Origin of the sequence: Haemophilus sp. HN_Hi10, from assembly GCF_049821985.1 — a bacterium.
In the GTDB taxonomy this organism is placed as follows: domain Bacteria; phylum Pseudomonadota; class Gammaproteobacteria; order Enterobacterales; family Pasteurellaceae; genus Haemophilus; species Haemophilus influenzae_D.
Map to the genome: position 1 here is coordinate 746,887 of NZ_CP187495.1, position 230,686 is coordinate 977,572.

Sequence of the window (230,686 nt, forward strand, 5' to 3'; positions counted from 1 at the left end):
AATTTCGCGAGAAATCATAATAATAGCAGGAATCGTAATCCAAAGAGAGTGTTTATATTCAACGATTAGCACTAAGGCTGCAACAACCATTACTTTATCAGCAACAGGATCTAAAAAAGCCCCAAATCTTGTAGTTTGTTTCCATTTACGAGCCAAATAGCCATCAAGCCAATCAGTAACGCCAGCAATAAAGAATATGAATGTAGTAATAAAAGGGGAAGATTCGATAGGTAAATAAAATGCAATCACGAAAAACGGAATCAGAATTACGCGAAACACCGTTAGGAAAATAGGAATATTAAATTTCATAGAAATGAACCGCTCTTGGGGTTAGGGATGCATCTATTCTAAAGTATCTAAGAATATAAAAAAAGCCACATTATGTGGCTTTCTTGTAAATAATTATGGATTAAAGTTTATCTGTGTTTTGTTTTAAGTATTTTGCAACGCCTTCTGGGTTATCTTTCATCCCTTCTTTACCTTTTTCCCATTGTGCTGGGCATACATCACCGTGTTCTTCATGGAATTGTAATGCATCAACCATACGTAACATTTCATCAATGTTACGACCTAATGGAAGATCGTTTACTACTTGGTGACGAACTACGCCATTTTTGTCGATTAAGAATGAAGCACGCAGTGCAACGCCAGCTTCTGGATGTTCAATACCGTATGCTTGAGCAATTTCATGTTTTACGTCTGCTGCTAATGCATATTTAACTTGACCGATACCACCATTTTCAGTTGGAGTGTTACGCCATGCATTGTGAGTGAATTGAGAGTCGATAGAAACACCAACTACTTCTACGTCACGTTTTTTGAACTCTTCATAACGGTGGTCAAATGCGATTAACTCAGAAGGGCAAACAAAGGTAAAGTCTAACGGATAGAAAAAGATTACTGCAGCTTTTCCAGCAATGTGTTTTTTAAAGTTGAAGTTATCAACGATTTCGCCATTGCCTAATACAGCAGATGAAGTAAAATCTGGTGCTTGACGGGTTACTAATACCATAGTCATTATTCCTCTATAAAGTGAAGTTAAAATTTTGCTAAAAAAACAGCAGTAAGATTCTAATGAAAATGACCGCACTTTTATAGTCGGTTTTGTCTATTGAAGAAATTAATTTAATTTAAAGTAAGGAAATATATGCGAGCAAAATATCATCTTTCAACAACATTTATTCATTCAGGTCGTCAGAAGCGTTTTTCTCAGGGCGCGGTAAATCCTGTATTACAGCGAGCTTCTTCATTAGTATTTGACAGTATTGAAGATAAAAAATATGCAACAAAAAATCGTGCTAAAGGCGAGTTATTTTATGGCCGTCGTGGGACGCTAACACATTTTGCGTTACAAGATTTAATGTGCGAAATGGAGGGGGGAGCTGGTTGTTATCTTTATCCTTGTGGGGCAGCTGCAGTCACTAATTCTATTCTTTCTTTTGTTAAAACTGGTGATCATGTATTGATGAGCGGAGCCACTTATGAGCCAACTCAGGATTTCTGTAATATTGTGCTGAAAAAAATGCAGATCGATACAACTTATTACGATCCACTTATTGGTGCTGATATTGCAACGCTTATTCAACCGAATACAAAAGTACTTTTTTTAGAAGCACCGAGTTCTATCACAATGGAAATTCCCGATATTCCGACTATTGTGAAAGCTGCAAGAACGGTGAATCCTAATATTGTGATTATGATTGATAATACTTGGTCGGCAGGTGTTCTATTTAAAGCGTTAGAGCATGACATTGATATTTCTATTCAAGCGGGGACGAAATATTTAGTGGGGCATTCAGATATTATGATTGGTACTGCCGTTGCGAATGCGCGAACTTGGGATCAACTTAGAGAACATTCCTATTTAATGGGGCAAATGGTGGATGCGGATTCTGCTTATACGACTGCTCGTGGTATTCGTACATTGGGTGTACGATTAAAACAACATCAGGAAAGCAGTATTAAAGTAGCAAAATGGTTGAGTGAGCAACCAGAAGTAAAAACGGTGTATCATCCATCCTTACCAAGTTGCCCTGGCCATGAATTCTTTTTACGTGATTTTAGTGGAAGCAGTGGTTTATTTTCTTTTGAATTAACCCAGCGATTAACCTCAGAGCAAGTATCAAAATTTATGGATCATTTTGAGCTTTTCACTATGGCTTATTCATGGGGAGGATTTGAGTCTCTAATTCTTTGTAATCAACCAGAAGAAATTGCACATATTCGTCCAAATATTAAACGTAACCTTACGGGTTCATTAATTCGTGTGCATATCGGCTTTGAAGATGTAGATGAATTGATTGTAGATTTAAAAGCTGGATTTGAGCGAATTGCCTAAAAGTGCGGATAAAAAAATGCCTGTTTTACACAGGCGTTTTTTATAGGATTATTTTTGTTCTGAAACTAAACCAATTTGGGAACCGTCAGCAAAATGAATTGAAGTCCCAATAATATCGACTTGAATACTTTTTCCTTGTTGTAAGTGAGGACGAATTTGAGAAAGTACTGCTTCTTCATTGGTTGATAAGGTAACGGTTTCATTTGCTTTCGGTGCAATTGTTTTTCCAAATTGTAATGCGGGAAGATTTGCTATATAGAACGGTTGGTTATTTTCTTTATAAATAGTTAGCCATTGTGCTTCTGAAATTGCTTTATCGCTTAAATTTGTAATTTCATAAGTGATAGAAAAGGATTTTAAATCATCAGTAACAGAAACATTAGTAACTTTTATGTTTGCAACTTTTTGAAATTCTTCATTAGCTTGAGCAACTAATTCATCTATTTTTATTTGTACCTGTTGTTCTGATTGGGTGGTTGCTGGTTGTGCAGCTTCTGTTGTGGGTTGAGCTTTTTCTACAGCAGGTTGAGTTGTTTCTACTGCGGGTTTTTCAGCTTGTTTTTGCTCTTTATCGTTACAAGCGGTTAAGGTAATAGAACTTGCGATGATAGTTGCGAAAAGAAAAGATTTATTAAATTTCATTGTAAATTCCTTCATTATGTTTTATCAGCTAGGTTGTACTCACCTTTAAGGGTTATAATTATAGCTTATGTGGGTCCTTACGACAGTCTTTTCTTTTGAAAGTTCATAGAAGTTGTTTTATCATATTTTTCGTTTTCCTTAATCAACAGAGAAGCACAATGAAACATATTCATATCTTAGGTATTTGTGGCACATTTATGGGCGGTGTGGCGATGATTGCTAAACAAATGGGCTATCACGTAACGGGTTCCGATACTAATGTTTACCCTCCAATGAGCACTTTTTTAGAAGAGCAAGGTATTGAGATTATTCCAAATTATGATGTTGCACAATTACAACCTGCGCCTAACATGGTAATTGTTGGTAATGCGATGAAACGCGGTAATCCTTGCGTAGAATATGTGTTGGAAAATAATTTGAAATATACATCTGGCCCTCAATGGTTACATGATCATTTATTGCGAGATCGTTGGGTATTGGCGGTTTCTGGTACGCATGGAAAAACAACGATAACAGGCATGCTAACTTGGATTCTGGAACAAAATGGTTTAAAACCTGGTTTTTTAATCGGTGGTATTGCGGGTAATTTCGGTATTTCCGCCCGTTTAGGCGAAAGTCCTTATTTTGTTATTGAAGCTGATGAATATGATACGGCTTTCTTTGATAAACGTTCGAAATTTGTCCATTACAATCCACGTACACTTATCGTAAATAACATTAGTTTTGATCACGCTGATATTTTTGACGATCTCAAAGCGATTCAACGCCAATTTCATCATATGATTCTAACCATTCCGGCAAGTGGCTTGGTATTAAGTTCGGCGAGTGAACAAAGTGCAAAAGAAACTTTGGCATTGGGATGTTGGTCGCAACAACAATTTTTAGGCAAGGATAACGAATGGTTTGCTGAACGTATCACAAATGATGCTTCACATTTTGCGGTCTTCCATCATGGAGAAAAAGTGGCAGAAGTAAAATGGAATGTAGTCGGACAACATAATATGCATAATGCGTTAATGGCAATAGCGGCTGCTCATCATGCGGGTGTGGCTATTGAAGATGCGTGTAAAGCATTGGGATCTTTTGTGAATGCTAAACGTCGTTTAGAAGTGAAAGGCGAAGTTAATGGCATTATAGTTTATGATGATTTTGCGCATCATCCAGAAGCTATTCTTGCTACGCTAACTGCTTTGCGAGATAAAGTAGGTGGCGGCGTGCGAATTCTTGCCGTGCTTGAGCCTCGTTCTAACACAATGAAAATGGGGGTTCATAAAGATGAAATTGCGCCTGCGCTTGGTCGAGCTGATGCCGTGTTTATGCTTCAACCTGAACAACTTCCTTGGGAAGTGGCAGATATTGCAAACCAATGTGTACAACCTGCTTATTGGCACGCAAATTTGGATCGATTAGTGGATATGATTGTTGCAGAGGCTCAACCTACGGATCATATTTTAGTGATGTCTAACGGCAGTTTTGGTGGCATTCATCAAAAAATTCTTGATAAACTAAAACTGAAATAATAAAAGTGCGATTAATTTAGAAAATGTTTTTAAATGAACCGCACTTTTTATTTATCTGACTTTAATTTGTAATTCATAAAAAGGAACATTTATACAATGGCTGATCCACATATTAAATCACCGATGGATTTTTTAGATAATCTGACTGTCATTATTTATCGCACTGGCTTTGTGATAGCGGCGTTGGCTCTTCTTGCCATGAGTTGGTATCCAGATTTATCACTCACATTTATATTAATTGCGGCAACTTGCTGTGCATCTTCGTTACACATTTATCTCAAATCCTTCCGATTGCTTTTTCAATTTGCTACTTGGATAGGATTACTTTTTTATATTAATCATTATCCTGCTTTGGCTCTTGGTGGTGCGTTACTTACTTTAGGTGGTTTGTGTTTTAAAGAATATTTTTGTTTCCGCGTACCTTTGCTAAATTTACAGCCGATATTTGTGGCTTGCTTGTGGTTTTCGTGGGTATTAAATAATTTTATCGCACTACGAATTTTTTCTATTATTTCTGGCGTATTACTTTTAGTTTTAGCGATACAAAAATGGCGAATGCCTTTGCATTTTGATATTGGAGATAAAACTAAATATCAAATTTAGAAAAGAAAATGACCGCACTTTTATTATGTGCGGTCATTGTTTTTAGAAAGGTTTATTTAGCTAAACATTCCATGTAACTATCTGCGGTAGATTGCAAGAATGTTGCATAAGAATTTTTGCCTAAAGTGACTTTATCGCCAATTGGATCGAGTTGTCCTACATTGACTTTAGTATTTTTCGCTAAAGACTCGATCACTTTTGGTGTAAATTGAGGCTCTGCGAATAAGCAATTTACTTTATGTTCATCAATTTCTTCTTTAATGTGTGCTAAAGTTTTTGCACCCGGAGCAACTAATGGATTGATGGTAAAGTAACCTGTTTGTTTTAAACCATAAGCATCGTTGAAATAACCATAAGCATCGTGGAAAACGTAGAAACCTTTGTCTTTTACATTCGCCAGTTGTGCTGTGATTTTTTCACTTTGTTCTGCCAAAGTGCGGTTAAAATCTGAAAGGTTTTTTGCAATCAAATCTTTTTTGTCTGGGAATTGTGCAGTTAATTTATCCGCTACTTTTTGTGCAACAATTTTGCTGATAGCGGGAGAATACCAAACGTGCCAGTTTGTTGTTAAACCCTCGTGATGATCGTGATCATGATGTTCGTGATCGTGTTTATGGTCGTGATCGTGTTTATGGTCGTGATCGTGTTCGTGCTTATGATCATGGTCGTGTTCGTGCTTATGATCATGGTCGTGTTTATGATCATGTTTGTGTTCGTGCTTATGGTCATGATCATGATCGCCATCTTCATGGAAATGCTCGTGGTGAGCTTGAATTAATAAAGGTTTAACATCCGCAAGATCGGCAATGGTAATCACTTTTTTGCGTTCAATTTGACTAATTGGCTTGTCTAAAAATGAATCAACATCTTCACCAACCCATACTACTAAATCTGCAGATTTTACTTTTTGAATATCAGATAATTTCAAATTGTAGTCATGCGGAGATGCTCCAGCAGGCACAAGAATTTGTGTGCCAGTTACACCCTCTGCAATAGACGAAACAATAAAGCCCAAAGGTTTTACTGATGCCAATACATCAGCATTTGCCATCATTGGTGCGCTTAAAAGTGCGGTAGAAATGGCACTAATTTTTAAAAGTTTTTTCATATTTCTGTTTCCTTACTTGTTGATAATCATTAGTAAAGGGCAAAAGCCTACGCTCTTTTCTGTAAATTGCAATGATTTTATAGTAAAAAAGGGGGAAAATTTTTCATTTTTAAAGTAAATGGATTTCATTCGATAAAAAATGCACATTCATAGTTAATGTGCATTTTCAAAGGATTAAGATTTCTTCTTGAGTAATTTATCTATTACACGAGAAACAGCAAAAAAACCAAAAGTTGCAGTTATCATTGTGGCTGCACCAAACCCGTTTGCGCAATTCATTGTGGCTGAAATTGCACAACCTTCAGTCATTTGTGGAAATATTAAAGGTTGTGTTGAAAATACCGCATCGATACTAAATTTGCGTTTTGGATTTTGGCTAAAATTGTAATCCTTGCGTAAAACTGACCGCACTTTAGCAAGGAGCGGATCTTGAATGGTTTTACTCAGATCGGCAATTTGAATTTGGGTTGGATCAGTTTGACCACCAGCACCACCAATAGTAATCACATTAATTTTGTGACGTTTACAATAAGCAATCAGCGACGCTTTAGTTTTCACATTGTCAATAGCATCAATTACGTAGTCATAGCCTCGATTGAGGTAATCTGCTTGATTTTCTGGCGAGATAAAATCATCAATAATATTGACGGTACATTCTGGGTTAATTAATTTTACTCGCTCTGACATCACTTCAGTTTTTAATTTGCCGATTGTGCCGCTCATCGCAGGAAGTTGGCGATTGATATTCGTGACGCAAATATCATCCATATCAATTAATGTGAGTTTGCCAATGCCAGATCGTGCTAAGGCTTCAACAACCCAAGAACCTACGCCGCCAATGCCAATTATGCAAATATGGGCTTGGCGTAAGTGCGCTAAGCCATCGGGTGTATAAAGTCGTCCAATACCGCCGAAACGTTGTTCGTAATTATCTATTCTAGACATTATTGTAATACCCATACTCTACCGTAGTGTTTTGAAAGCCCTGCAATATGTCCTGCTCTAGCACCGATACCACGATATAAGTCAAAGTGATGACCTTTCACTGCACCGCCTACATCAAGTGCAACCATTAAGTGTAATTTGTGTGTGCCAAGCCAGTTTCCATTATTATCAATATCTGGTACTTCGACTAAAAGTACAGAGCCAGATGGGATAACATTGCGATCTGATGCCACTGAAGCCATTGCTACAAGAGGAACGCCCGCAGAGCCTTTCACTTTGCCACTTGGATCATTTTTAAAGAAGACATAAGCTTCATTGCGCTCTAACAAGCTTTGTACACGCGATGGATTACGATTGCCCCACTCTCGAATTGCTTGAATAGACATTTTTTCTTTTGGAATTTCGCCATCTTCCACTAATAAACGCCCGATAGCCGTGTAAGGGAAACCATTTTGTCCTGCGTAAGCAAAATAGTTAAGATTGCCATCGCCAAAATCTACATAACCACTGCCTTGTACCCCAAGTAAAAAGTTTTCCAACATGGAATCGCTATATGCTAACTCTAGTCCTTTCCCCACTAATGCTCCCGCGTAAATTTGCACTCGACTTAGACGTTTTTTCACAGGCATACGATAAATTGGATTTTTAAATTGACCTTGTGGGGTATGACGAGCATAAAGTATAGGCGAATAATAGCCTGTCATCAGTACATTTTGATACCCATCAAATCCACGCATAATTTGCGGATGGATATTAAATTGAGTGAGTTCATTAATATTTGCCCCAGAAAGAACCCAATTTGTAATCTTTTCATAATTGTCGTAAAAATTGGCGGAAAGTTTACTCGAATAATTTTTTATATTGGAAAGCTGTGTTAAAAAATCGCCTTGATTTATTACCGCACTTTGGTTTTCTATGTTGGATACAGGCACAAGCGCTGCTTGCTGATAAGTTCGATTGGTATATTTTGCACCGAATTGTTGAGGATCACTACCATTTAAGGTGGTGGGAATCTGAATGTTTTTTATGTTAGAGGTACAAGACACCAAAAGTGCGGTAATAATTGAGATAGAAAAAGTTTTGAACCAAAATGGTTTACACACCGACATTTTCAATCCTAAAGTAAGCAGAAATAAGGTCGCATACGCTATCAAAATTTACAGAAAACAACCAGTGTTATTTAGTGAAATTGCTTAATAAAACTACACATTGAACATTTTATTAACAAACAATTGATAAAGTTTTGTTTAATTCTTGCAATTAAATTTTAAGCGAGTATAGTACGCCTCATCAGACGCGGGGTGGAGCAGCTTGGTAGCTCGTCGGGCTCATAACCCGAAGGCCGTCGGTTCAAATCCGGCCCCCGCAACCAACAAATTTTGAAGCCCTGATTTAGAAAATCGGGGCTTTTCTTTTTACAGTTTAACTCGCTATGATGATCTCAATTAGATCATCTTTTTCTATGCTATAATCCCTCAAAATTTTCAAAATCGGTACCTAAATGAAACAATTATTTGCAACGACTTCTCGTGGCTTTGAAGAATTATTAAAAGTTGAACTCACTGAACTTGGTGCGCAAGAGGCAAAAGTGGTTCAAGGTGGCATTCATTATCAAGCTGATGACGAAACTTTATACCGCACTTTGCTTTGGTCACGCCTTGCTTCACGCATTTTATTTCCTTTGATTGAAACCAAAATTTACAGTGATTTGGATCTTTATGCGGCTGTTTCAGGCTTTAATTGGTTAGGGCTATTTGATGAACGAGTTACATTCTTTGTCGATTTTAATGGAACCAACCAAGAAATTCGTCATACTCAATTTGGTGCGATGCGTGTTAAAGATGGAATTGTCGATTACTTTGAACGTCAAGGTAAAACTCGTCCCGATGTAGATAAAATTCAGCCGGACGTGCGTATCCATGCTTATTTAAACCGTGAAAATTTAGTGATTTCTTTAGATTTAAGTGGAGAAGCATTACATTTGCGAGGCTATCGTGAAGATGCAGGTCAAGCGCCTTTACGTGAAACTCTAGCTGCGGCAATTGTTATGCGTTCAGGTTGGCAAGTGGGTTCTCCATTAGTGGATCCAATGTGTGGTTCAGGTACGCTTTTAATTGAGGCGGCACAAATGGAAGCCAAAATTGCACCGCAACTTTATCGTTTACATTGGGGATTTGATTTTTGGAAAGCGCATAATCAATCGGCTTGGGAAAAAGTAAAAAATGAAGCTATTGAATTAGCAGAAGAAAAACAACGTGAAATTCAACCGCACTTTTATGGATTTGACCTCGATCACCGCGTATTAAAAAAGGCGCAGAAAAATGCACAAAATGCAGGTGTTTCACATTTAATTAAATGGCAGCAAGGTGATGTTGCAGCGTTGAAAAATCCTCGTTTAAATGAAGTCGGTACGGTTATCTGTAATCCACCTTATGGGGAACGCTTAGGCACAACCCCAGCATTGATCGCGCTCTATTCTGTATTTGGGCAAAGACTTAAAAAAGAATTTTGTGGTTGGAATGTTTCTGTTTTTAGTAGCGAATCCACATTACTTGATTGTTTGAGAATGCGTGCCAGCCGACAGTTTAAAGCCAAAAATGGCCCATTAGATTGTGTGCAGAAGAATTATCAAGTTTCAGAACGAAAATCTGACGAAATTACCGCTGAAAATGAACTAGAATTTAACCGCACTTCGGAGGTGGCAACTGATTTTGCTAATCGATTACAAAAAAATATTAAGAAAATTAGTAAATGGGCAAAGCAACAAGGATTAGACGCTTATCGTTTATATGATGCCGATTTGCCAGAATATAATTTAGCCGTTGATCGTTATGCAGATTACATTGTTGTGCAAGAATATGCAGCACCGAAAAATATTGATGAAAATAAAGCGCGTCAGCGTTTGTTAGATGCGGTTACTGCAACTTTGCACGTTACAGGTGTAGAAACGAATAAGTTGATCCTCAAAGTTCGTCAGAAACAAAAAGGTACTAACCAATATGAGAAATTAGCCAATAAAGGCGAATACTTTTATGTGAATGAATATGGCGCGCAGCTTTGGGTAAATTTGACAGATTATTTAGACACGGGCTTATTTTTAGATCACCGTTTAACAAGAAAAATGATTGGAGCGTTGGCAAAAGGTAAAGATTTCTTGAACTTATTTGCTTATACTGGTTCTGCAACTGTTCATGCGGCACTTGGTGGTGCTAAATCGACAACGACCGTTGATATGTCTAATACTTATCTTAATTGGGCGGAGCAAAATCTTATTTTGAATGATATTGAAGGTAAACAACATAAATTAATTCAAGCAGATTGCCTTCAATGGTTAGAAAAATGTGATCGTCAATTTGATTTGATATTTGTGGATCCACCGACGTTTTCGAATTCTAAACGTATGGAAGAGAGTTGGGATGTTCAACGAGATCATGTGAAATTGATGAGCAACCTAAAACGAGTTTTGTCGAATAATGGCACAATTGTTTTCTCGAATAATAAACGTGGATTCAAAATGAATTTAGTTGCGTTGGAAGAATTAGGTTTAAGTGCGGTAGAAATTTCGCATAAAACATTGCCTCTAGATTTTGAACGTAATAAACAAATTCATAATTGTTGGATGATTCAACATATATAATGATTTGCTAAGTTGTAAAAATAGTCGAAAAAATAGTGAATTTTAAACAAACTGAATAAAAAACTATCGCTCAAACATTTTTTTTCAAAAAGTGCTAGACAAGATTTTATTAAATCATTAATATACGCCTCCGCAACGACGCAGTAACGCGTTCGTAGCTCAGTTGGATAGAGCGTTGGCCTCCGGAGCCAAAGGTCGCAAGTTCGAATCTTGTCGAGCGCGCCAGGTCAGTGCAATAACAGCTCCTAATGGTGGCTATAGCTCAGTTGGTAGAGCCCTGGATTGTGATTCCAGTTGTCGTGGGTTCGAATCCCATTAGCCACCCCATCTTATCTATATAAGATCTGACGGCGAGTAGCGCAGCTTGGTAGCGCAACTGGTTTGGGACCAGTGGGTCGTAGGTTCAAATCCTATCTCGCCGACCACTTTATTTTGCTCTTTAACAATATATCAGACAATCTGTGTGGGCACTTGTTGATTGACTTGTTTTAAAAATATTTTTTAATTTTGAAGTCTTAATAGGTGCTTAACTGAAAATTCATAATTACTTTTTTAAGTAGTGTTTATTTATAGCTAAGCAGTATATTGAGCGATTGAACTTGAATTGAAGAGTTTGATCATGGCTCAGATTGAACGCTGGCGGCAGGCTTAACACATGCAAGTCGAACGGTAGCAGGAGGAAGCTTGCTTTCTTGCTGACGAGTGGCGGACGGGTGAGTAATGCTTGGGAATCTGGCTTATGGAGGGGGATAACGACGGGAAACTGTCGCTAATACCGCGTAGAATCGGAAGATGAAAGTGCGGGACTGTAAGGCCGCATGCCATAGGATGAGCCCAAGTGGGATTAGGTAGTTGGTGGGGTAAAGGCCTACCAAGCCTGCGATCTCTAGCTGGTCTGAGAGGATGACCAGCCACACTGGAACTGAGACACGGTCCAGACTCCTACGGGAGGCAGCAGTGGGGAATATTGCGCAATGGGGGAACCCTGACGCAGCCATGCCGCGTGAATGAAGAAGGCCTTCGGGTTGTAAAGTTCTTTCGGTATTGAGGAAGGTTGATGTGTTAATAGTACATCAAATTGACGTTAAATACAGAAGAAGCACCGGCTAACTCCGTGCCAGCAGCCGCGGTAATACGGAGGGTGCGAGCGTTAATCGGAATAACTGGGCGTAAAGGGCACGCAGGCGGTTATTTAAGTGAGGTGTGAAAGCCCCGGGCTTAACCTGGGAATAGCATTTCAGACTGGGTAACTAGAGTACTTTAGGGAGGGGTAGAATTCCACGTGTAGCGGTGAAATGCGTAGAGATGTGGAGGAATACCGAAGGCGAAGGCAGCCCCTTGGGAATGTACTGACGCTCATGTGCGAAAGCGTGGGGAGCAAACAGGATTAGATACCCTGGTAGTCCACGCTGTAAACGCTGTCGATTTGGGGGTTGGGGTTTAACTCTGGCGCCCGTAGCTAACGTGATAAATCGACCGCCTGGGGAGTACGGCCGCAAGGTTAAAACTCAAATGAATTGACGGGGGCCCGCACAAGCGGTGGAGCATGTGGTTTAATTCGATGCAACGCGAAGAACCTTACCTACTCTTGACATCCAACGAATCCGATAGAGATATTGGAGTGCCTTCGGGAACGTTGAGACAGGTGCTGCATGGCTGTCGTCAGCTCGTGTTGTGAAATGTTGGGTTAAGTCCCGCAACGAGCGCAACCCTTATCCTTTGTTGCCAGCGATACGGTCGGGAACTCAAAGGAGACTGCCAGTGATAAACTGGAGGAAGGTGGGGATGACGTCAAGTCATCATGGCCCTTACGAGTAGGGCTACACACGTGCTACAATGGCGTATACAGAGGGAAGCGAAGCTGCGAGGTGGAGCGAATCTCATAAAGTACGTCTAAGTCCGGATTGGAGTCTGCAACTCGACTCCATGAAGTCGGAATCGCTAGTAATCGCGAATCAGAATGTCGCGGTGAATACGTTCCCGGGCCTTGTACACACCGCCCGTCACACCATGGGAGTGGGTTGTACCAGAAGTAGATAGCTTAACCTTTAGGAGGGCGTTTACCACGGTATGATTCATGACTGGGGTGAAGTCGTAACAAGGTAACCGTAGGGGAACCTGCGGTTGGATCACCTCCTTACCAAAGACGAGAGACAGCGAGTGCTCACACAGATTGGCTGATAATTGTAGACAAATGAGCAGGAGAAAACATTACCCTTGGGTCTGTAGCTCAGGTGGTTAGAGCGCACCCCTGATAAGGGTGAGGTCGGTGGTTCAAGTCCACTCAGACCCACCACTCTGAGAGTGAGTGAAGCGAAAGGTGTAGTGTAAATAAATAATAACTAAAAGGTAAATAATTAGTTATTAAATTATGATGAAATGGGGATATAGCTCAGCTGGGAGAGCGCCTGCCTTGCACGCAGGAGGTCAGCGGTTCGATCCCGCTTATCTCCACCACTTATCATCGTTAAGTAAATTAGAAAAAGATAAATTAATAATGTATTAAGGTAGTGATTAAACTATTTTAAATATTAGGTTATTTTATTCTTAGTTTTAAGTTTAATTTTAATTTTAATTTTAATTTTAATTTTTTTTAGTTTATTTAACGATGATAACTGAAAAGTTTTATCAACTGTTCTTTAAAAAATTGGAAACAAGCTGAAAACAAGAGATTTTCGAGAGAAAGTCTGAGTGGGCAAGATAGGAAAGTGAAAGAGAGAACTGAAAAGGAAACTCTAAAAACAAAACCTGTTTTGCATAAAATCTTGATTGAACAAAAGCAATCAAGTGTTTAGTTGAATGAAGATACGCATCAAATTGACCGCACTTTGAAGTGAAAACTTAAAGTGATTGAAAACATTTGAGGTTGTATAGTTAAGTGACTAAGCGTACAAGGTGGATGCCTTGGCAATCAGAGGCGAAGAAGGACGTGCTAATCTGCGAAAAGCTTGGATGAGTCGATAAGAGGCGTTTAATCCAAGATATCCGAATGGGGAAACCCAGTAGATGAAGAATCTACTATTAACAAGTGAATTCATAGCTTGTTGAGGCAAACCGGGAGAACTGAAACATCTAAGTACCCCGAGGAAAAGAAATCAACCGAGATTTCGTCAGTAGCGGCGAGCGAAAGCGAAAGAGCCAGTAAGTGATAGCAGTATAGTTAGGAGAATGTGTTGGGAAACACAATCAAAGAGGGTGATAATCCCGTATCTAAAAACCATATTGTGGTACTAAGCTAACGAGAAGTAGGGCGGGACACGTGATATCCTGTTTGAAGAAGGGGGACCATCCTCCAAGGCTAAATACTCCTGATTGACCGATAGTGAACCAGTACTGTGAAGGAAAGGCGAAAAGAACCCCGGTGAGGGGAGTGAAATAGAACCTGAAACCTTGTACGTACAAGCAGTGGGAGCCTGAAAGGGTGACTGCGTACCTTTTGTATAATGGGTCAGCGACTTATATTTTGTAGCGAGGTTAACCGAATAGGGGAGCCGAAGGGAAACCGAGTCTTAACTGGGCGAAGAGTTGCAAGGTATAGACCCGAAACCCGGTGATCTAGCCATGGGCAGGTTGAAGGTTGGGTAACACTAACTGGAGGACCGAACCGACTAATGTTGAAAAATTAGCGGATGACTTGTGGCTGGGGGTGAAAGGCCAATCAAACCGGGAGATAGCTGGTTCTCCCCGAAATCTATTTAGGTAGAGCCTTGAGGTGACACCTTTGGGGGTAGAGCACTGTTTCGGCTAGGGGTCCATCCCGGATTACCAACCCGATGCAAACTACGAATACCAAAGAGTGATACTCAGGAGACACACGGCGGGTGCTAACGTCCGTCGTGGAGAGGGAAACAACCCAGACCGCCAGCTAAGGTCCCCAAGTCTATATTAAGTGGGAAACGAAGTGGGAAGGCTTAGACAGCTAGGATGTTGGCTTAGAAGCAGCCATCATTTAAAGAAAGCGTAATAGCTCACTAGTCGAGTCGGCCTGCGCGGAAGATGTAACGGGGCTGAAATATAGCACCGAAGCTGCGGCATCAGACGAAAGTCTGTTGGGTAGGGGAGCGTTCTGTAAGCGGATGAAGGTTAATCGAGAGGTTAGCTGGACGTATCAGAAGTGCGAATGCTGACATAAGTAACGATAAAACGGGTGAAAAACCCGTTCGCCGGAAGACCAAGGGTTCCTGTCCAACGTTAATCGGGGCAGGGTGAGTCGGCCCCTAAGGCGAGGCTGAAAAGCGTAGTCGATGGGAAACAGGTTAATATTCCTGTACTTGGTAAAGCTGCGATGTGGGGACGGAGTAGGTTAGGTTATCGCACTGTTGGATATGTGCGTTTAAGTTGGTAGGTGGGAAGTTTAGGCAAATCCGGACTTCTATTAAACACTGAGAGATGATGACGAGGCTCTAAGGAGCTGAAGTAACTGATACCACACTTCCAGGAAAAGCCACTAAGCGACAGGCTTTACTAAACCGTACTGAAAACCGACACAGGTGGTCAGGTAGAGAATACTCAGGCGCTTGAGAGAACTCGGGTGAAGGAACTAGGCAAAATAGCACCGTAACTTCGGGAGAAGGTGCGCCGGCGTAGATTGTAGAGATTTACTCTCGAAGGTTGAACCGGTCGAAGATACCAGCTGGCTGCAACTGTTTATTAAAAACACAGCACTCTGCAAACACGAAAGTGGAGGTATAGGGTGTGATGCCTGCCCGGTGCTGGAAGGTTAATTGATGGTGTAATCGAAAGAGAAGCACCTGATCGAAGCCCCAGTAAACGGCGGCCGTAACTATAACGGTCCTAAGGTAGCGAAATTCCTTGTCGGGTAAGTTCCGACCTGCACGAATGGCATAATGATGGCCAGGCTGTCTCCACCCGAGACTCAGTGAAATTGAAATCGCCGTGAAGATGCGGTGTACCCGCGGCTAGACGGAAAGACCCCGTGAACCTTTACTATAGCTTGACACTGAACATTGAATTTTGATGTGTAGGATAGGTGGGAGACTTAGAAGTAGTCACGCCAGTGATTATGGAGTCATCCTTGAAATACCACCCTTTAACGTTTGATGTTCTAACGAAGATTGCGGAACGTGGTCTCGGACAGTGTCTGGTGGGTAGTTTGACTGGGGCGGTCTCCTCCCAAAGCGTAACGGAGGAGCACGAAGGTTTGCTAATCACGGTCGGACATCGTGAGGTTAGTGCAATGGTATAAGCAAGCTTAACTGCGAGACAGACAAGTCGAGCAGGTACGAAAGTAGGTCATAGTGATCCGGTGGTTCTGAATGGAAGGGCCATCGCTCAACGGATAAAAGGTACTCCGGGGATAACAGGCTGATACCGCCCAAGAGTTCATATCGACGGCGGTGTTTGGCACCTCGATGTCGGCTCATCACATCCTGGGGCTGAAGTAGGTCCCAAGGGTATGGCTGTTCGCCATTTAAAGTGGTACGCGAGCTGGGTTTAGAACGTCGTGAGACAGTTCGGTCCCTATCTGCCGTGGGCGTAGGAGAATTGGTTGGGGCTGCTCCTAGTACGAGAGGACCGGAGTGGACGCACCACTGGTGTTCCGGTTGTGTCGCCAGACGCATTGCCGGGTAGCTAAGTGCGGAAGAGATAAGTGCTGAAAGCATCTAAGCACGAAACTTGCCAAGAGATGAGTTCTCCCTGTCTTTAAGACAGTAAGGGTTGTTTAAGACGAAGACGTAGATAGGTCTGGTGTGTAAGTGATGTGAGTCATTGAGCTAACAGATACTAATTGCCCGAGAGGCTTAACTATACAACGCTCAAGTGTTTTTGGGAAAAGAGCGAAAGAGAAGAGAAATTAACTAAACTAAACTAACTATTCAGCTTGTTGCCGATAAGAAGAGAGACGAAAAAAGTGAAGTCGTAAAAGAGAAGAAACAAAGAGAGAAGTTATCAAAGAATTATCCCGGCGGCGATAGTGCGGTGGAACCACCTGAGACCATACCGAACTCAGAAGTGAAACGCTGTAATGCCGATGGTAGTGTGGGGTTTCCCCATGTGAGAGTAGGGCACCGCCGGGTTATCAAATAAAAAATCTAAATTTAAATTTATCTAAGACAGATAAAATTAAATTAAGTAAAAACAGAATTAAAATTAAACAGATTAGATAAAGAATAAATATAGAACCCCAGTTGAAAAACTGGGTTTTTTGTTTTTTCCTAAAAATCAGAATATTTGAATTCTTTGTAAGGTTGTTGTATTGCTGTAAAAAATTTCTCTAGATTAACCATACTTTAATAGATAAATGTAATTATTCCTAAATCTATAAATATATTCTAATACTTTTAAAGTAATTAATAACCTATATGTATTTTGTTCGTACTCTTTACTATTTAGGACATTGCTATAAATTTATAACAGGATACATTGTAATTATGTTATGAAGGTACATTGCTTTTATATGAAAAGTTATATCGAATTATTGATAACTTGTTACATAATACTGTTACTTTAACTTTATTCTTAATAGTTTATTCTAATGATATTCTTATGGTAGAAAAATTAGTAAGGAGAGAGGGTATCGTTTTGAATAGTAATATTTGTGAAAACTAATGATATTAATCGGAAAGAAAGGAAAACAAGAAGAAATATGCGTTGGCTTTGTTGTTAGACTAGACATTAAATTATATTTAAATTTTTAGGTGAGTTTAGTTTCTATTATGAATAGTAATAGGGTAAAGATAAAATATAATTTTAATACTTATCTATAATTTCAGATATTGTATTTATTTTGGATTTATTATTTAAATTTGCTCTTCAAAGAATACTAAAATTAGTATAGGGGATTATACCTATTATCTCTACATTCTTTAATGATGTATTTATCTTAATATATCTCTTATATTAAGATAAATTTTCTGTAAATTTTTTTCAAAAAAGTATATTTATGATTAATCTTGTATAATGGACATTATAGTTAGGTTTTGCCTAATTATAGTTATGATAAAGCCCGATTAGATTCAATCGGGCTATTTATTCTAAAATTTCTGAGATAGGCTAAATTTGATATTCCTACCTGTTCCAGAAGCCAATTCGCCTAGATAAGGGTTATATGCTCGGTTAAATAAATTATCCACCGTAATCTTAATATTCATACCTTTAATTTTTTCAGGAGTCCAAGAAAGGAATAGGTTATGTAGGCTGTATCCTCTTGAAGCTGGTAATGACAAATAATATGATGCTTTGGGGTCTCCAGACGATGGCGATCGATCTTGTCTTCTTACAAACTCAGCACGCCAACCTACTGTGAGATAATATTTTGGAACATTGAAACCTAAAGTAGCAGTTGCCTTTCTAGGGGGAATTTCTGCAATCCATGTTGAGGTTTTACCCCATGGGTTTCTTGGTGAGGTGTCACGTTTTCCTTTTACATAAGAATATGTTAGCTCACCAAATAAATAAGTGGATTGATAATAAGCTTCTAATTCCGCTCCTTGAATAACATAACCAGGTAAATTACGGTAATTACTAATAATTTTAGGACAAATCTTATTATCAACATCTAAAGCATTGCCTACACAATTAACTCCTCTGGTTTTAAATATTTCATTTTTACCACGGTGGTAAAAATAAGTAGCTCTAAATTGAAAGGTATCATCCTCTTGAAATAAATTATTAAGCGTAACAATCCCTCCTCCTCTGGTCTGACTAATCATTTCTTTTTCTAAATTCAAAGAAGTCGCAGGTACAGAAGCTTTACTATATTGTGTCTCATATTGTTCATCAATAACAGGTGCACGCCAAGTTCTACTAAAATTTGTAAATAAACTTAAATAATGGTTTACATCATACTTAAGACCTAAATAATAAGACCAGCCATTATAATTTTTCTGAGAATAATTATGCCCTGCAGATATATCATTATATTGTGGTGCTAAATTTTTCTGTCCTATATTATTGATATGGTCATAACGCGCTCCTGTGCTAAAAATTATATTTTTCCATTTTATTTGATCTTGTAAATAAAACGCCTGTGTATATTGACGTCCAGATGGCATATAATAGGGTTGGAAATAGCCATAATTATAGGTTTTATCATTCATCTTCCCCTTGTGATACATTAAAGTATTTCTTGTGTTTTTTAACCATTGCAAACCAAATAGTAGTTCATGCTCAGCACGCCCAATATTTAGAGTACTTGTGTTACTTATATCAAAAGTAAGATCTGAATAAGTTATCCAACTTTTATTTCCTAATGTACCTAGGAATGAAGAAGTGACTTTCTCATGGCGAGTATCATTCTGTTCTGTTTTACTATAACTCAGCTGAACAGATAAATTAATCCACTTATTATTTTCAGGTAAATAGCGATATTTCAATGAATAACTTTCATCTTTTTGATCTCGATAAACAAGTTTACGTTTCCACGCAACATCAATCCCATAGCGTTTTATTTCTGTTTCTGTTGGTCTTGATGTCACATCTCTTTTTGCTGCCCAAGGTTCCCACCCTTTATGAATGCCATAAACACTGGATAAAGTTAATAAATGTTCAGGAGTAATTTGCCAATTTACTTTTATTAATCCAGTTTTTTGATTATTTTTTGAAAAAAGAATTTTGCTATTGTCTGGTCTTTTATAATCGCCAGCATTTCTTACAGAACCAAATAATAATAAATCAATATTTTTTTGTTCATTTTGTAAAACTAGTGCAGTGCTATAAGTTTTTTGGTTATTATTGCTATTATTTCCATACTTTAACAAACCACCTATTTTCTGGTTTTCTTTCAAGAAATCCCTAGCATCCCTAGTTTCAAATTTTACAGTTCCAGCAAAACCACCATTACCATATTGAGGAGAATAATTTCCTTTATCCACAGTTACTTTTCTTAACAATTCGGGTTCAATAAAAATAGAACCCTGTTGGTATTTTTCAAAACTTTTTGTCGCTCCATCTAACTGAACTCTAACATCTTCAGCGTCACCCATTCCATTAATATTTAATGTTTGTCCGCCAGGGCGAAACCCACCTGCCATATTCACACCTGGCAAAATATTAATTAAATTCGCTGCATTGTCAGCTTGTTGTTGTTCGATATTTTTCTGTTTTAATACTGAACGACCAGGTAGTTTATTACTATCCTCGTCAGTGTTCACAATGATAGGTAATAACTCCTCTCTATTAGAATTAGAAGAATTTTGCTTTGCGGTTACATTGAGTTGAATACCTACAAAGGTGACTAATAAAAAGATACGTTTATTAATTATAATATTCATATACCCCCTTAAATCTTAATGATAATTATTTATATCTATTCTAAATTTAACGATGATAAAAAACAAGATATTTTTACTTATATAAATTAATTGTAAGATGACGGATAAAAAAGATAAATGTCATAATCTATGAACAATGGATTTAGTTGTAAAAGATGTATTTAAAAATGAATTTCTAGAAAAATAGTGAGTTTACAGATAAAAATACCATATAAATGGTAAAATGACCCATATTTGATCTGCACCCAAAAAATTAGACTAAATCAGCAACTAACTAAGATGCAGATTTTTTATAGCCAAATACAACACTCTTTTCAAACAACAAGTCATCGAATTTTATATTCAAAATGGTAAAAATCATTCACTCATCCGTAAACATTTTCAACTTGACAGCAGAACATTGCGAGATTAGATTAACCAGTTTAATCATAGTAGAATCAATGGGTTAGCTGTGCTGGGTAAGAAGCGAAATTACTCACTTAAATTTAAACTTAACGTGATACAAACGGTTAAAAATGGGCAATTTTTTGTAGAAACTTCCTGTTTATACTTTGGTATTGCTGATCAGCTTGTTATTATCCGATGGTTACAAGTCTTTGAAAAAAGCATAAATGGCTTAATACCCAAACATGGAGGTTTCTTAAGCATGGAACCTAAATACCTTAAAATTGCCATCCAAACCGAACCACTGAAGATGAACGTTTGAAATATTGGATTTTGGAGCTGGAAGCAAAGAATGTCATTCTAAAAAAGATGAAAGGCATCTTTGGATGATGTATTACGGTGAACTATTTGAGACGTTTGAAGAAATGAAAAAACGCTCCATAAGTATATTCATTATTACGCCATGAGCTCATTCAGGGGATACTAAAAGGACTGAGCTATGTGAATGATAGAACTCAGTCCTTGAATTAAATAAGTCTAACTTCTTATGGAAGATCAAAGATACGGGGCATTATTGTTTATACTTTTAGTTCTTCAATTTTTCTCACATTTTCGATAGCTTGATCAGCCTCAATGCGTTGTATAAAAGCTGAAAGTTGAGTTAAGTGGCTGAAATCTATGCCTACTGCTCGACACCAATTTAGCATAATGTAAAGATACGCATCGGCAACTGAAATCGATTCGCCAAAATAGATATGGCTTTCTAAATGTTCATTTGCGACTGCAAGTTGATCTAAAATTTGCTCTACTGATAGCTGGCGAATAGTGTGTGAGAGTGTTTCGTTATCTTTCGCATAGTTTGGTAAACGGAATAGAGGCACAAAAGATTTATGAATATCCGCATTAAAAAATGCTAACCAGCGAGCGGCTTTGGCTTTATCACGTACCGTTTTGCTACCGAATAATTTTGAATTCGGATAAAGTTCATCTAAATAGTGCAAAATTGCTTGATTTTGCGATAGAACTAAATCGCCATCAACTAATACGGGTACTGCCCCGCGTGGATTCAATGATAAAAATTCAGGTGATTTAATTAACTCACGCGTGACAGCTTCAAATTCATAATCCGCATTTTCACGTATTTTTACCCACTCTAATGCCACATGTGGAACAAATGAGCACGCACCAATTAAACCATATAATTTCATAAAATACTCCTGTTGGTTTATGATCTATTGATGGAATTATACTGTTTTATACGAGGAATATCTAATTTATTGAAATTGCTTCTTACTATTGTTTTAATCGTAAAGTGAACTAATAATTTAGTTACTTTGATATATTTTTTAGAGTAATGTCCTAGATATTGATGTCAATTGAAAGATCGATTTTTATGATTTAAGCACGAAAAATAAGGATTGAGGGAGTATAATAATTACATATTTATGAGTATTTGGAATATTTGCTAATTATTTTTGAATTTATAAGATGATAGTATACGGAATATTAATGGAGTTCATGATATATAGGTGATACCTTTAGAAGACAGAACGTTAGGATACTAAAAAACCTTGGGACATCCCAAGGTTTTTTAGATTATCATTAAATATAATGAATTATGCACCCAAACGCTCTTTAATACGAGCTGATTTACCTGAACGTTCACGTAAGTAGTAAAGTTTAGCTTTACGTACCGCACCTTTACGTTTAACTGCGATAGAGTCTACAGCTGGAGAGTGAGTTTGGAATACACGCTCAACGCCTACGCCGTTAGATACTTTACGCAAAGTAAATGCTGAGTGCAAGCCACGGTTACGAATTGCAATAACCACGCCTTCGAATGCTTGCAAACGACGTTTGCTACCTTCAACTACCCATACTTTAACTTCTAAAGTATCACCTGGGCGGAAGCTAGGTACATTTTGTTTTAATTGTTCTTGTTCAAGTTGTTTGATAATGTTAGACATTGTTTGATCCTTTATTGATCCTAGATGTAACTGAAACTAACTGCTATGCTCGGCTTGCACCTTTTTTAACAGTTTACGTTGTTCGTCAGTCAGAGCTAGGCTTTCTAAGAGCTCAGGGCGTCGGAGCCACGTTCTTTGTAGCGATTGTTTTAATCGCCATTTCCGAATTTCTTCGTGATGTCCCGACATCAGCACGGACGGTACAGTTAATCCTTCTAACACTTCTGGTCTAGTGTAATGTGGGCAATCTAATAAACCATCTGCAAAAGAATCTTCTTCTGCGGAGGCTTGCTTGCCTAATACACCGGGAATAAAACGTGCAACAGCATCAATTAATGTCATTGCCGGCAATTCCCCACCGGTTAGAACGTAATCGCCAATTGACCATTCTTCATCGATTTCAGTTTGAATCAATCGCTCATCAATACCTTCGTAACGTCCACATACCAAAATCAATTTCTGATTTTGAGCAAGCTCGGTTACGCCGCCTTGATCGAGTTTACGTCCTTGTGGCGAAAGGTAAATCACCTTTGCGCTTTCTCCTGCCGCTGCTTTCGCAGCATGAATCGCATCCCGTAAAGGTTGCACCATCATCAGCATTCCCGGACCACCACCATAAGGACGGTCATCCACGGTTTTATGCTTGTCGAATGTAAAATCTCTAGGATTCCAACATTCTACTTGCAGAAGATTATGTTTTACGGCTCTGCCTGTAACCCCAAATTCCGTAATCGCTTTAAACATTTCGGGGAATAATGAAATCACCCCTATCCACATAAAAAGCCTACTACATTACGTTTGTGCATACTTGAGATTAGAAACCAGCGTCCCAATCCACTTCAATTGTTTTCGTGGTGAGATCGACTCTTTTAACTACTTGTTCATACAAGAACGGAATTAACCGCTCTTGTTTTCCAAAAGCATCTTTGGTATTGGCTTTAACCACTAACACATCATTAGAACCGGTTTCCATCATCTCTGTTACCGTTCCCATTGTATAACCTTCTAAGTTTATGACTGAACAACCGATTAAATCGTGCCAGTAATAATCGCCCTCTTCCAGTTTTGGGAATACAGATAAATCCACACCAATTTCAATATTCGCTAAAATTTGTGCGGCTTCACGATCATCAACGCCTTTTAATTTAACGATGATTTCGTGATTATGATAACGCCAGTTTTCTAATTCGATGGGTTGCCATTCGCCTTTAATTTTTAAAAACCAAGGTTGATAATTAAAAATGCTTTCCGCTTGTTCTGTTGATGAATAAATACGTAACCACCCACGAATACCGTAGGTTGAGCCTAATTTGCCCACAACTTCAATATGTTGTTGTCCCATATTTTTCACCTATCTTAGCTTAAGAACTAAATCAAAAAGCAAAATTATGCTGCTTTTTGAGCTTCTTTTACCAAAGTTGCAACACGATCAGAAAGTGAAGCACCTTGAGCAACCCAGTGATTTACACGCTCAAGATTAATGCGAAGACGTTCTGCGTTACCCTGTGCGATTGGGTTGAAGAAACCTACACGCTCAATGAAGCGACCGTCACGAGGTGAACGGCTGTCAGCTACTACGATTTGATAAAATGGGCGTTTTTTAGCTCCGCCACGAGATAAACGAATGGTTACCATAACCTTCCTCTAAATGTTTAATTACTAAAAGAATATTCTCAAATTCGAAAGTTATTTAAGAATATAGCTTACTTTTTTCTCTGTATATATAGACAAAAAGCCTGCGAATTTTATACTTTTCAAGCAAAATTGCAAGTTTTGTGTGCATAAAAGTAGGTTATATTCCTCTTAATTATCATTCACAATTTATTTTGTTTTGCGATATAATACGAGGCGCTCAGCTGTTTTAGGTTAAATTTACGCGTATAGCGGTATTTTACATTAATAAAATATCAGTTAAATGAGGTTTATTATGAAAATTGGTTTTCATTCTGTGTTAATTGGATTGGCATCATTTATTGGTGTTCAACAAGGTGTAATAGCTAGTCCATCTTCTCATCAATCAATATCTACTGAATCTGCTGAGGCTTTGAAGCAACAATTTTCAATAGCTTTAGCTAAACAAGACAAACAACAAATTACAAATTTACAAAAAAAACTTACCGCACTTTTTTCTTTACCTCCCCAATTTCTTGATAATCAGATCCAAATAAGCGAAAAAATCCTCACTCGCATTTTTAAAACAGATAAAAATCTCACTCCTAAATTTCTTGATTACTTATATTTTGAGCCGATAAATACTGGCGATGCTAATTTAATTCAGGAAATGAAGAAAAACTTATTGGTATCTTTTTTAGCAAATGAGCAGGCAAAAATTTATATTCGTCAAACAGATAATTCGGAGCAATTTGTTCAGGCTTTAATGGAGCGGGGAGCGAAAGCAGATCAAATTATATTATTGTCTTTGAATGCCAAAGATATATTTCAAAAAATGATTGAACAAATGCGTCAAGATTTTCCTAATCAAACTATTTTTCCGATTACTGAAAATCGTGTAAGTTTGATTACTCCTTCTTCTGAAATTAAGCCTCGCCTTGCTTTAGCAAATATGATGTTCAATCTCCAATTTAAAGGTGTGGAAGTTGATGATTTTTCGTATCTAGATCAACCTCGAGAAAATTTACAGCACAATAATGATGCAATTCGTTACAAAACCTTTCAAGCAATGCTAGAAGGTTTAAATTAATCCCTTATCAACAGGAGTTTTTATGCTTTTATCCAAAAAATCAGCCACCTTTGCACTCAGTGCATTCGCGATGCTTTTCACTAGTGCAGCTCTTGCCAAAGAAGCACCACAAGCTCACAAAGCTGTGGAATTAAGTATTTTGCACATTAATGATCACCATTCTTATTTAGAACCACACGAAACACGGATTAATTTAAATGGTCAGCAAACCAAAGTGGATATTGGTGGTTTTTCTGCTGTCAATGCAAAACTTAACGAATTGCGTAAAAAATACAAAAATCCATTAGTACTGCATGCAGGCGATGCCATTACTGGTACACTTTACTTTACGCTGTTTGGCGGTTCTGCAGATGCTGCAGTGATGAATGCAGGTAATTTCCATTATTTTACTTTGGGTAATCATGAATTTGACGCGGGTAATGAAGGGTTATTAAAACTGCTTGAGCCATTAAAAATCCCTGTGCTTTCAGCTAATGTGATTCCTGATAAAAGTTCAATTTTGTATAACAAATGGAAACCTTACGATATTTTCACGGTGGATGGAGAAAAAATTGCCATTATTGGTTTAGATACCGTGAATAAAACCGTGAATTCCTCTTCTCCTGGTAAGGATGTGAAGTTCTATGATGAAATTGCTACCGCACAAATTATGGCAAATGCTTTAAAACAACAAGGCATTAATAAAATCATTTTACTTTCACACGCTGGAAGTGAAAAAAATATCGAAATTGCTCAAAAAGTGAATGATATTGATGTGATCGTTACTGGCGATTCACATTATTTATACGGAAATGATGAATTACGTGGTTTAAAATTGCCAGTAATCTATGAATATCCCCTTGAATTTAAAAATCCAAATGGCGAACCGGTATTTGTAATGGAAGGCTGGGCTTATTCTGCTGTTGTGGGTGATTTAGGTGTTAAATTCAGTCCTCAAGGTATTGCGTCTATTACTCGTAAAATTCCTCACGTGTTAATGAGTTCTCATAAACTTCAAGTGAAAAATTCGGAAGGTAAATGGGCTGAATTAGCTGGCGATGAACGTAAAAAAGCACTTGATACTTTAAAATCAATGAAAAGTATTTCACTTGATGATCACGATGCAAAAACCGATAAGCTTATTGCTAAATATAAAAGTGAAAAAGATCACTTAGCACAAGAAATTGTGGGCGTCATCACTGGTTCTGCAATGCCAGGTGGTTCAGCAAACCGTATCCCAAATAAAGCAGGCTCTAATCCTGAAGGTTCTATTGCGACACGCTTTATTGCAGAAACAATGTATAACGAACTCAAAACAGTGGATTTAACCATTCAAAATGCAGGTGGTGTGCGTGCAGATATTTTACCAGGCAATGTGACTTTTAATGATGCTTATACTTTCTTGCCTTTCGGAAATACCTTATATACCTACAAAATGGAAGGTTCGTTAGTGAAACAAGTGCTTGAAGATGCGATGCAATTTGCTTTAGTTGATGGCTCTACAGGCGCATTCCCTTATGGTGCGGGTATTCGCTATGAAGCGAATGAAACACCAAATGCGGAAGGTAAACGTTTAGTGAGTGTTGAAGTCTTGAATAAACAAACCCAACAATGGGAACCGATTGATGATAACAAACGTTATCTTGTCGGAACAAATGCTTATGTTGCAGGCGGTAAAGACGGTTACAAAACCTTTGGTAAATTATTTAATGATCCAAAATATGAGGGCGTTGATACCTACTTACCTGATGCAGAAAGTTTCATAAAATTTATGAAAAAACACCCGCACTTTGAGGCTTATACTTCATCAAATGTGAAGTTTAATGCTTCAACTGATGCGTTACCTAAAAAATAAAATTGAAAAATAGGCTAAAAATAGCGCGTACTTAATGCGCTATTTTTGTTATTAGTCTGAGGCTTGAAGACTTCATAGATGATTGAGAATTTTAACTATTCCATATTTAGATGATTTCTCGTAGAAAATAAATTCCCTATAAAGGTTGAAAAATAGGGTAATTTATTGCGATAATCTAGCCCATTTTTTGGGAGATCTTTCTATCTTCTGCATTTTTACGCAGTTTATTTTCATTAGAAATGATCGCATTTTATTTCACTTTTATTAGATAAAGAACAATGGCGGAAAAACGTAATATTTTTTTAGTAGGGCCAATGGGGGCGGGTAAAAGCACTATCGGTCGTCAATTAGCACAACAGCTTAATATGGATTTTATTGATTCCGATGCAGTGATTGAAGAACGTACGGGCGCGGATATTAGCTGGATTTTTGATTTGGAAGGCGAAGACGGCTTCCGCAAACGTGAAGAACGCATTATTAACGAACTCACACAAATGCAAGGTATCGTTCTTTCAACTGGTGGTGGCGCAGTGCTTTCTAAGGAAAGCCGTAATTATTTATCAGCACGCGGTATTGTGATTTATTTAGAAACGACGGTGGAAAAACAATTCCAACGTACTCAACGTGATAAAAAACGTCCATTGCTTCAAGATGCAGAGAATCCTCGTCAAGTATTGGAAGATTTAGCAAAGACTCGCAACCCGTTTTATGAAGAAATTGCGGACATCACGTTGCCAACCGATGAACAAAATGCCAAAGTAATGGTAAATCAAATTGTTGATTTAATTGATAATATGACTGGACTAAATGGTTCGCTTTAAACACACCTAAGGATAAATTATGTTGTGCGTCAATGTGGAATTGCAAGAGCGTCGCTATCCTATTTTAATTGGTAGTGGCTTATTGCAAGATGAACGTAGTTACCCGATTAAACCTGGGGATCGCGTGATGATTGTAACGAATCCCACGGTTGCACAGTTTTATCTTGATACAGTTATCTATGCGTTAGAAAAACGTGGTTGCGTGGTCGATCATGTTTTATTGCCAGATGGCGAAAAATACAAAACACTTGAATCTTTAAACTTAATTTTCACCGCTCTTTTGAAAAATAATCATGGACGAGATACCACGATTATTGCATTGGGAGGCGGCGTAATTGGCGATGTTGCTGGATTTGCTGCGGCAAGTTATCAGCGCGGCGTCCGTTTAATTCAAATTCCAACCACATTGCTTTCACAAGTGGATTCTTCAGTGGGCGGTAAAACGGCGGTTAATCATGAATTAGGCAAAAATATGATTGGCGCGTTCTATCAGCCATCAATGGTTATTATTGATACGCTCACGCTTAATACCCTTCCTAAACGTGAAGTAAACGCGGGGCTTGCCGAAGTTATCAAATATGGCTCCATTTTAGATTACGAATTTTTTGAATGGCTAGAACAACATATTGATGAACTTGTCGCTTTGCATCCTGAGGCACTTCAACATTGTATTTCTCGTTGTTGCCAAATTAAAGCAAATGTGGTCGCGAGAGATGAAACAGAAAAAGGCGATCGTGCATTGCTCAATCTTGGACATACTTTTGGGCATGCCATTGAAACTCATCTAGGTTATGGAAACTGGCTTCATGGAGAAGCTGTTTCAACGGGAATGATGATGGCAGCGGCACTTTCGGAAGAACTTGGAGATATTTCTATTGCAGATGTGTCTCGCCTTGAAAAATTACTTGCTCGTGCCAATTTGCCCACCGTATCACCGGATACGATGCAGCCGGAGGACTATTTACCGCATATGATGCGTGATAAAAAAGTTCTAGCGGGTAAATTGCGTCTGGTGCTACTCAAATCTCTAGGTCAAGCTTATGTGGCGAATGATACCGATCATACCCTCGTGTTAAATGCAATTCGTCGTTGTACTCAAACGGATTAAGATGTTACGTCCGAAAAAACAATCTTTAAAACCTAAGTTAAAACACCGTCCATTTTTAAAATGGGCGGGGGGAAAATTTCGCTTAACGGACGATATAAATAAAGCCTTTCCAAACAAAAAAAACTGCTTAATTGAGCCATTTGTGGGTGCTGGAGCAGTATTTCTTAATTCTAATTTTGAACGCTATATTTTGGCAGATATCAACCCAGATTTAATCAATCTATTCAATATTATTAAAGAAAATGTAGATGGTTATATTGAAGCTTGTAAACCGATTTTTTTTGCTGATGATGCCAATACACCCGATTATTACTATGCTAAACGTCGTCAATTCAATGCCTCTACGGAGCCTTTCGAACGTTCGATTATTTTTTTATATTTGAACCGTTTTGGTTTTAACGGATTATGCCGTTATAACAGCAAAAATGAATTTAATGTGCCTTTTGGGGCTTACAAAACTCATTATTTTCCAGAAGATGAATTACGTTATTTCGCTCATAAAGCGCAAAGTGCGGTGTTTTTATGTTGTGATTTTCAAAAAACTTTTGAACTGGCAGATAAAGATTCGGTGATTTATTGCGATCCGCCTTATGCTCCGCTACAACAGGATACTAATTTTACTGGTTATGCGGGCAATGAGTTTGGTCTAGCGCAACAACATGCTTTGGCAGATTTAGCGAAATCTATACAAAAAGAAAAACAAATTTCGATATTGATCTCTAATCACGATACTAAATTTACCCGTGAAATTTATAACGGTGCAAAATTTAAACGGGTAAAAGTTCAACGTTCTATTAGTCAGAATTCAGAAAAACGCGTAAAAGTGAAAGAGTTGATTGCGATATTTGGTGCCCGTAAATAATAAAAACAAACCGCACTTTTGCTAGTTATCGATTAGATTACTTTTTTTAAATCATCCAGCGTATTAAAATTCTCGAAGTTGCCTTCTTCTTTCGTAAATTTTACTGAAATCCCGTCATTTTCTTTCATAAACTGTAAAAGGCGTCGTTCACCCGATGCTAAATAGTGTCGTAATTGTTCTTTTAGTTGAACGGACATTAAACAAAAAACGGGATGTTCACGTTCCTCATCGCAAGCATAAGCAATGAAAGTGCGGTCATTTTTAACCGCACTTTGGAGTTTATCTAAAAGATTCGTAGGGAAAAAAGGCGTATCACAAGGTGTAAAAAGGATGAAGTCACTTTTTGTCTTTTCTAGGGCTGTTAGCATGCCGCTCAATGGCCCTTGAAAATCGGGTAGTTCATCGGAAAAAACAGGAAAGCCAAATTTTGCATATTCTGTTTGACTTCGGTTAGCGTTAATTGAAATATCATGAACTTGTGGCTGCAAGCGATTAATAACATGTTGAATTAAAGATTGTTTACCTAAAATCTGTAATCCTTTATCTTGCCCGCCCATTCTGCGTGCTTTGCCACCTGCCAAAATTACCGCGCTTATTGTGATTGTCATATTTTAATCTATCATTATTTCAAGTATCATTTGCCTATTTTTTACGATTAAAAAGGAAATAGCAATGAAATGTAAGCGTTTAAATGAAATTTTGGAACTTTTACAGCCTTATTGGTCTAAAGACCCAGATCTGAGCTTAATGGAAATTTTGCAAAAAATTGCCAATGAATCAGGTTTCCAAAAGCCATTACATGAATTAACTGATGAAGTGATTATTTATCAGTTAAAAATGGATGGTACAGATAAACATGAGCCAATTCCTGGTCTCAAAAAAGATTACGAAGAAGATTTTAAAACCGCATTGCTCTGTGCTCGCGGTATCATTAAATAAGAAGGAAAGCAAATGAAAAAAGTATTACTTGCGTTAGGTTTAGGTGTTAGCACGCTTATGTCTGTAAATAGTTTTGCCGCAGATTTACAAGAAGGCAAACAATATGTTCAAGTGAGCCAACAAGCTTCACAACAAAAAGAAGTGATTGAGTTTTTCTCATTCTACTGCCCGCATTGTTACGCCTTTGAAATGGAATACAAAATTCCACAACAAGTCAAAGATGCTTTACCAAAAGATGTGAAATTTAAACAATATCATGTAAATTTCTTAGGTCGTCAATCTGAAAACTTAACGCGCGCTTGGGCGTTAGCAATGGCATTAGGCGCAGAAGGTAAAGTAAAGGCACCATTATTTGAAGCGGCTCAAAAAGATGCCTTGAAATCAATGGATGATATTCGAGCTATTTTCTTATCGAATGGTGTAACCGCCGAGCAATTTGATGGTGGCATTAATAGTTTTGCAGTAAATGGTTTAGTTAATAAACAAGTAAATGCCGCAGAACGATTTAAAGTGCATGGCGTACCTGATTTTTATGTCAATGGTAAATTCCGCGTAAACCCTGAAGGGTTAAATTATGATGATTTCGTGAAAGATTATGTGCAAACCGTAAAAGGTTTATTGCAAAAATAACGAAAAATTGGTTTAATGCCTGCCCTATTTTATAAATATCAATGAAAGAAGAGAGAATATTATGGCTGCAAGTTTTAGCGTAACGCGTCGTTTTTTTGATGACAAAAACTACCCACGTGGTTTTTCCCGTCACGGTGATTACACAATCAAAGAATCACAGGTGCTTGAGCAATATGGTCAAGCGTTCAAAGCATTGGATTTAGGGGAACGTGAGCCAGCGACTAAAGAAGAAAAAGATTTCGTCGCTTTTTGCCGTGGCGAGCGTGCAGCAGAGACTTTCTTTGAAAAAACTTGGAATAAATATCGCTCTCGTATTAACACTAAAAAACGTGTTTACACCTTATCTGGTGATGTGAGTGAAGCTGCTTCTAGCGGAGATGATTATTCCGGCGAATAAGATACATTAAATGAGGCAGGCGGAAGTCTGCCTTTTGTTTTTGAATAGCTTGTGAAATATTGCGTAATTCACGGCCGATAACTTTATTCTCCTATCTTTGTATGAAAGATCCGTCTTCATACATCCTATGAATACTAATTTCTATGCAATTACCGATTTCTCAATACAACGAACTGCTGCAAAAAAAACTTGAAAAATTAACCGCACTTTTGCGTCCTTTCAATGCACCTGATATTCAAGTTTTTGACTCTCCAACAAGTCATTATCGTATGCGTGCGGAGTTTCGTATTTGGCACGAGCAAGATGATTTTTACCATATTATGTTTGATCAAGCGACCTTGCAGCGTTATCGCGTAGATGAATTTCCAATCGCTAGCACACTGATTAATCGAATGATGCAAACCTTATTACCTTTGTTAAAACAACAAGAAGTGCTACACAAAAAATTATTCCAAATTGATTATCTTAGCACCTTGAGTAATAAGATTATTGTGAGCTTGCTTTATCATAAAACACTCACTGAAGAATGGGAAAGTGCGGCTAAAAATCTGAAAGATTTACTCGAAAAGCAAGGTTTTGATGTGCAAATAATCGGGCGTGCAAGTAAACAAAAAATTTGTTTTGAGCAAGATTATGTGGATGAAGTTTTACCTGTGAATGGCAGAAATTATGTCTATCGCCAAGTCGAGAATAGTTTTACCCAGCCAAACGCAACAGTAAACTGCAAAATGCTTGAATGGGCAATTGATTGTACCCAAAATAGCGAAGGTGATTTATTAGAACTTTACTGTGGCAATGGTAATTTTTCTATCGCACTTGCACAAAATTTCCGTAAGGTATTAGCAACAGAAATCGCCAAACCTTCTGTAGCCGCCGCACAGTTTAATATCGCTGAAAATAAAGTCGATAATTTACAAATTATTCGTATGTCAGCAGAAGAATTTACGCAGGCTATGAATGAGGTTCGAGCCTTTAATCGATTGAAAGGGATTGATTTAAAATCTTATGAATGTAATACCATTTTTGTCGATCCACCTCGCGTAGGGCTTGATCCTGATACAGTGAAACTCGTACAAAATTACGATCGCATTTTGTATATTTCCTGTAATCCACATACGCTGTGCGATAATCTTATTGAACTATCAAAAACGCACCGCATTGAAAAAGCAGCGTTATTTGACCAATTCCCTTATACTGACCACATGGAAAGCGGCGTATGGCTCATTCGCAAGTAGGTATTCAACTAATTTCTGAATCTTCAGAAAAAACATTAGCAGAATTGACCGCACTTTGTGCTGAACACAACATTATTCATGATGAACAAAGCCCACTTGCACTTGTTCAAACCGATGAACGTTTAGAACTTCGTAAACTAGACGAACCTAAACTCGGGGCGGTTTATGTTGATTTTGTAGGAGGCACAATGGCTCATCGTCGTAAATTCGGTGGTGGTCGTGGTGAAGCTGTAGCGAAAGCGGTAGGCGTTAAAGGTTCGGAATTGCCAACGGTTATTGATGCCACAGCAGGTCTAGGACGTGATGCCTTTGTGCTAGCCGCAATTGGTTGCCAAGTCCGTTTAGTAGAACGTCATCCTATTGTTTTTTTACTTCTACAAGATGGTTTAAATCGTGCTTATCAAGATGAAGAAATCGGCGAGATGTTGCAACAAAATTTGTGCTTGCTGAATGTTCAGCATATTAATGAACTTGATCCTAATATCGATTATGCTGATGTGGTTTACCTCGATCCAATGTATCCGCATAAACAAAAATCTGCACTAGTAAAAAAAGAAATGCGTGTATTCCAGCATTTAGTCGGGGCTGATTTAGATGCCGATGAATTACTTTTACCTGCATTACAATTAGCTAAAAAACGTGTGGTCGTGAAGCGTCCTGACTATGCGGAATTTCTTTGTGGAAAACAACCGCACTTTAACCGTGAAACGAAAAATCATCGCTTTGATATTTATATGGGAGCATCACAATGCTAAGAGAAAGCGCGGTTGTTATTAGCTATGAAAATGGCATTGCCAAAGTGAAATGCCAATCCCAAAGTGCCTGTGGACAATGTGCGGCTAAAAACAGTTGTGGAACATCAAGTCTCTCCGAATTAAACGGTAAACGTGGCGAGCATATTTTTCATGTGGAAACATTAATGCCATTACGCGAAGGTCAAATTGTTGAAATTGGATTAGAAGAAAAGTCGATGTTGTTGTCGGCATTATTGATGTATGTTGTACCGCTTCTAACTTTACTGATTGCGACGATGTTGTCCGATTGTATCAGCGATAATGAAATCCTGCGTGCCATTTTAATCTTTGGATTAACCGCACTTTCTTTTATTTTTGTAAAATCTTACAGTAGAAAATTAGGACAACAAACAGAATTTCAGCCTGTTTTATTGCGCATATTATCTTAAGTTTTTTATTCGCTTTTTATTATTTCTGCGATCTAGATCGCAAACTATAAAGCTAGTTGAGTAATTCTCTTTCTATTCCAGCAAAATTTCTCTTTTATTCATCGGAGAAACTATGCTGAATTTATTTAAATTGCCCATTGAAAAAAGCTCTTTAGAGGTTTGGTCAAAACTCAGTGATGATGTGGCAAAAGTTGCTATTCTAGCAATGCCTGTTATACTTTATGGCGAGCAACCGCTTTTCCTAAAAGGATTAAATATTAGTTTTTTGTGCATTATTGTTTATGCTTGTCTTGTGATGGGGCGTAAATTTCGTCAATTAGTGGAGGGGAAATAATATGTGGCTTACTATAGGGCTTGGCATTGTTGCGCTTCTTGCTATAGGCGGACTTATTTTTGCCAATTATGTGGCAAAACATTCTGAATTTATTAACCCCGATCTTTCGGGGTTTTCCGTATCTAAAGTGCGGTTATGTTTAAGGTTATTTTTATGAACAATCAGATTCCTTTACTTGGAATTACCGGTTATAGCGGTAGTGGTAAAACAACGTTGTTAGAAAAACTTATCCCAGAACTTATCGTTCGTCACATTCGCGTTTCAGTGATTAAACATAGCCATCACAATATGCAAGTTGATAAAGAAGGAAAAGATAGTTGGCGTATGAAAGAGGCGGGTTCTTCTCAAGTCATTTTAGCGAATGATGAACATTGGGCGATCATGACGGAAACACCAAAACCTGTTTCATTGGATTATTTAGCACAACAATTTGACCGCACTTTAACAGATTTAGTGTTGGTGGAAGGCTTTAAACAAGAGCCAATTTCAAAGATTTTGCTTCACCGTCAAGAAATGACAAAACCTTTACCCGAAATTGACGAATATGTAGTGGCGGTTGCGACGAATTATCCCCTTGAAATTGATCGCACTTTGTTGGATATTAACTGCATTCCGCAAATTGCCGATTTTATTGAAAATTGGTTGCACCATTTTCACGGAGCACGATGACTGAATCCAATGCCTATCGTGGTTTAGCTTGGGTAGCAGCAATGGCACTTTTTATGCAAAGCCTCGATGCGACCATTCTAAATACAGCTTTACCCGCGATATCTTCCGATTTACATAAACCCGCCTTTGAAATGCAAATGGCGATTATTGCTTATTCTTTAGCTGTTGCATTATTTATTCCTCTTACCGCTTGGGCTGCAGCAAAATTTGGAACATTGAGCGTTTTTCGTGGTGCAGTTTTTACGTTTATTTTAGGATCTATCGCTTGTGCTGCTGCGCCTAATTTAGAAAGTTTAATTTTAGCCAGAGTGATTCAGGGGCTAGGCGGAGCATTTATGATGCCCGTTGCACGTTTAGCTATTATTCAAGCGGTACCTAAACAACAATTAGTGAATGCTTGGAATTTAATGGCAACTGCAGGTTTGATCGGGCCAATTCTAGGACCTATTTTAGGTGGATGGTTAGTCATTCACGCCAGTTGGCACTGGATTTTTTTAATCAATATTCCAATTGGTGTGCTAGGGATTTTGGCATCGGGTAGCGTGATGAACAATATCAAAGGCGAGGCAGAGAAATTAGATTGGACAGGTTTTTTACTCTTTGCATCAGGGCTAGTTGGCATTACGCTTGGTTTGGATTTACTCGGCGAAAGTCAGCATAATTCAAGTGTAACTTATAGCATATTAGTTGTTGGTATTTTATTACTCGTGGCTTATTGTGGTTATGCCAAAAATAATGAAGATGCTATTTTACCTTTATCCCTTTTCCGCACTCGTACATTCAGATTAGGCATTATTGCCAATATTTTTATCCGATTATCTGCATCTGGTGTGCCCTTTTTATTGCCTTTAATGTTTCAATTATCTTTCGGTTATAGTGCGGAAATGTCAGGCTGGCTCTTAGCACCGATTGCGTTAATTTCTGTGATGTTGAAAATATTAATTGGACGAATTTTAAATCGTTGGGGCTATAAAACAACGCTAATTTCATCCGCACTTTTGATGGCTGGCTCTGTGATTTCAATGGCTTGGTTAGATAAACAAAGTTCTCTGACTTGGATCATTTGTAATCTTATGTGGTATGGGGCTTGTATGTCGATCATTTTTACTTCAATCAATACATTAGCAGTCGGTGATCTTTCAAAACAACAGTCTGGCACAGGCTCTACCGTATTAAGTATTGTACAGCAAGTTGGGATTGGATTTGGTATTGCTGTGTCATCAATAATCTTAAATCTTTATCGACATTTCTTTAGCGCAAATGATGGCTTACAACAGGCATTCAGCTATACTTTTTTAACTTCATCACTTTTTGCAATCGCCTTAGTTTGGTCGCTTATGAAATTACATAAAAATGATGGCGATCATTTACGAAAAATGCCTTAGATTAATTTGTTATAATCCATAGAATTTTTTTATTTAAAAAAAGGGAAATTTGCTTATATCTTATTGATATTTCTTGTTGGTGGAGATAGCTCCATCGTTTAACCATAAATGGTGGGGCATTCCCTGCCTAACATTGAGGTATGCTTATGAAACTAAAAGCAACATTAACTCTCGCCGCTGCAACTCTTGTTTTGGCTGCTTGTGATCAATCTAGTTCGGCAAATAAATCTACCGCTCAAACTGAAGCAAAATCCTCGTCAAATAATACTTTCGTTTATTGTACAGCGAAAGCTCCATTGGGATTTAGCCCTGCGTTAATAATTGAAGGTACTTCTTATAATGCAAGCTCACAACAAGTGTATAACCGCTTAGTTGAATTTAAAAAAGGCTCAACGGATATTGAACCAGCTTTAGCTGAAAGCTGGGAAATTAGCGATGATAGCTTAAGTTATACTTTTCATTTGAGAAAAGGGGTTAAATTCCATACAACAAAAGAATTTACCCCGACACGTGATTTTAATGCAGATGATGTTGTATTTTCATTCCAACGTCAGTTAGATCCAAATCATCCATATCACAATGTATCTAAGGGGACTTATCCATATTTCAAAGCAATGAAATTCCCTGAATTGTTAAAATCTGTGGAAAAACTAGATGACAATACAATTCGTATTACCTTAAACAAAAAAGATGCGACTTTCTTGGCAAGTTTAGGTATGGATTTTATTTCTATTTATTCCGCAGAATATGCTGATGCAATGCTGAAAGCAGGTAAACCAGAAACGCTTGATAGTCGCCCAGTGGGGACAGGCCCTTTTGTTTTTGTGGATTATAAAACAGATCAGGCGATACAATATGTTGCGAATGAAAATTATTGGAAAGGTAGAACACCTTTAGATCGTTTAGTTATTAGTATTGTGCCTGATGCAACAACACGTTATGCAAAATTACAGGCAGGTACTTGTGATTTAATTTTATTCCCAAATGTAGCGGATTTAGCCAAAATGAAAACAGATCCAAAAGTACAACTTTTGGAACAAAAAGGTTTGAATGTGGCATATATCGCATTTAATACCGAAAAAGCACCGTTTGATAATGTCAAAGTGCGCCAAGCGTTGAATTACGCAGTGGATAAAAAAGCGATTATTGAAGCGGTTTATCAAGGCGCAGGAACATCAGCTAAAAACCCACTTCCTCCAACAATTTGGAGTTATAATGATGAAATCCAAGATTATCCGTACGATCCAGAAAAAGCAAAACAACTTTTAGCTGAAGCGGGTTATCCAAATGGTTTTGAAACTGATTTCTGGATTCAACCTGTTATTCGTGCTTCTAATCCAAATCCAAAACGTATGGCTGAATTAATTATGGCGGATTGGGCGAAAATTGGTGTAAAAACTAACCCAGTGACTTATGAATGGGCTGATTATAGAAAACGAGCAAAAGAGGGAGAATTAACTGCGGGTATCTTTGGTTGGTCTGGCGATAATGGTGATCCTGATAATTTCTTATCCCCATTATTAGGTAGCCCAAATATAGGTAATTCTAATATGGCACGTTTCAATAATTCAGAATTTGATGCTTTACTTAATAAAGCTATTGGATTAACCAATAAGGAAGAACGTGCGGAACTTTATAAACAAGCTCAAGTTATTGTCCATAATCAAGCACCTTGGATTCCAGTTGCCCACTCCGTTGGCTTTGCACCACTTAGTCCTCGAGTAAAAGGTTATGTACAAAGCCCATTCGGCTATGATGCTTTTTATGGTGTGAGTGTTGATGGTAAATAATTCATATTGATTTACTTATTCTAAGCCCTTATTTATAAGGGCTTTTTATTTATCAAAGGATTATTCTGTAAAAAATATGTTAAATCACTTTAACTTGAGTATAATGCTCAGCATTATTTCTATCGGATATGATCCCGTAGAATAATAAAAATTAATTGTTAATATAAGGAACAAAAATGGATTTCAATCGAATTATCACTCATATGAATGATCATCATCAAGATGATATGGCTGCCCTTTGTAAAAAATTTGGTGGCGAAAAGGAAATCACAGATGTGACGTTAGTTAATGTAGATTTTGCTGGTTTAGATTTTAAATATAATGGTGGCAAAACATTACGCGTGGAATTTCCACAACAAGCTGACGAAGGTTCAATTAAACAAGCGATTATCAATCTTTGTGTAGAAAATAAACCAGTTGCAAATTACGATCGTATCAAAGCTAAAATTGATGAATTTCGTCAAGAATTTAAAAGCTGTGTGCTTGCCACTTTAGATAAAGATGGCTTACCGATGGCGTCTTATGCACCAATTATTTCGCTTGATGGAAAATATTATATTTATATCAGTGCCATTGCAGAGCATTATGACAATTTAAAACGCAATCCAAATCAAGTGGAAGTGATGTTTTTAGAAGATGAAAACAAAGCAAAATCAATTATTGTGCGTACTCGCTTACGTTATAAAGCAAGTGCACGTTTTATTCCTCGCAAAGATCCAATTGTTGAACAAGTCTTAGATAAATTAGCGGAAACGATGAATGATGTAGGCGGAATTAAAACGATTCGTGAATTTACTGATTTTGATTTAGTTGAACTTACATTTGGAACAGGCCGTTTTGTAAGAGGTTTTGGCCAAGCCTATTTAATTGATGCTAATGGGGAAATTTCTCATATTGGTGTGAAAGGCAATCCACACGAAAAAGAAAGCGATAAATAATATTGTTTCTTAATGAAGATAAAGGGTTGAGTATAAATTTATACTCAACCCTTTTGTTTACGATAAATGCTAATGAAATTGAAATTTCTTTATTTTTCACCGCACTTTATTTTCATTAAGGACAAGGTTTACTCACCATAATTTCAATAACCTGTCTGTCGATATGTTGCATACTTTTTGATGCAATAGCACAGAGATTATCAATGGTTCGATCAAGATCATGTTCGACAATCCCTTCGTTGCCAGTAACATGGGTTTCATCCATTGCCATAAGTACTGATTCATAGCCCGAAGCAACGTTGGTGGAGACTTTCATTGCACAGCTATTGGCTGCACCACCACAAATGATGCCACTAATATCGCCAATCATGCTACAGATACCCATACTAGCTGTTTCAAATTTGCCTGTGAGTAAATAAGCAATACCAGCACAACTTCCCATTGATGCCGTAGTTACAGCACAAAGAGCGGAGAGTTTTGGCAATTTACTATGAATATAAATCGCCATTAAGTGGGATAAGAAAAGTGCGCGGATTCGTTTTTCTTCACTTACTTTGAGATAATCTGCAACGACAACAACAGGCATCGTTGCCGCAATACCTTGATTGCCTGAACCAGAATTGCTCATCGCTAGCAAGGTTGCGCCGCCTATTCTTGCATCTGATGCGGCTGTGGTTTCAATCATAATTTTGCTTAGCAAATCATCAGAAATTAAACCACTACCCACTTGTTTTCTCAACGTGCGACCAATATGCAAGCCATAATTTTCTCGCAAACCCTTATCTGAAAGTGCTAGATTAAGCTCTGCAGCTTGACGAATAAAACGAATTTTTTCTAATTCAACAGCATTGGAAAATTCAAAAATCTCTCGTGCAGTAATTTGTTTGAAGACTTCATAGGGATCGCAATTGGTACACTCACTAATTTTTGTTCAAGCATATTTTTGGCGGCAGTAACTTGCTCTGGCGTAATATGTTTTAATACTTCCAAACCGCCATCTGGATTACCGCCTAATGCGCCAATTGCCGCAGCTATGGGCAATCTCACCATACCTGTTCCAGGCACGGCAACGCCCAATCCATTTTTCATTAAGTTAGGAGATACTTTGGCTTCAATGTGTTCAGGTTTTTTGCCTAAATATTTCGCTGTTGTAGCAGATGCGAACGCAAGAGAAATCGGTTCGGTACAGCCTAAGGCTGGCACAACATCATTTTTAACGATTTGGAGTAATGGTTTTTCAATTTCGTTAAGTCTTTCTAAATTCATTATTACCTATCCAATTAATGCGCTTCATCCCAATTTTGACCTACACCGACTTCTACGATCAACGGAACAACTAATTCCGCTGCATCTTCCATTTGTTGTTTAATTTGTTCACGGAAAAACTCGATTTTTTCTGACCGCACTTCAAACACTAATTCATCGTGTACTTGCATAATCATTTCAATGTCGGGATCGTGACAGATTACTTCATCAAGTTTAATCATCGCTCGTTTAATAATATCCGCAGCTGTGCCTTGCATCGGTGCATTTATCGCTACGCGTTCTGCCCCTTTACGACGCATTGCGTTGCTAGAATTGATATCAGGTAAATATAAACGGCGACCAAATAACGTTTCCACATAGCCTTGTGCTTTCGCTTTTTCACGGATATCGGTCATAAATTGCTGTACACTCGGATAGCGTTGGAAATATAAATCCATGTATTTTTGTGCATCAGGACGGGAAATACCAAGTTGGCGTGACAGTCCAAAGGCGGACATCCCATAAATTAAGCCGAAATTAATCGCTTTAGCATTGCGACGTTGCTCGCTGGTGACTTCATCTAATGATACACCGAAGATTTCAGCTGCGGTGGAGCGATGAATATCCTTGCCTTGCGAGAAGGCGTTAATTAAGCCTTGATCGCCAGAAAGATGTGCCATAATGCGTAGCTCAATTTGAGAATAGTCAGCAGCGACAATAGAATAACCTTCACGTGCGATAAATGCTTGTCGAATACGACGACCTTCTTCATTCCGAATTGGGATATTTTGTAAGTTTGGATCACTTGATGATAAACGTCCTGTTGCCGTGACCGCTTGATGATAAGAGGTATGCACTCGGCCTGTTTGTGAATTGACCATTTGAGGCAGTTTATCCGTGTAAGTGGATTTGAGTTTGCTCAACCCACGATGTTCGACCAAAATTTTGGGTAATTCGTGGCTATAGGCTAATTCTTCCAATACTTCTTCATTCGTTGATGGCGCACCTTTTGGCGTTTTTTGTAAAATAGGTAGGCCAAGTTTATCGAACAAAATTTCTTGTAATTGTTTGGTGGAAGCCAAATTAAATGGCTGACCTGCTAATTCGTAAGCTTGTTCTTCAAGTGCGGTTAATCTTGTGGTAATTTCGTTAGATTGCATAAAGAGGGCATTACTATCAATCAAAACGCCTGTACGTTCCATGCGAGAAAGCACATGAAGTAATGGTAATTCCATTGTTTTATACAATTCAACAAGCGTTGGTTCTTGTTGCAATTTCAACCACAGTGCTTGTTGTAATTTCATTGTCACATCCGCATCTTCTGCTGCGTATTCAGTGGCTTGTTCTAATGGAATTTGATTAAACGTAAGCTGATTTTTTCCTTTTCCAGCGATGCTTTCAAATGCGATAGTTTCATGACCTAAATAACGTTTGGCTAAATCGTCCATATTATGACGACCCGTACTATTTAGCGTATAAGAAAGCAACATCGTATCAAATTCAACACCTTGTAATTCAATGCCATGACGGGCAAAAATACTTTCATCAAATTTAATATTTTGTCCAATTTTGTGAATATTAGGATTTTCTAAGATTGGTTTGATTGCAGAAAGTGCGGTCGATTTTTCGAGTGTTTTTGGTGCATCCAAATAATCCAATTGCAATGGTAAATAAGCGGCTTCGCCATTTTCAAGAGCAAAAGAGATACCCACTAAATTCGCAGACATATAATCAAGGCTATCTGTTTCAGTATCCACTGCAATAAGTTTTGCTGCATTGAGTTTTTCAATCCAGTGGGTTAAATCCGCTTGAGTGAGTAAGGTTTCATATTTTGTGCGATCGATTTGAATTTTAGGCGTATTTTCTACCGCACTTTGATCTTGTGAGGTCGCCTGATACTGATTGATTTTCACAGGCTGTTCAACAGCTTGAGTAATGGAATCTGAGCCATTCATCACTTCATTAAGCCAGCGTTTAAATTCGTAGCGAGCAAAATATTCAATAAGTTGATCCTTTTGGCTTTCTCCAAGCAACAATTGATCGGTTGTCACGTTAAGTTCAACATCCGTTTTGATGGTTGCCAACGTATAAGAAAGATCGGCATTAGTTTTTTCAGCCAATAATTTTTCGCCTAGTTTTTTAGCCCCTCGAATTGGCAATTCTGCTACTTTTTCAAGATTGGCATAAATTTCAGCCATACTCCCGATGCCTTGTAGTAAACCCAGTGCGGTTTTTTCGCCAACGCCAGCAATGCCTGGAATGTTATCTGCACTATCGCCCATGAGTGCTAGATAATCAATGATGAGTTCAGGTGGAATACCGTATTTTTCAATCACACCCTCGCGATCTAACAGGCTGTTATTCATAGTGTTGATGAGCATAATATTGTCATCAACTAACTGTGCCATATCTTTATCGCCAGTACTAATAAGCACTTTTTTACCCAAACGAGAGGCTTGTAGTGCGAGTGTGCCGATCACATCATCTGCCTCAACTCCTTCCACCACTAAAAGCGGAATGCCCAATACGCGAATCATATCGTGCAAAGGTTGAATTTGTTTGCGTAAATCATCGGGCATTGGCGGGCGATGAGATTTATATTGTTCAAACATTTCATCACGAAATGTTTTCCCTTTTGCATCAAAAACAACGGCTATATGAGTGGGTTGAACTTGTGAGATGAGGCTTTTTAACATATTTAACACGCCATACATCGCACCCGTTGGCTCACCTGCGGCATTAGTTAAAGGAGGAAAGGCATGAAATGCACGATATAAATAAGAAGAACCATCCACTAGCACAAGCGGATTTGTTGCAATTTGGGCCATAAAAATCTCGTTTTAAACTGAAAAAATGTGGGCATTATAACGTAATTTATGATGATGAGCGAATGGCGGATTCAATGTAAAATTTGTGACGAACGTTTTTTGCTATGGCATAATATCAGCAACTCAAATATTTAATTTAAGGAAATCAAATGTCGTTAAAATTGGTCGAAATTTTAGTTTTGGGTCAGGTCTTACGTTTAAATGTGCCAGTTGAACAAGAAGAATTATTGCGTCAAGCTGCGCGCAATTTAGATATATTGGTTTCCGAAATGAAAGAAAAGACAGGTCTTATTCAGCTTGATCGTGTGCTTTCTATTGTGGCACTCAATTTGAGTTTTGAATTAAGCCAAGAAAAAAATAAAACCGCTCAAATTGAAAATGTATTGAGAACTCGAATTCAACAATTAGATCATTCATTAGAAAATATTCGCGTTACAAAAGAACTGCGTTAAATTAATGATCAAGCTAGAGTCGTTTTGTCGTTTTATAATCAATTCATTAAATTTGACAAATAAATGCTAGTCAATGCCGAGAATTTGGGCTAGTATAAACCCATAAGAATTACCTAGAGTGTTCGTCAGTGGGCTATGTCCCTGAGCCGATACTTTAAATCTTATAAATTGGTTTCCTATCGTTGGTGTGTAGGCTTAACCTTTGACTCGTTCATTGGGCTAAGAAACCTGAAAACGATATCAACTGATTTCCTTGAACCGTCGGGTTCAAGGACTACTGCCCGCAGCGGCACTCTGGGGTCTTCCTTTTCATTTCTATGAATACGCAAAAACGCCAGCAAATCCGCAATGAAATCCGAAAAATACGTGCAAATTTAACCGCACTTCAACAGCAACAAGCTGAACAATCAGTTACTCAACAGGCGTTAAATCTTATCGAGCAACGACAAGCCAAAAACATTGCATTATATTTTTCTTTTGATGGCGAAATTTCAACAAAAGCCTTAATCCAATCCCTTTGGATGCAAAACAAAAATGTGTATTTGCCTGTTTTACATCCTTTTACTAAACATCATTTATTGTTTTTACGCTATTTACCTGATACACCAATGAAACAAAATCAGTTTGGTATTTGGGAGCCAAAGCTAAATGTTCAAAATGTTTTGCCATTAAATGAACTGGATATTTTATTTACGCCGTTGGTCGCCTTTGATAAACAAGGAAATCGCCTAGGAATGGGCGGTGGATTTTATGATCGCACGTTGCAGAATTGGCAAAATAAGCCTTTTATTCCAGTTGGTTTAGCGCATCAATGTCAGCAAGTAGAAAATCTTCCCACTGAGCATTGGGATGCCCCACTATTCGATATTTTGGTAGGTTAAAACCTATCATCAAATTTTTATTGATAGATAAAATCAAAAATATTTCAATTTTTCTCTTGAAATTTATCCAACCGAGCTTACTTAGTTTATGCGAATGGCGAAAGACGAAACTCAATTAAGGAAAGCGTATGAACATTGAAAAATTTACGACAAAATTCCAAGAAGCGTTAAGCGAAGCACAATCACTTGCTATCGGAAAAGATAATCAATTTATTGAACCCGTGCATTTATTGACCGCACTTTTAAATCAACAGGGCGGCTCTATTGCGCCAATTTTGACAGCAAGTGGTGTAAATGTGGCGTTATTGCGTAATGAATTGAAGACGGAACTAAATAAATTACCACAGGTTATTGGCAATGGCGGAGATGTGCAACTTTCACGTCAGCTCATTAATTTACTTAATCTATGTGATAAATTCGCACAGCAAAACCAAGATAAATTTATTTCGAGCGAATTGTTTTTGCTTGCAGCTTTAGAAGAACGAGGAACGATCAGCGATATTTTGAAAAAGTGCGGTGCAAAAAAAGAACAAATTTCGCAAGCCATTCAACATATTCGAGGGGGGCAAAACGTGAACGATCAAAATGCAGAAGAAAGCAGACAAGCATTAGAAAAATATACGATTGATTTAACCGCTCGTGCAGAAAGTGGCAAACTTGATCCTGTGATTGGGCGTGATGAAGAAATTCGTCGAGCCATTCAAGTATTACAACGTCGTACCAAAAACAACCCAGTGTTAATTGGTGAACCAGGTGTGGGGAAAACAGCGATTGTCGAAGGCTTGGCACAACGTATCGTAAATGGCGAAGTGCCAGAGGGTTTGAAAAATAAACGTGTGCTTTCATTAGATATGGGCGCATTGATTGCTGGTGCAAAATATCGTGGAGAATTTGAAGAACGTTTAAAATCGGTGCTCAATGAACTTTCTAAAGAAGAAGGTCGCGTTATCCTCTTTATTGATGAAATTCATACTATGGTCGGCGCAGGTAAAACCGATGGTGCGATGGACGCAGGTAACTTATTGAAACCAAGTTTGGCACGAGGCGAATTACATTGCGTGGGTGCAACCACTCTAGATGAATATCGTCAATATATCGAAAAAGATGCCGCACTTGAACGTCGTTTCCAAAAAGTCTTTGTGGACGAACCAAGTGTGGAAGATACCATTGCGATCTTACGTGGTTTGAAAGAACGTTATGAAATTCATCATCACGTGGATATTACTGACCCTGCGATTGTCGCAGCAGCAACACTTTCACATCGTTATATTTCTGATCGTCAATTGCCAGATAAAGCCATCGACTTGATCGATGAAGCTGCATCTAGTATTCGTATGGAAATAGATTCTAAACCTGAACCGCTTGATCGTCTTGAACGTCGTATTATCCAATTAAAATTGGAACAACAGGCACTACAAAAAGAAGAAGACGAAGCAAGTCGCAAACGTTTAGAAATGTTAGAGAAAGAATTGGCTGAAAAAGAACGTGAATATGCCGAACTTGAAGAAGTATGGAAATCTGAAAAAGCAACGCTTTCTGGCTCTCAACATATTAAACAAGAGTTAGATACTGCAAAAACTGAACTGGAACAAGCTCGTCGTGCGGGGGATTTAGCGAAAATGTCTGAGTTGCAATATGGTCGCATTCCTGCTCTTGAAAAGCAACTTGAGCAAGCTGAAACCAGCGAAGGAAAAGAAATGACGCTTTTACGCTATCGCGTCACAGATGAAGAAATCGCTGAAGTGCTTTCTAAAGCTGCGGGTATTCCTGTATCCAAAATGATGGAAGGCGAGAAAGAAAAACTTTTACGTATGGAAGATGAATTACATAAACGTGTGATTGGTCAAGAAGAAGCAGTTGATGCTGTCGCAAATGCAATTCGTCGTAGTCGTGCAGGGCTTTCTGATCCTAATCGCCCAATTGGTTCTTTCTTGTTCCTAGGGCCAACAGGTGTAGGTAAAACAGAACTTTGTAAAACTCTGGCTAAATTCCTCTTTGATAGTGAAGATGCCATGGTACGTATTGATATGTCAGAGTTTATGGAAAAACACAGTGTCTCTCGTTTAGTTGGCGCGCCTCCGGGTTATGTTGGTTATGAAGAAGGCGGTTATTTAACTGAAGCAGTGCGTCGTCGTCCATATTCAGTGATCTTATTAGATGAAGTTGAAAAAGCCCATACGGATGTGTTCAACATCTTGTTGCAAGTGCTAGATGATGGTCGTTTAACTGACGGACAAGGCAGAACCGTAGATTTTCGTAACACGGTTGTGATTATGACCTCTAACTTAGGTTCTGATTTAATCCAAGGTAACAAAGAGGAAAGCTATAGCGAAATGAAGGCCTTAGTGATGTCTGTAGTAGGCCAACATTTCCGTCCAGAATTCATCAACCGTATTGACGAAACAGTGGTATTCCATCCACTTGGTAAAGAGAACATTCGTGCGATTGCCAGCATTCAATTAGAACGCTTAGCAAAACGTATGGAAACTCGTGGTTATGAATTGGTGTTTACCGACGCTTTATTAGATTTCATTGGCGAAGTGGGTTACGACCCAATTTACGGTGCGCGCCCGTTAAAACGTGCTATTCAACAAGAAATTGAAAATAGCTTGGCACAACAAATTCTATCTGGTGCGTTATTACCGAGTAAGGTTGTTACTATTGATTATGTCAATTCAGAAGTTCAAGCGAGACAATAAGCATTACAAAAGTGCGGTAAAATTTACCGCACTTTTTTATGAACCTAAACGCTGACGTACAATTTCAAATAAACATACCCCTGTTGCGACAGATACATTTAATGATGAAACTGAACCAGCCATTGGAATGCTAATCAGTTGATCGCAATGTTCACGTGTTAAACGACGCATTCCCTCGCCTTCAGCTCCCATTACAAGTGCTAGTGGCCCTGTCAGTTTGCTTTGATAAATGGTTTCAGTTGCTTCGCCAGCAGTGCCAACCACCCAAATATTATGGTTTTGCTGTAAATCGCGTAGTGTGCGAGAAAGATTGGTTACACGAATTAACGGCACGGTTTCTGCTGCGCCACAAGCAACTTTACGCGAGATAGACGTTAATTGTGCCGATTTATCTTTCGGTACGATCACTGCCACTACGCCCGCTGCATCAGCTGTTCGCAAACATGCTCCCAAGTTGTGTGGGTCAGTCACGCCATCTAAAACTAATAAAAGCGGGTTTTGTTTATTCGCAAGAATTTCATCAAGATCATTTTCATTAAGTTCTTTTGCTGCTTGTACCCGAGCAATGACACCTTGATGAACTTCGCCATCGGCTTTTTTATCAAGAGTTTGTCGATTAACGAATTGCACACCAATTCCTAGGGAATAAAGTTCGTTTAAGAGTGGCTGTAGGCGTTTATCTTCACGTCCTTTAAGTACGAAAACTTCAATTAGACGCTCTGGCGAATGGGTTAAAATACTATTAACAGCATGAATGCCGTAGATTTGTTCTGACATAAATTTCTCTTTTTTTATTTGAATTTTTAATTCATTCTTAAAATAGGAAGTGAATTATTTTCGTTTTCTAGATGTTTTCTTAGAAACTTCTTTCTTTTTTACCGCACTTTTTCGTTTCTGGGATGTTTTAGACGGTAGTTCTTTAAAGACTTTCTTGGCTTTTTCTTTCGCGGTTTTTCCAGCACGACGAGGCTTACGTTCACTCCCCATCAGCGAGAAATCGACCATTTTATTTTCTAAATGTACCGCTTCAACTTTGATGCGAACTTTATCGCCTAAGCGATATTGCATTCCGCTATTTTCGCCAATTAAACGCTGTTTTGTTGCATCGAATTGGTAATAATCGTTTTCTAAAGTCGAAATATGGACTAAACCATCGATGAATAAATCATCTAAGCGTATAAATAAACCAAATCCCGTCACAGATGAAATAACACCGCTAAATTCTTCGCCAATATGATCTTGCATATATTCACATTTTAGCCAATCTGCCACTTCACGAGTGGCGTCGTCAGCACGGCGTTCCGTCATTGAACAATGATTGCCAAGTAAATCCATTTCATCAAAAGAGTAATGATAACCGCCAGTATCCGTTGTTTTACGTTTTGCGCCTTGTTCTTTAGCGAGTAAATATTTGATGCCTCGATGAAGTGTTAAGTCTGGATAACGGCGAATTGGCGAAGTAAAGTGTGCATACTCTTCCAAAGCCAAACCAAAGTGTCCAATATTGTCAGCATGATAGACAGCTTGGCTTAAAGAGCGGAGCAACATTGTTTGAATAAGTTCGTGATCTGGTCGTTCTTTAACTTTTTCTAAGAGAGCCGCATAGTCTTTTGTGGTTGGTTTTAATCCGCCTTCTAAAGTTAAACCAAACTCACTTAAGAAAGTGCGGAAAGATGTTAATTTTTCTTCGCTCGGGATGGAATGAATACGATATAACGCTGGCTCTTTATGTTTTTCCATAAAATTGGCTGCTGCGATATTCGCAAGAATCATACATTCCTCAATGATTTTGTGGGCATCGTTACGAACAACGGGTTCAATACGCTCAATTCTCCCCATTGCATTAAAAATAAACTTAGTTTCAATGGTTTCAAAATCGATCGCACCACGTTGTTTTCGGGCATTGAGTAATGCTTTATAGAGATGATGCAATTCTTCTAAATGTGGAATAAGTCCTTGATAACGAGTGCGTAATTCTTCATCGCCTTCAAGCATTTTGGCTACTTTGGTATAAGTGAGGCGGGCGTGAGAATTCATCACCGCTTCATAAAAGCGATAATCTGTGAGCTTACCTTTGGCTGAAATTTGCATCTCACACACCATACACAAACGATCCACTTGAGGGTTAAGAGAGCATAAACCGTTTGATAAAATTTCAGGTAGCATGGGTACAACTCGGTTTGGAAAATAGACCGAGTTACCACGATTATGCGCTTCTACATCCAAAGCGGAACGTAAACGTACGTAATAACTGACATCCGCAATCGCTACCCAAAGTTTCCAGCCTTTGCCATGTTTTTCACAATAAACAGCATCATCAAAATCCCGCGCATCTTCGCCATCAATGGTAACAAGCGGTAAATGACGTAAATCCACACGACCTTTTTTGGCTTCTTCTGGGACTTCTTCAGTGAATTTTTTTACGTATTTTTCCACCGCACTTGGAAACTTATGGGGAATATCGTGGTTACGCAAGGCGATTTCCACTTCCATTCCTTTCGCCATATTATCGCCTAGGATTTCAGTAATTACGCCAATTGGCTGGTTAAAACTAGCAGAGCGTTCTTGCAATTCGACAACCACAACTTGCCCCATTCGTGCGCCATTACGATGTTCATTTGGCACGAGAATATCACGACCAATTCTGCTGTCATCAGGCACCACATAGCTGAAACCGTTTTCTAAGAAAAAGCGACCCACAATTTGTTTTTTACGGCTTTCTAATACGCGCACAATTCGCACTTCACGGCGACCACGACGATCTAATCCAGCAGGTTGCGCTAAGACAAAATCTCCATGCATGACTCTTTGCATTTGATGGTTTGGAATGAATAAATCATCCTTTTTGCCATCGACCTGTAAAAAACCAAAACCCTCGCGATGACCAATTACCGTGCCTTTAAATAAATCTAATTTTTCTGGTAAGGCATAGCGTTTACGTTTGGTGAACACTAATTGCCCATCATTTTCCATCGCGCGTAATCGGCGACGCATCGCCTCTATTTGATCTTCATTTCGAATGGAAAGTGCGGTCAAAATTTCATCCCGATTCATCGGTGCATTATTGCCTCGAATAACGCTTAAAATAAATTCACGGCTCGGGATTGGATTGCCGTATTTTTCCAATTCTCGTTTGTAATGAGGATCTTGGTTGATTAAGTTTTTACGTTTTTTTGTCATTATTTTTTACAGTTTTAAAAAGTGCGGAGAGTTTGACACTGTAAGGGGGATAATGCAAGATGGGGGAGGTTTATTTATCAGTAAAACCAATGAACTTTTTCAATGTGCAAATAAACACCTATTTTTCTTTTTTATTTTTTGTTAAAGTTTCAAACCCTTAATTATTATTTATTTGACAAAAGGAACAATATTATGGCAATCATTAAGCAAGCAAAAGCAAAATAGTCTAACCCGCCTTTCTTTAATCACTCTACTTATTTCCACATCTTTTTATTCTGTTCAGTCTTTTTCACAAGATCTAAAATGGATCGCTACTTATGGTACGGTGCCGGGCGATGGTGGATATAATGTTGCCATTGGAGATGGTAGTAAAGTAACTAATTCTACAGAAAGTGGAGCTAAACCATCCATTGGAGCAGTTGCTATCGGTGGAGATACTCACGTAAAAAGCATAGGTTCTTTAGCTATAGGCTATGGGGCTAAATCTGGATCAGATGGTCAAAAAGGAAAATTTAGTACTGCTATTGGTATAAATTCTAATTCAGAAAAGGGAGGTGTTGCAGTTGGTCATTATGCTGAAGCTTTCGCGTATAGGTCTATTGCAATTGGTTCTTTATCTACAAGTAAAGATGGAGACTATTCGATAGCTTTTGGTGTACATAGCTTGGTGGAAAAATTAGAAAAAGGTAAAAATAACAATAAAATCGGCAAAAATATTGATGTTAATGTAAGTGGAACTATGAAAAAAATTGACATGGCTCACGATAGTGAGAAGAATTTAATTGATAAATATGGTCAAACTTACGGTGCGATGGCATTAGGATTTAAATCTTCTTCACACAATCTTTTTGCCAGTTCATTTGGGGCGTTTTCTACAGCCACAGCTATTGAAAGTCTAGCAGTAGGCGACAGCAGCCAATCAACGGGCTACTGCAGTGCTACTTTTGGCAGTCACAGTAGGGCTTTGGCAGAAGAAAGTTTGGCATTAGGTTATGAAACTCGGGCAAATGCTTATGGTTCTGTTGCTTTAGGTGCAGAGTCTGTGGCGAATGAAGAAAATACCGTATCAGTGGGTTCTGATACATTGAAACGGAAAATCGTCAATGTCGCCGATGGCACAGAAGATTATGATGCAGTAAATGTCCGTCAATTAAATGCAGTAGAAGCTAAAATTGGTCAAGTGAATAATCAATTTACACAAGTTGATACCTGTTTAAATCGAACAGATTTACGTATTAATCGCGTTGGTGCAAGTGCGGCGGCGTTGGCTTCATTAAAACCTGCACAATTAGGCGAAGATGATAAATTTGCGTTGTCTTTGGGTGTTGGAAGTTATAAAAATGCGCAGGCTATGGCAATGGGTGCGGTGTTTAAGCTCGCTGAAAATGTGTTGCTTAATGTAGCAGGGAGTTTTTCTGGTTCGGAAAAAACCTTTGGAGCAGGTGTTTCTTGGAAATTCGGTAACAAATCAAAACCTGCAGTTTCAACACAAAGTGCGGTCAATTCTGCGGAAGTTTTGCAATTGAGACAAGAAGTATCAGCAATGCAAAAAGAACTGGCTGAATTGAAAAAAGCATTAAGGAAATAATCTTGAAACTAAGTGATTAAGGGCGTGATATACGCCCTTTTTTATTAGATATATTTAAATTTTACTAACTGTAGTGCTTTTATCAAGGAGTAAAAAGGAGATTATAATTGTCGTTAAAAATATTTTAAGTATAAAAATCGCAGTAAATTTTTTATTCATTTCCGTAATAAAAATAAAGGATCTATACTATTTACATTTATTTTTTACTCGGAAGATACTATGTCAGAACGTTCAGCCAATATTATTACCCACGATCCTTTTGGTAGCTTACTTGGATATGCGCCTGGTGGAGTGGCAATTTATTCTTCAGATTACAATACTGCAGATGATAAAGAGTTCCCGAATGATGCGGCATTTCGGAGTTATCTAGGGCGAGAATATATGGGCTATAAATGGCAGTGTGTGGAATTTGCGCGTCGTTATTTATATCTCAATCACGGTGTTGTATTTGCCGATGTTGGTATGGCGTACGAGATCTTTTCTTTACGTTTTTTACGCCAAGTAGTAAATGATGCCTCGTTTACGACTTTCTTGGCAAAATCGCCGTTATCAAACGATTATTGGTCGTTTAGATTTTTGTATGAGTGAACGAGGTTTGAAAGTTTATGAATATAATACAGATTCAGCCTCTTGCCATGCTGAAGCAGGCGATATTATGAATCGTTGGGCAAAACAAGCTGGTGGCGTATTGGGGGAAAATCCGTCCGATGGCTTGCGTAATGCGTTAGCGGATTGTTGGCAACATAGCCAAGCTTCAAAATTAGTTCATATTTTACAAGATCACGATGATGAAGAAGATTATCACGCGATGTTTATGCAACAAGCATTAGTGCAAGCAGGTTTTCAAGCTAAAATTATTCACGGCACAGGAGGATTGCATTGGGATAATCGAGGTCAATTAATTGATGATGAAAATAATCAAGTTCAAACTGTTTGGAAAACTTGGGCGTGGGAAACAATGTTGGAACAGCTTCGTGAAGATACAACAGGAATGGAAGTGGCTCCGCCTATTCGCACAGGTTATCCTGAAGATAAAGTGCGGTTAATTGATGTACTACTTCGTCCAGAAGTGTTGGTTTATGAACCACTTTGGACGGCAATTCCAAGTAATAAGGCGATTTTTGCCTGTGCTTTGGTCTTTATTCCCTAATCATCGTTATTTGTTAGAGGCAAGTTTTCATCTCACGCCAAATTTAATTCAAAATGGCTATGCGCAAAAACCAATTGCAGGTCGTCGGGGAGATAATGTTAAACTTATTGGCGAAAATAATGCCACTTTAGGTGTCACAGAGGGTAAATTTGGCAAACAAGAAAACATTTATCAACAACTTTGGTGTTTACCACAAGTGGAAGATCAATATTTGCAAGTTTGTACTTTTACTGTTGGAGGACATTATGGTGGCACTTGCCTACGTTCTGATTCGAGTCGAGTGATTGTAGGCAATAGTGATATGCAACCCTTGAGAGTGTTGAAAGATAAATAAAACACTTTGTGATATTAAGAATGGGTTTTACGCAGTGCTTTTCCAATAAAAATGCTTGCAACTAACATTGCTAAAGTCGGAACCAACCAAGCCATTCCTTCAGATGAAAGAGGGAAGTGTTTCAATAATGAATTGATGCTTTCTGGTAACATTTTAACGTTATTTAAGCTGTCACATAAACTAAAACAAACAGTTACGATTAATGTGCTATTGTATGTAAATTTTATTGATGGAAGGTTTTTGCGTAAGAATTGCAATAAAACAAGCACAATGGCTACCGGATAAATTAATAACAAAGCAGGGATCGTAATGCGAAGTAAATCAGTCAATCCATATTGTGAAACTGTGATTGTTATCGTGGTAAAAAGGGCGATCCAAAATGGATAGGAAAAGCGAGAGGAAAATTTTGCAAAATAATCAGCAGATGCGCTAGTTACACCAACAAGTGTTGTTAAGCTCGCTAACACAATAATACCTGCCATAATCCAAATGCCAGCCTGTCCAAATAATACATTTACATAGCGAGAAAAAATTTGTCCACCATTCGTTGTCCCTTCTGCAACTGCAGCACTGGTTGCACCTAGATAGAAAAGAGAAAAATATAAACCGGCGAGTAAAATGACAGAAACAAATCCTGCTGAAATGGTGTATTTCACAATATCTTTGGTTTTTGTCACATTTTTCGCTGATAATGCTCGGGCGACAATTCCACCGAAAGCGATGGCTGCGAGTACGTCCATGGTTTGATAGCCGCTAGTTAAACCGATTAATAAAGAATGGCTATTTTCATAAGCATTACTTGGTGCTTGAATTTCAGATAAAGGCGAAATAAATACGGTAATTGCCACAGCAATAAGTAACACTAATAAAGCGGGTGTCATAAATTTCCCCACGCTTGAAATGATCGTATTTGGGCTAATCATAAAGCCCATAGCGATTAAGTTAAAAATTAGTGAGAATACAAAACGAACATTCGCATTATCTTCTGCTAAGCCTAAAGGTAACCACGCCATTTCATAAGCAACATTAGTGATGCGGGGCATTGCAAAGGTAGAGCCAATGGTTAAATAAAGTATAACAAGGAAACCTGTGCCAGCCCATTTTGGTAAATCTTTAGTAAGTTCTTCGCCACGACCTAAAATCGCGACCACAACAAGCGTAATAAATGGCATTAAAACGCCAGTTAAAACAAAGCCTAAGGAAGCACTCTCCCAATGTTGTCCTGCGGAAAGTCCCTCCATAGGCGGAAAAATGATATTACCCGCACCTAAAAATAAGGCGAAGATCATCATTCCTAAAATAATAATATCTTTACGTGAAAACATAGTTTTTTAATTCTAAAAATAAAAGGACTGCATTCTACTACAAAGTAGATAAAATCCCTATTGCGTAAAATTAAAAATGTGAATTTTGTCACAGTATATGGCATTTTATCGACAATTCGCTAAAAATCCCGACAAAATCTACCGCACTTTTTCCTTTAACTTCGAAAATATGCTAGGATGGCTTCCTTTGTGAATTTTTTGCTATTTATTTTTAAAGGGGTTTATGTGATAAAACTGATCCAACGTTTTTTTAAATTAGAATCTGCTGGTGGTATATTATTGCTTTTTTCAGCTGTTGTTGCGATGTTGCTGGCTAATTCGCCGTTAAGCAACCAATATAATGATTTTTTAAATTTGCCTGTAAGTTTACAAATTGGTAGTTTTTCAATTAATAAAACCTTAATTCACTGGATTAACGATGGTTTTATGGCAGTATTTTTTGTATTAGTGGGAATGGAAGTCAAAAAAGAATTATTTGAAGGCGCACTTTCTACCTATCAACAAGCTATTTTCCCTGCTATTGCAGCTATTGGCGGAATGGTTATACCGGCTGTAGTTTATTGGTTTATCGCTAAACAAGATCCAAGTTTAGCTAATGGCTGGGCAATTCCAATGGCAACAGACATTGCTTTTGTGCTAGGAATTATGGCGTTATTGAGTAAACAAGTGCCACTTCCTCTGAAAATATTTTTACTTGCCCTTGCTATTATTGATGACCTCGGTGCGATAGTTGTTATTGCATTATTTTTCTCGCACGGATTGAGTGTACAAGCACTAATTTTTTCTGCCGTGGCAATTATTGCGCTGATATTACTAAATCGTTTCAAAGTTTCCGCACTTTGCGCTTATATGGTTGTAGGTGCAATTTTATGGGCTTCTGTATTAAAATCTGGTGTGCATGCTACTTTAGCTGGCGTTATTATTGGTTTTAGCATTCCATTGAAAGGTAAAAAAGGAGAACGCCCATTAGATGATTTCGAGCATATTTTAGCCTCTTGGTCATCTTTCGTTATTTTACCGCTCTTTGCATTTGCCAATGCTGGTGTGAGTTTTGCAGGAATAGATGTGAATATGATTTCATCGCCATTATTATTGGCTATAGCAAGCGGTTTAATTATTGGTAAACCTATCGGTGTTTTCGGATTTAGTTATATTTCTGTTAAATTGGGATTAGCTAAATTACCAGATGGAATTAATTTTAAACAAATTTTTGCCGTTGCGGTTTTATGTGGAATCGGTTTTACGATGTCAATGTTCTTAGCAAGCCTTGCTTTTGATGCTAATGCGGGAGAAAGTGTCAATACCCTTTCTCGTTTAGGTATTCTACTTGGATCAACGGTTTCGGCAATACTTGGTTATTTATTCTTAAAACAAACAACCAAAATAAATTAATTCTTCATAAAATTTGCGAAAAAAATTGCACTGCAAAGAGAATTGTTTCTATTGCAGTGCAAGTATTGAATAAACCTCTCACAATTAATTAGCACACAAGAAATGTGTGCCGTTATTTGTTCGTGATTACCACTTCCAGCCCACGCCACCTGATGTACCAATATCGCCTCGAGAATTGATGGAAGCATTGAATTTCACCACTACTTTCCCTTTTTTCAAGGCAGTAGAGTAGCCTGCAGCCACTGCACTTTCCCCTTTAAATGAACCCACTCCCAAACCAAAAATTGACTCGCCTGCAGCTTGTACGGTTGGCACTCCTGCCATTGCATTACTGCCTGCAATACCACTACGATATTCGGCTGTCATTTTATTCAAGCGTTTATCTAATTGACGGAACTGATTATCGACTTTTTCAAATTGACGAGCACTCTCCACTCCTCCTGATGCTACTTTAGCTTCTATTGCTTTTAATTGAGCCACGTTTACTGCATCGGTGTCTTTTGTCCCTGCAGCAAGGTTGTTTAACTGGCGAGTAATGCCTTTTTCTGCATTCCCTACAGAAACTGCTGAAGCGGTTGAAATCCAAGACCCTGCCTCTTTGCCAATGGTTTCTCGTGCTTTCATTAAGTCATTTCTAGCCTTTTCCCAAGAATTAGATTCTTCAGTATAAGTATTGGCTAAATTTTGTGATTGTTTATCTAATTCCTTACGTTCATTACGAAGTTGTTTATATGTATTGATAATTTCATTTTTTTGAGAAGTCAGTTCTGTTTTTTCTTCTTCAGAAATGCTAGTTTTTTTCAACGAATTATTAACTGTATTGAATTTATCGACAGCTCTAAGTTGTGCTTTTTCATTTTCAACCCGTTTATCTTCAATTTCATAATAGGCTGAACGTATTGAAAGCATTGCTTTTTCGGCAGTTTCTACGGTTTCTCTTGTCACTGTAAAATTTTGATAAGCCTTTTTAGCTTCATCGGTTTCCAATAAATCATTCGCTGTTTTATTACCCATTGAGTTATATCCTACAACGCCCTCATTAACATCAGTTTTGGCATAGCTGCCTAATGCTACACCATCCATTTTATCTGCTTCACTATCTCGCCCTAATGCTAATGAACCTTCTTTATTTGCTGAAGCTCGAGAACCTAATGCAGATGAAAAATGCCCTTTTGCTCTGCTTGCTATACCTAATGATAAACTGTGTGTGCCGTATGCTTCAGCCCCTGCCCCATATGCGGTGGTATGATAACCAAAGCCTTTTGCATTACTACCAATTACTGTTGAATAATTAAATCGATTGCTGGCTTCAGGTTTGATAAGTTCAGCATATGTCTTGTTGCTTTCTAATTTAAAGTCACTTTCGTAAATAGATGTTGGTTTTTCGCCTGTAGTTTGTTTTTGTTTACCAATATAAGCGCCAAATCCCATAGCAACGCTATCTTGCCCTAAAACTTCTGTAAATTGTCCGATTGCGATTGAGTCAGAATTCAACGCTTTGGCAGCATAACCTAACGCCATTGATAATTCAGCGGTGTAATTAGTTTTTAGATCTGTAGAATTTACTAGTATTGGATTATATTCTGGCGTTACTTGTGAATTGATACCGATTGCCATACCGCCACCAGCCCTATTTACATAAGCTTTATCACCATAAAAGTTTTCTTTGTTGTTTATTGTTCGCGATACGGCTTTATGATCATAATTTTCATTTGGTACCCAGTTGAAGTAATAATAGCCATTAGAATCTTGAGATTTGTCTGAGGTATCTTGAACTGTTGGAGCAGCTGTTACGATGGAGGGATAAATGAAAGAAAAGATTAGACAAGATAAATAGGAATATCTTAAATTAGTTTGTTTGTAATAGCATAATTTAGTCTCTTAATAAAGAAGTTAAAAGGCTTTTCAGTTTACACCTAATGTATTTAAAATACGACCATTTTTTGAGCTTTTTCTGAACATTTTTCCTTTCTAATTTTTTCTTTAACAATAAATTACATTCAAAATGCTGATTTTCGGTAAAATTAATAAATAAAGGCACGTGAAGAAAACGTGCCTTTAGTCTTGTTCAAGATTTAAAAAGCGAATTTATTCCCATTCGATCGTTGCTGGTGGTTTTCCGCTGATGTCGTACACGACGCGGGAAATACCATTCACTTCGTTGATGATACGGTTAGACACTTTGCCTAATAAATCATAAGGCAAATGTGCCCAATGTGCGGTCATAAAATCGATGGTTTCTACCGCACGTAGTGAGATAACCCAATCGTATTTACGCCCATCGCCCATTACACCTACAGATTTCACTGGTAAGAATACGCTGAAGGCTTGGCTGGTTTTTTCATACCAACCGCTGTTGCGTAATTCTTCGATAAAGATTGCATCGGCACGGCGTAATAAATCGCAGTATTCTTTTTTCACTTCGCCTAATACACGCACGCCTAAACCTGGACCAGGGAATGGGTGGCGGTTGATCATTTCAGCTGGTAAGCCTAATGCTAGACCGATTTTACGTACTTCATCTTTAAACAATTCACGTAATGGTTCCACTAAGCCAAGTTTCATATAGTCTGGCAAGCCACCTACATTGTGGTGTGATTTAATCACATGTGCTTTGCCTGTTTTGCTTGCTGCAGATTCGATGACATCAGGATAAATCGTACCTTGTGCCAACCATTTCACATTAGTGAGTTTTTTCGATTCATCATCGAACACATCAACGAAAACTTTACCGATAATTTTACGTTTCGCTTCAGGATCTGATACCCCTGCAAGTTCGCCTAGGAAGCGGCTTTCTGCATCAACACGAGTGATGTTTAAACCGAATTTATCGCCAAACATTTCCATTACTTGGTCGCCTTCGTGTAAGCGAAGCAAACCATTATCCACAAATACGCAGTGTAATTTTTTGCCGATAGCACGGTGTAAAAGTAATGCAACAACAGAAGAGTCCACACCACCAGATAAGCCTAAAATCACTTCATCATCGCCTACTTGCTCTTTAATACGAGCAACGGCATCTTCGATAATGTTTTCAGCTGTCCATTTGGTTTCGCAACCACAGATGTTTACTACGAAGTTGGTTAATAATTCCAAGCCTTTTTTAGTATGCGTTACTTCAGGGTGGAACTGCACACCGTAGAAATGACGGCTTTCATCAGACATTGCCGCAATTGGGCAGGTTGGAGTCGTGCCTGTCACTTTGAAGTTTTCTGGTAAACGCGTTACTTTATCGCCATGGCTCATCCAAACGTCTAATTTTGGCTCAGAAGCGGTCAAATTATCGTTAAGATTTGCAAAAAGTGCGGTTGAATTTTCAAGTGAAACGGAAGCATAGCCGAACTCTCGGTGGTCAGACGTTTCGGTTAAACCGCCAAGTTGCATTGCCATCGTTTGCATTCCATAGCAAACGCCGAGCACCGGCACGCCTGCGTTAAACACATATTCAGGCGCACGCGGGCTGTTTTCTTCAGTTGTGCTTTCAGGGCTGCCTGAAAGAATGATTCCCGTTGGATTAAATTCACGGATTTGTTCTTCTGTTACATCCCACGCCCAAAGTTCGCAGTACACACCGATTTCACGCACACGACGTGCAATCAGTTGAGTATATTGTGAACCGAAGTCGAGGATCAGGATTTTGTGATTGTGGATGTTTGTCATTTATAATGCTCTTATTATTGATAGTGTGGACGGTTAATTTCCTCTAAAACTTTGCAAAAACCAACCGCACTTTAAACAGCAAAAGGCAGGCTAAAGCCCACCTTAAAGATTACCCCATACGATAGTTCGGTGCTTCTTTAGTAATAGCAACATCGTGAACGTGGCTTTCTTTAATGCCTGCACCACTAATGCGAACAAATTCCGCTTTGGTGCGTAGTTCATCAATAGTTGCACAGCCCGTTAAGCCCATGCAAGAACGTAAGCCACCCATTTGTTGGTGGATGATTTCTTTTAAGTAACCTTTATATGGAATACGGCCTTCGATACCTTCTGGTACGAGTTTATCTGCCGCGTTATCCGATTGGAAATAACGATCTGATGAGCCTTTCGCCATCGCACCTAATGAACCCATACCACGGTAAGATTTAAATGCACGACCTTGGTAAAGTTCGATTTCGCCCGGTGCTTCTTCAGTACCAGCAAGCATTGAGCCAACCATTACACAGCTTGCGCCTGCAGCGATGGCTTTTGCAATATCACCAGAGAAACGGATACCACCGTCAGCAATAACTGGAATACCACGATCTTTTAATGCCGCAGCAGCATCTGCGATAGCTGTGATTTGTGGCACGCCTACACCGGTTACGATACGTGTGGTGCAAATTGAACCAGGACCAATACCTACTTTCACTGCACTAGCTCCTGCATCTGCTAATGCGATTGCACCTTCAGCCGTTGCTACGTTACCCGCAACGATAGGTAAGTTTGGATATTTCGCTCGAGTTTCACGAACGCGTTGTAATACGCCTTCTGAGTGACCGTGAGAAGAATCAATTAACAGTACATCTACGCCTGCTTTCACTAATGCATCAATACGTTCTTCATTGCCAGCACCTGCGCCAACCGCAGCACCAACACGTAAACGACCAAATTCATCTTTACACGCATTTGGTTTTTGTTCTGCTTTTTGGAAGTCTTTAACGGTAATCATTCCTTTCAGTTTAAAGCTGTCATTGACCATCAATACTTTTTCAACACGATGTTGGTGCATTAATGCTAAGATTTCTTCGCGAGTTGCCCCTTCTTTTACCGTTACTAAGCGGTCTTTTTTTGTCATTACTTGCGAAACGGTTTGATGTAAATCTTTTACGAAACGAGTGTCACGCCCAGTGATGATACCGATTAAGTTATTTTCGCCATCTACAACAGGGTAGCCTGCGAAGCCGTTTTTATTTACTAATTCCGCTAATTCAGCAAGGGTTAAATCTGGCGAAACAGTGACAGGTTCAGAAACGATACCACTTTCGAATTTTTTCACTTTACGAACACGATCCGCTTGGCGTTCAATGGTCATATTTTTGTGGATAAAGCCAATGCCACCTTCTTGCGCTAAAGAGATTGCAAGTTTGGTTTCAGTTACGGTATCCATTGCCGCTGAAAGCATAGGAATATTCAAAGTAATTTCTTTAGTGAGTTTGGTTGAAAGATTGGCTGTATTTGGAAGTACTGTTGAATGTGCTGGGACGAGTAGAACATCGTCAAAAGTAAGGGCTTCTTGTTTAATGCGTAATGACATTGCAATATTCTCGCTAAGTTGAAGTTAAAAAATATTGCGACGAGATTATACAGATTTCACTTTATTTTGAAAACGAAATTTTAGGATTTATGCTATGATTTTCATACTATTTGCCATAAGGAATGAATGATGAATTTTACGTTATTGACATATTTAGCGGATTGTCAGCCAAAAGTGCGGTCTGAATTGGAAAAGTTTTCTAAAAATCTGGAGGCAGATATTCAACAATTACGTGAAATCGGTTTGGATATTCTTGTTGATGGGCAAGATTATCGCTTAGTGCCAATGCTTCCTTTATTAAATCCTCAGCAAATTTCAACCGCACTTTTTCCTTATGGTATCTATTATCAGCCGATAATTTCCTCTACAAATGAATGGATACTACAAAATATATCTTCCTTAAAAAAAGGGGATCTTTGCGTGGCTGAATATCAAACGGTGGGGCGTGGTCGGCGTGGTCGTCAATGGCTATCGCCTTTTGCCGGGCAAATTATGTTTAGCTTTTATTGGACATTTGATCCTAAAAAATCAATTGAGGGATTAAGTTTAATTATTGGTTTGGCGATTGCTGAAGTGCTAAAGGTGCAAGTGAAATGGCCAAATGATATTTTGTTTAATGGAAGAAAGTTGGGCGGAATTTTGGTTGAAATCGCTAACCATAAAAATGGTATGCTCAATTTAGTGATTGGCGTAGGTATTAATGTGTTGTTGCCAAAACAAACGGAAATTAGTCAGCCTTATGCGGAAGTATCTGAAATTGATCCTGATGCAGATCGCCAAATTTTGTTACCAAAACTTATTCAACATTTATACAAACGGTTAAATACCTTTGAGCAAAATGGTATTAATGCGGAATTTCAGCAAGCATGGCAATCATATAATGCGTTTTCAAATAATGAAGTAAATGTGCTGACTGAACAAGGTGTTATTTCAGGCATTGAACAAGGCATAGATGAACGTGGTTATTTAAAAGTGTTATGTGGTAATAAAATTCAGATGTTTAATGGTGGAGAAGTTTCATTGCGTAAGAAATAATAGCAATAAAAGTTTGACTATTCTAACCGCACTTTTAATGAAATGTTTATATTTCCATCAAAAGATCATTTTTTTAAATATTTTTACAAAAAGTACTTGCAAGGGTTTTTAAAATCCCTATAATGCACCGCACACAACGACGCACTGTTGTGAAGTTTTTTAAGTTTCCAAGTGCGTCGTTCTTTTTTGCTCTTTAACAATATATCAGACAATCTGTGTGGGCACTTGTTGATTGACTTGTTTTAAAAATATTTTTTAATTTTGAAGTCTTAATAGGTGCTTAACTGAAAATTCATAATTACTTTTTTAAGTAGTGTTTATTTATAGCTAAGCAGTATATTGAGCGATTGAACTTGAATTGAAGAGTTTGATCATGGCTCAGATTGAACGCTGGCGGCAGGCTTAACACATGCAAGTCGAACGGTAGCAGGAGGAAGCTTGCTTTCTTGCTGACGAGTGGCGGACGGGTGAGTAATGCTTGGGAATCTGGCTTATGGAGGGGGATAACGACGGGAAACTGTCGCTAATACCGCGTAGAATCGGAAGATGAAAGTGCGGGACTGTAAGGCCGCATGCCATAGGATGAGCCCAAGTGGGATTAGGTAGTTGGTGGGGTAAAGGCCTACCAAGCCTGCGATCTCTAGCTGGTCTGAGAGGATGACCAGCCACACTGGAACTGAGACACGGTCCAGACTCCTACGGGAGGCAGCAGTGGGGAATATTGCGCAATGGGGGAACCCTGACGCAGCCATGCCGCGTGAATGAAGAAGGCCTTCGGGTTGTAAAGTTCTTTCGGTATTGAGGAAGGTTGATGTGTTAATAGTACATCAAATTGACGTTAAATACAGAAGAAGCACCGGCTAACTCCGTGCCAGCAGCCGCGGTAATACGGAGGGTGCGAGCGTTAATCGGAATAACTGGGCGTAAAGGGCACGCAGGCGGTTATTTAAGTGAGGTGTGAAAGCCCCGGGCTTAACCTGGGAATAGCATTTCAGACTGGGTAACTAGAGTACTTTAGGGAGGGGTAGAATTCCACGTGTAGCGGTGAAATGCGTAGAGATGTGGAGGAATACCGAAGGCGAAGGCAGCCCCTTGGGAATGTACTGACGCTCATGTGCGAAAGCGTGGGGAGCAAACAGGATTAGATACCCTGGTAGTCCACGCTGTAAACGCTGTCGATTTGGGGGTTGGGGTTTAACTCTGGCGCCCGTAGCTAACGTGATAAATCGACCGCCTGGGGAGTACGGCCGCAAGGTTAAAACTCAAATGAATTGACGGGGGCCCGCACAAGCGGTGGAGCATGTGGTTTAATTCGATGCAACGCGAAGAACCTTACCTACTCTTGACATCCAACGAATCCGATAGAGATATTGGAGTGCCTTCGGGAACGTTGAGACAGGTGCTGCATGGCTGTCGTCAGCTCGTGTTGTGAAATGTTGGGTTAAGTCCCGCAACGAGCGCAACCCTTATCCTTTGTTGCCAGCGATACGGTCGGGAACTCAAAGGAGACTGCCAGTGATAAACTGGAGGAAGGTGGGGATGACGTCAAGTCATCATGGCCCTTACGAGTAGGGCTACACACGTGCTACAATGGCGTATACAGAGGGAAGCGAAGCTGCGAGGTGGAGCGAATCTCATAAAGTACGTCTAAGTCCGGATTGGAGTCTGCAACTCGACTCCATGAAGTCGGAATCGCTAGTAATCGCGAATCAGAATGTCGCGGTGAATACGTTCCCGGGCCTTGTACACACCGCCCGTCACACCATGGGAGTGGGTTGTACCAGAAGTAGATAGCTTAACCTTTAGGAGGGCGTTTACCACGGTATGATTCATGACTGGGGTGAAGTCGTAACAAGGTAACCGTAGGGGAACCTGCGGTTGGATCACCTCCTTACCAAAGACGAGAGACAGCGAGTGCTCACACAGATTGGCTGATAATTGTAGACAAATGAGCAGGAGAAAACATTACCCTTGGGTCTGTAGCTCAGGTGGTTAGAGCGCACCCCTGATAAGGGTGAGGTCGGTGGTTCAAGTCCACTCAGACCCACCACTCTGAGAGTGAGTGAAGCGAAAGGTGTAGTGTAAATAAATAATAACTAAAAGGTAAATAATTAGTTATTAAATTATGATGAAATGGGGATATAGCTCAGCTGGGAGAGCGCCTGCCTTGCACGCAGGAGGTCAGCGGTTCGATCCCGCTTATCTCCACCACTTATCATCGTTAAGTAAATTAGAAAAAGATAAATTAATAATGTATTAAGGTAGTGATTAAACTATTTTAAATATTAGGTTATTTTATTCTTAGTTTTAAGTTTAATTTTAAATTTAATTTTAATTTTAATTTTAATTTTTTTTAGTTTATTTAACGATGATAACTGAAAAGTTTTATCAACTGTTCTTTAAAAAATTGGAAACAAGCTGAAAACAAGAGATTTTCGAGAGAAAGTCTGAGTAGGCAAGATAGGAAAGTGAAAGAGAGAACTGAAAAGGAAACTCTAAAAACAAAACCTGTTTTGCATAAAATCTTGATTGAACAAAAGCAATCAAGTGTTTAGTTGAATGAAGATACGCATCAAATTGACCGCACTTTGAAGTGAAAACTTAAAGTGATTGAAAACATTTGAGGTTGTATAGTTAAGTGACTAAGCGTACAAGGTGGATGCCTTGGCAATCAGAGGCGAAGAAGGACGTGCTAATCTGCGAAAAGCTTGGATGAGTCGATAAGAGGCGTTTAATCCAAGATATCCGAATGGGGAAACCCAGTAGATGAAGAATCTACTATTAACAAGTGAATTCATAGCTTGTTGAGGCAAACCGGGAGAACTGAAACATCTAAGTACCCCGAGGAAAAGAAATCAACCGAGATTTCGTCAGTAGCGGCGAGCGAAAGCGAAAGAGCCAGTAAGTGATAGCAGTATAGTTAGGAGAATGTGTTGGGAAACACAATCAAAGAGGGTGATAATCCCGTATCTAAAAACCATATTGTGGTACTAAGCTAACGAGAAGTAGGGCGGGACACGTGATATCCTGTTTGAAGAAGGGGGACCATCCTCCAAGGCTAAATACTCCTGATTGACCGATAGTGAACCAGTACTGTGAAGGAAAGGCGAAAAGAACCCCGGTGAGGGGAGTGAAATAGAACCTGAAACCTTGTACGTACAAGCAGTGGGAGCCTGAAAGGGTGACTGCGTACCTTTTGTATAATGGGTCAGCGACTTATATTTTGTAGCGAGGTTAACCGAATAGGGGAGCCGAAGGGAAACCGAGTCTTAACTGGGCGAAGAGTTGCAAGGTATAGACCCGAAACCCGGTGATCTAGCCATGGGCAGGTTGAAGGTTGGGTAACACTAACTGGAGGACCGAACCGACTAATGTTGAAAAATTAGCGGATGACTTGTGGCTGGGGGTGAAAGGCCAATCAAACCGGGAGATAGCTGGTTCTCCCCGAAATCTATTTAGGTAGAGCCTTGAGGTGACACCTTTGGGGGTAGAGCACTGTTTCGGCTAGGGGTCCATCCCGGATTACCAACCCGATGCAAACTACGAATACCAAAGAGTGATACTCAGGAGACACACGGCGGGTGCTAACGTCCGTCGTGGAGAGGGAAACAACCCAGACCGCCAGCTAAGGTCCCCAAGTCTATATTAAGTGGGAAACGAAGTGGGAAGGCTTAGACAGCTAGGATGTTGGCTTAGAAGCAGCCATCATTTAAAGAAAGCGTAATAGCTCACTAGTCGAGTCGGCCTGCGCGGAAGATGTAACGGGGCTGAAATATAGCACCGAAGCTGCGGCATCAGACGAAAGTCTGTTGGGTAGGGGAGCGTTCTGTAAGCGGATGAAGGTTAATCGAGAGGTTAGCTGGACGTATCAGAAGTGCGAATGCTGACATAAGTAACGATAAAACGGGTGAAAAACCCGTTCGCCGGAAGACCAAGGGTTCCTGTCCAACGTTAATCGGGGCAGGGTGAGTCGGCCCCTAAGGCGAGGCTGAAAAGCGTAGTCGATGGGAAACAGGTTAATATTCCTGTACTTGGTAAAGCTGCGATGTGGGGACGGAGTAGGTTAGGTTATCGCACTGTTGGATATGTGCGTTTAAGTTGGTAGGTGGGAAGTTTAGGCAAATCCGGACTTCTATTAAACACTGAGAGATGATGACGAGGCTCTAAGGAGCTGAAGTAACTGATACCACACTTCCAGGAAAAGCCACTAAGCGACAGGCTTTACTAAACCGTACTGAAAACCGACACAGGTGGTCAGGTAGAGAATACTCAGGCGCTTGAGAGAACTCGGGTGAAGGAACTAGGCAAAATAGCACCGTAACTTCGGGAGAAGGTGCGCCGGCGTAGATTGTAGAGATTTACTCTCGAAGGTTGAACCGGTCGAAGATACCAGCTGGCTGCAACTGTTTATTAAAAACACAGCACTCTGCAAACACGAAAGTGGAGGTATAGGGTGTGATGCCTGCCCGGTGCTGGAAGGTTAATTGATGGTGTAATCGAAAGAGAAGCACCTGATCGAAGCCCCAGTAAACGGCGGCCGTAACTATAACGGTCCTAAGGTAGCGAAATTCCTTGTCGGGTAAGTTCCGACCTGCACGAATGGCATAATGATGGCCAGGCTGTCTCCACCCGAGACTCAGTGAAATTGAAATCGCCGTGAAGATGCGGTGTACCCGCGGCTAGACGGAAAGACCCCGTGAACCTTTACTATAGCTTGACACTGAACATTGAATTTTGATGTGTAGGATAGGTGGGAGACTTAGAAGTAGTCACGCCAGTGATTATGGAGTCATCCTTGAAATACCACCCTTTAACGTTTGATGTTCTAACGAAGATTGCGGAACGTGGTCTCGGACAGTGTCTGGTGGGTAGTTTGACTGGGGCGGTCTCCTCCCAAAGCGTAACGGAGGAGCACGAAGGTTTGCTAATCACGGTCGGACATCGTGAGGTTAGTGCAATGGTATAAGCAAGCTTAACTGCGAGACAGACAAGTCGAGCAGGTACGAAAGTAGGTCATAGTGATCCGGTGGTTCTGAATGGAAGGGCCATCGCTCAACGGATAAAAGGTACTCCGGGGATAACAGGCTGATACCGCCCAAGAGTTCATATCGACGGCGGTGTTTGGCACCTCGATGTCGGCTCATCACATCCTGGGGCTGAAGTAGGTCCCAAGGGTATGGCTGTTCGCCATTTAAAGTGGTACGCGAGCTGGGTTTAGAACGTCGTGAGACAGTTCGGTCCCTATCTGCCGTGGGCGTAGGAGAATTGGTTGGGGCTGCTCCTAGTACGAGAGGACCGGAGTGGACGCACCACTGGTGTTCCGGTTGTGTCGCCAGACGCATTGCCGGGTAGCTAAGTGCGGAAGAGATAAGTGCTGAAAGCATCTAAGCACGAAACTTGCCAAGAGATGAGTTCTCCCTGTCTTTAAGACAGTAAGGGTTGTTTAAGACGAAGACGTAGATAGGTCTGGTGTGTAAGTGATGTGAGTCATTGAGCTAACAGATACTAATTGCCCGAGAGGCTTAACTATACAACGCTCAAGTGTTTTTGGGAAAAGAGCGAAAGAGAAGAGAAATTAACTAAACTAAACTAACTATTCAGCTTGTTGCCGATAAGAAGAGAGACGAAAAAAGTGAAGTCGTAAAAGAGAAGAAACAAAGAGAGAAGTTATCAAAGAATTATCCCGGCGGCGATAGTGCGGTGGAACCACCTGAGACCATACCGAACTCAGAAGTGAAACGCTGTAATGCCGATGGTAGTGTGGGGTTTCCCCATGTGAGAGTAGGGCACCGCCGGGTTTTATTTTTTTAGTTTATTCATTGAGTAAATTAAAAAAATAAAGAATCTTTGGCAGAGATAGTGCAATAGGTCCACCTGATACCATACCGAACTCAGAAGTGAAATGTTGTAACGCTGATGGTAGTGTGGGGTTTCCCCATGTGAGAGTAAGGCACTGCCAATTGTCATTTTTAGCGGAGTGGTAGTTCAGCTGGTTAGAATACCTGCCTGTCACGCAGGGGGTCGCGGGTTCGAGTCCCGTCCATTCCGCCAATTATTTATATCATAATTTATCTATACCAATAGGGGCGTAGTTCAATTGGTAGAGCACCGGTCTCCAAAACCGGGTGTTGGGAGTTCGAGCCTCTCCGCCCCTGCCATTAAAAAGCCTATCATTTTCAATAATTTACTACATTGTAAAAATTTTCTTGTGAGAAATCATTCTCTTCGTGTGGCGTAAATGTGACATTTATTCATAAACTTTATTATGTGATCGCATTTAAATGCGTAGGAATATAATAATTTCTAATAATTAATTTTGTTTAATATTATAAGTAATAGTTTTTTGAACATTATTTTTAAATAATTTTGACCAGTTTTATAATTTTACATTAGAGTACGAGTCTTAATTTTGTTGTAAGGAATAAAAATGGAAGAGTCCCAGAATTAGAAAAATTGCCACGAATCATTACTGATGTATTGAAAATTGTGCTTTGTGCAGCGTTGATTGCGCTAGCGATTGTGCTTATTATTGCCCTTGTAAAAATAACTTATACTTTATCTATGATGGTGCTTAACACTTCGTCTGTTGTACCTTATGATGTTGCTGAACAAGCAGTAATGTTTTTCTTATATTTCGGGTTTATTGGTTTGATTGTGCAGTATTTTAAAAGCGGATATCACTTCCCTTTACGCTATTTTATTTATGCTGGGATCACTGCGATGTTGCGTTTAATCATTGTTAATCATGAAAGCTCGGTGGATACCATCTTATTTGCAGGAGCAATTTTGATTATGGTGATCGCACTCTGTTTGGTGTTATATTCTAATAAACTGAAAAATATATAGTTTTAGATTCAAAACAACAAAAAACGCACTTCAATTGAAGTGCGTTTTGTCTTTTAAGTTGAGTTACTCAGATTTGCTTTCTAAAAGTGCGGTTGAATTTTCTTCTGTTTTTTCTTCCGCACTTTCTGGCACAACATCTTGAATTGCCATCACTGATTTCAAACTCTCTTGGCGAACTTGCTCAGCTAACGCTTTATCGCCTGCTTGTTCAAATACATAGGATGCCATCATCAAATCATTTGGCTCTAACTGTTCAGGGCAAGCCATCACGTTTTTGAATACATCTGCTGCTTTAACAAATTCATTGTTACGAACATATAAATAACCCAAAGCACGATTGATACAGCATTTTTGTTTTTCATCCGCACGTTTTGCACGTTTTTCTATTAGCTTGAGAAGCTTGCTGTTATCTTCTGGTTGTAAACGTGTAATTTGAGTACAAAGAGGTAAACTGATTGCTGTATTGTTACTGAGTTTTTTCAGTATTTCAAATGTCAATTCAGTAGCTGATTCATGATCATTACAGTCAATTAAACGTTGAATAAGGCTAATTTTAAGTTCAATATTGCTACGGCGATGACGAGGTTGCTGACTCCACCAAGTTAGCAAGCCATCAATTCCTTCTTCGTTCATTTTCTCGTCGAGTAAACCATTTTCGGTTTTAGAGCGAAGATCTTTGAGTTCTTCATCATTGAATAAACCGCTATTCTCAACATTATCCAAAATTTTATCTAGAGCTTGATAGGCTTTAGAACGAAGATAAATATCTACCGCGAGTTTTAATACTTCTTTATTACGACGAGCCATTTCTAATAAGCTATCTACAGAACTGCGCGCTGCAGGTAATTTATTTTGTTGCAATAAAATGCGAGTACGGGCAATTTCCACGAGCAAATTATCAGAACCTGCTAATTCTGTTGCTTCAATTAAATAGCGATTTGCACTAAATTCGTCGCCACGTTGTTGAGCGGCTTCGGCTGCTTTGATTAGGTTTAGTACAGGTTCAGCAGAATGTTTAGCATTTTTGCCAATTAATTTTTCTGCTTTAGCATAATCCCCTTCATTCATTTTTACCAGGCCTTCAAGGGTTTGTTTTTGTGCTTTTACACGTTTTCGATTAGAAAACCATTGATAAGAGCTACGACTTAAACGAAAGAAACGAGTGATGCCCCATTCAAAAGCATAAATTATCGCTAAAGAAATAATGAAAAAAATCACTAAGGTAGTGATGGACATTTCTATAATACGATTTGCTGTCTCAATGCGCACATAACCTTGCTGACCAGAAATATAAGGCCCAGCTACAAGTCCTACAAGCAATGTCAGCATTAAAAAAAGCACTCTAAACATAGACTTATCCTTATTGTTGTGATTCAGGTTGTGTTGGTTTAACAGCTTCTACTTTAGGCATTGTATCAATCGCTTTGTCTGCTTCAATTTCCACTTTTTGTATATCTAAAGCTGTACGATTAAGATATTTGTCAAGTAATGTTAAACTTTTTAATTGCTCTGGTACATCTACATAAATAGAAGTATCAGAGAATCCATCTACTAATTTTAAGAAATTTTGTGTTACTTCAGAGTTTGTATCAAAATAGCTACGAACCCAAGAAGAAACAGCTTCTAAAGATTGCTTATAAAGTTCATTTTGCTGACGAGGAACTGCCATAATTGCAAGCTGTAAACGTAGACGAATGTTCTCACGAAGATAAATATCTTGATTTGGTGCAAGTAATTCTTTTTTATTTGAATTTTGTTTTGGCGAAATACGAATAAAATGATTTAGGAAAGAGGTTGCACTTTTTTCAATATTTTGTTGCCAGTCAGTAATGTTGTTCGATAATTTATCATTATTTTTAGATGTTTCATCAAAATTTACATTCAAAGCTTGTAATTCATCGACTGTGTTTGCAAGCTGTGACAGTTTTTGCATTACCGCATTTTGATCCACACTTGAAAGTGAAAGGAGTTGTTTTAAATCTTGATTGATTGCACTACGAATTTCATTTGCCTGTGAATTATTAACCTTGACGAGGGCTTCATCAGCTAATTTTAATAAAGAAACCGCTGTATCAACATCGTTATCTAAAACAAGTTTACGCAGGGCATTATTTAGTAAAAAATCAGCTTCGGAAAATAACCAATCGCTAGGTTGCTGTGCGATGGTAAGCTGATTTATTTGTTTCATTTGAGTTTGTAAGGATGCTATTTCCCCTGTTTTGCTTACAATCAATTGTTCCAGTTGCGCTATATTTTCTTGTGCAGTTTTTAAACCCTGTTCTAATTGTGTAAGTCGTTTATTGTTGTTGGTATTATTTGAGGAAAGATCTGCTCCCGTTTGATTTTCAAGTGCGGTTAATTTCTGTTGAATTTTAGCCATTTGCTGCTGACCAAAATAGTATCCAGCTCCACCAATACTTAGCGCAACAAGTATTGCGAATAAACTTAATGCTGTACCTGTTTTTTTCACAATAGTTTGCGGAACAGATTGCATTGTTTCAGTTTGTTCAACTGCTGTTTTTTGCGTATCTGTGAGTTGTTCAGTGAGGTTGTTAGATTGCTCTTTTGCCATATCAATTCCTTAATAAGTGATATTGAGTAAGGTATTTTATAATACTTTTGCGTTGATAAGAAAAATATCAAGCTATCCACTAATAATAGAAAATATAGATTTTTATATCGGTAGAATTAAGTTATTTACGCAATAAAATTAGGCATTATTCTACCACTCTTAGGTAAAAAAGTCATTTTGATTGTTGATAGGTAAAACTTATAATATATTTTAAAAAAATTGTGATTTATGTCACATTTTTTTGCATTTATACTCCCTAAGTGGTAAATTGTTCGCCAATTTTTGTTGTTCTGGTAGGGACACCACGTGGAATGTAATCTAGCACAAGCAAAACAATGGGTTAGCGCCTTGGATCAACGCCGTTTTGAGCGTGCATTACAAGGTTCAGGCGATGCATTCCAACACGTTTTAGCGATTGCGCCTTTACTTCTACACCTAAACCATCCGCAACTTCCCGGCTATGTTATTCACGCCCCCTCTGGCATTGCGAATTTCCTTGCTTCTGATTATCAAAAAAAATGGCTCACCAATGAATACAGTATTCACTATGCCGATCATAAGCCATCAACACTCAAAAGTGCGGTAAATTTTCACGAAGTTTTACCACCAATTCTAGGCGTTTATGTAATGGGTAGCTTTGGCTCAATAAGTCAAACGTCCTCTTCAGATCTTGATACTTGGATTTGTGTCCGTGATGGCTTGAGTCCAGATGAATATACACTTCTTACTCAAAAAGCCAAGCGGATTAGTGAATGGGCAATGCAATTTAATGTGGAAATTAATTTTTATTTGATGGATCAACAACGTTTCCGCAATGAACATTATGCTGATCCACTAACTATTGAAAATAGCGGCTCTGCGCAATATATGTTATTGCTTGATGAGTTCTATCGCTCCGCCGTACGTTTGGCTGGTAAACCTCTACTTTGGTTGCATTTATGGGTGGAAAATGAAAAAGACTATGAAAAAGAGGTGGCGCGTTTAATTACAGAAGGGGAAATTGATCCAAATGATTGGGTGGATTTCGGCGGTTTAGGACAATTTTCTGCAAACGAATATTTCGGTGCCAGTTTATGGCATCTTTATAAAGGGATTGATTCACCTTATAAATCTGTGCTCAAAATTTTGTTGTTGGAAGCCTATTCCAAGGAATACCCAAACACTTGCTTAATTGCCCGCACTTTTAAGCAAGATTTACTTTCAGGCAATACCAATCCTGATCACCATTTTGATCCTTACATTGCCATTCTTGCAAAAGTAACCCAATATTTAACCGCACTTTCTGAATTTAAACGTTTGGATTTTGTGCACCGTTGTTTCTATGTGAAAGCAACGGAAGATTTTGCGCGTTACCAAGCCAATAATTGGCGTATTCGTTATATGGAAATACTTGCGCAAGAATGGGGATGGTCTGCAGAAACGGTAAAACATCTCAATAAGCGTCCATTTTGGAAAATTAAGGCAGTAAAAGAAAACCACGATAACATAATGAAATTTTTAATGTTGAGTTATCGTAATTTAGTGGAATTTGCTCGAAAGCATCACATTCACTCGAGCGTCGTGCCACAAGATATCAACATTCTTTCTCGTAAACTTTATACTGCTTTTGAAGAACTTCCCGGCAAAGTGTCCTTACTCAACACACAGATATCTCACAATTTATCAGAAGCACACCTGACTTTTGTGGAAGTTCGTGGCAATAAACATTTTAAAGATGGTTGGTACCTTATCAATCAACCAATACACCATATTATGTTCTCCAAAGAACGGGTGATCGAATACGGAGAAAGCCTGAATAAATTAGTTTCTTGGGCTTATTTCAATCATTTACTCACAGAAAAAACCAAATTGTCAATTTTTAGCAAGAATGTGACTTTAAGCACATTACAACGCTTTGTCACTAACTTACGTCAGTCTTTTCCAAGCACCATCGCCAAACAACCTAAAAATAGCGATTTATTGAATCAATGTGAAATTCGTAGCTTGTTTATTGCCATAAATCTCACCACCGATCCAACATCCAAAATAGAAGAAGTATTAACCGGTATTTCATCGCGAGATTTATTTAGTTTTGGATCCCTCGAGCAAAGCCTTGTGGGCAGTATCGATTTTACTTATCGTAACGTGTGGAACGAAATCCGAACGCTCCATTTTGAAGGGCAAAATGCCATTTTGCTTGCACTAAAAGTGCTTTCTAACAAAATTTATCGTGGCGTTAATCGCCCAGATTCCATCCAAGTCTATTGTTATAGTGAACGTTATCGCCAAGATTTACGTCAATTAGTGATGGGATTAGTCAATCGATGCGTTAGCATCCAAGTAGGCGATATTCAACAACCTTGCCAAACGTCACGTTTACGCGTAGCGGGTAAAAACTGGCAATTATTTTTTGAAGATCGCGGGATCAGCTTACAAGAAATCGGAAATGAATCGGTCTGTAATGAAGCTGAAAGTGCGGTAGATTTTGACGAAGTTTTACAAACGCCAATTGAAGATGGCGAGACAAACCAAGAAAGTCGTCGCTATCCACCAGAAATGGATGCCTTCGCAAGTGAAGGATTTCTACAATTCTTTTTTGAAGATAATTCCGATCACAGCTTCAATGTTTACATTTTAGATGAATCTAATCATCTCGAAATCTATCGCCATTGTGATGGAGAAAAAGATGAAAAAGTGCGGGAGATTAATCAACTTTATCAAAATGCCAAACAGGAAGGCGATAAAAATCCTTACAATATCGTTCAACATAATTTTAACTACCCTCAATTTTATCAACTACAAAATGGAAAAAATGGCATATCCATTGTGCCGTTTAAATTTCGTCCAATGAATAAGTAATATTTTCCTGTAGTTGATAGGGAGTGCAAATATATCTATACTTATTCCATCTTTTACTGGATAAATTGTGGATATGATAACTTCGCAAACACCAATCACTGTGCTAGGTGCGGGATCTTATGGAACTGCACTGGCAATTACCTTTTCTCGCAATGGTTCTCCCACTTACTTATGGGGGCACAATCCCACCCATATCGCACAAATGCAGACAGAACGACAAAATTATCGTTTTTTGCCGGATGTCATCTTTCCTGAGGATCTTCATTTAGAAAGTAATCTTGCACAAGCAATGGAATATTCTCAAGATATTTTAATCGTGATGCCAAGCCATGCTTTCGGTGAAATTCTTATAAAAATCAAACCGCACTTAAAAGCCCATCACCGATTAATTTGGGCAACAAAAGGTCTGGAACGTAACACAGGGCGTTTACTACAAACCGTAGTTGAAGAACAACTCGGAACGCAATATCCACTAGCTGTACTTTCTGGACCAACTTTTGCAAAAGAATTAGCGCAAGGTCTACCATCAGCTATTACGCTTGCTGCCAATAACGAGCAATTCGCGCGGGAATTTCAGTCTCGTATTCATTGTAGTAAACATTTTCGAGTCTATATAAATTCGGATATGATTGGCGTTCAACTTGGTGGTGCAATTAAAAATGTGATCGCAATTGGCGCAGGTATTTCAGATGGAATGGGACTTGGTGTAAATGCTCGTACAGCACTGATTACTCGAGGTATTGCAGAAATTACCCGCTTAGGTATCTCGCTCGGTGCAAATACCAATACATTTATGGGAATGTCTGGATTGGGCGATTTAGTGCTAACTTGCACCGATAATCAATCGCGCAATCGACGTTTTGGATTAATGCTAGGTGAAGGATTAGATGCCAAAATGGCTATGGAAAATATTGGGCAAGTCGTGGAAGGTTTTTATAATACAAAAGAAGCCTATGTGCTTGCACAAAGACAAGGTGTGGAAATGCCGATTACAGAACAAATTTATCAAATGCTGTTTTGTGGTAAAAGTGCAAAAGATGTAGCAATCAGCCTTTTGGGGCGAGAATGTAAAGGCGAATAAAAGGAGAAATTATGACATTAGATGTGTGGCAACATATTCGCCAAGAAGCCAAAGAACTTGCCGAAAACGAACCTATGCTTGCGAGTTTTTTTCACTCTACAATTTTAAAGCATCAAAATCTGGGCGGTGCGCTAAGTTATTTATTGGCGAACAAATTAGCCAATCCTATTATGCCAGCTATTTCTCTCCGTGAAATTATTGAAGAAGCCTATCAAGCCAATCCGTCGATCATTGATTGTGCTGCTTGTGATATTCAAGCTGTCCGCCACCGAGATCCCGCTGTAGAATTGTGGTCCACTCCATTACTTTATTTAAAAGGTTTCCACGCAATTCAAAGCTATCGAATTACCCACTATTTATGGAATCAAAATCGTAAATCCCTTGCCCTTTATTTACAAAATCAAATTTCAGTGGCTTTCGATGCCGATATTCATCCTGCAGCGAAAATTGGTCACGGTATTATGTTCGATCACGCAACGGGCATTGTTGTAGGGGAAACATCTGTAATTGAAAATGACGTCTCAATTTTGCAAGGCGTAACGCTTGGTGGTACAGGAAAAGAATCGGGCGATCGTCATCCAAAAGTACGCAAGGGTGTTATGATTGGGGCTGGAGCAAAAATTCTTGGTAATATTGAAGTGGGCAAATACGCTAAAATTGGCGCAAACTCTGTTGTGCTTAACCCTGTTCCTGAATATGCCACCGCAGCGGGTGTGCCAGCTCGAATTGTAAGTCAAGATAAAGCAGCAAAACCTGCCTTTGATATGAACCAATATTTTATTGGTATTGATGATAGCATGAATTTGAATATTTAGGGAAATAAAATGATTAATAAATATACTTAATTCTGTTTGAGCGAATAGTCCAATTTTTGGAATAAAGATAATAGTACACCGTGTTTTTTATTAAAATTTGTTGTTCTCGATCACATTTCTGAATATTGCTCGTTGCATCTTTATAACATTCATTTAACATTGAACCCTATTTAAGTGATAGCCCTAACGGAGGAACTTTATGGGTGAGATGGCATCTTTAAAAAGTCATAAAAACGGCATTATTTTTATTTTAGATATTGTGCTGTTTTTTGTGTTATTAAATGTATTACCTTTTGAACCAAAAGCTAATTCTGGTTTGGCATTATTAGCTTTTATCGCAGTACTTTGGTTAAGTGAGGCATTGCACGTTACTATTACTGCGTTATTAGTTCCACTTTTGGCTGTGGCATTGGGATTAGTTAGCACTAAACAAGCTTTAGTTGGTTTTGCTGATCCGACAATATTTTTATTTTTTGGTGGCTTTTCCTTGGCGACAGCATTGCATATTCAAAAACTTGATAAATTGATTGCCAATAAGATTATGGCACTAGCACGCGGTAATTTATTTATCGCAGTTATTTATCTCTTTTTGATTACAGCTTTTCTCTCTATGTGGATGAGTAACACTGCAACTGCTGCAATGATGCTACCGCTTGCAATGGGTATTTTAAGCCAGCTTGATCGTGAAAAAGATCATAATACTTATGTGTTTGTGCTATTAGGGATCGCTTATAGTGCATCAATTGGTGGTATGGGAACCCTTGTAGGAAGTCCACCAAATGCAATTGTAGCAAGTAATTTAAATTTAACTTTTTCTGATTGGTTATGGTATGGCTTACCAATAATGATTATTTTGTTGCCGTTGATGATTGGGATTCTTTACATTATTTTCAAACCAAAACTTCATCTCAATTTTGAACAGACCTTTGAAAATATTGAAATGAATCCTATGCGTATATTGACGTTTATTATTTTTTCAGTCATTGCTTTAACGTGGATATTTAGCGGTAAAATTAATCCGTTTATTTCAGGATTGCTAGGCTTACAAAAAAATATTGCAAGTTTTGATAGTATCGTAGCCCTATTGGCGGCAATTGTTATTTGTTCAACAGGCGTTGCAAGTTGGAAACAAATTCAATCAAATACCGATTGGGGCGTATTAATGCTTTTCGGTGGTGGATTAACATTAAGTGCGGTGTTGAAGGATTCTGGTGCAAGTAAAATTTTAGCGGATAGCATTGTCTTTATGATTGATGGGCAACATTTCTATCTTATTGGTTTATTAGTTGCGGCGTTTATTATTTTCTTAACTGAATTTACTTCTAATACAGCGAGTGCGGCGTTACTTGTACCTATCTTTATTTCTATCGCTCAATCATTGGGTATGCCAGAAATTGGTTTAGCATTAATTATTGGTATTGGTGCATCTTGTGCCTTTATGCTACCAGTGGCGACACCACCAAATGCGATTGTATTTGGCTCTGGTCAAGTAAAACAAAGTGAAATGGTTAAAGTTGGTTTCTTACTGAATTTAGTCTGTGTTGTCGTGATTGCCACTGTAGCTTATATGTTCTGGCTTAAATAATATAGGATTGTTTACTTTTAAGTTTAAATGATGATTGAAGATTATAAATTTAAACGTGAGAAGTACAATAAAGCCATTTAAATAAATGGGTTAAAGCAAATGAAAGCTTTAACCCATTTTTTATAACAGTTCTATACAAAAGCTATTTATTGTGTTCATAAGCATAAAGCGTATTGCTCATCAACATTGCAACAGTCATTGGCCCAACACCACCAGGTACTGGCGTAATATACGCCGCTTTTTCGGCTGCTTTGTCAAATTCTACATCGCCTACTAATTTTCCATCTACACGGTTAATTCCAACATCAATTACTACCGCACTTTCTTTGATCCAATCGCCAGAAATTAAATTTGGTTTACCTACCGCGACGACAAGTATATCTGCTTGGCGAACGTGGTTTTCTAAATCTTTAGTGAATCTATGTGTTACTGTGACGGTTGCACCTGCTAGTAATAATTCTAAAGACATTGGACGACCGACAATATTAGATGCGCCTACAATTACTGCGTGCTTGCCGTGTAAATCAATGCCCGTTGTTTCTAATAGTTTCATCACACCATAAGGTGTACAAGCTCGTAAAGTTGGAATACGTTGGCATAACCGCCCAACATTATAAGGATGAAAGCCATCTACATCTTTTTTAGGATCGATACGTTCAATAATGGCTTCCGCATTAATTTGTTTTGGTAAGGGGAGTTGCACCAAAATACCGTCAATATTTTTATCTGCGTTAAGTTCGTCAATAATCGCTAATAATTCATTTTGCGTAGTTGTTTCAGGGAGGTCATAAGATTTAGAGAGAATACTGATTTCTTCACAACTTTTACGTTTATTGCCCACATAAATTTGCGAAGCAGGATCAGCACCAACGAGGATTACAGCAAGTCCCGGAGCGCGTTTTCCTTGTTCAATATAATGGGTTATTTTATCTGCCAAACGAGCTTTAATTTGTTTTGAAAGTTCAGTACCAGAGATGATTTTTGCGGTCATTGAGCTATCCTTAATATGATTATGTGATGAAAAAGAAAGCGTTTGCTATTTTAACGAACAATGATTTTTTTACAATGAAAAAGGGGGATTTTTCCTAAAGTGGAATAATTTTGAACAATCAAGTTGAAAAATCAAAAATTTCATTGACTGAAATAAAAACAAACTTATAATTGACCGCACTTGTCGGCGAGTAGCGCAGCTTGGTAGCGCAACTGGTTTGGGACCAGTGGGTCGTAGGTTCAAATCCTATCTCGCCGACCACTTCTTTCATATTTTCTTGAAATTTTTACAAAAGAAATCCTTTGAATGCGCCCTTAGCTCAGCTGGATAGAGCAACGCCCTTCTAAGGCGTGGGTCAAAGGTTCGAATCCTTTAGGGCGTGCCATTTGTTATTTGTTTAACTAGACTCTGTCTAGTTTTTTCAAATATAAGTCTTTTAGTTTGTTAGATTTTATGTTCGTGATCTGCATCATTTGAGTGAAGAAGCTTAAATACACTCTTGATGATGCAGATAAAAACAATATTTTGGTTATTTAAGTATTTTCCAAGCTCTGAAGCCGTAAACGGCAATTACTACAAAACAGATTAATGGTAGGATAAAGGAGAAATTTACTGCTGGAAGTCCCATAACTTCGCCTTGGTCAATAATCATTCCTTGTAGTGGTGGCATTAATGCGCCGCCTACAATAGCCATTACTAAACCTGCAGCTCCTAATGTCGATTCCTCTTTTAAGCCATAGAGGGCAATACCATAAATGGTAGGGAACATTAAAGACATAAAACCTGAGGTCAAAATTAGGCAGTATAGACCCCATACACCGTCAATAAAGATAACTCCGAGAATACTTAAAAAACCACCAATAGCAAAGAGCATCAGCATAAATTCTGCTTTTAAATATTTCATTAATGCCGTGCTAATAAAGCGACTGCTAATAAAAATAGCCATAGCAATGATGTTAAAGTTTTGCCCTTCAGCTTTAGTAAAACCTAAACGTTCAGCGTATTGTACGATAAATGTCCAACACATGATTTGAACACCTACGTAAAAGGCTTGTGCGATCACGCCTTCACGATATTTGGCTTTTTGAGCCAGTCGACTTACTGCTGTTTTAAAGCTGATTTGTCCGGACTCTTCTATTTTTACGGCTGGCATTTTTTTCAATCCAATGATAATAAACACTGCAACCACGACAAAACCGAGTGCTATGTAAGGATCGCGAATTTCAGCTAAATCATGGGTGCGAATACTCATTTTTTCTGCTTCAGACAGGGTGTGGAAAATCAAATTACCTGCAGCATCACGTTTGTCAGATTCAAGATTAGTTAGGACTAACTGGGAAGCAACAAACATACCTGTAATTGAACCAAGTGGATTAAATGATTGTGCGAAATTTAAACGTCGAGTAGCTGTTTGAGGATCGCCCATTGCGAGAATATAAGGATTGGCAGTGGTTTCCAAAAAAGCGAGCCCAAAGGTTAAAATATAAAGGGAGACTAAAAAGAAATTAAATATTTCATATTGTGCAGCTGGCCAAAATAAAAATGCACCTATTGCATAAAGAGCAAGCCCCAGAAGAATCCCCGCTTTGTAGCTATAGCGACTTGCAAATAATGCCGCAGGAATAGCCATTGTGCCGTATCCTCCATAAAAAGCTAATTGTACCAATGCCGCTTCTGAGGCTGGAATTTCCATTACTGTTTGAAATACTGCGACCATCGGATTGGTAATGTCGTTGGCAAATCCCCAAAGAGCAAATAAGCTAGTAATAAGCACAAAGGGGACGATGAATTTCTTTTCTAAAACTTTGGCGTTCATAATGTTTTCCTCATGTAAGTGATGGGGTATAACAAGGTTTAGGATTCTTCAATACGTAATCCATAGGTGTGGAATTTACCTAACACTACCTGCATTTGCTCTTTGCTGAGCAGTGGAATTTCTAATCCTGTAGAGAGTAATTTCAAATACCAAGATGCTAATACTTCTACTTCTTGTGCAAGCCATAAAGCTTTATCTAGGTTTTCTCCGCAAGTGATTAAACCATGGTGTGCTAGTAAAATGGCTTTACTTTCTTTGATTCCTGTTGCGACATAACTAGCTAATTCGTGAGTACCAAATGTTGCGTAAGGTACACAAGGAATATGATCTGTGCCGCCTACGGCTACCATATAATGAATTGCAGGAATAGGTTTTTCGAGAATGGATAAGCCTGCACAGTGAATGGAATGATTGTGGACAACGGCATTTGCTTCAGGGCGAGTATGATAAACACTCAAGTGAAATTGCCATTCGCTTGATGGTAATTTATTTTCTTCGTGTTTACCATTTCCATCAACATAAACAATGTTTTCTGGCTTCATTAAGTGATATGGCATACCTGTCGGGGTAATCAGCATTCCATCTTTATAACGAACACTAACGTTTCCCGCCGTGCCTTGATTTAAACCTAATTTTGTCATTTCAAGACAAGTATCAATGATTTTTTGTGATAATTCTGTTCTGTTCATTTTGTAATACCTCTATTGTTTATAAAATGGGAGTAACCCCTTTTTTAATGATAATGTTGCCATATTTTGCGATCTCACCACTGACAACAACAGCATAAGCCTGTTTAGCGCGTGTATAAAAATCGAAGCGTTCTAGACAGGTTAAATTTGGTGTGAAACCGACCGCACTTTTAATCGCATTTAAGTAACGAGTTTCAACATTCGGATCTAAAGAATCTCCCTCAACTGCTTTCATCATCAACAGAGGGGCATCAACATAAGCATCAAATTCAAATAAGGGAGTTATTGCTTCAAGTAAAATATCTATAGATATACCATCTGCACGTATTACATTTTTATGTAGTGAATGTGCAGGAAAATGAGCGTCAGCTAGAACTATTTCATCGCCATGTCCCATTTCGGCGAGGGTTTTCAGTAATTCAGGGGAAAGAGCTGGGTGAATACCTTTTAGCATTTTGTTGTTCCTTCTAATTTGGGTAAATTCTTTTTCTTGTTGGTTGCATCTCTTGCTGTGCTACGTTTACATTTTCGTAAATGCCTACGCCTGCAAAGGTAAACATTCCGGCACCGAGTACAGTACTTTCAGCAATGTCCACAACATCAATCGGTAAATTTAAGGTGTTTGCACGGATTTGATTCCACAATACATTTTTTGAGCCACCCCCAACACAAATTAAGCTTTTAGCTTGGAACTGACTGACTTGCTGTAGCACGGATAAACCGTTTTTGAGTTGATTTGCCATATGTTGTAATGCGCTGACATAAATTTCTCCACGAGTAGCAAACATGGAAAGTCCACTGATATTACCTTGTCCTAGTTGGCTAAAAATACCTTCAAAATTGACCGCACTTTTTCCTGCATGAAAAGCCTGTTCTCCCTCTTTGATCATTGTGGTGTAATAGTGATCGCTGCCATAAACATCGGAAAATAATAATTTACCTAACCATTCTATGACGCCAGAACCCACCCATTGCACCGCTGGGTTAAAGCAATTGGATTGTGCATCAAATTCAGTGGTTAAGCCTTGAGAAACAAACTCAAATCTAGGTTCTGCGTGCTGGGTTCTAGCCATTAAGATTTCCCAAGTGCCAGAACTTAACACAGGCTGATTCAGCCCAGCACCAGACCCAAACACAGCAAATTGGGTATCATGTCCACAAGAAATGACAGGTACAGGATTTAACCCCCATTTCTGGGCTAATGGTGTACGTAATTTTCCAACTTTTTCACCTGCATAACGCATAGGAGGGAAATGGTTATTACTTAAACCCAGCGAGGCTAAAATCGATGGATCCCAATTACCGTTAGTAAGGTTTGTCATCATTGATGTTCCCGCCATTGTGTGATCTGTTGTGAATTGACCAGTTAAGCGTTGAGTGAGCATTGATGAAATAAACACGAATTTAGTCATTTTTTGGAAAATATCTGGCTTATGTGTTTTTAACCAATGTAATTTAAATAAAGTATTAAAACTGTATTGACCAATGCCGTTACGTTGATAAAGGGATTTGATATCTAATTGATTAGATAGATTTTCCATTACTGGTATGGTTCGTGGACACTTCCATGAAATAATCGGATAAAGCTGTTGATCATTTTCATCAAAAGGTGCACCATCCACGCCGAATGTGGTAACAGATATTCCTACAATATCTTTTAAATCAATACCTTGTTGCATTAATTGATTGAAGGTTTGAGTTGCACAAGAGGTTAATTTTTGCCAGATTTCTTCAATATCCCAAATATGATAATCAGATGATTCCATTCCTTGTTTTGTATTATTAGCAAGATGATGGGAGGCAAGAATTTGTCCTTTTTCATTTATCGCAATGGTGCGTAAATTTGTTGCGCCACAGTCAAAAATCAATGCGATAGCCATAAAAACTCTCCTCAGCGCAGTCAAAAATCATTATGTTTTTGACCGCACTTTTTTATAAAAACAAATTAGGGGTTATTTATAAAGCGGACCAAAGTTTTGGCAAGCTCGATAATCTTGCCCTTCCTTGTCTTGACCAAATCCATTCCAAGCACTAGGGCGGAAAATATTTTTCTCTGATACATTATGCATACAGACTGGAATACGTAACATCGAAGCAAGAGTGATTAGATCAGCCCCCATATGTCCGTGAGTAGCTACACAGTGGTTTGCTCCCCAATTTGCCATGACTGAATACACATCAGTAAATGCACCTTTTCCAGTTAAACGAGGAACAAACCATGTTGTTGGCCAAGTTTCATTAGTACGTTGATTTAATTTATTATGTACATCTTGAGGTAGGTCGATTGACCATCCTTCAGCAATTTGTAGAACGGGACCTAGACCTTTAATAAGGTTAATGCGGTGCATTGTAAACGGTATGCCACCTTTGGTTAGGAATTGAGAAGATAAACCGCCCCCACGAAAATATTCGTGAACAGCAGGACACCAACGCGTATTTTCTAAGCAACGTTTTGCTTCTTCTTCGGTGACATCCCATGCCGGTTTTAAGGTTGGATTGCCTTGAGCATCTTGATGCTCTCCTGTTCCATCAAGTGCAGCTGAACCTGAATTGATTAAATGAATGAATCCACTTTCAGGTCGCCATCCAGTAACACGCTCAACCGAATCTTGACTCCAATAAGTACGCACATCTGCGAAAATTTGAGCTTTGCCAGTTAATTGATGCCCAAATAACATTCCTATTGCATTTAAACTATCATTTTCCGTGGCAAGAATATAAGGTGGACGCACGCCATTCCAGTCATAAGTTGAATTGAGCATTGCCTCCATAAAATCTCCGTTTGGCAAATGATCAGTCCAATGACGCTGCCCTTGAAAACCTGCTGCAATGGCATTATGGCCTAAGGCTTCTTCTGCATAATTTAATGTTGCTAATTTTGGATTTCCTACCATCAAATCACGAGTGATAATGGTCATTTTCACAACATTTTCCCAAAGTTCTGCACGCTCTTCTGCATTGCGTTGATTCTCTAGGCTATTTACATCAACCCCTTCTTTGCAATATTGTTTAACCCAACTCAAGGCTAAATCAACTTCTTCTTGATCATAAATTTTGCGGTCTAAACGGCGTTTAATTTCCATCATATCCACATATTCATTACGCATACCTAAATATTCTTGGAAGAAAGCTTGATTTACAATAGAGCCTGCAATTCCCATGGAAACTGACCCAATAGATAAATAGGATTTTCCTCGAATACTTGCAACAGCAAGCCCAGCACGAGCAAAACGCAATAATTTTTCTTTTACATCTTCAGGAATGTTTGTGTCATCAGCTTCTTGAACTTCTGTACCGTAAATGGAAAAGGCTGGGAGGCCTAATTGAGAATGACCAGCAAGGGCGGCAGCTAAGTAAACCGCACCTGGGCGTTCCGTGCCGTTAAATCCCCAAATTGCTTTAGGCATGTGAGGATCCATATCAATGGTTTCTGATCCATAACACCAACAAGGGGTAACGGTAATGGTTAATCCAACGTTTTCGCGTTTAAATTTATCCGCACAGACGGCTGCTTCAGCTACACCACCGATAGTGCTATCTGCAACTACACATTCAACGAAAGTACCATCTGTATGACGAATATGTGTTTGTAATAATTGAGCAACAGATTGAGCCATACGTATTGTTTGGGTTTCAAGAGATTCTCGAACTCCCATTCGACGACCATCAATAGTTGGACGAATACCGATTTTTATGCGATTTAATTGAGTAGCAAGAGCCATAGTTACACTCCTTTGTTTGTGCTTAAGTAAGAATGATGAAATCACTGCGGAACAAATTGTGCTTTCATTGAATTAGAGTGTGAAAGAAAAATGATGAGGAAAATAGTAAGAAATGAAATTTTGTTGCAAAACTGAGAAGCAGATCACAAAAATTGACCATATTTAAGGAAATATATATGACCGATATTTTAAATTTTTAATAATTTTAGGTCAAAATGGTCATATTTTTTTATAAAACGGTCATTATATCGTGTAGCTCACAATATTTTTGTAAGTTATCTGGAAGTGGTTGATCAGAAAAAATCGTATTAATTTTGCTTAAATCGGTAAGTTGAATCAAACTTTTCTTTTCAAACTTAGAAGAATCAATTAACAAATAAGCACGTTCTGAAGCCTCTATCATTTTTCGTTTCAAAGAGGCATTCAGCTCATTTGATTCCCAGATATTACCGTTTTGATCAATTCCTGAACAAGAAAACACGGAAAAATTAATATGTAATCGTTGTAATAAATACTCAGATAAGGGACCGTAAAATGCTTCATATTTTGCTGAATAAACTCCGCCAGTGACAATAGTTTTAACATTGGATTTATTAACTAGGGCATTAATGTTAAACATTGAGTTGGTTACTACTGTACAAGGAATATCGGGCATTAAATAAGCAAAATACCAACTTGTTGAGCTTGCATCTAAACCTATAACGGCATTTTCATATAGCAAATCCAAGGCTTTTTGGGCAATATGTCGTTTAGCTGTTGCATTAATATGTTTTCGAGTTTGGAAAAATGAACCTAAATCTTTGGTTTTATTACTCACTGCTCCTCCATGTGTTCGGTGCAATAAGCCTTTGTTCGCTAATTTGTTCAAATCGCGACGAATGGTTTCCACCGAAATATCACAATGCTGTGCAAGTTCTATTACGCTGGCTTTTCCTTGTTGATTTACCCATTGTAAAATTAATTCATCACGATAATTCATCTCTTTTCCCTACACGGTGGATTTAGTCGAGATTCTAGTTTACGCTTGAGTATGTTGAAAATCCAAGAATAAATTATATTGGGGGTGACGTATATCTTCATAAAAGTGCGGTCAATTTTTTGTGAGTTTCTTTTCAAGAGTATGCAAGCTACAATACGCCACAAAATTTTATCAATGTAAATCAGAAAGAGAATTATTATGCCCTTTGCTATTGGTCAGCGTTGGTTGAGTGAAAGTGAAAACGCTTTAGGATTAGGTATTATTACCGCATTAGATCAACGAACTGTTACTATTTATTTCCCCGCAGCAGATGAAACGAGGATATATGCTGCTGCACAAGCACCTTTAAGTCGAATTGTGTTTAGCAAAGGCGAAACATTATCCCATCAAGCTGGCTGGCAAGGCGAGATTTTAGACGTTCAAAATATGAACGGTTTGTTGTTTTATTTAGTTAAAACCCCACAAGATGAAGATGTCATTGTGCAAGAACGTGATATTTCACCGATTATTTCTTTTAGCCAAGCGAAAGATCGTTTGTTTTCAGCGCAAATTGATCGCAGCAGTCATTTTGCATTGCGTTATCGCACGCTTTGTCATCAGCAAGCACAATTTAAATCGCCATTGCGTGGTTTACGCGGAACGCGTGCGGGTTTAATTCCTCATCAGCTTCATATTGCAGCTGAAGTCGGTAATCGAGTTAATCCTCGCGTGTTATTGGCTGATGAGGTTGGTTTAGGGAAAACCATTGAAGCAGGAATGATTTTGCAGAATCAACTTTTTGCTGAGAAAGTGCAACGTGTTCTTATTATTGTGCCAGAAACGTTGCAACATCAATGGCTGGTGGAAATGCTTCGTCGTTTTAATTTGCATTTTTCACTTTTTGATGAAGAACGTTGCAATGATTTTGATCTTGATGCTGTTAATCCATTCACGACTGAAAGCTTAATTATTTGTTCTCTAAATTGGTTAGAAACGCATCCAAACCGAGTAGAACAGGCACTTGATGCTCAATTTGACTGTTTAATTGTGGATGAGGCGCATCATCTGGTGTGGTCGGAAAGCGCACCAAGTGCAGCTTATTTATTAGTTGAACAGCTTGCTCGCATCATTCCCTCTGTCTTGTTACTCACTGCAACTCCAGAGCAACTTGGGCAAGAAAGTCATTTTGCTCGTTTGCGTTTACTGGATCCAGAACGTTTCTTTGATTATCAAACTTTTGTGAAAGAGCAGGAACGCTACCAACCTGTGGTTAATGCTATTGAATCTTTGCTGGCAAATAAGGCATTAAGTGCGGTAGAAAAAAATCATATTTCTGATTTGTTGCTTGAACAAGATGTTGAGCCACTTTTTAAAGCGATTGCATCAAATAATGATGAAGAACAGCATCATGCTCGTCAGGAATTGATTCAAGCCTTAATTGATCGTCACGGTACGGGGCGAATGTTATTTCGCAATACACGTCAAGGCGTGAAAGGTTTTCCGCACCGTGTTTACCATCAAATTACTCTCTCTGAAGAGAATGATAAAATTGATTGGCTGATTGATTTCCTTAAACTACATCGTGATGAAAAAATTTTTGTGATTTGTCAGACGGCGGCAACGGCGATTCAGTTAGAACAAATTTTACGTGAACGTGAGGCGATTCGAGCAGCGGTGTTCCACGAAAAAATGTCGATTATCGAACGGGATAGGGCTGCCGCTTATTTTGCGGATTTAGAAAACGGCGCACAGGTTTTACTGAGCTCGAGTATTGGCTCGGAAGGACGTAATTTCCAATTTGCGGCAAATTTAGTGTTATTTGATTTACCGACAAATCCTGATTTATTGGAACAATGTATTGGGAGATTAGATCGTATTGGACAAAAACGTGATGTGCAAATTTATGTGCCTTGTGCGAAAGATTCGCCTCAAATTCGTTTAGCGCGTTGGTACAATGAGGGGCTGAATGCTTTTGAACAAACCTGTCCAATGGGAATGACATTATTTGTGCAGTTTGCAGATAAATTGGAAAAAGTGCGGTCAAATTCTACCGCACTTTCAGAGAATGAATTTTCTGAATTATTAAAACAAACTAAAACCGCGCGGGAAAAACTCAAGATTAAGTTAGAAAAAGGGCGAGATCGCTTGTTAGAACTAAATTCTAATGGTGGAAAGCAAGCACAAGCGTTAGCGGATCAAATTGCTGATGAAGATAATTCGCCTGAGCTTGTGAATTTTGCTTTAAAATTATTTGATATTATTGGCGTAGAGCAAGAAGATCTTGGCGCAAATAGTATTGTAATTAGCCCAACAGGGACAATGCTTGTGCCAGATTTCCCTGGTTTAAAAGAAGAAGGTGTGACGGTTACCTTTGATCGAGAACTTGCCCTTGCTCGCGAAGAAATGGAATTTTTGACTTGGGATCATCCTATGATTCGTCAAGGTATTGATCTTGTTGCTTCGGGAGATATTGGCAAAGCCGCAATGGCATTGCTTGTAAATAAACAACTGCCCGCTGGAACCTTATTAATTGAATTGATTTACGTGGTGGAAAGCCAATCGCCAAAAGGGTTACAGCTCAATCGTTTCTTGCCGCCAACGCCTATTCGTCTGTTGCTTGATAACAAAGGAAATAACATTGGAGAGCAGGTTGCCTTTGAAACATTGCATAGCAAATTGAAACCACTTGGTAAAAATATTGCTAATCAAATGGTAAAAATGGCACGGAGTAATATTGAAGCCTTGATTACACGAGGCGATCAACTCGTAAAATCTTTAGCTGAACCGATTATTACCGAAGCTAAAAATCAGGCAGATCAACAATTAAGCACAGAAATTAACCGTTTGCAGGCTTTGCGAGCAGTGAATAAAAATATTCGCCAAAGCGAAATTGATATTTTGGAACAACAACGAACACAATCACTGGATGAGCTTTCTAAAGCAAATTGGCGTTTGGATTGCTTGCGTATCATTGTGACGAACAAGGAATAAAAATGGCATTGATTGAATACAATCCGCCCCTTGAACCTTATTTAGATATTATTTATCAAGATAATCATTTGTGCGTGGTGAACAAACCTAGCGGTTTGCTTTCTGTGCCGGGCAATCAACCACAATATTACGATAGTGCAATGAGCCGAGTGAAAGAAAAATTCGGCTTTTGCGAGCCAGCTCATCGTTTGGATATGGCAACGAGCGGTATTATTGTGTTTGCTTTAAGTAAGGCTGCTGATCGTGAATTAAAGCGTCAATTTCGCGAACGTGAACCGAAAAAACATTATCAAGCGATTGTTTGGGGGCATTTGGAGAAAGATTATGGCGAGGTAAATTTGCCAATGATTTGTGATTGGGAAAATCGTCCTCGCCAACGTTTGGATTTCGTTTTAGGGAAAAGAGCGGTCACAAAATTCGAAGTTTTAGCACGTTTGCCCAATAACAGTACTCGCGTGAAACTGACGCCCGTGACAGGCAGATCTCATCAATTACGATTACATATGTTGGCTTTAGGGCATCCAATTTTAGGCGATAAATTTTATTCACATCCTCAGGCTAAAGCTATGTCGCCAAGATTATGCTTGCACGCAGAAGAATTGACGATTACCCACCCCATTACAGGGGAAACAATGACTTTTAATGCGAAGTCAGATTTTTAAATTTCCGTAGAAACACGAGATCACGAATGAAAAACTTTTTAGCTCAACAAGGAAAAATCACGCTAATTCTCACCGCACTTTGTGCGCTTATTTATATTGCTCAACAGCTGGGTTTTGAAGACGATATTATGTATTTGATGCATTACCCCGCTTACGAAGAGCAAGATAGCGAAGCGTGGCGTTATATTTCACATACATTGGTACATTTATCTAATTTGCATATTTTGTTTAATCTGTCTTGGTTTTTTATTTTTGGTGGAATGATTGAGCGCACTTTTGGTTCAGTCAAATTATTGATGTTGTATGTTGTAGCATCTGTCATAACAGGATATGTGCAAAATTATGTGTCTGGTCCCGCTTTCTTTGGGCTTTCTGGTGTTGTATATGCTGTGTTGGGTTATGTATTTATATGCGATAAATTGAATCATCATTTATTTGATCTGCCAGAAGGTTTTTTCACAATGTTATTGGTGGGGATCGTATTAGGTTTTATTAGCCCCTTATTTGGTGTTGAAATGGGAAATGCAGCGCATATTTCAGGCTTGATTATCGGCTTGATTTGGGGATTTATTGATAGCAAATTACGTAAAAATTCGCTAGAGTAAGTCTGTTTTATTTGGATTAAAGGATTTGCTATGAAACAATCGTTACGCCATCAAAAAATTATTAAACTGGTGGAGCAATCTGGCTATTTAAGTACAGAAGAACTGGTTACTGCCTTAGATGTTAGCCCTCAAACGATTCGCCGTGATTTGAATATTTTGGCGGAGTTAGATTTAATTCGTCGCCATCACGGCGGTGCGGCATCGCCATCTTCTGCAGAAAATTCTGATTACGTGGATCGTAAACAATTCTTTTCATTACAAAAAAATAATATTGCGCAGGAAGTCGCAAAGTTGATTCCTAACGGCGCATCGTTGTTTATTGATATTGGTACCACGCCAGAGGCTGTCGCCAATGCATTGCTTGGCCACGAAAAACTCAGAATTGTGACTAACAATTTGAATGCCGCCCATCTTTTACGCCAAAATGAAAGTTTTGATATTGTCATGGCGGGTGGATCATTGCGAATGGATGGTGGAATTATTGGAGAAGCTACGGTGAATTTTATTTCTCAATTTCGCCTAGATTTCGGGATTTTAGGGATTAGCGCGATCGATGCTGATGGTTCATTATTGGATTATGATTACCATGAAGTACAAGTAAAGCGAGCGATTATTGAAAGTTCACGTCAGACCTTATTAGTGACCGATCGCTCTAAATTTACGCGCCAAGCAATTGTTCGATTGGGCGAATTAAGTGATGTGGAATATTTGTTTACGGATGATGTTCCCGAAGGAATTGCTAATTATCTGAAAGCTCAGAAAACAAAATTGGTGTTATGTAATGGTAAAGTGCGGTAAAAATATCTTTGATTTTCTTATTAATTTATCGATAAAAGAAGCTATTACTCTTAATTTTTGATTTACTTGAAATTTATCTAAAAGTAATCTAAATATTCTCTCTCTGAATTATTGTCTTTTCTACAATTAAACATTTCCAAGCGTAAAAGTATCTTGCTTTTTTTAATCAATTAAAGAAATTTCATATTTCTGTATTATCTAATTAGTTTTAGCTATCAATATTCTTTAAAACATTCAGAGCTTAGATAAGAAAATCCCTTGCAGAGCAAGGGATTTAGTAATGAATTAAAGTGCGGTAGAAATTACCAACCTTTTACAACACCATCTTTAAAGTGTTTTTGAGCTTCTTGGTAAACTTCTTCTGTTTGGTAAGATTTTACGAAATCTTGAACAGCTTTGCTGTCTTTGTTATCGGTACGAGAAACGATAATGTTCACATATGGAGAATCTTTATCTTCTACAAATACACCGTTATCTTGTGCATTTAAGCCCACTTGACCCGCATAAGTGTTGTTTACTACAGCTAAATCAACATCGTCTAATGCACGTGCCGCAACAGAAGTATCTACTTCAGTGATGTTTAATTTTTTCGGATTTTCAACAATATCTAGTACAGTTGAAAGAAGGTTATTTGCATCTTTTAATTTGATTAAACCTTGTTTTTCAAGAAGAATTAATGCACGACCACGGTTTGTTGGATCGTTAGGAACAACAACTTTAGCACCGTCTTGTAATTCATTCACATTTTTGATTTTTTTAGAATAACCCGCTAATGGATAAACGAAAGTATTACCCACGATGACTAAGTTATTTAAATTTTTCGCTTTTGCATCTTCATCTAAATAAGGTTTATGTTGCATTGCGTTTGCATCTAAATCGCCTTTAGATACAGCTTCATTTGGTAATGCGTAGTCATTGAATTCAACGAATTGAACGTCTAAACCATATTTTTCTTTAGCGACTTTTGCTGCAATTTCTGCAACTTGGTGCTCAGGGCCAGACATCACGCCTACTTTGATTTTAAGCGGTGCTGCTGCAGCTTCAGGTTTTTTGTCTTCTTTACAGCCTGTTAAAACGAGAGCTGATGCGATTGCAGTGATTGCAAAAAGTTGTTTTAATTTCATAGGATTTCCTTCCTGTTTAAGTTAAGGGTTGTATTTTATTAACGATGATCCACTTTTTTAGCCAGTGTATCGCCGAGTTTTTGGCTAATCATAACGAATAGCACAATAATAATGGTTGCCACCCAAGTGACATAAGGCATATTGCGATATACGCCGTAGTTGATAGCGAGGCTACCTAAGCCACCGCCGCCTTGCGTTCCCGCCATTGCAGAGTAACCAACTAAAGTGACTAGCGTAAGCGTGATACCATTAATGAGTGTCGGTAGTGCTTCTGGCAAATAGAATTTACGTATAATTTGCCATTTAGTTGCTCCCATTGCTTGAGCAGCTTCGGTTAAACCATTTGGAATTTCCATCAATGCATTAGCAGTTAAGCGAGCCACGAATGGCATTGCACAAATACTTAATGGAATAATTGCTGCTGTTGTACCTAATACGGTTCCCACGATGAAACGTGTTACAGGTAATAAGATTAAGAGCAAAATAATAAATGGTATGGAACGCCCAATATTAATAATCGTGTTTAATACAAAATGGGTGCGGTTATTTTGTAAGATTTCATTTTTTCCAGTTAAGAAAGTCCATACACCCACAGGCACACCAACTAGTACGGCAAGTAGGGTTGATGCAAAGCTGATATAAATAGTTTCATAAGTTGCGGTTGCGACAACACCCCACATTTGAGGTGTTAATTGCTGGCTGAATGTTGCCAAGAAATCATTGAACATAACCAAGCACCTCCACGCGCACGTTGTTTTCCATTAAATAAACTTTGGTTTGTGTAATAGCATCTTCATCGCCTGCTACTTCAGCAATGGTATAACCAAATTTCACGCCCCCAGCATAATCAATTTGCGAGGTTAAAATACTGAGCTCCACGCCAAATTTTTTTGATGCCTGAGAAAGTAACGGCGCATCGACTGAGCGACCCGTAAACTCAAATTTGATAATTGGATACGCTTTGCTATGTTTCGGCGTATCAGTAAGATTTTCCAAATATTCATCAGGTAGACTGATATGGAAAGTAGAGCGAATAAACTCTTGTGCTAATTCTGTTTTAGGGTTTGCAAAAATTTCACCGACAGTACCTTGTTCAACGAGGCGACCTTGATCAATGACAGCAACTTGATCACAAATCTGTTTAACAACTTCCATTTCGTGAGTAATCAATAAAATCGTAATACCTAAAGTGCGGTTAATTTCTTTTAATAATTTAAGAATAGATTGTGTCGTTGCAGGATCTAATGCGCTAGTGGCTTCATCACATAATAAGACTTTAGGATCGCTGGCTAAGGCGCGAGCAATAGCTACACGTTGTTTTTGCCCACCCGAAAGATTGCTTGGGTAAGCATCACGTTTTTCACTTAAACCAACAAGATCTAAAAGTGCGGTAATTTTTTCTTGGATTTTTGCTTTTGACTTACCTTCTAATTCTAAGGGTAATGCCACGTTTTCAAAGACAGTGCGAGAGTTTAGTAAATTGAAATGCTGAAAAATCATTCCAATGTGACGACGAGCAAGTACTAATTCTCGATCAGAAAGTCCTGTTAATTCTACGCCATCAACAATAACGGAACCGCTTGTCGGTTTTTCTAATAAATTCACACAGCGAATTAATGTGCTTTTTCCTGCACCAGATGCACCAATTACGCCACAGATTTGACCTTTTTCGATATTCAACGAAACATTATCAAGCGCAGTCAATTTTTTGTTCGGTAGCTCAAAAATTTTCGTAATATTATTTAGCTTAATCATATAAGCCCTTTTTATTTATTGTTTTTAAATCTGTTTTGGTATTCTAGATGTCTAGATTGCTATGTCAATATGTCAGATTATCTTTTTTAGACAGATTAGTTATGACTTATATTTGCTAATCCTTTGGATTAAATAGATAATTTTCCTTAATTTAATATATATAAAAGGTAAGAGAATGAATAAGGCTATTTTTTTAGATCGCGATGGCACGTTAAATATTGATTATAGTTATGTACACGAAATTGATAACTTTAAATTTATTGAGGGTGCGATTGATGCATTGCGAGAATTAAAGAAACTGGGATATATGTTGGTATTAGTGACCAACCAGTCGGGCATTGCACGTGGTTATTTTTCTGAAGATCAGTTTTTACAGCTGACAGAATGGATGGATTGGTCGTTAGCTGAACAAGATGTGGATTTGGATGGTATTTACTATTGTCCACATCATCCTGAGGGAAAGGGCGAATATAAAGAAGATTGTGATTGTCGGAAGCCTAAATCGGGAATGCTATTGCAAGCGATCAAAGAATTAAAGATTGATCCTACGCAATCTATTATGGTTGGAGATAAAGTTGAAGATTTAAAAGCGGGAATTGGCGCGAAAGTGAAAATGAACGTATTAGTTCGTACAGGTAAACCAGTCACGGGGGAAAGTGAAAGAATAGCGGATTATGTATTAGATTCTATCGTAGATCTTCCTAGAATTTTAAAGTGCTTAAAAAAATAGCTCAAAATATCTATATTTTGCTCTAATCGCTTGCACTTTAATCAAAAGATCATTTTTTTAAATATTTTTACAAAAAGTACTTGCAAGGGATTTGAAAATCCCTATAATGCACCGCACACAACGACGCACTGTTGTGAAGTTTTTTAAGTTTCCAAGTGCGTCGTTCTTTTTTGCTCTTTAACAATATATCAGACAATCTGTGTGGGCACTTGTTGATTGACTTGTTTTAAAAATATTTTTTAATTTTGAAGTCTTAATAGGTGCTTAACTGAAAATTCATAATTACTTTTTTAAGTAGTGTTTATTTATAGCTAAGCAGTATATTGAGCGATTGAACTTGAATTGAAGAGTTTGATCATGGCTCAGATTGAACGCTGGCGGCAGGCTTAACACATGCAAGTCGAACGGTAGCAGGAGGAAGCTTGCTTTCTTGCTGACGAGTGGCGGACGGGTGAGTAATGCTTGGGAATCTGGCTTATGGAGGGGGATAACGACGGGAAACTGTCGCTAATACCGCGTAGAATCGGAAGATGAAAGTGCGGGACTGTAAGGCCGCATGCCATAGGATGAGCCCAAGTGGGATTAGGTAGTTGGTGGGGTAAAGGCCTACCAAGCCTGCGATCTCTAGCTGGTCTGAGAGGATGACCAGCCACACTGGAACTGAGACACGGTCCAGACTCCTACGGGAGGCAGCAGTGGGGAATATTGCGCAATGGGGGAACCCTGACGCAGCCATGCCGCGTGAATGAAGAAGGCCTTCGGGTTGTAAAGTTCTTTCGGTATTGAGGAAGGTTGATGTGTTAATAGTACATCAAATTGACGTTAAATACAGAAGAAGCACCGGCTAACTCCGTGCCAGCAGCCGCGGTAATACGGAGGGTGCGAGCGTTAATCGGAATAACTGGGCGTAAAGGGCACGCAGGCGGTTATTTAAGTGAGGTGTGAAAGCCCCGGGCTTAACCTGGGAATAGCATTTCAGACTGGGTAACTAGAGTACTTTAGGGAGGGGTAGAATTCCACGTGTAGCGGTGAAATGCGTAGAGATGTGGAGGAATACCGAAGGCGAAGGCAGCCCCTTGGGAATGTACTGACGCTCATGTGCGAAAGCGTGGGGAGCAAACAGGATTAGATACCCTGGTAGTCCACGCTGTAAACGCTGTCGATTTGGGGGTTGGGGTTTAACTCTGGCGCCCGTAGCTAACGTGATAAATCGACCGCCTGGGGAGTACGGCCGCAAGGTTAAAACTCAAATGAATTGACGGGGGCCCGCACAAGCGGTGGAGCATGTGGTTTAATTCGATGCAACGCGAAGAACCTTACCTACTCTTGACATCCAACGAATCCGATAGAGATATTGGAGTGCCTTCGGGAACGTTGAGACAGGTGCTGCATGGCTGTCGTCAGCTCGTGTTGTGAAATGTTGGGTTAAGTCCCGCAACGAGCGCAACCCTTATCCTTTGTTGCCAGCGATACGGTCGGGAACTCAAAGGAGACTGCCAGTGATAAACTGGAGGAAGGTGGGGATGACGTCAAGTCATCATGGCCCTTACGAGTAGGGCTACACACGTGCTACAATGGCGTATACAGAGGGAAGCGAAGCTGCGAGGTGGAGCGAATCTCATAAAGTACGTCTAAGTCCGGATTGGAGTCTGCAACTCGACTCCATGAAGTCGGAATCGCTAGTAATCGCGAATCAGAATGTCGCGGTGAATACGTTCCCGGGCCTTGTACACACCGCCCGTCACACCATGGGAGTGGGTTGTACCAGAAGTAGATAGCTTAACCTTTAGGAGGGCGTTTACCACGGTATGATTCATGACTGGGGTGAAGTCGTAACAAGGTAACCGTAGGGGAACCTGCGGTTGGATCACCTCCTTACCAAAGACGAGAGACAGCGAGTGCTCACACAGATTGGCTGATAGTTGTAGACAAGATTAAAAACGAAGCGAAAGCAACGTTGAAAAATAAACGTTAAAAGATAAAAAGAAGATAGAGTATCTTTAATTGATGTCCCCATCGTCTAGAGGCCTAGGACATCGCCCTTTCACGGCGGTAACCGGGGTTCAGAATCCCCGTGGGGACGCCAATTAAAGATAACTTTGTTAGATTATCTTGTTGTTCTTTAAAAAATTGGAAACAAGCTGAAAACAAGAGATTTTCGAGAGAAAGTCTGAGTGGGCAAGATAGGAAAGTGAAAGAGAGAACTGAAAAGGAAACTCTAAAAACAAAACCTGTTTTGCATAAAATCTTGATTGAACAAAAGCAATCAAGTGTTTAGTTGAATGAAGATACGCATCAAATTGACCGCACTTTGAAGTGAAAACTTAAAGTGATTGAAAACATTTGAGGTTGTATAGTTAAGTGACTAAGCGTACAAGGTGGATGCCTTGGCAATCAGAGGCGAAGAAGGACGTGCTAATCTGCGAAAAGCTTGGATGAGTCGATAAGAGGCGTTTAATCCAAGATATCCGAATGGGGAAACCCAGTAGATGAAGAATCTACTATTAACAAGTGAATTCATAGCTTGTTGAGGCAAACCGGGAGAACTGAAACATCTAAGTACCCCGAGGAAAAGAAATCAACCGAGATTTCGTCAGTAGCGGCGAGCGAAAGCGAAAGAGCCAGTAAGTGATAGCAGTATAGTTAGGAGAATGTGTTGGGAAACACAATCAAAGAGGGTGATAATCCCGTATCTAAAAACCATATTGTGGTACTAAGCTAACGAGAAGTAGGGCGGGACACGTGATATCCTGTTTGAAGAAGGGGGACCATCCTCCAAGGCTAAATACTCCTGATTGACCGATAGTGAACCAGTACTGTGAAGGAAAGGCGAAAAGAACCCCGGTGAGGGGAGTGAAATAGAACCTGAAACCTTGTACGTACAAGCAGTGGGAGCCTGAAAGGGTGACTGCGTACCTTTTGTATAATGGGTCAGCGACTTATATTTTGTAGCGAGGTTAACCGAATAGGGGAGCCGAAGGGAAACCGAGTCTTAACTGGGCGAAGAGTTGCAAGGTATAGACCCGAAACCCGGTGATCTAGCCATGGGCAGGTTGAAGGTTGGGTAACACTAACTGGAGGACCGAACCGACTAATGTTGAAAAATTAGCGGATGACTTGTGGCTGGGGGTGAAAGGCCAATCAAACCGGGAGATAGCTGGTTCTCCCCGAAATCTATTTAGGTAGAGCCTTGAGGTGACACCTTTGGGGGTAGAGCACTGTTTCGGCTAGGGGTCCATCCCGGATTACCAACCCGATGCAAACTACGAATACCAAAGAGTGATACTCAGGAGACACACGGCGGGTGCTAACGTCCGTCGTGGAGAGGGAAACAACCCAGACCGCCAGCTAAGGTCCCCAAGTCTATATTAAGTGGGAAACGAAGTGGGAAGGCTTAGACAGCTAGGATGTTGGCTTAGAAGCAGCCATCATTTAAAGAAAGCGTAATAGCTCACTAGTCGAGTCGGCCTGCGCGGAAGATGTAACGGGGCTGAAATATAGCACCGAAGCTGCGGCATCAGACGAAAGTCTGTTGGGTAGGGGAGCGTTCTGTAAGCGGATGAAGGTTAATCGAGAGGTTAGCTGGACGTATCAGAAGTGCGAATGCTGACATAAGTAACGATAAAACGGGTGAAAAACCCGTTCGCCGGAAGACCAAGGGTTCCTGTCCAACGTTAATCGGGGCAGGGTGAGTCGGCCCCTAAGGCGAGGCTGAAAAGCGTAGTCGATGGGAAACAGGTTAATATTCCTGTACTTGGTAAAGCTGCGATGTGGGGACGGAGTAGGTTAGGTTATCGCACTGTTGGATATGTGCGTTTAAGTTGGTAGGTGGGAAGTTTAGGCAAATCCGGACTTCTATTAAACACTGAGAGATGATGACGAGGCTCTAAGGAGCTGAAGTAACTGATACCACACTTCCAGGAAAAGCCACTAAGCGACAGGCTTTACTAAACCGTACTGAAAACCGACACAGGTGGTCAGGTAGAGAATACTCAGGCGCTTGAGAGAACTCGGGTGAAGGAACTAGGCAAAATAGCACCGTAACTTCGGGAGAAGGTGCGCCGGCGTAGATTGTAGAGATTTACTCTCGAAGGTTGAACCGGTCGAAGATACCAGCTGGCTGCAACTGTTTATTAAAAACACAGCACTCTGCAAACACGAAAGTGGAGGTATAGGGTGTGATGCCTGCCCGGTGCTGGAAGGTTAATTGATGGTGTAATCGAAAGAGAAGCACCTGATCGAAGCCCCAGTAAACGGCGGCCGTAACTATAACGGTCCTAAGGTAGCGAAATTCCTTGTCGGGTAAGTTCCGACCTGCACGAATGGCATAATGATGGCCAGGCTGTCTCCACCCGAGACTCAGTGAAATTGAAATCGCCGTGAAGATGCGGTGTACCCGCGGCTAGACGGAAAGACCCCGTGAACCTTTACTATAGCTTGACACTGAACATTGAATTTTGATGTGTAGGATAGGTGGGAGACTTAGAAGTAGTCACGCCAGTGATTATGGAGTCATCCTTGAAATACCACCCTTTAACGTTTGATGTTCTAACGAAGATTGCGGAACGTGGTCTCGGACAGTGTCTGGTGGGTAGTTTGACTGGGGCGGTCTCCTCCCAAAGCGTAACGGAGGAGCACGAAGGTTTGCTAATCACGGTCGGACATCGTGAGGTTAGTGCAATGGTATAAGCAAGCTTAACTGCGAGACAGACAAGTCGAGCAGGTACGAAAGTAGGTCATAGTGATCCGGTGGTTCTGAATGGAAGGGCCATCGCTCAACGGATAAAAGGTACTCCGGGGATAACAGGCTGATACCGCCCAAGAGTTCATATCGACGGCGGTGTTTGGCACCTCGATGTCGGCTCATCACATCCTGGGGCTGAAGTAGGTCCCAAGGGTATGGCTGTTCGCCATTTAAAGTGGTACGCGAGCTGGGTTTAGAACGTCGTGAGACAGTTCGGTCCCTATCTGCCGTGGGCGTAGGAGAATTGGTTGGGGCTGCTCCTAGTACGAGAGGACCGGAGTGGACGCACCACTGGTGTTCCGGTTGTGTCGCCAGACGCATTGCCGGGTAGCTAAGTGCGGAAGAGATAAGTGCTGAAAGCATCTAAGCACGAAACTTGCCAAGAGATGAGTTCTCCCTGTCTTTAAGACAGTAAGGGTTGTTTAAGACGAAGACGTAGATAGGTCTGGTGTGTAAGTGATGTGAGTCATTGAGCTAACAGATACTAATTGCCCGAGAGGCTTAACTATACAACGCTCAAGTGTTTTTGGGAAAAGAGCGAAAGAGAAGAGAAATTAACTAAACTAAACTAACTATTCAGCTTGTTGCCGATAAGAAGAGAGACGAAAAAAGTGAAGTCGTAAAAGAGAAGAAACAAAGAGAGAAGTTATCAAAGAATTATCCCGGCGGCGATAGTGCGGTGGAACCACCTGAGACCATACCGAACTCAGAAGTGAAACGCTGTAATGCCGATGGTAGTGTGGGGTTTCCCCATGTGAGAGTAGGGCACCGCCGGGTTATCAAATACAAATCTAAATCACATAAAAAAAGAAGAACCCCGGTCGAAAGGCTGGGGTTTTTGCCTCTTTAATTTAGTATATCCATCTTCATAAAGGGGAAAGTAAAAATAATAATCTTTATTCAGAGACTAAGTTTTTAGTTTCTGTATTGCACACAATATAGTTTTAATAAATGTATCTATTTATTATTTTGATTTTTCATATTTTTTAAATAGACTTTATATATTCATTTCTAATCTCCTTCATTATGCTTAAAAATTTAGACAAAATAACTTCAAGTATTATCGCTGATCCTCAAAATAAGGATTTTACAGCTCGTGGTATTTTCCCTTTATTTTCAGCGCCTAAAACAGCTCGAATTAATATTGTAGGTCAAGCTCCGGGGTTAAAAGCTGAGCAATCTCGTTTGTATTGGAATGATAAAAGTGGTGATCGTCTACGTGATTGGCTAGGTGTGGATTACGATTATTTTTATAATTCTGGGATGTTTGCGGTTCTTCCTATGGATTTCTATTATCCTGGAAAAGGAAAATCTGGTGACTTACCACCTCGTCAAGGTTTCGCAGAAAAATGGCATCCAATGATTTTAGAGCATCTACCTAATATTCAGCTAACTCTTCTTATCGGACAATATGCTCAGAAGAATTATTTGCTTGAAAACAAAGATAACGTAGCTGATACAGTGAAAAATTATCGTCAATTCTTACCGCACTTTATGCCTCTTGTGCATCCTTCCCCTCGCAATCAGCTTTGGATCACAAAGAATCCTTGGTTTGAGGAACAAGTTATTCCTGAATTACAAATTTTAGTCAAACAGATAATTAATAAAGACTAAGTTTTTCATTTCTTACGCACACATAGTAATAACAATCTCTTTTACTTTATGGATATAATAAAGCCTATATACACAGGCTTTTTTTATAACGATAATAATGTTTTAGGAGATTTGATGAAAAATTTCAAATATTTTGCTCAGAGTTATGTGGATTGGGTTATTCGTCTTGGACGTCTTCGTTTTTCTCTTTTAGGCGTGATGATTCTTGCGGTTTTAGCCCTTTGTACTCAGATTTTATTTAGTCTATTTATTGTTCATCAGATTTCTTGGGTAGATATTTTTCGTTCAGTAACTTTTGGCTTACTCACAGCGCCTTTTGTTATTTATTTTTTCACTTTATTGGTCGAAAAGCTTGAACATTCTCGTCTTGATCTTTCTAGCTCGGTTAATCGTTTGGAAAATGAGGTCGCCGAGCGGATTGCCGCTCAGAATAAATTATCTCAAGCATTGGAAAAGTTAGAAAAAAATAGCCGTGATAAAAGTACCTTACTTGCCACAATAAGCCATGAATTGCGCACGCCATTGAATGGGATTGTGGGGCTTAGCCAGATTTTACTTGATGATGAATTAGACGATCATCAGCGTAATTATTTAAAAACTATCAACATAAGTGCGGTTAGTTTAGGCTATATTTTTAGCGATATTATTGATTTGGAAAAAATCGATGCGAGCCGAATTGAATTAAATCGCCAGCCAACAGATTTCCCAGCCTTATTAAACGATATTTATAATTTCGCCAGTTTCCTTGCTAAACAAAAAAATCTTATTTTTTCTTTAGAGCTTGAACAAAATCTACCCAATTGGCTGAATCTTGATCGTGTTCGCTTGAGCCAAATTTTGTGGAACTTAATTAGTAATGCGGTGAAGTTTACGGATCAGGGAAATATTATTCTTAAAATCATGAGAAATCAGGATTGTTACCATTTTATTGTGAAAGATACAGGAATGGGAATTTCGCCTGAGGAACAAAAACATATTTTTGAAATGTATTATCAAGTGAAAGAAAGCCGTCAGCAAAGTGCGGGTAGCGGTATTGGGCTGGCTATTTCTAAAAATCTCGCTCAGTTAATGGAAGGGGATTTAACGGTTGAAAGCGAGCGAGGAAAAGGTGCTACTTTCCATCTTACTCTCCATGCTCAGGAAATTTCTGAAAAAGAATCTGTTAAGAAAAATATTCCATCCTTGAACATTCTTTTAGTGGAAGATGTTGATCTCAATATTATGGTTGCGAAAACTATTTTAGAAAAACTTGGGCATCATGTTGATGTTGCGACAAATGGTAAGCAGGCGATCACTTTATTTGAGAAAAATGTTTACGACATTTTATTGCTAGATATTAAATTACCAGATATGAGTGGTTTTGAAATCGCCCAATATTTGCGAGAGAACTATGAAAACGGTATTTATGATTTTTTACCGCCAATGATTGCTTTTACCGCCAATGTCATGCAAAGTGAGCAAGAATATTTAGAAATGGGCATGGATGGCGTATTACGCAAACCCATTTCAATTAAGGATTTATACCATTGTCTGCAGCAATTTTTTGCTGATGAAAGTGAATCTATTATAGAAATAAATGATGATAATGAGCTTTCAGAACAGTTTGATTTAGTGCTGATAGAAACGCTTGGAAAACCCCAAATTTTAGAAAATTTATCTTTATTCAAACAAATGATGCCAAATTATCTTGTTCAATTATCAAAAGATAATATGAAAGAAACAGAAGATACCGCCCATAAAATTAAGGGGGCTGCTGCATCGGTGGGGTTAAATCATTTACGTCAATTAGCGGATACTTTAGAAAGTGCGGCTAAAAATTCTGATATTTTTAATTGCGCTGAATTGATTGATGAAATTGGGAATCTTTGGTTGGAAGATGTGGAGGATTTGCTTAAATTTTGTGAATGTTAATATCATAAAGTAGCTGTATAAAGATTATTTAAATGTGATTTAAAGATAATAAAGAGGCTTAAAATGGGAAAAATCAATTTTTATTTTAATTAGTAAAACTTCTCAAATTTCGCTGTTATTTACTTTTTATTAAAGGGAATTGATTTTGCTTTTTAATATTAAAGCGAGTAGAATTAGGCTCTCAATTTTATTTACTTTTATGTGGAAATTTATATGCCAGTATTTAATGCATTTGTTGAATTTGTCGCGAGAATTGTTGCACCAATGCAGCGTCAATTTATTAATTTTATTCGTATTGCTATTTTTATTGTAATGGCATGGATCGGTGGCTTGAAAGTTTGTCAATATGAAGCAGATGGAATTGCTCACTTTGTATCAAATAGCCCATTTTTTAGCTATATGTATGAAAAGGGGCCAAATTTAGTGCCGAATGATAAAGGGGAGTTAGTGATGGAATATACACTACACAAAAATCCTGAAGGAAAGATGGTTGCAAAAAACATCGAATGGCATAAAGAAAATGGCACCTATACGGCTTCTTACATTATTGGAGCAATTATTGTTACTGTTGGTATTCTTACTTTAGCTGGTATTTGGAATGCAACGGCAGGTTTGGCAGGAGGTCTACTGACATTTGGCATGTCAATAGTCACACTGTCATTTTTAATCACAACGCCCGAGGCTTGGGTGCCTAATCTAGGTGGAGATTTACCAACGCCAGCCTATGGTTTCCCTTATTTATCTGGAGTTGGTCGTTTAGTGATTAAAGATATTATTATGATGGCAGGTGGCTTAACAGCTGCTGCAGAGTGTGCAAATCGAATTTTAGCACGTAAAAAATAAGTTTATCGATATAAAAACAGCTCCAAATATAAATTGGAGCTGTTTTTATTATCACGACTAGTCAAATATTGATCATTATGTTTTGTATTATTAATTCATAATTTATAATGCCTTTATGCCTTAGTAAGGTGTCTAATTGTTGATATATTAAATTTAAATCTTTCCCCCAACCCCTTTAAATTTCTCTACAAATGCAGCAATTTTTTGGAAAATCGTCTGCTTTTTGGTGAGATATTGTGGATTAAGTGGACTCATTTTTGGTAATACTTCATTAAGTGCCGTGCCGTTTTCACTGGCATATTCGCGTTTTAATGAAGTGCTGATATAGCGTTTTGCTGCATCGACATTCAAATTTTCTTCTTGAATTAGGGCTTCTGCTTCTTTTTGTTGCTCGTTCTGGGCAAAAAGGAAAAAGGCATCAATCAAGCTTGCTTTATCGGGAATACCATCTAAATTTGTTTGGTTGATAAAATCGACAATCAAGCTTTCTTTCGCACGGTTACCCAAACTTGAACGAACTGTGCGGCGGATTTCATCAATTAACACCTCTTTGTCTTGGTTTTTCTTATGATGTTCGAAAATTAACGCAAGAATGTAATCCAAATTGATTTCTTGAGATTTTAATAAATCCACTTCAAACACGACATCGTCCCAATTTATCGGCGAATTATCCTTATCATTCCCCTCTTTTCTTTGGCGTAACCAATCGCGAATATCATTATAAGTTGAACGATAATCTTGCTCTGTTCTTACTGGTAAAGTGGGTACTTCAAGCATTTCTGCAATTTGTTCATCATTCACATAATGTACTTGCTTGAATTTTTCCATTGCAATCGGATCATTTAAATCGACCGCTTGTAAGGCTGCAAATTCATCGTAATTTTGCAAAATATTTTCAATACGTAAATATTCGCCAAATAATTTTACAAACTCTTTTTTATCTTGCTCTGTTTCGATTTCTGTTGGATTAGGAAAGCGATTTTGCAGCTCTTGAACAACCTCCAAATAACCACGTTGATTGTCATCACCGTTAAAATAGCTGTCATAGCTTTTCTCTAGTACGACATTTTTCGTGTTTTTATCGCCAAATAGTGTGATTGCATCAATGGTATTTTGTTCCAAATTGCGGAAAGTGACGATATTCCCAAAGGTTTTAGTTGTGTCATAAATGCGGTTGGTGCGAGAAAAAGCCTGCATTAATCCGTGATAACGCAAGTTTTTGTCCACGAAAAGCGTATTCAACGTAGGGGCATCAAAGCCTGTTAAGAACATTCCGACCACAATCAGTAAATCCACTTCCTGATTTTTCACACGTTTGGCAAGATCGCGATAGTAATTTTGGAATGATTGACTATCTACGCCATAATTCGTGCCAAAGTAGTGATTGTAATCATCAATGGCTTTCGTTAAAAATTCTTTTGCTGTGCTGTTTAGAGCAGTGGGTTCAAAGGTCTCATCTGGAATATCGCCAATCGCATCTTGTTCTTCATTTGCCGCAAAAGAGAAAATGGTGGCAATTCTTAACGGTTTTTCTTGTTCAGTCTGTAGATTTTGTAAAGTTTCGTAATAACGTTTTGCCACTTCCACACTGCTTACCGCAAACATTGCATTAAAGCCTTTACCTGTAGCGTTCAAGCGGTGGGTTTTCTGTTTAAAATTGTTAAGCAAATATTGCGAGATTTCTTTAATACGCTCAGGGTGTAAAAAGGCTTGTTTCTGCTCAAGTAGCGGTCAATTTTTCAGGATCTTTTTCTGTTTCTAAGGCTTTAAATTGTGGGCGGACATCGTTGTAATCGACCTTGAATTTCAGTACTTTGTCATCACGAATAGCATCGGTAATCACATAAGAATGCAATTCCGTACCGAATACACTGGCTGTCGTTTCCGCACCTAAGGCATTTTCAGGGAAAATTGGCGTGCCTGTAAAACCAAATTGATAGAATTTTTTGAATTTACGTTTTAGATTTTTTTGTGCTTCGCCAAATTGGGAGCGATGTGCTTCATCGAAAATAAAGACCACCTGTTTTTGATAAATAGACAGGTTTTCTTCACTTTTTATTAAATTATTCAATTTCTGAATAGTGGTTACGATAATTTTGTTATCATCTTTTTCAATATTGCGTTTAAGCCCTGCGGTACTTTCCGATCCATTCACGCTATCAGGCGAAAAACGCTGATATTCTTTCATCGTTTGGTAATCTAAATCTTTACGATCGACCACAAAAAAGACTTTATCAATAAAATCAAGTTCAGTCGCAAGGCGAGAGGCTTTAAAACTGGTAAGCGTTTTACCTGAACCTGTGGTATGCCAAATATAGCCACCACTTTCTTTATTGCTCCAATTTTTGGCGTGATATGAACTTTTGATTTTCCATAAAATCCGCTCAGTGGCGGCAATTTGATACGGACGCATAATTAACAACGTATCACTCACATCAAATACGCAGTAATTTACCAACACATTGAGCAAAGTATTCTTTTGCAAGAAAGTCGCGGTAAAATCCTTTAAATCTTTAATCAGAGTATTTTTTGCGGTTGCCCAATTCATTGTGAAGTCATAGCTATTCTTATCGCGCTTGGTCGTGTTGGCAAAATAGCGAGTATCCGTGCCATTAGAAATGACAAAAATCTGAATATATTTAAAGAGAGAATTTTCTTTATTGAAACTTTCTTTGCTGTAGCGATGAATTTGATTAAAGGCTTCACGAATTGCCACACCACGTTTTTTCAGTTCAATATGCACAAGGGGTAAACCATTAACCAAAATTGTCACATCATAACGATTGTCATAGCTACCAGTTTGCTCAAATTGATTGATGACTTGCAGAGAATTATTGGCAAGATTTTTCTTATCTAGCAAATAGATATTCTGAATGCGTCCATTATCGAACACAAAATCATAAATATAATCATCGTGAATTTTGCGGGTTTTCTCGATCAGATTATCACTGGGTTTATCCAAATATTCCTCTAAAAAACGATGCCATTCCGCATCAGAGAAAACCACATTATTTAATCGCTGTAATTGAATACGCAAATTTTTAATCAGTTCCCCGTGATTATTAAGCCCTTGTAAATACTCATATCCTTGTGCCAGTAAATCACGAATAAACTCACGCTCAAGGATCCCTTCCGTTTGGTAACCAGCATTAGGCTCTTCCACAAACTTTTTGTACTGATCTAAAACGATAAAGTGGTTGGATTCAGCGATGGTTTTGTATTGGGTCATAAGGGTTCCTTAATTCTTTTACTTTTTTAGTTTTTGTAGGGTAGGCTTTATCCCACCGTTTTATTAATGTTTTACTTGATATTGCTTACCATCTTGGGCAGTTATTAAGTAATCATTAATAACTGAAAACTAATCTAACTATTTGTTTTGTAATATGTTTTTTATATAAGTGGTTATATTTGGTATAGAGGTGTCAAAAAGTTCCGCAAGCTGATTTTGGGTTAGCCAAGCCTCATTTTCAACAACTAATAAAGCAACGTGAGATTTACCATCGTCTGTGTTGTAGATGATTAAGTCGTTCATTATTTTTTCTTAAATTTGTAGGGTGGGCTTTAGCCCACCATTTGCTATGATTAATTGGTGGGCTGAAGCCCACCCTACGGGTTACGAGAAATTCAATAACAATTCTCTGTAATACTCATACCGCTTTTGGCTTTGTTCAATCGCTAAAGGTAAGCCTTCGGTGATGGAGTTGGTGAGGGTTTCAAATTTATCTAGGATTGAAACGATGCGTTGTTGTTCTCTGAGTGGAGGTAGTGCTATGGGATAGTTTTTGATAATTCCTGAATTTAAATCAGCACGGGCACCTTGTCCTAAGGATTTTAGTTTTTCATACTCTTTACAGACCCAATGAAAAACGTATCGATAATTTGCATATTCAGGAGCTATTTGTAAATTACAGCAGTGTTGATTAGTTGTTAAAGGTATTTTGTTAATCGCTGAGCGACCTGCAGTTGCTCCAGAGATAGCAACTATTACACAATTTTCAGGAATCCATTTAGCTGATGAATTATCTAATCCTTCTTGAGTTATTGCTACCTCTGTATCCCATATTTCATTAAATTGAACTTCTTGAGTCCTTAACCAAGGAATGTCTCCATTATAGTATTCATCCTTCGTAGATAAAGGCGTCCCTCCAGATGATACTTTTTTACAAGTTTCCCCTAAACATTTCCACTCAAACCCAACCTTTTCAAGCTCTTCTTCACTTAACAATTTTTCCCGATAGTATTCATACTGCTTCCGGCGTAGTGTAAGCTCGCTGGTAAGCGCTGTCAATGCATCCAAAATTTTTACGATTTCGATTTGGACGGAGAGTGGGGGAATGGGGATTTTGATTTTCTTAAATCTTGCTTTAGAAATATTGAATCTGGTTACTCCACTAGCTGATTTCACAATCTCTTTGCGAATAGAGAGTGTTCTAAATAGAAATTTAGAAAATTCAGGCAATAACTCTATATCATCATTAAATCTTAATCCAAACGAAAAACTATTTAGATAGATTTTTTGTTCTGTTTTTGTTGTAACAGCAGAAGACATCCCCGCTTCTTCAGCAGTTTCTGAAGAACCAGTAAATAAGACATCTCCATATTTTATGGTATATTGCTTTTCATCATCAGACACATTTACGGTGTCAAGATTATTAAAATCAACTTCAATGTTATTGAAGATATTTTTGTAAGGTACATAAAGGGCATTTCCATTTTCAAAGTCAGCTTTGCTTTTTCCTGTTAGCCCACCATAAATAGAAGATATTTCGTCGAGTGTTTTCCACTCAACTTCAGCCCCATCTAATAATTTTTCTAAAAAAGTGCGGTTATTTTTCATTGTGTTTCTCGTAGGGCGGATTTCATCCGCTGTTATAATATTGATATTCTTTCGGCGGACTGCTATCCGCCCTACTGTGACTTATTTTTTCTAATGCTTTTAATGTAGCTAGATATTCCTGTTCAATGGGGGAAAGTGTTTTTAGCTCATAAGCTCTATATTCTGAAATGGCTTTTTGTTCAGCTTGTTCCCGACTGATTTTCCCAGCACTTTGCAACACACCTTTACCATATTTTCTTGCAATCGCTCAGTTGCCCATTGACGGAATTGTGTGCCACGAGATGATCGAACTCGGTATCCTACAGCAATAATCAGTGGTAACGAATAATAAGCTAATTGGCGAGAAACGTTTCGATTTCCTTCAGTTTGAACTGTCAACTTATAGTTGACGGTTGAATTTTCATCAAGTTCGCCTTCAGAAAAGATAGCTTTAATATGTTTACTGATATTTTGTTTAGTGGTCTGATATAGCTCAGCCATTTCAATTTGAGATAGCCAAATCTGATCATCAAATTTCTGTAATCTAAACTGAGCATTACCTTCACTGGTGGTATAAAGCACAATTTCCATTGTTACCCCTCAATCTCTGCCACAATCTTGTCAATCTCGGCACGCAAGCGGTCGATATTGGCAACAGTTTTACGAATTTGAGCATTGAGTTCATCAATATTGATCACTTCACGAGTATCTTTTTGTTCCACATACGAACTCACTGCAAGGTTGTATTCATTTTTGGCGATTTCTTCAATGGGAACTAATTTTGCTAAATGCGGTACATCTTCTTTATCGGCAAAGAGTTTTAGGATTTGCTCAATATGTTCTTCTTCCAAAAGGTTATTATTGGTGGCAGATTTAAATAAACCGCTGGCATCAATAAATTGGGTTTGGGTATTAGGTTTATGTTTGGAAAGCACTAGAATATTCACTGCGATACTGGTGCCAAAAAATAAATTTGGAGCAAGCGCAATCACGGTTTCCACATAGTTATTATCCACCAAATATTGACGAATTTTTTGTTCCGCACCGCCGCGATAAAAAATGCCAGGGAAGGAGACAATCGCCGCCCTGCCTTTGCCTGAAAGATAGCTTAATGCGTGTAAAATAAAGGCAAAATCCGCTTTGGATTTTGGTGCAAGTACGCCAGCAGGGGCGAAGCGTTCATCGTTAATCAGTGTTGGGTCATCCGAGCCAATCCATTTCACGGAGTAAGGTGGGTTGGAAACGATAGCATCGAAAGGTTTATCATCGCCAAATTGCGGATTCATTAAGGTGTTGCCAAGGGCGATATCCAACTTGTCGTAGTTGATGTTATGCAAAAACATATTCATACGGGCAAGGTTATAAGTGGTGTGATTAATTTCCTGCCCGAAGAATCCTTCTTCAATGATATGTTCATCAAATTGTTTTTTCGCTTGCAACAATAAAGAACCCGAACCAGCAGCAGGATCGTAAATTTTATTGACCTTGTCTTGTCCATATAAAGCCAGTCGAGCAATTAGCTTGGAAACGCATTGTGGTGTAAAGAACTCGCCACCTGATTTACCAGCATTAGCAGCATAGTTGGAAATTAAAAACTCGTAAGCATCACCGAATAAATCAATATGATTATCTTCAAAGTCACCAAAATCTAACTCGGCAACGCCTTTTAATACGGCAGCGAGACGGCTGTTTTTTATCGGTAACGGTATTGCCCAGACGGTTGCTGGTGGTATCAAAATCAGCAAATAAGCCTTTGATGTCCTGTTCGGAAGGATAGCCAGTAGCGGAGTTTTCAATATCGCTAAAAATTTGTTTAAGTTCAGTATTAAGGTTTGGATTGGTGTTCGCAGTCGCCACTACGTTTTTGAATAGCTGACTTGGATAAATAAAATACCCTTTCGTTTTAATGGCATCTGTTTTAATGTCTGGTGTAATGATTTCATCAGGCAATTTAGCGTAATTCACGCTTTCATCATCCGCTTCAATATAATTGGTAAAGTTTTCACTAATAAAACGATAGAAAAGTGTGCCAAGCACATATTGTTTGAAATCCCAGCCATCGACCGAGCCTCGAACATCATTAGCAATTTGCCAAATACGGCGTTGAAGTTCGGCACGTTGTTGAATTGCAGCTGCCATAAAATCCTCAGAATATTTTGTGTAATGAGTTGGATTGATATGTGAAAAATTATACAGGAAATTAGTCTATTCTGCGTGAATTTCTATGAGTTTGTCTTGCGGATATTTGTAAAAATAATGTCTCGTTTGCAGGTTTTGTCTAGATAAAGTGCGGTTAAAATTTACTATGTTTTTATGTAGAGAAAAATATTTGAGAAAGGGCATGTTGTACATGCCCTATAGTTTGACGTATTAGTTCATAATTCCTTTATGTCTTAACAACGCATCTAATTGTGGTTCACGACCACGGAAGCGTTTGAATAGCTCCATTGGTTCTTCTGAGCCACCACGCGTGAGAATTTCATCTAAGAATGATTTGCCTGTGATTGGGTTGAAAATACCTTCTTCTTCAAAGCGTGAATAAGCGTCCGCTGATAATACTTCAGCCCATAAATAGCTGTAATAACCTGCGGCATAACCTCCAGCAAAAATATGGCTGAAGCTGTGTGGCGCTCTTGCCCAATCTACACCTTTTATGACGGCAACTTGTGATTTCACTGATTTAAGTGTATCCAAAATTTGATTGGTTTTTTCCGCATCAAAGGTGTGATGTAAACGGAAATCAAAAATACCAAATTCAAGCTGACGTAAGATAAACATCGCAGCTTGGAAATTTTTCGCTTTTAATAATTGCGTAAGTTTTTCTTTTGGCAATGGCTCGCCTGTTTCGTAATGTCCTGAAATAAACGCCAAAGCCTCTTCTTCCCAGCACCAGTTTTCCATAAATTGACTTGGTAATTCCACTGCATCCCAAGGCACACCGTTAATACCCGCCACATCGGATACATCAATTTGCGTGAGCATATGATGGATTCCGTGACCAAATTCGTGGAATAGGGTCGTCACTTCATTGTGCGTAAATAACGCTGGCTTATTTCCTATCGGTGCATTGAAGTTGCAAGTTAAATAAGCCACAGGCGTTTCAATGCTGCCATCCAGTTTACGCTTACGTCCGATATAGTCATCCATCCACGCACCACCACGTTTGTGTTCACGCGCATATAAATCAAGATAGAAACTACCACTGACTTGCTCGTTTTCATCGATTAAATCAAAGAAACGCACATCTTTATGCCAAGTATCCACGCCTTTACGTTCAACTGCACGAATATTAAAAATTCGTTTAATTAATTCAAACAATCCCGAAATCACGCGATTTTCAGGAAAGTAAGGGCGAAGTTCTTCATCGTTAATGGCGTACAAATGTTGTTTTTGTTTTTCGCTGTAAAAACCAATATCCCAAGGTGCAAGTTCAGTGACACCAAATTCTTTTTCGCAGTAATCTTTCAATTCTTGCAGTTCTTTTTCGCCTTGTGGTTTGGCTCGTTCGGCAAGATGATCTAAGAAATCAAGCACTTGTTGTGGGTTTTCTGCCATTTTGGTGGCAAGTGAAAGTTCTGTGTAAGTATTAAAGCCAAGTAATTTCGCCAGTTCTACGCGTAACGTCAGAATTTCTTCCATAACTTTACTGTTATCCCATTTGCCAGCGTTAGGGCCTTGTTCTGAGGCTCGTGTCGCATAAGCGCGGTACATTTCTTCACGCAATGCACGATTTTCACAGTAAGTCATTACTGGCAAATAACTTGGGATTTCTAACGTAAAACGATAACCTTTCAATCCTTTACTTTCGGCAGATTGTTGTGCTGCTTGCAGAGCAGATTCTGGTAAGCCAGCAAGTTCCGCTTCGTTTTCAATGAGTTTTTCCCAACCCATTGTGGCATCTAATACGTTATTGCTAAATTGTGAATTTAATTCCGATAAGCGCGCTACAATTTCGCCATAACGTTGTTGTTTCTCTTCGGAAAGTCCAATGCCTGAAAGTTCAAAATCACGCAGTGAATTTTCAATGGCTTTCTTTTGCGCAATAGAATAATCGGCAAATTCAGCACTATTTTTTAACGCCAAATAGGCATTATAGAGCCCTTTATGCTGGCCAACCCAAGTGCTGTATTCAGAAAGTAAAGGTAAACACTCTTGATAGGCTTCACGTAATTCAGCACTATTTTTTACTGAATTGAGATGAGAAACGGGTGACCACGCACGATTTAAGCGATCATTGGTTTCCGTTAAAGGCAAAATGAAATTTTCCCAAGTAAAGTGCGGTTGTTTTAATACTTGTTCTATCGTATCGCGACAATCTTGAATTAATTTTTCAACAGCTGGTTGAATGTGTTCTGGCTTGATTTGTGAAAATGGCGGTAAGCTTTGAATGTTAAGTAATGGATTTGACATAGACATAAATGTTCCTTTTTTGAAAACTGTTCTTTTTTATGTGGCGGCGAATTTTATAATATCAAGGTTGAAAAATCTAAAAAATCAGTAATAATAGTTTGCATTTTCTTTTTTATTAGGAACATTATGAAAATTATTTACATTATTTTAGGTTTTCTTTCTCTTGCACTTGGCATCATTGGCATTTTTCTTCCTCTTTTGCCTACCACGCCTTTTTTATTACTTACTTTATTTTTCTTCACAAAAGGTTCAAAACGCTTAGAACAATGGTTTTTAGGCACAAGTATTTATCAAAAACATCTCAAGTCCTTTCATGAAAATCGATCATTAAAGAAAAATACCAAAATTTGTATTTTGACTTTTGTTACCACAATGCTACTAATTGGTTTTTATTTTACGCCAAGTGTAATAGGGCGTAGTGTTATTGTTGCGTTGATTTGTATTAAGTTTTGGTTCTTCTTATTTTGGATTAAAACCGAAAATGAATAATTTTCTCGCTTTGTGCCAGCGAAGTGCGGTTATTTTTTCTATTATTTTTACGGTGGTGGCTTGTGATAAAGTGGATAGTCCCAAGCCTATTTCGCCACAAGTTGAGACACCAAAAAATACTCAATTAGAATCTAACCGAGTTGAATTAAAACGTGGTGTTTATGGCGATTTGACTTTGCAACCTTGGCAAGCACAAAGCGAAGAACAAACTCAATTATTACGGGATCTTTTTGAAGGCTTAACAGCTTATGATGCGCAAGGTAATCTTGTTCCAGCTGTAGCAGAAAATTGGCAAACCGAAGACAATAAAACTTGGATCTTTACTTTGCGTGAAAATGCCAAATGGTCAAATGGCGAGCCTATCACTGCATCAGATTTTGTACAATCTTGGCAAACACTTTCTCAATCTGAAAGCCCAATTAAAAATTATTTGGCTTTTATGAATGTGAAGAATGCGAAGGCAGTATTGGAAAAAGCGTTATCTGTTGAATCCCTAGGATTGTTTGCCGAAAATGACCGTACTTTACGCATTGAATTAGATAAAGCATCGCCATATTTGCCTTCTATGCTGGCACACGTCAGCCTTTTGCCTCGCTATGCTAAATCGACTGAAACATTTATCAGCAATGGTGCATATCAATTACAAAGTCAGTCTGAAAATCAGCATATTTTAACTACCAATCCTTATTACTGGGCAAAAGAAAAAGTGATATTTCAACAAGTGAAGTATCAAAAAATTATAGCAGATGCAGATTTGTCTGATTTTGATGTTGTAATGAATCCGAAAAAAGTCGATCAGAATATCCAAGATTATCCGCAACTTTGTACTTACTTCTATGAGTTTAATCTTTCCGATCCTGTGTTACAAAAAAGTGCGGTAAGAAAAGCCATTGTTTCGATGATTTCTACCAAGAATTTGGTTGCAGATATTGCTCATCTTCATCCTAACAATACTTTTTTGCCAAAATCGATGCTCGGAGAGCAAGAATCTGTTTGGGAGCCAGTTGTTGCAGAGCAGCTTCTTTCCCAAAATCAAATTAATGAAACTCGTCCATTGAAATTACGTATTCGTTATGATGATTCATCTCTGAATCAAACCATTGCAATGCGATTAAATCATCAATTATCACAATCTGATTTATTACGAGTTGAAAATCAAGGGACGAGCTGGCAAGAATTGCAAACAGCTCGCACAAAAGGCGATTTTCAATTAATTCGTTCTGGCTGGTGTGCTGATTTTAATGATCCTGCAGCCTTTCTAAATTTATTCTATTCAAAAAGCCCAGATAACAAAAATGGCTATAAAAATGCGGAATTTGATCGTTTATTTGAAAATGCAATGACGACGACATCAGAAAAAGTGCGGTTAGAAAATTACGTAAAATTGAAAGAGATGATTCAGCAAGAACATTTAGTGTTACCTATTTTTCAATATAGTACGCCAGTTTATCTCGCACCAAGTATAATGGGCGCGCAAGTAAATTCTGTCGGTGTCATTTACAGTAAAGATTTGTGGAGAAAGGTTAAAAATCAGTAATCGCGCTTGCAATCAAGGAAAGAATTCTTTAAGATTGGAGGCATTGGGGACAACTCCTACATCGTCCCCTTGCGATTATCTTAGATAACTGTGCCTGAACAGCTAACTAAACAACAGATAATCAAGAAAATGAAAAAGGCAATTTTTTTCATTTTACTTACTCCTGATAAGCTCCGATCTTTGGAATACGAGACGGGGTTTCTCGTTTTTAGCAATATGCTAAAAAATCTTTTGATTATTCCATGGCATAAAGTTTAAATAAAAAAGCCATACTGTTCAATACAACAGCATGGCTTTTTTTACATGTATTATTTTATTAAATAATCTCTTCTTGGCAATGCGGGCAGGTCATTAAATGTTGTTCATCATTGTTATGCACAATGTAATGCCCCATTTTTTTCGCTTTAGTATCAAGATATTTTGTATTGTAGCGGTTTTCGCCAACATTAAGTGGAACTCGCTCAACCACGTTGATACCCGCTTTTTTCATCGTTTCCATTTTTTCTGGGTTGTTGGTCATTAAGCGAACTTTTTTTACACCGAGTAGTTCGAACATATCGGCACAGACTTCGAAGTTGCGTTCATCCGCTTTGAAACCTAAAGCAAGATTGGCTTCAATGGTATCCATTCCTTTATCTTGTAAAGAATAAGCACGGATTTTATTAATCAAACCAATTCCGCGGCCTTCTTCACGATGATAAATTAAGACACCGCGACCTTCTTCTTGAATTTGTTTCAACGCTGTCGCCAGTTGGAACCCACAATCGCATTTTAAGCTGTGAAGCGCATCGCCAGTTAAACACTCAGAATGGATGCGTGCTAACACAGGTTCGTCAGCATTAGAAATATCGCCCATTACTAAGGCGACATGTTCTTTTTTGGTATCTGGAAATTCAAATCCCACCATTCTGAAAATACCATATTCAGTGGGTAAATTGGCTTGCGCAACTAGCTGAATTTTTGCCATAAAGTGATCCTTATTCGTAGTCATTTTTGTTAGAATGCGCGCGTTATTTTTTATTATCAAGGGGCGAGCATGTTTAAAAGGCTGTCATTATATACGTTATTACTTTGTCTTGTACCATTTTTTATTTGGGGTATTTCCTATCAGTGGCATGGTAATAGCCAATTAACTCAAGCTGATTATTGGCTTTATTTGCTCACTGAAACGGGTAGCGTACCTTATGCGTTGATCACTTGTGTGTTATTTACGCTTTTATTCGCGTTTTTATTTAAAAATCCAAAACAATGGATATTAGCCGTAATTGTGATGGGGATTTCAGTTATTGCAACTCAAGCCGCAAAAACAGGGGCAAAAGCATTATTTGAAGAACCTCGTCCGTTCACGGTTTATCTAGCTGAGCAAACTCACTCAACGCCTGAAAATTTTTATAAAAATGACCGCACTTTGCGTGCAGAAATGGCTAAGAGTTTTTATTCGATGGATGCTATTACACCAGCTTGGTTAGTTCATCATTATGAAAATGAAACGGGGTATTCTTTCCCCTCGGGGCATACGATTTTTGCGGCAACTTGGCTAATGCTTGCTGTTGGCTTTACCCAATTATTGGGTAACCGTTCTTTTAAAGCAAAATTACTGGTAGCAGGTATTGCGGTGTGGGGTTTATTGATGTTGATTAGCCGTGTTCGATTAGGCATGCATTATCCAATTGATTTATTAGTGGCGACATTACTGGCATGGTTGATTAATAGCATTATTTTTGCCTTTTTGAAGAAAAAGGCGATCTTCGTCATGAAATAGTAACATTAAGAGATAATTCAACATAGGATAAAATGGGAGTTGAATAAGAGAGAGTATTGCCCATCTTGTATATCTGGTTCTGCTCTAGGCAGAAAACCAAATTGTAGAAATGAAATCAGATAATTTTTCACCAAAAAACTGATAGTTAATACTAATATTATTATCTTTATTAGGTCGAAAGACATAGCTCTGTTCCAAAGGGATTGAGGTAGATAGAGATTTATTATTGATAAAAATATTGAAAACCTAATAGGAGTAATAAAGGGCGTATTGCACGCCCTATTATTTTCAAGAAATGTACTAAATTATCAGCTAAATTTAGCCGCACTTTTATAAATGTTTCACTCTCCGTTTCACTTCTTCTTGTTTTCCTGCATTAAATGGGCGGGCATCAGGGCTGCCTAGATAGCCACATACGCGGCGAGTGACAGACACTTTTGTACTATCGTGATTGCCACATTTAGGGCAAACAAAACCCTTACTGGTACATTCAAACTCGCCGGTGAAACCACATTCATAACATTCGTCAATCGGTGTGTTTGTGCCGTAGTAAGGCACGCGATCGTAGCTATAATCCCACACATCTTCCAATGCTTTTAAGTTGTGTTGAATATTTGGATATTCGCCGTAGCAAATAAAACCGCCGCTGGCGAGTGGGGGATATGTCATTTCGAAATCTAGTTTATCGTAAGGATTTACTTTCTTTTCTACATCTAAGTGGTAACTATTCGTGTAGTAGCCCTTATCTGTTACGCCTTTAATCACGCCAAATTTTTTGGTGTCTAGACGGCAGAAACGGTCGCATAAGTTTTCGCTTGGCGTGGAGTAAAGGCTGAATGCATAGCCTGTTTCTTTTTGCCAGCGTTTAACTGCCTCACTAAGGTGGCGAACAATCGCAATGCCTTTTTCGCGTAATTGTTCATCATCAAAAATATGCCCTTTGTTATACAGCGCATTAATGGTTTCGTGAATACCGATATAGCCAAGGGAAATAGAGGCGCGTCCATTTTTGAAAATTTGTGCCACATTTTCATCCGCTTTTAATCGCACTCCGCATGCGCCTTCCATATAAAGAATGGGGGCAACGCGAGCTTTGGTATTCTCAAGGCGGACAATACGCGTCATTAATGCTTTTTTCGCAATAGCCAAACGTTCATCTAAAGTGCGGTAGAAATCTTCTTCGTTTTTAGACTCCAACGCGATATGCGGTAAATTCAAACTTACCACACCAAGATTATTACGCCCATCGTGAATTTCATGTCCGTCTTCTTCGTATGCACCTAAAAAGCTACGGCATCCCATAGGGGCTTTAAAAGAGCCTGTGACTTTGACAACCTGATCGTAATTGAGAATATCTGGATACATTCGTTTTGATGCACATTCCAATGCGAGCTGTTTGATATCGTAATTCGGATCGCCTTGAGTTTGGTTCAAGCCTTTTTTAATAGTGAAAACCAGTTTTGGAAAGACTGGCGTTTTATGATTTTTTCCGAGTCCACGAATCCGATTTTTCAAAATAGCTTGCTGAATTAATCGGGATTGCCAGCTTGTACCTAAACCAAAACCAAAGGTAACAAAGGGGGTTTGCCCATTCGAAGTATGTAGTGTATTAACTTCATATTCTAAAGATTGGAAGGCATCGAAACATTCTTTTTCAATTAATGCTTTTGCGTAACCTTCAACATCAGGCACATTCCATTCTTGGGCATGTTTGAGGTGTTTTTCGTAACTGATTTGTACATAAGGGGAAAGTACTTCATCAATACGATTAATGGTTGTGCCGCCGTAAATATGGCTGGCAACTTGGGCGATAATTTGAGCTGTCACTGCCGTTGCGGTGCCAATGGATTTAGGGGGTTCGATTTCCGCATTGCCCATTTTGAAACCACGAGAAAGCATTCCTTCTAAATTCACTAACATACAGTTAAACATTGGGAAGAACGGCGCGTAGTCTAAATCGTGATAATGAATTTCACCTTTTTCGTGAGCCTCCACCACATCGCGTGGAAGAATATGGTGTTTGGCATAATGTTTTGCCACAATTCCTGCTAGCAAATCACGTTGCGTTGGAATTACTTTCGCATCTTTATTGGCGTTTTCGTTAAGTAATTCTACGTTGCTTTGTTCAATCAAGCCTTCAATTTCTTTTGTCAGCTGACTGCGTTTTTCTCGCGCCAAATCACGATCATGACGATATTCGATATAGGCACGAGCAACCTCGGGGTAACGGCTTGCCATCAATTTATCTTCAACGATTTTTTGAATCTGATTAATATCAATCTCGCCTTGATGATGGGTGAAAATTTCATTCCCTACTTCTTGCCCAATTTGGTGGCAATAAAATTCATCGGAAATATTGACCGCACTTGCGGCTTTTTTAATGGCATTGATGATACGTTGAATCTCAAATTCCGCACGAGAACCATCGCGCTTGATGACCCCAAAGTTACTCATGATATAGCTCCAATATATAGTGTTTTTGAAATGCGAGATGCACTATATATAGATCTAAAAAGATAATCAACACACAATATGTAGTGTTTTTAGACCTTTTATCGTAAGATAATTTTGTTAAAGATTGATTTTATTAGAAAAATATCAAATCAAGTTGTTGAGATCTTTTCTCAAATGTTTTTTGGTTTTGTGATCAATATCACAATGTTTACTTTTGGGGTTATAGGTTTTGAGAAAAAATAGTCTATGGTAAAATAGATAAATATTTAACAGAGGTAAAAGTGATGACTGATAAGCTAAACTTAAATGTATTAGACGCTGCATTTTATTCGTTAGAGCAAACCGTAGTACAAATTTCAGACAGAAATTGGTTTGATATGCAACCCTCTATTGTACAAGATACCTTAATTGCAGGTGCAATTCAGAAATTTGAATTTGTTTATGAGTTAAGTTTAAAAATGATGAAACGCCAACTTCAACAAGATGCAATTAATACCGATGACATTGGGGTTTATGGATTTAAGGATATTTTGCGAGAAGCATTGAGATTTGGTTTGATTGAAGATATGTCAAAATGGGTTGCTTATCGTGATATGCGTAATATTACATCACATACTTATGATCAGGAAAAAGCCATGGCTGTTTATGCACAAATTGATGATTTTTTAATAGAAAGTCGTTTCCTATTGGAGCAATTACGTCAGAGAAATCAATATGACTAGTTTTGTACAGCTTGATATAAAAGCTGAAGAATTGGCGATTGTGAAAACTATTTTACAACAATTAGTACCTGATTATACCGTGTGGGCTTTTGGTTCTCGTGTAAAGGGAAAAGCAAAAAAATATTCCGATCTTGATCTTGCGATTATTTCTGAGGAACCTTTAGATTTTTTAGCGCGTGATAGATTAAAGGAAGCTTTTTCTGAATCAGATTTACCGTGGCGCGTTGATCTTCTAGATTGGGCTACAACGAGCGAGGATTTTAGGGAAATTATCCGAAAAGTTTATGTTGTTATTCAGGAAAAAGAAAAAACGGCCGAAAAACCGACCGCTCTTTAGACAAAGTATAAATTAAGCAGCCACCATAACCATCGCTGGGCGAATGACTCGACCATTTAAGGTGTAGCCTTTTTGCAATACGATGCTAATTTGATTGGTTTCAAATCCTTCAGCAGGTTGCATTGAAATGGCTTGATGTAAGTCAGGATTAAATGCTTCTCCGACAACACCTACAGCTTCCACACCAAAACGACTAACGGTTGAAACTAATTCTTTTAAGGTCAGTTCTACGCCGTCAAATAAGGCTTTTACGCTTTCATCTTCTTTATTTGCTGGAGTGGCAAGCGCACGCTCTAGGTTATCGATAGTATTCAAAATGTCTTTTGAGAATTTTTCCACTGCGAATTTATGTGCTTTTTCTACGTCTTGTTCAGTACGACGACGAAGATTTTCAATTTCAGCACGAGAGCGAAGTAAAATATCCTGTTCTTTGTTTGCCGCTTCTTCTATTTGAGTTTTTAGCAGCTCTTCAAGTTCTTGCACTCGGGCAATTGCTTCTTCTAAAGGATCAAGTTCTTGAGAAGACTCTGTTTGTTGTGTTTCTTCCACAACAGAGTCTTCTTGCTTTTCTACTTCTGGGGTTTCAATTTTTTGTTCTTGTTCTGACATTTTTTTCTCCGTAAATACAAAATTCGCCATAGTCGTTAGCTATAGTCTAACAAAAAACTATATAATGACGAAAATGTTAAATTCAAGTGCGGTTTATTTTATGAATAATTTATATCGTTCCTTTAAAACCATTGGGCTTGTAGGAAAACCTAGAAATGATATTAACCTACAAATGCACAAAAATTTGTTTCACTGGTTAACGGAACGCGGTTATCAAGTAATGATGGAAAAAGATGTTGCTGAAAAACTGGGGCTTCCTGCAGAAAATCTTGCAACACTTGATGAAATTGGTTGCCAAGCACAGTTGGTTATTGTGATTGGTGGTGATGGCAATATGTTGGGCCGTGCTCGCGTATTAGCAAAATATGATATTCCATTGATTGGTATCAACCGTGGTAATTTGGGATTTTTAACAGATATTGACCCGAAAAATGCCTATGCTCAACTTGAAGCTTGTTTAGAACGAGGTGAATTCTTCGTGGAAGAACGTTTTTTATTAGAAGCAAAAATTGAGCGTGCAGGTGAAATTGTATCGACAGGTAATGCAGTGAATGAGGTGGTTATTCACCCTGCAAAAATTGCACATATGATCGATTTTCATGTGTATATCAATGATAAGTTTGCATTTTCACAACGTTCTGATGGATTAATTGTTTCTACTCCAACAGGCTCTACGGCTTATTCTCTTTCCGCTGGTGGCCCGATTTTGACACCTAATCTTAATGCGATTGCGCTAGTGCCTATGTTTCCACATACATTAACTTCTCGTCCTCTTGTTATTGATGGCGATAGCAAAATATCGATTCGTTTTGCTGAACATAATACCTCTCAATTGGAAGTGGGGTGTGATAGTCAAATTACCTTGCCTTTTACTCCAGATGATGTGGTACATATTCAAAAAAGCGAGCATAAACTCCGATTGCTTCATCTGAAAAATTATAATTATTACAATGTGTTAAGTGCCAAATTAGGGTGGTTAAAATCATTTTGATTATGGTAAAAATTTTCGATTGAAATGAATTAGATAAAATACTGTAAAAAAATCATTTACTGTAAATTAAATCAGTTATATCATATTAAATATACAGTTAAAGGGTTTTATTATGCTTACTCAACTTACTATCAATAATTTTGCGATTGTTCGCCAGCTTGATATCGAATTGGCGAAAGGAATGTCTGTTATTACTGGGGAAACTGGGGCTGGTAAATCTATCGCCATTGATGCTTTAGGTTTATGTTTCGGACAAAGAGTAGAAACCTCAATGGTACGCGAAGGACAAGAACGTGCAGAAATTTGTGCAACTTTCCAACTAGAATCGAAAAATCCTGCTTATCACTGGCTGAGTGAGCAAGAATTACAAGATACAGATAATCCAACAGAATGTATTTTACGTCGTGTGATTAATGCCGACGGACGTTCTAAAGCTTTTATTAATAGTACACCAGTATCCGCTTCCCAATTAAAAGAAATTGCTCAATATCTTGTTCATATTAATGGGCAGCACGCTTCTCAATTATTGCTAAAAAATGACTACCAGCTTCAGTTAGTTGATAATTTTGCCGCGCATTCAGAACTGCTTACAAAAATGTGTGCAGATTATCATTTGTGGAAAAATCTGCAAAATCAAGTAAAAACCTTTCAACAGAAAGTGGCAGAAAATGAAGCTCGTAGACAACTTTTACAGTATCAAGTGGATGAACTGGATGAATTTAATCTTCGACCAAATGAATATTTGGAATTAGAAGATGAACAACGTCGTTTATCTAGCAGTGAACAGCTAACTCAACTTTCCCAATCGGTGCTGCAAATTTTAAGTGAAAATGACACGGTAAATATCGATAACTTGCTTTATCGTGCGACACAATATATTGATGAATTAGCTGAACTTGATCCGCAATATGCTGAAGTGCAAAATATGTTGAATGATGCGTTGATTCAAGTGCAAGAAGCAACCAGTGAAGTGCGAAATTTATCGAGTAATATCGAGCAAGATCCTCAACTTTTACAGGAAATCGAACAGAGAATTAGTCAGGCTTTACAACTTGCTCGTAAACATCAAGTTAAACCTGAAGATCTTGTGGAACATCATAAAAAATTGAAAGCGGAATTAACCGCACTTTTAGATTTTTCTGAAAGTGAAGAAATGCTGATTGAGCAAGAAAAACTGGCATTTGAACAAATGAAATCAACGGTTACAGCATTAACAGCAAGTCGTCAGAAATCAGCAAATCGCTTAGCGCAAAATGTCACGCAGTCGATAAAACAACTTACAATGGAAAACGCTGAATTTTATGTAGAGTTGAATACGGATTTAGATAAAGTGAGTGCAAATGGTGCGGATAATGTGATTTTCACTTTGCGTAGTAATTTAGGACAACAACCGCAGCCATTAGCTAAAATTGCTTCTGGTGGAGAACTTTCTCGTATTTCTTTAGCGATTCAAGTTTTAACTTCTGATCAATCGGCTATTCCAACCTTAATTTTCGATGAAGTGGACGTGGGTATTAGTGGAAAAACAGCAAGTGTTGTCGGAAAACTTTTACGTCAATTAAGTGAACGCTGCCAAGTATTATGCGTAACGCACTTGCCACAGGTTGCTTGTCATGGCCATCATCAGTTCAATGTAGAAAAATTTACTGTGGATAATAAAACTGAAACACAAATGACCGCACTTTCACAAGCTGAACGTGTACCAGCCTTGGCAAGACTCTTGGGCGGAAGTGAAATTACAGAATTAGCCTTAGCCAATGCACAGGAAATGCTAGATTTAGTTCATTAAAATGGGATTTAATTGCTATTTTATGAACTAAATAGCTTATCCCAAAATGCTTGAATAAATGACCGTTCTTTGACAAATTCAGTTTCATCTACGACAGGGGATTTACCTATCAAATTCAAATGATGAATGGTATTGCGTAAATCGACATAACATTGTTTTAGCATGTTGCATTCTGCGTAGCTAATAATTTGAGCCTCAGCCATATCATCAAAAATGCGAACATTGTCTGACCATTTTGTCAGTTGTGGGTTTTGTGGGGTATTGGCAAGCATTAAATATTGAGCGATAAATTCAATATCAGTGATACCACCGCGATCTGTTTTAAGGTTAAATTCCCCATTTTTTGAATGAGACAAATGGGCAAACATTTTTTCCCGCATCTCCACAACATCTCGCTTTAATTGCTCAATGTCTCGTAATGTAGAAAGTACTTGTTGGCGGATATGTTCAAATTTCGTTTTAAGAGATGATTCGCCAAATACTGGACGAGCACGCACAAGAGCTTGTTTTTCCCATGTCCAAGCTTCATTTAATTGATAATGGGTAAATGCAGAAAGAGAGCATCCAATTAAGCCAGCATCGCCAGAAGGGCGTAGGCGCATATCTGCCTCATAAAGTACGCCAGCGGAAGTATTTATGCTGAAAATACTTACAATCTTTTGTGCCAAACGCAGGTAAAATTGATTGCTATCAATCACTTTTTTTCTACCTGTTGTTTGGCTTTCTACAGCATCGTACAAAAATACGAGGTCTAAATCGGATTTATAACCGAGTTCAATACCACCCAGTTTTCCATAACCAATAACTAAAAATCCTTTTTCATCATTTTGTAAATGTTCAGGCACGCCAAATCTAGAAGACACTTGTTTCCAAGCTAGATTCACAACCACTTCAATAATGGCTTCAGCAAGATAGGTTAAATGATCGCTTACTTTCATTACTGGCAATGCACCTAAAATATCTGCCGCTGCTACTTTTAATACGGTTGCTTGTTTAAATTGACGTAAAGCATCAATAATCTGTTCTTCATCATCAGGTGGTAAACGAAGCAAATATTGGTGTAACTCTGCAGGATATTGGGTAAATGGCAACGGATGGCGTAGTGCTTCTGTATTAAGCAATTCATCTAATAAGATAGGATGATGGGCCAGCTGCTCTGAAATAAGTTGAGACTGCGCACAAAGTTCAATAACTTGCTGAAGTGCGTGAGGATTTTCCAACAATAATTCTAAATAAGTCGTTCTGCTCGAAATTTTCTCAATAATATTTAGAATGCGGGGAAGCAAAGTGCGGTAATTTTCTTGAGCAAAAATAAGAGTAAATACCGTTGGCATTAAATGACTTAATACATCACGCCCACGTGTACCTATAATTCTGTGATTTAGGTTATTTTTGAATTGAACAAGTTGTTCTAAAATTTCATCAATATTATTTTTTGATACACCACTCTCTAATAATGTTTGTTCAATATCCTCAAAATCAGTCTCTAAAAAATCTTGCCATTGGCTATCCGTTGGCGACGGTTCATCTTGTTCATTACCAATTAATTGATTAAATACCGCGCGCACTTTTTCTTGTTTTTGTTGCAGAGTGCGGTAAAAATTGTCCCAATTTTTTATTGGATAATATTTTTCAATGGTTTGATTATTTTCATTTAAACAAGTAAATTTTTTACAGGCTTCTACTAAACGAATTTGATCTATTTCATCGGCTGGTAGTGTTTGAGTTTGTTGATCGTTAATAGCTTGTAGAATGTTTTCTACGCGACGTAAAAAAATATAACTTTCACGTAAATCGTAGAATTGTTGTTCGGTAATTAATCCTAGTTTGGTAATTTCAGGCAATATCTTTAATAGTGAATGTTGTTGCAAATTGATTTCTCGCCCGCCTCGAATGAGTTGAAAAACTTGCACGATAAATTCGACTTCGCGAATACCACCTGCACCTAGTTTAATATTGTCTTTTAAACCACGACGGCGTATTTCTCGCTCAATTTTGCCTTTCATTTCACGTAAAGATTGAATCACACTAAAGTCAATATAGCGACGATACACAAAGGGGCGTAACATTTTTTTCAATTTTGAAACCTTGGGATCCTTTGTTTGTGCGCCCAATACTCGCCCTTTAATCATCGCATAGCGTTCCCAATCTCGACCTTGATCTTGATAATATTGTTCCATTGCCGCAAAGCTGAGAACAAGCACACCGCTGTCACCAAATGGGCGTAAGCGCATATCGGTTCGATACACAAAACCATCAGAGGTAAATTCATCTAAGGCAGAAATAAGACGCTGTCCTAAACGCGTAAAAAATTTTCCATTATCCACAGAACGTCGAGCATTGGTATTCTCAATGGACGTTTCCCCTTGTGATGGATAAGTGAAAATTAAATCAATATCCGAGGAAAAATTTAGTTCAAAGCCACCTAGTTTCCCCATTCCTAGAATATAAAGTTGTTGCGGATTGCCTTGTTCATCCATTGGCGTACCCATCTCCGCACAGGCTTGATGATAAAGCCAATCGTGGGCAGCGATAATTAAACTCTCTGCAAGTTGTGAAAGCTGAACAAAAATTTCTTCTACAGTGGCAAGATTCAAACTTTGACAAAAACTTAATTTTGCCATTTCAATATTACGGAATTGGCGTAATGTTTGATAGAGTGCGGTTTCGTCATGTACATTGGCTAACTCTCTATTCAAACGTTCAGTATAGGAAGAGCAATCTGCAAAACAGGGAGATTTTTCCCACCATTGTTTCACTAAGTGCGGGTATTTTTGCAAGACTTTTTCCACAAAGTCAGACATTGCCATAGCATAGCTTAATTGGTAAATAGGCAGTTCAGGGTGGTTTGAATTTTGTTGAATGGCGTCGTGAATTTTTTCTGGGGAAAGTTCTGGAAAAGATTGGTACAGAATTGTGCCAAGAGATTGTAATTTTTGTTCAACGAGGGCAGAAAGTGCGGTCATTTTTCTAACCTTTTTGATAAGAATCTAAGTGACGTAATACGGTTTCTTTCGCTTGTTGAGGTTGCAAACTATCCAGCCATTGTATTGGTGTTTTCCAACCGCGCAGCCAAGTGAGCTGGCGTTTAGCTAGCTGGCGAGTTGCACAAATACCACGGAAAATCATTTCTTCGTGATCGTAATCGCCTTGCAAATATTCCCACATTTGACGATAGCCTACGCAGCGAATCGACGGTAGATTAATATTTAAATCGCCACGCGCATAAAGTTTCTCCACTTCTGCTTGAAAGCCCAGTTCAATCATTTTATGAAAGCGTTGTTCGATGCGTTCGTGCAAAATATGACGATCTTGCGGCGCAATTGCAAATTGCACAAAATCATAAGGCAAGGCTTCGCCTTTTTCTTCTGTAAGCTCTGTGAGTGATTTTCCTGTGATGTAAAAAACTTCTAAAGCACGATTGATTCGTTGAGAATCACTTGGATTAATTCGGGCGGCAGAAATGGGATCGATTTTGGCGAGTTCTGTATGCAATGCTGCCCAACCTTGTTGAGCTGCTTTTTGTTCAAGCTCGGCGCGAATATTTTCATCAGCAGATGGCAAGGGAGAAAGCCCTTCGATTAAGGCTTTGTAATACAACATCGTACCGCCCACCAGTAACGGAATTTTGCCTTGCGTGGTAATTTCTGCCATTTCGCGTAGTGCATCATCACGGAAATTCATTGCGGAATAGCTTTCTGAGGGATCTAAAATATCGATTAATCGATGAGGTGCAAGGTCAAGTTCTTCTTTTGATGGTTTCGCTGTGCCTATATCCATTCCTTTATAAATGAGTGCTGAATCCACACTAATCACTTCGACTGGAAGTGAGTTTCGTAATTGAATGGCTAAATCTGTTTTACCTGAGGCAGTTGGCCCCATTAAAAAAATTGCAGTTGGTTTCATAAAAAATTTAAATTTCGTCTAATAAAGGCTGCCAATTAACAGGTTTGAGTAATTGGGTGAATGCCGTGCGATTTACTTGGGTTAGTAAACGTTCTGTCTCGCTTAATAAATTGAGTGCATCCGCTAAAGCGTTAAAGGTTTTGCATTCTAACTGTGCGCAAAGAGAGGTTAAAAATGGGGATGAATTTTCATTTTTTGTTAGCATTGTCATCACGCATTTTTGTAGATTTTGCGTGCGTAATATACTTGGTACGCGATTTAAGGTTAAGCGTAATTGGGCTTGATTTTCGATAAATTCAAAGCCAATTTTTTTGAAGTCATCTGAATATTGTTGCCATTTTTGGAAGTGTGATTCGGTTAAGCGAAACACGATTGGAATCAATAAAGGCTGTTGTTCGATGTGTATTTGTTGTAAAGCCAATTGCCATTGTAAGCGTTGTAATTTTTCCAATGAAAGCAAAAAGAAATCTTGATTTTGTTGTAATAACAGCACGCGATTTTCAATAAGTGAAAGGGCGCGTAGATGTGATGAGTATTCAATTATTTCAGTTGAGATGATTTTAGCTGTATCTGAAATATTTTGTTGTGCTGTATTCGATATATCCTTTTGTTCTGTAGGCGGTAATGTGCGTAACAATTCCCCATACAACTGCTGTTCTGTTTTACTTGGCGTTTCTTTTTTATAATTTTCGCGATAATCACGATAATCTGCTGTGACATGGCTTGATAAGCCGCGACCATAAAAAAAGTGCGGTGGATTTTGTTGGGGGTTTTCATAATATTGTGGCGCAAAGCTATTTTGCCCCGCAGCTGCACGATTAGGACGAATACTGTAATTTGGTTGTGGTTCACGCACTGTATTTTCTTCGTGATTTTCTACCGCACTTTGGTCTGTATGCCAATTAAGTTGTTCTTGATTGTTTAGTGCATTGCTGATGCCTTCGTAAATGAAATCGTGAATAAGGCGTTGTTGATGAAAGCGTACTTCATGTTTGGTTGGATGAACATTGACATCTACATCGTGTGGGTTTAAATCAATAAACAATACAAAAGCAGGATAAGCATCGCTTGGCAAATATTGAGCGTAGGCTTGTCTAATAGCGTGGTTGATCACTTTATCACGCACCATTCGCCCATTGATATAGCAATAACTTAAATCATTTTGAGTTCGGCTAAAATTTGGTGTGGCTACCCAGCCCGATAAATGTAAATCATCGTGTTTCCAATCAATTCGTAAGGCATTTTTGACAAAATCATCCCCACAAATAGCAGCGACACGTTTAAGTTGCTGATTGAGATCGGAGGCGGGGCGGTATTGGCGGATAATTTTCCCATTATGCGTTAATGTAAATGCCGTGTTGAATTTTGTTAAGGCAATACGGCGAATGACTTCATCAATATGAGCAAATTCTGTTTTATCCGTGCGCAAAAATTTTCGGCGGGCTGGTGTGTTGAAAAAAAGATTGGCGACTTCAACTGTTGTGCCAACAGGATGTGATGTGGGTTTGATTGTTGTTTCCATATCACGACCTTGTGCATAAACTTGCCAAGCTTCAGTTTGCGCTTCGGTGCGAGAAGTTAGGGTTAGGCGTGATACAGAGCTGATACTTGCTAAGGCCTCGCCACGAAAACCTAAACTTAAAATGGCTTCCAGATCGTCAAGATCGGTAATTTTACTCGTGGCATGTCGTGCCAAAGCAAGACTTAATTCTTCTTTTGGAATGCCACAGCCATTGTCACGAATACGGATTAAATTTGCCCCGCCATTTTCGATGTCGATTTGAATTTTATTTGCGCCTGCATCAAGGCTATTTTCCACTAATTCTTTTACCACAGATGCAGGGCGTTCTACCACTTCTCCAGCAGCAATTTGGTTAGCAAGTTGTGGGGAAAGAATTTTAATTGGCATTTACTTTTCTCTTAATTTAATTTTTTGTCCTGTAATAACTTTGCCATTTTTTAAATGTGGATTTAGGCTCAATAGTATATTTACTGGAATGTTATATTCCCTCGAAATAGCATAGAGTGTTTGGTTTTTTGTTACTTTATGATAGAGCGGAATTATATTTTTTTGATTGTTGTTTTGTGTATTCTTCTCTTTTTTTAAATCTTTATTGGTATTATTTACTGATCTATTTTGTTTTTTGTGAGAACTATTTTCATTAATTATTAATGGTTTATTTTTTATATCGCCATTATCAGGAATTTTAATACTTTCATTTAGCCAAAGTGTTTTTCTTTTTAATTGATTTAATTTAATAATATCAGAGACTTTTACGTGATATTTATTTGATAAGCTACCTAAACTTTCTCCTTTTTTTACAATATGGCGAATGCCACTGTCTTTAATATTATCTTCATTTATATTTTGTTCTGAAGTGCGGTTATTTTTCCCTGATTTTTTTATATCGTTTTGTTTGATGTTTTGAACTAAATTGTCTTTCACTAAGGCATTGGTTTTACCGCTACGGAATGCAACTAAGCCTTCATAAATCATATAAGCAATGCGGCGGCGATAGGCTTGAGAGTTAAGTTTTTTTTCTTCTTCTGAATTGGAAAGAAATCCCGTTTCTACCAACACAGAAGGAATATCTGGCGAACGTAGAACACCTAGACTTGCATGTTGTGGCGTACTGCGACTTAATATTGTTACTTTAGCAAAATGGCGCAAAATATGTTCGCCTAACGCATAGCCAGTACGTTGGCTATGTCCAAATTGCAGATCAAGTACAGTCTGATCAAGATATTTGTCATTATTGTGTGAAAGTACTTTTCCTGCACCACCAAGTAATTCTGAGCGTTTTTCATCGTCTTCTAGCCATTGACCCATTTCATCATTGGCTCGACGGTTTGACAATACCCAAACAGAAGCCCCACGACGATCAGACGATTCAGATGAATCAGCATGGATAGAAATAAGATAATTCGCTTTAAATTTACGTGCGATTTCTGAACGTTCAGGCACGGAAATATAATAATCACTTTTACGCGTTAATACTCCACGAAAATGTGGATCTTTATCCAATAAGGCTTTTAATTCTTTTGCAATTGAAAGGGTAACATTTTTTTCATAAATACCTAAATTTCGGCTGATTGCACCAGGATCTTTTCCTCCGTGACCTGGGTCAATCGCAATCGTAATAGGTGCTGCCAAAATAGAGAAGCTAAATGTGGAGAAAAAAAGAAAAAATAAGATTTTAGTTTTCATAAATAAGTTAATTAGAAAATGCGCTTATAATATTTTTACCCAAATTTGTTTGTGCGATTAATTCAATATTTCGTGCATCATCGTAATAATCAATATTCACTAAAATATCAGCTTCTGGCAATATGCCTTGACCTTTTTCAGACCATTCAATTAAGCAAATGCTATTAGTATTAAAATAATCTCTAATACCCATAAATTCGAGTTCTTCAGGATCTGCTAACCGATACAAATCAAAATGATAAATCATTTTTCCTGAAATATTGTATTCTTCAACCAGCGTATAAGTTGGGCTTTTTACATTACCTTGATGACCGATACCTTGTAGCATTCCGCGTGTCAGCGTTGTTTTTCCTGCGCCAAGATCACCGTTAAGATAAACCATAATTGCTTTTTCTGTATGCAATTTTAAAAGAATTTCGGCGAATTTTTTGCCGAAGCGAAGCATAGAAAATTCATCAGGGATATATTGAGTTAAGCTTTCCATAACGGGTCATTAATGAAGAAAAATGTGGGCAGATTCTACCGCACTTTTGAGGTTCATAAAAGTGCGGTGAAATTTCTAGGGATTTAATTTTATCATTTTGTGGTCAGCAAATTGCTTGACCAGCTCTGTTATGATTTGACTATTTGGTAAAACTAAATCCGATGCGATTTCAAACAACGGCACAATGACAAACTCACGGTTATGCATATCATAATGGGGAATCGTTAAGCGTTCGTTTTGAATAATTTCATTGCCGTAAAGCAAAATATCTAAATCTAATGTGCGTTCGCCCCAGCGACGTAAACGCACTCGACCTTGCTCATTTTCAATGCGTTGCAATTCATCTAATAGTGCAAGTGGGCTAAGCTCGGTTTTAATTTTTGCAACAGCATTCATATAATCGGGTTGATCTTGTGGGCCGAGCGGTTTGCTTTTATAAAAAGAGCTAGTTGTTACTAAATCTGTTTTTGGTAACTGACTTATCGCTTTAAGCGCAGAATGTAATTGTTCTACTGGCGTATTTAAATTGCTGCCTAACGCAATATATACAGTAATCATATATCCCCCTTACTCTGCTGAACGCGTTGTTTTACGACGGCGTGGACGGTAGTATTTTTTCTTTGGTTTGGGATGTAAGCGTTGTTGCTCCTGTATCAACTGTTCACGCTGTTCGCCATTACTAAATTGATATTCGTGCCACCATTTGGCTAATTCAATCGTTTCGCCACCTTCAATTTCTGCTCGCATAGCCAGTAAATCAAAGCCAGCACGGAATTTTGGATGTTCCATGGTACGCATTGGTGCTGAGCCAGTACGTTTTAATAATTGCAGTTGTAAGAACCAAATATCACGAATGACCGCAGTATGACGACGTGGTGCAGCCAAAGTACGGCAGAATAAATCTAAAACTTCATTGCCCGCCAACGCATAAGCATCATGATTATTTAAACCGCCTTCATTTTTCAAGATTTCCACTTTTTCGCGTAATGGATACCAGAAAAATGCCGCAAATAAGAATGCAGGATTAATACGAAGTTTATCCGCAACACGTTCATCTGTCGAAGTAAGGGCGGTAACGATCATACGTTCTGCAAAACTATCTTCTTTCTCTGTAAAATATGGACTTAATGCAGGGAAAAGTTGTTCAAATAAACCATATTGACGTAATAAACGATAGGTTTTTACCCCTTGTCCTGCTTGTAATAATTTTAAGCTCTCATCAAATAAGCGAGCAGTCGGAATATTTTTTAATAAAGGCGCAAGTTCACGAATTGGTTGTTCGCTTGGTTTTTCAAGGAACATATCAAGTTTTGCCATAAAGCGAATAGAGCGCAACATCCGCACAGGATCTTCTTGATAACGTGTAACAGGATCGCCAATTAAGCGTAGCTTGCCCGCTTTGAGATCCTTAATGCCCTCGAAATAATCTCGTAACGTATTATCTTGTGGATTGTAATACAGTGCATTGACCGTAAAATCACGGCGTGCTGCATCTTGTTCGATCGTACCGTAAACATTATCGCGTAGTAACATTCCTTCATTACTTTGCTTTGCTTGATTTTCATTGCGAGCATCGCTGTGATTGGCTCGGAAAGTGGCAACTTCAATAATATCTCGACCAAACATAATATGTGCTAAGCGGAAACGGCGACCCACTAAACGGCATTGACGTTGAAAAATATTTTGGATTTGTTCAGGACGTGCGTTTGTTGCAACATCAAAATCTTTTGGTTTTTTACCAAGTAATAAATCGCGGATACATCCACCGACGATATAAGCCTCGAAATCTTGACGTTGCAGTTTTTCCACAACAGTGAGTGCATTACGGCTAAAATCTCGCGGGGAAATATCAAATTGAGCCGCTTTAATCACATTTTTATCGTAGCGGCACGTTTGTTCTGATTTTTTTGTCTGCGCTTTTGGCATTGGGCTATTGGGACGCCCAACTCGTTTAGAATAAGCACTTGTTTTGGCAACCTCTTTTGATTTTTTTGTCTTCTTGCCAAACAAATTTTTGATATAAGTAAGAATAATTTACTCCGTTTTTTTAGTTGGAAATAAATGGCTTAGCTCTTTTTCTGTAAAGAAAAAGGCAAGGGGATTTTTCCGCATTTTTAAATGCAAAAAAGTGCGGCTAATTTTAACCGCACTTTGGTATTTTTCAATAGAACGAATTAACCAGCGACTTGTTTTTCGCGGATTTCAGCTAACGTTTTGCAATCAATGCAAAGATCTGCTGTTGGGCGCGCTTCTAAACGGCGGATACCGATTTCCTCGCCGCAACAATCGCAGTAACCGAAATCATCGGTATCAAGTTTTTTCAAGGTTGCTTCGATTTTTTTCATTAGTTTGCGTTCGCGATCACGATTACGCAATTCTAGACTAAATTCCTCTTCCTGAGTTGCTCGGTCTGCGGGATCGGGGAAATTGGTTACTTCATCCTGCATATGTGCAACGGTGCGAGAAGCTTCTTCCACGATTTGCTCGTGCCAAGCATTAAGAATTTTTCTGAAATGAAGAATTTGCTCTTCATTCATATATTCTTCATCTTTTTTCATTTGATAAGGCTTAACGCCTGCTAAATCTAGCAAGTTCAATGATGCTCTTGACATCTCTCACTCCTAATACATACAGAATTTAAGCGTGGATTTCACGACTTCCTGTCTTGTTATTTTAGTTTGTTCCTGACTGCTATTTTAGGAACCCAATTTTTGCGGGCGGTATAAATATCAGAAGTTGTTTGTTTTAGCAAGTAAATTTTCCTGAAAAATTTATTTTTACAATATGGATCGTAAAATTTGAAGCAACCGTTTGCATATTTAAATAAAACTAGCCTAGTCTTAGAGAGATTGGAATTAATCTTTTACAAAAATGAAATTAAACTTAATAACTTTAGCTGTCTTGCTAATTGTTGCGGATTTAACGTTGTTATTTCTACCGCAGTCATTGCTATTGCCTTGGCAAGTTGCTCTCGTTATTGCGCTTGTTTTGATTTTTCTTTTTATTTTTTGGCGTAAAAATTTCTTAGTTAGCCTTGCTTTTTTTGTTGCTTCTCTTGGCTATTTTCATCATTCGGCTTTGAGTTTATTACAACAAGCTCAACGTATTACCGCTCAAAAGCAAATGGTGGCTTTTGAGATTCAAGAAATTTTGCATCAACAGGATTATCAAACACTTATCGCCACAGCAACATTGACGGATAACTTACAAGAGCAACGAATTTTTTTAAATTGGAAAGCAAAAGAGGTGCCTCAACTATCGGAAATTTGGCAAGCTGAAATTTCTTTACGTCCCCTTTCTGCGCGATTAAATTTTGGTGGGTTTGATCGGCAACAATGGTATCTTTCAAAAGGAATTACGGCTGTTGGAACCGTAAAAAGTGCGGCGAAAATTGCTGATGTTTCATCATTGCGTGCAGAAAAATTGCAACAAGTGAGAAAGCAAACGGAAGGATTATCTCTACAAGGTTTATTGATCGCGTTAGCTTTTGGCGAACGGGCTTGGTTAGATAAAAACACTTGGTCAATTTACCAACAAACGAATACCGCGCATCTTATTGCTATTTCTGGCTTACATATTGGGTTGGCTATGGGAATTGGATTTTACTTGGCTCGTGTTGTGCAAGTATTTTTCCCAACCCGTTTTATGCATCCTTATTTTCCTTTAGTTTTTGGTGTTTTATTTGCTTTAATTTATGCCTATTTGGCTGGTTTTAGCGTGCCAACTTTTCGTGCCATTTCAGCACTTGTTTTCGTTTTCTTCGTTCAAATAATGAGGAGATATTATTCGCCTTTTCAGCTTTTTACGTTGGTTGTCGGATTCTTGCTTTTCTGCGATCCATTAATGCCACTTTCGGTCAGTTTTTGGCTTTCTTGTGGTGCAGTTGGTTGTTTGATCCTCTGGTATCGTTATGTGCCTTTTTCACTTTTTCAATGGAAAAATCGTCCCTTTTCCCCAAAAGTGCGGTGGATTTTGAATTTATTTCATTTGCAATTTGGGTTATTGCTTTTTTTTACGCCTTTGCAACTTTTTCTATTTAATGGCTTATCGCTAAGTGGATTTTTAGCCAATCTTATGGCTGTTCCAATTTATAGTTTTTTCCTTGTGCCATTAATTTTATTTGCTGTTTTTACCAACGGCGCGGTTTTTTCTTGGCAACTAGCAAATAAGCTAGCCGAAGGAATTACTGGGTTAATTTCTGTTTTTCAAGGAAATTGGCTCACGGTTTCATTTAATTTAGCATTATTTTTAACCGCACTTTGTGCAGGAATTTTTATGTTAATTATTTGGTGTATTTATCGAAAACAAGAGGCTTCACCATCAACTTGGAAAATTAAACGACCAAGATTTTTTACATTAAATCTCAGTAAACCTTTGCTAAAAAATGAACGAATCAACGTTTTGCTATGTTCTTTCGGCATTATTCTTATGTGTTTTATGATTTTGTTGTTTAAACAATTGAACAAACCAACTTGGCAGGTAGATACTTTAGATGTGGGGCAGGGCTTGGCAACGCTGATTGTGAAAAATGGCAAAGGGATTCTTTATGATACGGGTTCTTCTTGGCGAGGTGGAAGTATGGCTGAGTTGGAAATTTTGCCTTATTTGCAAAGAGAAGGGATTGTTTTGGAAAAATTGATTTTAAGCCACGACGATAACGATCATGCAGGTGGTGCTTCGACAATTTTAAAGGCGTATCCCAATGTGGAATTGATTACCCCTTCACGAAAAAACTATGGGGAAAATTACCGCACTTTTTGTACAGCTGGACGTGATTGGCATTGGCAAGGGCTACATTTTCAAATACTTTCTCCTCACAACGTTGTGACACGAGCTGATAATCCCCATTCTTGTGTGATTTTAGTCGATGATGGAAAGCATAGCGTTTTACTGACTGGCGATGCTGAAGCAAAAAATGAACAAATTTTTGCCCGCACTTTAGGAAAAATTGATGTGTTACAAGTGGGGCATCACGGGAGTAAAACATCGACAAGTGAATACTTGCTTTCTCAGGTTCGACCAGATGTGGCGATTATTTCTAGTGGACGTTGGAATCCGTGGAAATTCCCCCATTATTCGGTTACGGAAAGGCTTCAACGCTATAAAAGTGCGGTAGAAAATACCGCTATTTCGGGGCAAGTGCGGGTAAATTTTTTTCAAGACCGATTAGAAATCCAGCAAGCTCGCACAGAATTTTCCCCTTGGTATGTGCGTGTAATTGGATTATCAAAGGAATAAAAGGTACAATGCGTGCAATTTTTACTATTAGATAGCGATTATGCAAGAGCAAAAATTACAAGAAAATGATTTTTCAACCTTACAAACGTTTAAGCGTTTGTGGCCAATGATTAAACCTTTTAAAGCGGGGCTTATTGTTTCTGGCGTCGCGTTAGTTTTTAATGCATTAGCTGACTCAGGCTTGATTTATTTGTTAAAACCGTTGTTGGACGATGGTTTTGGTAAGGCAAACCATTCATTTTTGAAAATGATGGCTTTTGTCGTCGTTGGGATGATTATTTTACGCGGCATTACCAACTTTATTTCTAATTATTGCTTGGCGTGGGTATCAGGCAAAGTTGTCATGACAATGCGTCGCCGCTTGTTTAAACATTTAATGTTTATGCCAGTGAGTTTCTTTGATCAAAATTCAACAGGGCGTTTACTTTCTCGGATTACTTATGATTCCCAAATGATTGCAAGTTCTTCTTCAGGATCTTTGATTACAATTGTGCGAGAAGGAGCATATATTATTTCGCTATTCGCAGTGATGTTTTATACCAGTTGGGAATTAACAATTGTGCTTTTTATTATAGGTCCAATCATTGCTGTTTTAATTCGTTTGGTATCAAAAATTTTTCGTAGATTAAGTAAGAACTTACAAGATTCAATGGGTGAACTTACGTCTGCTACAGAACAGATGTTAAAAGGTCATAAAGTTGTGCTTTCTTTCGGAGGGCAACATGTGGAAGAAGTGCATTTTAATCATGTTAGTAATGATATGCGTCGAAAAAGCATGAAAATGGTGACAGCAAATTCCATTTCTGATCCTGTGGTGCAAGTTATTGCATCTCTCGCATTAGCTACGGTGCTCTATTTAGCTACCACTCCATTGATTGCAGAAGATAATTTGAGTGCAGGCTCATTTACAGTGGTATTTTCTTCAATGTTAGCTATGATGCGTCCGTTAAAATCATTAACTGCGGTGAATGCACAATTTCAAAGTGGAATGGCAGCATGTCAAACGCTATTTGCCATTTTAGATTTAGAGCCAGAAAAAGATAACGGGGCTTATAAAGCAGAACCTGCGAAAGGCGAGTTAGAATTTAAAAATGTGAGTTTTGCATATCAAGGAAAAGATGAACTTGCATTAAATAATATTTCTTTTAGCGTTCCAGCTGGAAAAACCGTTGCTTTGGTTGGGCGTTCTGGATCGGGCAAATCAACCATTGCTAATTTAGTGACACGTTTTTACGATATTGAGCAAGGCGAGATTTTACTTGATGGCGTAAATATCCAAGATTATCGTTTATCTAATTTACGTGAAAACTGCGCTGTGGTTTCTCAACAAGTCCATTTATTTAACGATACTATTGCGAATAATATTGCTTATGCAGCACAAGATAAGTATTCTCGCGAAGAAATTATCGCTGCAGCAAAAGCGGCTTATGCTTTAGAGTTTATCGAAAAATTACCGCAAGGTTTTGATACGGTAATTGGCGAAAATGGCGCTAGCCTATCAGGTGGGCAACGTCAGCGTTTAGCGATTGCTCGTGCTTTATTGCGTAATTCGCCAGTATTAATTTTAGATGAAGCTACATCTGCACTAGATACGGAATCAGAACGAGCAATCCAATCTGCATTAGAGGAATTAAAGAAAGATCGCACGGTTGTTGTGATTGCCCATAGATTATCTACTATTGAAAATGCGGATGAAATTCTTGTGATTGATCATGGAGAAATTCGTGAGCGTGGCAACCATAAAGCATTGCTTGAACAAAATGGTGCCTATAAACAGTTGCATAGTATGCAGTTTACTGGCTAATTTATTGATTATCGAAAACGCGAGTTGAAAAACTCGCGTTATTTTATCCGCACTTATTAGAAAGGATTTTCTATGCCCTTCTGGTATTCCAACTCCAAACTTATTTGGCTCTTATCGCCTTTTTCTTTATTGTTTTGGTTGATTAGCCAACTTCGTCGCGCCTTATTCTCTTTGGGTCTCAAATCCTCTTATCGCGCACCAAAACCAGTGATAATTGTGGGAAATTTGTCTGTGGGTGGAAATGGCAAAACGCCTGTGGTTGTTTGGCTTGTGGAAGAATTAAAAAAACGAGGTTTTCGCGTAGGTGTGATTTCTCGTGGTTACGGCAGTAAATCTAAAACGTATCCGTTATGCGTTACTGAAAATACGCATCCGATTGAAGGTGGTGATGAACCTGTATTGATTGCTAAACGCACCAATGTGCCAGTAGTGATTTCCCCAAATCGCCAGCAAGCGATTGAATTACTCTTAAGCCAAGCAGAGTGCGATATTATTGTTTCTGATGATGGTTTACAACATTATCAATTACAGCGTGATTTGGAAATTGTCGTAATGGACGCTGAGCGCGCGTTGGGAAATGGTTTTGTATTGCCAGCAGGTCCATTGCGAGAATTACCAAGTCGATTAAAATCTGTCGATTTTGTGATCACTAATGGTGGAAAAAATCAGTATTCAGATGCAGTTATGCGTCTTGTGCCTCATTTCGCGATTAATTTAAAAACCAATGAAAAACGCCAATTAAATGAATTTCAATCTGGTGTTGCCATCGCAGGGATTGGCAATCCACAGCGTTTTTTTAGTATGTTAGAAAAGTTAGGGATTCAGTTAAAGCAAACTCAAGCATTTCAAGATCATCAACATTTTGAAGCGTCTCAATTAGAAAAACTTTCTGAAAATCAACCGCTCTTTATGACGGAAAAAGATGCCGTAAAATGCCAATCTTTTGCTAAAGATAATTGGTGGTATGTCCCTGTCGATGCAGAAATTATTGAGGCTGAAAAACAACGTGAAAATTTACCGCACTTTTGGAGCAAAATAGACAAACTTGTGGCGCAATATAGAAATAGCTGAAAGGATTAATCCCCAGTTGTTTTGATTACTTGCCGATAAAGCTGAAATATTAAAGAATAAGGAATAAATTATGTCATTTACCGTGATTATCCCCGCTCGTTTTGCATCAAGTCGTTTACCTGGAAAGCCTCTTGCAGATATTGCGGGTAAGCCAATGATTCAACATGTATTTGAGAAAGCTCTGCAGTCTGGGGCGAGCCGAGTGATTATTGCCACCGATAATGAAAATGTGGCTGATGTTGCCAAAAGTTTTGGTGCTGAAGTCTGTATGACTTCGGCTAATCATAATTCTGGTACAGAGCGTTTAGCGGAAGTTGTAGAAAAATTAGCGGTTCCCGATAATGAAATCATTGTCAATATCCAAGGCGATGAGCCTTTGATTCCTCCCGTTATCGTGCGACAAGTGGCAGATAATTTAGCAAAATTTAATGTCAATATGGCAAGCCTTACGGTAAAAATTCACGATGCTGAGGAATTATTTAATCCAAATGCAGTGAAAGTATTAACAGATAAAGATGGCTATGTGCTGTATTTTTCCCGTTCGGTTATTCCTTACGATCGTGATCAGTTTATGAATTTACAGGATATTCAGAAAGTACAGCTTGCTGATGCGTATTTGCGTCATATTGGCATTTACGCATATCGTGCGGGTTTCATAAAACAATATGTGCAATGGGCACCGACTCAACTTGAAAATCTAGAAAAACTTGAGCAGCTTCGTGTGTTATATAATGGCGAACGAATACACGTAGAACTTGCGAAAGAAGTGCCTGCAGTGGGGGTGGATACCGCCGAAGATTTGGAAAAAGTGCGGTTGATTTTGGCGAAGGATTAAATACTTGGCTCCCCCTGCTTGCGGGGGGAGCTGCCGAAGGCTGAGGGGGGATAAATTTAACATCGCAAGCCCCCTTTTGCTCTTTAGGCTCCTTCCCCCGAAAGCAGGGAAGGCAAGATGTCTTTTGTTATTGGTAAAATATTCTATGTTCAATCCCAAAAAATTCCTCGCTGATGTCTCTCACGAACCTGGTGTTTATCGTATGTATGATGATAAAGATCAGGTTATTTATGTTGGGAAAGCAAAGGATTTAAAAAAACGTCTTTCAAGCTATTTTCGTAAAAATCTGAGCAGTAAAAAAACAGAGGCGTTGGTGGCGTCAATTCATCATATTGACACCACGCTAACTTCATCTGAAACGGAAGCTTTACTGCTAGAGCATAATTTTATCAAGCTTTATCAGCCTCGCTATAACGTATTATTGCGTGATGATAAATCCTATCCATTTATTTTATTAACCAAAGAACGCCACCCAAGAATTACTTCTTATCGTGGTTCTAAAAAATTTGCAGGCGAATATTTCGGGCCTTATCCTCACGCAGGGGCTGTGCGTGAAACTTTATCGCTTTTGCAAAAACTTTTCCCTGTTCGCCAATGTGAAAATTCCGTTTATTCCAACCGTTCTCGTCCTTGTTTGCAGTATCAAATTGGGCGTTGTTCCGCGCCTTGTGTACAGGGATATGTTTCCGATGAAGAATATAATCAGCAAGTTGAATTAGCTCGCTTATTTTTACAAGGCAAAGATCAACAGGTGTTAGATTATTTAATCGGTAAAATGGAGCAGGCAAGCAGAAATTTAGATTTTGAACAGGCTGCTCGTTATCGCGATCAAATTCAGGCGGTGCGTTCGGTTATTGAAAAACAATTTGTATCCAATGAACGTTTAGATGATATGGATATTATGTCTATCGCTTACCAACACGGGTTAGCCTGTGTACAGGTGATGTTTATTCGTCAAGGAAAAGTGCTAGGCAATCGCAGTTATTTCCCAAAAGTCCCCGCCAATACGGATTTATCGGAACTTACCGAAACTTTTGTGGGGCAATTTTATTTACAAGGTCATCAAGGACGAAGTATCCCGAATAGCATTATTGTGGATCGTCAATTAGCTGAAAAATCAGAGCTTGAGCAACTTCTTACGGAGCAAGCTGGCAGAAAAGTGACGATTCAAGAAAGCGTAAAAGGCGATAAAAGTAAATACTTACAGCTCGCACAAGTTAATGCTAAAGCGGCTTTAAATGTACAACTTAAACAATCTTCACGAATGTCAGAGCGTTATCAAGCGTTGTGTGAGCTGTTAAATCTTCCTGAAATTAAGCGTATGGAATGTTTTGATATAAGCCATACAATGGGAAATCAAACAGTCGCATCTTGTGTTGTTTTTAATAAAGAAGGTCCACTGAAATCTGATTATCGCCGTTTTAATATTGAAGGCATTACTGGCGGAGATGATTATGCTGCGATGGAACAAGCGTTGCAGAAACGTTATGAGCGTGATTTAGAAGAAGATAAAATTCCCGATATTATTTTTATTGATGGTGGAAAAGGGCAGTTAAATCGAGCATTGAACGTGTTCCAACATCTTCAAGTAAAATGGGATAAAAATAGACCGCACTTAATTGGCGTGGCAAAAGGTGTGGATCGTCGAGCAGGGCAGGAAGTACTGATTATCAGCAAACAAGACCGCGAAATTCATTTGCCTGATGATAGTTTGGCATTGCATTTGATTCAACATATCCGTGATGAAAGCCATAATCACGCAATAAGCGGACACCGTAAAAAACGTCAAAAAGCCTTTACACAAAGTGGTTTAGAAACCATTGAAGGTGTGGGAGCTAAACGTCGTCAGGCTTTACTGAAATATCTTGGTGGTTTACAAGGTGTGAAAAAGGCGACCTTAGATGAAATAGCCTCTGTACCGGGCATTTCCCCTAAACTTGCTGAAAGGATTTTTGAAACGCTTAAAAACGACTAATCAATCATTTCTCAAATATAAATAACGATTGCTTTTCGTCATAAAGCCATTATGATCTGTATTTTCGGATTTATTTAACTCAATTATAGGAAAAATTATGTTTGAATGGATTGCGGATCCTGAAGCGTGGATATCACTTGCGACACTTGCGGCTTTAGAGATCGTTTTAGGAGTCGACAATATTATTTTTATTAACATCCTAGTTGGACGTTTACCTGAACGCCAACGCCAGTCTGGTCGTATTCTTGGGCTTGCTTTGGCAATGCTAACAAGAATTTTACTTTTAATGTCACTAGCGTGGATAATGAAACTTACTGCACCGTTATTTACTGTGTTTAATCAAGAAATTTCTGGGCGTGATTTGATTTTATTAATCGGTGGTTTATTCCTGATTATAAAAAGTTCTGGCGAAATTAAAGAGGCGATAAATCATCAAGAACACCATGAATCTGAAAGCAAAAACAAAGTGAGTTATCTTGGCGTATTAATTCAAATTGCTGTGCTAGATATTGTATTTTCTTTAGATTCTGTCATTACAGCGGTGGGTATGGCAAGCCACCTTCCTGTGATGATTTTGGCGATTATGATTGCCGTTGGCGTGATGATGTTTTCAGCAAAACCAATCGGCGATTTCGTAGATACGCATCCAACCTTGAAAATTCTAGCTTTAGCCTTCTTGGTTTTAGTGGGAATTAGTTTAATTGCAGAAAGTTTGGATATTCACATCCCGAAAGGTTATATCTATTTTGCAATGGGATTCTCTGTTGTGGTCGAAATGATCAATATTCGAATGAGAAGATTGATGAAATAAATTAGAAGTGCGGTCGATAAAAATAATGTTTTTTATGACCGCACTTTTTCTTTTACTTATTGAAATACACTTTTTTTAGTGCCATCTCTAAACCGCGAAATTCAGCTAGACCTTTTAACCGACCAATGGCAGAGTAGCCAGGATTGGTTTTTTTACGTAAGTCATCCAACATTTGATGTCCATGATCTGGGCGCATTGGGATTAAACGAGTTTCTCCTAGATTTAATCGACGATATTCTTCATTTAATAAAGCTTTTACTACATTAAATATATCTACGTCTCCCTCTAGATGAGCTGCCTCATGGAAGGTTAGTGGATTACCTTCACGTTGAGTAGAACGTAAATGAGCGAAGTAAATACGATCAGCGAATTGTTCAGTCATTTTTACGAGATCATTATCGGAACGTACGCCATAAGAACCCGTACACATTGTAAAACCATTTGCTGGTAATGGTTGAGTTTCTACAAACCACTGCATATCTTCAATAGTTGAAACTATGCGTGGTAAGCCTAAGATTGGGCGTGGAGGATCGTCTGGATGAATCGCCATTTTGATTCCTATTTCTTGGGCAACAGGTACGATCTCATTTAAAAAATAAGCCAAATGCGTACGGAATTTTTCGGATGAAATATCTTTATAGCGATCTAATTGAGTTTGAAATTCATCAAGAGTGTAACCTTCTTCTGCACCGGGTAAGCCCGCAATAATATTACACGTTAATTGCGCTATATCTTGCTCTGACATATTGTCATAATAGGTTCTTGCTGCAACTTGTTCTTCTTGATTATAGGTTTTTTCTGCATCAGGACGTTTTAAAATATGAAGTTCAAATGCGGCAAAAGCGATATGATCAAAGCGCAATGCTTTAGAACCATCTGGTAATTCATAAGCAAGATCGGTTCGAGTCCAGTCTAAAACTGGCATAAAATTGTAGCAAACAGTGTCAATTCCACATTGAGCAAGATTACGAAGAGTTTGTTTGTAGTTATTAATCCATTTTTGATAATTTCCAGTCTGAGTTTTAATCTCTTCATGAACTGGTACACTTTCCACTACTGACCAGCTTAAACCAGCATTTTCTATTTCAGTTTTGCGTTTTTTAATTTCTTCAATACTCCATATTTCACCGTTAGGAATATGGTGAAGTGCAGTGACTATACCAGTTGCGCCTGCTTGACGAATATCAGATAAAGAAACAGGATCTTTTGGTCCATACCAACGCCATGCTTGTTCCATTTTTAACTCCTATAGTTTTCTAACGATCAACAACAATTGGGCTCATATTAAATAGATAACCATCAAAATTAGGATCATCTACATCAGATAATTCAAAAAGTTTTTGCTTAACATTTTCTAAATGTTGCCACATTGCTTTTTTTGCCATTACAGGATCTTTTCTCTGTAGGGCTGTAATAATATTCTCATGATCTTGTAACCAAAGGTGACGATAGCTCTGATTTGGAATATGAAGATGTAAACCTTTCCACATTTGACTATTAGTACGAAGATCCCACAGTGCTTTTTGCATTTGCAAGATAACTTCATTTTGGGTTATTTCTGCTATCGTACGATGAAAATCTTCATCTGCCACATAATCTTCATCACCTTGTTCAAGTGTATTTCGCTCTCTTGCTAGAATGTCTTTTAATTTAGTAATATCTGCTCTTGTCACTTGTAATGCAGCAAATTCAGCCATACTACTTTCTAATAATTGGCGAGCTTGTAAAAGTTCAAAAGGGCCTACATCAACCTTATCTAAAAATTCATCATTACTTGCAGCGCGTTGTGGCAATGCAATCACATACACTCCAGAACCTTTACGTACTTCAACAAGGTTTTCTAATTCAAGCATAATGATGGCTTCTCGAATGACTGTACGACTTACATCAAAATAATCAGCCAAGTCTCTTTCTGCTGGTAGTTTGTCGCCTATTTTATATTGATGATTATTTAGCTGTTGTTTTAACTCATTTCCTATTTTTTTATAGGATCGCAAGTCATCAATGTTCATAAATTTTTCCTAATTTTAATCTAATAAACTCAATTTATAGCCTTGAGTGACCGTTTTTCCATTAATAATTAATTTTCTATTTTCTTTATTAGGAAGGTAGAAACTAATTTCATTATATTTTGGTAAATAATCACCCGATTTTTCTAAAACAAGTTCAATTGTTTGACTAGTGCATTTTAGATAAATATTAAATTTTAAAAATTTACCTTTTAAATAATCGAAACTTTCACCGTCATCATCAAATATAGTAATATTCCTCTCTCCTTGATTAATAAAAGGCATAATTAATAATTGTCTATAATTATCAGATAACGTATTTTTATGACCTTTTTTTGCCATTGGAATAATGCTTCCAGCTTTTAAAAATAAAGGAATTTTTTCTAATGGTGCATCAGCTATGATTCTTTCGCCGCCATTAAACCATTTGTGTGTGTAAAAGTCATACCAACCGACGAAATTTTGTGGTAGATAGACTTCACGTTTTCGTTGATTAGGTTCCACAACAGAAGCAACGAGTAAATCTTCACCTAAAAGATAGTCATCATTTTCTTCAAAAGTATTTTTATCATGTTCGTGATCAAGGAATGTTGGTCGTAGTATTGGTTCATGATCATGATGAGCTTTCCATAATGTGTTATATAAATAAGGCATTAATATATAACGTAATTGGATAGCATCACGAATAATATTGATTATTTGTGGATACATCCAAGGTTCATTAACAGTTTTATCATCATTCCAAGAATGAATAGTGAAACGTGGATGCATTACACCATTTTGTACCCAACGTACAAATAATTCAGGATCCGGTTTATTTCCAGAAAAACCACCTACATCATGCCCAACGTTATAGAGTGCAGAAAGGCTCATACCTAATCCCATTTTGATATTGTAACGTAATGTATTCCAACTGGTACGATTATCTCCAGACCAAGTTTGTACATAACGGTTCATTCCAGGTGAGCCAGAACGTGAAATTAAATAAGGACGTTTATTTGGTGCGTACTCTAATTGAGCCTCATAGGACGCTTTCATCATTAATAATGGTTGTAGTGGGCGCAATAATTTTATTGGCATACCTTCACCGAAATAATGGCATTTTGCGTAGTTGTCCCACACTTCAAATTCATTATTATCATTCCAAGTAGCATCAATGCTGTAATCGAGTAATTGTTGTTTTATATTCTTTTTCCACCAATTCACCGTGGCTATATTGGTAAAGTCTAAATGAGAACCTTCGTCATCCCAGAACATAGATTTTTCAGGATTATCTGATTCAGAATCCTTAATGAATAATCCAAGTTTTTCCACTTCTTGATAACGTGAGTGATCTAGTAATAAACATGGTTTAATGTTTGCAGCTAACTTCATCCCCGCATTATGAAAATATTTTGTCATTTCTTTAGGGGTTGGAATTTTGTCATAATTCCAGTTGAAAACATAACGCTTTCCATTTATAGAGGTATAACCTGAAGAGAGTTGGAATGAATCACAAGGAATATCATGTTCATTACATAAATTGACAAATTTTTTTAGTTGCTCTTGAGCATCAGGCGCATCGGTATAATACATAGTTGAACCACTATAACCTAAGCTCCATTTTGGACCAAAAATAGTACCTCCCGTAAGGCGACAATATTTTTTTGTTACATCAAGTATTTTGGGACCGAGAATAACGTAGTAATCTAGATCTCCATCCTCAGCTTTATAGTTACGATAGTAAGAATGATAATTGTCAATTTCACTACCTAAGGTAAACCAACAAGGTGAAAGGTTATCGTAATATAATCCATAACTTACTTCAGGAGCATGCGTAATATAGAATGGAATGTGTTTATAAAGAGGATCTGTATGTTCAGCATTATAGCCCATTGCATCAATATTACGCATTTCAAAGCGGCGTCCATGGCGATTTAGATTTCCTGTTTTTTCACCGAGTCCATAATAATGTTCTTGAATATCTCGTTGTAAATAATGAGAAATGGTAGTATTTGAAATACCCATCAAATAGGCACCAGTTTTTCGGTCTTTAAATAATGGTTTCCATTTATCACCGTGTTTATATTCCCATTCTAGATAGAGTGGTTGATGAATTGTTACTTTTAAAAGTGCGGTTGAGATTTCAAGCGTTTTTTCTGTTTGCTTTACTTCATAATCAGGGCAGGAAAACCCTTTTAACGACCATTTATCACGACCTTGCCAATCTACATCTGATTGATTTGGTGTAATAGCCCAAGTATGAGGGACTTTAAATTCCTTATTCTTTGTAAATGCCACGCGTAATAAATCATTTTCTAACACGAAAATATGCATTTGGTAACTGTGATCGCAGGCAATATCAATGCGATGATTATGATTTTCTACAAATTGCCAATTTTTAATCGTTTTCATATTATTTTCCTAATGCGTGAATTAATAACCTAATAATATTTGTGGTAACGCTAAGCTTAATGATGGAATGTAAGCTACTAATAAGAGTGTTAAGATTAAAACTGCATAGAGTGGTAGTAGTGGTTTAATAACTTGATTAATTTTCACTCCGCCAACAGAACATCCGATAAATAATGCGCTACCAACAGGTGGTGTACAGATACCGATAGAAAGGTTGAAAGCCATTAATATACCGAAGTGAACAGGATCCATGCCTAATTCAGTCACAATAGGTAAGAAAATTGGTGTGAAGATAAGCAATGCTGGTGTCATATCCATAAATACACCCACAACTAATAAAATGATGTTGATGATTAGAAGTATGATAATTGGGTTATCTGAGAAGTTTAATAATGCATCACTAATAGTGTAAGGAATATCTGCATTTGCCATTGCCCATGACATTCCCATTGATGTACCGATTAATAGTAGCACGATTGCAGTTGTAACAACCGAATCTAAAATGATCTTTGGTAATTCTTTGATGGTCACTTCGCGATAGAACACGACAGCAAGAATTAATGTGTAGACTACAGCGAACGCAGAAGCTTCTGTTGCAGTGAAGATGCCACCAATGATACCTCCCATTATAACGATAATTAAACCAAGGCTTGGTAATGCATCAAGCGTCTTTTTCATCGCTTCTGAGCGAGTTGGTTTTGGTGATATTGGGTATTTTCTTTTTTTCGCAATGATGGCAACAACAATCATGATTGATAAGCCCATCAAAATTCCTGGAATGTAACCTGCAAGGAATAATGCACCAATAGATGTTCCTCCAGAAATTAATGAATAAACGATAAAGGTATTACTTGGCGGAATAAGTAGTCCAGTTGGGCAAGAGGCAATATTTACTGCAGCGGAAAAAGCAGGATCATATCCTTCTTTCTTTTGTAAAGGTGACATAATCCCACCCATTGCTGCTCCTGATGCTACAGCTGAACCTGAGATTGAACCAAACATCATATTTGCGAGTACGTTCACGTGTGCTAGAGATCCAGGTAAGTGACCACCGATGACTTTAGCAAATTCAATTAACCGCATAGCAATACCGCCACGATTCATAATATTGCCCGCTAAGATGAAAAAAGGAATGGCGAGTAGTGAAAAGCTATCTAATCCAGATGCCATTTTTTGCGAAATAACAGTAATAGCAGCATCAAAAGGAATAGAAAGCATAATAGTAAGCAGTGAGGCAATTCCAATTGAAAATGAAATTGGTACACCAATAAAAAGTAGGACAAAGAAACTTGAGCTAAGCACAATAATATTGGACCATTCCATTTTATTCTCCTTGATTATCTGAAAGCGGTGATGATTTAAGATTCAAATGATGAAAGTTATCTATAATATCTCTTAAAAGGTAAATCAGCATAAAGCAACCACTTAAAGGAATTGCGAGGTAAACTAATCCCATTTGGATACCTAAGACAGGTGATATTTGCCCATTGTTTACAGTGTCTATTACCAAGTTGCCTCCCCCATAGCACATAATCATTGTTGCAAAAGCTACGCTGATTAAATTAATTACAAGTTGTAATCGATGTTGAAGGCTGGGTGAGTGTTCGAATTTACTGACTAGAAGATCAATCGCTAGGTGTTTCTTTTGGCCAAGAGCATAAGCTGCGCCCATTAAGCCCACCCAAATAAAGAGAAATCTAGCTATTTCATCTGTATAAGTGCTAGGTGTATTTAATAAATAACGAGATAACACCTGCCAAACTACGCAACACACTAGAAATGAACTTAAAGCTATGCAAATCGTTGATAATGCCCAATTCATAATAGATATAAATTTATTCATCATAGGTTCCTTATGTTATTAACTTAAGTTGGTGAACCAATTTTGTGTGTTTTTTTTATTTTTGACAAGTTTTTTTATTTAAAAATGTGATCTGGATCACCAATTTAAAATAATTGGATTGACCACATTAAATTTGTTGGTCTATTATCTTTATAACATCCGAGCTGTTAGAGGATTAGTCTTTAATTTACTTATTATGGAGATGCGTTATGCAAATTAAAAAACATATGCTTTCTTGTGCTTTAACACTAGCATTATCTGCTGGCGTTGCTTTCTCAGCTTCAGCTAAAACCGTATTAAAATTAAGTCATAACAATGACAAAACTCATCCTGTTCATATTTCAATGCAATATATGGCAGATGAAGTAAAAAAATTAACTAATGGAGAAGTGGTGATCCGCATTTATCCAAATAGCCAATTAGGCAGCCAGCGTGAATCAATGGAACTATTACAAGCCGGTTCACTTGATATGGCAAAATCAAATGCGAGTGAATTGGAAGCATTTGAGCCTTCTTATGGCGCATATAATATCCCGTATCTTTTTCATGATGTGAACCATTACTATCGTGTTTTACTTGATCCTGCGGTAGGGCAAAAAATCCTTGATTCATCAAAAGGAAAGGGGTTCGTTGGTTTAACTTATTATGATGGTGGCGCACGTAGTTTCTATTCTGCTAAACCAATCCAATCTCCTGAAGATTTAAAAGGTATGAAAATTCGTGTTCAACCAAGCCCAACCGCAGTTGAAATGATCAAATTGATGGGCGCAAATCCAACACCATTAGCTTATGGCGAACTCTATACAGCATTGCAACAAAAAGTAGTGGATGGAGCTGAAAATAATGAAACAGCTTTAACATTAGCACGTCATGGTGAAGTAGCGAAATACTTTAGTCGTGATGAACACACAATGATTCCTGATGTGTTAGTAATAGGTCAAAAATCTTGGGACAAATTAACACCAGAGCAACAACAAGCTCTCAAGAAAGCTGCTGATGATTCTATGATGTATCATAAAGATTTATGGCAAAAAATGATTGCTGAAACAACTCAAGAAGCAAAAGATAAATTGGGTGTAACTTTTGTTGAAGTTGATAAAAAACCGTTTATTGATGCAACAAAGGATATGCATGATGCTGCTAAATCAAATCCTTTACTTAAGGAATATATTGAACGTATTGATAGTTTAGCAACCAAATAATTTGCATTGAGAAGGGTAGGCGCTTTCGCATACCCTTTACTTTGGGGCGAATATGAAAAAAATAGCATTTATCGGCGAGTGTATGATTGAACTCAATGGGAAACCCTTTGCGGAAATGTGGCAAAGTTATGGTGGTGATACCTTAAATTCTGCAACTTATCTTAGTCGAGTAAGTTCATCAAAAGAGATTCAAGTTCATTATGTCTCAGCATTAGGAACTGATAATTTAAGTAAACAAATGCTTAAATATTGGCAAGCTGATGGCATCCAAACAAATTGGGTTTTACAGGATGAACAGCATCAACCAGGTCTTTATCTAATCCAATTAGATGCTCAAGGCGAACGAACGTTCCTTTATTGGCGTAATCAATCTGCAGCACATTATATGGTTCAACATCCAGATTTTGCTAAGGTTATTGCAGAACTTCAGCAAGTTGATGTGATTTATTTAAGTGGTATTTCATTAGCAATCTTACCGAAAAATGACCGCACTTTTTTAATTGATCAATTATCTTCTTTAGCTAAAAAAGGCACAGAAATTGTTTTTGATAGTAATTATCGCCCAAAACTTTGGGATTCATTAGAAGAAGCACAAGATTGTTATTTGCAGCTTTTGCCTAGTGTCAATATAGCGTTGGTAACTTTTGATGATGAACAAGCATTATGGAAAGATAAAACATCTAGGGATACTTTAGAACGATTACATAAAATTGGTATACCAAAAGTGATTGTGAAGTGCGGTAAGAATGGTGCTATTTTTTCAGATAGGTATTTATCTCAATATGGGCAAGTGATGACTGAACCTATTTTAAATGTGGTAGATACAACCTCTGCTGGTGATTCTTTTAATGCTGGATTTCTGAACGGTTATTTACGAAATAAATCTCTCGATACTTGTTGTCAGCAAGGCAATCGTATTGCTGGCATCGTCATTCAGCATAAAGGTGCGATTATAGATAAAGTCGCAACTTCTCATCTTCAATCTGAATTTAATTAATGGAGTTTACTATGAATATTGCAGCAAACCATAACTTAGAAAATAAGCTAATTGTAATCACGGGGGCTGGTGGAGTGTTATGTTCATTTCTAGCCAAGCAGTTAGCACATACTAAAGCTAATATTGCCCTGTTAGATTTGAATTTCGAGGCAGCAGACAAAGCAGCAAAAGAAATTAACCAATCAGGTGGAAAAGCAAAAGCTTATAAAACTAATGTGTTAGAACTTGAAAATATTAAAGAAGTGCGTGATCAAATAGCTATTGATTTTGGCACTTGTGATATTTTAATTAATGGTGCTGGTGGGAATAATCCAAAAGCGACAACAGATAATGAGTTCCATCAATTTGATTTAAATGAAACGACGAGAACATTCTTTGATTTAGATAAATCTGGTATAGAATTTGTATTTAATCTCAATTATTTAGGTTCATTATTACCAACTCAAGTTTTTGCAAAAGATATGCTTGGTAAACAAGGGGCAAATATTATTAATATTTCTAGTATGAATGCCGTTACACCACTTACAAAGATACCTGCTTACTCTGGTGCAAAAGCTGCAATCAGTAATTTTACTCAATGGCTTGCTGTATATTTCTCAAAAGTTGGTATTCGTTGTAATGCTATCGCACCAGGGTTTTTAGTTAGTAATCAAAACCGCACTTTATTATTTGATACTGAAGGAAAACCAACAGATAGAGCAAATAAAATTCTAACTAATACACCAATGGGGCGTTTTGGTGAGCCAGAAGAATTGCTCGGCGCATTACTTTTCTTAATAGATGAGCATTATTCTGCTTTTGTCAATGGCGTAGTTTTACCTGTTGATGGCGGTTTTTCTGCGTATAGTGGAGTATAGGGGGATTAAATGAAACAATTTATGGATGAAGATTTTCTTCTTTCAACAGATACAGCAAAAATTCTCTATCATGATTATGCCAAAAATAAACCTATTTTTGATTATCACTGTCATTTAAATCCAAGAGAAGTGGCGGAAAATCGTCAATTTAATGATTTATCTGAAATTTGGCTAGAGGGTGATCATTACAAATGGCGAGCTTTGCGTACAGCTGGAATACCAGAAGAATTGATTACAGGGAAGGCTACTAATTATCAAAAATATTTGGCTTGGGCGAAAACAGTCCCCCTTTGTATTGGTAATCCAATTTATCACTGGACACATTTAGAATTACGCCGTCCTTTTGGTATAACCAATATGTTATTCAATCCGCAAAATGCGGAAAAAATTTGGCATCAATGTAATGAAATGTTGCAACAACCTGAATTTTCTTCGCGAGGCATTATGCAGAAAATGAACGTGAAATTAGTGGGGACAACAGATGATCCCATTGATTCTTTGCAATATCATCAAGCAATCAAGAATGATGAAAGTTTTGATATTGATGTTGTACCAAGTTGGCGACCTGATAAAGTATTTAAAATTGAATTACCGCAATTTAATGATTACCTTGTACAGTTAAGTGAAATTGCAGATGTAGATATTTATACGTTTGCAGATTTACAAAAAGCGTTGTTAAAACGTCTCGAATATTTTGATGCTCAAGGTTGTAAATCTGCTGATCATGGTATGGAAATTGTCCGTTTTTCAGCTATTCCAGATGAATCAGTATTGAATAGTATTTTACAAAAACGTTTGCAAAATCAACCGCTCTTGGAAGAAGAAGTTGCTCAATTTAGTACTGCAGTTTTAGTCTGGTTAGCTTCAGAATATTGTAAACGTAATTGGGTAATGCAGATGCATATTGGTGCAATACGTAACAATAATAGTCGAATGTTTGCTTTACTTGGTGCGGATAGTGGCTTTGATTCCATTGGTGATCGAAGTTATGCTGAGCCCCTCTCTCGTTTGTTAGATGCAATGGATAGGGAAAATCAACTTCCTAAAACTATTTTGTATTGCTTAAATCCTCGAGATAATGAAATGATCGCTAGTATGATCGGAAACTTTCAAGGCGATGGTATTGCAGGCAAAATACAGTTTGGTTCTGGATGGTGGTTTAATGATCAAAAAGACGGAATGGAACGTCAGTTACAACAGCTTTCTCAATTAGGGTTACTCAGTCAATTTGTTGGAATGCTAACTGATTCACGTAGTTTTTTATCTTACACTCGCCATGAGTATTTCCGCCGTATTTTATGTGAAATGATTGGCGGATGGGTTGAAAAAGGTGAAGCTCCAAATGACATTTCATTACTGGGTAAAATGATTGAAGATATTTGTTTCAACAATGCAAAAAATTATTTTAAATAGGGAAAATTATGTCATACACAACTCAACAAATTATTGAAAAACTTCGTGAACTCAAAATTGTGCCTGTAATTGCGTTGGATAATGCAGAAGATATTTTGCCGCTAGCAGATACGTTGGCTAAAAATGGTTTACCTGTGGCAGAGATTACTTTTCGTTCTGAAGCTGCGGCAGATGCAATTCATTTACTGCGTACTTATCGACCCGATTTTTTGATTGCTGCGGGCACAGTTTTAACTGCGGAACAAGTAGTTTTAGCTAAAAGTAGCGGAGCAGATTTTGTTGTTACTCCTGGGTTAAATCCAAAAATTGTGAAATTATGTCAAGATTTGAATTTTCCAATAACACCAGGGGTGAATAATCCTATGGCAATTGAAACTGCATTAGAAATGGGAATTTCAGCGGTAAAATTTTTCCCTGCAGAGGCTTCAGGCGGAGTGAAAATGATTAAAGCATTGCTCGGTCCTTATGCTCAATTACAGATAATGCCGACTGGTGGTATAGGGCTTCATAACATAAGGGATTATCTCGCTATTCCTAATATTGTTGCTTGTGGAGGCTCTTGGTTTGTGGAGAAAAAATTGATTCAATCCAAAAATTGGGATGAAATTGGACGATTAGTCAGAGAAGTGATTGATATTATTAAATAAATTTATGTCTTTAAAGTGCAAAGTGCGGTCTATTTAGAGCGCATTTTTTTCGATTAAGCTTTTTTCAAAAACTCAGATTTCAACATAATTTTGCCGCAATCGACATTATGATCGCCATTTACTAAGCGGATGTTTTTGAATTTTGTACCTTTTTTCAATACTTCTGATGAACCTTTTAATTTTAAATCTTTAATCAAAAGTACATCATCGCCATCTGCAAGCAAATTCCCATTGCTGTCTTTTACAATTAATTGATCGTCATCTGATTCTTGAATTTCATTATTATCCCATTCATTACCGCAATCAGGGCAAGCAAAATTAATTGAATCGTGGTAAACGTATTCACTTTGACATTTTGGGCAATTAGGCATTTGATCCATTGGGTTTTCCTTTTTGATTACATATAATAGGCACGCAAGTATAGCAAAAAAGATGTCTTTCGCCAAAGTGTGAAAGTTTTTGATCAATTTTGAGGAAAATGTATGAAAAAACAAATTCTTGCCTTAGTTTGTGGTGTGATGTTTAGTAGTTCAACTTGGGCACACAATTTGCAATTAGAGCAATCTTTACCATCGGTCAAAGTGAGTGAGTATGGTGAAATTGTACTTTCTGGAAAAGATATAACATTTCAACCTTGGGGTTCTGCGGAATTAGCGGGTAAAGTGCGTGTTGTTCATCATTTAGCGGGTAGAACGGCAGCAAAAGAGAAAAATCAGCCAATGATTGATGCGATAAAAGCATCTCATTTTAATCCTGCAAAATACCAAACAACGACCATTATTAATGCGGATGATGCGATTGTTGGTACAGGTATATTTGTAAAAAATAGTGCGCAAAAAGGCAAACAAGAAAATCCACATAGCCAAGTTGTGCTAGATGATAAAAGTGCGGTGAAAAATGCTTGGGGATTAAATCCTAAAGATAGTGCAATTATTGTGTTAGACAAAACGGGGAAAGTAAAATTTGTGAAAGAAGGAAAATTGTCTGATAGCGATATTCAGACTGTTATTTCACTCGTGAATGGATTAACTAAATAATGTAATACAAAGTAAAAATCCCTAAGCTTTGCGACTTAAGGATTTTTTTAATTCTGATGGCGGAGGAATAGGGATTCGAACCCTAGGAGGGCGTAAACCCTCGCCGGTTTTCAAGACCGGTGCCTTCAACCACTCGACCATTCCTCCGTGATTGATGGGCGTAGTATAATGAATATTTTATTGATGTAAATAGAAATTTGATGATTTAACTTTAGATGATGATAATTTATTCATTTTGATGAAATTAATTCCATTAATACCATTGACTTTTTTATCCCTAGCCCTTACTTTACAGAAGACTTTTTATTTATTTTACAAGGAGCTTTTATGCAATCACGTCTTATTGTGGATGCTCAAAAAGAATCGTTACTCAGCACACATAAAGTGTTGCGTAACACGTATTTTTTATTGGGATTAACCATGGCATTTTCAGCGGTTGTTGCGTTTATTTCAATGAGCTTAAACTTGCCTTATCCAAATATTATTGTGTTACTAGTGGGTTTTTATGGCTTACTTTTCTTAACCAATAAATTAGCTGATCGCCCTGCTGGTATTTTGGCGGCCTTTGCTTTCACTGGATTTATGGGATACACCATCGGGCCAATTTTAAATATGTATGTGGCACGTGGAATGGAAGATTTGATTATGCTTGCATTCGCAGGAACTGCTATCGTGTTTTTTGCGTGTTCCGCTTATGTATTGACTACGAAAAAAGATATGTCATTCTTATCAAGCGCAATGTTCGCATTATTTATTGTGTTATTGCTTGGTATGGTGGCGAGTTTCTTCTTCCAAATTCCTGCTTTATCGGTCGCAATTAGTGCATTATTTGTAGTGTTCTCAACAATGACCATTTTGTATGAAACCAGTAATATTATTCACGGTGGAGAAACAAATTACATTCGAGCAACCGTGAACATCTATGTTTCAATCTACAATTTATTCTTGAGTTTATTAAGATTACTTTCTATCTTTTCAAGTGATGAATAATGATTGAATTTTGACTTTATGACCCCACTATTTAGTGGGGTTATTTTTTGGAATAGGCAATGGAAAAACAAATTTTTGAACATTCAGTTAATGTAGAGGAAGAACAATATCAGCCTAAGCAAGAGTTTCATAATGTGGAAACAAAGTTAGATGAAGCATTAGACGGAGAGTTACTTGATGCTCAGCTTGAACAGGCATTGAAACCAAAATCCAGTTTTGGAAAAACGGTATTAAAATTTACCGCACTTTTATTTGGCTCAGCGACGGTTGCACAATCCGTGCAGTGGATTTGGGATAGCTATCAACAACATCAATGGATTTATCTTGCTTTTGCTTTAGTCAGTTTAATTGTCATTTTATTGGGGATTAAAGAGATTATCGGTGAGTGGAGACGTTTAGTTTATTTAAAAAAACGTGAGCAATTGCAACAACAAAGTCAGCAGATTTGGTTAGAAAGTGCGGTAGAAAATAGCGATGTTTTTTCTGTTCAGAACGTAGAAAAAAGTAAAGTGCTTTGTTTAGAGGTCGCAAAATCTCTAGGTTTAGAAAATGATTCTCCAGCGGTAATTCAATGGCAACACCAATTAAATGAAGCTTATTCCGCGCAAGAAATTACTTATTTATTCAGTCGTAATATTTTGTCTTCTTTTGATGCACAAGCTAAAAAATTGATTAGTAAAATGGCCGCTGAATCGGCTGTGATTGTTGCGATTAGTCCGCTTGCTGTAGTGGATATGTTTTTTATCGCGTGGCGCAATCTTCGATTAATGAATAAAATTGCTGAAATTTATGGGATTGAATTAGGGTATTTTTCACGTATTCGATTGTTAAGAATGGTATTGGTCAATATCGCTTTTGCTGGGGCAGCCGAAGTGGCACAAGATATTGGAATGGATTGGCTTTCTCAAGATGTGACAGCAAAACTTTCTGCGCGTATCGCTCAAGGAATCGGTGTGGGATTGCTTACTGCTAGATTAGGCGTGAAAGCAATGGAGCTTTGTCGCCCATTAGCATTTCAATTAAACGAAAAACCAAAGCTTTCACATATTCAACAGGAATTACTTAGCTCGGTGAAAGATATTGTTCTAGGTAAAAATAAAATTTACAAAAAGGAGCAAGTCTGATGAAAATCGAGGTTGTTTATCAACATAGTGATTTTATTATTATCAACAAGTCTGAGGGTATTAGCGTTCATAAAGATCAAGAAGAACAAGGCTTAACAGAACTTGTTGCAAAACAATTGAATGTGCCTCAAGTATGGTTGGTTCATCGCTTAGATAAAGTGACGTCGGGGCTATTAATTTTGGCACTGAATGCTGAAAGTGCGGCTGAATTTTCTCGACTTTTTTCTGAACATAAAATTCATAAAACGTATTTGGCATTAAGTAACCAAAAGCCTAAAAAGAAACAAGGATTGATCGTCGGGGATATGAAGAAAGCCCGAGACGGTGCATGGAAACTTTGTCAAACTAAAGAAAATCCAGCGATTACGCGTTTTGAAAGTGTAAATTGTGAACCTAATTTACGTTTATTTATTTTAAAACCTCAAACGGGTAAAACACATCAATTACGTGTTGCCATGAAAAGTTTAGGTAGCCCGATTTTAGGCGATGGGCTTTATGGTAAAAATACTGAAAAAATTGACCGCACTTATTTGCATTCGGTTCAATTGGAATTTGATTATTTGAATGATTTTATTTCGGTCACTTGTTTTCCTATTCAAGGTCAATTTTGGCTTAAGCCTACAGTATTTGAGCAAATTCAGGTTTATCTGACAAAGCCGTTTTTATCAAAATAGAAATCTCTGTATAATAAAGCCAATTTCACTCTTTATTAGGAACAAAAATGAAATTTATCTCTTTTAATATAAATGGTTTACGTGCTAGACCACATCAACTTGAAGCCATTATTGAAAAATATCAGCCAGATGTTATCGGCTTGCAGGAAATTAAAGTTGCTGATGAGGCTTTTCCTTATGAAATTACAGAAAACTTAGGTTATCACGTATTTCATCACGGACAGAAAGGTCATTATGGCGTGGCATTATTGACTAAACAAGAACCTAAAGCGGTTCGTCGCGGTTTTCCAACAGACAATGAAGATGCACAAAAACGTATTATTATGGCTGATTTGGAAACTGAATTTGGCTTATTGACTGTCATTAATGGCTATTTCCCTCAAGGGGAAAGTCGTGCGCACGAGACTAAATTTCCAGTTAAAGAGAAATTTTATGCGGATCTTCAACAGTATTTAGAAAAAGAACACGATAAATCTAATCCGATTTTAATTATGGGCGATATGAATATTAGCCCAAGTGATTTAGATATTGGTATCGGCGATGAAAATCGTAAACGTTGGTTACGCACAGGTAAATGTTCTTTCTTACCAGAAGAACGAGCGTGGTATCAACGTTTGTACGATTACGGATTAGAAGACAGTTTCCGTAAGCTGAACCCAACAGCAAATGATAAATTCTCGTGGTTTGATTACCGTTCTAAAGGTTTTGATGATAATCGAGGTTTACGAATTGATCATATTTTAGTAAGTCAAAAATTGGCTGAACGCTGTGTCGATGTGGGTATTGCATTAGATATTCGAGCAATGGAAAAACCTTCTGATCACGCACCGATTTGGGCTGAATTTAAATAGGAAAGCGAAATGGATATGGCAAATTGGCAGAATTATCGTTCTACCGTGAACGGTATGCCTGCCGTGTTTACCGCAAATATTGAAGATGTTGAAAAATATCACGGTAAAGGTCTCGATAAAATAGTGCAGTTTACTATTGATTATCAGGCTGATGATGAAACGGGTTTACCCTCAGAAGTTGAATACGATAAGTTAATTAACCGTGTATTTAAAATTTTGACACAACTCACCGCACTTCCAAATGTATTTTTTGCGGGGCATTTTATTTGTAATTCTCAAATAAAAATACATTTTTATTGTAAGCACGAAAATCTTATTGTAGAAACTTTACAACAAATTGATTTTGTTAAAGATATTAATGTTCAAAAGGATTTAATTTGGGATACTTATTTTGACTTTTTGCTTGCTTCTCCATTAGAGATTAAGTTAAATGCAACGGAGGAGTTACTTGATTTATTAAAAAGTAAAGGTCGTAATTTAAGTGATACCTATTTAGTAGAGCATAGTTTTCATTTTGATGAAGAGCAGAAAATGTTCCCTTTTATGGATGAACTGAGTTTAGGGGATTATTCTTTCACAACATTACAATATTCTGCACAAGCGATTCAGTTTAATGAAGATGACGAACCTTATTTCTTGGTAAAATTAGAGCAAGAAATTTCATTAGAAAATAGCGAAATTTTTGAGCAAGTAGAACGTTTTGAAAAATTGGCTGAACAATTTTCGGGAGAGTATATGGGTTGGGAATGTGATTCTTTAATGGATGCGAACAAGCAGTTGAATTAGTTGTTTGAGATACTCGTACGTCATAAAAAAGAGAGATATTTATCTCTCTTTTTTAATGTAATTTAACTTTTCTGCGTATTTTTCGCATTAATAAAAATACCCACGGCCATAGTAAACCAGAAGCGAATGCGCCCAAGATGGCTTGCCAATGAAAAAAAGCAGTATGGAGTGAAAATTCAACTAAGAAAATAAGTAATCTTATAATGAAGACGAAAAGTACAACCAATAAACTTTGGAACCAAAGTGATAAATTTCGCAGAATTAAATAGTTTTTGGCAATGATATACATACTCGTAGAAAGTACGAGAGCGTGAACGCCTAATGTAGAGCCTAATACTAAATCCCAAGTTAATCCGAGTAAAAATGACCAGCCTATACTAACTTTATTGGGAATTGCTAATATCCAATAAAGTAATACAAGTACAAGCCACGCAGGCTTTAGCATTTGGAAACCAACTGGCCAAGGTGCAAGTTCTAATACAAAGGCAATAACAAAGAAGCTTAAAATAGTGAACCATTGTAAAATAAATCGTGTTTGCATTAGTCTTCTATCCTTTCTTCTTGCTGTTCTATGGGAAGATCTTCTTCATTTTGAAGGAAATCTGTTGGAATATCTGGTTCAATAATGGTTTTTTCTTTATTTTCTGGAAAGTCTTCTTCTGTTAAGGGTGTTTTTTTCACTCTATAATTTGCTTCATTAGCTTGGCTTTCTAAACGTTTTTGCACCAGATTGCGAACTTCTTCTGGCGATATTGATTTTACTTTTGATATATCTAGGTTACTTGGCCAAAGTAAAAGTACGTAACGTAAACGTTCTAATAAAGCTAAAGGTTTAGCTTTAACTATCGCAAAGTAATTAGAGCTATCACGCGAAACGCTTTGTACAACGGCTACGGGATAGCCTTCAAGAAAACGTCCACCAAGCCCAGAAGTTACGAGAAGATCGCCTTTTTCTATATCAACGGAACGAGGCACGTTATCGAGGCTTAGTTCATCGGTATGCCCAGTCCCACTTGCAATGACACGAACATCATTGCGTAGAACTTGCACTGGAATTGAGTGTGTTACGTCTGTGAGTAGCAGTACTCGGCTAGTATTTTCGCCCACGGAAATAATTTGTCCAATGACGCCTTTTTCATCAATGACAGGCTGACCTACATAAGCACCGTCTTTTTCGCCTTGATTAATCACAATTTGTTGGCGATAAATATCTGTTTCTGCAGTAAGAACTTCGGCAATTTTTTTGTATTCATCAGTTCTTAACGGAGAATTTAATAAAAGGCGTAATCGCTGATTTTCGACTTTGAGTTGATCAAGTAAAAGTAAATCTGCATTTTTTTCCAAAAGCTGTTGGCGTAGTACTTTGTTTTCAATTTGTAATTTATTGGTATCAACAAGATTTTCTGAAACACCATCTAAGATGCTTCGAGGACTATTTGCAAGATAATATAAACCGCCTATTGCCGTTTCCATTGCACTACGTGCTTTCGTTATTGAGTTATTACGTCCATCAGCTAAAATTAGGGCAATAGATGCAAAGATAGCGATAAGTAAACGAATGCCTAGGGGAGGGGCTTTGCTAAAAATGGGTTTCATTAAACGTTCTCTTGTTGAATGAAAAAAATGAAAGGAAAAGTGCGGTTATTTTTAACCGCACTTTTTGTTCATATTCTAATTAAATTTCATCACTAAAAATATCGCCGCCGTGCATATCGATCATTTCTAATGCTTCGCCACCACCACGAGCAACACAGGTTAATGGATCTTCTGCGATGATAACAGGGACACCAGATTCTTTAGAAAGTAAAATATCAATATTACGTAATAAAGCACCACCGCCAGTTAAGACCATACCACGTTCGAAAATGTCTGCTGCGTGTTCTGGTTGGCATTCTTCAAGTGCCGTTCGAACCGCTGCTACAATACCATTTAATGGTTGTTGAATGGCTTCTAGGACATCACGTGATGTTAAAGTAAATGAACGTGGCGCACCTTCGGCTAAATTATGTCCGTGTACTTCCATTTCTTTAATTTCGTCATCTTCTTGAATATAAGCAGAACCAATTTCTTGTTTGATGCGTTCGGCGGTAGGTTCCCCGATAACCGAGCCAAAAGTGCGGCGAACATAAGAAATAATTGCTTCATCAAAACGGTCACCACCGATACGCACGGAAGATGAATATACAATCCCATTTAAGGAAATTACAGCCACTTCTGTCGTACCACCACCGATGTCAATTACCATTGAGCCAACGGCGGTAGAAACGGGTAATTTAGCCCCAATTGCCGCTGCCATTGGTTCTTCAATTAAATATACTTCGCGCGCACCCGCTCCAATTGCTGATTCTTTAATTGCACGACGTTCTACTTGTGTTGCACCAGCTGGCACACATACTAATACGCGTGGGCTTGGGCGCATAAAATTACCGCTATGAACTTGTTTGATAAAGTATTGCAACATTTTTTCTGTCACAAAAAAGTCTGCAATAACGCCATCTTTCATCGGACGAATTGCGACAATACTTTTTGGAGTACGACCTAACATTAATTTGGCTTCTTTACCCACAGCTGCAATGCTTTTTAATGTGCCTACGCGATCTTGACGAATCGCAACAACAGAGGGTTCATCAAGTACAATACCCTGTCTTTTGACATAAATTAAAGTATTAGCTGTACCTAAATCAATAGAAAGATCGTTTGAAAACAACCCACGAATTTTTTTAAATAACATAATTATACCGTTTAAAATGAAAGTTAGTTTTGTTTGACAAAAAAGTAGAAAATGACTTTGTCAAACATACAAAAAATTGCGCTAAATGTATCAAAAAAAGCGTTGCGATTACAGTGTTTTTTAGCGTTTTTTATCGCAGTTGCCATTGCCCTTTGTCTTGTAGAATTAATTGTTGTTGATGTAAGGTTTTTAGGGTTGAACGGTGTCCCACACTGATGATCGTCGTTTGTGGTAGTTCTTGTTGTAACAATTGATACATCGCAAATTCTAAACCTTCATCCATACTTGCTGTGGCTTCATCTAAAAATGCCACCGCTGGTTTGTGTAGAATTAATCGTGCAAACGCCAAACGTTGTTGTTCGCCAAGAGAAAGAATACGCGTCCAGTCTTGTTCTTTTTCTAATTGTTCAGTTAAATGCCCTAGTTGCACTTTATTTAATATTTCTATCGCTTGCGTATGTGAAATATTGTCAGCGTTATTTGGATAAGCTAATGCTAACATTAAATTTCCTTGTGGCACATACGGCTTTTGTGACAAGAAAAGCTGACTGTGCGTAGGGCAATTTATTTCCCCCTCTGCGTAGCTCCAAAGCCCCGCAATGGTGCGTAAAAGCGTGGTTTTTCCTGCCCCAGATTTTCCTTGAATAAGTAAACTTGTTCCTTGCGGTAAGGTAATGTTTAGATGTTTAATTAGTGTATGACCTAATGGATTTTGAATACTTAAATTTTTGAAAATCACATCTGTTGGATGACTGTGGATCTGTGTTTGTGATTTATTATTTACTTTTTCAATGGCATAACTGAACCCAGTTAAACGATCGAGCGTTGCTTTATAGCTTGCAAAATTATCATAAGTATTGCGGAAGAAGGAAAGATTTGCGTGTAACTGACCAAATACTTGTAAGGTTTGCATTAGATCGCCAAGTTTTATTTGTTTTTCAAAGTAACGTCCAACTTGAATTAACAATGGAAAAACCACGGAAATTTGGCTTACGACTAAGTTAAATCCTGAAAATTTTAGTGTTCTAAATACAATAATCCACATATTATGAATGACAGCATTGAACTGCTGATAAAGCTGATTTTTTTCGACTTTTTCGCCCGCATAAAAAGCAATGCTTTCGGCATATTCTTTTATGCGAATTAAAGAATAACGATAGTTTGCGTTTAGGAGTTCATTAATAAAATTCAAGGATATTAATGGACGACCGAGCCAAAATGCGATGAGGGTTGTGAAGATGACATAACCAAACACTAAAAATACCATCATATGCGGAATTTCCACGCCAAGTACCATCATTGGACCGGCTAATCCCCATAATAAAATCGTATAAGAGATCATAGAGGTTACCGCATCAATGACACCAGTGCTTAAAGAAAGCGTGGTTTTTACATAAGATTGCACATCTTGTTGAATACGTTGATCGGGGTTATCAAGATTTTCTGATAAATATTGTGTTTTGTAATAGGCACGATGTGCCATCCATTTATCAACAAGCTGTTCGTTAAGCCATTCAATCCAGTTGATGACGAAACGTTGCTCTAAATAATAGCTTACTAATGCTGCTGAAACAGAACTTGCGGCAATGCCACAGAATAAGCCCATTTGTTGCCAAAATACATGTTCATTAAATTCTTGCAATGATGTGTACATATTTTTGTACCACTCAGAATGTACAAGGCTGATACGTACGCTAAGTAGCGTCATTGCAACAATGAGAAGAAAGAATAAGATAGGTTTTATACTACGTTTAGGCGAAAGATAACCACCTGCAAACATCCAAAATTGTCTTCCCCATTGAGTAAAACGCACCAAAAGAAAAATGCCAAAACTAAAGACGACTGAGGTGATGGCTAGCGTTTGTAAAATCCAAATAAGAGAAGTAATGGCTTCTTGGCTGTAATCCATAAATATTCCATCCGAGCTAAAAGTGCGGTGAAAAATAACCGCACTTTTTGTAAAAGGGTCAAAATTTTCGGTATTGTAGAGTCTATGCTCAATTTCGCAAGAAAAAATGTGACGAATGTAGCATTTTTTGAGTTTGGTTAAGGTTTTCAAAAAGTAACTTGGATATAATCCAAAGGAGTTAAATTTCATTTCTAAGGGGTCAATATGAGTGATATTGCGATCACTATTAGCCTTCTTGCCCTCGTCGCCGTAATCGGCTTATGGATCGGGCATTGGAAGATCCGCGGGGTTGGGCTTGGCATTGGTGGCGTGCTGTTTGGCGGCATTATTGTTGCCCATTTCACTAATCAATATGGCTTGAAACTGGATGCGCATACGCTGCATTTTGTGCAAGAATTTGGTTTAATTTTATTTGTTTATACTATTGGTATTCAGGTTGGGCCGGGCTTTTTTTCTTCTTTACGAAAATCTGGTTTAAAGCTAAATGCCTTTGCCATTTTGATTATTGTGCTGGGTTCAATTGCCGTGGTTCTTGTACGTAAAATTGCGGATGTTCCACTTGATATTGCCTTAGGTATTTATTCTGGTGCTGTTACTAATACGCCTGCGTTGGGGGCTGGACAACAAATTTTAGCAGAATTAGGTGTGCCGCAAACCACTGTAACTATGGGGATGTCTTATGCAATGGCTTATCCATTCGGTATTTGCGGTATTTTGCTTGCAATGTGGTTAATCCGCTTATTTTTTAAAGTCAAAGTGGACGATGAAGCGGCACGTTTTAATGCGGAGAGCAGTCAAGATAAAGAAAGTTTACATAATATTTCTTTAAAAGTGACGAACCAAAATTTAGATGGTCTGACGTTAATTCAAATTCCTGGATTTAGTGATGAAGAAGTCGTATGTTCACGTTTAAAACGCGATGATATGGAAATTGTTCCAAAGGCAAGTACTGAAATTCGTATCAACGATATTTTACAATTAGTGGGCGATGATAATTCGCTTGCTAAAATGCGTTTAATTATCGGACACGAAGTTGATGCACCAACCGTTGCCTATAGTGGCGAAATTCGTTCTGAGCGTGTGGTGGTAACGAATGAAAAAGTATTAGGCAAAAAGATCCGTGCCTTAGGCATTCATCAAAAATATGGGGTTGTGATTTCACGTTTAAATCGTGCAGGGATTGAGTTAGTTCCAACGGGAAATACCACACTGCAATTTGGCGATGTGCTACATATGGTCGGACGCAGTGATGTACTAAATCAGGCTATTTCAGTCATTGGTAATGCACAACAAAAATTGCTTCAAGTGCAAATGTTACCTGTGTTTATCGGCATTGGTTTAGGAGTACTCGTTGGTTCGATTCCATTCTATATTCCAGGTTTCCCTGTTGCGTTAAAATTAGGGCTTGCTGGCGGGCCATTGGTGGTTGCGTTGATCTTAGCGAGAATTGGCACGATTGGTAAACTTTACTGGTTTATGCCGCCTAGTGCTAACTTGGCGTTACGCGAAATTGGGATTGTTCTTTTCTTGGCTGTGGTCGGTTTAAAATCAGGCGGAAGTTTCTTTGATACCTTGTTGAATGGCTCTGGTCTTGAATGGATGGGATACGGTATTTTTATCACCTTTATTCCATTAATGATTACCGGTATTTTGGCTCGTCTATATGGCAAACTGAATTACCTTACAATCTGTGGTTTACTTGCAGGTTCAATGACGGATCCTCCCGCTTTAGCATTTGCTAATGAAATTAAAGAAGATAACGGTGCTGCAGCACTTTCTTATGCCACTGTGTATCCGTTAGTGATGTTCTTGCGAATAATGTCGCCGCAGTTATTAGCTGTGTTATTGTGGGCGGCATAGCCAAAATAAGTTCAATTTATACAAACAAAAGCGCGGTTAATTTCGCGCTTATTTTTTGTGTGGATTTTGCGCAAGAGGGTATTCAATGATAGAATTCCGCACTTTTATTGCGAAGTGAGAACAAAATGGCGTTAGTTGAATTTTTGATGGAAACCTTAGAAGGGTTAAAGGGAACAGATATTGTACATTTTGATGTACGTGGAAAATCATCGATTACGGATAATATGATTATTTGCACGGGTACATCGAGCCGCCAAGTTTCTGCAATGGCAGATAATTTAATCACAGAATGTAAAAAAGCAGGTTTTGAAACCTTTGGCGAAGAAGGTAAAAATACTGCAGATTGGATTGTGGTGGATCTTGGTCAAGCTATCGTACATATTATGCAACGTGACGCCCGTGAAATGTATCAATTAGAGAAACTTTGGGCGTAAATATTAGTAAAGTGCGGTGAAAAATAACCGCACTTTTTAGATAAGGATGACTTGTGAAAATCACGTTAATTGCTGTTGGAACAAAAATGCCTTCTTGGGTTACAACGGGTTTTGAGGAATATCAACGCCGTTTCCCAAAAGATATGCCTTTTGAACTGATTGAAATCCCAGCAGGTAAGCGTGGAAAAAATGCTGATATTAAACGTATTTTAGAGCAAGAAGGTAAGGCGATGTTAGCTGCCTGTGGAAAAGGCAAAGTCGTGACGTTAGATATTCCTGGTAAACCTTGGACGACACCGCAGTTAGCCGAGCAATTAGAAGCGTGGAAAAATGATGGTCGCGATGTTTGTTTGTTGATTGGTGGGCCTGAGGGGCTTTCGCCAGAATGTAAAGCCGCTGCAGAGCAAAGTTGGTCGCTTTCGCCATTGACATTACCTCACCCACTTGTTCGTGTTGTAGTGGCTGAAAGTTTGTATCGCGCGTGGTCGCTCACTACTAATCATCCTTATCATCGAGAATAATACATCCTTATTTTTAGCCAGATGAATTTAAAAAAATTTTTCAATACGCCAACTCATGAGCCGTTCCGCGATAAAAAAGCGGAGCGTAACCTTTTTGCACGCCGAACTTTAGTGGCTTTTTTGGGGATTTTGCTACTAACAGGTGTTTTATTCACCAATATTTATCAGCTACAGATTGTTAATTTCGATACTTACCGAACGCGTTCTAATGGTAACCGAATTAAATTATTACCTTTACCGCCAACGCGTGGCTTAATCTATGATCGTTACGGTAAATTATTAGCCGAAAATCTTACTTTTTTTGGTTTATACATTGTGCCGGAAAAAACTGAAAATTTAGACCGCACTTTAGATGAATTACGCTACATTGTGGGATTGACGGATAATGATATTGAACATTTTAAAAAAGAACGTCGCCGCGGAACGCGTTATACACCGATTTTATTAAAGCCGAATTTAACAGAAGAACAAATTTCACGCTTTGCGGTAAATGGCTACCAATACCCGAGTTTAGAGGTACGTCCTTATTTCAAACGCCATTATTTATATGGCGAAACAATGGCGCATATTTTGGGATATGTAGGTAAAATGAATGATAAAGATGTAGAACGTTTGAAACGAGAGGATAAATTTGCGAATTATGCGGGGAACGATATTGGAAAATTGGGTATTGAACGTTATTACGAGGATATACTGCAAGGTACCACGGGTTTTGAAGAAGTAGAAATTAATAATCGCGGCAAAGTAATCCGTACTTTGCGTAGCCGACCTGCTGTGGCGGGAAAAAGTATTCATTTAACTATTGATTTGGCATTACAGCGTTATATTACTGAACTTTTATCGGGACTAAAAGGTGCTGTAGTTGTGCTTGATCCGAAAGATAGTAGTGTATTAGCGATGGTATCTACACCAAGTTATGATAATAATTTATTTGTTGATGGTATTTCCTCCGAAGATTATAAACGTTTATTAAATGATCCTGCTCGTCCGCTTTATAGTCGTGCGACACAAGGTGCGTATCCGCCCGCTTCAACAGTCAAACCTTTTATTGCAGTAGCCGCACAAACTGAAAATGTGATTACACCAAACACAACGATTTTTGATCCGGGATATTGGGTATTACCTAACTCCACAAAACGTTTTCGTGATTGGAAAAAAACAGGCCACGGAGATACGGATTTGAATAAAGCGATTACTGAATCCTCTGATACTTATTTTTATCAAGTGGCTTATAATATGGGTATTGATCGTCTTTCTAATTGGATGAAGGATTTTGGTTTTGGTATGCCAACGGGGATTGAAATTCAAGAAGAAACGGCTGCCAATATGCCAACTCGAGAATGGAAACAAAAACGCTATAAACGCCCTTGGGTACAAGGCGATACGATTTCGGTTGGGATTGGTCAAGGTTATTGGACGGCAACACCACTACAAGTAGCAAAAGCGACGACGATATTGGTCAATAATGGCAAAGTAAATACACCGCATTTGATGAAAGCAATTGAGGGGGCAGTTCTAGAGCCTTATGAAGATCCGTTAATTTATCCTGATATTAGTACACCTAAAGTGACGGCTTGGGAGGCAGCGAAACGCGGTATGTACAATGTTGTTAATGCTGCAAATGGAACTGGGCGAAAAGCCTTTGCAGATGCCAATTATCGTGTTGCAGGAAAATCTGGTACTGCTCAAGTGTTTAGTTTAAAAGAAAATGAAAAATATAATGCGGTGGGATTGAAAAAAGAATTACATGATCACGCATGGTTTACCGCATATGCGCCTTATGAAAACCCTAGATTGGTTGTGACAGTGATTTTAGAAAATGCAGGTGGTGGTTCAAGTAATGCCGCACCGTTAGCGCGTAAAGTGATGGATTACTATTTAAATCAGCGTTTACCACAAGTTGAAAAATATAATGTACCTATTCAGCAAAAAAAAGATTTGTCACAAGAGAGCGAACAAATAAATGGAAGATAAAATCCCTTTTTGGTTGCGTGTTTGGCAACGTTTGCATATTGATTTTTGGCTGTTTATCGGACTTCTTGCAATAACGGCTTATGGTATGCTGGTGTTATATAGTGCATCAGGTGCCAGTGAAATGATGTTTAATAACCGAATTATTCAGGTTTTACTTGGATTTATTGTTATGCTGTTAATGGCTCAATTTCCACCAAGATTTTACCAACGCATCGCACCTTATCTTTATTTAATTGGTTTTGTGTTGTTGATCTTAGTAGATGCTATTGGCACGACAAGTAAAGGTGCGCAGCGTTGGCTTGATCTGGGATTTATTCGTTTTCAACCCTCTGAAATTGTAAAGCTTGCGGTGCCATTAATGGTCGCTGTGTATTTAGGTAATCGACCACTTCCACCTAAATTAAGTGAAACATTTATTGCGATTGCAATGATTATGATTCCGACTTTACTTGTAGCTATACAACCTGATTTAGGCACATCAATTTTGGTAAGTGCGTCAGGTTTATTTGTAGTATTTTTAGCTGGAATGAGCTGGTGGCTTATTTTAGCTGCAGTGATTGGTCTGGCTGGGTTTATTCCGATCATGTGGTTATATCTAATGCACGATTATCAACGTACTCGTGTACTTACATTATTAGATCCAGAAAAAGATCCTCTCGGTGCAGGCTATCATATTTTGCAATCAAAAATTGCGATTGGTTCTGGTGGATTAAACGGAAAAGGCTGGATGCAGGGGACTCAATCACAATTAGAATTTTTGCCCGAACCTCATACAGATTTTATTTTTGCGGTAATGGGTGAAGAGCATGGAATGATTGGTTTCTTGATTTTAATAGCGATTTACTTATTTATTATTGTGCGTGGTTTAATGATTGCTGTAAATGCTCAAACTTCTTTTGGGCGTATTCTTGCTGGTGCAACGACATTAATTTTCTTTGTCTATGTATTTGTTAATATTGGAATGGTGAGCGGTATTTTGCCTGTTGTGGGTGTGCCATTACCTTTATTTAGCTATGGTGGTACATCTTATGTTGCTATTATGGCGAGCTTTGGTTTACTGATGTCTATTCATACGCACAAAAGTCAATTTATGAAAAGGAACTAATTTCATTTTTTTCTTTCTTAAAGAGAGACTAAATGAAAAGCGTCAATACTTATGAAATTAAAAACTTGGTTAAATTTGACCGCACTTTCGCTGTTTATGGTAGGCATTAATCTTCCAGTGCAAGCGAATACACAAAAAATGTATGGCATTCGAGGTGATAATCTGTCTATTACTACTAAAATGCCAACACCAATTACTTATTCGGTGAAAGGGAAAACCTATACGACTAAAAGTGGAGATGATGCCAAATTTTATATAAAAGAAGGAGTGGCGAGTTACTACCATTCTAAGTTTAATGGTCGCAAGACGGCAAATGGTGATATTTATCGTGCTACACAATTTACTGCAGCACATAAAACATTACCAATGAATTCTTATGCTTTGGTCACAAATCTGAATAATAATCGTAAAGTTATCGTTCGTATTAATGATCGTGGACCTTTCAGTGATAAACGTTTAATTGATCTTTCGCACGCTGCAGCAAAAGAAATTGGCTTAATTTCCCACGGCACTGGACAGGTAAGGATTGAGGCGTTGCACGTTGCTAAAAATGGAAATTTATCAGGTGCAGCCACAAAAACACTGGCTAAACAAGCAAAAACTCAGGAAGCTGCCGATCGTTTAGTATTAAAATCTAACACGTTTTCCGATAAGTCGCTTCAGGCTACAAATGAAAAAAAAGGAACTGAATTTTACCGTTTGAAAATGCTTGAACTAACCTCTCGTAGCCAAGCAAATAAGTTAATTACGCAACTTGCGTTAGCGAATATTCAGGCTGAAGTAAATCGCTCGGGAAATAAATATGAAATTCATATTGGGCCTTTTGATGACAAAACAAAAATGGCACAAGTGAGAACTAAATTACAAAAAATGGCAAATAATAAGCCATTAATTGTTTATACGTATAAAAATTAATTGTAGGAAGATCTTATGTTGAAAAGAACAACAAAAATCGCATTTTTATCTGGATTTGTGGCATTTAGCACTTTTTCCGTATCTGCTGAAGATATTCAGTTTGCTGTAATGCCTCCACAAATTACGGCTCAAACGTATGTACTGATGGATTATAATTCAGGCGCAATTTTGACCGCACTTAATCCAGATCAACGTCAATATCCTGCATCACTGACTAAAATGATGACAAGTTATGTAGTTGGTGTCGCATTAAAACAAGGCAAAATCCATAATACTGATATGGTGACTATTGGCGAGAGTGCGTGGGGACGTAATTTCCCTGACTCATCAAAAATGTTTTTAGATTTAAATACACAAGTATCTGTAGCAGATTTGAATCGAGGCGTGATTGTTGTTTCTGGAAATGATGCAACAGTGGCTTTAGCCGAACATATTTCTGGCAATGTACCGAACTTTGTAGAAACAATGAATAAATATGTTCAAAAATTTGGTTTGAAAAATACGAATTTCACTACGCCACATGGTTTGGACGATCCAAATCAATATTCTTCCGCGCGTGATATGGCAATTATTGGTGCGCATATTATTCGTGATTTACCTGAAGAATATAAAATTTACTCAGAAAAAGATTTCACATTTAACAAGATTAAACAACCTAACCGTAATGGCTTACTGTGGGATAAAACTATCAATGTTGATGGGATGAAAACGGGTCACACCAGTCAAGCAGGATATAACTTAGTTGCTTCTGCGACGACACCAAACAATATGCGTTTGATTTCAGTGGTAATGGGGGTTCCAACTTATAAAGGTCGTGAAGTAGAAAGTAAAAAACTTTTACAATGGGGTTTTGCTAATTTTGAAACCTTTAAAACTTTAGAAGCAGGTAAAGTCATTTCAGAGCAACCTGTTTATTATGGTGATAAAGGTAGCGTGAAATTGGGAACGCTACAAGACCGCTTTATCACTATTCCGAAAGGTAAACAAAATGAGCTTAAAGTGCGCTATGAGTTAGAAGGTAAAAACTTACAAGCACCTTTAGCAAAAGGACAAATTGTAGGGAAAGTCGTTTATCAATTAGAAGGCAAGGATATTGCAGCGGTAAACTTACAAGTAATGGATGAAGTTGGCGAAGCCGGTATTTTCGGAAAAGCTTGGGATTGGCTGGTGCTCACTGTAAAAGGCTTGTTTGCATAAAATATCTGAGAAATTACCGCACTTTTTTAATTAAGAGATTACGTACTATGTGGGTAGTTTGCCATCCACGCATAATTTTTATTACTGAGAAATAATATGACAACGGAAAACGATTACGCAAAACTTAAAGAATTAATGGAATTTCCAGCAAAAATGACCTTTAAAGTTGCTGGGATTAATCGAGAAGGGTTAGCACAAGATCTTATACAAGTGGTTCAAAAATATATTAAAGGCGATTATATTCCTAAGGAAAAACGCAGTAGTAAAGGCACTTATAATTCGGTATCAATCGACATTATTGCTGAAAACTTTGAGCAGGTAGAAACACTTTATAAAGAACTGGCTAAAGTTGAAGGCGTGAAAATGGTTATCTAGTATGAATAATTCCCTTATCGTTCGTCAGTTAGGATTGCAAGATTATCAAGAAATTTGGCATAAAATGCAGAATTTTACAGATAGTCGAACCGAGGAAACGCAAGACGAAATTTGGTTGGTGCAGCATCCTCCTGTATTTACCCAAGGGCAAGCAGGTAAACCAGAGCATCTTTTACAACGTAGTGAAATACCTGTAGTGCAGTCCGATCGTGGTGGGCAAATAACCTATCATGCACCCGGTCAGCAAGTGATGTATGTGCTCATTGATATTAAGCGTCATGAGAATTTAAATGTACGTCAATTAGTTACCGCACTTGAACAAACGGTGGTAAAAACCTTAGCTGAATATGGTATTGAAAGCTATCCAAAACCTGATGCACCAGGTGTGTATGTGGATGGAAAAAAGATTTGTTCTCTTGGACTACGTATTCGTCGTGGTTGCTCTTTTCACGGGCTAGCATTGAATATTAATATGGATCTGAATCCATTTCATTATATTAACCCATGTGGCTATGCTGGTCTTGAAATGTGTCAATTAGCGGATTTTGTTAATCAAGATGAGGCTAATTGCGATAAGGTTTCAGCAAAATTAATTAAACACTTCGCCGAACTTTTAGGCTATAATGTAACAACTTTATAACATTTTATAAAAAGTAAATGCCCAACTTGGGCATTTTTATTTAGGAAAATACTATGTCTACTCCTTTCAAAATGGAACGCGGTGTAAAATATCGCGATGCGGCAAAAACCTCAATTATTCCCGTAAAAAATATCGATCCTAATCAAGAGCTATTAAAAAAACCAGAATGGATGAAAATTAAACTTCCAGCAAGTTCAGCTAAAATTGAAAGCATTAAAAATGGAATGCGCCGTCACGGGCTACATTCTGTTTGTGAGGAAGCATCTTGTCCAAATTTACACGAATGTTTTAATCATGGAACTGCAACTTTTATGATTTTAGGTGCAATTTGTACGCGCCGTTGTCCATTCTGTGATGTGGCTCACGGTAAACCATTACCGCCCGATCCTGAAGAACCACAAAAATTGGCAGAAACGATTCAAGATATGAAACTTAAATATGTGGTAATCACATCGGTGGATCGTGATGACTTACCTGATCGTGGTGCAGGTCATTTTTCTGAATGTGTAAAAGCTGTGCGCGAGCTTAACCCTAACATCAAGATTGAAATTTTAGTGCCAGATTTTCGTGGTCGCGTTACACAGGCTTTAGAAAAATTAAAAGATAATCCGCCAGATGTCTTTAATCACAATTTAGAAAATGTACCGCGCTTATATAAAGAAATTCGTCCTGGTGCGGATTACGAGTGGTCACTTAAATTATTGCGTGAATTCAAAGAAATGTTCCCAAATATCCCAACCAAATCTGGTTTAATGGTGGGATTAGGAGAAACTAACGAGGAAATTTTGCAAGTAATGCAAGATTTACGAGATAATGGTGTAACGATGCTGACATTAGGGCAATATCTCCAACCTAGCCGTCACCATTTGCCCGTTGCGCGTTATGTTCCGCCTACCGAGTTTGATATATTTCGTGATAAAGCTAATGAAATGGGCTTTGAACATGCAGCTTGTGGACCATTTGTTCGATCTTCTTATCATGCTGATTTACAAGCCAGTGGCGGATTAGTGAAATAATTTAAAACTACGCGGAATTAAACCGCACTTTTTGCTTCTTACAAAAGTGCGGTTTATTTTTACAACTCAGAGTAACCGCCAATATTGCCTATTCATTAATCAACTATTAAGCCTATCATCATTTCCGCAATTTTAAGGAAAAGGATATCAAGAAAATAGTATTTTTAACTTATATGATCGAGTACCATGTAAGTTTTTGAAAAAAAGAAAATATCTATAAATTATTCAATGTATAATGCAGTGTGAAGATAATATTAGATTATAAAGTTGGGGAAAATATGAGCTTATCTTGTATCGTAATTTGCTCATCGCTTATAATAACTCTATACTACTAACTTGGTAGTGATGTTATGTTTTCTTCTTTTTTGGAGAGTCGATGCAATTTGAGCGAATTTCTACTGAACAAAAAAAACTTTCTCTCATTCAGACATTTTTACATCAAAATGCGCTTAAATTAGATGAACAAATCGAGTATTTTGTTGTTGGCTATAATGATAACGAACAAATCGTTGTCTGTGGAGGTTTAGCAGGCAATATCATAAAATGTGTTGCGATTGATGAGTCTTTGCGTGGTAGCGGTGTTGCCCTGCAATTAATTACTGAATTGGTTGATTTAGCTTACACGCTAAAACGCCCACACCTTTTTATTTATACAAAACCCGAATATGCAACGTTGTTCAAATCTTGCGGTTTTTATATCATCTCTGATGCCAATCCTTATGTAGTATTGTTAGAAAATAGTGCTATGCGTTTACAAAAACAATGCTCATTATGGGAGAAAATGCGTGTGGATGGTAATCGAATTGGCTCGATTGTAATGAACGCGAATCCATTTACCTTAGGTCATCGTTATTTAATTGAGCAAGCATTACAACAATGTGATCATCTGCATTTATTTATTGTTGGTGAAGACGCATCGCAATTTTCTTACGCTGAACGATTTGAAATGGTTAAACAAGGTATTTTCGATTTACCCAATATCACTCTTCATTCTGGCTCTGACTATATTATTTCTCGTGCAACATTTCCAAATTATTTCCTAAAAGATCAATTAATTACAGATGAAAGTTATTTTGAGGTTGATCTGAAGTTATTCCGTTTACATATTGCTCAGGCTTTGGGCATAACACATCGCTTTGTTGGTACTGAGCTAAATTGTCCCGTCACTGCCGAATATAATCGCCAAATGCATTATTGGTTAAGGGATGCCGAAATGAATGCAGCAAAAATAAATGTTATCGAGATACCTAGAAAAACAGCAAGCAACCAGATTATTTCTGCTTCTACAGTACGAAAGCATTTGGCTGAAAAAAATTGGGCTCAACTCGCAGAGTTTGTGCCTATGACTACGTTAAATTATTTACAAAAGTGCGGTCGTTTTTAAATACATTTTTATTCATCAATATACGGAAGGAAAATCTATGAAAATAACAAAAGTAGCCGTTGCAGGGACACTGGAATCCAGTGATGTTCAAGTACGGGTTCAACCTTTTGATTCACTCGATATTGAAATCAATAGCTCAGTAGCAAAACAATTTGGTGAACAAATTGAAGCGACAGTTCGTGAAGTATTAGCAAAACTTGGCATTACAGCAGCACAAGTCATTGTAGAAGACAAAGGGGCGTTAGATTGCGTGTTACAAGCTCGAGTAAAAGCTGCTGCAATGCGTGCAACTGATGAAATGATTAACTGGGAGGCTGTGTTATGAAATTAAGAAGAAGTATGTTATTTGTGCCAGGCTCAAATGCCGCCATGTTAAGTAATAGCTTTATTTATAAACCAGATTCCATTATGTTTGACTTAGAAGATGCGGTTGCTCTCAAAGAAAAAGATTCTGCTCGTTTATTAGTCGCTCACGCACTTCAACATCCGCTTTATAAAGAAATTGAGACCGTAGTTCGTGTTAATCCGCTAGATTCTGAATTTGGTTTATTGGATTTGAATGCGGTAGTGCGTGCGGGTGTGGATGTGGTACGTATGCCAAAAACTGAAAACGCGCAAGATGTGTTGGATATGGATCACGTCATTACTGAGATTGAGAAAGCTTGCGGTCGAGAAGCAGGTTCGACTAAAATGCTAGCAGCCATCGAATCACCATTAGGTATCACTCAAGCCAACCAAATAGCTTTCGCTTCTAAACGTTTAATTGGTATCGCATTGGGTGCTGAGGATTACGTACGTAACTTAAAAACCGAGCGTTCACCAGAGGGGATTGAACTGCTTTTTGCTCGTTGTTCTATTTTACAAGCGGCACGTGCGGCTGGCATTCAGGCCTTTGATACCGTATATTCTAACGCGAACAATGAAGAAGGCTTCTTAAAAGAGGCTGCGTTAATTAAACAGCTTGGTTTTGACGGTAAATCCTTAATCAACCCACGCCAAATTGAATTGTTACACAACTTATTTGCACCGACACAAAAAGACGTGGAGCAGGCAAAACGCATTATTGAAGCGGCAGCAGAAGCTGAACGACAAGGGGCTGGTGTTGTTTCGTTAAACGGTAAAATGATTGACGCACCGATTATTGATCGCGCAAAACTTGTATTAGAACGTGCGAAATCAGGTATTCGTGAAGAGTAAAGGGAGATAAAAAGATGACAACAAGAGAACAACGTATTGAAAAATATCACGCTGATCGCTCAGTCTATCAAGCGGTGCCTAAATCTGAATCCCTTTCTCGTACAGCGAAAGATCGCAAACTTTGTACCTCTCTAGAAGAAGCGATTAAACGCTCTGGCTTAAAAGATGGTATGACTGTTTCATTTCATCATGCTTTTCGGGGCGGAGATTTTGTGGTGAATATGGTGATGAATAAAATTGCCGAAATGGGTTTCAAAAATCTGACCCTTGCATCTTCATCTTTAATTGATAGCCACTTCCCGATTGTCGAACATATCAAAAATGGCGTGGTCACCAAAATCTATTCTTCTGGTTTACGCGGTGAACTTGCAGAGCAAATCTCTCGCGGTTTATTGAATGAACCTGTAAATATTCATTCTCATGGCGGACGTGTTCACTTAGTAAAATCTGGCGAATTAAAAATTGACGTTGCTTTTTTAGGCGTACCTTGCTGTGACACATTCGGTAATTCCAATGGATTTACTGGAAAAAGTAAATGCGGCTCTCTAGGCTATGCGCGTGTCGATGCTGAATACGCTGACAAAGTTGTGTTGCTCACAGAGGAATTTGCTGAATACCCGCACCACCCAATCAGCATTGCTCAAGATCAAGTAGATTTAATCGTGCAAGTTGAAACAGTCGGTGACCCGAAAAAAATTGGCGGTGGCGCAACCCGAATGACTACCAATCCACGCGAATTACTCATCGCGCGTAAATGTGCAGAAGTAATTTTTGCCAGTGGTTATTTTAAAGATGGCTTCTCATTACAAACTGGTTCTGGGGGGGCAGCATTAGCTGTTACACGCTTCCTAGAAGAAAAAATGCGTCGTGAAAATATCACTGCCGATTTCGCACTTGGCGGTATTACCGCAAGTATGGTGGCATTACATGAGGCTGGTCTTATTAAAAAATTATTAGATGTTCAAAGTTTTGACTCTGTTGCGGCTGAATCACTTGCTCGCAACCCAAATCATATTGAAGTTTCCGCTAACCAATATGCGAACTATAGTTCCAAAGGGGCATCGGTTGAACGTTTAGATATGGTTATTCTTTCTGCTCTAGAAATCGATACTAAATTTAACGTGAATGTATTGACTGGCTCTGACGGTGTGATTCGCGGTGCATCTGGTGGTCATTGCGATACCGCAGCTTCTGCACAAATAGCAATCATTGTGGCACCATTAGTTCGTGGTCGTATTCCAACCGTGGTGGAAAACGTGATTACCTGTGTAACACCTGGTGAAAACGTCGATATTCTCGTTACCGATCATGGTGTAGCAGTAAATCCTAAACGTCCAGATTTGATAGACGCTTTAAATAAAGCAGATATTCCTTTGTTTACCATTGAACAGCTTTGTGAGCGCGCTTACAGCATTACAGGTAAACCAAAAGAAATTGAGTTTACTAATAAACCTGTGGCTGTTGTTCGTTATCGTGATGGTTCGGTGATTGATACGGTGTATCAAGTTAAAGACTAGAATCAGCATTACAAGCGATCTACTTTCAATAGCCAAAATTAACTCTTGTCTTCCCATGATTATCAGGAAAGGAACCCAAAGAGTTGAAAGGGACTCAATTAGCTCTTTCAGCTTTCGCCAACACCCTATAAATGGAAAGCGTTAAGAAAATTTATTTTTATACAAAAGAGCGGTCAAATTTTGCAGCATTTTTTTACGACATTCTCTACAGAGGGTTCAGAAATTTCACTTGAAGCATTACTTAATGCTCGAGAGGAACGTGCAATTTTACAACAACAGCTTATAACACAATATGGACAAACCTTACTTTGCATCACTTTAACTGCTGTGGGTGGAGTAAAAAAAAATGCTTTGTTGGATTATGTTTTTAGAAAAGCTCTAGAAAATCTGACCGCACTTTTTACTCAGTTAAACATTACAGCAGTAAAAGAAATAATCCGTCCGTTAGAAACGGGGCATGAAGCCTATTTTGTATTACCGATAGATGCTCGTACGCTAAAAGTGCTGATGATTGAATTGGAAGAAAGCATTCCTCTTGCTCGTTTGTGGGATTTAGATGTGTTTAATGCTAAAGGCAATCTACTGAGTCGTACAGATTTTGATCTTTCTCCAAGAACTTGTTTAGTGTGCGGAGAAAATGCAAAAATCTGTGCGAGAACCCACAAGCACGAGATTGATGAGATTGTAGATAAAATTCAATCTCTTGCACAAAATCATGATTTCGCAGAACATATTGGTGAACAAGTTTATCTGGCATTAATACAAGAGGCTCGCTTATCGCCAAAACCTGGTTTAGTGGATGCCATCAATAACGGTTCGCACAAAGATATGAACCTGCATACTTTTGAGCAAAGTGCGATTAGTTTAAAACCTTTTTTTACGCAGTTTGTTCTCAAAGGCATGATGACCGCACATTTGTCTGAAAATCAAATTCTCGCTGAAATTCGTCCTTTAGGTTTATTGGCGGAAAAAGCAATGTTTAAAGTTACTGATGGCGTAAACACCCACAAAGGTGCTATTTTTTCTTTTGGTTTAGTGTGTACGGCAATTGGACGATTATTGGCACAAAAAAGTTTGGCTCAAAGTGCGGTAGATTTTGATGTTAAATTAATCTGCTCACTTGTTGCACAATTTACTCAAGGTTTAACGGATGAACTCAAAAATTATCCTGAACACTTGCCTAGTACGGCTGGAGTGCGTTTATTCCAAAAATATGGCTTAACAGGTGTCCGTGGCGAAGCAGAAAATGGTTTTAATCTCATTCAAACGTTGTTGCCACAATTTGATGAGTACCATCAGTTAGAATGGGAACATCGTTTACTGATTTTGTTGTTGAATTTAATGGCAATTAACTCCGACACTAACGTGGTTCATCGAGGTGGTTTAGCAGGATTGCATTTCATACAGCAAACAGCACGGGATCTGCTTACAGATCAACATCTTGTGACAGATAAAGTAGCACTGACACAAGCATTAATGAAATTTGATACCGCCTGCATTGAACGTAATTTAAGTTCGGGCGGTAGTGCTGATTTATTAGCACTAACAATTTTCTTTTTATCATTTAGAGGTAATTAATATGGCATTATCCAAAAATACAAAACTGGTGATTTTAATGGCTATCCCATTGATCACTTTCTTACTACCTGCTCCTGATGGGCTTTCTTTGATTGCTTGGCGATTACTTGGTGTTTATATCGCCACTATCGTTGGGCTTGTGCTTAAACCTTATGGCGAGCCCGTTATCTTATTGGCTGCAATTGCGGTTTCTGGTGTTATCATCGGTAATACTGAAGGGGCTAAAGAATTGGTTAAAGTCGGCAATATGTTGGATGGTTATAAATCTGGCACAACATGGCTTATTTTTACCGCATTCACTTTGAGTTCAGCATTTGTAATCACAGGTCTAGGTAAACGTATCGCCTATCATATGATCGGCGCAATGGGTAGCACAACCCTACGCTTAGGCTATGTTACCATGTTCTTAGATCTTTTACTCTCGCCAGCAACGCCCTCTAACACCGCACGTTCAGGTGGGATTATCTTTCCAATCATTAATAGCGTAGTGGTTGCTCTTGGTTCAGATCCAGAAAAAAGCCCGAAAAAAGCAGGGCGTTATTTGATGATGAACGTATATATGGTGGTTAAAACTACCTCTTATATTTTCTTAACCGCAATGGCGCCTAATGCCTTAGCTCTTTCATTAATGGCACCAATTCTTGGTTTTGAAACCACTTGGATCAAATGGTTCTTAGCTGCATCCGTACCCGGCTTACTCTGCTTATTCTTAATTCCATTAATTTGTTATTGGGTATCTCCACCAGAATTGAAAAAAGTGGATAATAAAGCCATTGCGAAAAAAGGCTTAGAAGAATTAGGTCCAATGTCTTTTCGTGAAAAAGCACTCAGCGTGTTATTCGTAATTGCATTATTCGGCTGGATTTTCTCTAATTCACTTCATATCAATGCTACCATTGTTGCAATCATTGTAATGGTGCTTTGTATTGTATTAAGTATCGTCACCTGGGACGATATCCTAAAAAGCAAAGGTGCATGGAATACCCTAGTATGGTATGGTGGTATCATCGGTATGTCTGGCTTGCTTGAAAAAGCTGGCTTCTTCAAATGGTTAGCAAAAACCCTAAGTACCATACTTCAGTTTGAGGGACATGGTATGATGGCGTTAATAGTGATTCTTACCTTAAGTGTCTCTGTACGTTATTTATTTGCATCAGGCGGTGCATATGTAGCTGCAATGGTACCCGTATTTGCAACGGTCGGACATGTAACAGGTGCTCCTACTGAATTGCTTGCTCTAGGCTTAGTCTTTGCTAATTCTTATGGTGGTTCAGTAACTCACTACGGAGGCGGACCAGGTCCAATTGCATTCGGTGCAGGTTATAATGATATAAAATCTTGGTGGATTACTGGCGCGATCATTGCTTTTGGTAGTTTAATTATCCATCTAACTATCGGTATGGCATGGTGGAAATTATTAATGAGTTTAGGCTGGTTATAGGCTGATCTTTTTTTAATTTAACTGCTATTTTGACGGTGTAGTAGACAAAGTAGTTGATTATAAATATATGCTTGCGCTTTCCTAAAAAGTGAGCTCTATTTAATCCTTTTGGTTTACCTTGAATATACACATCGTTGTAATCGCGATAAGCTAGTATTTCCTTTAATTTTATGAACTAATATTTACCTCATACTGCATTATATCTTGAGTATATTTATGAATATCTTATTTTTTAATGATTTACAAGCCTTTCTAGCTTATCAAAATATCCTGTTTAGTGTCTTTCACCGAATATTCACTAGCCAGAATTATCGTAAGTCTGTAAAATAGCCGACCGCTTTATTCGACTAATTATTTATAACACCTGACGATATTGTAGAAAATGACTCAAAAATTACATATTAAAACTTGGGGCTGTCAGATGAATGAATATGATTCATCTAAAATGGCAGATCTTTTATTAAGCACTCACGGATTAGAACTCACGGAAGCACCTGAAGAAGCAGACGTATTATTATTGAATACCTGTTCTATTCGTGAAAAAGCACAAGAAAAAGTGTTTCATCAACTTGGACGTTGGAAAGAATTAAAGAAAAATAATCCAAATTTAGTGATTGGCGTGGGCGGCTGTGTGGCTTCTCAAGAAGGGGAACATATTCGCCATCGTGCGCCTTATGTGGATATTATTTTTGGCCCACAAACTTTGCATCGCTTGCCTGAAATGATTAATCAAATTCGTGGCGGTAAAAGTTCTGTGGTTGATGTGAGTTTCCCTGAAATTGAGAAATTTGACCGCTTACCTGAACCTCGCGCAGAAGGCCCAACTGCATTTGTTTCCATTATGGAAGGTTGTAATAAATACTGTACTTTCTGTGTTGTGCCTTATACTCGTGGGGAAGAAGTTAGTCGTCCTGTAGATGATGTGTTATTTGAAATTGCGCAACTTGCGGAACAAGGCGTGCGTGAGGTTAATCTACTTGGTCAAAACGTGAATGCTTATCGTGGGCCAACGCACGATGGTCAAATTTGTAGCTTTGCGGAACTGCTTCGTCTTGTTGCATCAATTGATGGTATTGATCGTTTACGTTTCACAACCAGTCATCCAATAGAATTTACAAATGATATCATTGATGTGTATCGTGACACGCCTGAATTAGTGAGTTTCTTGCATCTTCCAGTGCAAGCAGGATCTGACCGTGTATTAACGATGATGAAACGTGGTCATACCGCATTAGAATATAAATCTATTATTCGTAAACTTCGTGCAGTGCGTCCAGATATTCAAATCAGCTCTGACTTTATTGTTGGTTTCCCAGGGGAAACTGCGGAAGATTTTGAGCAAACTATGAATTTGATTGCACAAGTAAACTTTGATATGAGCTTCAGTTTTGTGTATTCTGCCCGACCAGGTACGCCTGCTGCAGATATGCCAGATGATGTGACGGAAGATGAAAAGAAACAGCGTCTTTATGTGCTACAAGAGCGTATTAATCAACAAGCCGCACAATTTAGTCGTCGTATGCTTGGCACAGAGCAGCGCGTGTTAGTTGAAGGGCCATCGAAGAAGGATATTATGGAATTAACAGGACGCACTGAAACAAATCGTATTGTTAATTTCCAAGGTTCTCCAGAAATGATCGGTAAGTTTGTGGATGTAAAAATTACTGATGTTTATACTAATTCGTTACGTGGCGAAGTGGTGCGTACTGAAGATGAAATGGGATTACGTATTGCACAATCGCCACAAGAAGTGATGAATCGCACGCGTAAAGAAGATGAATTAGGCGTAGGGCGTTATCACGGCTAATTAAAATGCTGAAATATTCAACTGCACTTTGAGAGATTAAAGTGCGGTTATTTTTTAGAGATATATGGTTTAGATTTGCCAATCAATTGGTTTCATTCCATTGCTTTTCAAATATGAATTTGTTTTGGAAAAATGATGACAGCCAAAGAAACCTCGATGGGCTGAAAGTGGGGAAGGGTGCGGAGCCGTTAAAACAAGGTGACGAGTGCGGTCAATAATTTGTCCTTTTTTTTGTGCGTGACTGCCCCAAAGTAAAAATACCAGTTTTTCACGATGTTCATTAAGCACCGCAATAACTTTATCTGTAAACCTTTCCCAACCTAAATTGGCGTGTGAATGTGCCATACCTCGTTCCACGGTAAGCACTGTGTTAAGTAGCAATACCCCTTGTTCTGCCCATTTGACTAAATAACCATGTGATGGCATTTGGAATCCCGAAATATCTTGTGTGAGTTCTTTATACATATTTAATAGGGAAGGGGGAATTGCTACTTCAGGTTTTACAGAAAAAGCCAAGCCGTGCGCTTGATTTGCTCCGTGATAAGGATCTTGACCTAAAATTACTACTTTTACATCTTCAAAAGCAGTATATTTGAATGCGTTAAATACCTCTTCTTGTGGTGGATAAATTGTTTTTCCGCTTGCTCTTGCAAGATGAACCTGTTGTAGTGCGTGTTGAAAGTAAGGTTGTTCTTTTTCTTTTCCGATAACGTCTGTCCAGTTTTTCATTATTCTATCCTATTAATAAGTTTTTATTCATTATAAACAAAAACATTCATTCAATAAAAAGTTAAATTAATGTTAAATTATTGATATAAATTTTATTTAAAAATTAATAAATTTTAATTTAGATCAAATTTATAAAAATTAATTAAAAAAATAACCTGCTCTTTATCAAATAAATCTAAAATAATTTGAAATATTAAAATGATTTGATAAAATTTGTACAGTTTTATTATTTTCGTGCCAATTAGGAGGCTATTATGATTAAAGGTATTCAAATTACTCAAGCGGCAAATGACAATTTGCTTAATTCATTCTGGTTATTAGACAGCGAAAAAAATGAAGCTCGTTGCTTGTGTGCAAAAGGCGAATTTGCTGAAGACCAAGTTGTTGCAGTGAGCGAATTAGGTCAAATCGAATACCGTGAATTACCAGTAAACGTAGCACCAACTGTAAAAGTTGAAGGTGGCCAACATTTAAACGTGAACGTATTACGTCGTGAAACTTTAGAAGATGCGGTAAATAACCCAGATAAATATCCACAATTAACTATCCGTGTTTCTGGTTACGCAGTACGTTTCAACTCTTTAACGCCAGAACAACAACGCGACGTTATCACTCGTACTTTCACTGAAAGCCTATAATTTCAGTTTGAATGAAAAAAAGAAACCCCGAAGTTATTCGGGGTTTTGTTTTATCTAAAAGGTTAAAAAATTTGACCGCACTTTTCCTTTTCATCTCTAGCGATTTCCGCGCTTTTCAGGTAGAATCCGCCAGTTAAATTTATTGATTTTTTGAGAAAAACTATCTTTTATGAAGAATATTCGCAACTTTTCTATTATTGCCCATATTGACCACGGTAAATCAACGCTTTCTGACCGTTTGATTCAAACTTGTGGTGGCCTTTCGGATCGTGAAATGGAAGCGCAAGTGCTAGATTCAATGGATCTTGAGCGTGAACGTGGAATTACCATCAAAGCACAAAGTGTGACTTTAAATTATAAAGCCAAAGATGGCGAAACTTATCAATTAAACTTCATCGATACACCAGGACACGTGGACTTTTCTTATGAAGTGTCTCGCTCTCTTGCTGCTTGTGAAGGGGCGTTGTTAGTTGTGGATGCAGGACAAGGAGTTGAAGCCCAAACTCTGGCAAACTGTTATACCGCAATCGAAATGGATTTAGAAGTAGTGCCGATTTTGAATAAAATCGACTTGCCTGCCGCAGATCCTGAACGTGTAGCGGAAGAAATTGAAGATATCGTGGGAATTGATGCGATGGAAGCGGTTCAATGCTCAGCTAAAACGGGTGTGGGTATCGAAGATGTATTAGAAGAAATCGTGGCAAAAATTCCCGCACCAGAAGGCGATCCTAATGCACCATTACAAGCATTGATTATTGATTCTTGGTTCGATAACTATTTGGGCGTGGTATCTTTAGTGCGTATTAAAAACGGGGTATTACGTAAAGGCGATAAAATTAAAGTGATGTCCACAGGGCAAACTTACAACGTAGATCGTTTAGGGATTTTTACGCCAAAACAAGAAGATACGACTGTTTTAGAATGTGGCGAAGTGGGTTGGGTTGTTTGTGCGATTAAAGATATTTTAGGCGCGCCAGTTGGGGATACCTTAACCCATCAACATAATTCTGCAACTGAAGTGTTGCCAGGTTTTAAAAAAGTAAAACCACAGGTTTATGCTGGGCTTTTCCCTGTAAGTTCTGATGATTATGAAGCATTTCGTGATGCACTTGGCAAATTAAGTTTAAACGATGCATCACTTTTCTATGAACCAGAAACTTCGACCGCACTTGGCTTTGGTTTCCGTTGTGGTTTCCTTGGCCTTTTACACATGGAAATCATTCAAGAGCGTCTAGAGCGTGAGTATGATTTAGATCTTATCACGACTGCGCCAACGGTAATTTACGAAGTGCAATTAACGAATGGCGAGGTTGTTTATGTGGATAGTCCTGCAAAATTGCCTCCACTTAATAATATTGCTGAAATTCGCGAGCCAATCGCAGAATGTAATATGCTGGTGCCGCAAGAATATTTAGGTAATGTTATTACCCTTTGCGTTGAAAAACGTGGCGTGCAAACCAATATGGTATATCACGGTAATCAGATTGCACTGACTTATGAAATTCCAATGGGTGAAGTTGTTCTAGACTTTTTTGACCGTTTAAAATCAACATCGCGTGGTTATGCTTCGTTAGATTACGGTTTCAAACGTTTCCAAGCGGCAGATATGGTTCGCGTGGATATTATGATTAACAGCGAACGAGTGGATGCGTTGGCTTTAATCGTTCATAAAGATAATTCACAATATCGTGGTCGTGAATTGGTTGAAAAAATGCGTGAGTTAATTCCTCGTCAGCAATTTGATATTGCCATTCAAGCAGCTATTGGAAACCACATTATTGCGCGTTCAACCGTAAAACAATTACGTAAAAACGTATTGGCAAAATGTTATGGTGGTGACGTGAGTCGTAAGAAAAAACTCTTGCAGAAACAGAAAGAGGGTAAAAAACGTATGAAATCTTTGGGTAATGTAGAAGTGCCACAAGAGGCGTTTTTAGCAATTTTACACGTAGGAAAAGATAAATAAGGAAAATTATGTCAAATTTATTTTTTGTGATTTTATTAGCTGTGGGTTTTGGTGTGTGGAAAGTATTAGATTATTTTCAGCTGCCAAATACTTTTAGTATTTTGTTACTAATTTTGACCGCACTTTCTGGCGTATTATGGTGTTATCATCGTTTTGTGGTGCTGCCAAAACGTCATCGTCAAGTGGCTCGTGCAGAACAACGTTCTGGCAAAACTTTAAGTCAGGAAGAAAAAGCCAAAATTGAACCGATTTCTGAGGCTTCAGAATTTTTATCTTCACTTTTTCCTGTGCTTGCAGTGGTATTTTTGGTTCGTTCTTTTTTGTTTGAACCGTTTCAAATTCCCTCTGGCTCAATGGAATCCACCTTACGTGTTGGCGATTTTTTAATTGTGAATAAATATGCTTATGGTGTGAAAGATCCGATTTTCCAAAACACCATTATTGCAGGCGAAAAACCACAACGTGGCGATGTAATTGTGTTTAAAGCACCACAACAAGCGTTAATTCGTACAGGTCTTGGGGCAACGCGAGCGGCTTTTGCAGAAAATCTTGCGTTAAGTTCAAAAGATAATATGTCTGGTGTTGATTATATTAAACGTATTGTTGGAAAGGGCGGAGACCGCATAATTTTTGATGTGGAACAAAAAACATTAAAAATTGTATATGGTAAAGAAGGTAAACCTTGTGAAATTGATTGCGAAACCAAGGCGTTTGAATATACACAAAATCCAACAAATCCAGCTTTTCCTAATGAATTAGAATTGACTGAAAAAGGCGATGTAACACACAATGTGTTAATTAGTGAATATCGTCGTTATTCAGGCTCTGAATTTTTCCCACAAGAGGGGATGCAAACTGCAGAATGGCTTGTGCCAGAAGGGCAGTATTTTGTGATGGGGGATCATCGCGATCACAGTGATGATAGCCGTTTCTGGGGCTTTGTGCCTGAAAAAAATATTGTGGGGAAAGCCACTTATATTTGGATGAGCTTAGAAAAAGAAGCGAATGAATGGCCAACAGGTTTCCGTTTTGATCGTTTCTTTACAGCAATAAAATAAGATGAATCATTTAGATCGACTTGAGCGTAAAATCGGTTATCGTTTTAATGATATTGCGCTCTTAAAGCTGGCACTTACGCATCGAAGTGCGGCAACTCAACATAATGAACGCCTAGAATTTCTAGGCGATTCCATTCTTAATTTCACTATCGCTGAAGCACTTTATCATCAGTTTCCACGTTGTAATGAAGGCGAACTAAGCCGTATGCGAGCTACTTTGGTGCGAGAACCCACTTTAGCGATTTTAGCGCGCCAATTTGAATTAGGCGATTATATGTTGCTTGGTTCTGGCGAGCTAAAGAGCGGTGGTTTTCGCCGTGAATCTATTCTTGCCGATTGTGTAGAAGCGATTATTGGTGCAATGTCTTTGGATCAAGGATTGGCTGTGACGACCCAAGTGATTCGAAATTGGTATCAACAATTATTGGCAGAAATTAAACCAGGCGATAATCAAAAAGATGCGAAAACGCGTTTACAAGAATATTTACAAGGCAAACATCTGCCATTGCCAACTTATGAAGTGGTAAATATTCAAGGGGAAGCCCATTGCCAAATTTTCACTGTTGAATGTAAAGTGAAAAGTGCGGAGAAAATTGACCGCACTTTTGTGGCAAAAGGATCTAGCCGTCGTAAAGCCGAACAAGCGGCAGCAGAACAAATTTTAAAAGAACTGGACATCAAATGACCGAACAATTCGACAAAACCTATTGCGGCTTTATTGCTATCGTAGGTCGCCCAAATGTGGGTAAATCAACACTCTTAAACAAAATTTTAGGACAAAAAATTTCAATTACATCACGTAAAGCACAAACCACCCGTCACCGCATTGTTGGGATTAAAACTGAAGGGGCATACCAAGAAATCTATGTGGACACCCCAGGGCTTCACATTGAGGAAAAACGCGCAATTAACCGCTTAATGAACCGAGCTGCAAGTAGTGCTATCGGCGATGTTGATTTAATTATTTTTGTCGTAGATGGCACACATTGGAATGCAGATGATGAGATGGTGCTAAACAAATTACGCAATGCAAAATCCCCCGTTGTGCTTGCTATCAACAAAGTAGATAACATCAAAAATAAAGATGATTTATTGCCGTTTATTACAGATCTTAGCAGTAAATTTAATTTTGCTCACATTGTGCCAATTTCTGCACAGCGTGGTAATAATGTTCATGAATTAGAGAAAATTGTACGCCAATCTTTACGCGAAGGTGTGCATCATTTCCCAGAAGATTATGTTACAGATCGTTCGCAACGTTTTATGGCATCGGAAATAATCCGTGAAAAATTAATGCGTTTTACGGGAGAAGAATTGCCTTACTCTGTTACTGTTGAAATCGAACAATTCAAAGTGAATGAACGTGGTACTTATGAAATAAATGGATTAATTCTGGTTGAGCGTGAGGGGCAGAAAAAAATGGTAATTGGTGCGGGCGGTCAAAAAATTAAAACTATTGGTATGGAAGCACGTGCTGATATGGAACGTTTATTTGATAACAAAGTCCATCTTGAACTTTGGGTAAAAGTGAAATCAGGTTGGGCAGATGATGAACGTGCGCTACGTAGTTTAGGATATATGGATGAATAAAGTGCGGTAAAATTTATACGCATAATAAAAATCCCCATTATTGTGATGGGGATTTTTTTGTTTCTAATTTTTCACTGAATACACTTTAAATTTTCCTGTTTGAGCAAGAACTTGATAATCATTGAAATGTTGTTTAAGTAGCTCGGGATAAGGCAAAAATGAATTGGCGACAATACGTAATTCTCCACCTTGATTAAGATGCCATTTCGCTTGAGTGATAAGTTCTTTTACGGCTCGATAAGCGGTATCAATGCCATCATGGAATGGTGGATTCGAAATAATCAAATCAAATTTTCCTTCTATATCAGAAAAGACATCACTGGCGTGAATCTTCCCTTGTAATTGATTTTCCGAAAGTGTTTTACGCGCTGATTCTAACGCCATAGCGTGAATATCTGTCATTGTAATTTGTGTGTTAGGCGAGCGTTTTTTTATCATAGAGCCAATTACTCCCGCGCCACAGCCAAGATCAAGCACTTTTCCTTTTATTTTATTATCAATGGTTGAAAGTAACAGTTCCGTGCCTGTGTCTAATTCCGCCGCACTAAATACCCCAGGTAAACTATAGATAGTTAAGTCTTCAAGTGTTGAATGTTGATAGGTTTTCCAGAAATTTTTAAGCTCAAAGTTCGGTTTATTTTGTAGTGAAAAATGATATAAACCACAACGGCGAGCAGAGTCAATTTTTGCTATTTCCCCATAGGGTGCTAATGTTTTTTCTACTGAACGTACGCCACAACGATTTTCGCCAATAATTAATATTTCTTGACCAATAGGAGCTTGAGACAATAGTTGAAGCAGTTGGAAATTGACTTCTTGTTTGTTTTTAGTCCAATAATAAACGATTAAATCGGCTTGATCTTGAAATTCAACGGAAAAATTGACCGCACTTTGCGTTCTTGCATAGTCAAAATAGCAGCTCCAAATTTGGATTGATTGGCATTTTGAGGCTAATGTTTGAGGAAAATTATCAGAAATTCCTCCAGCAAATAATACCGATTTACCGTCAAAAAATGAAAGATGGCGTTCTAAAACTTGGCTTTCTAGAGAAATCACGCTTTGAATCCTGTGGGTTATTAGTTAAAATTATGCGTCATTTTAGCAAAGATTAATGAAAGAAATTAACACTATTTTTCAAGCAACGTTTTTAAAAATTCACTTATGAACAGACGCGATCTTCTTTTACAAGAAATGGGCATTTCCCAGTGGGAATTATATCGCCCCGAGGTGCTGCAAGGTTCCGTAGGAATCAGTGTGGCAGAGAATATTCGCTTTATCACTGTTTCCGATGAGAATATCAGTAGCTCGCCTTTGTTGGCTGATGTGCTGTTAAGCCTTGAGCTTAAAAAAGAAAATTGCTTATGTTTGAATTACGATCAAATCCAGCATATGGAATGTAAGCAACCTATTCGTTATTGGTTACTATCAGAAAATAGCGACCAAATTGACCGCACTTTAGCATTTTGTGTGCAGGCAGAGCAGGTTTATCGCTCGCCAAGTTGGCAGCAATTTCAATTTAATCACCAAGCCAAACGAGTGTTGTGGCAACAAATTCAGCAGCCTTAATTATGTCTATTATTTCTCAAATTGAAGCCTGTGATTTCGAGCGATTGTATGAAATCGAACAGCAAGCACATCTGGTGCCTTGGTCGCTGGGGACGTTAAAAAATAATCAAGGGGATCGTTATCTCAATTTAAAATTAATTGAGAATAATCAGATTATCGGTTTTGCGATTTGCCAAACCGTATTAGATGAAGCGAATTTGTTTAATATTGCGATTTTGCCTAATTATCAAGGTTGTGGATTTGGCAAATTATTGTTAGACGAATTAATCTTTCAATTAAAGGAAAGAGGTGTACAGACTTTATGGCTAGAAGTCAGAGAGTCTAACCCCGCTCGTTTCTTGTATGAAAAAATTGGTTTTAATGAAGTCGATATTCGGAAAAATTATTATCCGAAACCCAGTGGTGGACGAGAAAATGCCGTAGTAATGGCGTGTTATCTATAGATTTAAATAATTAGCCTAGATATTTCTAGGCTATATTTTTATGCTGCTTCTGCAGGAAAAACAAATGGATTTAATCCGCTGCGTGCGAAACCCTTTTCTTCCATTTCAATATCTAAGAAAATGGAGGCCAAATCATCGGCTACAGGTTCTACGTAAGGATCTTTTTCCTGGAACATCATTTTTAAGTAACTTTCACAGCTACCACAGGTTTCAGCACGAACAAGTGCAAGTTCTTCATCTAATGACCACATTTCGAGTTTGTCGTGGTTATTACAGTTGGTGCATTGTGCACGTACTAAATTCCATTCACTTTCACATAAATTACAATGTAAGTAGCGTAAACCTTGTGATGTACCAATTTGTACCATACTTGCCACAGGTAAAGAACCACAAACAGGGCAGTGATGTAAATTTTCGGCGTTCTCAACTTGGCTATTATGGGGAATTTGCTGGGCGAGCTGTAACCAATAAAGGGAAAGTGCAGCCCAAATAAAGACGGCTTTATCACTGCTGACTAAATTAAATTCTTGTGCTAATAGCTTATTTGCCATTTCTTCTAATTCGGCAGAGGAGGCTTTTTCAAGAAATTCGATTGTTGCAGAAATTTGCTCGTTAGCTTTGGGCTTTATTTCATCAAGAATTTCAGTTAAGTATTCACGCCAGATACTGTCTCGCTTAAAGGTTTTGGCATTTAGTGGCTCGATAGCATTTAACTGTTCAAGCTGTTGTGGCGGTAAAGGATTTTTTTCTAACGTGGAAAGTTGGCTTTCAACTATATCTGCAGCAAATAATAAATAATCAGATAGAGGATGATTTTGTGCTAAGTCTCTTAAACGTTTCGCTCTGCGTTGGTAAAGATTTTTAGGATTGGCAAATAAAACCGCTGGGGCTTGATATGAATTTGCTACTTGTTTAATTTCTGATTCAGATAAGATTTTGATACTCATATTCTCTCACTTTTATAATAAAAAGTGCGGTCAATTTTAACCGCACTTTTTCTTTTTCAGGATTTCAGCTTATTTGCCAAATCCTTTAAATAAGACTTTGGTTTTACCTACTTTGCCAGATTGCTCGTTGAGTAAATCTTCCTCAAGTTTTGATAAAACTTCTTCACGATACCATCTTGGGTGGTGTTTTTTCGCCCAACGAACGGTTACCCAACCTTCAACAATACCGCGAATTGATCCTTTAACCCAAAATGCCATATATATATGCACTAAGATACCAGTGAATAACATAAAAGCACTTGCAGAGTGGAGTAAAATAGCAATTCGCAATACTGGGATTGAGAAGTAATGTGAAAAATATTGACGCCACATAATGATGCCAGTGACTAATAACGTTACCATCGCCAAGTTTAATGTCCAGAAGAGCATTTTTTGACCAAGGTTATATTTACCGTTGTCAGCAACTGCGTGTTCATTCCCTTTAAGCACTTCAACGACACCTTTTGCCCAGCGAATATCGTTTTTTTCTGGAATATTGTGATCCCAGTACAATAACGCTAAGTAGATGAAAGCGAAGAACATTAAAATCCCTGTGAATGGGTGAATGGCGCGCGCAATTTGTGGTGTACCCAAAATTTCTGTGAGCCAAGCAAAGTCAGGGAAGAAAAATGCAACGCCAGTGAACATCGTCATAAAAAAGCAAATAACCAACATCCAGTGACTAATACGCGCTGGGGTTCTATGACGGATAACGCGAGTATCGTTGCTAATTTCAATTTTACTCATTGTTTTCCCCCTTAGACGGTTTATTTTCTTCAAATTCGTGATGATGATCTTCTACATCTTCTTCTACATTTGGGCCAACGGTTAAGTAATGTGCAACTTCTGCTAGAGCTAGACCACCCATTGCCACTGCAGCGAATGGTTTCAATACATCTTTCCATAAGGTCACACTCAAATCAATTTGAGGATCTTTTGGAAGACCATTGTAAAGCTCAGGTTTATCTGCGTGATGCAACACATACATTACGTGTGTACCGCCTACACCCGGAGGATCGTAAAGTCCTGCGTTTTCATAACCACGGGATTTTAAATCTGCCACGCGTTGTTCTGCGTAAATTTTCATTTCTTCTTTAGAGCCGAAACGAATCGCACCTGTTGGACAGGTTTTCACGCAAGCTGGTTCTTGTCCTACAGAAACACGATCCACACAAAGGGTGCATTTGTATACACGATTGTCTTCAGGATTCATACGTGGAATATTGAATGGACAGCCTGCAATACAATAACCACAACCAATACATTTATCGGATTGGAAATCTACAATACCGTTAGCATATTGAATGATCGCACCAGGTGCTGGACAAGCCTTTAAACAACCAGGTTCTGCGCAGTGCATACAGCCATCTTTACGAATCAGCCATTCTAAACGATCGTTTTCTTCAACTTCGTTAAAACGCATCACCGTCCACGCTTTTGCATCAAGATCAACTGGATTGTCATAAACCCCAACACATTGTGCATTGACATCAGAGCGAATATCATTCCACTCTGAACAACCCACTTGGCAGGCTTTACATCCGATACAAGTTGAAACATCAATTAATTTTGCGACTTCGACTTTATGATCTCTCGCTTGTGGTGCTGGTGTTAAACTAGATGTTGCGGAGATTTTAATAACGTCTTGCGTTTGAACGCCTTGAGCAGTTCCGGCCATATTATGCCTCCCCAACTTTTTCAATATTTACCAAGAATGTTTTGTATTCTGGTGTTTGCGTGATTGCCTCACCCCAAGATGGTGTTAAGGTATTAGTAGAGAATCCACGGTTACCTTTGCCATTCAATGCCTTCATATTCCAGTGTATTGGAAGACCTATATGGTGTACGACACGTCCATCAATTTCGAGATCTTTAAGACGTTTTGTAACCACGGCAACCGCTTTAATATAGCCACGACGAGAAGTAATTTTTACCATATCGCCTTTTTGGATGCCTTTTTCTGCCGCTAATTTTTCGCCAATTTCCACAAATTGTTGTGGTTGTGCGATGATATTTAATGCAGATTGTGCAGTCCAGCTGTGGAAATGCTCGGTTAAACGATAAGTTGTTGCTACAAATGGATAGTCTTTATTTGAACCAATAAATTCACGATCTTCTTTATAGATACGTAAAGTTGGATCTGTCACTACATTTGGATGAAGTGGGTTTGTATCAATTGGGCTTTCAACTGGTTCATAGTGTTCTGGCATTGGGCCATTTGCAATTTTATCAACGGCAAATAAACGTCCTACGCCTTCTGCGGACATAATGAACGGTCCTGTATCAGAACCTGGTGGTTGCGTACCGTAGTCAGCAATATCAAACCAGTTCCAGTTTTTACCGTTCCATTTGATTAATTGGCGGTTTTTATCCCAAGGATTACCATTGATATCTAATGATGCACGGCTATAAAGTACGCGGCGGTTTGCAGGCCATGCAAAGCCCCAGCCAATAGTACAACCTAAACCCGATGGATCTGAATTATCGCGATTAGCAGTTTGGTTGCCTTTTTCAGTCCATTGACCAACATATAACCAGTTACCTGATGTTGTTGTACCATCATCACGTAAATGTGCAAATCCATTGAGTAATTGACCTTTCTTGTACATCAAGTTACCGTTTGGATCATAAAGATCTTCAAGTGCATAACCATTTAATTCTTTGGCTAATTCAACCGCACTTGGTGAGTGTGGTTGAGCATAATTCCAAGTCATTGCTTCAAAAGATTTAATGCCTTGACCACCCTCTTTTTTATAAAGTTCGTGCATTTCTTCGCGTAGCATAGAAAGAATATCAACATCAGGTAAGGCTTCTCCCGGTTGATCGCAACCTTTCCAGTGCCATTGAGCCCAGCGACCAGAATTAACGATTGATCCGTCTTCTTCTGCGAAACAAGTAGTTGGTAAACGGAAAACTTCTGTTTGAATTTCCGCAGGATTTACATCATTTGACTCACCAAAATTTCTCCAAAATTCTGATGATTCAGTTTGTAATGGATCCATAACGACTAAGTATTTCAGTTTACTCATACCAGATAACGTTTTATTTTTATTTGGTAGTGCATTTAATACGTTAAAACCTTGTAAAATCCAACCGTGTAATTTGCCTTCATTCATCAATTTAACGTGAGTAATCGGATCATATAAGCGATCTGCTTTTGGTAAGAAATCGAATCCCCAGCCATTTTCCTTAGTGGCATTATCTCCGTAGAAAGTTTTCATCATACTAACAAAGAATTTTGAAGTATGACGATAATAGTTCACTTGGTTTGGAACGATATCTTTTGGTGTAATTGCGTTAATGTATTGCTCGTAAGAGGTATCTTTATCGTTTGGCAAACGCATATAACCTGGTAAAGACATTGGCAATAAGCCCATATCTGTCGTACCTTGAACATTGGAGTGTCCACGTAATGCGTTAATACCGCCACCTGGCATCCCCATATTACCTAAAAGTAATTGGATTATCGCCATTGAGCGAATATTTTGTGTACCGATTGAATGCTCTGTAAAACCTAATGCATATAGATGCGTCATCGTTTTATTTGGTACTGAGGTTTTACCAATTTCTTCACAGATTTGTAAGAAGAGTTTTTGTTTTACACCTGTAATACGCTCAACCATTTCTGGGGTATAACGAGAAACGTGCTCTTTTAAGATGTTAATGACACAACGAGGATGTTGTAATGTCATATCACGTTTAGCGTGACCATTTTCATCAAATTGGTAGTTCCATTTAGATTTATCGTAGTTACGTTTTTCTTCGTTGTAACCTACAAATAAACCGTCTTCAAATTTGAAACCTTCATCAATTAAGAATGAAGCATTGGTATAGTGTTTAACATATTCGTGTTGAATTTGATTTGTTTCCAATAGGTAACGGATCACGCCCATTAAGAACGTAATATCAGAACCAGAACGAATTGGCACGTGTAAATCTGCAACGGATGCGGTACGGTTAAAACGCGGATCAATAACGATGATTTTCGCACCGTTTTTCTTCGCTTCAATTGCCCAACGGAAGCCAACAGGATGGGCTTCAGCAGGGTTACCGCCTTGAACGATGATTAAGTTGGCATTTTTAATATCAACCCAGTTATTTGTCATGGCACCGCGACCAAATGATGGAGCAAGACTTGCTACCGTTGGTCCGTGTCAAGTATTCGCTTGGTTACATACTGGCACCATACCGAGCATTCAAATCCACTTTTGCGTTAATAACGCAGCTTCATTGCTCATTGCTGATGCAGTCATAATTCCTGTCGTTGCCCAACGATTAACCGTTTTTCCACTTGCATCTTTTTCAACAAAGTTGGCATCTCGGTCATCTTTCATTAAACGAGCAATACGTTTAATGGCATCTTTCCAAGAAATTCGTTCCCATTTATCAGAACCGGGCGCACGATATTGAGGATATAAAGAACGGCTTTCACTATTGACATAATCGAGTGCGCCAGCACCTTTCGGGCAAAGTGCACCACGACTGACTGGGTGATCTGGATCGCCTTCAATATGAAAGAGTTTTGAACGAGTATTTGTGCCAGTATGGCTACTTAATGAATTGTAAGGTTTGCCTGTGCTATATAACAACATACCGCAACTTACAGCGCAGTATGTACAGGTGTTACGGGATTCAAACGCGCGTAATAATTTATATTCGCGTGGCGCAGCTAATACATTTGCTGGAGCAAAGCCCAACATTGCAGCTGACGTTCCCGCCATACCTCCTGCACAGATCTTGAAGAATTTTCTTCTTGAGACCTGCATAATCACTCCTTTCAACAACAAGTTGTTGAGATATTATAGATAGTAATAAAATTCGTTTAGTAGCTAGATTATGTTGATTTCGTTAAAATAACACTCTCTAGTATATAAATCATCGAAAAAACGCTGATTTATTAGGTGGCTAGGATAGCGATTTTTTAACGATAAATCCATAATCAAATAATATTAGCTTCAACAAATATTGTGATCTAGATCATAAATATAAAAATAATTTAACAGATTTTTTACATTTAACTGATGGGCAGGTAATAAATGCAGTGCTGGATTCGACAAACTATCAACTTTTTTAGAAAGACAAAAAATACAGAAAAATTGACCGCACTTTTGCAACAAAAAGAGGACATACTGGCTGTTGAGATGCCAGTTTCTTTGGTATATAACGGCATTTCTCACGCAGTTATGATGTGTTCCCCAAACAATTTAGAGGATTTTGCTTTAGGCTTTTCTCTAACAGAGGGAATTATTGATAAACCAGAAGATATTTATGGCATTGATGTTGTAGAAGTTTGCAATGGTATTGAAGTGCAAATTGAGCTTTCCAGCCGTAAATTTATGGCATTAAAAGAGCATCGTCGTAATCTTACGGGGCGTACTGGTTGTGGTATTTGTGGTGCAGAACAATTGAATCAAGTATATAAAACTTTTCCAAAATTAGACTGTACTTTTCAATTTGATTTAAATTTGCTAGATAGTTGTCTTATTGATCTTCAAAAAAATCAATTACTTGGATGTAAAACTGGTGCTACCCATGCTTGTGCATTTTTCGATTTATATGGAAATATGTTAGCTATTTACGAAGATGTAGGTCGCCACGTTGCGTTAGATAAATTGCTTGGTTGGCACGCAAAATTGGGTAAGCCTAGAGGTTTTATTTTAGCCTCCAGTCGAGCGAGTTATGAAATGGTGCAAAAAACAGTGGCTTGTGGGGTGGAAATGTTAGTCACGATTTCCGCCGCAACGGATTTAGCAGTAACAATGGCAGAGAAACATAATTTGATTTTAATTGGTTTTGCTAGGGAAGGAAAAGGAAATATTTATAGTGGGCATCAACGACTTCACAATTAACCCCAATCAAGAGAGTGATTTGAGGTTTTGTTGTTGATTAATTTACCATCCAGCTTGTGACTGCGATAAAAATTGCAAAGATGCAAAACCAAATTATGTGTAGTTTTGTGCTTTTACGATTGACTTTTTCATTATGTAAACGCCGAGCTTCTAATCTTTGTTTGTAAATCTCTAGATCTTTTTGTTTGAAAGAAAAACCGCAATTAGGGCAATTTTCTGCATTTTCACTAATCTTTTTTCTGCATTCGGGGCATCTTGTTAAGGACATATTTGCTCTATACCTATTCAATTACTTATTTGTTAGTATTTTAATAGATGTTTTAGATTTTACAAATGTGATACAAGTCACAAATCTTATAAAATCTTTAAATTCAATTTTTGATTTGGCGTAATTTGAAATAGAATACAGCCGATTGTTTAGGGCATATGCTAAATACCTTTACTTTATCTTTTGAGGAGCCTTTCTATGTTATGGTTTTTCTTTTGTGTAGCCATGTTGATTCTTGGTTACTTTGTTTATGGAAAAATTATCGAAAAAATCTTTGTGGTTAATCCAAAACGTCAGACACCTGCTTATCAGATGAATGATGGTGTGGATTATATGCCGATGTCAAAAACTAAAATTTGGTTAATTCAATTATTAAACATTGCAGGAACTGGACCGATTTTTGGACCTATTCTTGGTGCATTATATGGACCTGTTGCAATGTTATGGATTGTAGTTGGTTGTATTTTTGCTGGTGCGGTTCACGATTATTTTTGCGGTATGTTAAGTATTCGTCACGGTGGCGCAACCATGCCATACTTGGCGGGTAAATTTTTAGGTCGTCCCGTTAAAGTCTTTATTAATACCTTAGCTCTTGTGTTGCTTTTACTTGTAGGTGTCGTATTTGTAGCAAGTCCTGCTCAATTAATAGGAACCATTACAATGGATGTATTTGGGGCTTCACAAGGAGCATTGTCACTGGGTGATGCTGAAGCAGTTCATCATGCTGTTGAAGCTGGGGGAATTAAAGTATGGGGAATGGACAAACCAACAGTTGTTGCTATGTGGACTGCCATTATTTTTGCTTATTATGTTCTTGCGACCCTACTTCCAGTTGATAAAATTATCGGAAGAATTTATCCGCTCTTTGGTGCATTATTACTCTTTATGTCAATTGGTATGGTATATGGGCTAGTTGTAGCGCATTTTAGTGCAACAGATCCAATTGAGTTTTTCCGTACAATCAATGCTGATGGCGAGGGTTTAACTTGGGCGAAATTTACACAAAATTTCCAAGTGAAAGGTGATGTTCCAATTTGGCCACTTTTATTCTTAACTATCTCTTGTGGTGCATTATCAGGTTTCCACGCAACGCAAACTCCATTAATGGCGCGTTGTGCAGAAAATGAAAGTGAAGGTCGTTTCATTTTCTATGGTGCAATGATTACAGAGGGGATAATTGCATTAGTATGGTGTATGGTTGGTCTTGCATTCTATGAAAACCCACAAGCGTTACAAGATGCAATTTCAGCAGGTTCTCCATCTAAAGTTGTGTATGATAGTTCGTTACATTTCTTAGGTCTTATTGGTGGTATTTTTGCCGTATTAGGTGTGGTTGTTCTTCCTATTACTTCTGGCGATACAGCATTCCGTGCTGCGCGTTTACAGTTAGCCGAAATTTTTAATATTGATCAACGTTCATTACCTAAACGTTTATTAATTGCTGTGCCGTTGTTTGTATTAGGTTATTTTATTTCAACCATTGATTTCAGCGTATTATGGCGTTATTTCACTTGGGCAAACCAAATGACAGCAATGGTAATGTTATGGACTGCAGCGGCATATTTATATCGTTATCATAAATTCCACTGGGTTGCGTCTCTTCCTGCGTGGTTTATCACAACAGTATGTACAACTTATTTGTTCTACAACAAAATTGGTTTCGGCTTAGATTATCAGCTTTCTGTGTATCTTGGTTTAGCAACAACCATCGTTTGTATCGTATTGTTCTTCACAATGCTTAAACCATTAGGTACGCGAGATGAAGAAGCTTATATAAATAATTAGTCAATAAAATTTGATGAAAAAAGCCGTTTGAATTGTTTATTCAAACGGCTTTTTTATTTTGATAAAAATCAGTTGCTTTAATGTGGAATTACTTGCAAGTTGAGCGAACAAATTATAAACTTGCTAGAAGTGGAGAAAAGTGGTGTTTTGTGGAGATTTTTAGAGATTTTCTAAAAATAAGTTCAATTTTTAAGGTGTAATATGTTTCGTGGTGCAACGGCGGTTAATTTAGATTCTAAGGGACGTGTAGCGATCCCAACTCGCTATCGCGCTGAAATTCTTGAAAAGAACCAAGGGCAAATGGTTTGTACTGTAGATATTCGCCAATCCTGTCTTTTACTTTATCCCCTTGATGAATGGGAAAAAATCGAACAAAAACTTCTCGCACTTTCTAACTTTGATCCTACCCAACGCCGTTTGCAGCGAGTAATGCTTGGCCATGCCACTGAATGTGAGATGGATGCTCAGGGTCGTATTTTGCTTAGTGGGCCATTACGCCAACACGCAAAATTAGAAAAAGGTTTAATGTTGGTAGGGCAACTTAATAAATTTGAAATTTGGAGCGATGTAGAATGGCATACTCAAATTGCAGAGGATATAGAAATTGGCTCCAGCGCAGATTTTGCTGCTGATGCGTTAAATAATTTCTCATTATAGAAAATAATGTAGTACTTTTATCTTAAATTTATGAATAGCGAAAATTCCTTTTCTTCATCTGAACATATTACAGTTTTACTTCACGAAGCCGTGAATGGCTTGGCATTGAAGGAGAATGGCATTTATATTGATGGTACTTTTGGGCGTGGGGGGCATTCTCGGTTTATCCTTTCTCAACTTTCTTCTAATGGTCGTTTGATAGCTGTAGATCGCGATCTTCGTGCTATTGCAGAAGCACACAAAATCCAAGACTCGCGTTTTCAGATTGAACATAACAGCTTTTCGCATATTCCTGAAATTTGTGACAAATTAAATTTAGTGGGCAAAATTGACGGTATTTTGCTTGATCTTGGTGTGTCTTCTCCTCAGCTTGATGAAGCAGAACGTGGTTTTAGTTTTATGAAAGATGGCCCGCTTGATATGCGTATGGATACAACTCAAGGTTTATCTGCTGAAGAATGGTTAAAACAAGTGTCCATTGAGGATTTAACTTGGGTGTTGAAAACTTTTGGCGAAGAGCGTTTCGCTAAACGTATTGCCACTGCTATTGTCGAGTACAACAAAAGTGCGGTAAAAAATGGCACAGAATTTTTATCACGTACTAGTCAATTGGCGGAACTTATTTCACAGGCAGTTCCTTTTAAAGATAAACATAAACATCCTGCGACTCGCAGTTTCCAAGCTATTCGTATTTTTATTAATTCAGAATTAGATGAATTAGAAAGTCTGCTTAATTCTGCGTTAGATATGTTAGCACCAGAAGGGCGTTTATCAATTATAAGTTTCCATTCTTTAGAAGATAGAATGGTGAAACATTTTATGAAAAAACAAAGTAAGGGCGAGGATATTCCTAAAGGTTTACCGTTGCGAGAAGATCAAATTCAGCGTAATCAAAAATTAAGAATTATTGGTAAAGCCATTCAGCCAAGTGATGCAGAAATTCAAGCAAATCCTCGTTCAAGAAGTGCAGTATTGCGTGTCGCGGAGAGAATTTAGCGATGTCTGAAAATAATAAGCCTCGTTATCCGTTACAGCAAATTTTAGTCGAAGATTTATTTTCTTCAAATAAATTAGTGGTTTTGCTGTTAATGGGGATTTTAGTTTCTGCAATGGGAACGATTTGGATAACCCATAAAACTCGCCAACTAATTTCTGAAAATGGAATGTTAATTTTACAGCGTCAAGCACTTGAGAATGAATACCGTAATTTACAAGTGCAGGAAGCTACGGAAGGGGATAGTACGCGTGTAGAATCTATTGCGATTAGTACATTAAAAATGAAAGTTGTTTCTTCAGAGCAAGAAGTTGAAATTAGAGAATAATAGGTAAAAAAGATGGTGAAATTTAATTCCCCGCGTAAATCAGGTAAGTCGAAAAAAACAATTAGAAAATTGACTGCACCTGAAACTGTAAAGCAAAACAAACCTCAAAAGCTGTTTGAAAAATGCTTTATGCGTGGACGTTATATGCTTTCGACGGTTCTTATTTTACTTGGCCTGTGTGCTTTAGTCGCACGAGCAGCTTATGTTCAATCTATTAATGCAGATACGTTATCGAGTGAAGCGGATAAGCGTTCTTTGCGTAAAGATGAAGTATTATCAGTGCGTGGTTCTATTTTAGATCGTAATGGTCAGCTTTTATCTGTAAGCGTGCCGATGAGCGCAATTGTGGCAGATCCAAAAACGATGTTGAAGGAAAATTCGATTGCGGATAAAGAACGAATTGCAGCTTTAGCCCAAGAATTAGGTATGACCGAAAATGATTTAGTGAAAAAAATTGAGAAAAATGCTAAATCTGGTTATTTGTATTTAGCGCGTCAAGTTGAATCAAATAAAGCTGACTATATTCGTAGATTAAAAATTAAAGGAATCATTTTAGAAACTGAGCATCGTCGTTTTTATCCTCGTGTAGAAGAAGCTGCACACGTGGTGGGTTATACGGATATTGATGGAAATGGTATTGAAGGCATTGAGAAAAGTTTTAATTCAATACTTGTTGGTAAAGATGGCTCACGTACTGTTCGTAAAGATAAACGTGGAAATATTGTTGAACATATCTCCGATGAGAAAAAATATGATGCACAAGATGTTACCTTAAGTATCGATGAAAAATTGCAATCTATGGTATATCGTGAGATTAAAAAGGCGGTGTCTGAGAATAATGCTGAGTCTGGTACTGCGGTGTTAGTTGATGTTCGTACTGGGGAAGTGTTAGCTATGGCGACCGCACCCTCTTATAATCCAAACAACCGTGTCGGCGTAAAATCAGAGTTAATGCGTAACCGCGCAATCACCGATACGTTTGAGCCAGGTTCTACGGTAAAACCTTTCGTTGTTTTAACCGCACTTCAACGAGGTGTCGTTAAACGAGATGAAATTATTAATACCACGTCCTTTAAATTAAGCGGTAAAGAAATTGTGGATGTTGCACCACGTGCTCAACAAACTTTAGACGAGATTTTAATGAACTCTAGTAACCGTGGTGTAAGTCGTCTTGCATTGCGTATGCCACCTAGTGCATTAATGGAAACTTATCAAAATGCAGGTTTAAGTAAACCGACAGATTTAGGTTTGATCGGCGAACAAGTTGGGATTTTGAATGCAAATCGTAAACGCTGGGCAGATATTGAACGTGCAACAGTTGCTTATGGTTATGGTATTACTGCGACACCTTTACAAATTGCCCGTGCCTATGCAACCCTTGGTAGTTTTGGTGTTTATCGCCCGCTTTCTATCACTAAAGTTGATCCGCCAGTTATTGGGAAACGGGTTTTCTCTGAAAAAATAACTAAAGATATTGTGGGAATTTTAGAGAAAGTCGCAATTAAAAATAAACGTGCAATGGTGGAAGGCTACCGCGTCGGTGTAAAAACAGGTACGGCACGTAAGATTGAAAATGGTCACTATGTGAATAAATATGTGGCATTTACTGCGGGTATTGCACCAATTAGTGATCCTCGTTATGCATTAGTGATTTTGATCAATGACCCAAAAGCAGGCGAATATTATGGTGGTGCGGTTTCTGCCCCTGTATTCTCTAGCATTATGGGCTATGCGTTACGTGCAAATGCTATTCCGCAAGATGCTGAAGCAACTGAAAACACAACAACGAAAAGTGCAAAACGTATTGTTTATATTGGCGATCACAAGAATCAAAAAGTGAATTAAGGAAAAATTATGAAAAAACTCACCGCACTTTTTAATTTGCCTGAATTAAAGGATGATGTAGAACTCCATAATATGGTGTTGGATAGCCGTAAAGTTAAAGCTGGCGATCTTTTTGTGGCGATAAAAGGTCATCAGGTGGATGGAAATCAATTTATTGATTCTGCTATTCATTCTGGTGCGAGTGCGGTGGTGTCTGAGACAGAATTATCTAGTGAACATTTAACTGTCGCATTTATTGGGAATGTTCCCGTAGTGAAATATTATCAACTTGCACGTCATCTTTCGTCCTTAGCTGATGTTTTTTATGATTCGCCCTCTAAAAATTTAACCCTTGTTGGTGTAACAGGGACAAATGGCAAAACCACTATTTCTCAATTATTAGTGCAATGGGCGGAATTATTAGGTCATCGTTCGGCAGTGATGGGAACCATTGGTAATGGGCTTTTAGGTCAAGTTATAGAAGCTAAAAATACAACTGGCTCAGCAGTGGAAATTCAATCGTCCCTTTCAAATTTCAAGCAAGCAGGCGCAGATTTTTCCTCTATTGAAGTTTCATCACACGGTTTGGCGCAGCATCGTGTAGAAGCCTTGCATTTTAAAGCAGCAATTTTCACGAATTTAACCCGTGATCATCTAGATTATCATCAATCTATGGAAAATTATGCTGCGGCGAAGAAACGCTTGTTCACTGAATTAGATACCCAAATTAAAGTGATTAATGCTGATGATGAAATTGGACACCAATGGCTAACTGAATTACCTGATGCTATTGCCGTAAGTATGAATGCGGATTTTAAAGTAGATTCACACCAATGGATGAAAGCAATAAATATCCATTATCATTTTAAAGGTGCAGATATTACTTTTGAATCTAGCTGGGGTAATGGCGTTTTGCATAGCCCATTAATTGGTGCTTTTAATGTAAGTAATTTATTATTAGTAATGACCACGTTGTTATCGTTTGGTTACCCATTGGAAAATTTACTCGCTACGGCGAAATCTTTAAAAGGAGTATGTGGAAGAATGGAAATGATTCAATATCCAAATAAACCAACCGTTATTGTAGATTATGCGCATACACCAGATGCGTTAGAAAAAGCGTTGATTGCTGCGCGTGAACATTGCCAAGGCGAATTATGGTGCATCTTTGGTTGTGGCGGAGACCGTGATAGAGGCAAACGTCCGTTAATGGCACAGGTTGCAGAGCAGTTTGCTGAAAAGATTATTGTGACAAAAGATAATCCACGAACAGAATCACAAAACCAAATTGAAGCAGATATTGTCGCAGGCTTTAAAAATATGGAAAAGGTGGGGATTATTCCTGATCGTGCACAGGCAATCCAGTTTGCGATTGAAAGTGCGGTAGAAAATGATGTGATTTTAATTGCTGGAAAGGGGCACGAACATTATCAAATTATTGGTTCGGAAGTTGTGCATTTTTCCGACCAAGAAATTGCACTTGATTTCTTAAAATAATCATCACTCAATTATGATTAAACTCTCTACTGTACAACTTGCACAGATTCTTCAAGCTAAATTAATTGGCGATGAAAATGTGCAAGTTGAAGAAATTAATACGGATACTCGAAAAAGCGTATCAAATAGCTTATTTTTTGCTTTAAAAGGCGAAAAATTTGATGCTCATCAATATCTTGATCAAGCGGTGTCACAGGGTGCGCTTGCGCTTGTTGTTCAGCAAGAAAACTCGTCTATTTTAGTTCCTCAACTTGTGGTTAAAGACACTCGTATTGCTTTGGGCGAGCTTGCAAAATGGTTACGCGAGAAAATTAATCCGCGTACTGTGGCGATGACCGGCTCTTCTGGAAAAACCACAGTAAAAGAAATGACAGCAAGTATTTTGCAGCATACCGCAGCAGATTCAGAAGCGGTACTTTTTACCAATGGTAACTTCAATAACGATATAGGTGTGCCTTTAACTCTGCTTCGCTTAACAGAAAAACATCGTTTTGCTGTGATTGAACTTGGTGCAAATCATCAAAATGAAATCAATTACACCACAAAATTAGTTCAACCTAATGCCGCATTGATTAATAATATTGCGCCCGCACATTTAGAGGGGTTTGGTTCTTTAGCGGGAGTTGTTCAAGCAAAAGGCGAGATTTATCGAGGTTTAACAAAAAATGGTGTGGCGATTATCAATGCTGAACATAATCACTTAGATATTTGGCAAAAAGAAATTAGTAATCACGCCATTCAATATTTCAACGGCAAGGACTATTCCGTCAAAAATGTTCAAGGTAACGAACAAGGTTCAACCTTTACGTTAGTTTCTCCGCAAGGCGAAATTGATATTAGTTTACCTTATCTTGGAGAGCATAATGTAAAAAATGCTTTAGCTGCTACCGCACTAGCGATGAATGTTGGTGCTACGCTTGCCGATGTCAAAGCTGGATTAGAACAACGTTCACAAGTGAAAGGGCGTTTATTTCCTATTCAAGTAACGCCTAATTTATTGTTATTAGATGATACTTATAACGCAAATAAAGATTCTCTCTGTGCGGCTATTGATGTCCTAAAAAGTTATGATGCTTTCCTTATTCTATGTGTCGCAGATATGAAAGAATTGGGCGAAAATTCTCTCGCTATTCATCGTGAAGTTGGACAATATGTTAATTTGGTAAATTTAGATTTGGTGTGTTCTTATGGCAATGAAAGTGCGGTTATTTCTGAGGCTGTTTTGGGTAAGCATTTTACGGATAAAACTGAAATGGTGGATTTCTTAGTTCCACTTATTGAAAACCAATTACAACAAAATAATAAAGTCGTGGTGCTAGGAAAAGGCTCACGTTCAATGAAAATGGAAGATGTGATCTATTCATTAAAGGATAAAATTAAATGTTAGTCTGGCTTGCTGAATATCTTGTTCGTTACGAAACCGCCTTTAATGCGATTTCTTATATTACCGTCCGCGCAATTCTTGCATTATTAACCGCACTTTTTATCTCCCTCTGGATTGGCCCAAAAGTGATCAAAGGTTTACAGATCTTAAAATTTGGCCAAGAAGTGCGAAATGATGGTCCTGAAAGTCATTTTGCAAAAAAAGGCACCCCCACTATGGGCGGTGTGATGATTTTATTCTCTATTGGCGTAAGTACGTTATTATGGGCAAATCTTGCTAATCCTTATATTTGGGTTTGCTTATTTGTATTATTTGGATATGGCGCAATTGGTTTTGTGGATGATTTCCGTAAAATTACCCGTAAAAATACAGATGGTTTAATTGCTCGTTGGAAATATTTCTGGATGTCTGTGGTGGCATTAGTGGCAATCCTTTGGCTTTATTGGCTTGGTCACGACACTGATGCAACCCGTTTAGTGATTCCATTCTTTAAAGATATTATGCCTCAATTAGGTTTGTTCTATATTGTGTTATCTTACTTTGTGATTGTTGGCACGGGTAATGCAGTGAATTTAACCGACGGTTTAGATGGATTAGCGATTATGCCTACTGCGCTTGTTGCAGGTGCGTTTGCTTTAATTGCTTGGGCTACAGGTAACGTGAATTTCGCAGAATATTTGCATATTCCGTATATTAAATACAGTTCCGAAGTGGTGGTGTTCTGTACAGCCATTGTTGGTGCGAGTTTGGGATTCTTATGGTTTAATACTTATCCAGCTCAAGTATTTATGGGAGACGTAGGTTCTCTTGCATTAGGTGGTGCGCTAGGTGTCGTAGCAATTCTTGTTCGTCAGGAATTTTTGCTTGTGATAATGGGTGGCGTATTTGTTGTTGAAGCACTCTCTGTTATTTTGCAAGTGGGATCTTATAAGTTACGCAAACAACGCATTTTTAGAATGGCACCGATTCATCATCATTTTGAATTGAAAGGATGGCCAGAACCAAGAGTGATTATTCGGTTTTGGATTATTTCCTTAATGTTAGTATTGATGGGATTAGTCACCTTGAAGTTGCGTTAATAAATGTTGTGAGGTTCGCTCTTTCAGTTTTTGAAAGAGCGAGCTTTTTACGTTATAAATTGATATTCCCATCAGCAAAATTTAAAACTTATAGTAATTAAGAAGAAATAAAATGAACGCCTATCAAAACAAAAATATTACGATCATTGGGCTTGGCAAAACAGGTCTTTCTTGTGTGGATTATCTCTTATCCCAACAGGCTAATATTCGTGTGATTGATACCCGAAAAAATCCTACTGGTATTGATAAACTTCCTAAAAATATCCCTCTTCATACTGGTAGTTTAAATCAGGAATGGTTACTTGAAAGCGATATGATTGTTATTAGCCCAGGGCTTGCGGTAAAAACACCAGAAATTCAAACCGCACTTAAAGCGGGAGTGGAAGTAATCGGCGATATTGAATTATTCTGCCGTGCGGCGACGAAGCCAATTGTGGGGATTACAGGCTCAAATGGAAAAAGTACTGTAACGACTTTAGTTTATGAAATGGCGAAAGCTGCTGGCGTAAAAGTTGGTATGGGCGGAAATATAGGGATTCCCGCTTTGTCATTGTTGAATGAAGATTGTGAACTTTATGTACTAGAGCTGTCTAGTTTTCAACTTGAAACAACTTACAGCTTAAAAGCTGCGGCTGCAACTGTTTTGAACGTGACTGAAGATCATATGGATCGCTATGTAGATTTAGAAGATTATCGCCAAGCAAAATTACGTATTTATCATAATGCCAAAGTAGGCGTGCTGAACAACGAAGATAGTCTGACTTTTGGAGAAGGCGAAAATCAAGCGGAACAAATCGTTTCTTTTGCGGAAAATGGTGCGGATTATTGGCTAAAAACGGAAAACGGCAAGCAATACTTAATGGCAAAAGATGAAGTGATTTTACCTTGTGAAGAAGCCACATTGGTGGGTCGCCATAATTATATGAACATTTTGGTAGCAACAGCATTGGCACAAGCTGTCGGTATTAATTTAGACTCAATTCGTACCGCACTTCGTCAATTTAAAGGATTAGATCATCGTTTCCAATTAGCACATCAAGCCAATGGCGTTCGTTGGATTAATGACTCTAAAGCAACAAATGTGGGGAGTACAGTTGCCGCATTGGCTGGGCTTTATGTTGAGGGTAAATTGCATTTGTTGTTAGGTGGAGATGGAAAAGGGGCTGATTTTTCAGAATTGGCTGCATTAATTAATCAACCACAGATTATTTGTTATTGTTTTGGTCGAGATGGTGCGCAGCTTGCAAAACTTTCATCACAAAGCTATTTGTTTGAAACAATGGAACAAGCCATCGCGTTTTTACGTCCAACATTGCAAAGCGGAGATATGGTATTATTGTCGCCTGCTTGTGCAAGTCTCGATCAGTTTACTTCTTTTGAAAAGCGCGGCGAAGAATTTACGCGTTTAGCTCAATGCTTAACCTAATTTAGTCACTCACGAAATAAGATGGAATTTTTACAAAATATCAAAAAAAATTACGATGAATGGACACGCATCACACCTCAAGGTTTGTTGTATGATCGCGCACTATTTTGGTTATTTGTTATTTTGCTTTTAATTGGTTTAGTGGCAGTAACATCTGCTTCTATTCCTTATAGCTCTCGTTTATTTAATGATCCTTTTTACTTTGCAAAACGCGATGCTATTTATGTGCTACTTTCTTTGCTAACTTGTTATATTTCATTACAAATTTCTTCTTCGCAATGGGAAAAATGGCACGCTAAAATTTTTTTATTTTCCGTCATATTATTATTGCTTGTCCCTTTTATTGGTACATCGGTTAATGGTGCAAAACGTTGGATTTCATTGGGGATCTTAAACTTTCAACCTGCAGAATTTGCAAAATTAGCACTCACTTGTTTTTTAGCAAGCTATTTTACTCGTCGTTATGATGAAGTGCGGTCACAACATGTTAGTGTTTTTAAACCGCTTATTGTTATGCTTGTATTAGGTTGTTTTCTTTTATTACAACCTGATTTAGGTAGTACAGTCGTGCTATTTATTATTATGTCTGGGATGCTTTTTATCGTGGGGGCAAAAATTTTACAGTTTGTAGGATTAACCGCTCTAGGAGGCATTTTATTCGTTTGGCTTGTATTGACAGCTTCTTATCGCCTCAAGCGATTTACAGGTTTTTTAGAACCCTTTAAAGATCCTTATGGTACGGGATTTCAACTAACAAATTCTCTTATAGCGTTTGGTCGAGGAGAAATTACTGGAGAAGGATTAGGTAATTCAATTCAAAAATTAGATTATCTGCCTGAAGCACATACCGATTTCATTATGGCGATTATCGGCGAAGAATTTGGATTTATCGGTATATTTATTGTTATTCTTTTATTAGGTTTATTAATTTTTCGTGCAATGAAAATTGGACGAGAATCCTTAATGTTAGAACAACGTTTTCGAGGTTTTTTTGCATTAGGTATTGGTTTTTGGATTTTCTTTCAAGGCTTTGTTAATTTAGGTATGGCGCTTGGAATGTTACCAACTAAAGGTTTAACTTTTCCACTCGTGAGTTATGGTGGTTCGAGTATTATCATTATGTCCGCCACCATTGGTATTTTATTGCGAATTGATCACGAAAATCGTTTATTTCGTATAGGTCAAGCACGCTTGCGTGATGATTAGAGATAGAAAAGATGAAAAAGAAAAAATTATTAGTGATGGCGGGTGGTACTGGTGGTCATGTTTTTCCTGCTATTGCGGTTGCTCAAACTTTACAAAAACAAGAATGGGATATTTGCTGGTTAGGCACGAAAGATAGAATGGAAGCTCAGCTTGTACCAAAGTATGCTATTCCTATTCGATTTATTCAAATTTCTGGCTTGCGTGGTAAGGGCATAAAGGCTTTATTTAACGCGCCTTTTACTATTCTTCGTGCGGTGTTGCAGGCAAAAAAAATTATTCAAGAAGAAAAGCCTGACGCTGTACTTGGTATGGGGGGCTATGTTTCGGGTCCTGCTGGCGTAGCGGCAAAACTTTGTGGTGTACCAATCATTTTACATGAACAAAATGCGATAGCGGGTTTAACGAATAAATTATTAGGTAAAATTGCAACCTGTGTATTGCAGGCATTTCCAACCGCTTTTTCTAATGCTGAAGTGGTAGGAAACCCCGTCCGAGAAGATTTATTTGAGATGCCAAATCCTGATATTCGTTTCTCGGATCGTGAGGAAAAATTACGTGTCTTAGTTGTTGGTGGTAGCCAAGGGGCGAGAGTACTTAATCATACTTTGCCCAAAGTGGTGGCGCAGCTTGCAGATAAATTAGAGATTCGTCATCAAGTAGGCAAAGGTGCGGTAGAAGAAGTCAGCCAACTTTATGGCGAGCATCAAGAGAAAGTTAAAGTCACAGAATTTATTGATAATATGGCTGAGGCTTATGCTTGGGCTGATGTGATTATTTGTCGTTCTGGCGCATTAACCGTATGTGAAATTGCGGCAGTGGGAGCCGCAGCAATTTTTGTACCATTCCAACATAAAGATTGCCAACAATATTTAAATGCGAAATATTTATCAGATGTTGGTGCGGCGAAAATTATAGAACAGGCAGATTTAACGCCTGAAATTCTAGTGAATTATTTAAAAAATTTTACTCGTGAAAATTTATTACAGATGGCATTGAAAGCGAAAACAATGTCGATGCCTAATGCTGCACAACGTGTAGCTGAAGTAATTAAACAATATTCAAGCTAGGGCTTTGTGTTCTAATGATTAAAAATAAAAAAACGTTGCGAATTTTAACCGCACTTTTAGTTGAGTTTTGTCATTTGGGAGAAAAGGAAAAATAAATGAAGCATTCCCACGAAGAAATTAGAAAAATTATCCCTGAAATGCGCCGTGTACAGCAAATTCATTTCATTGGCATTGGTGGCGCGGGAATGAGCGGCATTGCAGAAATTTTATTAAATGAAGGTTATCAAATTTCAGGTTCAGATATTGCCGATGGTGTAGTCACTCAACGTTTAGCTCAAGCTGGGGCAAAAATCTACATTGGTCACGCAGAAGAACATATTGAAGGCGCAAGTGTTGTTGTTGTGTCTAGTGCGATAAAAGATGATAACCCTGAATTAGTTGCATCGAAACAAAAACGCATTCCAGTGATTCAACGAGCGCAAATGTTGGCTGAGATTATGCGTTTTCGTCATGGTATTGCTGTTGCAGGAACGCACGGAAAAACAACAACAACAGCTATGATTTCAATGATTTATACGCAAGCTAAACTTGATCCGACTTTTGTCAATGGCGGTTTAGTGAAATCGGCGGGTAAAAATGCACATTTAGGGGCAAGTCGTTATTTAATTGCCGAAGCCGATGAAAGTGATGCGTCATTTTTGCATTTACAACCAATGGTATCTGTTGTAACTAATATGGAACCAGACCATATGGATACTTACGAAGGCGATTTCGAAAAAATGAAAGCCACCTATGTGAAGTTCCTACACAATTTACCATTTTATGGTTTAGCTGTGATGTGCGCTGATGATCCTGTTTTAATGGAACTTATTCCCAAAGTTGGTCGCCAAGTGATTACATACGGTTTCAGTGAACAGGCAGATTATCGTATTGAAGATTATGAACAAACGGGTTTTCAAGGTCACTACACTGTGATTTGCCCAGATAATGAACGTATTAATGTATTGCTCAATGTTCCTGGAAAACATAATGCGTTAAATGCAACGGCAGCGTTAGCTGTCGCAAAAGAAGAGGGGATTGCTAACGAGGCAATTTTAGAAGCCCTTGCCGATTTCCAAGGTGCAGGTCGTCGTTTTGATCAGCTAGGCGAATTTATTCGTCCAAATGGTAAGGTGCGTTTAGTTGATGATTATGGTCATCATCCAACAGAAGTCAGTGTAACGATTAAAGCCGCGCGAGAAGGCTGGGGAGATAAACGAATTGTGATGATTTTCCAACCGCATCGTTATTCTCGTACTCGTGATTTATTTGATGATTTTGTACAAGTGCTTTCGCAAGTGGACGCATTAATTATGCTTGATGTGTACGCAGCGGGAGAAGCACCAATTGTTGGAGCTGATAGTAAATCACTTTGTCGTTCAATTAGAAATTTAGGAAAAATCGATCCAATCTTGGTTTCTGACACATCACAATTAGGCGACGTTCTTGATCAAATTATTCAAGATGGCGATTTAATTTTGGCACAAGGTGCGGGCAGTGTAAGTAAAATTTCTCGTGGCTTGGCTGAATCTTGGAAGAATTAATGCCGGATGGATTGATTGAAAATCTTAGCATTAGAAAAATATCATCATAAGAAGAAAAACAGGATAAAAAATGAACTTAAAACAAGAAAAAATTGCGGTGTTATTGGGCGGCACATCTGCTGAATGTGAAGTTTCCCTCAATTCAGGCAAAACGGTATTAGAAGCATTATTAAATCAAGGTTATGATGCTCATCCTATTGATCCTAAAGAATATAATGTCGCTAATTTGAAAAGTGATGGCTTCGATCGAGTATTTAATATTTTGCACGGTCGTGGTGGAGAAGATGGCACAATGCAAGGTTTATTAGAGCAAATTGGTTTGCCTTATACGGGTTGTGGCGTAATGGCTTCCGCATTAACGATGGACAAAATGCGCACAAAAATGTTGTGGAAAGCTTTTGGTTTACCTGTTGCAGATATGGAAGTGGTTACCCGAGAAACTTTTTCTGAATTAGACCCTCAGGCTGTTGTGGAAAAATTAGGTTTACCATTAATGGTTAAACCCTCTTTAGAAGGCTCTAGCGTTGGCTTAACGAAAGTAAAAGCGGTAGAAGAGTTAAAAAGTGCGGTGGAATATGCGCTTAAATTTGATAATACCATTCTAATTGAAGAGTGGTTAGCTGGCGATGAATTAACTGTGCCTGTGCTTGACAATCAAGTATTACCCGCAATTCGTATTGTTCCAGAGGGCGAATTTTATGATTATGAAGCGAAGTATATTTCTGATAATACGCAATATTTCTGCCCAGCAGGTTTAACGCCTGAACGCGAGCAAGCGTTAGCTATATTAGTAAAACGTGCTTATGATGCAGTGGGATGTCGAGGTTGGAGTCGTATTGATGTAATGTGTGATGCAAAAGGCAATTTCCGTTTGGTTGAGGTTAATACTAATCCAGGAATGACTAGCCATAGTTTATTCCCAAAATCTGCAGCGACAGTAGGTATTTCTTTTGAACAGCTTGTTGTGAAAATCTTGGAGCTAAGTGTGTAATGAACATTCTGAAAAGAAAAACGCCACAGAATATTCGTTTTGGAGAACAAAAGCCTAAATATTATTTTCATATTCGGGCTTTTGCGGTGTTGCTTGGCGTCTTTTTTTTACTTGGTGTTTATTTTAATTGGCAAAGCATTTTAGAAAAAATGGATGATAAACCGATTAGCGCATTTGCACTTGTTGGACAAAATACCTTTACTACCGATAATGATATTAAAGAAAGCCTATTAAAAATGGGCGAATTAAAAGGATTTTGGGGGCAAGATGTGGCACCGATTCAAGCTCAAATTGAGGCTTTACCTTGGGTTAAAGGTGCAATAGTAAGAAAAATGTGGCCAAATCGTTTAAGTATTTGGGTGTCGGAATATCAACCCGTTGCGTTTTGGAATCAAAATCAATTTGTTACCCTTGATGGTATCGTTTTTCAGCTTCCCTCTGTACGTTTAACAGCAAAAAATTTGCCCTATTTGGGCGGGCCCGATTATCAGAGTTTGAAGGTAATTGAGACGTGGAATCAAATTTATGTCAATTTAAAATCAAATAATATAATGGCAAAGGGAGTCAATATTGATGATCGCGGTGCGTGGCAGGTCCAGCTTGATAACGATATTGTGCTAAAATTAGGTCGTGGCGATTGGAAATCAAAACTTGAGCGATTTGTCACAATTTATCCGCAAATTGATGTGCCAGAAAACAAAAAAATAGATTATATAGATTTAAGATATACGGCAGGTGCCGCTGTAGGTATGGTTGATAGATAAAAATAACTGGGTGTGAAAATGGTTAAAGGTGTGGAAGCAAAAACAATAGTAGGTTTAGAGGTTGGCACCTCAAAAGTGGTCGCTGTGGTTGGCGAAGTATTTCCTGATGGTGTAGTGAATGTGCTTGGTGTAGGCAGTTGTCCTTCAAAAGGGATTGATCGTGGCAGTATCACTGATCTTGATGCTGTGGTGGGTTCGATTCAACGTGCTATTGAAGCTGCAGAGTCTATGGCGGATTGTCAGATTATGAGTGTGACTTTAGCCATTACTGGAGAGCATATTCAAAGCCTTAATGAAAGTGGTTTTGTGCCGATAGCAGAAAGTGAAGTAACACAAGAAGAAATCGATTCGGCACTTCATACAGCAAGCTCAATAAAATTACCAGAGGGATTGTCTTTATTGCATGTTATTCCACAAGAATATGCTGTTGATCGTCAGATGAACATTAAAAATCCATTAGGATTACAAGGCGTGCGTTTAAAAGCACAAGTACATTTGATCGCTTGTCATCAAGATTGGCAAAATAACTTAAAAAAAGCCGTTGAACGTTGTGGATTGCAAGTGGATAAAGTGGTTTTCTCTGGTTTCGCAGCGACACATTCTGTGCTAACTGAGGATGAAAAAGATCTCGGCGTGTGTTTAATTGATTTTGGTGCCGGCACAATGAACGTGATGGTTTATACGAATGGTGCATTACGCTTTAGCAAGGTAATTCCTTACGCAGGAAATATTGTGACGAATGATATTGCGCACGCTTGTACAATTTCGCGAGCAGAAGCAGAACGGATCAAAGTGAACTATGCGAGTGCATTTTACCCAGCTCGTTTGCACGGAGATAAAAAAATTGAGGTGGCAAGTATTGGCGGTCGTGCGCCTCGTTCATTAACAAAAAGTGATTTATCTTTAATTACATCGGCTCGTTATACGGAGCTTTTAGGTGTGGTAAAAGACGAATTAGATAAGTTAAAAGCTGAATTAGAAGCAAAACATATTAAATTTGAATTAATTGCAGGTGTGGTTATGACTGGTGGTGGAGCACAGATTGAAGATCTTAAAGAATGCGCTTCAAATGTTTTCCATTGCCAAGTACGTATAGCAAGCCCATTAAATATTACTGGTTTGACTGATTATGTGAATCGTCCACAATATTCAACGGTGGTGGGATTATTGCAATATAATCACAGTAATAGTGACGATGATTTAATTTCAGGAAGTGATGATTCTGAAGGAACTTTCTTTGAGTCTATTTGGCAAGGAATTAAAAAAATTGTCAATAAAGTGCGGTCAGAATTTTGATTATTTTAATTTTTCATCTACAATAAAGAGAATTTATATTTTATATATTTAGTCAGCTTATCTGGCAGTAACGGAGAACATCAATGCTATACCCAGAGTACCCTGAGTACGACAATTTTAACGAATCCGGCGCACTGATCAAAGTCGTAGGTGTAGGCGGTGGCGGTGGTAATGCCGTAAACCATATGGTAATGAATATGGTAAAACAAGAAATGGGCGGAACCTTTGTTGGTGAAAGTTCATTAACATCAGAGGAACACGGTCGCATAGTATTTTATGCCGTCAATACTGATGCTCAAGCATTGCGTAAAAGTCAAGTTCAACAGACCGTACAAATTGGTGGAGAAACAACCAAAGGTTTAGGTGCTGGGGCAAATCCGAATATTGGTCGTAAGGCAGCTGAAGATGATCAGGATGAAATCCGCAAAATGCTTGAAGGCGCAGATATGGTCTTTATTGCAGCAGGTATGGGCGGCGGCACAGGTACGGGTGCGGCGCCTGTTGTTGCTAAAATTGCTAAAGAACTGGGTATTTTAACTGTTGCAGTAGTGACTAAACCTTTTGCTTTTGAAGGCAAAAAACGTATGCAATTTGCAGAGCTTGGTATTAAAGATTTATCCCAATATGTTGATTCAATGATTATTATTCCGAATCAACAAATTCAAAAAGTTCTCCCTAAAAATGCTAAATTAATAGAGGCTTTTGCTGCTGCAAACGATGTGTTACGTAATTCGGTTATGGGTATTTCGGATATGATTACATCGCCTGGCTTAATCAATGTGGACTTTGCCGATGTAAGAACGGTAATGTCCGTTCAAGGGCAAGCAATGATAGGTTTTGGTTCAGCGGTGGGAGAACCTGGTGCGGGTAGAGCAGAAGAGGCGGCTCGCCTTGCGGTACGTAACGATCTTCTAGAAAAAATAGATCTTTCTAATGCTCAAGGTATTTTAGTTAATATTACTGCTGGAATGGATTTAGTTTTTGATGAATTTAACATTATAGGTGAGACAATAGGTAGCTTTGCTTCTGAAGAGGCGACAGTTGTTGTTGGTACGAGTTTAGTGCCTGAGATGAGCGATGAAATTCGTGTAACTATTGTGGCAACTGGTCTAGGGGAAATTGCAGGAAATGATCCAATTCAAGTTGTTCGTCAAGGGCTTTCTACGCAGAATATTGAAGGCGAAGGGCGTGTAAACATTGTTCCTGAACTTCATCGTCGTGAATCTGTTGAAGTGTCAAGGTCTGCATCAGAAGAATATCAACGACCGTTAGATAAACCGATTACAGATCGCTTGGAAGCATTTAAGAAAAATAATTTTTTTAATCCTGCACAGCGTGAAGAAAATTAATAAGTTTCAGAAAATACCTAGTAAATGAAGGTAGTAGAATGATTAAACAAAGAACATTAAAACAAAGTATTAAAGTAACAGGCGTTGGCTTACATAGCGGTAATAAAGTGACATTAACCTTACGCCCAGCTATGCCAAACACAGGTGTTGTTTATTATCGTACAGATTTAAACCCTGCGGTGGCATTCCCTGCCGATCCTAATTCAGTGCGTGATACAATGCTCTGTACAGCACTAATTAATGATCAAGGTGTTCGCATTTCTACAGTTGAGCATTTAAATGCAGCTTTGGCAGGGCTTGGTATTGATAATATTATTATCGAAGTTGATGCACCTGAAATTCCAATTATGGATGGCAGTGCGAGTCCGTTTATCTATTTGTTGTTAGATGCGGGAATTGAAGAACAAAATGCAGCGAAAAAATTTATTCGCATTAAAGAATATGTACGAGTTGAAGATGGCGATAAATGGGCTGAATTTAAACCTTACAATGGTTTTCGTTTAGATTTCACTATTGATTTTGACCATCCTGCTATTGGCAAAGATGTACGTAACTATGAAATGAATTTTTCCGCCCAAGCATTTGTTCATCAAATTAGCCGAGCAAGAACTTTTGGCTTTATGAAAGATATTGAATATCTTCAATCTCAAGGTTTAGCATTAGGTGGTAGCCTTGATAATGCGATTGTTCTTGATGATTATAGAATCTTAAATGAAGATGGCTTACGCTTTAAAGATGAACTTGTTCGTCATAAAATGTTAGACGCAATTGGCGATCTTTATATGGCTGGTTATAACATTATCGGTGATTTTAAAGCCTATAAATCAGGTCACGGTTTAAATAACAAGTTACTTCGTGCTGTTTTAGCAAATCAAGAAGCGTGGGAATTTGTAACCTTTGAAGATAAAGCGCAAGTGCCACAAGGGTATGTTGCTCCAGTGCAAGTGCTTATTTAATTGTTTTATTGTTGAAAAAGCTATATTTCTGGTAGGAAGTATAGCTTTTTTATTTCATCTCGTGCTTAAATGGCGAATCTACTAAAAGTGCGGTCAATTTCGTGGGATTTTTTATAAGGAAGCATTATGGCATTAGAATTATCTGACATTCGCCAACAAATTACGCAAATCGATCGTAGTTTGTTAAAGCTACTTTCGGAGCGTCATCGTTTGGCGTTTGATGTAGTAAGAAGCAAAGAAGTGACGCAGAAGGCTTTACGTGATGTCGCGCGTGAGCAGCAACTTTTACAAGAACTAGTGCAATTTGCTGAAAATGAAAATTATCAGCTTGAAGCACAATACATTACTTCAATTTTCCAAAAAATTATTGAAGACTCGGTATTGACCCAGCAAGTCTACTTACAGAATAAACTTAATGAACAACGTAATCAAAATTTACATATCGCTTTTTTAGGTAAACGTGGTTCTTATTCTAATTTAGCTGCACGTAATTATGCTGCTCGTTATCAAAAACAATTTGTAGAACTAGGATGTCAGTCTTTTGAGCAAGTATTTGAAAAAGTTCAGACTGGAGAAGCTGACTTTGGTGTATTGCCTTTAGAAAATACAACATCGGGTGCAATTAATGAAGTTTATGATTTACTTCAGCATACTGATTTATCATTAGTGGGAGAGTTGGCTTATCCAATCAAACACTGCGTGCTTGTCAATGATAAAACAGATTTGAGTCAAATTGATACGTTGTATAGTCATCCTCAAGTGATTCAACAATGTAGTCAATTTATTCATAGTCTTGATCGCGTGCATATTGAATATTGCGAAAGTAGTTCACACGCAATGCAATTAGTCGCAAGTTTGAATAAACCTAATATTGCAGCATTGGGCAATGAAGACGGTGGAAAATTGTATGGACTTAGTGTATTAAAAACTAATATTGCTAATCAAGAGAACAATATTACACGTTTTATTGTGGTGGCTAAAGATCCTCGCGAAGTTTCATCACAGATTCCCACAAAGACCTTATTATTAATGACAACTTCACAGCAAGCTGGCGCATTAGTGGATGCTTTATTGGTGTTTAAAAAGCATCAAATCAATATGACAAAACTGGAATCTCGACCGATTTACGGTAAGCCTTGGGAAGAAATGTTTTATCTAGAAATTGAAGCAAATATCCATCATCCAGATACAAAACAGGCTTTGGAAGAATTAAAAGGTTATAGCAATTACTTAAAGATTTTAGGTTGTTATCCTAGTGAGATTGTAAAGCCTGTGAGTGTATAAAAAAGTGCGGTCAATAAAAATAATATTTTTATGACCGCACTTTTTATATTTTTTTGTTCCGTTCTAAGGATTTATGTTGAATTTGTACTGTTTTTCCTTTGGCTTGAAAATATTCGCCTAATTGTTGAGCAATATAAACGGAGCGGTGTTTTCCCCCAGTACATCCAATGGCAATCGTCAAATAGCTACGGTTATTTTTTTCTAACATCGGTAACCAAGTATCAATGTAATGACGAGTGAGATAAATAAATTCATTGACTTCTGTATGACTATTTAGAAATTCTGCGACAGGGGCTTCTAATCCAGTCATTGGGCGTAATGTTGGATCCCAATGAGGGTTAGGCAAAAAGCGGACATCGAAAACATAATCCGCATCTAAAGGAATCCCATATTTAAAACCAAAAGATTCAACAATAATTTTTAATTCTTTTTCACTATTATAGCGTAAAAATTCGCGTAATCGTTCTGCAAGACTATGCGTAGAAAGATGGGTGGTATCAAGAATAAGATTTGCGTGTTGAATCAATGGCTCAAGATAGCGATATTCTTCATCTATTGCAGCTTCAAGAGATAGATCTTTTAATGAAAGCGGGTGCAAACGGCGTGAATCACTATATCGGCGAATCAGGGTAGCACGATCAGCCTCTAAGAAAATGATTTTAATTTGATGATGCTTTTGTAACGTTGAAAGGGTTTGCTCAAGAGAATTAGCGGAGTTTGGAATATTACGAATATCGAGACTAATGGCGACCGAAGATTGAGATTGAGATTGAGACAGAATATCAGTCAATTGAGGAAGCAAATCTAAAGGAATATTATCAACACAGTAATATCCTGTATCTTCTAATGCTCGTAAGGCTACAGATTTTCCTGCACCAGAACGCCCACTAATAATGATAATTTCCATAAATTTCCCCACTGTAATTATTCTTTCACTTCTTCAAGTGTTGTTTCTGATTGATCGATAATTTCAAAAACTTGCCAAATTTCATCCGCACTTTTAGCTGAACGTAATTGCTTCAACACATTTTTATCAGTCAGTTTTTCTATTAATGATGCTAAAACTGGAATGTAGGTTTCACATTGATTTTCTGGAATCAGTAAGGCAAAGATTAAGTCCACTGGTTTACTATCAACAGCATCGTAATCAATCGGATTATCGAGTTGCATAAACACTGCGATTGCTTTATCTGATACTGTTACGGGGATTTTTGCTTTTGGCATTGCAATCCCATTTCCTAAACCAGAATTCCCCAGTTTTTCACGTTCAAAAAGACATTCAAAACAGGCTTGTTCGCCTTGTTCTGCAAGAACTTGTTCCACCACAAAATGTGAAATAGATTCAAATAATCGTTTTTTGCTAGAAAAACTAACGCCCTGACGAATATTCTCAGGGCTTAATAGTTCAGTTATTTTCATTTTTATAATTTGAATTGTTCGCCAAGATAAACGCGTTTAACCTGTTCATCGTTCATCACTTGTTCCGGTGTACCTGTTGCGATAATTTTACCTGCGCCAACAATATAAGCACGTTCGCAAACATCAAGGGTTTCACGAACATTATGATCGGTAATCAAAACACCTAATCCTCGGTTACGTAAGTCGGTGATAATTTTTTTAATATCGCTCACAGAAATAGGATCTACACCAGCAAAAGGCTCGTCTAATAGAATAAATTTTGGATTTGCCGCTAAGGCACGTGCGATTTCTACACGGCGACGTTCGCCGCCTGATAAGGCTTGTCCTAAATTATCTCGAATATGAGCAATGTTAAATTCTTCAATTAATTCATCTGCTTTTTCACGACGTTGTTGCGGGGTTAAATCTTTACGGATTTCCAATACCGCCATCAAATTTTCATAGACAGTCAAACGGCGAAAAATCGAGGCTTCTTGCGGTAAATAACCAATGCCACGTTGCGCACGATTATGCATTGGGAGCAAACTAATATCTTCGCCATCAATAACAATTTTACCTTGATCTTGGCGAACAAGCCCAACGACCATATAGAAAGTTGTTGTTTTCCCTGCACCGTTTGGCCCGAGTAAACCGACAATTTCATTAGAATTTACGGTTAAACTGACATCCGAAACAACTTTACGACTTTTGTAGCTTTTAGCTAAATTCTCTGCAGTCAAAATTGACATAGATTACTTCCCTTTAGCTTGTTGTAATTGAGATGGAATAAGAACTGTTGTTACCCGTGATTTTCCATTACCATTAGCTTTAAGTTGTTGTTTCTTCACATCATAGGTAATAACACTGCCATTAATTTTACTATCAAGCTGCTTTAATTCGGCATTGTTAGTTAATGTTAAAAATTCGCTGCCAAGATCATAATGAACTTTATTTGCTTTTCCATCTATTGGAGTGCCATTATCTAACTGTTGATGGAATGTGACTGGCGTACCGAATGCTTCTACAGTTTCTTTTTTCCCTGATTTTTCAGCGGGACGAGTGATAACAACTTTATTTGCTTTAATGATGATAGATCCCTGTGTAATTACTACATTATCTGTGAATGTCACTACACTTTTTTCCATATCTAAGGATTGATTATCCGAAACGATATTTATCGGCTGATTAACGTCATCTTTCAATGCAAAAGCTGAACTTGATGCTAATACCATCGTTGCAAGAAAAAGAATTTTATTGCTTACTAACTTCATAATATGTTTTTACCTGTTCCTTTAATGTCGCCACTTGTTGGCGTAAATTTCCGACTAATTTTAATCCTGTAGAACTAAAATTTTTACCCTTAATTTTAACCTGTGTTTCGGAAGTCATATCCTGTGTTTTTAAATTGACGACCGCTGATTCTGTTTCAATGCGTTGCAAACGAGAATCTGATGTTAAACTTTGCACGACGACATTACCCTCTAAATACAATATTTGATCTTTTGTCAATCTTGCTTGATTTGCGCTTAATTTCCAGTTTTGTGTGCTAAAAAAATCTACATTTTGATTGGGATTTTGTTCCTTTTCATTTGATGTTGTGGGATATAAATAAACTAAAGGCGCGGTAAAAAGGGTTTGTTCATTGACTGTATAATGCTCAATTTTATCGGATAAAGCCAAATATTGTTTTTTACCCTCAGGGGAAAAAACCGTTGTTTCCATTTTATAACCCACATAATCAGGACTATCTGGTTTTTTCACAAGTTCAGATAAATCTGCGGTTTCCTGATTTAAGGAATAAAACCACGCCAAAGCACAAAGTGCGATAACGCCCAAAATTACATTCCAACGAATATTCATTTTATTTCAATCACTTATCCACAAAGTGCGGATGAAAATTTCAATGTTTTTAATCTTCCAACATTAATACCTTGAGCATTTGATAAATTTCTCGATAGGCTTTTGATGGTTTATTTTGTTCCAGTTCTTTTTGTGCAGAACGAATCAGATTGCGTAGTTGCTGACGATCGCCATCAGGATAATCATTTAGTAAATCAGTTAAAGCCACATCACCTTTTTCCACCAATTCATCGCACACTTTTTCGATTTTGTGCAACATAGCTTGTTGTTGATTATGCTTATTTTCAATTTTATCTAAGGCTTCACGAATAGGTTCAACATCAATTCCACGCAATAATTTACCGATATATTGTAATTGACGGCGGCGAGCTTCTTTTTGTAAACGCTGTGCAAGTTCAATGGCATCAAGTAAGGATTCATTAAGTGGAATTTTTGCCAGATTGTTTTTCGTGAGATTGACAATTTTTTCGCCAAGTTGTTTTAAATCTTCCGCATCGCGTTTGATTTCGCTTTTACTCACCCAAATAATTTCTTCTTGATCTTCATCTTCCCAATCGAAAACTTCTTTTTTCTTACGTTTTGCCATTTTTTATCCTTTATGAAAATTGGCGTGCATTTTACCATAAACTTTAAAAATAAGATAAAATGTTGAAAATTTTTAATAGGAAAAAATAATGAAAACAGCCGAAAATTCAACCGCACTTTTAAAAGCACAAGAACAAGAATTACGCCAAGCCGTCAGTTTTGCAGTGGCGTTAGCAACGAAAGCTGGCGCAAGTGCAGAAGTTGCGGTCACAAAAGTGAGCGGTTTATCCGTATCTGCTCGTTTGCAAGAAATTGAAAACGTAGAATTTACTAATGATGGCGCATTGGGGATTTCTGTTTATATGGGGCAACAAAAAGGCAATGCCTCGACTTCCGATTTAAGCGAAAGCGCAATTAAAAATGCAGTGGAAGCCGCACTTGCTATTGCAAAATACACCTCGCCTGATGATTGCACAGGGTTGGCTGATAAAGATCTAATGGCTTTTGATGCGCCTGATTTAGAGCTTTATCATTCTGCTGATATAGATGTTGATAAAGCGACGGAATTGGCACTTCAAGCAGAACAAGCCGCTTTGCAAGCGGATAAACGCATCGTAAATAGCAACGGAGCAAGTTTTAATTCACATACAGGCGTGAAAGTGTATGGAAATAGTCACGGTATGTTGCAAAGTTATTTATCAAGCCGTTATTCCTTATCTTGTTCGGTTATTGGTGGCGTAGAAGATGCCTTAGAAAATGATTACGAATACACGATCTCTCGTGAATTCGATAAACTCCAATCGCCCATTTGGGTTGGCGAAAATTGTGCAAAGAAAGTCGTTTCTCGTTTAAATCCTCAAAAATTGAGTACACGAGAAGTGCCTGTCATTTTCTTAAATGATGTTGCAACTGGTCTTATTTCTCATTTTGCTGCTGCAATAAGTGGTGGCAGTTTATATAGAAAATCGAGTTTCTTGCTCGAACATTTGGGTAAACAGGTCTTACCTGATTGGTTCAATATCAGTGAGAGACCACATTTATTACGTCGTTTGGCTTCAACGCCTTTTGATAGTGAAGGTGTTCGTACGCAAGATCGTGAAATTGTTGAAAATGGGGTATTACAAACTTATTTAGTGACAAGTTACAGCGGTAAAAAACTCGGTATGTCAAGTACCGGTCATGCTGGTGGCATTCACAACTGGCTTGTTAAGCCAAATTTAACTGGAGGATTGACCGCACTTTTACGTCAAATGGGAACGGGATTGTTAGTAACGGATGTGATGGGACAAGGTGTCAATATTGTTACGGGCGATTATTCTCGTGGCGCATCAGGTTTTTGGGTAGAAAATGGCGAAATTCAATATCCCGTCGCCGAAATTACCATTGCGGGGCAACTACAAGATATGTTGAAGAATATGGTTGCTGTAGCTGACGATATAGAGCATCGTTCTAACATCCAAACTGGTTCTATTTTGTTAGATAAAATGAAAATTTCTGGAAATTAAGAAATATTTTTGAAATTGAGAATAATTCTTATTGACAATGACTAAATATCTGTTACTATACGCACATCTGTTGTTGCTCCAACAGGTAGAGTAGAAAGTAAATTCGTTAGGGTTGAAAAAGGCTGAAGGTTTAAACTTCAGCCTTTTTTTTGTAAAATAGCAAACGATTTTATCCCCTGTCATTTCATAAGGAAACACAATGAAAAAACACCACGTAGATGTTTTAATCTCAGAGAATGATGTTCATGCGCGTATTGCTGAATTAGGTGCTCAAATTACAAAATTTTATCAAGAAAAACAGATCGATAGCCTTGTTGTCGTAGGGCTTTTACGTGGTTCCTTTATGTTTATGGCGGATATCGTTCGTCAGATAAATTTACCTGTGGAAATTGAATTTATGACCACTTCAAGTTATGGCACAGGCATGACCACGAATCACGACGTTCGTATTACTAAAGATTTGGACGGCGATATAAAAGGTAAACACGTTTTAATTGTGGAAGATATTATTGATACGGGTTATACCTTGGAAAAAGTGCGTGATATTTTGAATTTGCGTGATCCTGCGAGTCTTGCAATTTGTACGTTACTTGATAAACCTTCTCGCCGCGAAGTGGAAGTGCCTGTTGAATGGGTTGGTTTTGAAATTCCTGATGAATTTGTGGTGGGGTATGGTATCGATTACGCGCAACGCCATCGTAATTTAGGCTATATCGGTAAAGTTGTTTTAGAAGAATAATTTGATTTTATTGAAAAGTGCGGTTGAAATTTTAAATGAATTTTTAACCGCACTTTTTTATATTATTTCATTTCATTTCATTTCATTTCATTTCATTTCATTTCATTGCTATTTTCTCGATCACTTGCTAAATCTTTTTACAGCAAATACAGCCGTTATATTGATAATCTTGCAAGGGCAATTTTCTTATTTTTCGGCGGCTATTTAGTTTATTCAGGCGTGCTAGCCACTGCAGCCGCATTTTAATTACCAAAACGTATAAAATATAACGAAAGAAAACTTGTTATTTTTGCTGAAGTTGATAGTCTCCAAACACTTTAATCAGTTTTGGAGATTTTTTATGTTATTAGTCAATTTGGCGATATTTATTGCTTTTTTATTGCTGTTAGCACAGCTATATCGCAAAACCGAAAAATTAGGGCAAACGGTATTTATCGGTTTATTGCTCGGTTTGCTTTTTGGTGCGGTATTGCAATCCGCTTTTGAAAAACCTTTGTTAGACAAAACTTTAGATTGGATCAATGTGGTCGGTAACGGTTATGTTCGTTTATTGCAGATGATCGTGATGCCGTTGGTGTTCGTGTCGATTTTATCTGCTATCGCTCGTATCAATCAAACCAGATCATTGGGCAAAGTCAGCGTTGGCGTGTTATCCACCTTGCTGATTACCACCGCCATTTCCGCGGCAATTGGGATTGCGATGGTGCATTTATTTGATGTGTCGGCGGCAGGATTAATCGTGAGCGATCGTGAATTAGCGGCTCAAGGCAAAGTGTTAGATAAAGCAGGGCAAGTGTCTAATTTAACTGTGCCTGCGATGTTGGTGTCCTTTATTCCGAAAAATCCTTTTGCTGATCTCACGGGTGCCAACCCAACGTCCATTATTAGTGTCGTAATTTTCTCAGCATTACTTGGCGTGGCGGCTTTGAGTTTAGGCAAAGAAGATCAAGCACTTGGTGAACGAATTGCACAAGGTGTAGAAACTTTAAACAAATTAGTGATGCGTTTGGTGCGTTTTGTGATTCGCTTAACCCCTTACGGCGTGTTTGCGTTGATGATTAAAATGGCTGCCACCTCAAAATGGGCGGATATTGTCAATTTGGGCAATTTTATTGTGGCTTCTTATGCTGCTATTGCCTTAATGTTTGTGGTTCACGGCATTTTATTGTTCTTCGTTAAAGTCAATCCTGTGGATTACTACAAAAAAGTGTTGCCAACCTTAAGTTTTGCGTTTACATCTCGCTCAAGTGCGGCGACAATTCCGTTAAATATTGAAACGCAAACCGCAAAATTAGGTAACAACAATGTCATCGCCAACTTTGCTGCCACATTCGGTGCCACTATCGGACAAAACGGCTGTGGCGGCATTTATCCAGCGATGCTTGCTGTAATGGTCGCCCCAATGGTCGGCATTGACCCTTTTAGCTTCAGCTACATTCTAACCTTAATTTTCGTGGTCGCCATTTCTTCATTCGGCATCGCAGGCGTAGGTGGCGGAGCCACATTCGCCGCTATCGTCGTGCTATCTACGTTAGGTTTACCACTGGAATTAATCGGTTTACTCATTTCCATCGAACCGCTCATCGATATGGGACGTACCGCACTTAACGTAAACGGTGCCATGGTGGCAGGCACGATTACGGATCGCTTGCTAAATAAGTAACTGGAAATCAATAAAAAAATCTGCAATTGAGAATTCAGTTGCAGATTTTTTATCGCTCAATACTTTTGACTAAAAAGTGCGGTGGTTTTTTTCAGTGTTTTATAACTTAAATCGATGAATAATTTGATTTGCTGAGCCTCGCCAAACTAAACTTGGGTCTGCCTCTTCTTGAATAAATTTCCCATCAATTAATACATCAATATAAGGCAACATAGCACGTTGTTGTTCATCTAATTCATCTAGCTTATAACCCGTCCAAACCCAGATGTCTTTATCGGGGCATTCTCGTTTTACGCGTTGCACAAATGGCAATAATGTTTCTACGTTGAGGGGATGAAGTGGATCGCCACCTGAAAGCGTCAGCCCTTGGCGTTTAATGCGAGTGTCTTTTAAATCATTGATGATTTGTTGTTTCATTGCTTCATCAAATAATACACCCGCTGAAAATGACCAACTTTTTTGGTTGTAGCAGCCTTTGCAAGCGTGCGTACAGCCACTGACGAAAAGTGTGCATCTTGTGCCTTCGCCATTGATAACATCGGTCGGGTAGTATTGGAGGTAGTTCATTTCATAAAAATCCTGAAAATGTGGCTTAAATTCTCGCCAAATTCACCGCACTTTTGAATTAGTCTTTGCAATAGGGCAATAAATTCTGCATAATAGCGAGCAATCGCATTTGCGATATCAATGGAAACTTTCTCGGTCTCTCGCAACGGTGTCTGGTTTACTCGGTCAGGTTCGGAAGAAAGCAGCCAAAGTCGGAATTACTGTGTGCCGAGAAGAAGCTGGGAAAGTTTCCGCCCCTTATACTCGTTCAACCAATCTTTTAAAGAAACCATTTTCTTTTGTGATTAAGCTACTGTAATCGCCTTCTTCGATTAATCTTCCGTTATCAATTACACAAATTTTATCGAATTGTTCAATTGAACTTAGACGGTGAGTGACCATAATTAGGGTTTTATTTTCAGCGTGTTGCAGAATTAAACGTAAAATTTGACGTTCAGTTTCGCGATCTAAACCTTCTGTTGGTTCATCCAATAATAAAATTGGCGCATTATTGAGTAAAATACGTGCTAAACCTAAACGTCGTTGTTCTCCGCCAGAAAGCGGACGACCGCCATCTCCCAGCCAAAGATTTAAACTATCTTCTTGCTCAAGTAATTTACTTAAGCCAACTTGATGTAGAACTTCAATCATTTTTTTATCAGAAATTTCATCCGCACTTGCAAATTGTAAATTTTGACGAAGTGTATCACTGAATACGTGAACGCGTTGAGTTAAAAAACAAATTTGGTTACGCAATGTATTTTCTGAATAGGTAGAAATGGGTTTTTCTGCTAATAAAAGCTCACCTTGATTTGCATCATAATTGCGTACTAAAAGTTGAAGAAGTGAAGATTTCCCACTTCCAGTTTTGCCTAAAATAGCAATTTTTTTGCCCTGTTCTAAATCTAATGTAAGATTTTTTAATACGAGTGTTTCTTGTTCGGGATAGGAAAAATTTAAATTCTTCGCAGAAATTAACCGCACTTTTGTTTCAAATTCCTCGTTACCATTAAACTCGACAAGCGGTTTTTGCTCAATGATTTCGGTCACTCGCTCTGCTGCCGCAATAACTTGACCTATGTGTAAAAATGCCGCACCTAATGGCATGATTATCTCAAAGGCGGCAAGTGCAGCAAAAGTGAAAAGTGCAATATAAGCCGTGCGATATTCATCTGTACCAAAATCGGCGTTACTTGCAAACCATAGCATTCCAGAAATCAACAGACCATTAAGAAAGAGAACAAGTGCGGTAGAAAATCCGCTTAATTTTGCTTCTTTGGCTTGATCTTCCTGCCATGTTTTTTCTGTGACTGACATTTTCTCTTTTAATTTATCTTCTGCATTAAATAATAAAAGCTCGGCTTGTGCTTGGATAAATTCTAAGAACTGGGTTCGATAGGTTGTGCGTGCTTGGATTAAGCGTTCGCCAAATTGCTGTCCTAAGCGATAAAAAATGGTTGGGATAATTATTAATAAAATCAACAAAAATAAGCCTAAACCAAGTGCGAGTGGAATATTGATAAAGCTAAGTCCAATCGTCATGGCAATGATTACAAATGCAGCAGTGAAGAATGGTGCAAGTAAACGTAAATAGAGGCTATCAAGTGTATCAACATCGGACACTAAACGATTTAACAAATCGCTGTTACGATAACGATTTAATACCGCTGGGCTTAAAGGAATGATTTTTTCAAATACTTGTACGCGTAATTTGGACAATATGCGGAATGTTGCATCATGCGTCACTATTTTTTCAAAATAGCGCATGACGGTTCGCCCGATAGCTAAACCTCGCACACTGGCTGAAGGGTAGAAAAAGTTAAATAGAGTGCCTAGTCCTGCAATGGCTGTAGCGGCTAAAAACCAGCCTGAAACGGTAAGCAACCCCATGCTGGATCCCAATCCTAAAATCATCAGCACCAAGCCTAAAATAAGCGGAAATTTGGCGAATTTAAATAAACGTATAAAGGGAAGTAATGTGCGCATTATTGGATATCCTGTTGTCGTTGAGCGAGTAGTTCAGCAAAGAAACCTTC

The 230,686-nt window shown here is 38.2% G+C and carries 180 protein-coding genes, 14 tRNA genes, 10 rRNA genes, 2 other RNA genes and 7 pseudogenes (2 of these 213 running past the window's edge); 136 read left to right on the forward strand and 77 right to left on the reverse strand.

Going from position 1 to position 230,686, the window contains the following annotated elements; translation table 11 throughout:
• Both pgsA and ACPT8Q_RS03790 read right to left on the reverse strand, forming a co-directional pair.
• A protein-coding gene (pgsA, locus tag ACPT8Q_RS03785) for a CDP-diacylglycerol--glycerol-3-phosphate 3-phosphatidyltransferase (RefSeq protein ID WP_050949028.1) crosses the window boundary here: on the reverse strand, positions 1-309 show its 5' portion. The gene continues 249 nt to the left of window position 1, outside the view; only the first 309 of its 558 coding nucleotides appear in the window; it begins with the start codon at positions 307-309; its stop codon lies off the left edge, out of view.
• Between the two features lie 100 nt (positions 310-409).
• Positions 410-1,012 (reverse strand): peroxiredoxin C, encoded by a 603-nt coding sequence (locus ACPT8Q_RS03790; RefSeq protein ID WP_021035632.1) that lies wholly within the window; start codon positions 1,010-1,012, stop codon positions 410-412.
• Positions 1,013-1,147: 135 nt separating this feature from the next.
• On the opposite strand from ACPT8Q_RS03790, the gene metC reads away from it, so the two are divergent.
• The gene (gene metC, locus ACPT8Q_RS03795; RefSeq protein WP_050949029.1) at positions 1,148-2,338 is read left to right on the forward strand and encodes a cystathionine beta-lyase; all 1,191 of its coding nucleotides are present in this window, start codon (positions 1,148-1,150) and stop codon (positions 2,336-2,338) included.
• A gap of 48 nt (positions 2,339-2,386) precedes the next feature.
• On the opposite strand, the gene ACPT8Q_RS03800 is transcribed toward metC, so the two are convergent.
• Entirely contained in the window at positions 2,387-2,980 is a 594-nt protein-coding gene (locus tag ACPT8Q_RS03800) for a hypothetical protein (RefSeq protein WP_050949030.1), read from the reverse strand.
• A 158-nt stretch (positions 2,981-3,138) separates the two neighbouring features.
• Between ACPT8Q_RS03800 and mpl the strand changes: the two genes are divergently transcribed.
• A complete protein-coding gene (mpl, locus tag ACPT8Q_RS03805; protein ID WP_425627542.1) occupies positions 3,139-4,500 on the forward strand; it encodes a UDP-N-acetylmuramate:L-alanyl-gamma-D-glutamyl-meso-diaminopimelate ligase in 1,362 nt (453 codons plus the stop codon).
• A 96-nt stretch (positions 4,501-4,596) separates the two neighbouring features.
• The gene (locus tag ACPT8Q_RS03810; RefSeq protein WP_050949032.1) at positions 4,597-5,103 is read left to right on the forward strand and encodes a DUF2301 domain-containing membrane protein; all 507 of its coding nucleotides are present in this window, start codon (positions 4,597-4,599) and stop codon (positions 5,101-5,103) included.
• Between the two features lie 52 nt (positions 5,104-5,155).
• Here ACPT8Q_RS03810 and znuA read toward each other — a convergent pair whose 3' ends face one another.
• The 3 genes from znuA to mltA form a co-directional block, all read right to left on the reverse strand.
• Positions 5,156-6,211 carry a zinc ABC transporter substrate-binding protein ZnuA gene (gene znuA, locus ACPT8Q_RS03815; protein WP_425627543.1) on the reverse strand — a complete coding sequence of 352 codons (1,056 nt, stop codon included), beginning with the start codon at positions 6,209-6,211 and terminating at the stop codon, positions 5,156-5,158.
• Positions 6,212-6,385: 174 nt separating this feature from the next.
• A complete protein-coding gene (gene tcdA / locus ACPT8Q_RS03820; RefSeq protein WP_050949038.1) occupies positions 6,386-7,156 on the reverse strand; it encodes a tRNA cyclic N6-threonylcarbamoyladenosine(37) synthase TcdA in 771 nt (256 codons plus the stop codon).
• Complete coding sequence (gene mltA, locus ACPT8Q_RS03825; RefSeq protein ID WP_050949034.1) at positions 7,156-8,265, reverse strand: murein transglycosylase A; 1,110 nt, start codon at positions 8,263-8,265, stop codon at positions 7,156-7,158. Before mltA ends, tcdA begins: the two co-directional genes overlap by 1 nt.
• A gap of 186 nt (positions 8,266-8,451) precedes the next feature.
• Here mltA and ACPT8Q_RS03830 point away from each other — a divergent pair.
• The 10 genes from ACPT8Q_RS03830 to rrf (ACPT8Q_RS03875) all read left to right on the forward strand — a co-directional run bounded on the left by ACPT8Q_RS03830 (position 8,452) and on the right by rrf (ACPT8Q_RS03875) (position 16,831).
• Positions 8,452-8,528: transfer RNA gene (locus ACPT8Q_RS03830), tRNA-Met, on the forward strand.
• 129 nt (positions 8,529-8,657) lie between these two features.
• The gene (rlmKL, locus tag ACPT8Q_RS03835) at positions 8,658-10,793 is read left to right on the forward strand and encodes a bifunctional 23S rRNA (guanine(2069)-N(7))-methyltransferase RlmK/23S rRNA (guanine(2445)-N(2))-methyltransferase RlmL (protein ID WP_050949035.1); all 2,136 of its coding nucleotides are present in this window, start codon (positions 8,658-8,660) and stop codon (positions 10,791-10,793) included.
• Positions 10,794-10,941: 148 nt separating this feature from the next.
• A tRNA-Arg gene (locus ACPT8Q_RS03840) sits at positions 10,942-11,018 on the forward strand.
• A 26-nt stretch (positions 11,019-11,044) separates the two neighbouring features.
• Positions 11,045-11,120 (forward strand) — tRNA-His (locus tag ACPT8Q_RS03845).
• A gap of 21 nt (positions 11,121-11,141) precedes the next feature.
• Positions 11,142-11,218, forward strand: a tRNA-Pro gene (locus ACPT8Q_RS03850).
• Between the two features lie 176 nt (positions 11,219-11,394).
• Positions 11,395-12,933, forward strand: a 16S ribosomal RNA gene (locus ACPT8Q_RS03855).
• Between the two features lie 79 nt (positions 12,934-13,012).
• Positions 13,013-13,089 (forward strand) — tRNA-Ile (locus ACPT8Q_RS03860).
• 85 nt (positions 13,090-13,174) lie between these two features.
• Positions 13,175-13,250 (forward strand) — tRNA-Ala (locus tag ACPT8Q_RS03865).
• A 415-nt stretch (positions 13,251-13,665) separates the two neighbouring features.
• Positions 13,666-16,563: ribosomal RNA gene (locus ACPT8Q_RS03870) — 23S ribosomal RNA — on the forward strand.
• A 152-nt stretch (positions 16,564-16,715) separates the two neighbouring features.
• Positions 16,716-16,831 (forward strand): 5S ribosomal RNA (gene rrf / locus ACPT8Q_RS03875).
• Together the 16S, 23S and 5S rRNA genes with 5 tRNA genes alongside form the textbook arrangement of a ribosomal RNA operon.
• 957 nt (positions 16,832-17,788) lie before the next feature.
• Here rrf (ACPT8Q_RS03875) and ACPT8Q_RS03880 read toward each other — a convergent pair.
• The gene (locus tag ACPT8Q_RS03880) at positions 17,789-20,026 is read right to left on the reverse strand and encodes a TonB-dependent hemoglobin/transferrin/lactoferrin family receptor (protein ID WP_061832753.1); all 2,238 of its coding nucleotides are present in this window, start codon (positions 20,024-20,026) and stop codon (positions 17,789-17,791) included.
• 292 nt (positions 20,027-20,318) lie between these two features.
• Between ACPT8Q_RS03880 and ACPT8Q_RS03885 the strand changes: the two are divergent.
• Positions 20,319-20,782: pseudogene (locus ACPT8Q_RS03885) on the forward strand (helix-turn-helix domain-containing protein); the annotation flags it as partial.
• A gap of 206 nt (positions 20,783-20,988) precedes the next feature.
• Here the strand turns inward: ACPT8Q_RS03885 and ACPT8Q_RS03890 are convergent.
• The 5 genes from ACPT8Q_RS03890 to rpsP form a co-directional block, all read right to left on the reverse strand.
• Positions 20,989-21,618, reverse strand: a complete 630-nt coding sequence (locus ACPT8Q_RS03890) for a glutathione S-transferase family protein (RefSeq protein ID WP_021035620.1) — start codon at positions 21,616-21,618, stop codon at positions 20,989-20,991.
• 408 nt (positions 21,619-22,026) lie between these two features.
• A complete protein-coding gene (gene rplS, locus ACPT8Q_RS03895) occupies positions 22,027-22,377 on the reverse strand; it encodes a 50S ribosomal protein L19 (protein WP_005648735.1) in 351 nt (116 codons plus the stop codon).
• A 36-nt stretch (positions 22,378-22,413) separates the two neighbouring features.
• The gene (gene trmD / locus ACPT8Q_RS03900; RefSeq protein WP_050948958.1) at positions 22,414-23,154 is read right to left on the reverse strand and encodes a tRNA (guanosine(37)-N1)-methyltransferase TrmD; all 741 of its coding nucleotides are present in this window, start codon (positions 23,152-23,154) and stop codon (positions 22,414-22,416) included.
• Between the two features lie 37 nt (positions 23,155-23,191).
• Positions 23,192-23,719: a ribosome maturation factor RimM gene (gene rimM, locus ACPT8Q_RS03905; protein WP_050948959.1), complete on the reverse strand. Its 528-nt coding sequence runs from the start codon at positions 23,717-23,719 to the stop codon at positions 23,192-23,194.
• 44 nt (positions 23,720-23,763) lie between these two features.
• A complete protein-coding gene (gene rpsP / locus ACPT8Q_RS03910) occupies positions 23,764-24,012 on the reverse strand; it encodes a 30S ribosomal protein S16 (protein ID WP_021035616.1) in 249 nt (82 codons plus the stop codon).
• Between the two features lie 292 nt (positions 24,013-24,304).
• Between rpsP and ACPT8Q_RS03915 the strand changes: the two genes are divergently transcribed.
• The 5 genes from ACPT8Q_RS03915 (at position 24,305) to ACPT8Q_RS03935 (ending at position 29,703) form a co-directional block, all read left to right on the forward strand.
• A complete protein-coding gene (locus ACPT8Q_RS03915; protein ID WP_042594554.1) occupies positions 24,305-25,078 on the forward strand; it encodes a hypothetical protein in 774 nt (257 codons plus the stop codon).
• A gap of 22 nt (positions 25,079-25,100) precedes the next feature.
• Positions 25,101-26,912 (forward strand): NAD nucleotidase, encoded by a 1,812-nt coding sequence (gene nadN, locus ACPT8Q_RS03920; RefSeq protein ID WP_050948960.1) that lies wholly within the window; start codon positions 25,101-25,103, stop codon positions 26,910-26,912.
• A 278-nt stretch (positions 26,913-27,190) separates the two neighbouring features.
• Complete coding sequence (aroK, locus tag ACPT8Q_RS03925; protein WP_021035613.1) at positions 27,191-27,733, forward strand: shikimate kinase AroK; 543 nt, start codon at positions 27,191-27,193, stop codon at positions 27,731-27,733.
• Between the two features lie 19 nt (positions 27,734-27,752).
• Positions 27,753-28,841, forward strand: coding sequence for a 3-dehydroquinate synthase (aroB, locus tag ACPT8Q_RS03930; RefSeq protein WP_050948961.1), 1,089 nt, complete (start codon positions 27,753-27,755; stop codon positions 28,839-28,841).
• Position 28,842: 1 nt separating this feature from the next.
• Entirely contained in the window at positions 28,843-29,703 is an 861-nt protein-coding gene (locus ACPT8Q_RS03935) for a Dam family site-specific DNA-(adenine-N6)-methyltransferase (protein ID WP_050847669.1), read from the forward strand.
• Between the two features lie 32 nt (positions 29,704-29,735).
• On the opposite strand, the gene mobA is transcribed toward ACPT8Q_RS03935, so the two are convergent.
• Positions 29,736-30,311 carry a molybdenum cofactor guanylyltransferase MobA gene (mobA, locus tag ACPT8Q_RS03940; RefSeq protein ID WP_050948962.1) on the reverse strand — a complete coding sequence of 192 codons (576 nt, stop codon included), beginning with the start codon at positions 30,309-30,311 and terminating at the stop codon, positions 29,736-29,738.
• Between the two features lie 64 nt (positions 30,312-30,375).
• Here mobA and ACPT8Q_RS03945 point away from each other — a divergent pair, with 64 nt between their 5' ends.
• From ACPT8Q_RS03945 to ACPT8Q_RS03995, 11 genes are all read left to right on the forward strand, one after another.
• Positions 30,376-30,642, forward strand: a complete 267-nt coding sequence (locus ACPT8Q_RS03945) for a YihD family protein (RefSeq protein WP_021035610.1) — start codon at positions 30,376-30,378, stop codon at positions 30,640-30,642.
• A gap of 12 nt (positions 30,643-30,654) precedes the next feature.
• Entirely contained in the window at positions 30,655-31,272 is a 618-nt protein-coding gene (dsbA, locus tag ACPT8Q_RS03950; protein ID WP_050948963.1) for a thiol:disulfide interchange protein DsbA, read from the forward strand.
• Positions 31,273-31,333: 61 nt separating this feature from the next.
• Positions 31,334-31,669, forward strand: a complete 336-nt coding sequence (locus ACPT8Q_RS03955; RefSeq protein ID WP_050847672.1) for a DUF413 domain-containing protein — start codon at positions 31,334-31,336, stop codon at positions 31,667-31,669.
• Positions 31,670-31,812: 143 nt separating this feature from the next.
• A complete protein-coding gene (trmA, locus tag ACPT8Q_RS03960) occupies positions 31,813-32,904 on the forward strand; it encodes a tRNA (uridine(54)-C5)-methyltransferase TrmA (RefSeq protein WP_050948964.1) in 1,092 nt (363 codons plus the stop codon).
• Positions 32,886-33,659: a class I SAM-dependent methyltransferase gene (locus tag ACPT8Q_RS03965; RefSeq protein WP_050948965.1), complete on the forward strand. Its 774-nt coding sequence runs from the start codon at positions 32,886-32,888 to the stop codon at positions 33,657-33,659. Before trmA ends, ACPT8Q_RS03965 begins: the two co-directional genes overlap by 19 nt.
• Positions 33,653-34,087, forward strand: a complete 435-nt coding sequence (locus tag ACPT8Q_RS03970; protein ID WP_021035605.1) for a SoxR reducing system RseC family protein — start codon at positions 33,653-33,655, stop codon at positions 34,085-34,087. Before ACPT8Q_RS03965 ends, ACPT8Q_RS03970 begins: the two co-directional genes overlap by 7 nt.
• 112 nt (positions 34,088-34,199) lie before the next feature.
• Positions 34,200-34,421, forward strand: coding sequence for a hypothetical protein (locus ACPT8Q_RS03975; protein WP_050948966.1), 222 nt, complete (start codon positions 34,200-34,202; stop codon positions 34,419-34,421).
• Between the two features lie 153 nt (positions 34,422-34,574).
• Positions 34,575-35,090, forward strand: coding sequence for a molybdopterin-guanine dinucleotide biosynthesis protein MobB (gene mobB, locus ACPT8Q_RS03980; protein ID WP_050948967.1), 516 nt, complete (start codon positions 34,575-34,577; stop codon positions 35,088-35,090).
• On the forward strand, positions 35,087-36,475 hold the full coding sequence (locus ACPT8Q_RS03985; protein ID WP_050948968.1) for an MDR family MFS transporter: 1,389 nt from the start codon (positions 35,087-35,089) through the stop codon (positions 36,473-36,475). Before mobB ends, ACPT8Q_RS03985 begins: the two co-directional genes overlap by 4 nt.
• Before the next feature lie 146 nt (positions 36,476-36,621).
• Positions 36,622-38,265: an ABC transporter substrate-binding protein gene (locus ACPT8Q_RS03990; RefSeq protein ID WP_050948969.1), complete on the forward strand. Its 1,644-nt coding sequence runs from the start codon at positions 36,622-36,624 to the stop codon at positions 38,263-38,265.
• A gap of 176 nt (positions 38,266-38,441) precedes the next feature.
• On the forward strand, positions 38,442-39,203 hold the full coding sequence (locus ACPT8Q_RS03995; protein WP_050948970.1) for a HugZ family heme oxygenase: 762 nt from the start codon (positions 38,442-38,444) through the stop codon (positions 39,201-39,203).
• A gap of 115 nt (positions 39,204-39,318) precedes the next feature.
• Here ACPT8Q_RS03995 and ACPT8Q_RS04000 read toward each other — a convergent pair.
• Both ACPT8Q_RS04000 and polA read right to left on the reverse strand, forming a co-directional pair.
• A pseudogene (locus ACPT8Q_RS04000) lies at positions 39,319-40,469 on the reverse strand (serine dehydratase subunit alpha family protein).
• Between the two features lie 14 nt (positions 40,470-40,483).
• Entirely contained in the window at positions 40,484-43,276 is a 2,793-nt protein-coding gene (gene polA, locus ACPT8Q_RS04005) for a DNA polymerase I (RefSeq protein ID WP_050948971.1), read from the reverse strand.
• Between the two features lie 149 nt (positions 43,277-43,425).
• On the opposite strand from polA, the gene ACPT8Q_RS04010 reads away from it, so the two are divergent.
• The 4 genes from ACPT8Q_RS04010 (at position 43,426) to clpB (ending at position 47,308) form a co-directional block, all read left to right on the forward strand.
• The gene (locus ACPT8Q_RS04010; protein WP_044331090.1) at positions 43,426-43,728 is read left to right on the forward strand and encodes a cell division protein ZapA; all 303 of its coding nucleotides are present in this window, start codon (positions 43,426-43,428) and stop codon (positions 43,726-43,728) included.
• 107 nt (positions 43,729-43,835) lie between these two features.
• Positions 43,836-44,033, forward strand: a non-coding RNA gene (gene ssrS / locus ACPT8Q_RS04015) — 6S RNA.
• A 12-nt stretch (positions 44,034-44,045) separates the two neighbouring features.
• On the forward strand, positions 44,046-44,609 hold the full coding sequence (locus ACPT8Q_RS04020; protein ID WP_050948972.1) for a 5-formyltetrahydrofolate cyclo-ligase: 564 nt from the start codon (positions 44,046-44,048) through the stop codon (positions 44,607-44,609).
• Between the two features lie 128 nt (positions 44,610-44,737).
• A complete protein-coding gene (gene clpB, locus ACPT8Q_RS04025) occupies positions 44,738-47,308 on the forward strand; it encodes an ATP-dependent chaperone ClpB (RefSeq protein WP_050948973.1) in 2,571 nt (856 codons plus the stop codon).
• Between the two features lie 36 nt (positions 47,309-47,344).
• Here clpB and rlmB read toward each other — a convergent pair whose 3' ends face one another.
• Both rlmB and rnr read right to left on the reverse strand, forming a co-directional pair.
• Positions 47,345-48,085 carry a 23S rRNA (guanosine(2251)-2'-O)-methyltransferase RlmB gene (gene rlmB / locus ACPT8Q_RS04030; protein ID WP_050948974.1) on the reverse strand — a complete coding sequence of 247 codons (741 nt, stop codon included), beginning with the start codon at positions 48,083-48,085 and terminating at the stop codon, positions 47,345-47,347.
• Positions 48,086-48,139: 54 nt separating this feature from the next.
• Complete coding sequence (gene rnr / locus ACPT8Q_RS04035) at positions 48,140-50,488, reverse strand: ribonuclease R (RefSeq protein ID WP_050948975.1); 2,349 nt, start codon at positions 50,486-50,488, stop codon at positions 48,140-48,142.
• 172 nt (positions 50,489-50,660) lie between these two features.
• Between rnr and ACPT8Q_RS04040 the strand changes: the two genes are divergently transcribed.
• Entirely contained in the window at positions 50,661-52,076 is a 1,416-nt protein-coding gene (locus tag ACPT8Q_RS04040) for a YadA-like family protein (protein ID WP_425622310.1), read from the forward strand.
• A 219-nt stretch (positions 52,077-52,295) separates the two neighbouring features.
• Positions 52,296-53,560 (forward strand): annotated as a pseudogene (locus ACPT8Q_RS04045) (glutathionylspermidine synthase family protein).
• A 14-nt stretch (positions 53,561-53,574) separates the two neighbouring features.
• On the opposite strand, the gene brnQ reads toward ACPT8Q_RS04045, so the two are convergent.
• On the reverse strand, positions 53,575-54,885 hold the full coding sequence (gene brnQ, locus ACPT8Q_RS04050) for a branched-chain amino acid transport system II carrier protein (RefSeq protein ID WP_050948976.1): 1,311 nt from the start codon (positions 54,883-54,885) through the stop codon (positions 53,575-53,577).
• A 189-nt stretch (positions 54,886-55,074) separates the two neighbouring features.
• Between brnQ and nhaA the strand changes: the two genes are divergently transcribed.
• Positions 55,075-56,277 (forward strand): Na+/H+ antiporter NhaA, encoded by a 1,203-nt coding sequence (nhaA, locus tag ACPT8Q_RS04055; protein ID WP_050948982.1) that lies wholly within the window; start codon positions 55,075-55,077, stop codon positions 56,275-56,277.
• 126 nt (positions 56,278-56,403) lie between these two features.
• Here the strand turns inward: nhaA and ACPT8Q_RS04060 are convergent, their stop codons facing one another.
• The 3 genes from ACPT8Q_RS04060 to guaB form a co-directional block, all read right to left on the reverse strand.
• Positions 56,404-57,894: a YadA-like family protein gene (locus ACPT8Q_RS04060; protein WP_050948977.1), complete on the reverse strand. Its 1,491-nt coding sequence runs from the start codon at positions 57,892-57,894 to the stop codon at positions 56,404-56,406.
• Positions 57,895-58,365: 471 nt separating this feature from the next.
• Positions 58,366-59,937, reverse strand: coding sequence for a glutamine-hydrolyzing GMP synthase (guaA, locus tag ACPT8Q_RS04065; protein ID WP_050948978.1), 1,572 nt, complete (start codon positions 59,935-59,937; stop codon positions 58,366-58,368).
• 109 nt (positions 59,938-60,046) lie between these two features.
• Complete coding sequence (gene guaB, locus ACPT8Q_RS04070) at positions 60,047-61,513, reverse strand: IMP dehydrogenase (protein ID WP_050948979.1); 1,467 nt, start codon at positions 61,511-61,513, stop codon at positions 60,047-60,049.
• Between the two features lie 129 nt (positions 61,514-61,642).
• Here guaB and birA point away from each other — a divergent pair, with 129 nt between their 5' ends.
• The 10 genes from birA to psiE all read left to right on the forward strand — a co-directional run bounded on the left by birA (position 61,643) and on the right by psiE (position 69,394).
• The gene (birA, locus tag ACPT8Q_RS04075) at positions 61,643-62,548 is read left to right on the forward strand and encodes a bifunctional biotin--[acetyl-CoA-carboxylase] ligase/biotin operon repressor BirA (RefSeq protein ID WP_050948980.1); all 906 of its coding nucleotides are present in this window, start codon (positions 61,643-61,645) and stop codon (positions 62,546-62,548) included.
• 355 nt (positions 62,549-62,903) lie between these two features.
• Positions 62,904-64,442: ribosomal RNA gene (locus ACPT8Q_RS04080) — 16S ribosomal RNA — on the forward strand.
• A gap of 79 nt (positions 64,443-64,521) precedes the next feature.
• Positions 64,522-64,598 (forward strand) — tRNA-Ile (locus ACPT8Q_RS04085).
• Positions 64,599-64,683: 85 nt separating this feature from the next.
• Positions 64,684-64,759: transfer RNA gene (locus ACPT8Q_RS04090), tRNA-Ala, on the forward strand.
• A gap of 421 nt (positions 64,760-65,180) precedes the next feature.
• Positions 65,181-68,078: ribosomal RNA gene (locus tag ACPT8Q_RS04095) — 23S ribosomal RNA — on the forward strand.
• A gap of 152 nt (positions 68,079-68,230) precedes the next feature.
• A 5S ribosomal RNA gene (gene rrf / locus ACPT8Q_RS04100) occupies positions 68,231-68,346 on the forward strand.
• Between the two features lie 48 nt (positions 68,347-68,394).
• Positions 68,395-68,510 (forward strand): 5S ribosomal RNA (gene rrf, locus ACPT8Q_RS04105).
• Between the two features lie 12 nt (positions 68,511-68,522).
• Positions 68,523-68,599: transfer RNA gene (locus ACPT8Q_RS04110), tRNA-Asp, on the forward strand.
• A 31-nt stretch (positions 68,600-68,630) separates the two neighbouring features.
• Positions 68,631-68,706: transfer RNA gene (locus ACPT8Q_RS04115), tRNA-Trp, on the forward strand.
• 295 nt (positions 68,707-69,001) lie between these two features.
• Positions 69,002-69,394 carry a phosphate-starvation-inducible protein PsiE gene (psiE, locus tag ACPT8Q_RS04120; RefSeq protein WP_050949039.1) on the forward strand — a complete coding sequence of 131 codons (393 nt, stop codon included), beginning with the start codon at positions 69,002-69,004 and terminating at the stop codon, positions 69,392-69,394.
• Between the two features lie 63 nt (positions 69,395-69,457).
• On the opposite strand, the gene ACPT8Q_RS04125 is transcribed toward psiE, so the two are convergent.
• A complete protein-coding gene (locus tag ACPT8Q_RS04125) occupies positions 69,458-70,744 on the reverse strand; it encodes a heme biosynthesis protein HemY (protein WP_050847087.1) in 1,287 nt (428 codons plus the stop codon).
• A gap of 10 nt (positions 70,745-70,754) precedes the next feature.
• Complete coding sequence (locus ACPT8Q_RS04130) at positions 70,755-71,966, reverse strand: uroporphyrinogen-III C-methyltransferase (RefSeq protein WP_050949040.1); 1,212 nt, start codon at positions 71,964-71,966, stop codon at positions 70,755-70,757.
• A 306-nt stretch (positions 71,967-72,272) separates the two neighbouring features.
• On the opposite strand from ACPT8Q_RS04130, the gene ACPT8Q_RS04135 reads away from it, so the two are divergent.
• The 4 genes from ACPT8Q_RS04135 (at position 72,273) to ACPT8Q_RS04150 (ending at position 78,285) form a co-directional block, all read left to right on the forward strand.
• A complete protein-coding gene (locus ACPT8Q_RS04135; RefSeq protein WP_061671447.1) occupies positions 72,273-74,804 on the forward strand; it encodes a class I adenylate cyclase in 2,532 nt (843 codons plus the stop codon).
• Positions 74,805-74,877: 73 nt separating this feature from the next.
• Positions 74,878-75,885 carry an NAD(P)H-dependent glycerol-3-phosphate dehydrogenase gene (gene gpsA, locus ACPT8Q_RS04140; RefSeq protein ID WP_050949048.1) on the forward strand — a complete coding sequence of 336 codons (1,008 nt, stop codon included), beginning with the start codon at positions 74,878-74,880 and terminating at the stop codon, positions 75,883-75,885.
• An 11-nt stretch (positions 75,886-75,896) separates the two neighbouring features.
• Positions 75,897-76,700, forward strand: a complete 804-nt coding sequence (cysE, locus tag ACPT8Q_RS04145) for a serine O-acetyltransferase (protein WP_050848931.1) — start codon at positions 75,897-75,899, stop codon at positions 76,698-76,700.
• Between the two features lie 199 nt (positions 76,701-76,899).
• On the forward strand, positions 76,900-78,285 hold the full coding sequence (locus ACPT8Q_RS04150; RefSeq protein WP_038439489.1) for a DASS family sodium-coupled anion symporter: 1,386 nt from the start codon (positions 76,900-76,902) through the stop codon (positions 78,283-78,285).
• A gap of 142 nt (positions 78,286-78,427) precedes the next feature.
• Here the strand turns inward: ACPT8Q_RS04150 and folD are convergent, their stop codons facing one another.
• Positions 78,428-79,276 (reverse strand): bifunctional methylenetetrahydrofolate dehydrogenase/methenyltetrahydrofolate cyclohydrolase FolD, encoded by an 849-nt coding sequence (gene folD / locus ACPT8Q_RS04155; protein ID WP_425622311.1) that lies wholly within the window; start codon positions 79,274-79,276, stop codon positions 78,428-78,430.
• A 184-nt stretch (positions 79,277-79,460) separates the two neighbouring features.
• Between folD and ACPT8Q_RS04160 the strand changes: the two genes are divergently transcribed.
• Positions 79,461-79,537 (forward strand) — tRNA-Pro (locus ACPT8Q_RS04160).
• Positions 79,538-79,584: 47 nt separating this feature from the next.
• Positions 79,585-79,661, forward strand: a tRNA-Arg gene (locus tag ACPT8Q_RS04165).
• Between the two features lie 144 nt (positions 79,662-79,805).
• Here ACPT8Q_RS04165 and fucP read toward each other — a convergent pair.
• The 6 genes from fucP to ACPT8Q_RS04195 all read right to left on the reverse strand — a co-directional run bounded on the left by fucP (position 79,806) and on the right by ACPT8Q_RS04195 (position 86,482).
• Positions 79,806-81,092 carry an L-fucose:H+ symporter permease gene (gene fucP / locus ACPT8Q_RS04170; RefSeq protein WP_112070977.1) on the reverse strand — a complete coding sequence of 429 codons (1,287 nt, stop codon included), beginning with the start codon at positions 81,090-81,092 and terminating at the stop codon, positions 79,806-79,808.
• Positions 81,093-81,130: 38 nt separating this feature from the next.
• Positions 81,131-81,781 (reverse strand): L-fuculose-phosphate aldolase, encoded by a 651-nt coding sequence (fucA, locus tag ACPT8Q_RS04175; RefSeq protein WP_005658574.1) that lies wholly within the window; start codon positions 81,779-81,781, stop codon positions 81,131-81,133.
• Between the two features lie 19 nt (positions 81,782-81,800).
• Positions 81,801-82,235 carry an L-fucose mutarotase gene (gene fucU, locus ACPT8Q_RS04180; RefSeq protein WP_005661544.1) on the reverse strand — a complete coding sequence of 145 codons (435 nt, stop codon included), beginning with the start codon at positions 82,233-82,235 and terminating at the stop codon, positions 81,801-81,803.
• A gap of 13 nt (positions 82,236-82,248) precedes the next feature.
• Positions 82,249-83,661 carry an L-fuculokinase gene (gene fucK, locus ACPT8Q_RS04185; RefSeq protein ID WP_061671446.1) on the reverse strand — a complete coding sequence of 471 codons (1,413 nt, stop codon included), beginning with the start codon at positions 83,659-83,661 and terminating at the stop codon, positions 82,249-82,251.
• Between the two features lie 72 nt (positions 83,662-83,733).
• The gene (gene fucI, locus ACPT8Q_RS04190; protein WP_061671445.1) at positions 83,734-85,503 is read right to left on the reverse strand and encodes an L-fucose isomerase; all 1,770 of its coding nucleotides are present in this window, start codon (positions 85,501-85,503) and stop codon (positions 83,734-83,736) included.
• A gap of 229 nt (positions 85,504-85,732) precedes the next feature.
• A complete protein-coding gene (locus ACPT8Q_RS04195; RefSeq protein WP_005654475.1) occupies positions 85,733-86,482 on the reverse strand; it encodes a DeoR/GlpR family DNA-binding transcription regulator in 750 nt (249 codons plus the stop codon).
• A 198-nt stretch (positions 86,483-86,680) separates the two neighbouring features.
• On the opposite strand from ACPT8Q_RS04195, the gene rapA reads away from it, so the two are divergent.
• Genes rapA through ACPT8Q_RS04215 form a run of 4 tightly spaced genes read left to right on the forward strand, consistent with a single transcriptional unit; the run spans position 86,681 to position 91,517 of the window.
• Complete coding sequence (rapA, locus tag ACPT8Q_RS04200; RefSeq protein WP_061671443.1) at positions 86,681-89,452, forward strand: RNA polymerase-associated protein RapA; 2,772 nt, start codon at positions 86,681-86,683, stop codon at positions 89,450-89,452.
• Between the two features lie 2 nt (positions 89,453-89,454).
• A complete protein-coding gene (gene rluA / locus ACPT8Q_RS04205; protein ID WP_011272195.1) occupies positions 89,455-90,114 on the forward strand; it encodes a bifunctional tRNA pseudouridine(32) synthase/23S rRNA pseudouridine(746) synthase RluA in 660 nt (219 codons plus the stop codon).
• Positions 90,115-90,140: 26 nt separating this feature from the next.
• On the forward strand, positions 90,141-90,719 hold the full coding sequence (locus tag ACPT8Q_RS04210; RefSeq protein ID WP_061671442.1) for a rhomboid family intramembrane serine protease: 579 nt from the start codon (positions 90,141-90,143) through the stop codon (positions 90,717-90,719).
• Positions 90,720-90,749: 30 nt separating this feature from the next.
• Positions 90,750-91,517 (forward strand): DeoR/GlpR family transcriptional regulator, encoded by a 768-nt coding sequence (locus ACPT8Q_RS04215; protein WP_050823036.1) that lies wholly within the window; start codon positions 90,750-90,752, stop codon positions 91,515-91,517.
• A gap of 302 nt (positions 91,518-91,819) precedes the next feature.
• On the opposite strand, the gene ACPT8Q_RS04220 is transcribed toward ACPT8Q_RS04215, so the two are convergent.
• From ACPT8Q_RS04220 to metN, 3 genes are read right to left on the reverse strand one after another with little or no spacing between them, the layout of a single operon-like run.
• Positions 91,820-92,641: a MetQ/NlpA family lipoprotein gene (locus ACPT8Q_RS04220; protein WP_015701771.1), complete on the reverse strand. Its 822-nt coding sequence runs from the start codon at positions 92,639-92,641 to the stop codon at positions 91,820-91,822.
• A 38-nt stretch (positions 92,642-92,679) separates the two neighbouring features.
• The gene (locus tag ACPT8Q_RS04225; protein WP_042611409.1) at positions 92,680-93,369 is read right to left on the reverse strand and encodes a methionine ABC transporter permease; all 690 of its coding nucleotides are present in this window, start codon (positions 93,367-93,369) and stop codon (positions 92,680-92,682) included.
• The gene (gene metN / locus ACPT8Q_RS04230) at positions 93,359-94,396 is read right to left on the reverse strand and encodes a methionine ABC transporter ATP-binding protein MetN (protein ID WP_050949046.1); all 1,038 of its coding nucleotides are present in this window, start codon (positions 94,394-94,396) and stop codon (positions 93,359-93,361) included. Before metN ends, ACPT8Q_RS04225 begins: the two co-directional genes overlap by 11 nt.
• 175 nt (positions 94,397-94,571) lie before the next feature.
• On the opposite strand from metN, the gene gmhB reads away from it, so the two are divergent.
• The 8 genes from gmhB (at position 94,572) to ACPT8Q_RS04270 (ending at position 104,238) form a co-directional block, all read left to right on the forward strand.
• Positions 94,572-95,126 (forward strand): D-glycero-beta-D-manno-heptose 1,7-bisphosphate 7-phosphatase, encoded by a 555-nt coding sequence (gmhB, locus tag ACPT8Q_RS04235; protein WP_050949047.1) that lies wholly within the window; start codon positions 94,572-94,574, stop codon positions 95,124-95,126.
• A 339-nt stretch (positions 95,127-95,465) separates the two neighbouring features.
• A 16S ribosomal RNA gene (locus ACPT8Q_RS04240) occupies positions 95,466-97,004 on the forward strand.
• A 131-nt stretch (positions 97,005-97,135) separates the two neighbouring features.
• A tRNA-Glu gene (locus ACPT8Q_RS04245) sits at positions 97,136-97,212 on the forward strand.
• Between the two features lie 269 nt (positions 97,213-97,481).
• Positions 97,482-100,379: ribosomal RNA gene (locus tag ACPT8Q_RS04250) — 23S ribosomal RNA — on the forward strand.
• Positions 100,380-100,531: 152 nt separating this feature from the next.
• A 5S ribosomal RNA gene (gene rrf / locus ACPT8Q_RS04255) occupies positions 100,532-100,647 on the forward strand.
• A gap of 249 nt (positions 100,648-100,896) precedes the next feature.
• A complete protein-coding gene (locus ACPT8Q_RS04260; protein ID WP_050949284.1) occupies positions 100,897-101,484 on the forward strand; it encodes a uracil-DNA glycosylase family protein in 588 nt (195 codons plus the stop codon).
• 114 nt (positions 101,485-101,598) lie between these two features.
• Entirely contained in the window at positions 101,599-103,395 is a 1,797-nt protein-coding gene (locus ACPT8Q_RS04265; RefSeq protein ID WP_050949285.1) for an ATP-binding protein, read from the forward strand.
• Positions 103,396-103,608: 213 nt separating this feature from the next.
• Positions 103,609-104,238, forward strand: coding sequence for a YkgB family protein (locus tag ACPT8Q_RS04270; RefSeq protein ID WP_005688110.1), 630 nt, complete (start codon positions 103,609-103,611; stop codon positions 104,236-104,238).
• A gap of 153 nt (positions 104,239-104,391) precedes the next feature.
• On the opposite strand, the pseudogene ACPT8Q_RS04275 reads toward ACPT8Q_RS04270, so the two are convergent.
• The 6 genes and pseudogenes from ACPT8Q_RS04275 to prlC form a co-directional block, all read right to left on the reverse strand.
• Positions 104,392-107,467 (reverse strand): annotated as a pseudogene (locus ACPT8Q_RS04275) (type I restriction endonuclease subunit R).
• 66 nt (positions 107,468-107,533) lie between these two features.
• Positions 107,534-107,770, reverse strand: a pseudogene (locus ACPT8Q_RS04280) (hydroxyacid dehydrogenase); the annotation flags it as partial.
• A gap of 81 nt (positions 107,771-107,851) precedes the next feature.
• Entirely contained in the window at positions 107,852-109,075 is a 1,224-nt protein-coding gene (locus ACPT8Q_RS04285; RefSeq protein WP_050949287.1) for a restriction endonuclease subunit S, read from the reverse strand.
• A 141-nt stretch (positions 109,076-109,216) separates the two neighbouring features.
• Positions 109,217-109,645: a virulence RhuM family protein gene (locus tag ACPT8Q_RS04290; RefSeq protein ID WP_050949288.1), complete on the reverse strand. Its 429-nt coding sequence runs from the start codon at positions 109,643-109,645 to the stop codon at positions 109,217-109,219.
• A gap of 2 nt (positions 109,646-109,647) precedes the next feature.
• Positions 109,648-111,193: pseudogene (locus ACPT8Q_RS04295) on the reverse strand (type I restriction-modification system subunit M).
• 231 nt (positions 111,194-111,424) lie between these two features.
• Positions 111,425-113,464 carry an oligopeptidase A gene (gene prlC / locus ACPT8Q_RS04300; protein ID WP_061671347.1) on the reverse strand — a complete coding sequence of 680 codons (2,040 nt, stop codon included), beginning with the start codon at positions 113,462-113,464 and terminating at the stop codon, positions 111,425-111,427.
• Positions 113,465-113,590: 126 nt separating this feature from the next.
• Between prlC and ACPT8Q_RS04305 the strand changes: the two genes are divergently transcribed.
• Positions 113,591-113,953, forward strand: a complete 363-nt coding sequence (locus ACPT8Q_RS04305) for a YbaN family protein (RefSeq protein ID WP_050949289.1) — start codon at positions 113,591-113,593, stop codon at positions 113,951-113,953.
• Complete coding sequence (locus tag ACPT8Q_RS04310) at positions 113,946-115,490, forward strand: peptide ABC transporter substrate-binding protein (protein WP_050949290.1); 1,545 nt, start codon at positions 113,946-113,948, stop codon at positions 115,488-115,490. The genes ACPT8Q_RS04305 and ACPT8Q_RS04310 overlap by 8 nt, the downstream gene beginning before the upstream one ends.
• A 316-nt stretch (positions 115,491-115,806) precedes the next feature.
• On the opposite strand, the gene ribA is transcribed toward ACPT8Q_RS04310, so the two are convergent.
• Positions 115,807-116,457, reverse strand: a complete 651-nt coding sequence (gene ribA, locus ACPT8Q_RS04315; RefSeq protein WP_050847160.1) for a GTP cyclohydrolase II — start codon at positions 116,455-116,457, stop codon at positions 115,807-115,809.
• Positions 116,458-116,526: 69 nt separating this feature from the next.
• On the opposite strand from ribA, the gene ACPT8Q_RS04320 reads away from it, so the two are divergent.
• Positions 116,527-117,252 carry a phosphatase PAP2 family protein gene (locus ACPT8Q_RS04320; protein ID WP_050949291.1) on the forward strand — a complete coding sequence of 242 codons (726 nt, stop codon included), beginning with the start codon at positions 116,527-116,529 and terminating at the stop codon, positions 117,250-117,252.
• Positions 117,253-117,582: 330 nt separating this feature from the next.
• Here ACPT8Q_RS04320 and nrdD read toward each other — a convergent pair whose 3' ends face one another.
• A complete protein-coding gene (gene nrdD, locus ACPT8Q_RS04325; RefSeq protein WP_050949292.1) occupies positions 117,583-119,706 on the reverse strand; it encodes an anaerobic ribonucleoside-triphosphate reductase in 2,124 nt (707 codons plus the stop codon).
• A gap of 284 nt (positions 119,707-119,990) precedes the next feature.
• Here nrdD and ACPT8Q_RS04330 point away from each other — a divergent pair, with 284 nt between their 5' ends.
• A complete protein-coding gene (locus ACPT8Q_RS04330; protein WP_005672289.1) occupies positions 119,991-120,428 on the forward strand; it encodes an HI0074 family nucleotidyltransferase substrate-binding subunit in 438 nt (145 codons plus the stop codon).
• The gene (locus tag ACPT8Q_RS04335; RefSeq protein ID WP_005672287.1) at positions 120,421-120,765 is read left to right on the forward strand and encodes a nucleotidyltransferase family protein; all 345 of its coding nucleotides are present in this window, start codon (positions 120,421-120,423) and stop codon (positions 120,763-120,765) included. Before ACPT8Q_RS04330 ends, ACPT8Q_RS04335 begins: the two co-directional genes overlap by 8 nt.
• Before the next feature lie 12 nt (positions 120,766-120,777).
• On the opposite strand, the gene grpE is transcribed toward ACPT8Q_RS04335, so the two are convergent.
• Positions 120,778-121,374: a nucleotide exchange factor GrpE gene (grpE, locus tag ACPT8Q_RS04340; RefSeq protein ID WP_050949293.1), complete on the reverse strand. Its 597-nt coding sequence runs from the start codon at positions 121,372-121,374 to the stop codon at positions 120,778-120,780.
• Positions 121,375-121,474: 100 nt separating this feature from the next.
• Here grpE and ACPT8Q_RS04345 point away from each other — a divergent pair, with 100 nt between their 5' ends.
• Both ACPT8Q_RS04345 and recN read left to right on the forward strand, forming a co-directional pair.
• The gene (locus ACPT8Q_RS04345) at positions 121,475-122,365 is read left to right on the forward strand and encodes an NAD(+) kinase (protein ID WP_050949385.1); all 891 of its coding nucleotides are present in this window, start codon (positions 121,475-121,477) and stop codon (positions 122,363-122,365) included.
• Between the two features lie 112 nt (positions 122,366-122,477).
• Complete coding sequence (recN, locus tag ACPT8Q_RS04350) at positions 122,478-124,154, forward strand: DNA repair protein RecN (RefSeq protein ID WP_061671328.1); 1,677 nt, start codon at positions 122,478-122,480, stop codon at positions 124,152-124,154.
• 20 nt (positions 124,155-124,174) lie between these two features.
• On the opposite strand, the gene glnE is transcribed toward recN, so the two are convergent.
• The 8 genes from glnE to dksA all read right to left on the reverse strand — a co-directional run bounded on the left by glnE (position 124,175) and on the right by dksA (position 134,364).
• Positions 124,175-127,120 (reverse strand): bifunctional [glutamate--ammonia ligase]-adenylyl-L-tyrosine phosphorylase/[glutamate--ammonia-ligase] adenylyltransferase, encoded by a 2,946-nt coding sequence (gene glnE, locus ACPT8Q_RS04355; protein ID WP_050949295.1) that lies wholly within the window; start codon positions 127,118-127,120, stop codon positions 124,175-124,177.
• Between the two features lie 4 nt (positions 127,121-127,124).
• Positions 127,125-128,060, reverse strand: coding sequence for a tRNA (adenosine(37)-N6)-dimethylallyltransferase MiaA (miaA, locus tag ACPT8Q_RS04360; RefSeq protein ID WP_050949296.1), 936 nt, complete (start codon positions 128,058-128,060; stop codon positions 127,125-127,127).
• 7 nt (positions 128,061-128,067) lie between these two features.
• Positions 128,068-129,969 carry a DNA mismatch repair endonuclease MutL gene (mutL, locus tag ACPT8Q_RS04365; RefSeq protein ID WP_061671329.1) on the reverse strand — a complete coding sequence of 634 codons (1,902 nt, stop codon included), beginning with the start codon at positions 129,967-129,969 and terminating at the stop codon, positions 128,068-128,070.
• The gene (locus ACPT8Q_RS04370; protein ID WP_050949298.1) at positions 129,970-131,268 is read right to left on the reverse strand and encodes a LysM peptidoglycan-binding domain-containing protein; all 1,299 of its coding nucleotides are present in this window, start codon (positions 131,266-131,268) and stop codon (positions 129,970-129,972) included. It lies immediately after the preceding gene.
• 7 nt (positions 131,269-131,275) lie between these two features.
• A complete protein-coding gene (gene tsaE, locus ACPT8Q_RS04375) occupies positions 131,276-131,752 on the reverse strand; it encodes a tRNA (adenosine(37)-N6)-threonylcarbamoyltransferase complex ATPase subunit type 1 TsaE (protein WP_050949299.1) in 477 nt (158 codons plus the stop codon).
• A gap of 75 nt (positions 131,753-131,827) precedes the next feature.
• Positions 131,828-132,310, reverse strand: coding sequence for a 2-amino-4-hydroxy-6-hydroxymethyldihydropteridine diphosphokinase (gene folK / locus ACPT8Q_RS04380; RefSeq protein WP_050949300.1), 483 nt, complete (start codon positions 132,308-132,310; stop codon positions 131,828-131,830).
• A 9-nt stretch (positions 132,311-132,319) separates the two neighbouring features.
• A complete protein-coding gene (gene pcnB, locus ACPT8Q_RS04385) occupies positions 132,320-133,678 on the reverse strand; it encodes a polynucleotide adenylyltransferase PcnB (RefSeq protein WP_050949301.1) in 1,359 nt (452 codons plus the stop codon).
• A gap of 248 nt (positions 133,679-133,926) precedes the next feature.
• Positions 133,927-134,364 carry an RNA polymerase-binding protein DksA gene (gene dksA, locus ACPT8Q_RS04390; protein WP_005652560.1) on the reverse strand — a complete coding sequence of 146 codons (438 nt, stop codon included), beginning with the start codon at positions 134,362-134,364 and terminating at the stop codon, positions 133,927-133,929.
• Positions 134,365-134,623: 259 nt separating this feature from the next.
• Here dksA and ACPT8Q_RS04395 point away from each other — a divergent pair, with 259 nt between their 5' ends.
• From ACPT8Q_RS04395 to ACPT8Q_RS04420, 6 genes are all read left to right on the forward strand, one after another.
• Positions 134,624-136,990, forward strand: a complete 2,367-nt coding sequence (locus tag ACPT8Q_RS04395; RefSeq protein WP_050949302.1) for a DNA internalization-related competence protein ComEC/Rec2 — start codon at positions 134,624-134,626, stop codon at positions 136,988-136,990.
• Positions 136,991-137,030: 40 nt separating this feature from the next.
• Positions 137,031-138,794: a lipid A ABC transporter ATP-binding protein/permease MsbA gene (gene msbA, locus ACPT8Q_RS04400; protein WP_050949303.1), complete on the forward strand. Its 1,764-nt coding sequence runs from the start codon at positions 137,031-137,033 to the stop codon at positions 138,792-138,794.
• 72 nt (positions 138,795-138,866) lie between these two features.
• Positions 138,867-139,865 carry a tetraacyldisaccharide 4'-kinase gene (gene lpxK, locus ACPT8Q_RS04405; RefSeq protein ID WP_048949883.1) on the forward strand — a complete coding sequence of 333 codons (999 nt, stop codon included), beginning with the start codon at positions 138,867-138,869 and terminating at the stop codon, positions 139,863-139,865.
• A gap of 70 nt (positions 139,866-139,935) precedes the next feature.
• Complete coding sequence (kdsB, locus tag ACPT8Q_RS04410; protein ID WP_048949884.1) at positions 139,936-140,700, forward strand: 3-deoxy-manno-octulosonate cytidylyltransferase; 765 nt, start codon at positions 139,936-139,938, stop codon at positions 140,698-140,700.
• 145 nt (positions 140,701-140,845) lie between these two features.
• The gene (gene uvrC, locus ACPT8Q_RS04415) at positions 140,846-142,675 is read left to right on the forward strand and encodes an excinuclease ABC subunit UvrC (protein WP_021035538.1); all 1,830 of its coding nucleotides are present in this window, start codon (positions 140,846-140,848) and stop codon (positions 142,673-142,675) included.
• Positions 142,676-142,772: 97 nt separating this feature from the next.
• On the forward strand, positions 142,773-143,486 hold the full coding sequence (locus ACPT8Q_RS04420) for a TerC family protein (RefSeq protein ID WP_050949304.1): 714 nt from the start codon (positions 142,773-142,775) through the stop codon (positions 143,484-143,486).
• Positions 143,487-143,538: 52 nt separating this feature from the next.
• Here ACPT8Q_RS04420 and uxuA read toward each other — a convergent pair whose 3' ends face one another.
• From uxuA to ACPT8Q_RS04445, 5 genes are read right to left on the reverse strand one after another with little or no spacing between them, the layout of a single operon-like run.
• The gene (gene uxuA / locus ACPT8Q_RS04425; protein ID WP_050949305.1) at positions 143,539-144,723 is read right to left on the reverse strand and encodes a mannonate dehydratase; all 1,185 of its coding nucleotides are present in this window, start codon (positions 144,721-144,723) and stop codon (positions 143,539-143,541) included.
• Between the two features lie 19 nt (positions 144,724-144,742).
• Positions 144,743-145,498 carry an FCD domain-containing protein gene (locus tag ACPT8Q_RS04430; protein WP_005652574.1) on the reverse strand — a complete coding sequence of 252 codons (756 nt, stop codon included), beginning with the start codon at positions 145,496-145,498 and terminating at the stop codon, positions 144,743-144,745.
• Positions 145,499-145,513: 15 nt separating this feature from the next.
• Positions 145,514-147,889, reverse strand: coding sequence for a glycoside hydrolase family 31 protein (locus ACPT8Q_RS04435; protein WP_050949306.1), 2,376 nt, complete (start codon positions 147,887-147,889; stop codon positions 145,514-145,516).
• A gap of 21 nt (positions 147,890-147,910) precedes the next feature.
• Positions 147,911-149,212 (reverse strand): TRAP transporter large permease, encoded by a 1,302-nt coding sequence (locus ACPT8Q_RS04440; protein WP_050848848.1) that lies wholly within the window; start codon positions 149,210-149,212, stop codon positions 147,911-147,913.
• A 1-nt stretch (position 149,213) separates the two neighbouring features.
• Positions 149,214-149,732: a TRAP transporter small permease gene (locus ACPT8Q_RS04445; protein ID WP_005652578.1), complete on the reverse strand. Its 519-nt coding sequence runs from the start codon at positions 149,730-149,732 to the stop codon at positions 149,214-149,216.
• Positions 149,733-149,941: 209 nt separating this feature from the next.
• Between ACPT8Q_RS04445 and ACPT8Q_RS04450 the strand changes: the two genes are divergently transcribed.
• Genes ACPT8Q_RS04450 through ACPT8Q_RS04470 form a run of 5 tightly spaced genes read left to right on the forward strand, consistent with a single transcriptional unit; the run spans position 149,942 to position 154,848 of the window.
• Positions 149,942-150,934, forward strand: coding sequence for a TRAP transporter substrate-binding protein (locus tag ACPT8Q_RS04450; protein ID WP_005652579.1), 993 nt, complete (start codon positions 149,942-149,944; stop codon positions 150,932-150,934).
• Positions 150,935-150,986: 52 nt separating this feature from the next.
• Positions 150,987-151,931 (forward strand): sugar kinase, encoded by a 945-nt coding sequence (locus tag ACPT8Q_RS04455; protein WP_050949307.1) that lies wholly within the window; start codon positions 150,987-150,989, stop codon positions 151,929-151,931.
• An 11-nt stretch (positions 151,932-151,942) separates the two neighbouring features.
• Complete coding sequence (locus ACPT8Q_RS04460) at positions 151,943-152,788, forward strand: SDR family oxidoreductase (protein WP_050949308.1); 846 nt, start codon at positions 151,943-151,945, stop codon at positions 152,786-152,788.
• A gap of 9 nt (positions 152,789-152,797) precedes the next feature.
• The gene (gene uxaC / locus ACPT8Q_RS04465) at positions 152,798-154,201 is read left to right on the forward strand and encodes a glucuronate isomerase (RefSeq protein WP_050949309.1); all 1,404 of its coding nucleotides are present in this window, start codon (positions 152,798-152,800) and stop codon (positions 154,199-154,201) included.
• Between the two features lie 8 nt (positions 154,202-154,209).
• The gene (locus tag ACPT8Q_RS04470; protein ID WP_021035528.1) at positions 154,210-154,848 is read left to right on the forward strand and encodes a bifunctional 4-hydroxy-2-oxoglutarate aldolase/2-dehydro-3-deoxy-phosphogluconate aldolase; all 639 of its coding nucleotides are present in this window, start codon (positions 154,210-154,212) and stop codon (positions 154,846-154,848) included.
• A 53-nt stretch (positions 154,849-154,901) separates the two neighbouring features.
• On the opposite strand, the gene ACPT8Q_RS04475 is transcribed toward ACPT8Q_RS04470, so the two are convergent.
• Entirely contained in the window at positions 154,902-155,228 is a 327-nt protein-coding gene (locus ACPT8Q_RS04475; protein WP_050949310.1) for a zinc ribbon domain-containing protein YjdM, read from the reverse strand.
• A 102-nt stretch (positions 155,229-155,330) separates the two neighbouring features.
• Between ACPT8Q_RS04475 and ACPT8Q_RS04480 the strand changes: the two genes are divergently transcribed.
• Entirely contained in the window at positions 155,331-155,885 is a 555-nt protein-coding gene (locus tag ACPT8Q_RS04480) for a YtfJ family protein (RefSeq protein WP_050949311.1), read from the forward strand.
• Positions 155,886-155,942: 57 nt separating this feature from the next.
• On the opposite strand, the gene ACPT8Q_RS04485 is transcribed toward ACPT8Q_RS04480, so the two are convergent.
• Positions 155,943-156,032, reverse strand: a tRNA-Ser gene (locus ACPT8Q_RS04485).
• 180 nt (positions 156,033-156,212) lie between these two features.
• Here ACPT8Q_RS04485 and ACPT8Q_RS04490 point away from each other — a divergent pair.
• From ACPT8Q_RS04490 to ACPT8Q_RS04510, 5 genes are read left to right on the forward strand one after another with little or no spacing between them, the layout of a single operon-like run.
• Positions 156,213-156,875 carry a Bax inhibitor-1/YccA family membrane protein gene (locus ACPT8Q_RS04490; protein ID WP_005649826.1) on the forward strand — a complete coding sequence of 221 codons (663 nt, stop codon included), beginning with the start codon at positions 156,213-156,215 and terminating at the stop codon, positions 156,873-156,875.
• A 59-nt stretch (positions 156,876-156,934) separates the two neighbouring features.
• A complete protein-coding gene (locus ACPT8Q_RS04495; RefSeq protein WP_050949312.1) occupies positions 156,935-157,999 on the forward strand; it encodes a YcjF family protein in 1,065 nt (354 codons plus the stop codon).
• Positions 157,999-158,673, forward strand: a complete 675-nt coding sequence (locus ACPT8Q_RS04500) for a TIGR01621 family pseudouridine synthase (RefSeq protein ID WP_050949313.1) — start codon at positions 157,999-158,001, stop codon at positions 158,671-158,673. The genes ACPT8Q_RS04495 and ACPT8Q_RS04500 overlap by 1 nt, the downstream gene beginning before the upstream one ends.
• 47 nt (positions 158,674-158,720) lie before the next feature.
• Positions 158,721-159,524: an exodeoxyribonuclease III gene (xthA, locus tag ACPT8Q_RS04505; RefSeq protein WP_050949314.1), complete on the forward strand. Its 804-nt coding sequence runs from the start codon at positions 158,721-158,723 to the stop codon at positions 159,522-159,524.
• Between the two features lie 9 nt (positions 159,525-159,533).
• Positions 159,534-160,310 carry a TIGR01619 family protein gene (locus ACPT8Q_RS04510; protein ID WP_050847189.1) on the forward strand — a complete coding sequence of 259 codons (777 nt, stop codon included), beginning with the start codon at positions 159,534-159,536 and terminating at the stop codon, positions 160,308-160,310.
• Between the two features lie 52 nt (positions 160,311-160,362).
• On the opposite strand, the gene mreD is transcribed toward ACPT8Q_RS04510, so the two are convergent.
• The 4 genes from mreD to ACPT8Q_RS04530 all read right to left on the reverse strand — a co-directional run bounded on the left by mreD (position 160,363) and on the right by ACPT8Q_RS04530 (position 164,950).
• On the reverse strand, positions 160,363-160,851 hold the full coding sequence (gene mreD, locus ACPT8Q_RS04515) for a rod shape-determining protein MreD (RefSeq protein WP_021035521.1): 489 nt from the start codon (positions 160,849-160,851) through the stop codon (positions 160,363-160,365).
• Complete coding sequence (mreC, locus tag ACPT8Q_RS04520) at positions 160,851-161,906, reverse strand: rod shape-determining protein MreC (protein WP_050848842.1); 1,056 nt, start codon at positions 161,904-161,906, stop codon at positions 160,851-160,853. The genes mreD and mreC overlap by 1 nt, the downstream gene beginning before the upstream one ends.
• Before the next feature lie 79 nt (positions 161,907-161,985).
• Complete coding sequence (locus ACPT8Q_RS04525; protein WP_005687476.1) at positions 161,986-163,041, reverse strand: rod shape-determining protein; 1,056 nt, start codon at positions 163,039-163,041, stop codon at positions 161,986-161,988.
• Between the two features lie 130 nt (positions 163,042-163,171).
• Positions 163,172-164,950, reverse strand: a complete 1,779-nt coding sequence (locus ACPT8Q_RS04530) for an ABC transporter ATP-binding protein/permease (protein WP_032824216.1) — start codon at positions 164,948-164,950, stop codon at positions 163,172-163,174.
• A gap of 204 nt (positions 164,951-165,154) precedes the next feature.
• Here ACPT8Q_RS04530 and ACPT8Q_RS04535 point away from each other — a divergent pair, with 204 nt between their 5' ends.
• From ACPT8Q_RS04535 to miaB, 17 genes are all read left to right on the forward strand, one after another.
• Positions 165,155-166,810 (forward strand): putative transporter, encoded by a 1,656-nt coding sequence (locus ACPT8Q_RS04535; RefSeq protein ID WP_050848840.1) that lies wholly within the window; start codon positions 165,155-165,157, stop codon positions 166,808-166,810.
• A 125-nt stretch (positions 166,811-166,935) separates the two neighbouring features.
• Entirely contained in the window at positions 166,936-167,244 is a 309-nt protein-coding gene (gene rsfS, locus ACPT8Q_RS04540; protein WP_014326528.1) for a ribosome silencing factor, read from the forward strand.
• 53 nt (positions 167,245-167,297) lie between these two features.
• Entirely contained in the window at positions 167,298-167,765 is a 468-nt protein-coding gene (gene rlmH, locus ACPT8Q_RS04545; protein ID WP_005649848.1) for a 23S rRNA (pseudouridine(1915)-N(3))-methyltransferase RlmH, read from the forward strand.
• A gap of 21 nt (positions 167,766-167,786) precedes the next feature.
• The gene (gene mrdA / locus ACPT8Q_RS04550; protein WP_425627545.1) at positions 167,787-169,739 is read left to right on the forward strand and encodes a penicillin-binding protein 2; all 1,953 of its coding nucleotides are present in this window, start codon (positions 167,787-167,789) and stop codon (positions 169,737-169,739) included.
• A complete protein-coding gene (gene rodA / locus ACPT8Q_RS04555) occupies positions 169,729-170,844 on the forward strand; it encodes a rod shape-determining protein RodA (protein ID WP_050949315.1) in 1,116 nt (371 codons plus the stop codon). Before mrdA ends, rodA begins: the two co-directional genes overlap by 11 nt.
• 51 nt (positions 170,845-170,895) lie before the next feature.
• Positions 170,896-171,759 (forward strand): septal ring lytic transglycosylase RlpA family protein, encoded by an 864-nt coding sequence (locus tag ACPT8Q_RS04560; RefSeq protein WP_050949316.1) that lies wholly within the window; start codon positions 170,896-170,898, stop codon positions 171,757-171,759.
• 15 nt (positions 171,760-171,774) lie between these two features.
• Entirely contained in the window at positions 171,775-172,956 is a 1,182-nt protein-coding gene (locus tag ACPT8Q_RS04565; RefSeq protein WP_050949317.1) for a D-alanyl-D-alanine carboxypeptidase family protein, read from the forward strand.
• Between the two features lie 96 nt (positions 172,957-173,052).
• Positions 173,053-173,331, forward strand: coding sequence for a DUF493 family protein YbeD (gene ybeD, locus ACPT8Q_RS04570; protein WP_006995721.1), 279 nt, complete (start codon positions 173,053-173,055; stop codon positions 173,329-173,331).
• A 1-nt stretch (position 173,332) separates the two neighbouring features.
• Positions 173,333-173,971 (forward strand): lipoyl(octanoyl) transferase LipB, encoded by a 639-nt coding sequence (gene lipB, locus ACPT8Q_RS04575; protein ID WP_050949318.1) that lies wholly within the window; start codon positions 173,333-173,335, stop codon positions 173,969-173,971.
• A gap of 53 nt (positions 173,972-174,024) precedes the next feature.
• The gene (gene lipA, locus ACPT8Q_RS04580) at positions 174,025-174,987 is read left to right on the forward strand and encodes a lipoyl synthase (RefSeq protein ID WP_012054772.1); all 963 of its coding nucleotides are present in this window, start codon (positions 174,025-174,027) and stop codon (positions 174,985-174,987) included.
• Positions 174,988-175,363: 376 nt separating this feature from the next.
• On the forward strand, positions 175,364-176,371 hold the full coding sequence (gene citC / locus ACPT8Q_RS04585; RefSeq protein WP_050949319.1) for a [citrate (pro-3S)-lyase] ligase: 1,008 nt from the start codon (positions 175,364-175,366) through the stop codon (positions 176,369-176,371).
• A gap of 37 nt (positions 176,372-176,408) precedes the next feature.
• Positions 176,409-176,696, forward strand: coding sequence for a citrate lyase acyl carrier protein (citD, locus tag ACPT8Q_RS04590; protein ID WP_005639587.1), 288 nt, complete (start codon positions 176,409-176,411; stop codon positions 176,694-176,696).
• The gene (gene citE / locus ACPT8Q_RS04595) at positions 176,693-177,568 is read left to right on the forward strand and encodes a citrate (pro-3S)-lyase subunit beta (protein WP_050949320.1); all 876 of its coding nucleotides are present in this window, start codon (positions 176,693-176,695) and stop codon (positions 177,566-177,568) included. Before citD ends, citE begins: the two co-directional genes overlap by 4 nt.
• Positions 177,569-177,582: 14 nt before the next feature.
• The gene (gene citF / locus ACPT8Q_RS04600; protein ID WP_061671331.1) at positions 177,583-179,085 is read left to right on the forward strand and encodes a citrate lyase subunit alpha; all 1,503 of its coding nucleotides are present in this window, start codon (positions 177,583-177,585) and stop codon (positions 179,083-179,085) included.
• 180 nt (positions 179,086-179,265) lie between these two features.
• Positions 179,266-180,663 (forward strand): triphosphoribosyl-dephospho-CoA synthase CitG, encoded by a 1,398-nt coding sequence (gene citG, locus ACPT8Q_RS04605; RefSeq protein WP_076773460.1) that lies wholly within the window; start codon positions 179,266-179,268, stop codon positions 180,661-180,663.
• A gap of 1 nt (position 180,664) precedes the next feature.
• Positions 180,665-182,104 (forward strand): anion permease, encoded by a 1,440-nt coding sequence (locus tag ACPT8Q_RS04610; protein WP_042593654.1) that lies wholly within the window; start codon positions 180,665-180,667, stop codon positions 182,102-182,104.
• Positions 182,105-182,486: 382 nt separating this feature from the next.
• Complete coding sequence (miaB, locus tag ACPT8Q_RS04615; RefSeq protein ID WP_005687460.1) at positions 182,487-183,911, forward strand: tRNA (N6-isopentenyl adenosine(37)-C2)-methylthiotransferase MiaB; 1,425 nt, start codon at positions 182,487-182,489, stop codon at positions 183,909-183,911.
• A gap of 69 nt (positions 183,912-183,980) precedes the next feature.
• Here the strand turns inward: miaB and ung are convergent, their stop codons facing one another.
• Positions 183,981-184,640: a uracil-DNA glycosylase gene (gene ung, locus ACPT8Q_RS04620; RefSeq protein ID WP_050949324.1), complete on the reverse strand. Its 660-nt coding sequence runs from the start codon at positions 184,638-184,640 to the stop codon at positions 183,981-183,983.
• A gap of 254 nt (positions 184,641-184,894) precedes the next feature.
• Here ung and grcA point away from each other — a divergent pair, with 254 nt between their 5' ends.
• The 5 genes from grcA (at position 184,895) to era (ending at position 189,892) form a co-directional block, all read left to right on the forward strand.
• A complete protein-coding gene (gene grcA, locus ACPT8Q_RS04625) occupies positions 184,895-185,278 on the forward strand; it encodes an autonomous glycyl radical cofactor GrcA (RefSeq protein ID WP_005628746.1) in 384 nt (127 codons plus the stop codon).
• A gap of 169 nt (positions 185,279-185,447) precedes the next feature.
• Positions 185,448-187,244 (forward strand): translation elongation factor 4, encoded by a 1,797-nt coding sequence (gene lepA / locus ACPT8Q_RS04630; protein ID WP_050847202.1) that lies wholly within the window; start codon positions 185,448-185,450, stop codon positions 187,242-187,244.
• Positions 187,245-187,252: 8 nt separating this feature from the next.
• Positions 187,253-188,302, forward strand: a complete 1,050-nt coding sequence (gene lepB, locus ACPT8Q_RS04635) for a signal peptidase I (RefSeq protein WP_050949325.1) — start codon at positions 187,253-187,255, stop codon at positions 188,300-188,302.
• A 1-nt stretch (position 188,303) separates the two neighbouring features.
• Positions 188,304-188,987 (forward strand): ribonuclease III, encoded by a 684-nt coding sequence (gene rnc / locus ACPT8Q_RS04640; protein ID WP_032824232.1) that lies wholly within the window; start codon positions 188,304-188,306, stop codon positions 188,985-188,987.
• Complete coding sequence (gene era / locus ACPT8Q_RS04645; protein ID WP_021035500.1) at positions 188,984-189,892, forward strand: GTPase Era; 909 nt, start codon at positions 188,984-188,986, stop codon at positions 189,890-189,892. The genes rnc and era overlap by 4 nt, the downstream gene beginning before the upstream one ends.
• 63 nt (positions 189,893-189,955) lie before the next feature.
• On the opposite strand, the gene rsmC is transcribed toward era, so the two are convergent.
• Entirely contained in the window at positions 189,956-190,948 is a 993-nt protein-coding gene (rsmC, locus tag ACPT8Q_RS04650; protein WP_050847204.1) for a 16S rRNA (guanine(1207)-N(2))-methyltransferase RsmC, read from the reverse strand.
• Between the two features lie 105 nt (positions 190,949-191,053).
• On the opposite strand from rsmC, the gene holD reads away from it, so the two are divergent.
• Together holD and rimI are read left to right on the forward strand one after the other, a co-directional pair.
• Complete coding sequence (holD, locus tag ACPT8Q_RS04655; RefSeq protein WP_005671672.1) at positions 191,054-191,458, forward strand: DNA polymerase III subunit psi; 405 nt, start codon at positions 191,054-191,056, stop codon at positions 191,456-191,458.
• 2 nt (positions 191,459-191,460) lie between these two features.
• Entirely contained in the window at positions 191,461-191,901 is a 441-nt protein-coding gene (gene rimI / locus ACPT8Q_RS04660; RefSeq protein ID WP_050949326.1) for a ribosomal protein S18-alanine N-acetyltransferase, read from the forward strand.
• A gap of 38 nt (positions 191,902-191,939) precedes the next feature.
• On the opposite strand, the gene fdhE is transcribed toward rimI, so the two are convergent.
• The 4 genes and pseudogenes from fdhE to fdnG form a co-directional block, all read right to left on the reverse strand.
• The gene (gene fdhE, locus ACPT8Q_RS04665) at positions 191,940-192,848 is read right to left on the reverse strand and encodes a formate dehydrogenase accessory protein FdhE (protein ID WP_061671332.1); all 909 of its coding nucleotides are present in this window, start codon (positions 192,846-192,848) and stop codon (positions 191,940-191,942) included.
• Between the two features lie 69 nt (positions 192,849-192,917).
• On the reverse strand, positions 192,918-193,634 hold the full coding sequence (locus ACPT8Q_RS04670) for a formate dehydrogenase subunit gamma (RefSeq protein WP_050949328.1): 717 nt from the start codon (positions 193,632-193,634) through the stop codon (positions 192,918-192,920).
• A complete protein-coding gene (gene fdxH, locus ACPT8Q_RS04675; RefSeq protein WP_050949329.1) occupies positions 193,627-194,565 on the reverse strand; it encodes a formate dehydrogenase subunit beta in 939 nt (312 codons plus the stop codon). The genes ACPT8Q_RS04670 and fdxH overlap by 8 nt, the downstream gene beginning before the upstream one ends.
• Before the next feature lies 1 nt (position 194,566).
• Positions 194,567-197,653, reverse strand: a pseudogene (gene fdnG, locus ACPT8Q_RS04680) (formate dehydrogenase-N subunit alpha).
• Between the two features lie 270 nt (positions 197,654-197,923).
• On the opposite strand from fdnG, the gene fdhD reads away from it, so the two are divergent.
• Entirely contained in the window at positions 197,924-198,736 is an 813-nt protein-coding gene (fdhD, locus tag ACPT8Q_RS04685; RefSeq protein ID WP_061671334.1) for a formate dehydrogenase accessory sulfurtransferase FdhD, read from the forward strand.
• A gap of 37 nt (positions 198,737-198,773) precedes the next feature.
• On the opposite strand, the gene ACPT8Q_RS04690 is transcribed toward fdhD, so the two are convergent.
• A complete protein-coding gene (locus ACPT8Q_RS04690; protein ID WP_050949332.1) occupies positions 198,774-199,004 on the reverse strand; it encodes a zinc ribbon domain-containing protein in 231 nt (76 codons plus the stop codon).
• A 198-nt stretch (positions 199,005-199,202) separates the two neighbouring features.
• Between ACPT8Q_RS04690 and ACPT8Q_RS04695 the strand changes: the two genes are divergently transcribed.
• The 18 genes from ACPT8Q_RS04695 (at position 199,203) to pheA (ending at position 220,414) form a co-directional block, all read left to right on the forward strand.
• The gene (locus ACPT8Q_RS04695; protein WP_050949333.1) at positions 199,203-200,789 is read left to right on the forward strand and encodes a carbon starvation CstA family protein; all 1,587 of its coding nucleotides are present in this window, start codon (positions 199,203-199,205) and stop codon (positions 200,787-200,789) included.
• Between the two features lie 201 nt (positions 200,790-200,990).
• Complete coding sequence (gene mraZ, locus ACPT8Q_RS04700) at positions 200,991-201,446, forward strand: division/cell wall cluster transcriptional repressor MraZ (protein ID WP_050949334.1); 456 nt, start codon at positions 200,991-200,993, stop codon at positions 201,444-201,446.
• A gap of 30 nt (positions 201,447-201,476) precedes the next feature.
• A complete protein-coding gene (rsmH, locus tag ACPT8Q_RS04705) occupies positions 201,477-202,442 on the forward strand; it encodes a 16S rRNA (cytosine(1402)-N(4))-methyltransferase RsmH (protein WP_050838305.1) in 966 nt (321 codons plus the stop codon).
• Positions 202,443-202,444: 2 nt separating this feature from the next.
• Positions 202,445-202,768, forward strand: coding sequence for a cell division protein FtsL (ftsL, locus tag ACPT8Q_RS04710; protein WP_050838306.1), 324 nt, complete (start codon positions 202,445-202,447; stop codon positions 202,766-202,768).
• A 12-nt stretch (positions 202,769-202,780) separates the two neighbouring features.
• Positions 202,781-204,613, forward strand: coding sequence for a penicillin-binding transpeptidase domain-containing protein (locus ACPT8Q_RS04715; protein WP_050949335.1), 1,833 nt, complete (start codon positions 202,781-202,783; stop codon positions 204,611-204,613).
• A gap of 9 nt (positions 204,614-204,622) precedes the next feature.
• Complete coding sequence (murE, locus tag ACPT8Q_RS04720) at positions 204,623-206,089, forward strand: UDP-N-acetylmuramoyl-L-alanyl-D-glutamate--2,6-diaminopimelate ligase (RefSeq protein ID WP_050949336.1); 1,467 nt, start codon at positions 204,623-204,625, stop codon at positions 206,087-206,089.
• 13 nt (positions 206,090-206,102) lie between these two features.
• A complete protein-coding gene (gene murF / locus ACPT8Q_RS04725) occupies positions 206,103-207,476 on the forward strand; it encodes a UDP-N-acetylmuramoyl-tripeptide--D-alanyl-D-alanine ligase (RefSeq protein ID WP_425622253.1) in 1,374 nt (457 codons plus the stop codon).
• Positions 207,470-208,552, forward strand: coding sequence for a phospho-N-acetylmuramoyl-pentapeptide-transferase (gene mraY / locus ACPT8Q_RS04730; RefSeq protein WP_050949338.1), 1,083 nt, complete (start codon positions 207,470-207,472; stop codon positions 208,550-208,552). The genes murF and mraY overlap by 7 nt, the downstream gene beginning before the upstream one ends.
• A 112-nt stretch (positions 208,553-208,664) precedes the next feature.
• Positions 208,665-209,978 carry a UDP-N-acetylmuramoyl-L-alanine--D-glutamate ligase gene (gene murD / locus ACPT8Q_RS04735; RefSeq protein ID WP_050949339.1) on the forward strand — a complete coding sequence of 438 codons (1,314 nt, stop codon included), beginning with the start codon at positions 208,665-208,667 and terminating at the stop codon, positions 209,976-209,978.
• A gap of 21 nt (positions 209,979-209,999) precedes the next feature.
• On the forward strand, positions 210,000-211,184 hold the full coding sequence (gene ftsW / locus ACPT8Q_RS04740; protein ID WP_050949340.1) for a putative lipid II flippase FtsW: 1,185 nt from the start codon (positions 210,000-210,002) through the stop codon (positions 211,182-211,184).
• A gap of 11 nt (positions 211,185-211,195) precedes the next feature.
• Complete coding sequence (gene murG, locus ACPT8Q_RS04745; RefSeq protein WP_050949341.1) at positions 211,196-212,251, forward strand: undecaprenyldiphospho-muramoylpentapeptide beta-N-acetylglucosaminyltransferase; 1,056 nt, start codon at positions 211,196-211,198, stop codon at positions 212,249-212,251.
• A 95-nt stretch (positions 212,252-212,346) separates the two neighbouring features.
• On the forward strand, positions 212,347-213,774 hold the full coding sequence (murC, locus tag ACPT8Q_RS04750) for a UDP-N-acetylmuramate--L-alanine ligase (protein WP_050949342.1): 1,428 nt from the start codon (positions 212,347-212,349) through the stop codon (positions 213,772-213,774).
• 70 nt (positions 213,775-213,844) lie between these two features.
• The gene (locus ACPT8Q_RS04755; protein WP_050949343.1) at positions 213,845-214,765 is read left to right on the forward strand and encodes a D-alanine--D-alanine ligase; all 921 of its coding nucleotides are present in this window, start codon (positions 213,845-213,847) and stop codon (positions 214,763-214,765) included.
• Positions 214,765-215,529 (forward strand): cell division protein FtsQ/DivIB, encoded by a 765-nt coding sequence (locus ACPT8Q_RS04760; protein WP_038440021.1) that lies wholly within the window; start codon positions 214,765-214,767, stop codon positions 215,527-215,529. Before ACPT8Q_RS04755 ends, ACPT8Q_RS04760 begins: the two co-directional genes overlap by 1 nt.
• Before the next feature lie 18 nt (positions 215,530-215,547).
• Positions 215,548-216,825 (forward strand): cell division protein FtsA, encoded by a 1,278-nt coding sequence (gene ftsA / locus ACPT8Q_RS04765; RefSeq protein WP_050949344.1) that lies wholly within the window; start codon positions 215,548-215,550, stop codon positions 216,823-216,825.
• Between the two features lie 83 nt (positions 216,826-216,908).
• Positions 216,909-218,174 carry a cell division protein FtsZ gene (gene ftsZ, locus ACPT8Q_RS04770; protein WP_050949345.1) on the forward strand — a complete coding sequence of 422 codons (1,266 nt, stop codon included), beginning with the start codon at positions 216,909-216,911 and terminating at the stop codon, positions 218,172-218,174.
• A gap of 38 nt (positions 218,175-218,212) precedes the next feature.
• Positions 218,213-219,130 (forward strand): UDP-3-O-acyl-N-acetylglucosamine deacetylase, encoded by a 918-nt coding sequence (gene lpxC, locus ACPT8Q_RS04775; RefSeq protein ID WP_042593786.1) that lies wholly within the window; start codon positions 218,213-218,215, stop codon positions 219,128-219,130.
• A gap of 126 nt (positions 219,131-219,256) precedes the next feature.
• Positions 219,257-220,414 carry a prephenate dehydratase gene (pheA, locus tag ACPT8Q_RS04780; RefSeq protein ID WP_050949346.1) on the forward strand — a complete coding sequence of 386 codons (1,158 nt, stop codon included), beginning with the start codon at positions 219,257-219,259 and terminating at the stop codon, positions 220,412-220,414.
• 43 nt (positions 220,415-220,457) lie between these two features.
• Here the strand turns inward: pheA and rapZ are convergent, their stop codons facing one another.
• Genes rapZ through yjgA form a run of 6 tightly spaced genes read right to left on the reverse strand, consistent with a single transcriptional unit; the run spans position 220,458 to position 224,258 of the window.
• Complete coding sequence (gene rapZ / locus ACPT8Q_RS04785) at positions 220,458-221,321, reverse strand: RNase adapter RapZ (protein WP_050949347.1); 864 nt, start codon at positions 221,319-221,321, stop codon at positions 220,458-220,460.
• A 17-nt stretch (positions 221,322-221,338) separates the two neighbouring features.
• Positions 221,339-221,833, reverse strand: a complete 495-nt coding sequence (gene ptsN, locus ACPT8Q_RS04790; protein ID WP_032824651.1) for a PTS IIA-like nitrogen regulatory protein PtsN — start codon at positions 221,831-221,833, stop codon at positions 221,339-221,341.
• Between the two features lie 2 nt (positions 221,834-221,835).
• Entirely contained in the window at positions 221,836-222,561 is a 726-nt protein-coding gene (gene lptB / locus ACPT8Q_RS04795) for an LPS export ABC transporter ATP-binding protein (protein WP_005670728.1), read from the reverse strand.
• 3 nt (positions 222,562-222,564) lie between these two features.
• Entirely contained in the window at positions 222,565-223,083 is a 519-nt protein-coding gene (gene lptA, locus ACPT8Q_RS04800; RefSeq protein ID WP_050949348.1) for a lipopolysaccharide transport periplasmic protein LptA, read from the reverse strand.
• Positions 223,064-223,672 (reverse strand): LPS export ABC transporter periplasmic protein LptC, encoded by a 609-nt coding sequence (gene lptC, locus ACPT8Q_RS04805; protein WP_011272406.1) that lies wholly within the window; start codon positions 223,670-223,672, stop codon positions 223,064-223,066. The genes lptA and lptC overlap by 20 nt, the downstream gene beginning before the upstream one ends.
• A 49-nt stretch (positions 223,673-223,721) precedes the next feature.
• Positions 223,722-224,258, reverse strand: a complete 537-nt coding sequence (gene yjgA, locus ACPT8Q_RS04810) for a ribosome biogenesis factor YjgA (protein WP_042593792.1) — start codon at positions 224,256-224,258, stop codon at positions 223,722-223,724.
• A gap of 88 nt (positions 224,259-224,346) precedes the next feature.
• Between yjgA and pmbA the strand changes: the two genes are divergently transcribed.
• The 3 genes from pmbA to ACPT8Q_RS04825 all read left to right on the forward strand — a co-directional run bounded on the left by pmbA (position 224,347) and on the right by ACPT8Q_RS04825 (position 228,104).
• Complete coding sequence (gene pmbA, locus ACPT8Q_RS04815) at positions 224,347-225,702, forward strand: metalloprotease PmbA (RefSeq protein WP_050847225.1); 1,356 nt, start codon at positions 224,347-224,349, stop codon at positions 225,700-225,702.
• A gap of 199 nt (positions 225,703-225,901) precedes the next feature.
• Positions 225,902-226,441 (forward strand): hypoxanthine phosphoribosyltransferase, encoded by a 540-nt coding sequence (gene hpt / locus ACPT8Q_RS04820; RefSeq protein WP_050847226.1) that lies wholly within the window; start codon positions 225,902-225,904, stop codon positions 226,439-226,441.
• Between the two features lie 340 nt (positions 226,442-226,781).
• On the forward strand, positions 226,782-228,104 hold the full coding sequence (locus ACPT8Q_RS04825) for an L-cystine transporter (protein WP_005690669.1): 1,323 nt from the start codon (positions 226,782-226,784) through the stop codon (positions 228,102-228,104).
• A gap of 99 nt (positions 228,105-228,203) precedes the next feature.
• On the opposite strand, the gene nrdG is transcribed toward ACPT8Q_RS04825, so the two are convergent.
• The gene (nrdG, locus tag ACPT8Q_RS04830) at positions 228,204-228,671 is read right to left on the reverse strand and encodes an anaerobic ribonucleoside-triphosphate reductase-activating protein (protein WP_050949349.1); all 468 of its coding nucleotides are present in this window, start codon (positions 228,669-228,671) and stop codon (positions 228,204-228,206) included.
• 129 nt (positions 228,672-228,800) lie between these two features.
• Between nrdG and ffs the strand changes: the two genes are divergently transcribed.
• Positions 228,801-228,899: signal recognition particle sRNA small type (gene ffs / locus ACPT8Q_RS04835), an RNA gene on the forward strand.
• A gap of 9 nt (positions 228,900-228,908) precedes the next feature.
• Here the strand turns inward: ffs and cydC are convergent.
• A complete protein-coding gene (gene cydC, locus ACPT8Q_RS04840) occupies positions 228,909-230,636 on the reverse strand; it encodes a heme ABC transporter ATP-binding protein/permease CydC (RefSeq protein ID WP_050949350.1) in 1,728 nt (575 codons plus the stop codon).
• Positions 230,636-230,686, reverse strand: the 3' end of a protein-coding gene (cydD, locus tag ACPT8Q_RS04845; RefSeq protein ID WP_061671336.1) for a heme ABC transporter permease/ATP-binding protein CydD. It continues 1,710 nt past the right edge of the window; only the last 51 of its 1,761 coding nucleotides appear in the window; the start codon falls outside the window, past its right edge — the gene reads right to left on this strand; the stop codon is at positions 230,636-230,638. Before cydD ends, cydC begins: the two co-directional genes overlap by 1 nt.

Coding starts and splice junctions, on each gene's coding strand:
- ACPT8Q_RS03790 (WP_021035632.1), bottom strand. CDS start 1,012: ATGGTATTAGTAACCCGTCAAGCACCAGATTTTACTTCATCTGCTGTA.
- metC (WP_050949029.1), top strand. CDS start 1,148: ATGCGAGCAAAATATCATCTTTCAACAACATTTATTCATTCAGGTCGT.
- ACPT8Q_RS03800 (WP_050949030.1), bottom strand. CDS start 2,980: ATGAAATTTAATAAATCTTTTCTTTTCGCAACTATCATCGCAAGTTCT.
- mpl (WP_425627542.1), top strand. CDS start 3,139: ATGAAACATATTCATATCTTAGGTATTTGTGGCACATTTATGGGCGGT.
- ACPT8Q_RS03810 (WP_050949032.1), top strand. CDS start 4,597: ATGGCTGATCCACATATTAAATCACCGATGGATTTTTTAGATAATCTG.
- znuA (WP_425627543.1), bottom strand. CDS start 6,211: ATGAAAAAACTTTTAAAAATTAGTGCCATTTCTACCGCACTTTTAAGC.
- tcdA (WP_050949038.1), bottom strand. CDS start 7,156: ATGTCTAGAATAGATAATTACGAACAACGTTTCGGCGGTATTGGACGA.
- mltA (WP_050949034.1), bottom strand. CDS start 8,265: ATGTCGGTGTGTAAACCATTTTGGTTCAAAACTTTTTCTATCTCAATT.
- rlmKL (WP_050949035.1), top strand. CDS start 8,658: ATGAAACAATTATTTGCAACGACTTCTCGTGGCTTTGAAGAATTATTA.
- ACPT8Q_RS03880 (WP_061832753.1), bottom strand. CDS start 20,026: ATGAATATTATAATTAATAAACGTATCTTTTTATTAGTCACCTTTGTA.
- ACPT8Q_RS03890 (WP_021035620.1), bottom strand. CDS start 21,618: ATGAAATTATATGGTTTAATTGGTGCGTGCTCATTTGTTCCACATGTG.
- rplS (WP_005648735.1), bottom strand. CDS start 22,377: ATGTCTAACATTATCAAACAACTTGAACAAGAACAATTAAAACAAAAT.
- trmD (WP_050948958.1), bottom strand. CDS start 23,154: ATGTGGATAGGGGTGATTTCATTATTCCCCGAAATGTTTAAAGCGATT.
- rimM (WP_050948959.1), bottom strand. CDS start 23,719: ATGGGACAACAACATATTGAAGTTGTGGGCAAATTAGGCTCAACCTAC.
- rpsP (WP_021035616.1), bottom strand. CDS start 24,012: ATGGTAACCATTCGTTTATCTCGTGGCGGAGCTAAAAAACGCCCATTT.
- ACPT8Q_RS03915 (WP_042594554.1), top strand. CDS start 24,305: ATGAAAATTGGTTTTCATTCTGTGTTAATTGGATTGGCATCATTTATT.
- nadN (WP_050948960.1), top strand. CDS start 25,101: ATGCTTTTATCCAAAAAATCAGCCACCTTTGCACTCAGTGCATTCGCG.
- aroK (WP_021035613.1), top strand. CDS start 27,191: ATGGCGGAAAAACGTAATATTTTTTTAGTAGGGCCAATGGGGGCGGGT.
- aroB (WP_050948961.1), top strand. CDS start 27,753: ATGTTGTGCGTCAATGTGGAATTGCAAGAGCGTCGCTATCCTATTTTA.
- ACPT8Q_RS03935 (WP_050847669.1), top strand. CDS start 28,843: ATGTTACGTCCGAAAAAACAATCTTTAAAACCTAAGTTAAAACACCGT.
- mobA (WP_050948962.1), bottom strand. CDS start 30,311: ATGACAATCACAATAAGCGCGGTAATTTTGGCAGGTGGCAAAGCACGC.
- ACPT8Q_RS03945 (WP_021035610.1), top strand. CDS start 30,376: ATGAAATGTAAGCGTTTAAATGAAATTTTGGAACTTTTACAGCCTTAT.
- dsbA (WP_050948963.1), top strand. CDS start 30,655: ATGAAAAAAGTATTACTTGCGTTAGGTTTAGGTGTTAGCACGCTTATG.
- ACPT8Q_RS03955 (WP_050847672.1), top strand. CDS start 31,334: ATGGCTGCAAGTTTTAGCGTAACGCGTCGTTTTTTTGATGACAAAAAC.
- trmA (WP_050948964.1), top strand. CDS start 31,813: ATGCAATTACCGATTTCTCAATACAACGAACTGCTGCAAAAAAAACTT.
- ACPT8Q_RS03965 (WP_050948965.1), top strand. CDS start 32,886: ATGGCTCATTCGCAAGTAGGTATTCAACTAATTTCTGAATCTTCAGAA.
- ACPT8Q_RS03970 (WP_021035605.1), top strand. CDS start 33,653: ATGCTAAGAGAAAGCGCGGTTGTTATTAGCTATGAAAATGGCATTGCC.
- ACPT8Q_RS03975 (WP_050948966.1), top strand. CDS start 34,200: ATGCTGAATTTATTTAAATTGCCCATTGAAAAAAGCTCTTTAGAGGTT.
- mobB (WP_050948967.1), top strand. CDS start 34,575: ATGAACAATCAGATTCCTTTACTTGGAATTACCGGTTATAGCGGTAGT.
- ACPT8Q_RS03985 (WP_050948968.1), top strand. CDS start 35,087: ATGACTGAATCCAATGCCTATCGTGGTTTAGCTTGGGTAGCAGCAATG.
- ACPT8Q_RS03990 (WP_050948969.1), top strand. CDS start 36,622: ATGAAACTAAAAGCAACATTAACTCTCGCCGCTGCAACTCTTGTTTTG.
- ACPT8Q_RS03995 (WP_050948970.1), top strand. CDS start 38,442: ATGGATTTCAATCGAATTATCACTCATATGAATGATCATCATCAAGAT.
- polA (WP_050948971.1), bottom strand. CDS start 43,276: ATGGCCCAAATTGCAACAAATCCGCTTGTGCTAGTGGATGGTTCTTCT.
- ACPT8Q_RS04010 (WP_044331090.1), top strand. CDS start 43,426: ATGTCGTTAAAATTGGTCGAAATTTTAGTTTTGGGTCAGGTCTTACGT.
- ACPT8Q_RS04020 (WP_050948972.1), top strand. CDS start 44,046: ATGAATACGCAAAAACGCCAGCAAATCCGCAATGAAATCCGAAAAATA.
- clpB (WP_050948973.1), top strand. CDS start 44,738: ATGAACATTGAAAAATTTACGACAAAATTCCAAGAAGCGTTAAGCGAA.
- rlmB (WP_050948974.1), bottom strand. CDS start 48,085: ATGTCAGAACAAATCTACGGCATTCATGCTGTTAATAGTATTTTAACC.
- rnr (WP_050948975.1), bottom strand. CDS start 50,488: ATGACAAAAAAACGTAAAAACTTAATCAACCAAGATCCTCATTACAAA.
- brnQ (WP_050948976.1), bottom strand. CDS start 54,885: ATGTTTTCACGTAAAGATATTATTATTTTAGGAATGATGATCTTCGCC.
- ACPT8Q_RS04060 (WP_050948977.1), bottom strand. CDS start 57,894: ATGGCAATCGGTATCAATTCACAAGTAACGCCAGAATATAATCCAATA.
- guaA (WP_050948978.1), bottom strand. CDS start 59,937: ATGACAAACATCCACAATCACAAAATCCTGATCCTCGACTTCGGTTCA.
- guaB (WP_050948979.1), bottom strand. CDS start 61,513: ATGTCATTACGCATTAAACAAGAAGCCCTTACTTTTGACGATGTTCTA.
- birA (WP_050948980.1), top strand. CDS start 61,643: ATGAATTTTACGTTATTGACATATTTAGCGGATTGTCAGCCAAAAGTG.
- ACPT8Q_RS04125 (WP_050847087.1), bottom strand. CDS start 70,744: ATGTTTAGAGTGCTTTTTTTAATGCTGACATTGCTTGTAGGACTTGTA.
- ACPT8Q_RS04130 (WP_050949040.1), bottom strand. CDS start 71,966: ATGGCAAAAGAGCAATCTAACAACCTCACTGAACAACTCACAGATACG.
- gpsA (WP_050949048.1), top strand. CDS start 74,878: ATGATAACTTCGCAAACACCAATCACTGTGCTAGGTGCGGGATCTTAT.
- cysE (WP_050848931.1), top strand. CDS start 75,897: ATGACATTAGATGTGTGGCAACATATTCGCCAAGAAGCCAAAGAACTT.
- ACPT8Q_RS04150 (WP_038439489.1), top strand. CDS start 76,900: ATGGGTGAGATGGCATCTTTAAAAAGTCATAAAAACGGCATTATTTTT.
- folD (WP_425622311.1), bottom strand. CDS start 79,276: ATGACCGCAAAAATCATCTCTGGTACTGAACTTTCAAAACAAATTAAA.
- fucP (WP_112070977.1), bottom strand. CDS start 81,092: ATGAACGCCAAAGTTTTAGAAAAGAAATTCATCGTCCCCTTTGTGCTT.
- fucA (WP_005658574.1), bottom strand. CDS start 81,781: ATGAACAGAACAGAATTATCACAAAAAATCATTGATACTTGTCTTGAA.
- fucU (WP_005661544.1), bottom strand. CDS start 82,235: ATGCTAAAAGGTATTCACCCAGCTCTTTCCCCTGAATTACTGAAAACC.
- fucK (WP_061671446.1), bottom strand. CDS start 83,661: ATGGCTATCGCATTGATTTTTGACTGTGGCGCAACAAATTTACGCACC.
- fucI (WP_061671445.1), bottom strand. CDS start 85,503: ATGGCTCTTGCTACTCAATTAAATCGCATAAAAATCGGTATTCGTCCA.
- ACPT8Q_RS04195 (WP_005654475.1), bottom strand. CDS start 86,482: ATGAATTATCGTGATGAATTAATTTTACAATGGGTAAATCAACAAGGA.
- rapA (WP_061671443.1), top strand. CDS start 86,681: ATGCCCTTTGCTATTGGTCAGCGTTGGTTGAGTGAAAGTGAAAACGCT.
- rluA (WP_011272195.1), top strand. CDS start 89,455: ATGGCATTGATTGAATACAATCCGCCCCTTGAACCTTATTTAGATATT.
- ACPT8Q_RS04210 (WP_061671442.1), top strand. CDS start 90,141: ATGAAAAACTTTTTAGCTCAACAAGGAAAAATCACGCTAATTCTCACC.
- ACPT8Q_RS04215 (WP_050823036.1), top strand. CDS start 90,750: ATGAAACAATCGTTACGCCATCAAAAAATTATTAAACTGGTGGAGCAA.
- ACPT8Q_RS04220 (WP_015701771.1), bottom strand. CDS start 92,641: ATGAAATTAAAACAACTTTTTGCAATCACTGCAATCGCATCAGCTCTC.
- ACPT8Q_RS04225 (WP_042611409.1), bottom strand. CDS start 93,369: ATGTTCAATGATTTCTTGGCAACATTCAGCCAGCAATTAACACCTCAA.
- metN (WP_050949046.1), bottom strand. CDS start 94,396: ATGATTAAGCTAAATAATATTACGAAAATTTTTGAGCTACCGAACAAA.
- gmhB (WP_050949047.1), top strand. CDS start 94,572: ATGAATAAGGCTATTTTTTTAGATCGCGATGGCACGTTAAATATTGAT.
- ACPT8Q_RS04260 (WP_050949284.1), top strand. CDS start 100,897: ATGCTTAAAAATTTAGACAAAATAACTTCAAGTATTATCGCTGATCCT.
- ACPT8Q_RS04265 (WP_050949285.1), top strand. CDS start 101,599: ATGAAAAATTTCAAATATTTTGCTCAGAGTTATGTGGATTGGGTTATT.
- ACPT8Q_RS04270 (WP_005688110.1), top strand. CDS start 103,609: ATGCCAGTATTTAATGCATTTGTTGAATTTGTCGCGAGAATTGTTGCA.
- ACPT8Q_RS04285 (WP_050949287.1), bottom strand. CDS start 109,075: ATGAAAAATAACCGCACTTTTTTAGAAAAATTATTAGATGGGGCTGAA.
- ACPT8Q_RS04290 (WP_050949288.1), bottom strand. CDS start 109,645: ATGGAAATTGTGCTTTATACCACCAGTGAAGGTAATGCTCAGTTTAGA.
- prlC (WP_061671347.1), bottom strand. CDS start 113,464: ATGTCAAATCCATTACTTAACATTCAAAGCTTACCGCCATTTTCACAA.
- ACPT8Q_RS04305 (WP_050949289.1), top strand. CDS start 113,591: ATGAAAATTATTTACATTATTTTAGGTTTTCTTTCTCTTGCACTTGGC.
- ACPT8Q_RS04310 (WP_050949290.1), top strand. CDS start 113,946: ATGAATAATTTTCTCGCTTTGTGCCAGCGAAGTGCGGTTATTTTTTCT.
- ribA (WP_050847160.1), bottom strand. CDS start 116,457: ATGGCAAAAATTCAGCTAGTTGCGCAAGCCAATTTACCCACTGAATAT.
- ACPT8Q_RS04320 (WP_050949291.1), top strand. CDS start 116,527: ATGTTTAAAAGGCTGTCATTATATACGTTATTACTTTGTCTTGTACCA.
- nrdD (WP_050949292.1), bottom strand. CDS start 119,706: ATGAGTAACTTTGGGGTCATCAAGCGCGATGGTTCTCGTGCGGAATTT.
- ACPT8Q_RS04330 (WP_005672289.1), top strand. CDS start 119,991: ATGACTGATAAGCTAAACTTAAATGTATTAGACGCTGCATTTTATTCG.
- ACPT8Q_RS04335 (WP_005672287.1), top strand. CDS start 120,421: ATGACTAGTTTTGTACAGCTTGATATAAAAGCTGAAGAATTGGCGATT.
- grpE (WP_050949293.1), bottom strand. CDS start 121,374: ATGTCAGAACAAGAACAAAAAATTGAAACCCCAGAAGTAGAAAAGCAA.
- ACPT8Q_RS04345 (WP_050949385.1), top strand. CDS start 121,475: ATGAATAATTTATATCGTTCCTTTAAAACCATTGGGCTTGTAGGAAAA.
- recN (WP_061671328.1), top strand. CDS start 122,478: ATGCTTACTCAACTTACTATCAATAATTTTGCGATTGTTCGCCAGCTT.
- glnE (WP_050949295.1), bottom strand. CDS start 127,120: ATGACCGCACTTTCTGCCCTCGTTGAACAAAAATTACAATCTCTTGGC.
- miaA (WP_050949296.1), bottom strand. CDS start 128,060: ATGAAACCAACTGCAATTTTTTTAATGGGGCCAACTGCCTCAGGTAAA.
- mutL (WP_061671329.1), bottom strand. CDS start 129,969: ATGCCAATTAAAATTCTTTCCCCACAACTTGCTAACCAAATTGCTGCT.
- ACPT8Q_RS04370 (WP_050949298.1), bottom strand. CDS start 131,268: ATGAAAACTAAAATCTTATTTTTTCTTTTTTTCTCCACATTTAGCTTC.
- tsaE (WP_050949299.1), bottom strand. CDS start 131,752: ATGGAAAGCTTAACTCAATATATCCCTGATGAATTTTCTATGCTTCGC.
- folK (WP_050949300.1), bottom strand. CDS start 132,310: ATGATTACTGTATATATTGCGTTAGGCAGCAATTTAAATACGCCAGTA.
- pcnB (WP_050949301.1), bottom strand. CDS start 133,678: ATGCCAAAAGCGCAGACAAAAAAATCAGAACAAACGTGCCGCTACGAT.
- dksA (WP_005652560.1), bottom strand. CDS start 134,364: ATGTCAAGAGCATCATTGAACTTGCTAGATTTAGCAGGCGTTAAGCCT.
- ACPT8Q_RS04395 (WP_050949302.1), top strand. CDS start 134,624: ATGAAATTAAACTTAATAACTTTAGCTGTCTTGCTAATTGTTGCGGAT.
- msbA (WP_050949303.1), top strand. CDS start 137,031: ATGCAAGAGCAAAAATTACAAGAAAATGATTTTTCAACCTTACAAACG.
- lpxK (WP_048949883.1), top strand. CDS start 138,867: ATGCCCTTCTGGTATTCCAACTCCAAACTTATTTGGCTCTTATCGCCT.
- kdsB (WP_048949884.1), top strand. CDS start 139,936: ATGTCATTTACCGTGATTATCCCCGCTCGTTTTGCATCAAGTCGTTTA.
- uvrC (WP_021035538.1), top strand. CDS start 140,846: ATGTTCAATCCCAAAAAATTCCTCGCTGATGTCTCTCACGAACCTGGT.
- ACPT8Q_RS04420 (WP_050949304.1), top strand. CDS start 142,773: ATGTTTGAATGGATTGCGGATCCTGAAGCGTGGATATCACTTGCGACA.
- uxuA (WP_050949305.1), bottom strand. CDS start 144,723: ATGGAACAAGCATGGCGTTGGTATGGACCAAAAGATCCTGTTTCTTTA.
- ACPT8Q_RS04430 (WP_005652574.1), bottom strand. CDS start 145,498: ATGAACATTGATGACTTGCGATCCTATAAAAAAATAGGAAATGAGTTA.
- ACPT8Q_RS04435 (WP_050949306.1), bottom strand. CDS start 147,889: ATGAAAACGATTAAAAATTGGCAATTTGTAGAAAATCATAATCATCGC.
- ACPT8Q_RS04440 (WP_050848848.1), bottom strand. CDS start 149,212: ATGGAATGGTCCAATATTATTGTGCTTAGCTCAAGTTTCTTTGTCCTA.
- ACPT8Q_RS04445 (WP_005652578.1), bottom strand. CDS start 149,732: ATGAATAAATTTATATCTATTATGAATTGGGCATTATCAACGATTTGC.
- ACPT8Q_RS04450 (WP_005652579.1), top strand. CDS start 149,942: ATGCAAATTAAAAAACATATGCTTTCTTGTGCTTTAACACTAGCATTA.
- ACPT8Q_RS04455 (WP_050949307.1), top strand. CDS start 150,987: ATGAAAAAAATAGCATTTATCGGCGAGTGTATGATTGAACTCAATGGG.
- ACPT8Q_RS04460 (WP_050949308.1), top strand. CDS start 151,943: ATGAATATTGCAGCAAACCATAACTTAGAAAATAAGCTAATTGTAATC.
- uxaC (WP_050949309.1), top strand. CDS start 152,798: ATGAAACAATTTATGGATGAAGATTTTCTTCTTTCAACAGATACAGCA.
- ACPT8Q_RS04470 (WP_021035528.1), top strand. CDS start 154,210: ATGTCATACACAACTCAACAAATTATTGAAAAACTTCGTGAACTCAAA.
- ACPT8Q_RS04475 (WP_050949310.1), bottom strand. CDS start 155,228: ATGGATCAAATGCCTAATTGCCCAAAATGTCAAAGTGAATACGTTTAC.
- ACPT8Q_RS04480 (WP_050949311.1), top strand. CDS start 155,331: ATGAAAAAACAAATTCTTGCCTTAGTTTGTGGTGTGATGTTTAGTAGT.
- ACPT8Q_RS04490 (WP_005649826.1), top strand. CDS start 156,213: ATGCAATCACGTCTTATTGTGGATGCTCAAAAAGAATCGTTACTCAGC.
- ACPT8Q_RS04495 (WP_050949312.1), top strand. CDS start 156,935: ATGGAAAAACAAATTTTTGAACATTCAGTTAATGTAGAGGAAGAACAA.
- ACPT8Q_RS04500 (WP_050949313.1), top strand. CDS start 157,999: ATGAAAATCGAGGTTGTTTATCAACATAGTGATTTTATTATTATCAAC.
- xthA (WP_050949314.1), top strand. CDS start 158,721: ATGAAATTTATCTCTTTTAATATAAATGGTTTACGTGCTAGACCACAT.
- ACPT8Q_RS04510 (WP_050847189.1), top strand. CDS start 159,534: ATGGATATGGCAAATTGGCAGAATTATCGTTCTACCGTGAACGGTATG.
- mreD (WP_021035521.1), bottom strand. CDS start 160,851: ATGCAAACACGATTTATTTTACAATGGTTCACTATTTTAAGCTTCTTT.
- mreC (WP_050848842.1), bottom strand. CDS start 161,906: ATGAAACCCATTTTTAGCAAAGCCCCTCCCCTAGGCATTCGTTTACTT.
- ACPT8Q_RS04525 (WP_005687476.1), bottom strand. CDS start 163,041: ATGTTATTTAAAAAAATTCGTGGGTTGTTTTCAAACGATCTTTCTATT.
- ACPT8Q_RS04530 (WP_032824216.1), bottom strand. CDS start 164,950: ATGGATTACAGCCAAGAAGCCATTACTTCTCTTATTTGGATTTTACAA.
- ACPT8Q_RS04535 (WP_050848840.1), top strand. CDS start 165,155: ATGAGTGATATTGCGATCACTATTAGCCTTCTTGCCCTCGTCGCCGTA.
- rsfS (WP_014326528.1), top strand. CDS start 166,936: ATGGCGTTAGTTGAATTTTTGATGGAAACCTTAGAAGGGTTAAAGGGA.
- mrdA (WP_425627545.1), top strand. CDS start 167,787: ATGAATTTAAAAAAATTTTTCAATACGCCAACTCATGAGCCGTTCCGC.
- rodA (WP_050949315.1), top strand. CDS start 169,729: ATGGAAGATAAAATCCCTTTTTGGTTGCGTGTTTGGCAACGTTTGCAT.
- ACPT8Q_RS04560 (WP_050949316.1), top strand. CDS start 170,896: ATGAAATTAAAAACTTGGTTAAATTTGACCGCACTTTCGCTGTTTATG.
- ACPT8Q_RS04565 (WP_050949317.1), top strand. CDS start 171,775: ATGTTGAAAAGAACAACAAAAATCGCATTTTTATCTGGATTTGTGGCA.
- ybeD (WP_006995721.1), top strand. CDS start 173,053: ATGACAACGGAAAACGATTACGCAAAACTTAAAGAATTAATGGAATTT.
- lipB (WP_050949318.1), top strand. CDS start 173,333: ATGAATAATTCCCTTATCGTTCGTCAGTTAGGATTGCAAGATTATCAA.
- lipA (WP_012054772.1), top strand. CDS start 174,025: ATGTCTACTCCTTTCAAAATGGAACGCGGTGTAAAATATCGCGATGCG.
- citC (WP_050949319.1), top strand. CDS start 175,364: ATGCAATTTGAGCGAATTTCTACTGAACAAAAAAAACTTTCTCTCATT.
- citD (WP_005639587.1), top strand. CDS start 176,409: ATGAAAATAACAAAAGTAGCCGTTGCAGGGACACTGGAATCCAGTGAT.
- citE (WP_050949320.1), top strand. CDS start 176,693: ATGAAATTAAGAAGAAGTATGTTATTTGTGCCAGGCTCAAATGCCGCC.
- citF (WP_061671331.1), top strand. CDS start 177,583: ATGACAACAAGAGAACAACGTATTGAAAAATATCACGCTGATCGCTCA.
- ACPT8Q_RS04610 (WP_042593654.1), top strand. CDS start 180,665: ATGGCATTATCCAAAAATACAAAACTGGTGATTTTAATGGCTATCCCA.
- miaB (WP_005687460.1), top strand. CDS start 182,487: ATGACTCAAAAATTACATATTAAAACTTGGGGCTGTCAGATGAATGAA.
- ung (WP_050949324.1), bottom strand. CDS start 184,640: ATGAAAAACTGGACAGACGTTATCGGAAAAGAAAAAGAACAACCTTAC.
- grcA (WP_005628746.1), top strand. CDS start 184,895: ATGATTAAAGGTATTCAAATTACTCAAGCGGCAAATGACAATTTGCTT.
- lepA (WP_050847202.1), top strand. CDS start 185,448: ATGAAGAATATTCGCAACTTTTCTATTATTGCCCATATTGACCACGGT.
- lepB (WP_050949325.1), top strand. CDS start 187,253: ATGTCAAATTTATTTTTTGTGATTTTATTAGCTGTGGGTTTTGGTGTG.
- rnc (WP_032824232.1), top strand. CDS start 188,304: ATGAATCATTTAGATCGACTTGAGCGTAAAATCGGTTATCGTTTTAAT.
- era (WP_021035500.1), top strand. CDS start 188,984: ATGACCGAACAATTCGACAAAACCTATTGCGGCTTTATTGCTATCGTA.
- holD (WP_005671672.1), top strand. CDS start 191,054: ATGAACAGACGCGATCTTCTTTTACAAGAAATGGGCATTTCCCAGTGG.
- rimI (WP_050949326.1), top strand. CDS start 191,461: ATGTCTATTATTTCTCAAATTGAAGCCTGTGATTTCGAGCGATTGTAT.
- fdhE (WP_061671332.1), bottom strand. CDS start 192,848: ATGAGTATCAAAATCTTATCTGAATCAGAAATTAAACAAGTAGCAAAT.
- ACPT8Q_RS04670 (WP_050949328.1), bottom strand. CDS start 193,634: ATGAGTAAAATTGAAATTAGCAACGATACTCGCGTTATCCGTCATAGA.
- fdxH (WP_050949329.1), bottom strand. CDS start 194,565: ATGGCCGGAACTGCTCAAGGCGTTCAAACGCAAGACGTTATTAAAATC.
- fdhD (WP_061671334.1), top strand. CDS start 197,924: ATGCAGTGCTGGATTCGACAAACTATCAACTTTTTTAGAAAGACAAAA.
- ACPT8Q_RS04690 (WP_050949332.1), bottom strand. CDS start 199,004: ATGTCCTTAACAAGATGCCCCGAATGCAGAAAAAAGATTAGTGAAAAT.
- ACPT8Q_RS04695 (WP_050949333.1), top strand. CDS start 199,203: ATGTTATGGTTTTTCTTTTGTGTAGCCATGTTGATTCTTGGTTACTTT.
- mraZ (WP_050949334.1), top strand. CDS start 200,991: ATGTTTCGTGGTGCAACGGCGGTTAATTTAGATTCTAAGGGACGTGTA.
- rsmH (WP_050838305.1), top strand. CDS start 201,477: ATGAATAGCGAAAATTCCTTTTCTTCATCTGAACATATTACAGTTTTA.
- ftsL (WP_050838306.1), top strand. CDS start 202,445: ATGTCTGAAAATAATAAGCCTCGTTATCCGTTACAGCAAATTTTAGTC.
- ACPT8Q_RS04715 (WP_050949335.1), top strand. CDS start 202,781: ATGGTGAAATTTAATTCCCCGCGTAAATCAGGTAAGTCGAAAAAAACA.
- murE (WP_050949336.1), top strand. CDS start 204,623: ATGAAAAAACTCACCGCACTTTTTAATTTGCCTGAATTAAAGGATGAT.
- murF (WP_425622253.1), top strand. CDS start 206,103: ATGATTAAACTCTCTACTGTACAACTTGCACAGATTCTTCAAGCTAAA.
- mraY (WP_050949338.1), top strand. CDS start 207,470: ATGTTAGTCTGGCTTGCTGAATATCTTGTTCGTTACGAAACCGCCTTT.
- murD (WP_050949339.1), top strand. CDS start 208,665: ATGAACGCCTATCAAAACAAAAATATTACGATCATTGGGCTTGGCAAA.
- ftsW (WP_050949340.1), top strand. CDS start 210,000: ATGGAATTTTTACAAAATATCAAAAAAAATTACGATGAATGGACACGC.
- murG (WP_050949341.1), top strand. CDS start 211,196: ATGAAAAAGAAAAAATTATTAGTGATGGCGGGTGGTACTGGTGGTCAT.
- murC (WP_050949342.1), top strand. CDS start 212,347: ATGAAGCATTCCCACGAAGAAATTAGAAAAATTATCCCTGAAATGCGC.
- ACPT8Q_RS04755 (WP_050949343.1), top strand. CDS start 213,845: ATGAACTTAAAACAAGAAAAAATTGCGGTGTTATTGGGCGGCACATCT.
- ACPT8Q_RS04760 (WP_038440021.1), top strand. CDS start 214,765: ATGAACATTCTGAAAAGAAAAACGCCACAGAATATTCGTTTTGGAGAA.
- ftsA (WP_050949344.1), top strand. CDS start 215,548: ATGGTTAAAGGTGTGGAAGCAAAAACAATAGTAGGTTTAGAGGTTGGC.
- ftsZ (WP_050949345.1), top strand. CDS start 216,909: ATGCTATACCCAGAGTACCCTGAGTACGACAATTTTAACGAATCCGGC.
- lpxC (WP_042593786.1), top strand. CDS start 218,213: ATGATTAAACAAAGAACATTAAAACAAAGTATTAAAGTAACAGGCGTT.
- pheA (WP_050949346.1), top strand. CDS start 219,257: ATGGCATTAGAATTATCTGACATTCGCCAACAAATTACGCAAATCGAT.
- rapZ (WP_050949347.1), bottom strand. CDS start 221,321: ATGGAAATTATCATTATTAGTGGGCGTTCTGGTGCAGGAAAATCTGTA.
- ptsN (WP_032824651.1), bottom strand. CDS start 221,833: ATGAAAATAACTGAACTATTAAGCCCTGAGAATATTCGTCAGGGCGTT.
- lptB (WP_005670728.1), bottom strand. CDS start 222,561: ATGTCAATTTTGACTGCAGAGAATTTAGCTAAAAGCTACAAAAGTCGT.
- lptA (WP_050949348.1), bottom strand. CDS start 223,083: ATGAAGTTAGTAAGCAATAAAATTCTTTTTCTTGCAACGATGGTATTA.
- lptC (WP_011272406.1), bottom strand. CDS start 223,672: ATGAATATTCGTTGGAATGTAATTTTGGGCGTTATCGCACTTTGTGCT.
- yjgA (WP_042593792.1), bottom strand. CDS start 224,258: ATGGCAAAACGTAAGAAAAAAGAAGTTTTCGATTGGGAAGATGAAGAT.
- pmbA (WP_050847225.1), top strand. CDS start 224,347: ATGAAAACAGCCGAAAATTCAACCGCACTTTTAAAAGCACAAGAACAA.
- hpt (WP_050847226.1), top strand. CDS start 225,902: ATGAAAAAACACCACGTAGATGTTTTAATCTCAGAGAATGATGTTCAT.
- ACPT8Q_RS04825 (WP_005690669.1), top strand. CDS start 226,782: ATGTTATTAGTCAATTTGGCGATATTTATTGCTTTTTTATTGCTGTTA.
- nrdG (WP_050949349.1), bottom strand. CDS start 228,671: ATGAACTACCTCCAATACTACCCGACCGATGTTATCAATGGCGAAGGC.
- cydC (WP_050949350.1), bottom strand. CDS start 230,636: ATGCGCACATTACTTCCCTTTATACGTTTATTTAAATTCGCCAAATTT.